The sequence below is a fragment of the Ahrensia sp. R2A130 genome (assembly GCF_000179775.1).
Lineage (GTDB): Bacteria > Pseudomonadota > Alphaproteobacteria > Rhizobiales > Rhizobiaceae > Pseudahrensia.
The window spans coordinates 1-175,101 of the sequence record NZ_AEEB01000004.1 but is presented as its reverse complement, the minus strand read 5'-3'; the positions used below and the strand labels follow the sequence as shown (position 1 = coordinate 175,101).

Annotated in this window: 161 protein-coding genes, 1 tRNA gene, 1 other RNA gene and 3 pseudogenes; 93 read left to right on the top strand and 73 right to left on the bottom strand. The window is 57.9% G+C overall.

Going from position 1 to position 175,101, the window contains the following annotated elements; translation table 11 throughout:
• Nucleotides 1-195: 195 nt before the first annotated feature.
• The 6 genes from R2A130_RS06260 to R2A130_RS06235 all read right to left on the bottom strand — a co-directional run bounded on the left by R2A130_RS06260 (nucleotide 196) and on the right by R2A130_RS06235 (nucleotide 6,686).
• Nucleotides 196-1,740 (bottom strand): MliC family protein, encoded by a 1,545-nt coding sequence (locus R2A130_RS06260; RefSeq protein WP_083804201.1) that lies wholly within the window; start codon nucleotides 1,738-1,740, stop codon nucleotides 196-198.
• A gap of 37 nt (nucleotides 1,741-1,777) precedes the next feature.
• The gene (locus R2A130_RS06255) at nucleotides 1,778-2,335 is read right to left on the bottom strand and encodes a hypothetical protein (protein WP_040305157.1); all 558 of its coding nucleotides are present in this window, start codon (nucleotides 2,333-2,335) and stop codon (nucleotides 1,778-1,780) included.
• 77 nt (nucleotides 2,336-2,412) lie between these two features.
• Nucleotides 2,413-3,369 (bottom strand): sphingomyelin phosphodiesterase D, encoded by a 957-nt coding sequence (locus R2A130_RS06250; RefSeq protein ID WP_009464136.1) that lies wholly within the window; start codon nucleotides 3,367-3,369, stop codon nucleotides 2,413-2,415.
• A gap of 74 nt (nucleotides 3,370-3,443) precedes the next feature.
• Nucleotides 3,444-3,776, bottom strand: coding sequence for a hypothetical protein (locus R2A130_RS06245; RefSeq protein ID WP_009464135.1), 333 nt, complete (start codon nucleotides 3,774-3,776; stop codon nucleotides 3,444-3,446).
• Nucleotides 3,777-3,970: 194 nt separating this feature from the next.
• Nucleotides 3,971-5,740 (bottom strand): LuxR C-terminal-related transcriptional regulator, encoded by a 1,770-nt coding sequence (locus tag R2A130_RS06240; RefSeq protein ID WP_009464134.1) that lies wholly within the window; start codon nucleotides 5,738-5,740, stop codon nucleotides 3,971-3,973.
• A gap of 187 nt (nucleotides 5,741-5,927) precedes the next feature.
• Entirely contained in the window at nucleotides 5,928-6,686 is a 759-nt protein-coding gene (locus R2A130_RS06235; protein WP_009464133.1) for a hypothetical protein, read from the bottom strand.
• A gap of 210 nt (nucleotides 6,687-6,896) precedes the next feature.
• On the opposite strand from R2A130_RS06235, the gene R2A130_RS06230 reads away from it, so the two are divergent.
• Nucleotides 6,897-8,045 (top strand): amidoligase family protein, encoded by a 1,149-nt coding sequence (locus tag R2A130_RS06230; protein WP_247869254.1) that lies wholly within the window; start codon nucleotides 6,897-6,899, stop codon nucleotides 8,043-8,045.
• Between the two features lie 370 nt (nucleotides 8,046-8,415).
• Here R2A130_RS06230 and R2A130_RS06225 read toward each other — a convergent pair whose 3' ends face one another.
• From R2A130_RS06225 to R2A130_RS18015, 3 genes are read right to left on the bottom strand one after another with little or no spacing between them, the layout of a single operon-like run.
• Nucleotides 8,416-8,829 carry a DUF6326 family protein gene (locus R2A130_RS06225; RefSeq protein ID WP_009464127.1) on the bottom strand — a complete coding sequence of 138 codons (414 nt, stop codon included), beginning with the start codon at nucleotides 8,827-8,829 and terminating at the stop codon, nucleotides 8,416-8,418.
• Complete coding sequence (locus tag R2A130_RS06220; RefSeq protein WP_009464126.1) at nucleotides 8,816-9,541, bottom strand: DUF2306 domain-containing protein; 726 nt, start codon at nucleotides 9,539-9,541, stop codon at nucleotides 8,816-8,818. Before R2A130_RS06220 ends, R2A130_RS06225 begins: the two co-directional genes overlap by 14 nt.
• On the bottom strand, nucleotides 9,519-10,343 hold the full coding sequence (locus tag R2A130_RS18015) for a class I SAM-dependent methyltransferase (RefSeq protein WP_156798417.1): 825 nt from the start codon (nucleotides 10,341-10,343) through the stop codon (nucleotides 9,519-9,521). The genes R2A130_RS06220 and R2A130_RS18015 overlap by 23 nt, the downstream gene beginning before the upstream one ends.
• Nucleotides 10,344-10,443: 100 nt before the next feature.
• Here R2A130_RS18015 and R2A130_RS06210 point away from each other — a divergent pair, with 100 nt between their 5' ends.
• The 4 genes from R2A130_RS06210 to R2A130_RS17480 all read left to right on the top strand — a co-directional run bounded on the left by R2A130_RS06210 (nucleotide 10,444) and on the right by R2A130_RS17480 (nucleotide 12,942).
• Nucleotides 10,444-11,325, top strand: a complete 882-nt coding sequence (locus tag R2A130_RS06210; RefSeq protein ID WP_009464122.1) for a LysR family transcriptional regulator — start codon at nucleotides 10,444-10,446, stop codon at nucleotides 11,323-11,325.
• Between the two features lie 378 nt (nucleotides 11,326-11,703).
• The gene (locus tag R2A130_RS18405) at nucleotides 11,704-11,844 is read left to right on the top strand and encodes a hypothetical protein (protein WP_009464120.1); all 141 of its coding nucleotides are present in this window, start codon (nucleotides 11,704-11,706) and stop codon (nucleotides 11,842-11,844) included.
• An 11-nt stretch (nucleotides 11,845-11,855) separates the two neighbouring features.
• Nucleotides 11,856-12,188, top strand: a complete 333-nt coding sequence (locus tag R2A130_RS18400) for a hypothetical protein (protein ID WP_156798416.1) — start codon at nucleotides 11,856-11,858, stop codon at nucleotides 12,186-12,188.
• Between the two features lie 322 nt (nucleotides 12,189-12,510).
• Nucleotides 12,511-12,942 (top strand): EAL domain-containing protein, encoded by a 432-nt coding sequence (locus R2A130_RS17480; protein WP_009464114.1) that lies wholly within the window; start codon nucleotides 12,511-12,513, stop codon nucleotides 12,940-12,942.
• 2 nt (nucleotides 12,943-12,944) lie between these two features.
• Here R2A130_RS17480 and R2A130_RS18010 read toward each other — a convergent pair.
• The 4 genes and pseudogenes from R2A130_RS18010 to R2A130_RS18945 all read right to left on the bottom strand — a co-directional run bounded on the left by R2A130_RS18010 (nucleotide 12,945) and on the right by R2A130_RS18945 (nucleotide 15,720).
• Nucleotides 12,945-13,710: pseudogene (locus tag R2A130_RS18010) on the bottom strand (IS5 family transposase).
• Between the two features lie 37 nt (nucleotides 13,711-13,747).
• Entirely contained in the window at nucleotides 13,748-14,197 is a 450-nt protein-coding gene (locus tag R2A130_RS18395) for a hypothetical protein (RefSeq protein WP_156798415.1), read from the bottom strand.
• A 571-nt stretch (nucleotides 14,198-14,768) separates the two neighbouring features.
• Nucleotides 14,769-14,845: transfer RNA gene (locus R2A130_RS06185), tRNA-Arg, on the bottom strand.
• 185 nt (nucleotides 14,846-15,030) lie between these two features.
• Nucleotides 15,031-15,720 carry a L,D-transpeptidase gene (locus R2A130_RS18945; protein ID WP_371179386.1) on the bottom strand — a complete coding sequence of 230 codons (690 nt, stop codon included), beginning with the start codon at nucleotides 15,718-15,720 and terminating at the stop codon, nucleotides 15,031-15,033.
• An 854-nt stretch (nucleotides 15,721-16,574) separates the two neighbouring features.
• On the opposite strand from R2A130_RS18945, the gene R2A130_RS06175 reads away from it, so the two are divergent.
• The gene (locus R2A130_RS06175; RefSeq protein WP_009464106.1) at nucleotides 16,575-17,066 is read left to right on the top strand and encodes an MmcB family DNA repair protein; all 492 of its coding nucleotides are present in this window, start codon (nucleotides 16,575-16,577) and stop codon (nucleotides 17,064-17,066) included.
• Nucleotides 17,067-17,212: 146 nt separating this feature from the next.
• On the opposite strand, the gene R2A130_RS06170 is transcribed toward R2A130_RS06175, so the two are convergent.
• From R2A130_RS06170 to glpK, 7 genes are all read right to left on the bottom strand, one after another.
• Complete coding sequence (locus R2A130_RS06170) at nucleotides 17,213-17,746, bottom strand: ActR/PrrA/RegA family redox response regulator transcription factor (RefSeq protein WP_040305243.1); 534 nt, start codon at nucleotides 17,744-17,746, stop codon at nucleotides 17,213-17,215.
• 239 nt (nucleotides 17,747-17,985) lie between these two features.
• Nucleotides 17,986-19,380, bottom strand: a complete 1,395-nt coding sequence (locus R2A130_RS06165; RefSeq protein ID WP_009464103.1) for an ActS/PrrB/RegB family redox-sensitive histidine kinase — start codon at nucleotides 19,378-19,380, stop codon at nucleotides 17,986-17,988.
• A gap of 65 nt (nucleotides 19,381-19,445) precedes the next feature.
• Entirely contained in the window at nucleotides 19,446-21,890 is a 2,445-nt protein-coding gene (hrpB, locus tag R2A130_RS06160; protein ID WP_009464101.1) for an ATP-dependent helicase HrpB, read from the bottom strand.
• Nucleotides 21,891-21,893: 3 nt separating this feature from the next.
• Nucleotides 21,894-22,538: an ATP-binding cassette domain-containing protein gene (locus R2A130_RS06155; RefSeq protein WP_009464099.1), complete on the bottom strand. Its 645-nt coding sequence runs from the start codon at nucleotides 22,536-22,538 to the stop codon at nucleotides 21,894-21,896.
• Nucleotides 22,535-24,217: an ABC transporter permease gene (locus tag R2A130_RS06150; protein ID WP_009464097.1), complete on the bottom strand. Its 1,683-nt coding sequence runs from the start codon at nucleotides 24,215-24,217 to the stop codon at nucleotides 22,535-22,537. Before R2A130_RS06150 ends, R2A130_RS06155 begins: the two co-directional genes overlap by 4 nt.
• 9 nt (nucleotides 24,218-24,226) lie before the next feature.
• Nucleotides 24,227-25,468: an ABC transporter substrate-binding protein gene (locus R2A130_RS06145; RefSeq protein ID WP_009464096.1), complete on the bottom strand. Its 1,242-nt coding sequence runs from the start codon at nucleotides 25,466-25,468 to the stop codon at nucleotides 24,227-24,229.
• 97 nt (nucleotides 25,469-25,565) lie between these two features.
• Entirely contained in the window at nucleotides 25,566-27,110 is a 1,545-nt protein-coding gene (glpK, locus tag R2A130_RS06140) for a glycerol kinase GlpK (RefSeq protein ID WP_050786072.1), read from the bottom strand.
• Between the two features lie 108 nt (nucleotides 27,111-27,218).
• Here glpK and R2A130_RS06135 point away from each other — a divergent pair, with 108 nt between their 5' ends.
• The 11 genes from R2A130_RS06135 (at nucleotide 27,219) to R2A130_RS06085 (ending at nucleotide 38,022) form a co-directional block, all read left to right on the top strand.
• Nucleotides 27,219-27,965, top strand: coding sequence for an SDR family NAD(P)-dependent oxidoreductase (locus R2A130_RS06135; RefSeq protein ID WP_009464094.1), 747 nt, complete (start codon nucleotides 27,219-27,221; stop codon nucleotides 27,963-27,965).
• A 3-nt stretch (nucleotides 27,966-27,968) separates the two neighbouring features.
• Nucleotides 27,969-28,595, top strand: coding sequence for a LysE family translocator (locus R2A130_RS06130; RefSeq protein WP_009464093.1), 627 nt, complete (start codon nucleotides 27,969-27,971; stop codon nucleotides 28,593-28,595).
• Nucleotides 28,596-29,489, top strand: coding sequence for a bifunctional DNA-formamidopyrimidine glycosylase/DNA-(apurinic or apyrimidinic site) lyase (gene mutM / locus R2A130_RS06125; RefSeq protein ID WP_009464092.1), 894 nt, complete (start codon nucleotides 28,596-28,598; stop codon nucleotides 29,487-29,489).
• 82 nt (nucleotides 29,490-29,571) lie between these two features.
• Nucleotides 29,572-30,345, top strand: a complete 774-nt coding sequence (locus tag R2A130_RS06120; protein WP_009464090.1) for an enoyl-CoA hydratase — start codon at nucleotides 29,572-29,574, stop codon at nucleotides 30,343-30,345.
• Nucleotides 30,346-30,567: 222 nt separating this feature from the next.
• Entirely contained in the window at nucleotides 30,568-30,834 is a 267-nt protein-coding gene (gene rpsT / locus R2A130_RS06115) for a 30S ribosomal protein S20 (protein ID WP_009464089.1), read from the top strand.
• Between the two features lie 809 nt (nucleotides 30,835-31,643).
• Entirely contained in the window at nucleotides 31,644-32,084 is a 441-nt protein-coding gene (locus R2A130_RS06110) for a rhodanese-like domain-containing protein (RefSeq protein WP_009464087.1), read from the top strand.
• A gap of 535 nt (nucleotides 32,085-32,619) precedes the next feature.
• Nucleotides 32,620-34,173, top strand: coding sequence for a chromosomal replication initiator protein DnaA (gene dnaA / locus R2A130_RS06105; protein ID WP_050786077.1), 1,554 nt, complete (start codon nucleotides 32,620-32,622; stop codon nucleotides 34,171-34,173).
• A 124-nt stretch (nucleotides 34,174-34,297) separates the two neighbouring features.
• Complete coding sequence (dnaN, locus tag R2A130_RS06100; protein ID WP_009464085.1) at nucleotides 34,298-35,413, top strand: DNA polymerase III subunit beta; 1,116 nt, start codon at nucleotides 34,298-34,300, stop codon at nucleotides 35,411-35,413.
• Entirely contained in the window at nucleotides 35,406-36,581 is a 1,176-nt protein-coding gene (gene recF, locus R2A130_RS06095) for a DNA replication/repair protein RecF (protein ID WP_009464084.1), read from the top strand. Before dnaN ends, recF begins: the two co-directional genes overlap by 8 nt.
• On the top strand, nucleotides 36,578-37,339 hold the full coding sequence (gene moeB, locus R2A130_RS06090; protein WP_009464083.1) for a molybdopterin-synthase adenylyltransferase MoeB: 762 nt from the start codon (nucleotides 36,578-36,580) through the stop codon (nucleotides 37,337-37,339). The genes recF and moeB overlap by 4 nt, the downstream gene beginning before the upstream one ends.
• Nucleotides 37,336-38,022, top strand: coding sequence for a haloacid dehalogenase type II (locus R2A130_RS06085; protein ID WP_009464082.1), 687 nt, complete (start codon nucleotides 37,336-37,338; stop codon nucleotides 38,020-38,022). Before moeB ends, R2A130_RS06085 begins: the two co-directional genes overlap by 4 nt.
• A 19-nt stretch (nucleotides 38,023-38,041) precedes the next feature.
• Here the strand turns inward: R2A130_RS06085 and R2A130_RS06080 are convergent, their stop codons facing one another.
• Nucleotides 38,042-38,878, bottom strand: coding sequence for a hypothetical protein (locus tag R2A130_RS06080; protein WP_009464081.1), 837 nt, complete (start codon nucleotides 38,876-38,878; stop codon nucleotides 38,042-38,044).
• Between the two features lie 92 nt (nucleotides 38,879-38,970).
• Between R2A130_RS06080 and R2A130_RS06075 the strand changes: the two genes are divergently transcribed.
• The 5 genes from R2A130_RS06075 (at nucleotide 38,971) to R2A130_RS06055 (ending at nucleotide 42,277) form a co-directional block, all read left to right on the top strand.
• Complete coding sequence (locus R2A130_RS06075) at nucleotides 38,971-39,204, top strand: hypothetical protein (RefSeq protein ID WP_009464080.1); 234 nt, start codon at nucleotides 38,971-38,973, stop codon at nucleotides 39,202-39,204.
• Nucleotides 39,195-39,764: a YdcF family protein gene (locus R2A130_RS06070; protein ID WP_009464079.1), complete on the top strand. Its 570-nt coding sequence runs from the start codon at nucleotides 39,195-39,197 to the stop codon at nucleotides 39,762-39,764. The genes R2A130_RS06075 and R2A130_RS06070 overlap by 10 nt, the downstream gene beginning before the upstream one ends.
• A 2-nt stretch (nucleotides 39,765-39,766) precedes the next feature.
• Nucleotides 39,767-40,468 (top strand): VIT family protein, encoded by a 702-nt coding sequence (locus tag R2A130_RS06065; protein WP_009464078.1) that lies wholly within the window; start codon nucleotides 39,767-39,769, stop codon nucleotides 40,466-40,468.
• 145 nt (nucleotides 40,469-40,613) lie between these two features.
• Nucleotides 40,614-41,351 carry a formyl transferase gene (locus tag R2A130_RS06060; RefSeq protein WP_009464077.1) on the top strand — a complete coding sequence of 246 codons (738 nt, stop codon included), beginning with the start codon at nucleotides 40,614-40,616 and terminating at the stop codon, nucleotides 41,349-41,351.
• Nucleotides 41,352-41,359: 8 nt separating this feature from the next.
• Entirely contained in the window at nucleotides 41,360-42,277 is a 918-nt protein-coding gene (locus R2A130_RS06055; protein ID WP_198008642.1) for a GNAT family N-acetyltransferase, read from the top strand.
• Here the strand turns inward: R2A130_RS06055 and R2A130_RS06050 are convergent.
• The 3 genes from R2A130_RS06050 to R2A130_RS06040 all read right to left on the bottom strand — a co-directional run bounded on the left by R2A130_RS06050 (nucleotide 42,274) and on the right by R2A130_RS06040 (nucleotide 45,219).
• A complete protein-coding gene (locus tag R2A130_RS06050) occupies nucleotides 42,274-42,711 on the bottom strand; it encodes a YqaA family protein (RefSeq protein WP_009464075.1) in 438 nt (145 codons plus the stop codon). The genes R2A130_RS06055 and R2A130_RS06050 overlap by 4 nt on opposite strands.
• 7 nt (nucleotides 42,712-42,718) lie before the next feature.
• On the bottom strand, nucleotides 42,719-44,509 hold the full coding sequence (locus tag R2A130_RS06045) for a hypothetical protein (RefSeq protein WP_009464074.1): 1,791 nt from the start codon (nucleotides 44,507-44,509) through the stop codon (nucleotides 42,719-42,721).
• 89 nt (nucleotides 44,510-44,598) lie between these two features.
• A complete protein-coding gene (locus tag R2A130_RS06040; protein WP_009464073.1) occupies nucleotides 44,599-45,219 on the bottom strand; it encodes an alpha-ketoglutarate-dependent dioxygenase AlkB in 621 nt (206 codons plus the stop codon).
• 309 nt (nucleotides 45,220-45,528) lie between these two features.
• Here R2A130_RS06040 and dnaK point away from each other — a divergent pair, with 309 nt between their 5' ends.
• Both dnaK and dnaJ read left to right on the top strand, forming a co-directional pair.
• The gene (gene dnaK / locus R2A130_RS06035) at nucleotides 45,529-47,451 is read left to right on the top strand and encodes a molecular chaperone DnaK (protein WP_009464072.1); all 1,923 of its coding nucleotides are present in this window, start codon (nucleotides 45,529-45,531) and stop codon (nucleotides 47,449-47,451) included.
• Between the two features lie 117 nt (nucleotides 47,452-47,568).
• Nucleotides 47,569-48,699, top strand: coding sequence for a molecular chaperone DnaJ (gene dnaJ / locus R2A130_RS06030; RefSeq protein ID WP_009464071.1), 1,131 nt, complete (start codon nucleotides 47,569-47,571; stop codon nucleotides 48,697-48,699).
• Nucleotides 48,700-49,127: 428 nt separating this feature from the next.
• Here dnaJ and iolB read toward each other — a convergent pair whose 3' ends face one another.
• The 3 genes and pseudogenes from iolB to iolC form a co-directional block, all read right to left on the bottom strand.
• Nucleotides 49,128-49,973 (bottom strand): 5-deoxy-glucuronate isomerase, encoded by an 846-nt coding sequence (gene iolB / locus R2A130_RS06025; RefSeq protein ID WP_009464070.1) that lies wholly within the window; start codon nucleotides 49,971-49,973, stop codon nucleotides 49,128-49,130.
• Nucleotides 49,970-51,820, bottom strand: coding sequence for a 3D-(3,5/4)-trihydroxycyclohexane-1,2-dione acylhydrolase (decyclizing) (iolD, locus tag R2A130_RS06020; RefSeq protein WP_009464069.1), 1,851 nt, complete (start codon nucleotides 51,818-51,820; stop codon nucleotides 49,970-49,972). Before iolD ends, iolB begins: the two co-directional genes overlap by 4 nt.
• 693 nt (nucleotides 51,821-52,513) lie before the next feature.
• Nucleotides 52,514-53,573 (bottom strand): annotated as a pseudogene (gene iolC / locus R2A130_RS06015) (5-dehydro-2-deoxygluconokinase); the annotation flags it as partial.
• Nucleotides 53,574-53,707: 134 nt separating this feature from the next.
• Here iolC and deoA point away from each other — a divergent pair.
• Both deoA and R2A130_RS06005 read left to right on the top strand, forming a co-directional pair.
• Complete coding sequence (gene deoA / locus R2A130_RS06010; RefSeq protein WP_009464066.1) at nucleotides 53,708-55,039, top strand: thymidine phosphorylase; 1,332 nt, start codon at nucleotides 53,708-53,710, stop codon at nucleotides 55,037-55,039.
• The gene (locus R2A130_RS06005; protein WP_009464065.1) at nucleotides 55,029-55,685 is read left to right on the top strand and encodes a hypothetical protein; all 657 of its coding nucleotides are present in this window, start codon (nucleotides 55,029-55,031) and stop codon (nucleotides 55,683-55,685) included. The genes deoA and R2A130_RS06005 overlap by 11 nt, the downstream gene beginning before the upstream one ends.
• Here the strand turns inward: R2A130_RS06005 and pdeM are convergent.
• Together pdeM and R2A130_RS05995 are read right to left on the bottom strand one after the other, a co-directional pair.
• Complete coding sequence (gene pdeM, locus R2A130_RS06000; RefSeq protein ID WP_009464064.1) at nucleotides 55,682-56,539, bottom strand: ligase-associated DNA damage response endonuclease PdeM; 858 nt, start codon at nucleotides 56,537-56,539, stop codon at nucleotides 55,682-55,684. The two genes, R2A130_RS06005 and pdeM, sit on opposite strands and share 4 nt — an antisense overlap.
• Nucleotides 56,540-56,593: 54 nt before the next feature.
• Nucleotides 56,594-59,164 carry a ligase-associated DNA damage response DEXH box helicase gene (locus R2A130_RS05995; RefSeq protein ID WP_009464063.1) on the bottom strand — a complete coding sequence of 857 codons (2,571 nt, stop codon included), beginning with the start codon at nucleotides 59,162-59,164 and terminating at the stop codon, nucleotides 56,594-56,596.
• A 38-nt stretch (nucleotides 59,165-59,202) separates the two neighbouring features.
• Between R2A130_RS05995 and R2A130_RS05990 the strand changes: the two genes are divergently transcribed.
• Nucleotides 59,203-59,940 carry a hypothetical protein gene (locus tag R2A130_RS05990; RefSeq protein WP_198008641.1) on the top strand — a complete coding sequence of 246 codons (738 nt, stop codon included), beginning with the start codon at nucleotides 59,203-59,205 and terminating at the stop codon, nucleotides 59,938-59,940.
• Nucleotides 59,941-59,944: 4 nt separating this feature from the next.
• On the opposite strand, the gene R2A130_RS05985 is transcribed toward R2A130_RS05990, so the two are convergent.
• Together R2A130_RS05985 and R2A130_RS05980 are read right to left on the bottom strand one after the other, a co-directional pair.
• Nucleotides 59,945-61,423 carry a HAMP domain-containing sensor histidine kinase gene (locus R2A130_RS05985; RefSeq protein WP_009464061.1) on the bottom strand — a complete coding sequence of 493 codons (1,479 nt, stop codon included), beginning with the start codon at nucleotides 61,421-61,423 and terminating at the stop codon, nucleotides 59,945-59,947.
• 18 nt (nucleotides 61,424-61,441) lie between these two features.
• On the bottom strand, nucleotides 61,442-62,896 hold the full coding sequence (locus tag R2A130_RS05980) for an NAD(P)/FAD-dependent oxidoreductase (protein WP_009464060.1): 1,455 nt from the start codon (nucleotides 62,894-62,896) through the stop codon (nucleotides 61,442-61,444).
• 276 nt (nucleotides 62,897-63,172) lie between these two features.
• Between R2A130_RS05980 and rpmH the strand changes: the two genes are divergently transcribed.
• The 13 genes from rpmH (at nucleotide 63,173) to R2A130_RS05915 (ending at nucleotide 83,043) form a co-directional block, all read left to right on the top strand.
• Nucleotides 63,173-63,307, top strand: a complete 135-nt coding sequence (gene rpmH / locus R2A130_RS05975; protein ID WP_009464059.1) for a 50S ribosomal protein L34 — start codon at nucleotides 63,173-63,175, stop codon at nucleotides 63,305-63,307.
• 42 nt (nucleotides 63,308-63,349) lie between these two features.
• Nucleotides 63,350-63,868: a ribonuclease P protein component gene (gene rnpA, locus R2A130_RS05970; protein ID WP_009464058.1), complete on the top strand. Its 519-nt coding sequence runs from the start codon at nucleotides 63,350-63,352 to the stop codon at nucleotides 63,866-63,868.
• Nucleotides 63,869-63,962: 94 nt separating this feature from the next.
• Entirely contained in the window at nucleotides 63,963-65,801 is a 1,839-nt protein-coding gene (gene yidC / locus R2A130_RS05965; protein WP_009464057.1) for a membrane protein insertase YidC, read from the top strand.
• A 100-nt stretch (nucleotides 65,802-65,901) separates the two neighbouring features.
• Nucleotides 65,902-67,077 (top strand): DUF3095 domain-containing protein, encoded by a 1,176-nt coding sequence (locus R2A130_RS05960; protein WP_009464056.1) that lies wholly within the window; start codon nucleotides 65,902-65,904, stop codon nucleotides 67,075-67,077.
• Between the two features lie 196 nt (nucleotides 67,078-67,273).
• Nucleotides 67,274-68,665, top strand: coding sequence for an adenosylhomocysteinase (gene ahcY / locus R2A130_RS05955; protein WP_009464055.1), 1,392 nt, complete (start codon nucleotides 67,274-67,276; stop codon nucleotides 68,663-68,665).
• Between the two features lie 351 nt (nucleotides 68,666-69,016).
• Entirely contained in the window at nucleotides 69,017-71,617 is a 2,601-nt protein-coding gene (locus R2A130_RS05950; RefSeq protein WP_009464054.1) for a PAS domain-containing sensor histidine kinase, read from the top strand.
• A gap of 11 nt (nucleotides 71,618-71,628) precedes the next feature.
• A complete protein-coding gene (gene tsaE / locus R2A130_RS05945; RefSeq protein ID WP_009464053.1) occupies nucleotides 71,629-73,137 on the top strand; it encodes a tRNA (adenosine(37)-N6)-threonylcarbamoyltransferase complex ATPase subunit type 1 TsaE in 1,509 nt (502 codons plus the stop codon).
• Between the two features lie 90 nt (nucleotides 73,138-73,227).
• Nucleotides 73,228-73,989, top strand: coding sequence for a nucleotidyltransferase family protein (locus R2A130_RS05940; protein ID WP_040305212.1), 762 nt, complete (start codon nucleotides 73,228-73,230; stop codon nucleotides 73,987-73,989).
• Nucleotides 73,990-74,002: 13 nt separating this feature from the next.
• Nucleotides 74,003-77,215: a double-strand break repair protein AddB gene (addB, locus tag R2A130_RS05935; protein ID WP_009464051.1), complete on the top strand. Its 3,213-nt coding sequence runs from the start codon at nucleotides 74,003-74,005 to the stop codon at nucleotides 77,213-77,215.
• Nucleotides 77,212-80,799, top strand: a complete 3,588-nt coding sequence (gene addA / locus R2A130_RS05930) for a double-strand break repair helicase AddA (RefSeq protein WP_009464050.1) — start codon at nucleotides 77,212-77,214, stop codon at nucleotides 80,797-80,799. The genes addB and addA overlap by 4 nt, the downstream gene beginning before the upstream one ends.
• 142 nt (nucleotides 80,800-80,941) lie before the next feature.
• Nucleotides 80,942-81,262: a thioredoxin gene (gene trxA / locus R2A130_RS05925; RefSeq protein WP_009464049.1), complete on the top strand. Its 321-nt coding sequence runs from the start codon at nucleotides 80,942-80,944 to the stop codon at nucleotides 81,260-81,262.
• 111 nt (nucleotides 81,263-81,373) lie between these two features.
• On the top strand, nucleotides 81,374-82,321 hold the full coding sequence (gene argB / locus R2A130_RS05920) for an acetylglutamate kinase (protein WP_009464048.1): 948 nt from the start codon (nucleotides 81,374-81,376) through the stop codon (nucleotides 82,319-82,321).
• 2 nt (nucleotides 82,322-82,323) lie between these two features.
• Nucleotides 82,324-83,043, top strand: a complete 720-nt coding sequence (locus R2A130_RS05915) for a pyrimidine 5'-nucleotidase (RefSeq protein WP_009464047.1) — start codon at nucleotides 82,324-82,326, stop codon at nucleotides 83,041-83,043.
• Here the strand turns inward: R2A130_RS05915 and yihA are convergent.
• Nucleotides 83,040-83,741 (bottom strand): ribosome biogenesis GTP-binding protein YihA/YsxC, encoded by a 702-nt coding sequence (gene yihA, locus R2A130_RS05910; protein ID WP_009464046.1) that lies wholly within the window; start codon nucleotides 83,739-83,741, stop codon nucleotides 83,040-83,042. The genes R2A130_RS05915 and yihA overlap by 4 nt on opposite strands.
• Complete coding sequence (locus R2A130_RS05905; RefSeq protein WP_040305206.1) at nucleotides 83,738-84,586, bottom strand: LOG family protein; 849 nt, start codon at nucleotides 84,584-84,586, stop codon at nucleotides 83,738-83,740. Before R2A130_RS05905 ends, yihA begins: the two co-directional genes overlap by 4 nt.
• Nucleotides 84,587-84,737: 151 nt before the next feature.
• On the opposite strand from R2A130_RS05905, the gene dapD reads away from it, so the two are divergent.
• From dapD to R2A130_RS05875, 6 genes are all read left to right on the top strand, one after another.
• Complete coding sequence (dapD, locus tag R2A130_RS05900; RefSeq protein ID WP_009464043.1) at nucleotides 84,738-85,580, top strand: 2,3,4,5-tetrahydropyridine-2,6-dicarboxylate N-succinyltransferase; 843 nt, start codon at nucleotides 84,738-84,740, stop codon at nucleotides 85,578-85,580.
• Nucleotides 85,581-85,675: 95 nt separating this feature from the next.
• Nucleotides 85,676-86,125, top strand: coding sequence for a hypothetical protein (locus R2A130_RS05895; RefSeq protein WP_009464041.1), 450 nt, complete (start codon nucleotides 85,676-85,678; stop codon nucleotides 86,123-86,125).
• A gap of 27 nt (nucleotides 86,126-86,152) precedes the next feature.
• Nucleotides 86,153-86,713 carry a DUF805 domain-containing protein gene (locus R2A130_RS05890; RefSeq protein WP_040305136.1) on the top strand — a complete coding sequence of 187 codons (561 nt, stop codon included), beginning with the start codon at nucleotides 86,153-86,155 and terminating at the stop codon, nucleotides 86,711-86,713.
• Nucleotides 86,714-86,788: 75 nt separating this feature from the next.
• Nucleotides 86,789-87,625, top strand: a complete 837-nt coding sequence (locus R2A130_RS05885) for an MBL fold metallo-hydrolase (protein WP_009464037.1) — start codon at nucleotides 86,789-86,791, stop codon at nucleotides 87,623-87,625.
• Between the two features lie 73 nt (nucleotides 87,626-87,698).
• A complete protein-coding gene (dapE, locus tag R2A130_RS05880) occupies nucleotides 87,699-88,913 on the top strand; it encodes a succinyl-diaminopimelate desuccinylase (RefSeq protein ID WP_009464035.1) in 1,215 nt (404 codons plus the stop codon).
• Nucleotides 88,910-89,536, top strand: coding sequence for a hypothetical protein (locus tag R2A130_RS05875; protein ID WP_009464033.1), 627 nt, complete (start codon nucleotides 88,910-88,912; stop codon nucleotides 89,534-89,536). The genes dapE and R2A130_RS05875 overlap by 4 nt, the downstream gene beginning before the upstream one ends.
• Nucleotides 89,537-89,605: 69 nt before the next feature.
• Here R2A130_RS05875 and R2A130_RS17470 read toward each other — a convergent pair whose 3' ends face one another.
• From R2A130_RS17470 to R2A130_RS05860, 3 genes are all read right to left on the bottom strand, one after another.
• Nucleotides 89,606-90,220: a TadE/TadG family type IV pilus assembly protein gene (locus R2A130_RS17470; protein WP_009464031.1), complete on the bottom strand. Its 615-nt coding sequence runs from the start codon at nucleotides 90,218-90,220 to the stop codon at nucleotides 89,606-89,608.
• A 55-nt stretch (nucleotides 90,221-90,275) separates the two neighbouring features.
• The gene (locus tag R2A130_RS05865; protein ID WP_009464029.1) at nucleotides 90,276-90,887 is read right to left on the bottom strand and encodes a TadE/TadG family type IV pilus assembly protein; all 612 of its coding nucleotides are present in this window, start codon (nucleotides 90,885-90,887) and stop codon (nucleotides 90,276-90,278) included.
• Between the two features lie 196 nt (nucleotides 90,888-91,083).
• Complete coding sequence (locus R2A130_RS05860) at nucleotides 91,084-91,590, bottom strand: pilus assembly protein N-terminal domain-containing protein (protein WP_040305202.1); 507 nt, start codon at nucleotides 91,588-91,590, stop codon at nucleotides 91,084-91,086.
• A 331-nt stretch (nucleotides 91,591-91,921) separates the two neighbouring features.
• Here R2A130_RS05860 and R2A130_RS05855 point away from each other — a divergent pair, with 331 nt between their 5' ends.
• The 12 genes from R2A130_RS05855 to R2A130_RS05800 all read left to right on the top strand — a co-directional run bounded on the left by R2A130_RS05855 (nucleotide 91,922) and on the right by R2A130_RS05800 (nucleotide 103,666).
• A complete protein-coding gene (locus R2A130_RS05855) occupies nucleotides 91,922-92,083 on the top strand; it encodes a Flp family type IVb pilin (protein WP_009464025.1) in 162 nt (53 codons plus the stop codon).
• Between the two features lie 296 nt (nucleotides 92,084-92,379).
• The gene (locus R2A130_RS05850; RefSeq protein ID WP_009464023.1) at nucleotides 92,380-92,535 is read left to right on the top strand and encodes a Flp family type IVb pilin; all 156 of its coding nucleotides are present in this window, start codon (nucleotides 92,380-92,382) and stop codon (nucleotides 92,533-92,535) included.
• 244 nt (nucleotides 92,536-92,779) lie between these two features.
• On the top strand, nucleotides 92,780-92,941 hold the full coding sequence (locus R2A130_RS05845) for a Flp family type IVb pilin (protein ID WP_009464019.1): 162 nt from the start codon (nucleotides 92,780-92,782) through the stop codon (nucleotides 92,939-92,941).
• Nucleotides 92,942-93,101: 160 nt separating this feature from the next.
• Complete coding sequence (locus tag R2A130_RS05840; RefSeq protein WP_009464017.1) at nucleotides 93,102-93,647, top strand: prepilin peptidase; 546 nt, start codon at nucleotides 93,102-93,104, stop codon at nucleotides 93,645-93,647.
• A 232-nt stretch (nucleotides 93,648-93,879) separates the two neighbouring features.
• Nucleotides 93,880-94,701, top strand: coding sequence for a Flp pilus assembly protein CpaB (gene cpaB, locus R2A130_RS05835; protein WP_040305132.1), 822 nt, complete (start codon nucleotides 93,880-93,882; stop codon nucleotides 94,699-94,701).
• The gene (locus R2A130_RS05830) at nucleotides 94,698-96,332 is read left to right on the top strand and encodes a type II and III secretion system protein family protein (RefSeq protein WP_009464012.1); all 1,635 of its coding nucleotides are present in this window, start codon (nucleotides 94,698-94,700) and stop codon (nucleotides 96,330-96,332) included. Before cpaB ends, R2A130_RS05830 begins: the two co-directional genes overlap by 4 nt.
• A gap of 30 nt (nucleotides 96,333-96,362) precedes the next feature.
• Nucleotides 96,363-97,046: a CpaD family pilus assembly protein gene (locus R2A130_RS05825; protein WP_009464010.1), complete on the top strand. Its 684-nt coding sequence runs from the start codon at nucleotides 96,363-96,365 to the stop codon at nucleotides 97,044-97,046.
• 414 nt (nucleotides 97,047-97,460) lie between these two features.
• The gene (locus tag R2A130_RS05820) at nucleotides 97,461-98,741 is read left to right on the top strand and encodes a CpaE family protein (protein ID WP_156798421.1); all 1,281 of its coding nucleotides are present in this window, start codon (nucleotides 97,461-97,463) and stop codon (nucleotides 98,739-98,741) included.
• 69 nt (nucleotides 98,742-98,810) lie between these two features.
• Entirely contained in the window at nucleotides 98,811-100,502 is a 1,692-nt protein-coding gene (locus R2A130_RS05815; RefSeq protein WP_009464006.1) for a CpaF family protein, read from the top strand.
• Between the two features lie 64 nt (nucleotides 100,503-100,566).
• The gene (locus R2A130_RS05810) at nucleotides 100,567-101,565 is read left to right on the top strand and encodes a type II secretion system F family protein (protein ID WP_009464004.1); all 999 of its coding nucleotides are present in this window, start codon (nucleotides 100,567-100,569) and stop codon (nucleotides 101,563-101,565) included.
• Nucleotides 101,566-101,581: 16 nt separating this feature from the next.
• Nucleotides 101,582-102,568, top strand: coding sequence for a type II secretion system F family protein (locus R2A130_RS05805; RefSeq protein ID WP_009464002.1), 987 nt, complete (start codon nucleotides 101,582-101,584; stop codon nucleotides 102,566-102,568).
• 120 nt (nucleotides 102,569-102,688) lie between these two features.
• The gene (locus tag R2A130_RS05800) at nucleotides 102,689-103,666 is read left to right on the top strand and encodes a nitronate monooxygenase family protein (protein ID WP_009464000.1); all 978 of its coding nucleotides are present in this window, start codon (nucleotides 102,689-102,691) and stop codon (nucleotides 103,664-103,666) included.
• Between the two features lie 121 nt (nucleotides 103,667-103,787).
• Here the strand turns inward: R2A130_RS05800 and R2A130_RS05795 are convergent, their stop codons facing one another.
• A complete protein-coding gene (locus R2A130_RS05795; RefSeq protein ID WP_009463998.1) occupies nucleotides 103,788-104,570 on the bottom strand; it encodes a tetratricopeptide repeat protein in 783 nt (260 codons plus the stop codon).
• 156 nt (nucleotides 104,571-104,726) lie between these two features.
• Between R2A130_RS05795 and R2A130_RS05790 the strand changes: the two genes are divergently transcribed.
• The 3 genes from R2A130_RS05790 to R2A130_RS05780 all read left to right on the top strand — a co-directional run bounded on the left by R2A130_RS05790 (nucleotide 104,727) and on the right by R2A130_RS05780 (nucleotide 107,350).
• Complete coding sequence (locus tag R2A130_RS05790; RefSeq protein WP_009463996.1) at nucleotides 104,727-106,106, top strand: M17 family metallopeptidase; 1,380 nt, start codon at nucleotides 104,727-104,729, stop codon at nucleotides 106,104-106,106.
• A 72-nt stretch (nucleotides 106,107-106,178) separates the two neighbouring features.
• The gene (locus R2A130_RS05785; protein WP_009463994.1) at nucleotides 106,179-106,526 is read left to right on the top strand and encodes a MarR family winged helix-turn-helix transcriptional regulator; all 348 of its coding nucleotides are present in this window, start codon (nucleotides 106,179-106,181) and stop codon (nucleotides 106,524-106,526) included.
• Nucleotides 106,526-107,350, top strand: coding sequence for an NlpC/P60 family protein (locus tag R2A130_RS05780; RefSeq protein WP_009463992.1), 825 nt, complete (start codon nucleotides 106,526-106,528; stop codon nucleotides 107,348-107,350). The genes R2A130_RS05785 and R2A130_RS05780 overlap by 1 nt, the downstream gene beginning before the upstream one ends.
• An 11-nt stretch (nucleotides 107,351-107,361) precedes the next feature.
• On the opposite strand, the gene R2A130_RS05775 is transcribed toward R2A130_RS05780, so the two are convergent.
• The 8 genes from R2A130_RS05775 to R2A130_RS05740 form a co-directional block, all read right to left on the bottom strand.
• Nucleotides 107,362-108,288, bottom strand: coding sequence for a glyoxylate/hydroxypyruvate reductase A (locus R2A130_RS05775; protein WP_009463990.1), 927 nt, complete (start codon nucleotides 108,286-108,288; stop codon nucleotides 107,362-107,364).
• On the bottom strand, nucleotides 108,285-108,884 hold the full coding sequence (locus R2A130_RS05770) for an NUDIX hydrolase (RefSeq protein ID WP_009463988.1): 600 nt from the start codon (nucleotides 108,882-108,884) through the stop codon (nucleotides 108,285-108,287). The genes R2A130_RS05775 and R2A130_RS05770 overlap by 4 nt, the downstream gene beginning before the upstream one ends.
• An 8-nt stretch (nucleotides 108,885-108,892) precedes the next feature.
• Nucleotides 108,893-110,521: an ABC transporter ATP-binding protein gene (locus R2A130_RS05765; protein WP_009463987.1), complete on the bottom strand. Its 1,629-nt coding sequence runs from the start codon at nucleotides 110,519-110,521 to the stop codon at nucleotides 108,893-108,895.
• Nucleotides 110,522-110,530: 9 nt separating this feature from the next.
• Entirely contained in the window at nucleotides 110,531-111,691 is a 1,161-nt protein-coding gene (locus R2A130_RS05760; RefSeq protein ID WP_040305130.1) for an ABC transporter permease, read from the bottom strand.
• Nucleotides 111,692-111,726: 35 nt separating this feature from the next.
• A complete protein-coding gene (locus R2A130_RS05755; RefSeq protein WP_009463985.1) occupies nucleotides 111,727-112,836 on the bottom strand; it encodes a microcin C ABC transporter permease YejB in 1,110 nt (369 codons plus the stop codon).
• Nucleotides 112,837-112,888: 52 nt separating this feature from the next.
• Nucleotides 112,889-114,775, bottom strand: coding sequence for an extracellular solute-binding protein (locus R2A130_RS05750; protein WP_009463984.1), 1,887 nt, complete (start codon nucleotides 114,773-114,775; stop codon nucleotides 112,889-112,891).
• Nucleotides 114,776-114,818: 43 nt separating this feature from the next.
• Nucleotides 114,819-116,690: an extracellular solute-binding protein gene (locus R2A130_RS05745; RefSeq protein WP_009463983.1), complete on the bottom strand. Its 1,872-nt coding sequence runs from the start codon at nucleotides 116,688-116,690 to the stop codon at nucleotides 114,819-114,821.
• Nucleotides 116,691-116,895: 205 nt separating this feature from the next.
• A complete protein-coding gene (locus R2A130_RS05740) occupies nucleotides 116,896-117,822 on the bottom strand; it encodes a cytochrome c family protein (protein ID WP_009463982.1) in 927 nt (308 codons plus the stop codon).
• A gap of 251 nt (nucleotides 117,823-118,073) precedes the next feature.
• Here R2A130_RS05740 and R2A130_RS05735 point away from each other — a divergent pair, with 251 nt between their 5' ends.
• Together R2A130_RS05735 and R2A130_RS05730 are read left to right on the top strand one after the other, a co-directional pair.
• Nucleotides 118,074-118,820, top strand: a complete 747-nt coding sequence (locus R2A130_RS05735) for a 3-deoxy-manno-octulosonate cytidylyltransferase (protein ID WP_040305186.1) — start codon at nucleotides 118,074-118,076, stop codon at nucleotides 118,818-118,820.
• A complete protein-coding gene (locus R2A130_RS05730; protein WP_009463980.1) occupies nucleotides 118,817-119,674 on the top strand; it encodes a prephenate dehydratase in 858 nt (285 codons plus the stop codon). Before R2A130_RS05735 ends, R2A130_RS05730 begins: the two co-directional genes overlap by 4 nt.
• A gap of 182 nt (nucleotides 119,675-119,856) precedes the next feature.
• On the opposite strand, the gene coaBC is transcribed toward R2A130_RS05730, so the two are convergent.
• Genes coaBC through R2A130_RS05715 form a run of 3 tightly spaced genes read right to left on the bottom strand, consistent with a single transcriptional unit; the run spans nucleotide 119,857 to nucleotide 123,217 of the window.
• Nucleotides 119,857-121,083 carry a bifunctional phosphopantothenoylcysteine decarboxylase/phosphopantothenate--cysteine ligase CoaBC gene (gene coaBC / locus R2A130_RS05725; RefSeq protein WP_009463978.1) on the bottom strand — a complete coding sequence of 409 codons (1,227 nt, stop codon included), beginning with the start codon at nucleotides 121,081-121,083 and terminating at the stop codon, nucleotides 119,857-119,859.
• A gap of 2 nt (nucleotides 121,084-121,085) precedes the next feature.
• Nucleotides 121,086-122,003, bottom strand: a complete 918-nt coding sequence (gene argF / locus R2A130_RS05720) for an ornithine carbamoyltransferase (protein ID WP_009463977.1) — start codon at nucleotides 122,001-122,003, stop codon at nucleotides 121,086-121,088.
• A 2-nt stretch (nucleotides 122,004-122,005) separates the two neighbouring features.
• Nucleotides 122,006-123,217, bottom strand: a complete 1,212-nt coding sequence (locus tag R2A130_RS05715) for an aspartate aminotransferase family protein (protein ID WP_009463976.1) — start codon at nucleotides 123,215-123,217, stop codon at nucleotides 122,006-122,008.
• 483 nt (nucleotides 123,218-123,700) lie between these two features.
• Between R2A130_RS05715 and R2A130_RS05710 the strand changes: the two genes are divergently transcribed.
• Nucleotides 123,701-124,267 carry a GcrA family cell cycle regulator gene (locus R2A130_RS05710; protein ID WP_009463974.1) on the top strand — a complete coding sequence of 189 codons (567 nt, stop codon included), beginning with the start codon at nucleotides 123,701-123,703 and terminating at the stop codon, nucleotides 124,265-124,267.
• 13 nt (nucleotides 124,268-124,280) lie between these two features.
• On the top strand, nucleotides 124,281-125,174 hold the full coding sequence (gene ppk2, locus R2A130_RS05705; RefSeq protein ID WP_040305128.1) for a polyphosphate kinase 2: 894 nt from the start codon (nucleotides 124,281-124,283) through the stop codon (nucleotides 125,172-125,174).
• A gap of 324 nt (nucleotides 125,175-125,498) precedes the next feature.
• Here the strand turns inward: ppk2 and R2A130_RS05700 are convergent, their stop codons facing one another.
• Nucleotides 125,499-126,707, bottom strand: coding sequence for a hypothetical protein (locus R2A130_RS05700; protein ID WP_009463972.1), 1,209 nt, complete (start codon nucleotides 126,705-126,707; stop codon nucleotides 125,499-125,501).
• A 217-nt stretch (nucleotides 126,708-126,924) separates the two neighbouring features.
• Between R2A130_RS05700 and R2A130_RS05695 the strand changes: the two genes are divergently transcribed.
• Nucleotides 126,925-127,878: a nitronate monooxygenase family protein gene (locus R2A130_RS05695; protein WP_009463971.1), complete on the top strand. Its 954-nt coding sequence runs from the start codon at nucleotides 126,925-126,927 to the stop codon at nucleotides 127,876-127,878.
• A gap of 181 nt (nucleotides 127,879-128,059) precedes the next feature.
• Here the strand turns inward: R2A130_RS05695 and nudC are convergent, their stop codons facing one another.
• Together nudC and R2A130_RS05685 are read right to left on the bottom strand one after the other, a co-directional pair.
• Nucleotides 128,060-129,073, bottom strand: coding sequence for an NAD(+) diphosphatase (gene nudC / locus R2A130_RS05690; protein ID WP_247869252.1), 1,014 nt, complete (start codon nucleotides 129,071-129,073; stop codon nucleotides 128,060-128,062).
• Nucleotides 129,074-129,081: 8 nt separating this feature from the next.
• Entirely contained in the window at nucleotides 129,082-129,513 is a 432-nt protein-coding gene (locus tag R2A130_RS05685; protein ID WP_009463969.1) for an HIT family protein, read from the bottom strand.
• A 432-nt stretch (nucleotides 129,514-129,945) separates the two neighbouring features.
• Between R2A130_RS05685 and R2A130_RS05680 the strand changes: the two genes are divergently transcribed.
• Complete coding sequence (locus tag R2A130_RS05680; protein WP_009463967.1) at nucleotides 129,946-130,416, top strand: hypothetical protein; 471 nt, start codon at nucleotides 129,946-129,948, stop codon at nucleotides 130,414-130,416.
• A gap of 20 nt (nucleotides 130,417-130,436) precedes the next feature.
• Here the strand turns inward: R2A130_RS05680 and R2A130_RS05675 are convergent, their stop codons facing one another.
• The gene (locus R2A130_RS05675; protein ID WP_040305179.1) at nucleotides 130,437-130,628 is read right to left on the bottom strand and encodes a hypothetical protein; all 192 of its coding nucleotides are present in this window, start codon (nucleotides 130,626-130,628) and stop codon (nucleotides 130,437-130,439) included.
• Nucleotides 130,629-131,084: 456 nt separating this feature from the next.
• Between R2A130_RS05675 and R2A130_RS05665 the strand changes: the two genes are divergently transcribed.
• Entirely contained in the window at nucleotides 131,085-131,912 is an 828-nt protein-coding gene (locus tag R2A130_RS05665; RefSeq protein WP_040305125.1) for a hypothetical protein, read from the top strand.
• Here the strand turns inward: R2A130_RS05665 and R2A130_RS05660 are convergent.
• Nucleotides 131,909-132,873, bottom strand: a pseudogene (locus R2A130_RS05660) (IS1595 family transposase). The gene R2A130_RS05665 and the pseudogene R2A130_RS05660 overlap by 4 nt on opposite strands.
• A gap of 97 nt (nucleotides 132,874-132,970) precedes the next feature.
• Between R2A130_RS05660 and R2A130_RS05655 the strand changes: the two are divergent.
• Nucleotides 132,971-133,252, top strand: a complete 282-nt coding sequence (locus tag R2A130_RS05655) for a DUF6471 domain-containing protein (RefSeq protein WP_009463962.1) — start codon at nucleotides 132,971-132,973, stop codon at nucleotides 133,250-133,252.
• Here R2A130_RS05655 and R2A130_RS05650 read toward each other — a convergent pair whose 3' ends face one another.
• Nucleotides 133,253-133,837, bottom strand: a complete 585-nt coding sequence (locus R2A130_RS05650) for a hypothetical protein (RefSeq protein WP_156798411.1) — start codon at nucleotides 133,835-133,837, stop codon at nucleotides 133,253-133,255. It abuts the gene before it with no gap.
• A gap of 169 nt (nucleotides 133,838-134,006) precedes the next feature.
• On the opposite strand from R2A130_RS05650, the gene R2A130_RS05645 reads away from it, so the two are divergent.
• From R2A130_RS05645 to R2A130_RS05635, 4 genes are all read left to right on the top strand, one after another.
• Entirely contained in the window at nucleotides 134,007-134,285 is a 279-nt protein-coding gene (locus R2A130_RS05645; RefSeq protein ID WP_009463960.1) for a hypothetical protein, read from the top strand.
• 388 nt (nucleotides 134,286-134,673) lie between these two features.
• Nucleotides 134,674-134,771: signal recognition particle sRNA small type (gene ffs / locus R2A130_RS17495), an RNA gene on the top strand.
• A gap of 199 nt (nucleotides 134,772-134,970) precedes the next feature.
• The gene (locus R2A130_RS05640) at nucleotides 134,971-136,989 is read left to right on the top strand and encodes a DNA polymerase III subunit gamma/tau (protein ID WP_009463958.1); all 2,019 of its coding nucleotides are present in this window, start codon (nucleotides 134,971-134,973) and stop codon (nucleotides 136,987-136,989) included.
• A 14-nt stretch (nucleotides 136,990-137,003) separates the two neighbouring features.
• Complete coding sequence (locus tag R2A130_RS05635) at nucleotides 137,004-137,327, top strand: YbaB/EbfC family nucleoid-associated protein (RefSeq protein WP_009463957.1); 324 nt, start codon at nucleotides 137,004-137,006, stop codon at nucleotides 137,325-137,327.
• A gap of 193 nt (nucleotides 137,328-137,520) precedes the next feature.
• Here the strand turns inward: R2A130_RS05635 and R2A130_RS05630 are convergent, their stop codons facing one another.
• The 3 genes from R2A130_RS05630 to R2A130_RS05620 form a co-directional block, all read right to left on the bottom strand.
• Nucleotides 137,521-138,120 (bottom strand): imm11 family protein, encoded by a 600-nt coding sequence (locus tag R2A130_RS05630; RefSeq protein ID WP_009463956.1) that lies wholly within the window; start codon nucleotides 138,118-138,120, stop codon nucleotides 137,521-137,523.
• A gap of 103 nt (nucleotides 138,121-138,223) precedes the next feature.
• Nucleotides 138,224-138,823, bottom strand: coding sequence for an imm11 family protein (locus R2A130_RS05625; protein WP_009463955.1), 600 nt, complete (start codon nucleotides 138,821-138,823; stop codon nucleotides 138,224-138,226).
• A gap of 69 nt (nucleotides 138,824-138,892) precedes the next feature.
• Nucleotides 138,893-139,546: a hypothetical protein gene (locus R2A130_RS05620; protein WP_009463954.1), complete on the bottom strand. Its 654-nt coding sequence runs from the start codon at nucleotides 139,544-139,546 to the stop codon at nucleotides 138,893-138,895.
• 202 nt (nucleotides 139,547-139,748) lie between these two features.
• On the opposite strand from R2A130_RS05620, the gene gshB reads away from it, so the two are divergent.
• Nucleotides 139,749-140,711 carry a glutathione synthase gene (gene gshB / locus R2A130_RS05615; RefSeq protein ID WP_009463953.1) on the top strand — a complete coding sequence of 321 codons (963 nt, stop codon included), beginning with the start codon at nucleotides 139,749-139,751 and terminating at the stop codon, nucleotides 140,709-140,711.
• On the top strand, nucleotides 140,708-141,169 hold the full coding sequence (locus tag R2A130_RS17465) for a GNAT family N-acetyltransferase (protein WP_009463952.1): 462 nt from the start codon (nucleotides 140,708-140,710) through the stop codon (nucleotides 141,167-141,169). The genes gshB and R2A130_RS17465 overlap by 4 nt, the downstream gene beginning before the upstream one ends.
• 3 nt (nucleotides 141,170-141,172) lie before the next feature.
• Here R2A130_RS17465 and R2A130_RS05605 read toward each other — a convergent pair whose 3' ends face one another.
• On the bottom strand, nucleotides 141,173-141,421 hold the full coding sequence (locus R2A130_RS05605) for a hypothetical protein (RefSeq protein ID WP_009463951.1): 249 nt from the start codon (nucleotides 141,419-141,421) through the stop codon (nucleotides 141,173-141,175).
• 219 nt (nucleotides 141,422-141,640) lie between these two features.
• Between R2A130_RS05605 and R2A130_RS05600 the strand changes: the two genes are divergently transcribed.
• From R2A130_RS05600 to mutS, 5 genes are all read left to right on the top strand, one after another.
• Complete coding sequence (locus tag R2A130_RS05600; RefSeq protein ID WP_156798410.1) at nucleotides 141,641-141,979, top strand: hypothetical protein; 339 nt, start codon at nucleotides 141,641-141,643, stop codon at nucleotides 141,977-141,979.
• A gap of 153 nt (nucleotides 141,980-142,132) precedes the next feature.
• Nucleotides 142,133-143,662: a YifB family Mg chelatase-like AAA ATPase gene (locus R2A130_RS05595; RefSeq protein ID WP_009463948.1), complete on the top strand. Its 1,530-nt coding sequence runs from the start codon at nucleotides 142,133-142,135 to the stop codon at nucleotides 143,660-143,662.
• A gap of 124 nt (nucleotides 143,663-143,786) precedes the next feature.
• On the top strand, nucleotides 143,787-145,913 hold the full coding sequence (locus R2A130_RS05590) for an ATP-binding protein (RefSeq protein ID WP_009463947.1): 2,127 nt from the start codon (nucleotides 143,787-143,789) through the stop codon (nucleotides 145,911-145,913).
• 54 nt (nucleotides 145,914-145,967) lie between these two features.
• Complete coding sequence (locus R2A130_RS05585) at nucleotides 145,968-146,870, top strand: GNAT family N-acetyltransferase (protein WP_009463946.1); 903 nt, start codon at nucleotides 145,968-145,970, stop codon at nucleotides 146,868-146,870.
• Nucleotides 146,871-146,978: 108 nt separating this feature from the next.
• Nucleotides 146,979-149,681, top strand: a complete 2,703-nt coding sequence (mutS, locus tag R2A130_RS05580) for a DNA mismatch repair protein MutS (RefSeq protein ID WP_040305117.1) — start codon at nucleotides 146,979-146,981, stop codon at nucleotides 149,679-149,681.
• Between the two features lie 2 nt (nucleotides 149,682-149,683).
• On the opposite strand, the gene R2A130_RS05575 is transcribed toward mutS, so the two are convergent.
• Nucleotides 149,684-150,781, bottom strand: coding sequence for an FAD-binding oxidoreductase (locus R2A130_RS05575; protein WP_009463944.1), 1,098 nt, complete (start codon nucleotides 150,779-150,781; stop codon nucleotides 149,684-149,686).
• Entirely contained in the window at nucleotides 150,778-151,593 is an 816-nt protein-coding gene (mnmD, locus tag R2A130_RS05570) for a tRNA (5-methylaminomethyl-2-thiouridine)(34)-methyltransferase MnmD (protein ID WP_247869251.1), read from the bottom strand. Before mnmD ends, R2A130_RS05575 begins: the two co-directional genes overlap by 4 nt.
• Between mnmD and sppA the strand changes: the two genes are divergently transcribed.
• The 3 genes from sppA to R2A130_RS05555 all read left to right on the top strand — a co-directional run bounded on the left by sppA (nucleotide 151,592) and on the right by R2A130_RS05555 (nucleotide 153,463).
• Nucleotides 151,592-152,563 carry a signal peptide peptidase SppA gene (gene sppA / locus R2A130_RS05565; RefSeq protein ID WP_009463942.1) on the top strand — a complete coding sequence of 324 codons (972 nt, stop codon included), beginning with the start codon at nucleotides 151,592-151,594 and terminating at the stop codon, nucleotides 152,561-152,563. The two genes, mnmD and sppA, sit on opposite strands and share 2 nt — an antisense overlap.
• Before the next feature lie 68 nt (nucleotides 152,564-152,631).
• Entirely contained in the window at nucleotides 152,632-152,931 is a 300-nt protein-coding gene (gene ihfB, locus R2A130_RS05560; protein WP_256364871.1) for an integration host factor subunit beta, read from the top strand.
• Nucleotides 152,932-153,088: 157 nt separating this feature from the next.
• Nucleotides 153,089-153,463 carry a lipopolysaccharide assembly protein LapA domain-containing protein gene (locus R2A130_RS05555; protein WP_009463939.1) on the top strand — a complete coding sequence of 125 codons (375 nt, stop codon included), beginning with the start codon at nucleotides 153,089-153,091 and terminating at the stop codon, nucleotides 153,461-153,463.
• A 137-nt stretch (nucleotides 153,464-153,600) separates the two neighbouring features.
• Here R2A130_RS05555 and R2A130_RS05550 read toward each other — a convergent pair whose 3' ends face one another.
• Entirely contained in the window at nucleotides 153,601-154,089 is a 489-nt protein-coding gene (locus R2A130_RS05550; protein WP_009463938.1) for a carbon monoxide dehydrogenase subunit G, read from the bottom strand.
• 42 nt (nucleotides 154,090-154,131) lie between these two features.
• Between R2A130_RS05550 and R2A130_RS05545 the strand changes: the two genes are divergently transcribed.
• Genes R2A130_RS05545 through R2A130_RS05530 form a run of 4 tightly spaced genes read left to right on the top strand, consistent with a single transcriptional unit; the run spans nucleotide 154,132 to nucleotide 157,649 of the window.
• Nucleotides 154,132-155,313 carry a class I SAM-dependent methyltransferase gene (locus R2A130_RS05545; protein WP_009463937.1) on the top strand — a complete coding sequence of 394 codons (1,182 nt, stop codon included), beginning with the start codon at nucleotides 154,132-154,134 and terminating at the stop codon, nucleotides 155,311-155,313.
• Nucleotides 155,310-156,167 (top strand): RNA methyltransferase, encoded by an 858-nt coding sequence (locus tag R2A130_RS05540; protein ID WP_009463936.1) that lies wholly within the window; start codon nucleotides 155,310-155,312, stop codon nucleotides 156,165-156,167. The genes R2A130_RS05545 and R2A130_RS05540 overlap by 4 nt, the downstream gene beginning before the upstream one ends.
• Nucleotides 156,164-156,643: a signal peptidase II gene (gene lspA, locus R2A130_RS05535; RefSeq protein ID WP_009463935.1), complete on the top strand. Its 480-nt coding sequence runs from the start codon at nucleotides 156,164-156,166 to the stop codon at nucleotides 156,641-156,643. The genes R2A130_RS05540 and lspA overlap by 4 nt, the downstream gene beginning before the upstream one ends.
• A gap of 19 nt (nucleotides 156,644-156,662) precedes the next feature.
• Nucleotides 156,663-157,649, top strand: a complete 987-nt coding sequence (locus R2A130_RS05530; RefSeq protein WP_009463934.1) for an MDR family oxidoreductase — start codon at nucleotides 156,663-156,665, stop codon at nucleotides 157,647-157,649.
• A gap of 74 nt (nucleotides 157,650-157,723) precedes the next feature.
• Here R2A130_RS05530 and R2A130_RS17460 read toward each other — a convergent pair whose 3' ends face one another.
• The 4 genes from R2A130_RS17460 to R2A130_RS05505 form a co-directional block, all read right to left on the bottom strand.
• The gene (locus tag R2A130_RS17460; protein WP_009463933.1) at nucleotides 157,724-159,427 is read right to left on the bottom strand and encodes an OmpA family protein; all 1,704 of its coding nucleotides are present in this window, start codon (nucleotides 159,425-159,427) and stop codon (nucleotides 157,724-157,726) included.
• Nucleotides 159,428-159,719: 292 nt separating this feature from the next.
• Entirely contained in the window at nucleotides 159,720-160,649 is a 930-nt protein-coding gene (locus tag R2A130_RS05515) for a sulfurtransferase (RefSeq protein WP_009463932.1), read from the bottom strand.
• A gap of 130 nt (nucleotides 160,650-160,779) precedes the next feature.
• Nucleotides 160,780-161,544, bottom strand: a complete 765-nt coding sequence (locus R2A130_RS05510) for a class I SAM-dependent methyltransferase (protein ID WP_009463931.1) — start codon at nucleotides 161,542-161,544, stop codon at nucleotides 160,780-160,782.
• Nucleotides 161,545-161,548: 4 nt separating this feature from the next.
• Nucleotides 161,549-162,547, bottom strand: coding sequence for a D-glycerate dehydrogenase (locus tag R2A130_RS05505; RefSeq protein WP_009463930.1), 999 nt, complete (start codon nucleotides 162,545-162,547; stop codon nucleotides 161,549-161,551).
• 364 nt (nucleotides 162,548-162,911) lie between these two features.
• On the opposite strand from R2A130_RS05505, the gene R2A130_RS05500 reads away from it, so the two are divergent.
• The gene (locus R2A130_RS05500) at nucleotides 162,912-163,484 is read left to right on the top strand and encodes an SH3 domain-containing protein (protein WP_009463929.1); all 573 of its coding nucleotides are present in this window, start codon (nucleotides 162,912-162,914) and stop codon (nucleotides 163,482-163,484) included.
• A gap of 6 nt (nucleotides 163,485-163,490) precedes the next feature.
• Here R2A130_RS05500 and irrA read toward each other — a convergent pair whose 3' ends face one another.
• Nucleotides 163,491-163,931, bottom strand: coding sequence for an iron response transcriptional regulator IrrA (gene irrA, locus R2A130_RS05495; RefSeq protein ID WP_009463928.1), 441 nt, complete (start codon nucleotides 163,929-163,931; stop codon nucleotides 163,491-163,493).
• Between the two features lie 191 nt (nucleotides 163,932-164,122).
• Between irrA and fabA the strand changes: the two genes are divergently transcribed.
• From fabA to fabI, 3 genes are all read left to right on the top strand, one after another.
• Nucleotides 164,123-164,632, top strand: coding sequence for a 3-hydroxyacyl-[acyl-carrier-protein] dehydratase FabA (gene fabA / locus R2A130_RS05490; protein WP_009463927.1), 510 nt, complete (start codon nucleotides 164,123-164,125; stop codon nucleotides 164,630-164,632).
• A 76-nt stretch (nucleotides 164,633-164,708) separates the two neighbouring features.
• On the top strand, nucleotides 164,709-165,926 hold the full coding sequence (gene fabB / locus R2A130_RS05485) for a beta-ketoacyl-ACP synthase I (RefSeq protein WP_009463926.1): 1,218 nt from the start codon (nucleotides 164,709-164,711) through the stop codon (nucleotides 165,924-165,926).
• 39 nt (nucleotides 165,927-165,965) lie between these two features.
• Nucleotides 165,966-166,793, top strand: a complete 828-nt coding sequence (gene fabI / locus R2A130_RS05480; protein ID WP_009463925.1) for an enoyl-ACP reductase FabI — start codon at nucleotides 165,966-165,968, stop codon at nucleotides 166,791-166,793.
• A 101-nt stretch (nucleotides 166,794-166,894) separates the two neighbouring features.
• Here fabI and R2A130_RS05475 read toward each other — a convergent pair whose 3' ends face one another.
• The 7 genes from R2A130_RS05475 to def form a co-directional block, all read right to left on the bottom strand.
• Nucleotides 166,895-167,647 (bottom strand): SDR family NAD(P)-dependent oxidoreductase, encoded by a 753-nt coding sequence (locus R2A130_RS05475; protein ID WP_009463924.1) that lies wholly within the window; start codon nucleotides 167,645-167,647, stop codon nucleotides 166,895-166,897.
• Nucleotides 167,644-168,276: a uracil phosphoribosyltransferase gene (gene upp, locus R2A130_RS05470; RefSeq protein ID WP_009463923.1), complete on the bottom strand. Its 633-nt coding sequence runs from the start codon at nucleotides 168,274-168,276 to the stop codon at nucleotides 167,644-167,646. The genes R2A130_RS05475 and upp overlap by 4 nt, the downstream gene beginning before the upstream one ends.
• A 37-nt stretch (nucleotides 168,277-168,313) precedes the next feature.
• Nucleotides 168,314-169,288, bottom strand: a complete 975-nt coding sequence (locus tag R2A130_RS05465) for an adenosine deaminase (RefSeq protein ID WP_009463922.1) — start codon at nucleotides 169,286-169,288, stop codon at nucleotides 168,314-168,316.
• Nucleotides 169,285-170,532 (bottom strand): phosphopentomutase, encoded by a 1,248-nt coding sequence (locus R2A130_RS05460; RefSeq protein ID WP_040305159.1) that lies wholly within the window; start codon nucleotides 170,530-170,532, stop codon nucleotides 169,285-169,287. The genes R2A130_RS05465 and R2A130_RS05460 overlap by 4 nt, the downstream gene beginning before the upstream one ends.
• A gap of 182 nt (nucleotides 170,533-170,714) precedes the next feature.
• Nucleotides 170,715-171,470 (bottom strand): tRNA pseudouridine(38-40) synthase TruA, encoded by a 756-nt coding sequence (gene truA, locus R2A130_RS05455; protein WP_009463920.1) that lies wholly within the window; start codon nucleotides 171,468-171,470, stop codon nucleotides 170,715-170,717.
• A gap of 2 nt (nucleotides 171,471-171,472) precedes the next feature.
• Nucleotides 171,473-172,411 (bottom strand): methionyl-tRNA formyltransferase, encoded by a 939-nt coding sequence (fmt, locus tag R2A130_RS05450; protein ID WP_009463919.1) that lies wholly within the window; start codon nucleotides 172,409-172,411, stop codon nucleotides 171,473-171,475.
• A gap of 119 nt (nucleotides 172,412-172,530) precedes the next feature.
• Nucleotides 172,531-173,112: a peptide deformylase gene (def, locus tag R2A130_RS05445; protein ID WP_009463917.1), complete on the bottom strand. Its 582-nt coding sequence runs from the start codon at nucleotides 173,110-173,112 to the stop codon at nucleotides 172,531-172,533.
• Nucleotides 173,113-173,215: 103 nt separating this feature from the next.
• Here def and R2A130_RS05440 point away from each other — a divergent pair, with 103 nt between their 5' ends.
• Together R2A130_RS05440 and dps are read left to right on the top strand one after the other, a co-directional pair.
• Nucleotides 173,216-174,439, top strand: coding sequence for a DNA recombination protein RmuC (locus tag R2A130_RS05440; protein ID WP_040305111.1), 1,224 nt, complete (start codon nucleotides 173,216-173,218; stop codon nucleotides 174,437-174,439).
• Nucleotides 174,440-174,555: 116 nt separating this feature from the next.
• Nucleotides 174,556-175,032, top strand: a complete 477-nt coding sequence (dps, locus tag R2A130_RS05435) for a DNA starvation/stationary phase protection protein Dps (protein WP_009463915.1) — start codon at nucleotides 174,556-174,558, stop codon at nucleotides 175,030-175,032.
• The last annotated feature ends 69 nt before the right edge of the window (nucleotides 175,033-175,101 follow it).

Below are 175,101 nucleotides of genomic sequence, written 5' to 3'. Positions count from 1 at the left end.
CTAACATTCCAGATGTCGTCTTTCGGAGCTCTAGTTTTACGTTCGTAGGTACGCAGAGATATTGTTGTTATCTCTGACGACCTGAAACATTGGAGTAGAATGGAATCGCGGAATACAGGCATGTCGACGTGACTTGGCATGAGAGCAGCAACTATTCTGGAACTCCGCTCCTATCCGGCGGTCGCGATGAATTCTTCAGTTTCGGACACCACATGCTTCCATGAACTCAGCTATCGCGAAGCGGCCAGAAGCTGTGTCCAGAAGCGTTTGCTGTTGTGCGGCTAGGGTGATCGAGAGTTGATCTGAAGTGGTGAAGCGCCCCCACACTGGATCCGATGTGGGGATCGTGGTTCTGACGCCAGCATATTCCTCATTGTCGGAAAAATAGACCGCTTCGAACTTTGCAGCTTCCCCGTCAATTTCAATCGTCAATATTGTTGCTGAACCCGCAGGCTTCAGCTCGTTGATGGCATAGAACTCCATGTGGATGGTGTCAGGCTCGTGACCGAAGCAGGTTGCGTAAAACACTCGTGCATCGGTTTCAGGTATTGCAAACTGCAAATCACGCGGTGAACCTTTTCCAGAGCCATCACCTGTAAACCAAAACAACCCGTCTTCATTTGGCTGCGGATCAGACTGCTTTGCGACTGTTTGGCTTTGGCGAGGCGCCGTCGTCTGTGTTCGGTTAGAACTATCACCAGATCGAAGCGCGACGCGGTCGAGGTGCGCCTTCAAAGCGGCGGGATTAACGGCAGATAGATAGCTGATATAGGCGCAAATATCGAACAATGGGCCGGGGCTAAGCCTGACTTTTCTGCAAAAGCCTGGCGTGATGTTCGAGTTGAAAAACCCAACTGGCATCGGACGGAAAGGCGGCTTGTATTTGCCTTGCTGAAGTGGTTCGAACTCCCTGGGTGTTGGGATAAACGTCTCGTTGGCAAAACAATTGGCAATGAAATTGTCGATGGCCGACGCCGCGCCATGCAAGGCTACTTCCGTCGATTGCACCGATGTCTTCAAATTCAAACGACCGCGAGACCGAAGCACGTTCCATATTTCGTGAAAGCGATCCACTGACACGACCGGCGTCATGCCCACTAGACCGTAAAGAACCAGACTGCCGTCGATGCTGGTTTCTCCATCTGCGCTCGCCAGATCTATGCGAACGTTATCGCCCTTCTCTCCGTTCTCTGCGGCCAGCGCATAGAAGATCAGGTTCGCTTTGCCGGTGGCCGCGTTGCAAGTGGCCAGTATCTCAATATCTTCGTCGCAATCGGTGCAATTTGCAGAGGTGACCTTGGGTCCCAAACCCGACGATGACCATACAGGTTCTTCGGTGCATACGGTGATCTCGTCGCCTTTGGTCAGCACACCGGTTTTGGCTTTGACGTGCCACTCGTATTGCTGTCCCACGTATCGGGTGCCCGAACCGGATATGGCGATGTCCATCTTCTGTGGTTCATCGTTGCCGAAAACCAGTAGCGCGTACTCGTCGTTGCCCCTTGCCTCATAGGTTGCAGAAAAGGCTTTCCCATTCTCACAGACGTAAGATGCGCTATTGCCGTATTTGGATTGCGATGCATTATCCGCATAGGCGGGTACGAGTGCAGTGATGAAGAGCCCTGCCAGTAAGGTTATCGGCAGTAGTTCATACACCTTGGTCACAAAGCAATTCCTTCGGAGAACACCATTCTTGCTAAACGGAGCGAGGTCTTGTGAAAAAAACCCGCGCCATTGCATCGAAAGGCGCGGGCATATGATTAGATTTGTGTAATTTCTAATTTTTCAGTGCAGCGACTGCCGTCAAGATCTCGGCAGCGTTTTCCTGCCATTTCAAGCCTTTGTCGACTGACTTGCTAATACGGTCGCGGCCGCCATCTTCAAACCATTTCGACTTGCACTGCTTACGCTCGGTTCGATCCATATCGACGCGGTATGTTTTCAATTCTTCATTCCACATGACGACAGCAAATATACAACCGACCTGAGCAACGCGAAGTTTAATGCATGTGCTGCTTGCCAATATTTTTGGTGCGCTAGACGAACCTACAACTTCCATTTTGTACGTGCGTCGACCACTGCAATTGCTGCGCCCTGAGTCCTTGATGCGGATGATGTCAGGTGCCCCGCCCTCGTTTAGAACACTGATGACCGAGCCGAGCGTGTCCCAAGTGCTTTCTCCCGGAGCAAGCCTCGTCTTCTTGCCGTCAACAGTTATTTCCTTATTTGTCCCATTGACAATTATAGCTCTCGTTTTTGCAAATGCTGCTGTAACAGGCATTGCAAACATAGCTGTTGTCATGACCAAAATGGTAGCAATGTTCTTCGTCTTCATTTTGCTAATCCTTAATTTGTGCGCCCCATCCAGAGCCCTGAGGCTTAGTACGAAGTAAGTTCGGTGGGATTATAGAGTTAAAGGCCGTCACTGTTGCTAGCCAAACTTCTGTTTTTGGCCTTCGCAGCTTTGATGGCATTGCCGGGCAGATTCGTGATCACTCCCTGAGCGCCATTGTCGATCGCATTTCCGATGGAGCTTTCTTTGTCGAGGGTCCACGCGTAAACGAAGCGCAGGTTTGACTTCGAGGCGTTGCGAAGGATTCTGCGTTGGAAGGTAGGGGCTGGAAGACACGCTGTAATTCCAACGCCTAGTGCGGCTTTGCTACGATTAGTAGCTTTCAGGTCTTTGATGGCGCTCTTCGCCTTCAATGGGCCTGTATGGCCATCAATCGACAAAATATAATTCCTGCGATGGGCAGCTGCTTTTATCGCCGGAAAATCTTGAAATCCAATTTTAAAAGCGGCTCGCCCTTCTAAAGCAGAATTAGCACCTTTCAAATATTCAATTTGATCTTTAATTGCTGTTCCGATTATAACTTTTCCCGCATACCCTTTTCCAAAAAGTTCATCTTCGAGTAATTTTACAACCAGAGCCCCGGCTCTCTCTAGATTACCTTCGCTCACATTACCGTTCTTACTATCTACTATAACAAGATGTGGTCTTTTTGTTTTTTTGTAAGTTTCAGCGATGTGGTTCAATAACCTGGGTTTGCTCTCATCGGCATCACATGTCTTTGCTTCTTCGTCATTTTTAAGCGCAGAACAAACGGAGTTTGGGTCCGAGTCACCGATACAGCTACAGTCACAGACTCCGCCATGCTTGAAAGACGAGGGGTCACCTTTGTCGCCAAAGGTCAGATCAATTTCGATCGCATTTGAACCTTTTTCAACTGCCCAAGACACGGCTTCAACAGTGTTGGTCATGTGTGCAATTACATAGAATGGTTCTTTTGCGTTCGCTGCACTTACTAACGACGCAGCGGCAATTGCCAAACATCCGTAAGCTATTGATTTTATTTTTTTCGTAAACACGGCTGTATTCTCCCTGCTCTCTCGCCAACATCGCTGAGGAGAGTTGCGCATTTCAAAGTTCGATTTGAATTATCTCAGCGTTGCTTGTCGCAGGCACGACCCTTGGCAGTGCAAACGAGATTATTATATATTTTATCCGGAGCTTGGCATGTAATCGAAGTCTTTTTAGCGTAACCGAATTCAGCAAAGGACTTGCCATAGAGCCCTTTCACTTCACGCTCCCAGCGGCGAACGGCTCGTCTTTTGGCAAATCTTTCAGTCAAACCACCACTAGACCGCTCGATAACATCGCTCTTGCAAAGAGCATGAGCATGATCTGTCGGCAGCGCTGCGAAACCAGCTGCAAGTGCGGTGGTGAATAGCACCGCGCGGAACACTTTAGACTTTGATGCGTTCGACATTTCCATTGTTTGATCCTACAAAGGTGAGCTTGTTTCGTTATCGTATCTCAGCCTATCCGCGGCTTCGTCTCTTATGTTTCCCGAGCGAAATATCGGCATTCGCCTCAACGCCACATGCGGTTAGATTGAGAGTTAAGTATGCCGATTTATGCTGCGCATCCCCCATTTGGGATAGGCACCTCAAAATAGCTGATCTATTTCTACAGGCCGACGCATCGTGCGTCATGGGCGGCTTTCGCAAAGCGTGGAATGAGCTTCTCGTAGTGCTGATACATCAGCAACTGTCCGCCATCTGGGACGACTTCAAAATTCATCCAGGGATAGCTTTCCCGGTAAGCTGCCACGACCGAGACATCCTCGGCAGGGTCTTCAGCGCCATTGAATGAGCAAATTGGGGTCGCGTTGGCATCGATCATGAGCTGTGACCAGTCGGCTTCGGTTTGGAGCAGTTCCATAGCGTAGGCTTGCGCGATACTTGTTTTTTGTCCCGCAATCAGCCGTCCATTGGCCAACAGCACTATCAGCGTTTCCGGATCCTCCAACAAACGCATATCGGCAGGTGAACGCCTGTTGAGATTGGCAAACATCGCCTCTACCCCGATACGTTTCGCCATAGCCACCGCCGCCTTTGCGGTGAAGAATAGCAAGTGAGGCGAATATTTTGCCGTACTCAGAAAGAAGCGGTGCCATTTACTCATGGCAAGATAATGCAGGCCACCGGGCAGCGGTGGGCGGGCGCATACACCTACAATTTCGCTTATTCGTTGTGGATTTTTACCTGCCAGATCGACGGCAAATATGAGATCATTGCCGTGGGCGATGTAGGGTAAATTCTTCAATCCCAGATGATCCATCAAAAATAACGTATCCTCACGCGTCACCGTCATGACGTCGGCATCCATCGCTATATTGTCGCTGAAGCCGTAGCCGGCGCGCATGGGGGTAATCAGCCGCAAGCGATGGCGGTATGCGAGCTTGAGCATTGGTCGGGACCAACGAACCAGACAATATCCCATATGAGACATCATTACCGGTGCACCGTCAGGCGGACCTTGGTCGTGATAGTCCATTCGTCTGCCGTCAGGCATCGTTAGCGTCTGGAAAGGTTTGCTGACTTCTTCTGCCAGCCAGTCAGCTTCTTCCGGTACAGGCAATGAATCTGATGTCGGTAAAGCCTTTCGTGCCGTGCCCATGACGTCCTGCAATGACAGCACCAGACGAATTATTTCCGATTGCGAATGTGCCTGCGTTTTGGAAAGGATGGACTTGATCTGCCCACGCACCGTGCCAGCGCTGGTTCCGCGTTGGGCCGCAATAGTCTTCGCCGTTTGACCGGCCACTAGTGCGCGAACGATGCCCTGCTCGGCATCTGTCAGGCCAAACACCTCTTCCAATGCATCTCCCAATGCGGGTTGCCAGTGATGTTGTGTCGTGACCACGAGTAACATCGGTTGGCCGTCATCCGCCTGCTGTGGCAGACGTCTGAGATGGAAAAGAACGGGTTGCTCGTATCCTTCAATATCAAGCGCCAAAATACGGTCCGGCCCATCGGTGACAAGCAACATGTTGCGGAGAGTCTTTTCGATCTCGTCGCGCATAGTAGGATCAAGCGGCAGACTGTCCAATCCGTCGTCGTTGGTAATGCCTAGCGCCTTCTGCGCCCCGTCATTGTGAACCAGCACCCTCAGGTCTGACGTCAGAACAAGTGCTGCAACATTTGAAAACGGTTCCAGCAAATGGGTGAAATCTGTTTGAACACTGCCTTCACCGCGATCCAGAAATTTATCGGCACGCAATAAATGCGCTTTCAGCGCTGCTACATTTTCTTCGGTCGCCCTCTGCGAAGATTCCCCGCGGCCTGATGCATTCCAATCATCAACAAAGGTGTCTAGTGCACCCGGGTCGAGTGCAATGTCGTAAAGCTGACCGGCAAGCAGTTGGTCCTGAGCCTGATCATTGTTGCTATCCATTAGGCAGGCCTTCTCGATGAACGAGCTGTAAACTACGGCGAAGCAGACGTCGAAAATCTGAGGCGTTCTTGGATTTCATAGCGCGAATGCATATCGACCAAGCGGTTTAGTCAGACCTTCGGATATCGAATTTTCAACTAGTAGCCGACCGACCAGAAGAGGTTTCCTAGCCGGCCGGGCCTGTTCATTATCGTCTAATGTTGACGGAGTCGTTGCTATTCCGGGCTGCCGACATCTGAATGCAGTTTCCTGCATTGTCAGTCACTCGCCAGACATGGGAAACATAGGTTGACTGCTGGTAGGATTGTCCTGGTTGCAACGTCTGGTAGCGCACGGGCTTACCATTGAAATCCACCCAGTCGATAAGACGCGTTTGGTTGGATGAGTTGGTGAACGTCACCGTTGTCTTCTGTTGCGTTCCTGGAGAACGTGAGCCACGCAACTGCTGGCAGCTTGCATCTGAGACTGTGGTGTTAGAACCACCGCCTGAGTTGGACCGTGCGAGAGCGATGATGCTGTAAACCGCCTGAGTACCGTCGTCAGATGCGATATCTACGACCTTGCTTTTCGCAGCGCTGACACTGCGCCCCCAATAACCGGCCAACGCCTGAGCATCTGAATAGGTGACTTCTGTGTCTTGATAGGTGCAACGCGTGTTTGAAGCGCTGCGAATAGCAGAATCGATAATGGCCTTTGCCCCAACGACATTTGGCCCACCCAGCTTGTTACCGATAAGCGCTTTTGCACCGTCGATGTTCAGGTTCCATGCGGCTGCGATCTTTTTGGCATCGCAATATTTATATACGCTATTGTAATAACGCGCGGTGTCCTGCTGCGTGTTTGCCTGTGCTGGTTGGAGCGAAACGCTGGGAAGCGCTAGCGCCGTCATGGCAAAGATGCATGCGGTCATGCATTGCTTGTTCAGATTTCCGATGATGGTTTTCATAATGTTCTCTGCAAGTGAGGATCAGATGCCCCAGTCTTCATGAAAATTCCAAATTGGGGAAGTGCTGAAACTCACACGGCATGTTAGAATTGGAGGTGCAGCGGTGATTTGCGTGGTTTTTCACAGACCTTGGGTTTTTGGCGAAATCATTTTGCATCGGTTGGTCGAGTGCAAAGTCGTGGATGCTGGTTTTAGAACAAACAGTTGTTGGTGGTTTGGGCCTGCAATTCGAGCCAATTAAAACAACGGGAAAATGGTATGATTGAACTGAATGATCTCGGTTGGAAAATTGGTTTCGAAATTGAATTGCTAGCACCTCGTGGGAAGTCGCGCCGCGATCTGGCTGACCAACTGGCCCAAAACTGCGGTGGCCGTGTGGAGCGTTGCCTCTATCCGCAATCCGAACCCAGTGCGGTGGAAGGAATGGCATCCTTCGACAATCTCATACTCGGTTTCGACGTCATTGGGCAAAACGGGAAACGGTTTGCCCGGTGTGTCGATGACCTGACTTTGCAAGCGGATCTCGACCGAAATCGTCCCGGAGAGGCAGGCTGGTATCGGCTGTTGAGCGACGACCGCCGTTTGTTGAATTTGATGCAACGCCACTGCGATCCATCAGCCAATCTGGCTGAGGTATTGAAGCCAGTCGCTGCCGTTTTTGGCACTGAAGTAGAAGCTTTGCCGGACGGCGTTTTCAGGGTTTGTGACACCAGCGGCCTTTCCATTGCACTCGGGTCCAGCTTGCCCGGGGAACGCGATCGCCCATGCGAATTGATAACAGAACCAATCGATATCGATCACCGAGACAATCTCGACAAGTTGCTGGCCCCGGCACGCGAACTTGAGTTCGGTGTTGCTAAGGAGTCAGCAGTTCATTTGCACTTCGATGCAACGCCCCTGCGAAACGGTCGAGCCTTGTCGCGACTGGCTCAGATCGTACGCATGCACCGGGTGTCATTTCGCCGATTGGTCGAGACCAACGAAAATAATGTACGATTGGGCACATGGCACAAGAGCGTTACAACAGGTCTGACCCAGTCGAAGGTTCCACATTTAGACTGGTCGCAATTGCAGGTAGAAGCGAGCGGTTGGAAACTATCCAAATACGTGGATTTCAACATTATGAACCTGCTGCTCGACGTCTCTGGTAAGAACACTGTCGAAGTGCGTATCCTGCCGGGATCAATCGACACCGAAGCCATCATATCACGTGCCGCTCTTTTCTCAGGCCTCATGCACTGGTGCGCTTACGATCATGCTGAGTCACCCAAGAAACTGCGCGAACTTATTGCCCAGTTTGAGCTATCACCAGCTATTCAGGCGCATTGGCAGACTAGATCGGCAGCGATGGGTGTCTGAAAACCTTTGGCGTGGCATTCACTGTACCAGCCTGAGTTTGCGTCTTCTGACGCCAACTATCTCCCCGTTCCAACTATAACACACGGCATATCCAGCGTTTGTATTCCGCCCGTTTCGAAACGTGGTCGGTAAAAGCGGAGTTTGGCCGGTTTGTCCGCACTACCGCCGTTGGACCAATGTGACCAACGCGAGTTTTTGGCGTCCGTTCTCCACAATTTAATCGGCAAATTTCAACGGCTGCTTTCGGCCAACCGATCCATTAGGATGTGGACATCTCTTCTCGTGCCTTACTGTTGTCGGACGCCGCCCATCTGTCTTTCCTGTATATATTCGTGATCGCGCAGCGCTTCGTCGCAATAGTGAGGCGACATTAATGCCTTACTCCCATTGCTGTCTGATCGACTGTCCAGCGCCATGCGGTGCGAATAATGGCTACTAAGGCGATCAACTGGATCCCCATAAAGAACACATTGTCGAGGTCGGGATTTAGATTGCCTGCGACGATCATCGCCATCGTCAGGAAGCCGGCCACAACGTTGATCCATCGGTTGGCTTGTCTAGGGAGCAACGACGCCAGCAAAGTCATGAGGATGGGTATTTCGATCATCACACCGCCCAAAAGCATGAGCGCTTCGGTGATCTCAACGCCGTCAAACGTGCCCGACATCATCTGTTCTAAGATGCCCGGACGACCCAGTTCGTGAATGTCGCGCGCGAAGAAGTTCAACACGACGAAGGTCCACAAACCCGTCAAAAGCGTGCGGGGGTTTTCAGTATGGGTCATTGTTTACAGCCTCTATTTGCACGGTAGCGGTGGCGTATGTGGCAGGATGTATGGGGGACCGTTCGGCCTTCCACAGTCCTGTCTTTGTCAGTCGCCGGATCAAGATTTGAGCGATTAGCAGGTTGAGCGCCCACGCGAACGTCATGATGCCATCGCGCATCGGTCCCATCGCCTCGGACCCGGTGACTGCAATCCACGTGATCCCCAGCACAGTCTGTGTCGACGCGCCCTGTCCGATGGCATAGGCGCGCAGCATCGCAGCGGAATGACCAACGATGTCGCGAGCTCGGATCGCCAGTACCGACCAGACGATTAGTGCAATCATCGACGATCCAAGCACGATCCTGACCCAGTAGAGGAGGTTCCCCTGAAGGCCCGCCGGAAACGTGTAGGCGTGGGTCATCCACAAGCCGGTCGCCGCTGACACGCATCCCGCAAAGGCGACAACGCGCCCGTTGATGCGATGCAATGCCGGGTTGTTACGTCTGACGTTTGGCAGGAACTGAAGCGCTCCCGCGATGCAGAACACGATACTGGTCAGGATATGGAGCGTGATTGGGATCGGCGAGCCCAAGGCGCGCGGGTTCGGCGGTGCAATGGCCGGACCGCCAGCAAGTTCGAGCACGCGTATCAGCCCACCAAGCGCGGGCACGAGCGAGTAGATTACGATGAACGCCAGCAACGCCCATTCAGATTTGCGCAGGACAATCATCGACGGTTCTCCCGCGGGCCGCGACCCCATCGTTTGGAGGCGAGTCGAGCGCACCTAGCGGTTTTTTCGCCCAGAAGGCCGTGCTGGCCCGGCCGGTCCCGAACCCCAGTTCGATCGGCCGAGCCTGTAGATCCGTCAGCCCGCTTTCACGGAGCCATGCGATGCCCTGCTGATTGCTCACCGTCCAAGTGCGCCAGCGAAGTTGCACGAAGGTGCCGAACACAGATCGTCGCGTCATGCAGGCGAACAGGACGCCACCGGGTTTGAGTACACGGACCATTTCTCGGAGCGCGAGATGAGGTTCAGACAGGTGCTCCAGAACGTGCGCCGCCATCACGACATCGAAGGTGAGATCGGGATAGGGGATCGCACGGACGTCAGCTTGATGGAGTTGGGGTACGATAGCCGCACGACGCAGTTCGGCATCTGCCACGGCAAGCATCGCACTGGATGTGTCGATGCCGTGGTGGTCGAATGGTTTTTGGGCGACCCTAGCGAGGGCAAGCGAAAGACTTCCACTTCCTATGCCGCAGTCAAGTACGTGTGCTGATGGCTTCCCAAGCACTTCCACCGCACCGCTTGAGATCAGCGGATCACTGTACGCTGTTTCAAGCCCAAGTCGCCGGGATGTCTGTGCCCAACTCTTAGACGCACCGTCATACATATCGGCGAGGTCACTTGCTGTACGCGTACGGCGACGCAAGGCGATCTCAAACGATCCGAAACCGCCGCTCGCGATAGGAATGCTCCCCTGCGAGCCTAGCGTTGATGGAGTTGACAGTATTCGGTTGGCTATGGTCATCGCGTAGGTCCATTCGGTTAAAACCACTGTGAAAGCTGTTCTGGACCGACCGGAAGCAATACGAAATTACGCAATTCTCTAGGTCTGGTATACGTAAATTATGGAGTGGCAACGATCTGCGTTTGACTGGAACCAGGCTCGTGCGTTTCTCGTAACGGCTGAAGAAGGGTCTCTGTCAGCTGCTGCCCGTGCGCTTCGCCTGACGCAACCAACCCTCAGTCGCCAAGTCGCAGGTCTAGAGGAAGCGCTTGGCGTGACCCTATTCGAACGCACGTCGCGGGCACTGCTTCTAACGCAGGCTGGCACGGAGTTGCTGGAACATTTCCGCGGCATGGGGGACGCTGCGAACCGCATCGCCTTGACGGCCACTGGTCAGTCTCAAGCCGTCACGGGGAAGGTCGTGATCGCCGCCACCAACGGCATGGCGACCTACGTGCTGCCACGGGTGCTGAAGGAGCTACGGACCAAGGCACCCGATCTCCAGATCGAGATCATTGCCTCGAACGAGACCAGCGATCTACGGCGGCGCGAGGCCGACATCGCGATCCGGCACAGGCGCCCTCAGGACGAGGCACTGTTTGCAAGACGGCTCCGCGACATGACAGGCCAGCTTTACGCGTCGACGCCGTATCTAGACGAAGTCGGTCGTCCGTCGACCGCTGAGGATCTCGCGAGGATGAACTTCGTCGGCTTCGACGCGCCCGAGCAGCGGCTTGGGCTCATGGCCTCGCGCGGGATCGAACTCACCACGGCGAACTTCAACTTCCTCACATCAAGCGTCACGCTTTCCGTCGCGCTTATCCGACAGGGCTTCGGGATCGGGATCCTGCCGGTCGAAATTGGCGAAGCCTACCCGGAACTGGAAAATCCGTTCCCTGCTTTCGAACCGATCGAAATCGAAACCTGGCTGGTTGCCCACCGAGAACTGAGAACGAACCCCCGGATCAGGCTCGTGTTCGATCTCATAGCTGAAGGCGTATGATGCACAGTATTTGAACCTGTCTGCTCCATTCACGATCAAACCATCGCCCTTCCCATTTAGTCGCGCTGTAGTTGGACCACAATGTGAGCCGACGCTTGGAATGATCAACAGGATACGGCCGTAATTGATGTCCGCTTCTCGATTTTGTGGAGCGGAATACAAACGTCCGGTTTCGGCCAGTCCACACTTTGCAAGAACCGAGGTGTCTACAAATGCTGGGTCTATCCATTCCAGCGACGATCGTTTGATTTCAACTCAATCACTACTCTCCCAGTCGACTTGCATATACAAATGCCCCCGATTTCGGGGGTTTCAAAATTCGCTGTTCCGTAATCGAGGTCTCTGATCTTGGGCTGCGATGTAATTTGGATGTGAACGATGCTAGACGAACTGAAAACTGCCATCGCGTCGATTAGCCCTGATCCTGCTGACCATACCGCATCGAGAGACCCCGCGCCGGATAACCCGATGGCGACGATCAACCGCTCGCTTCCATCCGTCGCGACCATCTCGGCATAGATATCGGCTACTTGTCGGAGTTTGTGGACGGACGATCCGTCTTCCGCGCGGTCGATGCACCTGGGCTGGAATATCTGGTGGCACCGGGCGGCTCCAACGCTCTGGAAGATGTCTACTGCCAACCCATCGTGGAGGGGCGACTGCCTAACATCATTCAAGATACGAGCGAAATCGAGCTCTGCCGTTCCATGCCCATCACGAAGGTCGCGCCCATCGGCTCGCATATGAGCCTTCCCATCCACCGTGCCGATGGCAGCGTCTACGGCATGTTCTGCTGCCTGTCGGCCAAGCCCAAGCCGGGCCTGAACCAGCGCGATTTCGATATGATGGGTCTGTTTGCGTAACTGGCAGCCGAGCAGGTTTTGCAGAATGAAAAGACCGGCGAGGCGGCACGCGCCAGCCGTGCGCGTATCAAGACCATGTTGGCAGATCGTGATTTTGATGTCGTCTATCAACCGCTTTGAGTCACTGTGCCGGTTCCACGGCGAGCCCCGCCGAACGCCGGACCTGTGGTTCGCTGAGGCCGCTGAGGTGGGGCTGGGCGTAGATCTCGAAATCGTGTTCATAGAGCGTGCATTGGAGGCGCTATCCACTTTACGAGAGGATATCCGCCTCTCCCTCAATGCTTAGCCCGAAACCGTTCTGAACGGCCGCCTGCCGACCGTATTGTCCGGCTGGCCGCCCGCCCGCGTATCCATCGAGATCACCGAGCATGCCCCCGTCGACGACTACGATGCGCTGCTGGCCGCCTTTGCACCGCTTCGCAAGATGGGTGTGCGTCTGTCGATCGACGATGCGGGGGTCGGCTATTCCAGCCTGCGCCAAATCGTCAAGCCGACGCCCGATGTCATCAAGCTGGACATGTCACTGACCCGAAACGTCGACAAAGACCCTGCGTTACGCTCTCTCGCGCGTGCGTTGATCGGCTTCGGTCGTGAGGTCGGTGCCATCATCATCGCCGAAGGCATCGAGACGACCGAAGAAATGGCCACGCTGCAAGAACTGCGTGTCTACGGCGGGCAGGGATACCATCTGGGTCGGCCCGGTCGCATCCTATCCGATTGTCTTATCAAACATGACTGTCGGCAGAGCGCCTAGGCTCAGGACTCATTGATCCACCATATGACGGTTGCTGCGATGCAGATTGCTGAGAAGAAGGTGTGGGCGCACCGGTCGTAGCGTGTGGCGATGCGACGCCAGTCCTTGAGGCGTCCGAACATGCGTTCGACGAGGTTTCGACGGCGATATGTGCGCTTGCAGTAGGTCGCTGGATTGTTGCGTCCCTTGCGCGGTGGGATGCAGGGCTCGATGCCGCGCGCCGTGATGGCTACACGTAACGCATCTCCGTCGTATCCCTTGTCACCGATGAGCGTTCTGGCGGACGCGGGAAGTGCCGGGAGAATGGTCGCGGCACCTTTGTAGTCGCTGACCTGGCCTTCGGTGAGCAGCATGATGATCGGTCGCCCGATCTGATCGCAGACTGCATGCAGCTTCGAGTTCAGGCCGCCTTTGGTTCGCCCGATACGTCGGGGAAGCACCCCCCTTTTAGAAGGCTGGCAGCCGTGCGGTGTGCTTTGAGATGTGTCGCGTCGATCATCACTTCGCTGGGATCGCCGCCTTGGGCTGCCAGGCCCGCAAAGATGCGGTCGAACAGCCTATACGGCTCCAGCGTACAAAGCGGTTGTAGAGCGTTTTGTGTGGGCCATAGGCAGTCGGTGCATCGCGCCAACGCAATCCGTTCCTGATGACGAAGACGATGCCCGAGACAACCTTGCGATCATCAACCCTCGGCACACCGTGCGACAATGGGAAGAACGGCTCGATCCGACGCATCTGCGCCAACGACAGCCAATACAAATCACTCATGACAGCACCTCCATGCCGACAATGAGTCAGAGAGCGCTCAAACCCGCAACCGATTTATGGGTCTTGAACATAGCAGTTGTGTAATTGCACTTCTGTCTATCGAAGATAGCACAGGCGCGAGGGTGGCAATGGCACGTTGGGCGCCAAAAATGCTATGGAATGGTCCGGTATCAAGAGCGCCAACAAGGTCGCGATACGGCTTTGAAAGCGGCTCTAACCCAGTAATCCCGTTACCTTGGATGATATCGACAATACCCGTCGGAACTGATGGGGCGGTAAGTCCGGTCATGGCGCCGATAGCAGCGCGCTGCTGGCTGAAAATGCTCTCTAACGTGTAACTCTGTCGCAATGATTTATGAAGCGAGCTCCCAGGAATGCGCGCCACATTCAATCCAGCAGCTATGTCACGTAGCCGATTGTTCGCTGAATGACCGAGCAAATCTTTACCGGCACTCAACCGCTTTGGCTTCTTCGGCAGTTTGCTCACAGTTCGTCACCCTAAATTTCCAGCTGAGATGCAGCTGGCATCATCCTCAACAAGCGTCTTCCCGCAAGCTGAATCGGAGCAGGCTCTTCATACGCGCTCCTACTCTCCCTCGGGCGCTCTTCACATGTGGTCCATGCGATTTAAGGCCTGCGCCGGCGACAATTCGATCCATGTCCGTAGTCAGAGTTTTGGGCCTCCGGGCCGCTTATCGGACCATGTCCACGCTTCCCGGGAAGCCCATTGATGGAATGAAATAGGTTTCCGTCTTTCAGCTACGTGCATTCTCTGAGAAATCTCGCAACTGCGATCTCCGAAGTGTCAGTGTGCTGAAGCGTCAAATAGAATTTTTCGACCGCCGATACTAGGCTTGGTGACTACGCGCCAAACTACAGTTCGTAGAGAGTCGAAGGTGGAACAGCATGCTCGTACATGACCTACGGCCGTGCGGGACAAAGAGTTGACAAAGCTGACCGGACGATTCTCGGCGTCAATAATTTCACCAATAGTTGCAGACTAGCGATCGATCTTGCGACTAGTTGACCTTAGCCGTTGATTTCAAACGAAAAAGGAATGGTGCACCCGGAGCGATTCGAACGCCCGACCCCCAGATTCGTAGTCTGGTGCTCTATCCAGCTGAGCTACGGGTGCAGCGGTTCAGAGTAAGCATGTAGCCTGTGCTGAACCAAGGGGTGAGTAACGCGCGCGGTAATGGATTGCAAGAGTGGTTTTGCACCCAAATGCGTTCCGTAGAAAGAACTTAATCCCGCGACATAAACCCTGAGATTGGAGACTTCAGGCGGCAATCATGCCGTCCAAAGATCTTGATGTTTCGATCAGGAAAGAACGACCACCTTCGCGCCGGTTGGCACTCGGTTGTACAGGTCGATGACATCCTGGTTCATCAGGCGGATGCAGCCGGAAGATGCTGCGGTGCCGATGGAATTCCACTTTGGTGTGCCATGCAGGCGGTAAAGCGTGTCTTTGCCGTCGGCGACCAGATACAGCGCACGAGCACCCAATGGGTTGGCAGGGCCGCCTTCCATGCCACCGCAATCGGCGCAATATTTAGCAAGTTCAGGCTGACGCTCGATCATTTCTACTGGCGGTGTCCATTTGGGCCAGACGCGTTTGAAGCCGATATGGGCCTCTCCGCTCCACTCGAAGCCCTGACGACCGACGCCGATGCCGTAGCGCATGGCGGTGTTACCGCGCTGAACGACATAGAGAAATTTCGCGTGGGGGTCGACCACGACTGTCCCCGGCTTGTGCGAGGAGCGGTATTTTACTTCCTGGCGATAGTAGCGTTTATCTATTTGATCGACGGGGATCGCGGCGAGTGCGAAGGAATTATCAGTGCGCGCGCGGTAGTCATCAATATTCTTTAGTGCAGGATCGCGGCTGCCAAAAAGGCTACCTGTCAGCGAGGCGACGCGTTTGTTGTCATCTTCGTCACGTTCGTAATCGCGCTTACCGAAAAGGCCAAGGCCGCGACGGCGTGGCTTCTCTTCGTCTGCTGAATCCAGTCTGGCTTTGGCGATACGTGCATCGTCAGCTTTGCGTTTGGCAGCAATATCGGCGCGACGCTTGGCGTCGACTTCAGCGCGGCGTGCGCGCTCAAGGCTGCGGTTGGCGCTGCGTTCGCTGCGCTCGGCCCGGCTTTCCGCCCATGAAAGACGACGCATGTCGCGTGTCAAAGTTTTCAGTTCTTTTTCGTTGCGGGCGAGACGCTTCTCCCAGCTGTCGCGGCGTTTCTTGGAAAGGTTCTTGCGTTTCAGGCGTTTCTCATCGCGGGCAACCGCCCGTTTCAAAATGCCTTCGCGACGTTCAGCTGCTTTTACATCCTTGCGGATCTTGCTCAGGTCCTTGGTGGCTTCGCTTTTCTTCGTGGTCGCTGCGGAAACCGATTGTGCGCCGTAAAGCGAGACCGAACGGCCGCTGGAGGTGCAACCGGCGGCAACGACCGTGGTCGCCAGCGCTAATGTGATAAGGGTGCGTCGCAAAGTGGTCTTGGTCGTGCGGGCCGGCATCATGGTCGAAGAATTCCCCAAAGACAGCGTGATCAATTGTGGTTATCGAACGCTGAGGCCGTGAAACTGCCGATTGATGGTCAGGCTTCACAAGTGCAGATTATACGTCGATCTCGTACCAGTGCGACAAACAGGCGTCTATTCACTATAAGTAAGCGAGGCCAAAAGCGCGGCATTTGCCAAAGCGCTGCGATAATTTTGCATCATTTTGTGCTGCCGCCACAGGGCACTCGTGCCATGTTGGGACGACGCGGTCCCGAATCGCTGATCCTGTTCCCATGGTCGCGCTGGCGTTCCAAGCGGCCCTGACGTTGCCACTGTGACGTTTGCCAACACGGAGTGATGCAACCATGCCTATCGTGTCTCTCGCCACATCCAGCCCGTTTGTAGATGGCCGCCAGTCGCAGCGTGCGCTGGAAGTTAGGGTCGGTGTTGAACGGTACTTTGAAGAACAGGGGCATGTGACGTTGCCGGAATTGACGCTGCCTGGCGGTCGACGCGCCGATATCGTGGCGCTGTGCCCGAAGGGAAGCATCACAATCGTCGAGATTAAATCGTCACTGGCTGATCTGCGGGCAGACAGTAAATGGCCGGACTATACGCAATGGTGTGATGCGCTGCTTTTCGCCACCTTGCCTGATGTGCCGCGAGAAGAGTTTCCGCAGGAAACGGGCTTGATGTTGGCGGATAGCTACGGTGCAGAAATTATCCGTCCCGCCAGTGAACACAAATTACCACCAGCACGTCGAAAGGCCGCCCACTTGGCTTTCGCCCGCACCAGCGCCCAGCGGCTAGCCCGTTGCTGCGCCCATGCAGGCGCTGAAAGCGCCAGCTTCGATTGAAGGCAGAGGCGAGCTTTCACTGAGTTTTCCATTTTCGATGCACGCCAAGGCGGCAACGCCCGCCCGGCGCTAGCTGCGCCGCCCTCGTGGAGCGCCCGCATGGCGGACTGCGTGAGCGCAGAATAAACCTGGCTACGCTCTTGATCCTAGCGAGGCGCGCGTTTGGCGAGAATGCGCTGCAGCGTGCGGCGGTGCATGTTCAGGCGGCGCGCTGTCTCTGAAACGTTGCGGTCGCACAGTTCATAGACGCGTTGAATGTGCTCCCAACGCACGCGGTCGGCGGACATCGGGTTTTCCGGCGGGTCGGCCTTGTCGGTCGGGTCCTGCATCAATGCAGCGTAAACATCATCGGCATCGGCAGGCTTTGCCAGATAGTCGATGGCGCCCAGTTTAACAGCGGTCACGGCAGTGGCGATGTTGCCGTAGCCGGTCAGCACTACGACGCGCGTATCTGTTCCTGAATTCTGCAGGGCTTCGACCACGTCGAGCCCGTTGCCATCACCTAGCCGCATATCTACGACAGCAAAATCCGGCGCTTCTTTCTTAACGTTGGCAATACCCTCGGCAACCGTATCGGCCATCGTCACGATGAAGTTGCGGCTTTCCATGGCGCGGCCAAGGCGCTGCAGAAAAGGGCGGTCATCATCAACGAGTAGCAACGTTGGTTGCACATTTTCCATGTCATGGTCGGCATCAGAGCTGCTGGCCAAAGTTGTATCGATGGAAGTCATGATCGGTCATCCCTTGTTCTTCGTTCGAAAGGAAAACGGATAAGAGAGCCTTTTGCTCCCTCTCCAAACCTGCCGATGTTGTCGCATCTAAGTGCGCGTTTCTAAATGTATCTACGGTGTCCGACGCATAATGGGAAAGGCGGGCTGTGTGCTAAGTGGTCGCATGACGTCTATGTGCCTACGGCAGCCTATGCGATGTGTGCTGTTAGTTGAGGGCGAATGAAGCCCTGAGCGGCCTGTGCACCATCACTTTGATCACCTGCTGCTTGAGAAAACCTCGGCCACTGCACCGTAACGACAGCACCTGCCAGATGCTCGTCATCGTCTTTGGTACCGTTTGAAAATGTCACTTTGGCTCCGCTGCGTTCCAGGAGTGTTTTGGAAATGAACAGGCCCAGCCCCATGCCGCGCTGGGGTGCGTTCTTGCCTTTCTTTCTGCCACTGACGAAGGGCTCGCCGAGTTGCGACAGCAGTGCTGGCGGATAGCCTTCGCCATCATCGCTGATGGTCACCTGTGCGGTCGTCTCATCCCACAAAACGCAAACCCGAACTTCCCGTTTGGCAAAATCGACAGCGTTATCGAGCAGATTGCCAAGGCCATAGTGAACGCCGGGTGCGCGCGTGACATGAGGTTCGCTGGACGCATCGCCGTGATGATGGATCGTAATGGATTTTTCAAAGCTGCGAAGCGGCTGTACCTCTTCTTCCACCAAGGCTGATAGGCTTTGTTCTTCGATAATCGTCTCGCCTTCGCTGGAAAGCGACGTCAGTTTGCCGAGAATTTCACGACACCGTTCGGCCTGAGAACGCAGCAAAACGGCGTCCTCCCGCATATGGTCATCTTCCGGCAGCGCATGCAGCATTTCTTTTGATACAAGCGCGATGGTAGCCAGTGGCGTGCCAAGTTCATGGGCAGCAGCAGCTGCCAATCCGTCCAGCGCGGAGAGATGCTGCTCGCGTTGCAAAACAAGTTCGGTCGCGGTTAGCGCATTGCCCAATTTCCGCGCTTCTTCCGCCACCCGAAACACATAAATCGCGGTGAACAACAGCGTACAAACCAACGCGCCCCAAACGCCGCCGACATATAGGTCAGGCAGGATCAGCGGGTTCGACGGGTCCCAAGGCAAGGGCAGGTGGAAGAACGCCAGCAGACTGATGACCACAATTGCCAAAAGCCCAAGCCCCATCGTGTGGCTTTTGTAGAGGGACGTGGCCGATACGATGACGGGCGCCAGCAGCAGGATCGCAAACGGATTGCGCAACCCGCCCGTCAGCCACAGCAGAACACCCAGTTGCGCGATATCGAAAGCCAGTAGCGTGAAGGCGTCGTTAGGCTCCAGCCGGTGGCTGGTTTTGAAACGCCACGTCAGCAGTATGTTCAGCCCGGCGGACGCTGCGATCAGCAGCAGGCAGATCGACCACGGTATTTCGTAACCAAAGCCCATGGCGATCACGACAACCGCACCGGCCTGACCCGAGATGGCGTACCACCGCAGGCGGATAAGCGTGTCGACGCGTATCAAGCTGCGTTGAACGATGGACGGCTTCAGGCGGCCGTTCGGCTGGATAATCTGGTCGGGCATTTCGAGACATTAGGCGGTTTGGCAAGGAGAGGAAATGCGGCACTTGCTCAATCAGCGGTCAGGCTTCATTTGCGCGGTTTTACCCGCCGCGTCGGTGGTTCTGAAAGCGGGTCTTCAGGCCATGGATGTTTCGGGTAGCGCCCGCGCAAATCCGCCCGTACATCGCGCCACGACCCGCGCCAGAAGCCGGGCAGATCGCGGGTCAGTTGGATGGGTCGACCGGCGGGCGAGAGCAACTCGAGATCAATGGGTAGAGCGCCACCCAAAACTGCAGGATGCTGGTCTAGCCCGAAAAGCTCCTGCGGTCGTATGCCGAGCGATACGCCGGTTGGCCCGTAGACAAGCGCAACGCGCGAGCCGGACGGCGCATCGAAATGTGTCGGTACCAATCGGTCGAGTTCTTGCGTGGAGGGGTGACCCGCCCGCATCATCAGCGCATCGGTCAATCGACCGGTGGCCAATGCGGTGAGGCTGGTTTCGCCATCGAGAAAGGGCGCAAGCCAATTGTCCAATGCTTCGAGCAAAGCGTCATCACCCATCGCAGGCCAACGGTCGGGCTGGTGTTGCGCCAACAGGGCAAGGCGGTGGCGCAGGGTGCGGTCGCTATCGCGCCATGGTAGTTGTTCCAAGCCATTGTCACGCACTGCCTGCAACATAGCGGGCAAGGCGTCGGCGGATCGCACCGCCACCGGCTTTGGTTTGTCCAAAACCAGCGACCCCAATCGCGTGGCACGGGTAGCCTTCAGCGACCCGGTTGCCGCGTCGAAAGTGGTCTCTGTCGTTTCTTCTATAAGGGCTGAAAAGGTGTCGGTAATCTCAGCCTTTGATAATTCCGCAGCCGAGACGATACGTGCTGATCCCGCAGCGCCGACCATGTCCACCACGACCAGCCATTCTTCTCCGGCGAGCTGGTCTGTTCCCGCAAGTTGCGCCGCTCGTCCATTGGCAAGTTTGAAGCGCACCGCATCGGAGTTCGGCACCGGTCCGCTGCGTCTGGCAATGCGGTCGCGGTAGGCGTGGGCGAGCAGCAGTCCATCGGACTGCACCTCATCCGATGATCCGGCTTGCAGCCCCGTCACCATCCGCTGCGCCTGCTTCACCAGCTGCCCACCGGCTTTCTGCGTCCGAATGCTGATGTCCACAGCCCGTCCGCCCGCGCCGTGGTCCTGCACCAACAGTGCCAAGAGCGCGGCCCGTTGCGCGTTCGCTTTGCCCAGCTTTGCTGCCGTCACCACCATATGCGCCAGCCGTGGGTCCAGCGGCAGCGCGCCCACCTCGCGACCGTGGGGTGTCAGCGTGCCATCATCGCGCAGGGCTTCCAGCCCGACCAACAACGTCCTTGCTTCGGCAATCGCAGGCGCTGGCGGCACGTCCAGCCATTGCAATTGGGTTGGGTCGGTCACCCCCCATTCGGCCAGGTCGAGCAGCAGCGCGGAAAGGTCTGCATTGGTGATTTCCGGCGGCGTATGGGCGGGCAAAGCCTTGGTCTGCTGTTCGCGCCAAAGCCGCACCGCGCGCCCGGGCCGTAACCGACCCGCCCGACCGGCCCGTTGGGTGATGGAAGCGAGCGATGCCCGTACAGTCTGCAATCGGGTGAGGCCGGTGGATGGTTCGAACACAGGCAACCGCGCCAACCCGCTGTCGATCACAGTGTCGACGCCATCTATAGTGAGCGATGTTTCGGCAATGGCGGACGACAGAATTATCTTTCGACGGGCCTGCGTGTCAGGTGCAAGCGCGGCCTGTTGGGCAGCGTGGGGGATGGCTCCATAAAGCCGATGCAGTGCTACATTTTCGAGCCCTGCCAACCGCTCGTAACAACGCTCGATTTCCCGCTGGCCGGGAAGAAACACCAGCACATCACCACCATCATTTCGCGCAAGCTCAGCACGGCAGGCATCCAGCATCGCATCTTCCAACAGTTCGTTTGTTGGCCCTTCGCGATGGGAAATTTCGACAGGAAACGCGCGCCCTTCACTTTCCACCACCGGCGCGTTCAACAGCTCGGCAACAGCGGCCCCGTCCAGCGTTGCGGACATAGCCAACAGCCGCAAATCATCGCGAAGACCCGTTTGCAAATCGAGACAAAGCGCCATCGCCAGATCGCCATCGAGACTGCGCTCGTGGAATTCATCGAACAAAACGGCAGCAACATTTTCCAGCATCGGATCTGACCGCATCATGCGCGCAAACACGCCGCCGGTGACGACTTCGATCACTGTGTCTTTGGACGCCTTCGTGTCGAAACGCACCCGATACCCTACGCGACCGCCAACGCTTTCATCCAACAGCTGCGCCATGCGATTGGCCGCAGCGCGGGCCGCCAAACGGCGCGGTTCCAGCATGATGATTTTGCGACCCTGCCGCCAATCGGCATCCAGCAAAGCCAGCGGCACCAACGTCGTTTTACCCGCCCCCGGCGGCGCGACCAGCACGGCGTTGGGCCCGTTTTGAAGGCGAGCAAGCAGATCGGGAATGACGTCGGAAACGGGCAGGCGGGGCAGCGTCACGATCTATCCGTTCGCGGCGAGGTCGATGATTTCGCCACCCGTGGCGTTCATTGCTGCATGGGCGTCTTCTGCGTCGTGGGTTACCATAACGACGGGCAGGTTCAGCCGTTGCGCTTCGCCGAAAACGAAGCCCCTCACGTTGGCGCGGCGTTCCGTATCCAGTTTGGAAAACGGCTCGTCCAACAGCAGGCAACGTGGTTGCGCCAGCAACACGCGCATCAACGCCACTCGCGCTTTTTGTCCGCCTGATAGCGTTGCGGGGTCGCGGGAGCTGAAGCCGTCGAGGCCAGCCTGCGCCAATGCTTCTTCGGCTTTTGCGGCTCTTTCCTTGATCGCGCGGGGCATTGCGAACAGCAGATTTTCTGCAACAGACATATGGGGGAACAGCAGTGGGTCTTGAAACAAAATACCTGTCCGGCGCGCGTGCGATGGCAGTTGCGTCAGGTCTTCGCCGTCCATTCTCACCGCGCCGCTGGCGGTAAAGGCATTATCGAGAAAGCCACCAATATAAGCCAGCAGTGAAGATTTTCCGACGCCGGACGGCCCCATTATCGTTAGCGTCTCACCGGGTTGCACGACGGTATCGACAGCCAATAATTGCCGTTCACCCAAGGCGATGGTGACGTGATCAAGATGAAGCGTACTCATGCGGCAACGCCCATATCACGCCGGTTGCGGAATAACAGCGCGGGTATTGCTGCCGCCAGCGCGAAGCCTACGAACGGCAGCACCATCTGCATGAAAGCCATCACACCGATCACCCGCCGGTTGCCACCGGATGCCAGCGCCACAGCTTCCGTCGTGACCGTGGGCCAACGCCCCGCGCCGATGAGAAGTGTCGGTAGATATTGTCCGATGGAGACCGCCAATCCAACTGCGGCGGCCACCAGCACAGGCTTCAACAACATGGGAAACCGCACCCGCCAGAATGTGCGGACAGGCGATTGGCCGAGCCCTGCAGCCACCCAAACGAAGCGTTTGTCGAAAGCCCGCCACGGGTCTGAAAGCGCGAGAAACACATAGGGCAATACGAAGATGAGGTGGACGAAAACCAGCGCAGGAAAACTGGCATCCCACCCTAAACCGAGAAAGAAAAGTTGTAGCCCGAAGACGAACGCCACCTGCGGAATGAGCAGTGGAATATAGATGAACAGCAGCGCGCGGTTGCCGCCGGTGCGCCCCGTTCGTGCTTCCCTTTCTAGACAAGCCAAAGTCAGCACCACCGCGATAGCCGTGGCGATGAGACCGGTGGCTAATGTGGTTCCAAGCGGTCCTGCAAGCTGTGGCAGTGTGCGTTCCCACGTTCGCAGATTGAAGCTACCGGGCAATGCGTCTGGAAAGGACCAGAAGCCTGCGACTGACCACAGAGCGAGCAGCGCAAGGCCTGCAAAAACCGTAAGCGCTGCCATTCCTGTCAGTGCCGCGCCAGCGGTACGTAAAGCCGCATCACGCACGAAACGATGCCCAGAATTTCGAAGCATTTTCACTACTGCGGCAGCGATTTTTTCGCCCACGACCCATGTCAGAATTGCCGCCACCGTCACCCCAAGCTGCAACACCGCGCCCGCGCACGCCGCAAAGCGCATGGCGATGTCGGGGTCGGACATCCACTGGGTCAGTTTCACTGCCAACGTAGGTGGCGTGGCGGGGCCGAGCACGAGTGCTACATCCACCGTGGAAGTCGCAAATGCGATGACCGCAAAAACCGCCAGTCGGATTTGCCGGTAAACCAACGGCCATGTGGTGAAGGTGAACCCGGCGATGCGTCCGTAGCCCATGGAATTCGCCACCCGCGCCGCTTGTGCGGCTGGCGTCTGGGGCAGGGCGGCCAACGTCACCAGCAGCAGGAACGGAATTTCCTTCATCACCAGACCGGCGATGAGCGCGATGCCGTTCGGGTCCTGCAACAGCAACCAGTCCGGCGGGCGGTCGAAGCCGGTAGCCCATGGCGACAGCAACCGCAGCAACATGCCCGATGGCGCGATAAGAAAGACCAGCCCGAAGGCGGCGGCAGCGTGGGGCACAGAAAGCAGCGGTGAAATAAGATGCTGCATTCGCGCAAACATCGCCGTGCCGTTCCACCCCGCCACGAATAACCACACGATCACGAAGGCGATCAGCGTGGTTGCGAGACCGGTGAAGTAAGACAGCCAAAGCGACCGCTCCATGCCACCGACATGCAGCACCTCATGGAAATGCGAGGTGGTGAAATGGTCGCCACCCAACGCCGGCAGATAGCCGAAGGCTGGCAGCAGTGTTGCGATCAACCCGCAGGCGACCGGCCCCAGCAGCACGACGAGCGCAAGGGCAGGGGCTAGGCGCAGCAATGCAGCGCCCTAGTTATTGCCCGTCGCGTAGCGTTTGGCCCATTCTTTTTCGATGGCCGCCATCCAGCTTGGGTGCGGTTCTGGCAGCATAGGGCCGAGTTCTTCCGGCTTCAGCGTTGCGATGCCGAGATCGAGCGCGGCGAACTTCGCTTTGTCGTCTGCGGCCAGCTTGTCGACATTCAACACGGTTGGGTCGCCCCAGATGGTCGGATCCTGTTTGCGGGCCTGCGCTTCCGGCGACAGCAGGAAGTTTGCCAGCACGAGCGCACCAGCCTTGGCGTTAGCGTTGAAGGGTATCGCCACGAAATGCGTATTGCCCAGTGTGCCGCCGGAGAAGGTGAAGGAACGGATCGTGTCCGGCAGTCGGTCCTGCGCGATGGCAGATGAGGCTTCTGCCGGATTGAAGGCAAAGATGATGTCGAGTTCGCCATCGGCCAAACCCTGCACCATGGCGGGGTAGTTCTTCACGAAGGCACGGCCCGAGCGCCACAGGTTCGGGTGCAGGCCATCGAGATAGTTGAACAGTGGCGCGGTGACGTCTTCGAACTCGGCGTCGACCACCGGTTGCTGCAATACATCAGGATCACCCACCAGTTCGGACAGCGCCTGTTTCAGGAAAGAGGAGCCGATGAAATCCGGTGGGGCAGGATAGGAGAAACGGCCCGGATTCTTCATCGCCCAACCGGCGAGGCCGCGAATGCTGTCCGGCAGATCGCCGATCTTTTCACGCGCCGTGTCGTGGAAGAACACCATCTTCGCGCCGCCCCACGGAGATTCCAGCCCATCGGTAGGGATGGTGAAATCGACTGTGATCGTGGGTTTGTTCTCCACATCAACCAGCGCCCAATTCGGCAATTTGGTTGCCCAACCATCGCCATCGGGCGTGGTGTAGAGCAGGGCTTTGTCTTTCATGGACGCGAAGTTTTCGCCGTTGATCCAGATCAGATCGACGCGACCGCCTTCGGTTTTTCCGGCTGTCTTTTCCGCAATCACGGTGGCGACTGCGGAGGCCGTGTCGTCCAGCTTCACATGCTCGACATTCACGCCGTAACGGGCCTGCAATTCGCTGCCTGCCCAAGTGATGTAATCGTTGATGTTCTGCGATCCGCCCCAAGCGTTGAAATAGACCGTCTGGCCTTTGGCTTGCGCCAGCACCTCATCCCATTTCGCAGGGTTCGGGTCGGCAGCAAACGCGGTCGTTGCTGCGAGAGTCATGGCGCTTGCGAATAAAGCTGCGAGGGTCTGTTTCATAGATCGTCCTTTGATGAACGCAGATGATCTGCGCCGTTTCATTCGCGTGTAGGCCAAGCGGTGCGTGCCGCGCAATCGCGCTCCCTACAATTTCCCGTTAGCGTGTAGGTTTAGACAAGGTACGCTGCACGGCATCGCCCCAAGCGGCGAGGCGCGATTGGCGGGTGGTGTCTTCTATTTGCGGTGTGAACCGGCGCTCGCGGTTCCACGTTTTGGCGAATGCATCGTGGTCGCCCCACACACCTGCCCGCGAACCGGCAAGCCATGCGGCACCCAGCGCGGTGGTTTCCAGCACGGTGGGGCGGTCCACGGGGGCGTCCAGAATGTCGGCGAGATATTGCATCGTCCAATCGGAGGCCACCATGCCGCCATCGACCCGCAACACGGTGTCGTCTGAGGAATTGCCCCAGTCGTCGTGCATCGCGGAAAGCAAATCGCAGGTCTGGTAGCAGACGGCTTCCAGCGCCGCGCGGGCGATCTCGTTGGGGCCGGTGGCCCGTGTCATGCCGTAGATCGCGCCCCGCGCTTCCGCATCCCACCAAGGCGCGCCAAGGCCGGTGAAGGCGGGCACCATGATGACGTGGTGGTTCTCATCGGCGGCCTCCGCCATGGCTCCTGTTTTGGAAGCTTCGTCGATGACCTTCAGCCCGTCCCGCAGCCATTGCACGGTGGCGCCCGCCATGAAGATAGAACCCTCTAGCGCGTAAGTCGTCTCGCCATTCAAGCGGTAGGCGATGGTGGTGAGCATCCGGTTTTTCGACGCCACCTTATCAGCGCCGGTGTTCAGCAGCGCGAAGCAGCCGGTGCCATAGGTGGATTTGAACATGCCCGGCTCGAAACAGGCATTGCCGATGGTGGCCGCCTGCTGGTCGCCAGCCACACCTAGGATGGGCAGTTCGGCACCCAGCCACTCGGCGTCCGCTGTGCCGAAATCAGCGGCGCAATCGAGAACTTCCGGCAACATGCCGACGGGAACATCCAGCTTGTCGAGCAGCCAATCGTCCCAACGGTTCTCGCCGATATTGTACATCAATGTGCGGGCAGCGTTCGTGGCGTCGGTGACGTGGCGTTTGCCTTTGGTCAGCCGCCATATGAGGAAACTGTCCATCGTGCCGAACACCAGATCGCCAGCTTTGGCTTTTTCACGCGCACCATCGACGTTCTCCAGCAACCAGCGCAGCTTTGTGCCGGAAAAATATGGGTCGATCAGCAGGCCTGAACGCTCGGTGAATTCCGCTTCCAACCCTTGTTCCTTCAACTCACCGCAGAAGGCTGCCGTGCGCCGGTCTTGCCACACGATGGCGTTGTGGATGGGTTTGCCGGTTTTGCGATCCCACACCAGCGTCGTTTCGCGCTGGTTGGTGATGCCGATGGCTGCGATGTCGGTGGCCTGCATCGAAGCTTTTTCCAGCACTTCGCGGCAGACTGTTACGACACTGTCCCAGATTTCTTCCGCATCGTGTTCCACCCAACCATCGGCTGGAAAATGCTGCGTGAATTCGCGCTGGGCGACGGCAATGATCTTTTGGCCGCCTCCGAAGATAATGGCGCGGGACGATGTGGTGCCTTGGTCGATGGCAAGAATGTTCTGGCTGGCCAAATGTCTATCCCGTGTCGTGTTGGTCGAAGTGGCGCAAACCATAGGCAAAACGTTTCGCTTCGCCTAGACAGTGGTGGGCAATGCTGCTGGCTTGCTCTATATAAGACTTTATCACTCCACTTATGGCTTGTGCGCCGCAGGACAATCATCATGGCTGAAGACGGACGCAAGACACTGGTTCTCACCGGCGCAAGCCGTGGCATCGGCCACGCTGCTGTGCGGAAATTCTCCGCCGAAGGGTGGCGGGTGCTGACGCTCTCTCGCCAGCCTTTCGATGACAATTGCCCGTGGCCGGAAGGTGCAGCCAACCACGTTCAGGTCGATCTTGCTGACGCCGATTCGCTCGGCATGGCTGTTGCCGACATTCGTGACCGGTTGGAAGAAGAGGGCGGCAAGCTGCACGCGCTGGTCAACAATGCAGGCATTTCGCCCAAGCTGAACGGGGGCAAGCGGCCCAACTCCATCGACACGCCCATGCAGGTTTGGCGACAGGTCTTTCAGGTCAATTTCTTTGCGCCAATTCTGTTGGCCCGCGCCCTGCTCGACGAGTTGAAAGAAGCGCAGGGTTCCATCGTCAACATCACGTCGATTGCCGGAGGCCGCGTGCATCCGTTTGCCGGTTCCGCCTACGCCACATCGAAAGCAGCGCTCGCCTCGCTGACGCGGGAAATGGCAGCGGATTTCGGCCCCCACGGCATCCGCGTCAATGGCGTTGCCCCCGGTGAAATCGAAACGTCGATCCTGTCGCCCGGCACGGAAGACATGATTGAAGACATTCCGCTTGGCCGTCTCGGCAACACGATGGAGGTGGCCGACACCATCTTCTACCTGTGCTCCGATAAGGCCAGCTACGTAAACGGTGCGGAAATCCACGTGAACGGCGGGCAGCACGTTTAAGCCATGATCGACGGCATCAACCTTCCGCTCATCATGCTGGCAGCGCTTGTTGCGGTAATGAGCCCGGGTCCGGCGACGCTGGGTATTGCGGGAACGTCCATGGCGTCCGGTCGGAAGATGGGGCTGGCGCTGGCGTCGGGCATCACCACGGGTTCGCTCATGTGGTCCACAGCGGCAGCGCTTGGTCTGGGCGCGATCATGCAGGCCAATGTCTGGCTGTTTGAAATCGTGCGCTATGGCGGCGCGGCCTATCTTCTTTATCTGGCTTACAAGTCTGCGCGCTCTGCGATCTCGCCCAGTACGGCGAAGTTGGCGGGGTTGGATGTGAAGACCGTGCGCGGTGCCTATGCCCGTGGGCTGGCGCTGCACCTGACCAACCCCAAGGCGGTGCTGTTCTTCGGTTCGCTCTTTGCCATCGGTGTGCCGCCGGATGCGCCGCTTTCCGCACTGGCCATTGTCATCGCGGCAATCGCGATACAAAGCGCCGTCATGTTTCATCTATATGCGGTCATCTTTTCCAGCCGTCCGGTGGCGAATTTTTATCTGCGTGCGAAGCGTTGGATGGACGGGGTTTTCGCGCTGGCTTTCGGCGCGGTGGGCCTGCGTATTCTCACCGCCAAACTCGCCTAAATGCCTGAACTCCCCGAAGTCGAAACCGTTCGCGGTGGTCTTGCCCCCGTCATGGAAGGCGCGGTGATCGACCGGCTGGAACTGCGTCGCCCCGATCTACGCTTTCCTTTTCCCGATGATTTCGCCAACGCCAGTCAGAACCGGCGCATCGAAGCCCTGTCGCGGCGGGCGAAATATCTGCTGATGGATCTAGATGACGGCACGGTGGTCATCATGCATCTGGGCATGTCCGGCTCGTTCCGCACGCTGGAGGGCTCAGCGGAAGCCCAGCCCGGCAATTTCCATCACGAGAAAAGCCGTGACGAGAAGCACGACCACGTCACGTTCCACCTCACCACCGCAACGGGCGAAAAGGCCCGTGTCGTCTATAACGACCCGCGCCGCTTCGGCTTCATGCTGTCGACGCCCCGCAGCGAGTTGGACGTTCATCCATCTTTTGCCAGTCTCGGTGTGGAACCGGTGGGCAATGCGCTGGATGCTGACTATGTCGCCGGCAAGCTTGCAGACAAGAACGTGCCCATGAAAGCCGCATTGCTCGACCAGAAGATCATCGCCGGCCTTGGCAATATATATGTCTGTGAGGCGCTGTGGCGCGCGCGCCTGTCGCCGCGTCGTAAAGCGCGCACGTTGGTTCAGAAATCCGGTCGTCCCACCCCGAGGCTGGAAGAACTCGTGGTTCACATCCGCAACGTCATCGCCGACGCGATAAAAGCCGGTGGCTCGACGTTGCGCGACCACGCGGCCACCGACGGCACGCTGGGCTATTTCCAGCACACATTTGCTGCCTACGATCAGGAAGGGCAGGACTGCCAGCGGGTAGAATGTTCCGGCACAATCACTCGTATCGTCCAGTCAGGCCGCAGCACATTCTATTGCCCGCGCTGCCAGCGATAGGTTTCGCCGAAGTCGGTTTTCAAAAGCGGTAACTTGATGCAGTGTTCGGACCAAAGCGGCAAACGACATCAGGACGACCTCCATGGGCTACGAGACCATCAAGACCGAAACCAGCGGCAAGGTCGGCATCATCACGCTGAACCGTCCCAAGGCGCTGAACGCGCTGAACTCCAAGGTCATGGAAGAGGTGCTGGAGGCCGTGGCGACCTACGATGCTGACAAAAAGATCGGTTGCATGATTCTAACCGGCTCCGAAAAGGCGTTCGCCGCCGGGGCCGACATTAAAGAGATGGCCGAACTGGACTATATGGACACCTATCTTGGCGACCATTTTTCCCGCTGGGACGAGCTGTCCCGCGCCCGCAAACCGATTATCGCTGCCGTGTCCGGTTACGCGTTGGGCGGCGGCTGCGAACTCGCCATGATGTGCGACTTTATAATAGCGGCTGAAAACGCGAAATTCGGTCAGCCGGAAATCACCATCGGCGTCATGCCCGGCATGGGCGGCTCGCAGCGCCTCACGCGCTTCGTGGGCAAGTCGAAGAGCATGGATATGTGCCTGACGGGCCGCCAGATGGATGCGGCAGAAGCTGAAAGCTGCGGCTTGGTTTCCCGCGTCGTGCCCACCAACGATCTCATGGAAGAAGCTCAAAAAGCGGCTGAAAAAATCGCATCGTTCTCAAGGCCATCGGTGATGATGACCAAGGAAAGCGTTAACCGCGCCTACGAGACCACGCTCACGGAAGGTGTGCGCTTCGAACGGCGGCTTTTCCACTCGCTTTTCGCCACCAAAGACCAGAAAGAGGGCATGGCAGCCTTCGTTGAAAAGCGCAGCGCGCAATTTAGGGACAAGTAAGCCGACTGAACCCCAGTTCTTCGTTGACAGGTTGCCCTTCTCACCCTAAATCGTGCGGCAACAGCGTTGCGGCTTCCGCAGCGCCCTTTCCGTTTGGACGGCTGCAGCTTTTGCATCGCACCGACACGGCGGAAACTTCAGCTTAGCGTTTGTACCGCAGACACCAGTTTCCGCTGGGCACCATTCGGGTGCCAGGCAGACATTTTCGAAGGAAGGGCTTTCATGGCCAACACCTCTTCGGCCAAAAAGGCCACCCGCAAGATCGCGCGTAAAACCGCCGTCAACAAATCCCGCCGCACCTTCATGCGCGGTCAGCTGCGTCTCATGGAAGAGGCGATTGCTGCTGGCGATCAGACCGCGGCTGCAGAGCAGTTCAAAGCTGTTCAGCCCGTGATCATGAAGTCCGCATCCAAGGGCATCATTCACAAGAACACCGCATCGCGGAAAGTTTCCCGCCTGTCGGCTCGTGTTAAGGCGCTCGGCGCTTAAACCAGTCTGCCTTCAGTGATGGTTGCCTGCGCTCGACGGCGGAATTGCTGCGGTCGAGTTTGGTGAAAGCCAAGAGTGGCTGACCAATTTGGAATGTTTCAAAAACCCGCCCGGTTTCCGTGGCGGGTTTTTGCGTTCTGGTGCCGGATTTGGCCCAAAATGACCGATTACACGCCTCTTTGGAATATGCCTGTCAGGCAATCCTTACAGATTCGCACCAAGTCGGACGTGAGTCGCCAGAGTCCGTGACGCCACCGAAACTTTTCGTGGTAAACATAATAAATTCAATGTCTTATGGAAGGTCGATGCGGGGTATGTGTGAGTCAAACCGCCGCAGGGTGGTCGAAGGTGAGTCAAGTGCCTTCCGACCAGAAAAAAACTTCGTCACCAGATTCCGAACATCTTGTCACGTGTGCCACAGGACGACTCGTGCGGATTCTAAAGCGTTTTAGCCGGACGGGATCGCGCTGCAACGCTGGCAATAAAAATGCATCCGGCCTTGCTCAACCCATGTCGGCCGCCACAACGACTTGATGGCCGCAAAACGCTTGGCTAGTTTGATCTCCAGTAGCGGGGCGGTCCAATAAAACAGCTTCGCGACACTAAGATGACGGTTCGGTCAAAAGGCCGTCTCGTTGTCGAAAAAATGAATTTGGGTTTTAGGTGGGCGGTGATGCGTTCCGCCATTCGCATTCAATCTTGGTGGATGCGGTTTTGAACATTGCTGGCAAAGCAACGGGTGCTTGAAGCGTTTTCAGGCTCACCGGCGAAGCCTTGTCCTGTGGTGGTGTGTAAGGAGTATGCGGGCAATGAGTTCGTCAGACGGCAACATTCAGGTTGGTGAAGCCAGCCCAAGCGAAAGCTGGGATGCTTTGAAGGGCGGCGCGATTCTGATCGACGTTCGCACCACCGCCGAATGGGCCTATGTCGGCCAGCCCGCGCTAGAACGCTCCATGCAGCCGCTCATCAGCCACCAATGGCAGCAGTTCCCCACCATGCAGGTGGATACGGGCTTTGCAGACGCGCTGGACGCCCACCTGCAGAAAAACGACCATGGCAAAGACGCGCCGCTCCATTTTCTGTGTCGCTCCGGCGTTCGCAGTCTGGCAGCAGCACATGCAATGGCCGCGCGCGGTTACACCAACACATTCAATGTCACCGCAGGTTTCGAAGGTGATCCGGACGGACAGGGCCATCGCGGCCAGGTCAACGGCTGGAAGTTCGACGGCCTGCCTTGGAGGCAAGGATGAGTGACGAGGATAGCAACATAATTTCGGTCTGAAGGCTTGAGGGAGCCGCTCTTCAGATCACCACACTCCGCCAGTTGGCGGGACAAACGAAAACAAGATCAGTCATTCAGCGCCTACGGCAGGCGCAAATTCTGACAGCACAGCGGGAGACTTTCACCACTATGAACATCCACCTCCAATCACCGGACATTTTCCGCAAACCATTTTCCCGAACATCCCGATACGAAAGCTGACAACGGTCCGGACCTAGGCCTGACCAGACATAAAGTCTGATGGTCGTCAACGTCCGTCTTCACATTTGAACTATTGCGGCCAGTCCGATCCGCGCAGCGATTTCGCTGAATGCGCACCGGACGGCACTAACAAAACGAGCATCTATCTTATGACGACCGTTTCCAATTCACCCGCCTCTGCAACCACCGCCTCAAAGGTGCCAAGCCCTGCCATCGTTGCCAAAACGGCATCGAATGTACCTGTGAAGGCCCGCGCCACAGCAAAGCCGCTTTCACGCCGTGCGCCGAAAGCGTCCACCTCCATGACCATCGCTGTCGGCCCCACCGTGGGTGCCCGCGATGTGCAGAAATGGAGCCGCGTGCAGGCCCAACTCATGGCCAAACTCGGGCCGGAAAGTTTCGCGTCGTGGTTCGACCGCTGCCGCCTGGAGACGATTTCCAAAAGCCAGCTGACGATCTCGGTGCCGACGACGTTTTTGAAATCATGGATACGCACCCATTACGCAGGCATCTTGCTGACGCTGTGGCAGGAACAGAGCGAGGGTATCCTCAAGGTCGATATCGTCGTCCGTAGTGCGGTGCGCTCCGCCAACGCAGAAAGCGGCGAGGCCGTCGATCAACTGGTCAACGGTTCCGCGCCATCCGCGTCGGATGCTACGGGCGCACCCATGGTTTCCAATGGCGGCATGGGCACGATGCCCGGTGCCAGCACGCAGCGGAATTTTGCCACGCTGCCCGGTGAAGACGTGCCGGCCTTCGGCGCAGGCGCTGCCGGTCGTCAGGCGGCAGAAGCCGGTGTCGGTTTTGCAGGCTCGCCCCTCGACCCGTCCTTCACCTTCGCCACCTTCGTGGAAGGCGCGTCCAACCGCGTGGCATGTGCGGCTGCCCGTTCCGTGGCCGAAGCTGACGGCACGGCGGCTCGCTTCAACCCGCTCTTCCTTCACGCCAATGTGGGCCTTGGTAAAACGCACCTGTTGCAGGCCATCGCCTGGGGCGCATCGGCCCGCAATTCCGGCATCAAAATTCTCTATTTAACGGCTGAATATTTCATGTGGCGCTTTGCATCCGCCATCCGCGACCAGTCCGCGCTCTCCTTCAAGGAAAGCCTGCGCGACATCGACCTACTGCTCATCGACGACATGCAGTTTTTGCAGGGCAAAAGTATCCAGCAGGAATTCTGCCATCTGCTGAACGCGCTTATCGACAGCGCAAAACAGGTCGTTGTGGCTGCTGACCGCCCACCTGCACAACTGGAATCGCTCGACGCCCGCGTCCGTTCTCGCCTGCAGGGTGGTGTCGCGCTAGAGGTCGGTTCGCCCGACATCGAAATGCGCAAAGCCATGTTGGAGCTGCGTTACCGCGAAGCCCGCCGTGAGGACCCCAATCTGGCAATCCCGTCCGACATTCTCGACTACGTGGCCACACGTGTCGCGTCGTCCGGTCGTGATCTGGAAGGCGCGTTCAACCAGTTGCTCATCCAGCACAAATTTTCCGACAAGCCGGTCGAGATCGAGCAGATCGAAAAGATGCTCTCCCATCTCGTCCAGTCCGGCGAGCAGCGCAGGGTGCGGGTGGAGGACATTCAGAAAGTCGTATCGCGCCACTACAACGTGTCGAAGAACGATCTTCTGTCCAACCGCCGCACCCGCATCATCGTGCGCCCGCGCCAGATCGCCATGTATCTGTCCAAGATGCTGACCCCGCGCTCGCTGCCGGAAATCGGTCGCCGTTTCGGTGGCCGCGATCACACCACGGTGCTGCACGCGGTCCGCAAGATCGAAGGTTTGCTGAAAGAAGAAACGCAGCTGGCCCACGAAATCGAACTGCTCAAGCGCCTGATTGCTGAAAGCGCGTAAACTACGACTCATCTGGAAAAAGAGTGGCCGCACTTGAAGCTCAAGTGCGGCTCGTCCAGTTTATGCAATGCAGTTGCGTGATTCCGCGCAGCAACGCCAACCTTACTAAAGACGGACCAAGACGATGCGGCTGACCCTGGAACGCGCCAATCTGTTGAAGAGCCTCAACCACGTTCAACGCGTGGTGGAGCGCCGCAACACGATTCCGATTTTGTCGAACGTGCTGCTGAAGGCAGAAGACGGCGGGCTGATGCTGAAGGCCACCGATCTCGACCTCGAAGTGACAGAAAAAACCACTGCCGAAGTCGAACAATCCGGCGCGACCACCGTTTCCGCCCACACGCTTTATGACATCGTTCGCAAATTGCCGGACGGTTCGCAGGTCTTGTTGGCGGTGGATGAAAGCAACGGTCTTCTGGTCCGTGCCGGTCGCTCGCAGTTCCGTCTGCAGATGTTGCCGGAAAGCGATTTTCCTGATCTCACGGCTGCCGAATTTACCCACACGTTCCGCATGGGCTGCGCTGATTTCAAAGCGCTCATCGACCGCACGCAATTTGCCATCTCCACCGAAGAGACACGCTATTACCTGAACGGCATCTACCTTCATGCGGTAGAAGCCGACGGTAAGGAAATGCTCCGCGCTGTCGCCACCGACGGCCACCGTTTGGCGCAGGCCCAGACCGAAGCGCCGGACGGTGCATCGGGCATGCCGGGCATCATCGTGCCGCGCAAAACCGTGGGCGAAATTCAAAAGCTGCTGGAAGACCCCGACGCATTCGTCACAGTGGAACTGTCCGACAGCAAAATCCGCTTCACCGTAGGCGAGGTTGTCCTCACATCGAAACTGATCGACGGCACTTTTCCGGATTATAACCGCGTTATTCCATCGGGTAACACCAAGGAATTGCTGCTCGACCGCGCAACCTTTTCATCCGCCGTTGACCGTGTGTCCACCATCGCGTCTGACCGTGGTCGCGCGGTAAAACTGTCCATCTCGGACGGCCAGCTCACCCTCTCCGTCAACAACCCGGACAGCGGGTCGGCGGAAGAAGAACTGGCGGTCGGTTACTCCGATGACGACATGGATATCGGCTTCAACTCCCGCTACCTCCTCGACATCACCAACCAGCTGTCAGCGGAAGAAACCACCTTCATGCTGGCCGATGCGGGTTCGCCCACGCTCATCCGCGAAAAGGGCCAAGACGGCGCGCTCTATGTGCTGATGCCGATGCGTGTCTAGCTTTCTCGCTGCCGAAAAAGGCGTCGCGATCACGACGCTGAAGCTCGATCATTTCCGCAACTACGATACGCTGCGTCTGCTGTGTGACCATCGCCACGTGGTGCTCACCGGCGAAAACGGCTCGGGTAAAACCAATCTGCTGGAAGCGATTTCCTTCCTGTCGCCGGGTCGCGGTCTGCGCCGCACGTCCTACGATCAAGTGGCAAAGGCGGATGGGAGCGACAGCCCCCGCAGCGGCACTTGGGCGGTCCATGCCGAACTGGAAACACCGGCGGGCGAACTCACCATCGGCACCGGCCTCCAGCGCGGGCCAAACGGCGTGGACGGCCAACGCCGCATCTCCATCAACGGCGCGCCCAAACGCACATCGGAAGATCTGCTGGAGCGGCTGCGCGTCGTCTGGTTGGTGCCGGCGATGGACGGGTTGTTCACCGGCGCGGCCTCCGACCGTCGCCGTTTTCTCGACCGTATGGTGTTGGCCATCGATCCCGGCCATGGCCGTCGCGTCAACGATTACGAACGGGCGATGCGCTCGCGTAACAAACTGCTGGATGAAAACCGCATCGACGATTCATGGCTGGGCGGGATCGAAGCGCAACTGGCCGAACAAGGCACCGCCATCGCCTTCGCCCGAAGCGAGTTGGTGGGCCTGCTGAGCGACCATGCCGCCCCTGAAAATGCGTCGCCATTTCCCACCGCGCGGCTGTTGCTGGAAGGTGCGCTGGAAGAGGAAATCGCCCGTGGAGAAGGTTCCGCTGCCGATGTCGAGGACAGCTTTCGCGATCGCCTGTCGGCAAACCGCTACCGCGACCGCGCCGCAGGCCGCACGCTGGAAGGACCGCATCGCTCCAACCTTGCCGTCATCCATGCGCCCAAGAATATGGCTGCTGCCCTCTGCTCCACCGGCGAACAAAAGGCACTGCTCACCGGCCTTGTGTTAGCCCATGCGAAACTGGTCGCCAAACTCACCGGCATCCCCCCGGTGCTGTTGCTGGACGAATGCGCCGCACACTTGGACGCCCAACGCCGTGCTGCCTTGTTCGACCTCATCGACACCATCGGGTGTCAGGCGTGGATGACCGGCACCGACGCGCCGCTGTTCGAGGCGCTGGGAGATCGCGCCCAGTATTTCACCGTCCACGAAGGCACGGTAGAAGTCTCGTCATGACCGCGCTTTCACCACCCCTCTCTCCAGATGAAACCGAACGCTACGCCCGTCACCTCGTGCTGCCGGAAATCGGCGGCCCCGGCCAACAGGCGCTGAAACGCGCCCGCGTATTGGTGGTGGGGGCAGGCGGCCTCGGTGCACCGGCGATCCAATATCTCGCCGCCGCCGGGATCGGCCATCTCACAGTGGTGGACGATGATGCTGTGTCGCTTTCCAACCTTCAGCGGCAGGTGCTTTATGGCACGGAAGATGTCGGCGCACCGAAAGTCGAACGTGCCTTCGATGCCGCGATGCGGCTGAACCCCTATGTCGAGGTCGATCCCATCTGCCGCCGTTTGGACGCGACCAACATCGCGCAGGTCGTCGAGGGCCATACGATTGCTTTGGACGCCACCGACAATTTCGACACGCGTTACGCGCTGGCCGATGCCTGCGAGGCGGCGCAAATTCCGCTCATCACTGCCGCCGCGAACCGCTTCGACGGCACCATCACCACGCTGAAACCGTGGCAGGACGGCGCACCGTCCTACCGTGATCTTTTCCCCACCGCGCCGCCCGCAGGCACCGTGCCGTCCTGTGCGGAAGCCGGTATTTTGGGCGCGGTCACCGGCTTGCTCGGCACGTTGCAGGCGCTGGAAACGGTGAAGGAAATCTGCGGCTTCGGTGAGGGGCTAACAGGCCGCTTGCTTATGGTCGACGCCCTGTCCCTGCGCTTCACGACTATTGCAACTGGCATCAACACCGGAGCTCCAAAATGACCGCACCCAAGGCCTATATCTTCGACGTCTTCGGCACGCTGGTGGATTGGCGCAGCGGTATCGCGGACGCTGCCCGCGAGGCCGGTCTCGATGTCGATCATCACAAATTCGCCGATCATTGGCGGGGCCTCTACCAGCAGGTCATGGAGCCGGTCCGATCCGGCGCACGGCCCTACACACCCATCGACATTCTGCACCGCGAGAACCTCGAAGCGACGTTGGACCATTTCGGCATCACTGGCTTGGACGACGAAACCAAGACCCATCTCAACGCCGGTTGGGAACGGCTGCCTGCTTGGCAGGACGCTCCAACGGGGCTGGAGCATCTCCACGAGCATGGAATTCTCGGCACCTGCTCCAACGGTTCCATAGCGCTGATGAGCCGCTTGGCGCGCTATGCGGGCCTGCCCTTCGATTGCATTTTGGGAGCGGATATCGCCCGCAGCTTCAAGCCGAAACTCGAAGTCTATCACGCCAGTTGTGCGGCGCTGCGGTTGGACCCTGCCGACGTGATGATGGTCGCCGCTCACAACAGCGACCTAGTGGCTGCCCGCGAAGCAGGCCTGCAAACCGCGTTCATCGCCCGCCCAACAGAACACGGCGAAGACCAGACAATCGACCTCGAACCAAACTCCGACTGGCACCGTGTCGTCAGCACCATAGGCGAGCTGGCTTCTCGTTAGCCGACAATACGCGCGGTCGTCAGCGCCCGAACATCATTCGGATACGTTCGATAAATCCTCGCAGCGTTACTGTGTTTGCCGCGTCTATTCTGCGCTGTTTGGCTTCGTCTTCTTCAGTTGAGGTTGTCTCGGGATTGACCCGTTCTACCCAGTCGAGAAACGGGTCTTTGCTGGTCTCACCCCATTTGGGCACCGGTTGCGAAATGATGTCGCTGGCTCTTTCCGGCACCGTTACGCCGAACTCGCTTTCCAGAAACTTGCGGAATGCTAACGGTGGTTTGCTCAACGGATAATCGAAGTCCGGCTCGTCGCTTTCCGCGCGCAGCTCGTTCAACTCTTTTGCATCCGCGACGCCGAGATATTCATAGGTGGCTTCAGAAGCGCTCTTTTCGTGCAGCTCGTCGGAGCACGGCTCGTTATAGCCGATGGCCAGCAGTTGCAGCAGCACGAGCGGATCGTCGCTGATGATGCCTGCCCATACGGAACCTGACCCCGAGCCGATATGAACGATCCGCTGGTGGCCTTCATCATCCAACCAAAGTGCGGCGCGGGAACCGTCGCCGCCCGTGGTCACAAACTCGAAAACCCGCCGGTCAGCTTCCGCCACAGCTTCGCTCCAGCCGAATGAGAACGGCAATTCATTATAGCGGAAGAACGCGTGGCTCGCGCCGGGATCATCAATCTGGTCGAACGGGTACAGGGCCAGAATATGATCTTCCGCCTTGTCGCCGCTGGTGCCGGTTATGAGCCCCGCATGGCCCTGTTCTTCCATCCAATCAAAAGTGCGGATGAACTCCTCCGGCAGCGTCATCCCTGCAGGCAGCTTCGATTGAAGGCGTTTTGCAAATTCGGTCACGGGCCACCTCGCTGGAACCACGCGCAAGATGGTTGACCATCTGCGTGCGGATTGAAACATGAAGGCCACATTCAACCGGAGGCCTTACTGCCATGCAACGCTCCCGCCTGATCACATTTTTTGAAACCACGGGTTCCGTGCTTGCCATGGCTTACGCGTTGTTGATCGCATCCAATACCGGCAATGAAATTCTAGGCTTTTCGCTGCTCTTGGTCTCCGCATTGCTTTTTGCCGGTTGGGGCTGGCTGGACAAGCGTTGGGCGTTTCTTGCTCTGCAATTCTTCTATGCCGCCTCCGCGCTCATTGGGCTTTGGCGGTGGAGCTAAAATCTGCTTATGCCATCGTGGTTCTGGGTGCTGCCGTCTGGAAAGATGGACGGGCGAGCCCCGCATTGGAACGCCGCACTCGCCACGCCATCGCGCTTCACCAGCAGGGCTTGGCACCCATCCTCGTGCTGTCTGGCGGGCTTGGCCGACACCCGCCCACGGAAGCGAAGGCCATGGCGGAAATTTGTATGGGCGAGGGCGTTCCGCAAGCCGCGCTCCTGCTTGAGGGCCGTTCAACAAACACTTTTGAGAACGTAGCTTTCAGCGCTGCACTTTTGCGCGAGAAGAGAGTGAATTCGGTTCTTGTGGTCAGCGATGCCTACCATCTTCCCCGTGCGAAAATGTGTTTTCGCTACCTCGGTTTCATTGCAACCGGAAGTGCCGCCGTTGCGGGTCCAACGACCCCTTGGTATCGCACTGCACGATACTGGCTTCGTGAAATTGTTGCGATTCCTTACTATCGCCTCTCGCTTTCCCGTCGCATGAAAGCGCTTGGGTTCAACGCAGGTGATGCAATCGGGTCGCTATCCGAGACGCAAAAGCCACGACTGGAGAATTGATGATGGATGTCATTTCAGCGCATGCCGAAGAGCACAATGTTCACAAATCAAGCTGGCTTCGTGCTGCTGTCATGGGCGCAAATGACGGGATCATTTCAACCTCGAGCCTTATGCTTGGTGTTGCCGCCGCATCAGCCTCCAGCGCTGATATTTTGACCGCAGGCGTAGCGGGCCTCACCGCAGGTGCCATGTCGATGGCTGCGGGCGAATACGTTTCTGTGAGCTCGCAAGCTGATCTGGAAAAGGCTGATCTTGATCGCGAACGTCGCGAACTCGAAATCAATCCAGAGACGGAACTGCAAGAGCTGGCGATGATGTTTGAGGCCCGAGGTGCAGCCCCTGAAACTGCTATGCAGGTGGCGATCGAAATGACCGCAAAAGATGCGCTGGCCGCCCATGCCCGTGAAGAACTCGGCATCACGGAGATGACCGAAGCGCAACCCCTACAGGCGGCAGTCGTTTCGGCCTGCACATTTGCAGCAGGTGCATTTTTGCCTCTGCTAATGGCATGGCTCATGCCGCGCGAAGATGTTTACTGGTCCGTCGCGGGGATCACCATTCTGGTTCTCGCCGTGCTTGGCGCGTTGGGCGCAAAAGCTGGCGGCGCAAATCTTGTAAAAGGTGCCGGACGGGTAACGTTCTGGGGCATCGCCGCCATGGCCGTAACATCCGCAATCGGCCTCCTGTTTGGCGCAGTCGTCTAGCGAGCAAGTCGCTGAAGGTGCTGCTATCGGCTGGTGGCGGCATGTAAAAAGTTCGTTAATCGCCTGTTTTGGTTTCAATGTAAGGTTTTCTCTCACTGCTGGCTAATACGAATTTTAGGCCGCAAAGATGTTCGAAACTATAAAAATGACCATGCGTATCGGTATTTTAGCTGAGAAAGATTGCCTCGTTTTTCCATGGACTAATGCGCATGCAGTTTTGACTGAAGCCAATTGTAAGATGGTTTGGTTTCGCGAAATACCTACCAATCGTCCGCGCCGAGGCCGCAAAGCCATTGCAAACAGAGTATGCTTTCGCCTCGTCTGTATGGTCGAAGCTTGTGGCCAGCCATCGCCCTATCAGCGTTACGATTCGCCAGAGGCAGTCGATCTAACCTGCAGGTTCTCAGGGCACTTCAAGGATTTTGATGAAGATAGCCTGCAGCTTTTGGGTGATCAGGAACTCGACGTCATCGTGCGGCTTGGTGGGCGCGGAATATATCGTGGGCGTGTGCTTGACGTTGCACGCTTGGGAATTATTTCGGTTCATCATGGCGACGACCGCGCCTACCGCGGCGGTCCGCCGGGATTCTGGGAAGTTGTGAACAGGGAACGTGAATGCGGTTACGTCGTGCAGCAGCTTGGCCTTGTGTTGGACCATGGCGACATCCTGGCGCGCGGAGCCGTGCCGACAAAGGGCACTATGACCGCCAATCAGACGGCCTTATTCGACGCTGCTGATAGAGAACTGGCAAGTGTGATAGAGTACATAATCGCCACCGGAAACCTGCCGCCTGCCGAAGGTAAGACAAGCTCGTTCGGGCCAATTTACACCATTCCAACCGCCAGCGATTTAGTGCGCTATCTCAAATGCCGTCAGACATGAATGCGATTATGAGCGCGCGCCATCTCGTGGATACGATGGCCAATATCGCTACTGCAAACGGACAAGCGCTGGTCTTGATGGATGGCAACCCAGTGCTGCGGGTCCGCAAACATTTTGCGATTCGTGTTGCGATTGCACTGCTTGACCCTATTCATCCCTATCCTTTGCGGGTCTTTCCAGACTTGAACAATGCACAGCGATTCCAGCAGCTCATAGAAACCGCTAGGCAAGCAGGCGTCGATTTCATACGCATGCGATATATTGAGAAACCGCATCTACTGGCAACTCTGGATTTGCCATCCGGATCTCGTTGGATCCCCCACACTACGGCGATCTGCGATGGCGCGGCACAAGATATGCAGGTGTCATTCAGCAAGAATACAAAATGGCGACGGCTTCAAAAGGAGCATGGGACGTTGTCATTTCTGAACGGGAAGGATGCCGACGCAAGAACAGTTTTGTTGGAGAAAATGTTAATCTGGAAAAAATATTGGCTGCGCGAGAATGGCGCGGCTGGAACCGGTTTTCGTGATCCCGTCCACTTGCAGGCCCTGCGCCGTCTTGTCGATGCGGATACCGGTATTTTGAGACTGCATGCGCTTATGTCTGGCGAAACGCCCGTCGCTATTGAAGCCTGCCTTAGTTCGAAAGATGAATTGTTTAACCTGATCACGAGCTATGACCCTGTGTTTGAAAAATACGGGCCGGGCACCTTGTTGAGCAAATTTTCCATCGCCCACGCCGCTCACGAAGGTTACGCCAGAGTAGATTTTCTACCCCCGGTCTCGAACCACAAATTGCGATTTGCCAAGCGAAAGGTACCGCTGGCCGAATTACAGATACCCCTTACGATAAAAGGCAGATCGGCAATTGCTGCCGCACAGCTTCGTTCGTCGTTTTTACGTGAAGGCGACAGCGATAATTAAAGCACCCCCATCACGATCAGCGCCAGCACGATATAGCGGCAGGTTTTCGCAATCGCGACCAACACCACGAAGCTGCTGATGGGCTCCTTCAGAAAGCCTGCAACCACCGTAATCGGATCGCCGATGAAGGGCGCCCAACTTAGCAGCAGCGACCAGCGGCCATAGCGGTGATACCAGCCCTCCGCTTTCTTCAATGATAGTTCGCTAACAGGAAACCACCACGCATTGGAAAACGTGCCCGTGGCGCGACCGATATAGTAGTTCACGACCGACCCCAGCGTGTTGCCAACACTCGCCACCACCACCAACCAGAACACCGACCATGTGCCCGAACTTATCAGTGCGATCAGCACGATTTCCGACTGCGCCGGAAACAGCGTTGCAGCCACGAATGCGGAGAGGAAAAGCCCGCCATATGCGGTGAGTGCCGACATGAATGACTCAAGCCGCCTTCGGTGTCTTCTTTTGTGCAGCCTGAATTTTCTGCAACACGCGATCTTCGATATCCATCGTTGCAAGTTTGTCGAGTGCTTTACGTGCGGTAGGTGTCTGCAGACGCTCCAGCGTGTGCACACAACAACAGGCCAGCGCATAAGATCGACAGATCGGAGCCGGTCTGGGCAGCTTCGTGGAGAAAACGCGCTTCGACATTTCAATGGTGATGTCGCGTAAGAGTGCTTCAAAGCCTTTTGGCGGGTTCATTTCCAGCGTCCAGATCACGCCCCTTGCGATGGCGATATTGGTTTTCGAAACAACCAACGTCTCGCCACCAAACATACGGCACATCCTCTCGGACTCGTCACTTGGAACGGTGGAAAGAGATGGAGGACTAACTCGGATCTGGGAAGTGTAGGCAGTTTTCAAGAATGCGATTTTCGCGACTTCGTTGGCAGTGTATCCCAGTTTTCGGGAGTAATTCAGGCTTTGCGCGGCATTGTACATCCATGTCAGCACGAGCCTTTTCTGATTGGCACGCGGGTCGTGACGATGTTCGACAAGCAGGCGCAACCATTCATCGAACCGCTCTGTTGCAAGAGACGCTCCCAGTTGGTCGACCGTGTCTTGAACTTTGGTGCGCCATGTTTTGGTCGGTCGCGTGCCAGAGGCAATCGCGAGGTGCTGGGTAAGTTCTGCTGCGGCATCCAGTTTTTCTCGCTGGTCAGCGAATGTGAGCAGCTTCGGACAGGGCGGGGCATCGGCGGAGAAATCCCAGTGCTCGAATTCGAGCTTGTCTCGCTGTTTGTGCAAGGCGATAATCTGTGATGGCGTTAAAACTTCTTCGGTAGTCCTGTTAAAAGCTTCCGGCACTGCCTGCAGCAGCGTGGAGCTTTCCGGCTTCCAATGGTCCAATTTGAAATATTCACCGTAGGTTCGGATTGTTTCGTCGGGCATCTGCAGCACGTCGACCGTTAGCGCTTTGCGACCGCTCTCTCGCGCAGCGTCATGCAATTGTTTTCGGACCGATTTCACCTGCTGCATATAGGTCTGAAATTCGTCGATATCGAAACCATCGCCATTTTCAAACTTGATGAAGCGCTTCTGCGTGTTGGTGGTTGGAAATGCCGGTTCTTGTGATTGCTCGTAGCCCAAGGCATCGCGAAATTCCCGCAACGCCGTCCGCACTTTTTCGGGGTCGTGGATATGGGTTGCATTCGAGACATCGTCTTCCAGGGTTCTCACCATCCGCAGCGTCTCAGGGGCCAATAAAGCGTTTGCGTTGCGCTGTTGGATAAAGCGGAGATACTTCACCATCTTTTGCGTGGTAAAATCGGACACGCGGTAGGTCGTATCCCCCGGTTCCCGCATCGTGCGGGGCGTAAACCGGGACCAAGCGCTGGTATAGAGATCGCATCGTTCAAGCGTCCAGGGTCCGGGAACCTGCTCTATGGCTCGAATGAAGTCACCGGGATTGGAGTAGGTTGCGGCCGCACTATCGATCGGGAAATACCAATCACCAATCGGCCGTCTGCCAACGTCGTCTATAAAACTGTCTAGGTCATAGGACTCGAGTGAAATCAAAACGTCGGCCAAACGGCGCACCCGCTCTTTGTTCATCAGCCGAAAATATTTGTTCATGCCATCTTTTTTGAAATCATCAGCGTCCCTTTCGTAAAGCAGCTCAATCGCATCTCTCATTTGCTGCCTGATCGATGGTCGCTTGGGCGCTGTCGTCAGCTGCGTTTCCGGCGTTGGCGACAGAAGATCGCGTAGAACTTTCGGCAAAATGGACATGATGGCAGATCCGGGACGTTGGGAGCGCTCCCAAGACTAGGCGCCGGGACATTTCATAACCGCCAATGAAAATGGTGAACAATGTCTCACTACGTCACCCGCCGCAGCGTCACGTTTAATCGCCCACCATCTTTCAGCAGGTCGTTCGTGTCCGCATAAATTCGGTCCACACCGTGAAACGCATCGCGGGCGGGGCCGGTGAGGGCCATGACGTCGCCGCTCTCCAGCCGGAAGCTTTGGGTCGGGTCGTTCCGCAGGTTGCCACCGATGCGGAACAGGCAGGCGTTGCCGAGCGAGACAGACAGCACGGGCGCGGCGCGGTTGGTCTCGTCGCTATCCTGATGCAGGCCCATTTTGGCGTCGTCAGTGTAGAAATTGACAAGGCAGGCCTGTGGCGGTTGTTCATCGAGAAACAGATCGCGCCACAGCCGTAGCAATTCGTCGGGAATCGGTGGCCAGAACTCGCCGGTGACGGGATGGCGCGGTTGGTAGCGATAACCGCCATCTTTATCCGTTACCCAGCCGAGCGTGCCAAAATTCGTCATGCGCACTGAAAGCGGTTTTCCGGTGCGCGGCATGGTTGGCGTGAACAGCGGAGCATTGGCGACGCCCGCGCGGATGTCAGCCAACAAGGCTTCCTGCGCCTCACGCGGGTAAAAGCCTGGCCAGTGCAGCACGCCATCTGGCAATGGTTTGGGGATTCTGGCCAATGACGTTCCTTTCCGGTGTGCCTGCTCGGCGTATGTGGCCGGGAGGGACAAAATGTGGCGAAATTGGCGAAGATTCTTCTCTGCTCGTCCTTGCGAGGGGCACACCCTCTCCATATATACGCTTCGGCGCCGGAGTTGGGGCAGTTGCAAGGCTGTTCCCGGCAAGTAAAAACGGCAAAGAAAAACGCAATCCAAAAGGCCCCGTACAGGACGCCGACCGGGAAACCCCGGAAGGAATGTGAAAACCAAGTCGCAAGGCCGGTTTGAGCATTCCGGGTCCAGTCCACTGGGCGCTTACAGGAGAAGACTATGGCTAAAGTTATCGGTATCGACCTCGGCACCACCAACTCGTGCGTCGCCGTCATGGACGGTAAGACAGCAAAAGTGATCGAGAACGCGGAAGGGGCCCGCACAACGCCCTCCATGGTGGCTTTCACCGAAGACGGCGAACGCCTTGTCGGTCAGCCTGCAAAACGCCAGGCCGTAACCAATCCTGAGAACACACTCTTCGCGATCAAGCGCCTCATCGGTCGCCGGTTCGATGCGCCGGAAGTGAAAAAAGACCAAAAACTTGTGCCATTCGAAATCGTCAACGGCGACAATGGCGACGCATGGGTGAAGGTCCGCGACGACAAATATTCCCCATCACAGATTTCCGCGATGATCCTTCAGAAGATGAAGGAAACCGCAGAAGCCTATCTCGGCGAAAAGGTCGAGCAGGCCGTTGTTACGGTTCCGGCTTACTTCAACGATGCCCAGCGTCAGGCCACGAAAGATGCCGGTCGCATCGCCGGTCTCGAAGTGCTCCGCATCATCAACGAGCCAACGGCGGCTGCCCTGTCCTACGGCATGGAAAAGAACGACGGTAAAACCATCGCGGTCTATGACCTCGGCGGCGGTACCTTCGATGTTTCCATTCTGGAAATCGGCGACGGCGTTTTCGAAGTAAAATCCACCAACGGCGATACGTTCCTTGGCGGTGAAGACTTCGACATGACTCTGGTCGAATATCTGGCATCGGAATTCAAGAAAGACCAAGGCGTCGACCTCAAAGGCGACAAGCTGGCTCTCCAGCGCCTGAAAGAGGCCGCTGAAAAAGCCAAGATCGAACTGTCCTCCGGCACGCAGACCGAGGTGAACCTGCCGTTCATCACGGCAGATGCATCCGGTCCAAAACACCTCACCATGAAGCTGACCCGCGCGAAGTTCGAAAGCCTCGTCGGCGATCTGGTGAAGCGCACCGTCAAGCCGATGCAGGAAGCGCTGAAAGATGCCGGTATGAAAGCCGGTGAGATCGATGAGGTCATCCTCGTCGGCGGCATGACGCGTATGCCCAAGGTGCAGGAAACCGTGCAGGAATTCTTCGGCAAGGAGCCCCATAAAGGCGTGAACCCGGACGAAGTGGTTGCCATGGGCGCCGCCATTCAGGCCGGTGTTTTGCAGGGCGACGTCACCGACGTGCTACTGCTTGACGTCACGCCGCTGTCGCTCGGCATCGAAACGCTGGGTGGCGTGTTCACCCGCCTGATCGACCGCAACACCACGATCCCGACGAAGAAGTCGCAGACATTTTCCACCGCTGAAGACAATCAGAACGCGGTTACCATCCGCGTGTCCCAGGGCGAGCGCGAAATGGCCGCTGACAACAAGATGCTCGGCCAGTTCGATCTCGTTGGTATTCCGCCAGCACCACGCGGCGTGCCGCAAGTGGAAGTGACCTTCGACATCGACGCCAACGGCATCGTCAACGTGTCGGCCAAAGACAAAGGCACCGGCAAAGAGCACCAGATCCGCATTCAGGCATCGGGCGGTCTGTCCGACGCTGACATCGAAGCGATGGTCAAAGATGCGGAAGCCAACGCTGAATCCGACAAGGCCCGCCGCGAGAGCGTCGAAGCCAAGAACTCGGCTGAAACGTTGATCGACAGCACCGAGAAGTCGCTCGCCGAACACGCTGACAAAGTGTCTGCCGAAGACAAGGAAGCGATCGAAAATGCGGTCGTCGAGTTGAAAGCGGCCATGGAAAGCGATGATTCCGACGATATCGTCGCCAAGTCCCAGGCACTTTCCGAAGCTGCCATGAAAATGGGCCAGGCGATCTATGAATCGCAGCAGTCCGAAGAAGAAGCAAACGCCGCCGCAGACGCAGCAGCCCACGCTGCTGCCGACGATAATGTAGTCGATGCTGATTTCGAAGAAATCAACGATGATGACGAGAAGAAATCGGCGTAAGCGCCGTCCCTTCGAACTGATCGACAGAGGGGTGCGCGCAAGTGTGCCCCTCTTTTTATGACGGCCCCCGACATTTGTCGTCCGGCCTTCGGCAAAATCGCACGTCCGTGAGCAATTATGAGTAAAGCTGATTATTACGACACGCTCGGCGTCGCCCGTGGCGCCGATGAGAAGGAGCTGAAAAGCGCCTTCCGCAAAATGGCGATGAAATACCATCCCGACCGCAATCCGGATGACGCAAGCGCCGAAGCCAAATTCAAGGAAGTGGGCGAAGCCTACGAGGCACTCAAAGACCCTCAGAAACGCGCAGCCTACGACCGCTTCGGCCATGCTGCCTTTGAAAATGGCGGCGGTGGTGGTTCGCCATTTGGCGGCGGCGGTGCCGGTGGCATGGGCGACATCTTCGAAGATATTTTCGGAGAGATGATGGGCGGTCGCGGCGGCGGTGGCGGCGGACGTCAGCGCGGCGCGGATTTGCGCTACAATATGGAAATCTCGCTGGAAGAAGCCTTTGAAGGCAAAACCGCCGAGATCGAAATTCCCACCTCTATCACTTGTGACACCTGCGACGGTTCCGGCGCAAAACCCGGCACATCCCCCACCACCTGCGGCACCTGTGGTGGTGTCGGCCAGGTGCGCGCAAGCCAGGGCTTTTTCTCCATTCAGCGCACATGCCCCGCATGTCAGGGTCGTGGCGAAGTCATTAAAGATGCCTGCGATGATTGCGGTGGCTCAGGCCGCAAGACCCAGACCAAAACACTGTCTGTCAACGTGCCAGCCGGTATCGAAGACGGCACGCGTATCCGTTTGGCCAGCGAAGGCGAAGCCGGTGTACGCGGCGGACCGCAGGGCGATCTTTATATTTTCCTGTCCATCGAACCCCACGAATTCTTCCAGCGCGATGGGGCCGACATCTATTGCCGCGTGCCGATTTCCATGACGACAGCAGCTCTTGGCGGTCAGTTTGAAGTGGGCACGGTGGAAGGCAAAAAGGCCAACGTGAAGGTTCCCGAAGGCACGCAAAACGGCAAGCAATTCCGTCTGCGTGGTAAGGGCATGCCCGTCATGCGCTCCAGCCAGCAGGGCGACATGTATATCCAAGTCGCCATCGAAACCCCGTCGAACCTGACGAAACGCCAGCGCGAATTGCTGACAGAATTCGAGAGCGAAAGCAGCGCGGACAATTCACCGGAATCGACCAGCTTCTTCGGTCGCATGAAGGGCTTTTTCGACGGGTTGGGCGAGTAACGGAAAAAATCTCTCCCCGCCTTCCGATCGCACCTCATACTGCCCGTTCTTTCGCGCATGAGCCGACGGTCCGGACCGTCCTGATCGTTGCGTGGAAGCGATCCTTCCGTCGCAGGCCGTGTAACGTACGGTTCGGGCGGAGCTCTATGTCGCACCGGCAGAGCTGCCACAACAGCTTCGGGACCGGACGTCGAACGTCAGCAATGACGGGCCGAGGGCAAGGCCGGTGAGAACTTTCGGGTTCTCATATTCGGGGAGGTGACGGGAATGGTGTTGAGACACATCCGCAGCAGGATCGAGCGGGGCGAAGGCGTATGCCTTTTCGCCTGAAACTACAGGCTAACGGCAGACTTCTTCGTCCCGCTGGCTCGCTTCTCTTAATTCACTCCGCCGCGGCAACGCGAGCGGGGGTAGAGTCGTTTGTGCGCCTAACCCGCGTCACGCTCCACAATCCACTCATGCTCTGGATGGTTCTCGAACCGCCAGGCCCGTCGCGGCCCGGCCATGACGTTGAGATAATACATGTCGTACCCGTGCGGCGCTCCGCACGGATGATGGCCTTTTGGCACCAAGACAGTGTCGCCGTTATGCACCGTCATGGTTTCATCCAGCGAACCATCATCGGTGAACACCCGCTGGAACCCGAAACCCTGCGGCGGGTCGAAGCGGTGATAATAGGTCTCTTCAAGATACGTCATGCGGGGAAAATCGTCTTCATCGTGCCGGTGCGGCGGGTAGGACGACCAGTTGCCAGCGGGTGTGAAAACTTCCGTCACCAACAGGCTGTCGGCAAAGTCCTGCTCCTCCATCGCAATCGGATGGATGTAGCGCGTGTTGGCCCCAACGCCCCGCGTCACCGCACCAATATCGTCGCCAGACAGCAAGCGGACCGGATGCCCACCCTTACCGGGTGCCGTGCAGACGGCCAGCGTCACATCTGTCTCAGCGGTTGCCGACCACTCGGTGCCGTTCGGCACGTAGAGGCAGACGGGCCTGATGCGGCTGCCATCAGCATCCTTGTCGAACACCGACATGCGCCTGCCCTGTAAGCCGTAATCCTCGCCATCTGCAGATAGGCTACACTGCCCTTCGACGATAACGAGCAAGGCTTCCAGATCACCGGTCACTTCACTTACGCTTTCACCGGCAGCGAGCCTGTGCAGACCGAAACCAACATAATTCCAGTCTGGCGAGAGCGGCGTCTTGGTGTTGTCGATGGTAACATCCGTCACCTTTCCCGACGAACCATTCGGACGGATCAGCAAATCGCTCATACAGGTATCTTCCGTTCGTCGGCCTCGTTTGCTTCGTATTCTGCGCGGGCCTGTTGCACCTCTTTGCGATCGGAAACCTCCGGTACGCCCACGTCCCACCACGAGCCACCGGCTTCCGTGGATGGACCGGCGTCGGTATCTATGACGATGACCTTTGGAATGTCGCCAGCACGGTCTGCCAGCGCCGACTCCAGTTCGGCTATGGTGGAAACCTTCACCGCCGCCGCACCCATGGAAGCCGCGTGGGCCACGAAGTCGATGGCGCTGTCGTTCACATGGAAACTGTCATCCAACAGGTTGTTGAACGCCGCACCGCCTGTGCCTGCTTGCAACCGGTTGATGCAGCCGAAGCCGCGATTGTCCGTAATCACCAGGGTGAACGGCACGCCCATGGTGACGGCGGCAGCGAGTTCGGAATTGCCCATCATATAGGAACCGTCGCCCACCATCACGATCACGTCCGCATCGGGCCGCGCGAGTTTGACGCCAAGACCGGCGGCGACTTCATAGCCCATGCAGGAAAAGCCGTATTCCATGTGGTAGCTGCCCACCGCTGGTGCGCGGAACAGCTTGTGCATTTCGCCGGGCATGGTGCCCGCAGCGCCGACAATGATCGTGCTGTCGTTGGAAGCTCGTTGCACCGCACCGACAACTTGCATATCGGTGGGCAGCGAATTTCCATCCCCGCTGGGTGGAGCCGTGACATTATCGACAGCATCGTCCCAGGCGGAACGGACATCGTCGTATCCGTCACCCGTGGCACCGGCGACGCCCAACGCATCGTGCAGCGCTTGAAGCCCTTCACGGGCATCCGATACGATGGCCAGCGCACCCGCTTTTCCAGCGTCGTATGAGGCGGCGTTGATGGTGATGAATTTGACGTCGGGGTGTTTGAACAGCGACCAAGAGCCGGTGGTGAAATCTTGCATCCGCGTGCCAACCGCGATCACCACATCGGCTTTCGCTGCCATGTCGTTGGCCGCCGTGCCGCCGGTCACACCGATGGGGCCGAGATTGCAGGAATGGCTCCAAGCCAGAGCGGCCTTGCCCGCTTGCGTTTCGGCAACAGGAATGTGGTGGGTGGCGGCGACGGTATCGAGAATCTCGGTCGCGCCGGAATAATGAACGCCACCACCGGCGACGATCATCGGTGCTTTGGCATTGGCGAGCAGCGCGATGGCTGCCTCAATCTGCGCTTTCTCCGGCGGTGGGCGGCGGAAATGCAGCACGCGGGGTTCGAAGAAGGAGACTGGAAAATCGTAGGCCTCGGCCTGTGTGTCCTGACAGAAAGCCAACGTCACCGGCCCGCAATCGGCAGGGTCCGTCATAGTGCGGAAGGCGCGGGGCAGGGCGCGCAACAACTGTTGGGGCCGTGTGATGCGGTCGAAATAACGCGAGACTGGGCGGAAGCAATCATTGGCGGACACGGTGCCGTCGCTGAAATTTTCCACCTGCTGCAACACCGGGTCGGGCAGGCGGTCGGCGAACACATCGCCCGGCACGATGAGCAACGGCAGGCGGTTCACGTGGGCCAAGGCTGCAGCGGTGACGACATTGGTCGCGCCCGGGCCGATGGAGGTGGTGACCATCATCGCGCGGTTACGGTTCGATGCCTTGGCGTAGGCGATGGCCGCGTGGGCCATGGTTTGCTCATTGTGGCCGCGATAGGTGGGCAGCGCGTCGCGATGAGCGTAAAGCGCCTCGCCCATGCCGGCCACATTGCCATGGCCAAAAATGCCCCAGCAGGCGGCGAGGAAAGGCAGGCGTTCGCCGTCAATTTCGACAAGCTGGTTAGCGCAATAGCGCACCAGCGCCTGCGCCGCGGTAAGTCGGATTGTTTTGGTCATGGAGTTGGTCCGGTCTGGTCGTGCGTTGGAAAAAGTCTATCGAACGAGTGCTGTGTCGTCATCACATATACCACTGTCATCCCCGCGAAGGCGGGGAACCATTTGCGAACTGCCAAGGCCCTCGTCCTCGCGCCACGCAGATGCGGTAGAATTCACAACAGACAATCTCTTGACGCATTTGTTGAGAAGTGGGTCCCCGCCTTCGCGGGGATGACAATAGAGTGGATTAGAGAGGCGTAAAATCATGGGTGCCGATGCACCGCTCTTGGTTGGTATCTTGGGGCAGCAACACGCCCCGCGTCCACGGATTTTGTGCGATCAGTGCATCTATCTGTGCGGCACTATTCAGCGCCCAGATATCGGGCCAGCAGTGCTGTTCGATCAAGGCGGAAAGCTCTGCGTCGGCAGGAATGTGCAGCAATGTCTCCACGCCTTTGGCGCGGGCTGCTAGGATGCTGGTCGCTAAGGCGGCACCATCACCGTTCCAATGGATCACGGCGGTGTGGACAACCGGCCATTGCGCGAAATCTGAAAAGCCGGGTGTAACGCTGCGTCCAATCCATAGGCCGCTATCTACGGCGCGAAAAAATCGCTCGCGGTCGCTGTCGTGTGGCGCGACGAAACCGTTGCCGGTGATGGTGTCCAGCGTGTCGCCGTCGGTCAGCGTCGAAACATGCAGAGGCAAGTCGAGCGCGGGACGGTTCGTCGCCCAGTGGATGTGCTCCAACTTCGCGTCCTTGCGCAGCGCCTGCTCCGGTGAGCCGTGTTGGAGAAAATACTGCAGCTCTTCCCAACTGGGGTAGGCGGGGGCGCAACCGTGGCGGGAGACGGCGAAGGCACCGCAGGCGTTTGCCCAGGTCAGTGCCGTTTCCCAGTCTTCGCCGCATAGCCAACCGCGCAACAGGCCGGACATGAAGCCGTCGCCCGCGCCCAGCACGTTGAACACTTCGATGGGAAAGCCGGGACCGGATATCCCCGCATCAAGATCTTCTGCGATAGTGTCTGTGAAGGCCACCGCACCCATCGGGCCGCGTTTGCACACCAGCGTTGCACCGCTCACCGCACGCACGGCTTTCAGCGCCGTGATGGTGTCGGTGGTGCCGCCAGCGATGTGAAATTCTTCCTCGGTGCCGACGATGAGGTCGAACAAGCGGAGCGTCGATTGCAGTTTGGCGGTAACCTGTTCGCTTTCGATGAAGCGGCTCTCGCCATCGCCGTGACCGGCCAGCCCCCAAAGGTTCGGGCGGTAGTCGATATCGAGCGCGGTGCGAGCGCCATTCTTGCGGGCGAGACGCAGCGCTTTCAGCACGGCGGCTTCGGTTTTCGGGTTGGAAAGATGGGTGCCGGTGGCCGTCACGCATCGGGCACTGGCAATGAAAGCGGGGTCGATATCGTCTTCGCAGATCGCCATGTCGGCACAGTTTTCGCGATAGAAGATGAGGGGGAATTGATCTTCATCGCGGATGCCCAACAGCACAAGCGCTGTGAGGCGTTCGGGGTCGGTGATGACGCCGTTCGTGTCCACACCCTCGCGCGAAAGCTGTTCGCGGATGTAGCGACCCATATGCTCGTCACCCACGCGGGTGATCACGGCGGAGCGCAGCCCCAGCCGCGCGGTACCGGCGGCGATGTTGGTGGGAGAGCCACCGATATATTTGGCAAACGATCCCATATCCTCCAGCCGCCCGCCGATCTGTTCGCCGTAAAGATCGACGGATGAGCGGCCGATGGTGATGAGATCGAGGGTCGTCATGGCGAAGCCTGCAAAAGCGGTTGTCGTCGTATCTATCTAGCGAAAAATAGCCGCGAGGAAGCGGGGCGGGTGAACTTTTCAACGTCGAAGTGTATTGAAGGTGCAAATCATACGAAAAGAACCGAGAGCGAAAAATGGGCGACACGTTTTTGCCGCAGGAAGTCATCCGCACCAAACGCGACGGCGGGGCGATTGCGACTGATGATATCGCCCGTTTCGTGCAGGGCATCACCGACGACAGCGTCACCGAAGGTCAGGTGGCAGCGTTGGCGATGGCCGTGTTCTTCCACGGTATGAACCGCGACGAGGCCGTAGCGCTGACTATCGCCATGCGCGATTCCGGCGATGTGCTGGACTGGTCGGGTATGAACGGCCCAGTGCTGGACAAGCATTCCACCGGCGGTGTGGGGGACAATGTTTCGCTCATGCTCGCGCCGGTGGTGGCCGCGTGTGGTGGTTACGTGCCGATGATTTCCGGTCGCGGCCTCGGCCATACCGGCGGCACGCTCGACAAGCTGGAAAGCATTCCCGGCTACACCATGACGCCGGACAACGCGCTGTTCCGCAAAGTGGTGGAAGATGTGGGCTGCGCTGTCATCGGCCAGACCGCCGCGCTCGCCCCTGCCGACAAGCGCTTCTACGGCATCCGCGATGTGACCGCGACGGTGGAATCCGTGCCTCTCATCACGGCGTCCATCCTGTCGAAGAAGCTCGCCGCCGGTCTCGACGGGTTGGTGCTGGACGTGAAATGCGGCAACGGCGCTTTCATGTCGGATTTGGCGAAGGCGCAGGAATTGGCAGAATCGCTCGTCGCCGTCGCCAACGGCGCGGGCATGAAAACCAGTGCGGTGCTGACCGACATGAACCAGCCGCTGGCCAGTGCTGCGGGCAATGCCGTCGAGGTGACCAATGCGGTGGACTTCCTCACCGGTCGCTCCGTCGACAACCGCCTGTGGGATGTCACGGTGGCGCTGGCTGGCGAGATGCTGGTGTCGGGTGGCTTGGCAAAAGACAGCGCCGAAGGCCGCGACAAGGCGACCGACGCTTTCTCCAGCGGCAAGGCGGCAGAGATTTTCGCCCGCATGGTCACAGCACTGGGTGGCCCGTCGGACTTCATCGACAAGCCGGAGGTCTATCTCGAAACCGCGCCGATCATCCGCGCCGTCGAAGCGCCTGTCGCGGGCACGGTGAGCGCGGTGGAAACCCGCGATGTCGGGTTGGCCGTGGTCGCGCTTGGTGGCGGTCGGGTGCGTGCGGCGGATAAGGTGGACGCCGCCGTCGGTCTCACCGATCTCGCGCTGGTGGGCGATAGCCTGTCGATCAGTGATCCGTTGGCGATGGTTCATGCCCGCACGGAAACTGCCGCAGAAGAAGCGATACGGCGGGTGCAGGCGGCTTACACGCTGACAGCGGCGATGGATGTGGCGGACCATCCGATCATTATCGAGACGGTTCATGCCACCTAAAACTAGGCGAAGGGGAAACTTCGCGGAAATTCCGCTGCTGCCGAAATATGCTGTCGGCAAATACGCGAAATTTCCCGGCCTCGCCTACAGTCACCCGAAACCGTTTCGCAACTGGAGCGACACACAAATGACGGCGGCTATCGGAGGCTGGTTATCGCAAAACCCGCCCGGTCTGGAACTGGCCACGCTGGCGTTGAACGAGCTGCGAAGCCGCCGCACCGATATGGCCGCGTCGATGAAATTTGCCGAGCACGATCTGGAGCCGATTATCTGGCTGGAGGAAGCGGGCGCGAAAGTGCGCGAAACGTTTCCGCGCGATTTGCTGGATGCCCACATGGAAGGACAGGGCGCGAAGGGTGCCAATATCTATGTTATGCTGCGCGGCGGCTACTCGTCGGAAAACGGCATCTACGGCGCCTATGTCGGCTCAACCGGCAAGCCCGTTCCGCGACGACTGACCGAGCATCGCAAGGGCATAAAATCCGCCCGCGGCTTGCCGCGCCATGGCATCGAACCGTTGTGGAGCCTGTTCGATTTCATCAACCCTGTGCCGAAGAAACGCGCTGCGCGGGAGGAGTGGGAAACGCGGTTGCACGAAGCGCTCGCGCCCGTGGTGCCGAAGGTGACGGGGGACGTGGCCTTCTAACCCAAATCCTTGCCGGCGATACTGTAAACCTGCCTCTCGCCACGCATCAGCGCGTGGAAATTGCGGCCATCGAACAGGCCGTCGAAGGCGCGGTCGAAGACGTTCAATCCGCCGGTGTAAGCGCCGAAGCTGGGCATGATCATACGGCTGCGCGAGGCGGCGAAACAGGAGCGGCGGACAGCGCGGCCCTTGCGGATGATGCGGGCCTGCGGATGAAGGTGGCCGGAGATTTCTCCCGGCTTGTGATCGACCAATGGCTCGTGGCGCAGCACAAGACCGCCATCGGAAATTTCATCGGTCACGGTGCCACCGAGACCGCCGGGGGGCAACGGGTCGTGGTTGCCGGTTATCCACGTCCAGTCCCGGTCGTGCATCATACCGAGAAGCGTTTCCTTCGCTTCGGTGGAAAGGCGCAGTGCTGCATCTCTGTCGTGGAAGCTGTCGCCAAGTGCGACGACGCGGGTGGGCTGCCAGCGGTCGAGGCAAACGGCGAGGCGGCGCAGCGTAATCATCGTGTCGTAGGGCGGCAGAAGCTGGCCGCGTCGGGCGAAGGAGGAGCCTTTTTCCAAGTGCAAATCGGCCACCAGCAGCGTGTCGGTCGCGGGCCAATAGGCCACGCCATCGGCATCGGCCACCAGTTCCACGCCGTTGACGGCATGGATGCAGGTGCCGGAAAAATCGGCGAATTGGGAATCGTTGCGATGGTCGTCTGCCGGATGGGCAGCGTCTGAGGCCTGCATGAGCGCGTCTTCTTCGTTGTGTGTTGCGGACGGTTGGTCCGGCTCATGATCGGCCATAATGAAAGACGCTTGCACTGGGTGATGGCGGCGAATGAGGCGGATACCTCGAATCATGTCGCGCTGGTTTTGTACACGGTTGGTGCCGCTTGTGGCACTATGGAACGGAGATCAAATCTCCATCGCCTCGGCGATCAGGTTCTCTGCAGCTTCTACCAGCAGGCTTTCGGACGCTGCGCCGTCCACCCGTTCGCGGCCTGCTTCCAGCATGATCGGCACGGCCATGGGGGACAGCTTGTCGAGGTTCTTGTGGACGATATGATCCTGCGCGCGGGCCAGCAGCGTGCCGACGCGGCGGACATCCAGCAGGCCGGTGGCAGCGTCTTCGCGGGTGGCTTGAAGGAGAATGTGGTCCGGCTCGTGTTCGCGCAGCACGTCGTAGATCAGGTCGGACGATTGCGTCATCTGCCGTCCTGTCTTCGACTTTTGCGGCGCGTTTTTTTCGATCAGCAGGGCGATCATGGCGCATTGGCGGAAGGTGCGTTTCAGCATGAAGGAGTCGTTCATCCACGCCTCCAGATCATCGCCTAACATGTCCTCATCGTAGAGGTCGTCGAGATCGAGCGAACCATCGGCAATCATCGCGCCCATGTCTTCCAAGCCCCAGATGGCGACGACGTAATCGGTGGCGACGTAGCCGGTGGGTTTTGCACCGGCCCGTTCCAGCCGCTTGGTCAGCAGCATCGCGAGCGTCTGATGGGCGAGATAGCCTTCGAAGGAGTAGGTGATGAGATAGAATTTTTCGCCGCGTGGAAAGGTTTCCACCAGCACCTGGTCGGGTTCGGGAATGATGGATTTGCGTCGCTGGATATGCAGCCAGTCGGAAACTTGTGGCGGCAGACCGGGCCATTTTTTCGGGTCGGAAATCATCTCGCGTACGTAAGAGGCGAGCATGGTGGAATAGGGGAATTTCGACCCCGCGTAACTCGGCACCATGGGCTTGTCGTGCTGGGTCTTGGTGACGATGGCTTCGTTTTCGCGAAAGCCTTCGAAACGGCAAACCTGCCCGGAAAACATGAACGTGTTGCCCGGCACCAGTTTGGTGAGAAAGTATTCGTCCAGCTTGCCCAGCACCCGTCCGCCGCGACCGGCGGGCAGCTGGCCATTCTTGCGGCCCTGCCGAACCTGGCGAACATTCATGGCAGGCAGTTCGTAGATGGTCCCGGCATTCATGCGGTATTGCTGGGCGAGTCGCGGGTGGGTGAGCCGCCATGTGCCGTCGCTGGTTCGTATGATTTTCGCATACCGCTCATAAGCCTTCAGCGCGTAGCCGCCGGTGGCGACATATTGGATGCAGCGGTCGAACGTGTCCCAGTCGAGTTCCGCGTAGGGCGCGGCAGAGATGACCTCGGCGTAGAGGTCGTCTTCTTGAAACGGCCCCGCCACGGCCATGCCGAGAATGTGCTGGCACAGCACGTCGAGGCCACCGGGGCGCAGCGGTGGCGTGTCCTGATCGCCAAGATAATTGGCGTCCAGCGCGGCCTTGCATTCAAGAACCTCGAACCGGTTCGCGGGCACGAGAATGGCCTTGGACGGTTCGTCCATGCGGTGGTTGGAGCGCCCGATGCGCTGGGCCAACCGGCTGGCACCCTTTGGTGCGCCGAGGTGAACCACGAGATCGACATCGCCCCAATCAATGCCGAGGTCCAGCGTGGAGGTGGCGATGACGGCACGCAGCAGATTGTCCGACATGGCGGCCTCCACCTTGCGCCGCTGGCCGACTTCCAGCGACCCGTGGTGCAGCGCAATCGGCAGATTGTCGTCGTTGATGTGCCACAGATACTGAAACAGAAACTCCGCCTGGCTGCGGGTGTTGACGAAGATGAGAGTGGTGCGGTGCTCTTCGATCATCTTCAGAATTTCGCCCACCGCGTGTTTGGCGGAATGGCCGGACCACGGCAGGCGTTCGCTGGTGTCGAGGATGGTGATGTTCGGCTTCGCACCGCCGGAAACGGTGATGAGATCAGCGGCGTGGTCGGTGCGCGTGTCACCACGGTTCTGCGGCACCAACCAGCGTTGCAAAGCGAGCGGCTCCGATACGGTGGCCGACAGGCCGATGGTCTGCACGGCAGGTTGCAGCTTCCGCAGCCGCGCCAGCCCGAGCGAAAGCAGATGGCCACGCTTGTTGGTGACCAGCGAATGCAGCTCGTCGAAAATGACGTAGCGGAGGCCATCGAAGAACCGCTCCGCTCCGTCGGATGCGATGAGCAGCGCCAACTGCTCCGGCGTCGTCAACATGATGTCAGGCGGGTTCAGCTTCTGCCGCTGGCGGCGAGACGATGGCGTGTCGCCGGTGCGGGTTTCGATTTTGATGGGCAGATCCATCTCGTCTACGGGCATTTCCAGATTGCGCTTGATGTCGACCGCTAGAGCTTTCAGCGGCGAGATATAGAGCGTGTGAATTCCGCGATACGCCTCACCCGGCTTGCGTTTCGGGCGCTGGGCGAGGTCGGTGAGGGCGGGCAGAAAACCGGCCAGTGTCTTGCCCGCGCCGGTGGGGGCGATGAGCAGCGACGAGCGCCCGGCTTGTGAACCGGCCAAGAGTTCCAACTGGTGCGTGCGGGGTGCCCAGCCACGTTCGGCGAACCAGTCCGTGAAGACGTCCGGCAGGTGCGCGGTCAGCGGTTCGCCAACATCGGAGCGCACTGCTTCCACGGTTGTTGTGGCCGTGTGATCAGCCATGATGGACGGTGCCTTCCGGCTCACCTATGGCTTTGGTCATGCGTATCCTCGTTCTCATATTCGCCGTTATGATGCTTGCGTCCTGTCAGGATGAAGCGGTGACATCATCAGGGCAACGCCATACCGGCGCGATGGTTCTGGCGATGTCGTGGCAACCTGCCTTTTGCGAGGCGCGGGCGCGACTGCCGGAATGCCGCAGCCAGCGGGCCGGGCGGTTCGATGCCGACCATTTCACCTTGCACGGGCTGTGGCCGCAACCGCGCAGCAACGTCTATTGCGGCGTGTCGCGGGCGCAGCAAGATGCGGATAAGCGTCGCCGTTGGAAGCAGCTCCCGGGCCTTGGTCTGTCGGAGGAGATGCGGAAGCGTTTGTATGAAAAAATGCCCGGAACGCGCTCGTTCCTGCATCGGCACGAATGGGTGAAACACGGCACGTGTTACGGTGATGATGCCGAGGGCTACTACCGCGATTCGCTCGCGCTTATGGCGGCGATCAACGGTTCGTCCGTGCGCGATCTGTTCGCCCGATCCATCGGTCGAAGCGTGACGGTGCGGCAGGTGCGGGCGGCATTCGATGATGCGTTTGGCGTGGGAACAGGCGACCGGCTTCGCATGTCGTGTAAGCGCGACGGGCGTCGTGAATTGATTGTGGAATTGACGCTGGGCATCGAAGGCGTGATCGGCGATGCGCCGGATATCGGTGCGCTGGCCGCATCTGCGCCACGAACGAAGGCCGGTTGTCCACGTGGCATCGTAGATGCTGTAGGATTGCAGTAGTCGCTTAGTTCGGCAGGGTGATTTCGAAGGTTGCGCCGGGTGAACCATCGGTTTGGAGCAGCTTGATCGTGCCGCCATGAGCGCGGATCAACTCGGCGGCGATAGCCATGCCCAGCCCCGTGCCGCCGGAGGTGTTGGAATTGCTGAAAGCTGCGAAGAGCGTTTTGCGGACGTCTGCGGGAATGCCTGGCCCCGTGTCCGATAAGGTGATTCGGGTGGCACCGTCTTCGCGTTCGGCTGCGATGGTGAGGCGCTTCACGATGGCGGGGTCGGCCATGGCCTCCATGGCCTGCACCGCGTTGCGCGACAGGTTCATCAACACGCGAAAAAGCTGCTCGGCATCGGCCTGAACTTCGAAGCCCTGCGGTACGTGGTCGATGAAAATAACGGCACTATCTTCGTCGGTGTCGAGGTCCAATGTCTCGCGTACATCTGCGGTCAGGCGGTCGAGCCGCACCAGCGTTCGCATGGGTACAGCCTCGCCCGCTTTGCCGTAGGCGAGCACGGAATTGGTGTAGTCCACGGCGCGGTCGATGGTGCGAAGCAGGCGCGGGGCGAGGCGCTGGACGAGAGGGTCTTCCACGTCTTCCAGCCGCTCAGAGAAAAGCGACGCGGAAGCAAGAATGTTACGGAGGTCGTGATTGATCTTTGACACCGCAAGTCCGAGATCGGCGAGGTGGCGTTGTTGGGCCAGCGTACCGCGAACTTGTTTCTGCATGGCGGCAAGCTGCACTTCCGTGACGCCGATTTCGTCGTGCCGATCACTGGGCACGATCATCGCATCAGGCGCTTCGGGATTATCGGCAAACGTGACCATCGCACCGGCCATGCGTTGCAGTGGGCGGATGAGAATGGCCCGCAGTGTCAGGAAAACGACGAGACCCGTGACAATGGAAATGGCGAGCGAAATGAGGAGGACGTTGCCCGCATAGGACAGCATAGCGTCGCGCAGGGGCTTCTCCTTCATCACCAATTCCAGCGTGCCGGAACGTTGCGCCATTTCACCCACAACGCGGATCGACCGGTCACCACCGAAGATCAAAGTGTCGAACGCTTCGAAGATCGAGGCCACCGCCTGCGCTCGACCCGGCGCAACGACCTCTACCGTTACCGCCACGTCGCCGGGCATCTCGTCGGCGGCCAGAATGCGACTTGCACCATCGGAACGAACGACGATGAGTTCTGTCTGGGTGAGTTCAAGCAGGGCCTTGCGAACATCTTCGGGAATGACGTCGCCGGGTAATTTTTCCAGCGCCAGCGATGAAGCTTCGCCGGTGGTGAAATGATCCGCCAACCAGCTGAGACGGAAGTTGGCGACGGACGGCACGAAGACGAAAACTTCCGTCAGCATAATGACCACGACGGTCAGCCACAGCAGCCGCCCCGACAGGCCGCGCACCAGCCGCGCAAAACTACCGCGAGGAGGGCGGCTCTGTTTCGACGCAACCGCTGCTGTTTCTTTACTGTCCGACGTCAAAGCCATGCGCTCCGCGCTCACCAATCAGCCGAAGGACCGCAGGAAATCCACCACACTGCGGACGATCGGTTTCTTCGTGGTGGGGGCGTAGAAAGTCGTGGCCGCGCGTTTCCCGATTTCGGTCATGGTGGGGTAGGGCGGGATGTAGCCTGCGATGTCTTTCACGGTGAGGTTCTGAGAAATCGCCAGCGCCCACATATTCATCATTTCGCCCGCCATGGCACCAGCGATGGTAACACCCTCGATACGACCCTTCTTGTTGGTGATGATCTTGATGAGACCATCCGTCTTGTGCTCGGCCTGCGCGCGGTCGTTTTCCGCATAGGGCCAGCGCAGCACGGTGATGTCGCCGATCTTTTCCCGCGCTTGTGCCTCGGTCAGGCCGACTTGCGCCAGTTCGGGGTCTGTATAGGTGCACCACGGAATGATGCGGGTGTCTTGTTTAGCGGGTAGGCGGAACAGGATGGAGCGGATCACCAGACCGGCCTGATAGCCCGCAACATGTGTGAATTGCAGGCCGCCGGCCACGTCGCCGATGGCGTAAACGCGGCTGTTCGTGGTCCGCATCTTGTCATTCACCTTGATGCCCTTGCGAGAGTATTCGATGCCCGCTTTCTCGAGGTCCAGCCCGTCTACAGTGGCAGCACGGCCTGTGGCGACCAGAAGTGTGTCGCCCTCGATTGATGAGGAGCCCTCGTCACTTTCCACATTCACCTTCACGCGGTTGCCCGCGAGTTTCACCACACTGGTGACCTTGGTGCCTTCCAGAATGTTCACACCCTCCTTGCGGATTTTTTCCAGCACGATGGCCGCACATTCAGGATCATCATTGTTGAGCGCCTTTACGCCCTCGATCACCGTCACCTCAGCGCCGAGACGACGATGGGCCTGCGCCATTTCCATGCCGATGGGGCCGCCACCGATGACGATGAAATGCCCGGGCGCTTCGGTGCGCTCGAACAAGGTCTCGTTCGTCTCATACTTCACCGTGTCCAGGCCGGGGATGGGCGGCACGAAAGCAGCAGAGCCGGTGGCGACCACGATGCGGCGCGCCTTGATGGTGGTGTCGTCGGCAACCACGGTCTTCTTATCTTCAAAGCGGGCGTGGTCCTTGATGACGGTCACGCCAAGACTTTCGAAGCGCTCGACCGAATCCATCGGTGCAATCGTGTCGATGACACCGCGCACATGGTCATGGATTTTCTGGAAATCGAATTTTGGCTGCAGACCCGCCTTCGGCACCTTGCCGGATGGCGGTAGCACGCCGAAATCGGGAGCTTCGCGCATGGATTGCGCGTGTTTGCCTGCCGCGATCATCGCTTTGGACGGTACGCAACCGTAATTCAGGCAGTCGCCCCCCATCAGGCCTTTCTCGATCAACACCACCTCGACCCCGAAGGAAGCCGCAGCAGATGCGACGACAAGACCGCCGGAACCACCGCCGATGACGCAGATATCGGGAGTGAGGGTCTTGGCCATGATGATGTGTCCGGTCGGATGCTATTGTTTCAACGCGGTTTGACCATCATCGTAAGGCGTGAGCAAGTTGTTGCGGGCGTTGAGAAACTTCACCGGCTTTCAACTTCTCGTTAGCGGTCACGTGGATTTACCGGCCAGCTTCGTTGACTTGCTGCATTCCACTGCTATAGCAAACGCTGAGCGCAGCTTTCCGCACCGGTGGAGATGCCACGCGCGACTTCGCATTTTGAATAGACGATTTACAAAGAGGGTCGGCATCCAGCCGACGCAAGTGTCATGAAACGCACCTACCAACCCAGCAGACTCGTCCGCAAACGCCGCCACGGTTACCGTTCGCGCATGGCAACACCCGGTGGCCGTCGCGTTATCGCACGCCGTCGCGCCCATGGCCGCAAGAAGTTGTCCGCTTAACTTCGGACCGGCTGCCTGCGATTCTTCGCGGGAGCAATCATTATGATCGATGAATTCGATGGGGGAAGCGGTGATGGTACTGCGGCCCCCTTTGGCATGTCCAAAGTACAAACCGTGCGCATGAAACGCCGTGCCGATTTCGTGGCCTGCCGCAAAGGCTCTCGCGTCAGCCGTGATGCTTTTGGCATCCAGTTGCGAAAGCGCAAGCCGGACGAGCTTTTGGGGCCGGGCGAGAAACTGCACCATTTCCGGGTGGGTTTTACGGTCACGAAAAAGATCGGCAACGCGGTCGTTCGCAACCGCATCAAGCGCCGCCTGAGGGCCGCAAGCGCCGAAATTACCGTTCCGGAAAGCCTTGCCGGTTACGATGCCGTCTTCATGGCAAACGAGCCTGCATTGGGTGCGCCATTTCAAACTTTGACGGCGCAGATGACACAAGGTTTAGCAAAGGCACTCTTGAGAGAAGTGGCACGGTTGCAAAACCCTGCGCCACGGGGCAAAACCCGCCGCGACGAAGGCCGTGCGCGCAAGGGCGCGGCAACAGGGGCAGGGCGCACGTAAAGCGGGCCATCCCAAGCTAAAGTGGCACGGGTCCGAACTGGTCCCCATATGCTGCACCACATCTCCAGACCGTTTCGGGAGCAGGTCGTTCTTCATGGACAATCAACGTAATTTCATTTTGGCCGCAGTTTTGTCGCTCGGCGTCGTGTTTGCCTGGCAGGCGCTGGTCATCAATCCGCGTATGGAAGCTGAGCGCGCCGCAATAGAAGCGCAGCAGAAGGTCGAAGAGGCCCGCACTGCTGAAGCCGAAAGCGTGCCCGGCGCAACCACCGCACCGCAAACGGGTGCCGAAGCTGGTGCTGGCGTGCCCGCTGGTCAGGCAACCTCTGGCGATGGCGCTGTTCCCGGTGCCGCACCTGCTGCTTCAGCGCAATCATCTGCAGGCCGCGTGCCGCTGGCTTCACCGCGTCTGGAAGGTTCGGTCAACTTGCAGGGCGGTCGCATCGATGACCTTCGCCTGCTCGATTACCGCGAGACAGTTGATGACACGAGCCCGAACATCCAACTGCTAACGCCTGCTGGAAATCCCGATGCCTATTTCGCAGAATTTGGCTATTCGCCCAACGAAGCCGCCGGTCAGCTTCCTGGACCGAGCACGATCTGGCAACTTGCTGCTGGTGAGCGTCTGACGCCTGAAACTTCGATCTCGCTGCAATATGTCAACGACAAGGGCCTCACCTTCACGCGCACCATCGCGATGGATGACGACTATATGTTCACCATCGAACAGCGGGTGAAGAACGAGTCCGGTACAGACGTTTCCCTGCGCCCCTATGGCCGCATTGCACGTTACGGCAAGCCGGAAACCGCTGGTATCTACGTTCTGCACGAAGGCCTGATTGGGTCGGTCGGTGAACAGGGTCTCGATGAGGTCGATTATGGCGATATCGAAGACGACAAGCGCATCACCAAGGAACCGGCATCTTCCGGTTGGTTGGGCATTACCGATAAATATTGGGCCACCGCGCTAATCCCGCAGACCAAAGACGGTGGCACCTTCACCGCGCACTACAACTATTATTCTGCAGGCACGCCGTTCTACCAGAGCGACTATCTGGCCTCCGCCTTGTCCATTCCCAACGGACAGGAACAGGGCGTCACCACGCGTTTTTTCGCTGGTGCCAAGAAGGTCGACATCATCGACGCCTATGCGGAAAATCTCGAAATTCCGCTGTTCGACAAGATCATCGACTGGGGCTGGTTCTACTGGCTGACAAAGCCGCTGTTCCTGCTGATGAACTGGGTCTATCACCTTATCGGTAACTTCGGTGTCGCGATCCTTGTGGTCACGGTTCTGGTGAAGGCGGTTTTCTTCCCGCTGGCCAACAAATCCTATGCATCCATGGCCAACATGAAGAAGGTTCAGCCGCAAATGACGGCGATCCGCGAGCAGCACAAGGATGACGCCAAGGCCCAACAAGCGGCCATGATGAAGTTGTACAAGGAAGAGAAGATCAATCCGGCTGCCGGGTGTTGGCCGGTGTTGATCCAGATTCCGGTCTTCTTCGCCATCTACAAAGTCATCTATGTCACCATCGAAATGCGCCATGCGCCGTTCTTTGGCTGGATTCAGGATCTGTCCGCACCTGACCCCACGTCGATTTTCAACCTGTTCGGCCTGCTGCCCTTCGAGGTGCCGCTGTTCCTGATGATCGGTGTTTGGCCGCTTCTCATGGGCATCACCATGTTCGTGCAGATGCAGATGAACCCCGCTCCGCCGGACCCGACACAGGCTATGATCTTCAAATGGCTGCCCGTCGTCTTCACCTTCATGTTGGCAACATTCCCCGCCGGTCTGGTGATCTACTGGGCGTGGAACAACTTTCTGTCGATCATCCAGCAGGGCCTCATCATGAAGCGCCAAGGCGCCAAGATTGAGCTGTGGGACAATCTGAAGGGCATCTTCAGTAAGAAGACTGACGCTGAGAGTTAAGCGATAAAGCCAGTCATTCCCGCCATCGCGGGAATGACAAACCGTGGTTGGTTGAGAACCATTCCCCTTCGATGCACGTTGCTTCGGAGAAAGGATGCAAATGACCAATTTCTACGCTGGCCTGCCGCGCATATCGGATTTCGACGTTCTCACATCGGGAGACGGTTATGCGCCTCTCCCTGACGAATGGTTTGTGGGCGTTGCCGATATAGTCGATTCCACCGGCCATATTGCCCGTGGTTTTTACAAAACCGTCAACACAATCGGTGCAGCCGTTATCTCTGCCCAGATGAACGCTGTGGGCGAGGAAGCTGAACCTGGAACGGGAGAGTTTCCTTTTGTCTTCGGCGGTGATGGCGCGAGTTTTGCTATGCCCGATGCAAGCCGTGAACGGGCGCAGGAAGCGCTGGCGCAAGTCCGCCGTTGGGCCAAAGACGAGTTCGGTTTCGAACTGCGCGCCGCCATGGTTCCAGTCTCCGCAATTCGCGCCGCAGGGCACGATGTGCGTGTTGCCCGCTACAAAATTTCAGATGAACTCGATTACGCCATGTTCGCTGGTGGTGGAGTACGTTTTGCCGACGAGCAGATGAAGGTCGGACAGTTCGACGTGCCGATTGCGCCTGAAGGTGAGTTGCCCAATCTGACCGGTCTGTCCTGTCGTTGGACGCCTATGGTTGCGCGCAACGGTGTGGTTCTTTCTGTGGTCGTTCAGCCTGTAACAAACGCCGATCCGGTGGCTTTGCAGAAGCTTTTTCGGGAGGTGATTGCCATCACCGATCAGTTGGACCGCAACGGCCATCCCGTGCCGCAGGAAGGTCCGGGTTTCCAATGGGGGCCGGAAGGTTTGGAACTGGAAGCCCGCGCGACCCACGGCCTCGCGCCGCTGTGGAAGCGTAAGGCGCAGCTTTGGTTTGAAACGTTGATCGCGCTTGTCTTCTTCAAGACGGGCTGGAAGGTCGGCGGTTTCGATGCGAACCACTACACCCAGACCACCGGTCGAAATGCCGACTTCCGCAAGCTGGAAGACGGCTTGAAGATGACCATCGCTTGCAGCGCAGCTGTGCAACAACAATTGGAACTGGCGCTGGAACGCGGACGGTTTGCAGGCCTCATCCAGTTTGGCACAGCTACACAGGACAGCGCTGTGATGACCTGCATCGTGCCGTCCATCATGCGCGACGACCACGTGCATTTCGTTGACGGTGCCGCAGGTGGTTACGCGCTGGCGGCCAAACGCCTGAAGGACGCTATCGCGGCAACTGCGCCCGCCGCTTAGACGCCTCTCCTGTAAGCTTGGCCGTAAACCATGCTCTATGGTCGCAGGGCTGACCCGCGTTCACCGCATTGCAGGTGGTGCCAGCACCTGATAAAGGCGCTGCGAGACAGCCAAGGCTTAAACTTATCTTGCGCCGGCAATCCGCCCGCGTCCGCCTTTGCTTTGCATCATTGATACGCAAGAAGGACCCAGCCAGATGGCCGAACATGACTATATCGTCAAAGACATTGCACTCGCCGAATTCGGCCGCAAGGAACTCGACATCGCCGAAACCGAAATGCCGGGCCTGATGGCTCTGCGCGAAGAGTTTGGTGAATCCAAGCCGCTTAAAGGCGCACGCATCGTTGGTTCGCTGCACATGACGATCCAGACCGCAGTGCTGATCGAAACGCTAAACGAACTCGGTGCCGACGTGCGCTGGGCTTCGTGCAACATCTATTCCACGCAAGACCACGCAGCCGCAGCAATCGCTGCCGGTGGCACGCCGGTCTTCGCGATCAAGGGCCAGACCCTGACCGAGCATTGGGACTACCTCGACAAGTCCTTCCTGTTTGAAGACGGCCCGAACCTGATCCTCGACGATGGCGGCGACGCCACGCTCTACATCCTGTTGGGTGCCCGCGCTGAAGCCGGTGAAGACATTATTCCGGTGCCTGAGTCGGAAGAAGAAGAAGCTATCAAGGTGCAGATCGCCAAGCGCATGGAAGCCAGCCCGGGCTGGTTCACCAAAATGCGTGACCAGATCGTGGGCGTTTCGGAAGAAACCACCACCGGTGTTCACCGTCTCTATCAGCTGGTCGAAGAAGGGCAGCTGCCTTTCCCAGCGATCAACGTGAATGACTCGGTCACCAAGTCGAAATTCGACAACAAATATGGCTGTAAAGAATCGCTGGTCGATGGCATCCGCCGCGCCACCGACACCATGATGGCCGGTAAGACCGCAGTCGTTTGTGGCTATGGCGATGTGGGTAAAGGCTCTGCCGCTTCCCTGCAGGGCGCTGGCGCCCGCGTGAAGGTGACAGAAATCGACCCGATCTGCGCACTGCAGGCCGCAATGGACGGCTTCGAAGTCACCACGCTGGAAGATACGTTGAAAGACGCCGATATCTTCATCACCACCACCGGCAACAAAGACATCATCCGCATCGAACATATGCGTGAGATGAAGGACATGGCCATCGTTGGTAACATCGGTCACTTCGACAACGAAATTCAGGTCGCAAACCTGCGCAACCTGAAGATGACCAACATCAAAGATCAGGTCGACATGTACGAAATGCCATCCGGCAACCGCATGATCCTTCTGTCCCAAGGCCGCCTGCTGAACCTCGGCAACGGCACGGGCCACCCGTCATTCGTGATGTCTGCTTCCTTCACCAACCAGGTGTTGGCGCAGATGGAACTTTGGATGCGCGGCGACCAGTACGAAAACAAAGTCTACATCCTGCCCAAGCATCTGGACGAAAAGGTCGCCCGTTTGCACCTTGAGAAAATCGGCGTGAAGCTCACCGAGCTTGCCAAGGATCAGGCCGACTATATCGGCGTGAAGGTCGAAGGCCCGTTCAAGCCCGAGCATTACCGCTACTAAAGCAAATGCTCGTTGCTCCATCAGATGGTGCTAGCGAGCGAAGAGCGAGCCGGGCGAAAGCCCGCGCCTGCTCAGCACAATGGGCGTGAACATAAAGAAAGGCCCGGACAGAAATGTTCGGGCCTTTCTTTGTTTCAGCGCGTAATTAACCCCTCATTAACCACGTCCACCCACATTCACCCTCGCACCGGATTCCGGCTTCCGTTATCGTGAACCGAATCGCCGAAGCGGTAGCGTTGGGGTGGAAGAATAGATCGATAGAGGGTCACGTGTAGCGTGTTCGGCCCGTGTGAAGGTGTTTGCGTGGGGAAGCGTCGACCAATTCACCAACCGTGTGAGGCGGATGGGCTGATGAAAAGCGAAAACACAAGTGACTCCAATTCCGCCAAACGTCATAAATCTGTTCTGCGAAAACTGACCGAACGGCTCGCTTCCGGCGTCGCGTTGGCAGCGGCCTTTTTCGTTACAACGCCTGCATCTGCACAACTCGCCTCTATAGAAGCCCTGCTGCCCGATGCCGGAATCGCAGGAAACGGTTTGGTCTTCGTCTTTTTCGTTGGTGCATTTTCCTTCGCTATGTGGTCGGCCACCTGGCTGATCCGCGAACGTCGTGCGCTGGACGACAGCCACCGAATGCTCAGTCTTGAACTGGCCGATCTAAAAGCCCGCCACGAACGGGCCGAAGCTTTGCTGGATGCGCCGGACCAACGGGTCGTTGTTTGGGATGGCGAGGAAAATCCGCCGACATGTCGTGGTGCCCTCGTATCCACTAGCGGTACGCCGTCTGAGTCCGCAGATTTTGTTGCCTTCGGCACGTGGATGGCACCCAATTCGGCGCAAAGTTTCGACCATGCAATACAACGCCTACGCAGTTCTGCAGAAGCTTTCGAGATGCCAATCGAAACGCGCAACGGCAATATTCTTGAAGCGCAGGGCCGCGCCTTCGGTTCCCACGCCTTCGTCCGCTTTCTGTCGCTCACCGGTGACCGTGCGGCACTTGCCTTGCTGGAATCCCAATATACCAGCCTGATGGCCACTACCGACACCATGCGCACCTTGTTGGAAGCTGTGCCGATGCCGGTATGGCTGCGTGACCGCGAAGAGGGGCTGACCTGGGCCAATCCTGCATACGTAAAGTCCATCGACACCGCCGACCTTGCACAAGCTGTGGCAAGCAATCAGCACCTATTGGATGCCGGTGACCGCAACCGCGTTAGCGAGCAGTTGCATGGCGCACACGATGCAGACGGCAATGCGGCAGCCCGAACAACCTTCCAGAAACGATTGCACGCAACGATGGCCGGAGACCGCCGAACCGTCGACGTGACCGTTATCGAACACGATGGCGGACAGGCGGGGCTTGCCGTCGATATGAGCGAAGTGGAACAGGTGCAATCCGATCTGCGTCGTACGTTGCAAGGCCACGCGCAAACGCTCGATCAACTGGCCACCGCCGTTGCTATTTTTGATGCCGGTCAAAAGCTCGCTTTCCATAATCAGGCGCTTGCTGATCTTTGGGCGCTGGCCCCCGGTTTCCTCGACAGTGCGCCCTCCAATGCCGCTTTCTTCAACGAACTCCGCGACAGTGACCGTATCGCAAATCAGCCGGATTGGGCGAAATGGCGCGGCGAATTGCTGGCCGTCCACCACGCGACCGAGCCAGCCGAACATTTCTGGCATTTGCCCGATGGCCGCTCGCTGCGCGTGATCGCCAACCCGCATCGCCAAGGTGGCGTAACGTGGGTGTTTGAAAACATCACCGAGCAGTTGGAAATGGAAAGCCGCTACATCGCCATGACGCAGGTGCAGGGCGAAACGCTGGACCATCTGGGCGAAGCCATCGCCGTGTTCGCCTCTGATGGCCGCTTGAAACTGTCCAACCCTGCGCTGCAGGAGCTGTGGCATCTTGAAGATGAACAGGTGGCTGCTGACACACCCATCGCAGAAGTCGCCCGTTATTGCGGCGAAAAGCTTGCCGAAGATGGAACCGTTGACGAGCCGGGACAGGCGGAAAGCGCCATGGTCTGGGATGAACTCGTCACAGGCGTAACCGGCGTAACGGACTCTCGCGATACGATCGATGGTCGCTTGCATCTTATGGAAGACCGCGTGCTCGACTATGCACTGGTGCCACTACCCAACGGCCAGACACTGTTATCATTTGCCGATGTGTCCGACTCCGTCAGCCTCGAGCAGACCCTGCTCGAACGCAATGAAGCACTGGAGGCTGCGCAGCGTTTGAAGAACGAATTCCTTGAACACGTGTCCTACGAATTCCGGGCGCCGCTAACCAACATCAAAGGCTTTGCTGAAATCCTGCAAGGTGGCGCTTTCGGCCCGCTGAACGAAAAGCAGGCTGAATATATCGATCACATCGCCAGCTCATCCGGCGTCCTGCACACGCTGGTCGATAATCTGCTGGACCTTGCTACAATGGACGCAGGTGCGTTGGAACTCGATCTTGAACAACTCGATCTTGCCGACACACTGGAAGCTGCACGATCCGCCGTCATGCCAGCTCTGAAGGACCGCGGACTCGCACTGGAAATCAATGTCGAAGACGACACACGTTTCGTCGGTGACAGCGATCAGATTCAAAAAATCCTCGGCAATTTGTTGCAAAACGCCAGCCGTTTCTCGCCAAAAGGTGGCACCATTCGCCTCGATGGCGTGACGAGCGGCGATGATGTGGTAATCCGCATCGCTGATGAAGGGCCTGGTATTCCAGCTGAAATCCGCGACACGATCTTCGAACGCTTTTCCTCCAGTGCGGTGCGTTCCCATAAGCGCGGCGCCGGTCTCGGTCTTGCTGTTGCCAAGGCACTGTGCGGCTTACATGGCGGTGCGCTGGAACTGGACAGCGCGGTGGAAGAGGGAGCGACGTTTATCTGCCGTCTGCCTATCCGCCACGATGCAGAAGCATCGCAGCCCATGCTGTCCGCCGCCGAGTAAGGCAGGCACCTGTGGCATCACTTCAACTCCGGCTGAGCGACGAAGCCGCCACCATTCGCTTCGGTGAAACGCTTGCCATGGCGCTGCGGGCTGGCGACATGGTGTGGCTGCGTGGCGATCTTGGCGCAGGCAAAACGGCTCTCGCCCGCGCAACTATTCGCGCCGCCAGTGGTGACGATCATCTCGAAGTTCCCAGCCCAACCTTCACGCTGGTGCAGACCTATTCCGACTTGCCCTTTGGCACACTTGCCCACGCCGATCTCTATCGGATCGCTGATCCCTCCGAGGTCGAAGAATTGGGTTTGGAGGATACGCTTGCTTACGGAGCGGTTCTGGTGGAATGGCCGGATAGAGCCGAAGGCTTGATAGGCCAACCATCGTTGAAAATCGATATTGCAGTTGAGACGGACGATGCCCGTACGCTGACCATTAGCGGTGATACCGCAGCACTTGAACGTCTGGAACGCAGTCTCGGCATCCGCGCTTTTCTTGACGGCATAGGCCACGCCGAAAGCCGTCGCAGCGTGTTGGATGCAGATGCATCTGCACGATCCTACGAACGCATTCATCCCGAAGATGCAGACGCGCTCATCTTGATGAATGATCCCGGTCGTCCGGATGGGGCTCCGCTGAATTCCGGCACAGGCGCTGGCCGCCCCTACAGCGCGACCGCCCGACTGGCTGAAGGATGTGCTGAATTTTACGGTGTAGGCGAACTGTTGTCCGATGCCGGTTTGGCCGCGCCCGCAATTTTGTCAGCGGACCTGACCTCCGGCCTTATCCTGCTGGAAGACTTGGGTCGCGGCGTCATTATTGACGCGGACCGTCAGCCTATTTCAGAACGCTATCTCGCAGCTGCTGAAACGCTGGCTGCGATGCATGAGCGTGAATGGCTCCGCGATGTATCGCTGCCCGATGGCGCGACATATCATCTGCCGCCCTACGATCGTGATGCAATGATGATCGAGGTTGAACTTCTGTCCGATTGGTTCCTGCCCCGCCAGCGCGGAAACGGTATGAACGAGCAAGAGCGTGAAGATTTCACAGTCATATGGGACGCTCTCATTGCCGAGCTTTCCGAAGCTGAACACAGCCTCATATTGCGCGACTACCACTCCCCCAACATCATCTGGCGCGATGGTGAAAGTGGCACGGACCGCATCGGTATCATCGATTTTCAGGATGCGCTCTGGGGGCCGTCTGCCTACGACGTCGCATCACTGGCGCAGGATGCCAGAGTCGATCTCTCGCCCGAATTGGAGCAGGTGATCATCGAGCACTACTGTGCTGCAAGATCGACGTTGGACCGCACGGCATTCGATAAGGCTTATGCGATTATGGCCGCCCAGCGCGCCAGCAAAATTGTTGGCATTTTTGTCAGGCTTGACGAGCGGGACGGGAAGCCTGCCTATCTAGCCCATCTGCCCCGGATGGAGGACTATCTTGCCCGCAGCCTACAACATCCGGTGTTGGCGGACTATCGCGTCTTCCTGCGTGACGTCGCGAATTTCAAAGTCTAACTCTGGCTTCATCGAATCGTTGAAGCTGTCCGGCAAACGTGAAACCCTGCTGACCACAGCAGGCCGATGGCCGAACAGGGCGGAGCGGCAATGGTGGACAAATCTCAACAGGGCGATCTGAAGGTGAGCCACGCCATGGTTCTTGCGGCCGGCCTCGGTACGCGAATGCGCCCGCTCACTCTGTTGAAACCGAAGCCACTGGTCGAAGTCGGCGGAAGTACCCTGCTGGACCATGCGGTGGACGGGTTAGTGACGGCAGGCGTTTCCCACGTCGCCATCAACGTTCATTACCTCGCGCAACAGATCGAGGATCACGTAGCAAGCCGGGGCGACATTACCGTTTCCATATCCGATGAGCGAGCCGAACTTCTCGACTCTGGCGGTGGTGTAAAACAAGCGGTCGAAGACTTCCCCGATCATCCGTGTTTCATCCTCAACGCGGATTCGTTCTGGTGCGATGGTAAACAGCAGAGCCTCCCAGCTATGGCCGGCATGTGGGACGATCAAGCCATGGACATGGTCCTTCTTCTGGCCCGCCACGAAGACGCAGTCGGCTTTGATGGCAAGGGCGATTTCCATATGGCCGATGGTGGCCAGCTTACCCGACGTGGTGATGCTGACAGTGCGGAGTTTGTTTATGCCGGTGCGATCCTCGCTCGTCCTGCACTCTTTGCATCAGAGCCTGCTAAAGTGTTCTCGCTGAACAAGTTGTTTGACGCCGCGATTGCAGAAGGTCGTTTGTTCGGTTGCGTTCTGGATGGGCTGTGGCTGCATGTCGGTACGCCGGAAGCTATCGGTGAATCGGAAGCGGCTATGACCGAATTCGGCAGCTTACCCGCACCGATTGCCTGACAGAGCCGCTGTGATGAGAGCCACTGGCACGCGCCACAATATCGTATCCATTCCCCCCGGAGCGGCATTTCTGCAAACACTTGTGGAGAAGCTGGTTTGCGGTGAATTGGTGGAAGGTTTCGCGCCGTTTGCAGACGGCGCCGAATCCGATCCGCTGGCGCTGGCGGGTGTCACGATTTGGGTGCCGACACGCCGTGCCGCTCGCTCGCTGGCCACACAGTTCGTCACCCGTCTCGGTAACCGCGCCGCCGTCCTGCCCCGCATCGTTACCCTTGGCGACGGCGATGAAGAGGGGTTGGAATTCCAACGCTTCGTTGCGGGTAACGATCTGTTGGTTCCAAGCGAAGCGCAGGCCATCGACCCGTTCATCCACACGCTCACCCTGTCGCGCCTCGTTCACAGTTGGGCATCGGCACTGCGCGAAAATGAACGCGCGATGATGGGCGGTGGCGACATCATCATGCCGTCGTCGCTGGCAGACGCCATCGGTTTCGCAGGTGAGCTTGGCAGCCTCATGGAAAGCATCGCAACTGAAGATATCGAATGGTCGCAGCTTAATTTATTGGACGTCGCAGACCACGCGGACTGGTGGCAGCTGACCCTAAAATTCCTCACCATCGCGTCCGACGCCATGCCTGCATTTTTGCACGAGCGCGGGCTGGAAGAACCGGCCCGTCTGCGCGGTCGTCTCATCCGCGAACAGGCGCAGCAATATCGTGAACATGGCAGCACCGGCCCGGTTATTGCTGCCGGTTCCACCGGTTCGATTCCCGCCACGGCAGACCTTCTGCAGGCAATTGCGGCACTGCCAAATGGTGCACTCGTTTTGCCGGGATTGGACCGTGATCTTGATGATGAAAGTTGGTCAAAAGTCGATCTGCCGGACAATGCAAAAAACGAAGACGGCACCGCACCCGGCCATCCGCAATACGGCCTGAAGAAACTGCTCACCAGCATGAAACTGTCGCGCGGACATGATGAAATCGAACATATCACGCTATCAGCCGAACCCGACAGCGGCCCGCTGCGTGTGCGCGAACATATCGTCTCCGAAGCGTTGCGGCCTTCCGCCACCACCGACAAATGGCAGGACTTTGCAACGAAGTATGATGATGCGCAGAAGGCTGAAGCTCTGGCCGGTGTGTCAATCGTGGAAGCGCGTGGTGAGCGGCAGGAAGCTTTGGCAATTGCACTCGCGTTGCGCGAAACAATCGAAACCGAGGGTGCAACTGCCGCCCTCGTTACACCTGACAGAAACCTCGCCCGCCGTGTCGCTGTAGAGATGCGTCGTTTCGACATCGTGGTGGATGATTCTGCAGGCCAGCCTTTGCGCAACCGACCTGCTGGAACCTTCGCCCGTCTTGCACTGGCAACGGCGTTCGGGCCTATCGATCCCGTTGCGCTCACCGGTTTGCTGAAACATCCCGATCTACGTTTGGGCCTGCCGCGCGCGAAGGCTCGCCACGGTGCGCGTTTGTTGGAACTTGCGATCCTGCGCGGTGCGATTATGCCGCCGGAGCGTGGGTTTTTTGAAGACGCCGCGCAGACCCTGCGCCGTACTTTGCTGCAGGTGATCGCAGACGAGAAGACACCCCGCGCGCATAGCACGATCGTGCGGATGAGTGATGACGAGTGGTTGCTGCTGATCGACTTCTGCCAACGTCTCGATGAAGCGGTTTTGCTGATCGAAGACGATGTTCTGAACACGAAGCAACCGCTCGACCGTTGGGGGCAATGCACCACGGCCTTCATCGAAGCGTTGGCGATTGATGAGCATGGAGAACTCGCTCCTTTCTACAACACGACAGATGGTGCCGCGCTGCACGGCTTCCTCGCGCAATTGCTGGATAGCGGCGAAGAGCTCGACACCACCGCCGACCATTGGCCCGATGTGTTTGATGCGCTGATGGGTCAGCGCACTGTGCGCGCACAGGGTGGCACCGACCCCCGCATCGCCATTCTTGGTCCGTTGGAAGCGCGGCTGCAAACGTTCGACCGCGTGGTGCTGGGCGGCCTGAACGAAGGCACATGGCCCGCAGCGGCCCGCAACGACCCGTTCCTGTCGCGCCCCATGAAGGCGCAGCTCGGTTTGCCATCGCCAGAACGCCGCACGGGTTTGGCCGCCCACGATTTTCAGATGATGATGGGCATGGCAGACGTCGTGCTCACCCGGGCAGCCCGTGCCGATAACGCTCCCACAGTCGCCTCCCGCTGGGTGCAGCGTTTAATGCTTGTTGCGGGTTCGCACGCAACAACTGCGATGCAGGAGCGGGGTCGAAAATTCACCGATTGGGTTACGGCAATTGACGCTCCAAAAGAGACGGAAAAGCCCGCCCAACGCCCCGCGCCAAAACCACCTGTCGATGTTCGTCCCAACCGCTTGTCTGTAACGGCGGTAGCGACTTGGATCGAAGATCCATACGCAATCTATGCAAAACACATCTTGGGCCTGCAGCCATTACAGCCGCTCATTCGTGATGCGGATGCCCGTGAACGGGGTGAATTGTACCATCAGGTTTTCGAAGAATTCGTCAGAAGCGGTATCAATCCGGAAGCTGACCACGCCATGGATCAGTTGCTGTTGAGTGCAAAGGCAGTGTTTGGCGAGGCTGAGATTCCGCAAGAATTCATCGCGCAATGGTTGCCGCGTTTCACCGAGATCGCGGAAGAGTTCCTTTCATGGCACGCGCGCCAGATCGCTGGAGGCCATAAGGTTACGGTCGAACGCAGTGGCCGAACGGAGAAGGGCCTGAACGGCTTTACGCTCACCGCGCGTGCAGACCGCATGGACCGCGATGTCGATGGCCGCTTTATCATCTACGACTACAAGACCGGCGCATCGCCAACTGCTGCCCGCGCCCGCGATATGAAGGCACCGCAATTGCCGCTCGAAGCTGCCATGACAATTCGCGGAGCGTTCGGAGATGATTTGCAGGGAGAGGTCGCTGGTTTTGGCTATCTGCGCCTTATTCCCGGCACACCAAAATTCGCTGACATGGCTGTGCAACCCGATCACGGCGACCCAGATATGGCGACGCAAATCGCAGAAGAAGCGTGGAAGCGGCTTGGCGCGATGATCAAAAAATATCGCGACAAGAGCCAGCCGTACCGTTCTTATAATCGCCCGCCGAAAGAGCGGCGCAGCTACTCGTCAGACTACGATCACCTTGCCCGTTTGGGAGAATGGTCGAACGGTGCCGATGACAGCGCGGGGGATGCATCGTGAAGCGCGCCGGCCTTATAATTCCGCCACAGACCAGTCTCGAGCAGGCAAAAGCGTCCGCGCCTGACCATTCTGCTTGGGTGTCGGCCAATGCCGGTTCCGGCAAAACTTATGTGCTCACCCAGCGCGTTGTTCGCCTTTTGCTGGCCGGAACTGATCCTTCCCGCATCTTGTGTTTGACCTTCACCAAGGCCGCCGCTGGTGTCATGTCCAACCGTGTCTTCGAGACATTGGCGAGCTTTGCAAGCCTGGATGACGACGCGCTAAAGACGGCGCTGGTTGAACTCGAAGGACCCAACTGCAAAGCGCCGTCGCGCGAAAAAATCCAACGCGCCCGCACATTGTTTGCCCGCGCATTGGAAACGCCCGGTGGGTTGAAAATCCAGACCATCCATGCCTTTTGCGAGTCACTGCTACACCAGTTTCCGCTGGAGGCTAACGTGCCCGGCAACTTCTCCGCACTGGACGAAGCGCAGGGCAAGCAGATGCTGGAACAAGCGCGCCGCGATGTAATTGTGGACGCCGACGCAGCACCTGAAAGCGACCTTGGCAAAGCCTTTCACGCCATCCTCGATGCGGCCACCGACCATGCGATAGAGCAAGGCCTTTCGGAAGCGATCAGCAAACGCGAAGTGCTGACGAAATGGTTGGCCGAGAGCGGTGGACCGGAGGGTGTTACGGAGATCGCACTCTCTGCACATGGCTTTGCGGTGGACGAGACTGTGACCAGCCTTCGCAATGGTGCGGTTGCGGCCAGTCTGTTCGCGATGGAGGAATGGACGGCGCTGTCCGCTGAGGCACGCGATACCGGCGCGGCCAATGCGATAAAGCTGGCGGACCGCATCGACCTATTCCTGCACACGGTAGAGGATGAACGCTACGACGCCTATCTCGCGGTGCTTCAGACCGGCGGAAAGCCGCGCAAATTTTCCAGCTTCGTTCCCAAGGCCATGCAAGGCCTGTTGCCGGATTTCGCAAATCGCTTCGATGCGGAACAGGACAGATTGATCGCGGCGGCCGCGCAGGAAGCGACCCTGTCCGCCATCCATCGCACCGCGCCGTTCCTCACTTTTATCCAAGCTATCGCGGCCCGCTACGAACGTTCCAAACGACAGGTTGGTGCGCTGGATTTCGATGATCTTATCGCCCGCGCCGCTGATCTCCTGACCCGCGCTGATGCCCGTGCATGGGTGCTCTACAAACTCGATCTCGGCATCGATCATGTGTTGGTGGACGAGGCGCAGGACACCAGCCCGCGTCAGTGGCAGGTGATATCCGCATTGGTAGAGGAATTCTTCGCAGGCCAAGGCGCGCGCAACACCAATCGCACCGTCTTTGCCGTGGGCGACGAAAAACAGTCGATCTACTCGTTCCAGGGCGCGCGGCCGGAAAGTTTCGATACCCACCGCAGGCTGTTCGAACGAGCGAGCAAGAACGCTGGTGGCACATTCGAGAATGCCAATTTGAACCTGTCTTTCCGCTCTACCGCTGACGTGCTGGACGCGGTGGATGCGGTCTTCAAAGTGCCGCAAAACATGCCCGGCGTGACGCAAGGCGAAGGTACGATTCACGACGCTGCCCGCAGTAAGGGGGCAGGGCAGGTGGATGTCTGGCCGCTGATCTCCGCTGAAAAGGCAGAAGAGTCGGAGGACTGGACGAGCCAGCAAGAGGCCACCATCGCCGCATCCGAAAAGCTGGCTTTGCAAGTGGCTGGCACGATCAAAAGCTGGATCGGTAACGAGCCGCTCGGGCCCAATGGCCGCGCTATGCAGGCTGGTGATATATTGGTGCTTGTTCGTTCGCGCGATGCTTTCGTCACCGCGCTGAACCGCGAATTGAAAAGCCTCGAGGTCGAAGTTGCCGGTAGTGACCGGCTGACCATCACCGACCATATCGCCGTAGAAGACCTGATGGCGCTGGCTCAGGTCATGCTCACTCCGCAGGACGATCTGGCTTTGGCTGGATTGCTGAAATCACCTCTTATCGGCCTTGATGAGGACGACCTCTACAAGCTGGCCCGCTCCCGCATGGAAGGCGCGGTGATGCGCGATCGATCCGTACGGGAACACAATGTCTCTCTGTTCCAAGGATTGCGCGACCAGCTGGACGAACCGAAATTCGCTGCTGCTTGGAACACGATCAAGGGCTGGCGCAGGCGTGCTGACATATTGCCTGTTTATGAGTTCTTCGCGCTCATACTGGGGGCTGATGGCGGGCGCAGAAAGTTCATGGCGCGACTGGGGCCGGAAGTCGAAGACGTGCTCGACGCTTTTGCCAGCGCCACCATGGACCACGAAAGCCGCGGCCTGCCGGGGTTGCAGAATTTCCTCGAACGCCTGTCCACCGAACAACCTGAAATAAAGCGCGAGTTGGACCAACGTGGCGAGCAGGTTCGCATAATGACCGTCCATGCCGCCAAGGGCATGGAGGCTCCCGTAGTCTTCGTGGTGGACAAGTCATCCAAGGCGTTGCCTGGGCAATTTTATCCCGCGCTTTACCGTTGGGGCGATCAGGAGAGTGCCGACAATCGTAATGGCGGTTGGCTGTGGGTGCCGAAAACCAATCAGCACGGCACAGCTACGACCCCTGCCTTCGAGCGCGAACACACCGGCGCCGAGAACGAGTATCGTCGCCTGCTTTACGTTGCCATGACCCGCGCTGAAGATCGCCTCATCCTGTGTGGCACCTGCGGTGTTTCCGGCCCCGACAAAGTGCCTGAACCCAGCTGGTACAACATGCTGGAGCGTGGTCTGGAAGGCACCTGGCGTGACGTCGAAGCGCAGGGTGCTGTGCCCCAACATCACCGTTGGTACAGTCATGACCGGGCGGAGCGTGAAGGCGATAATCCCGCGCAAACCGATAAGCAGGTCGTCGACGTAACACCGCTGCCTGCCACTATGTTGCAGCCTATGGAGCGGGCAAAGGACTTGCCGAAACCATTGAGCCCATCTGGTGCAACCGCGTTGATAGATGAAGGGCGCACCGAGCCGCGTGCCGTGCCTTCACTGCTAGAGCCCGACGCACCTTCTGCTGCGGCCTACTCCAGTCCATCACCGCGCAAACTCGGCACGGCTGTCCACCGCATCTTCGAACTCTGGCCCGTTGTGGCGCAAAATGACCGTATGCCGATGGGTGAGAGGATTCTCGACCAACAGCTCGGAAATCTGGACCCTGCCATGAGCGCCAACATCATCTATGGCGTACAGCAGGTGGTGGAAGACCCTCGTGTTGCCGATCTTTTCGATCCCGCCACGTCCCGCGCTGAAGTTGCGGTTATGGGAGTTTTGGACATTGGTGGCACACAGCGTTCCGTAACCGGAACGATAGACCGTATGGCGGTGACAGAAGACGCGGTGTATCTTTTGGACTTCAAAACGGGGGAGCATGTTCCTGCCGATGCAGCTGCTGCACCGGCAAGTTATGTGACGCAGTTAGCCCTGTACCGCGCCATCGTGCAGCGGCTTTATCCAGACAAATCTGTCTATGCGACTTTGATCTGGACGGCTGCGCAGGACGTAGAGCGCCGCATCATGACGTTGCCATCTGCCATGCTAGACGAGGCTATGGCGGAACTTTCGCAACGCTGAAACGGCCTTTCACCAAACTGTGACGGCGCAATAGACGGCCTGCATTCTTGACCCTGTCCGGTGCGCTCCCTACCTGTTCACCACGAGGCGAACACACCGATTCCACATTTGTGTCGAACCGGGACCCAAAAGGAGAGCCACCATGGCCACCGTAAAAATCGATAATTCCAATTTTGAATCCGACGTTTTGAATTCCGACACACCTGTCGTCGTCGATTTCTGGGCGGAATGGTGCGGCCCGTGCAAAATGATTGCGCCGAGCCTGGAAGAAATTTCCAACGAGATGGGCGACAAGGTGAAAATCGCCAAGGTGAACATGGATGAAAATCCTGAACTAGCTTCTAAATATGGCGTTCGTTCTATCCCGACTTTGTTGATGTTCAAAGGCGGGGAGCCGGTGGCAATTCAGGTTGGTGCCGCGCCCAAGGAAAAATTGTCGAGCTGGATTTCTTCCGAAGTCTAAGGCTTCGAGATGTGAATTATGAATTTGGCACCGGACGGTTTCCGTCCGGTGCTTTTTTATGCGCCGGTGATGGGGTAGCACTGCTGCACATCGAAACTGCCGAGCCGCTCCATGTCCGATCCAAAGCCCCCCCTCGACGGAAGCCTGCAAGCCGAACTGCTGTCCAACGCGCTGCCGTACATGCAGGCCTATGGCGGCAAGTCCGTGGTCATCAAATATGGTGGCCATGCCATGGGCGACAAGAAACTGGGGCAGGCATTTGCCCGCGATGTAGCACTGCTTCACCAGTCCGGCGTCGAGCCTATCGTGGTGCATGGTGGTGGGCCGCAAATCGGCGCGATGCTGGAAAAGCTCGGTATCGTGTCCGAATTCCGCGACGGCATGCGGGTGACCGATAAAGCCACCGTCGATGTCGTCGAGATGGTGTTGGCGGGTTCCATCAACAAAGGCATCGTGGCCGATTTCAACGCGCAAGGCGCGCGTGCGATCGGGCTGTGCGGCAAGGACGGTAACATGGTGCGCGTGGCCAAAATGCGCCGCACCAAGCGCGACCCCAACAGCAATATCGAAGCCATCGTCGATCTCGGTTTCGTCGGCGAGCCGGAGCATGTGGATGTCTCCGTGCTGCACATGGTAGCCGACGCCGGTCTCATTCCTGTGGTCGCGCCTGTGGCGTTCGGCGAGGATGGCCAGACCTACAACGTCAACGCCGATACGTTTGCCGGTGCCGTTGCCGGTGCGTTGGACGCAGACCGCCTGTTGTTCCTCACCGATGTACCCGGCGTGCTGGATAAGCAGGGCGAACTCCTGCCTCAACTCACTGTGGCCGAAGCCCGTTCGCTCATTGCCGATGGCACGATTTCTGGCGGCATGATCCCAAAGGTCGAAACGTGTATTGAAGCGCTCGATAAAGGCGTTGGTGCTGTGGTCATCGTCAACGGTCGCGCGCCCCACGCCGTGTTGCTGGAACTGTTCACCGATGTGGGTGCGGGCACGATGATCGTGCCGAATGATTTCGCCCGTGATCTTGGCCCTGATTTCAAAGGACCAAAAGCATGAGCATGCAATCTGGCTATACGAGCGAAGCGCTACGCGAAGAATTTGGTGGTATCGATGAATGGGTTTTCGATCTCGACAACACTCTATACCCGCGCCACTCAGACCTGTTCGCGCAGATCGACTGGAAGATGACCGACTACGTGGCGGAGCTGCTTGGATCTGACAAAGACACCGCCCGCAAGCTGCAAAAGGAACTTTATCGCGAGTACGGCACCACTTTGCGCGGCCTGATGGAGCGCTACGAAATCGACCCGCACGACTTTCTCGATAAGGTCCACGACATCGACTATTCACCTGTCGATCCGAACCCGGCGCTGGGCGAATTGATTGCGGCGCTGCCCGGCCGCAAACACATTTTCACGAATGGCGACGTGCCCCATGCGGAGCGCACCATGGAGCGCCTTGGCATCACGCGACACTTCCACCGGATCTTCGACATCGTCGCTGCCGACCTTGAACCGAAGCCCGCCGAAGGGCCTTATCGCAAATTCCTGGCCGACCACGAGGTGCATCCTGAACGCGCCGCTATGTTCGAAGACATGCCGCGCAATCTCGATGTGCCATCAGCACTTGGCATGAAGACCGTGCTCATTTTGCCTGCCAAAGGCTCGCAGTTCTCCGCTGAAAGCTGGGAACATGCGGTGGAAAATGACGCTGCCGTGAACTTCGCCACGGACAACCTCGACACGTTTCTTGCAGACGTTGTGGAAGCTATCGCCTAGTTCTCGATAGCGTAGAGAATCTGCCCCTTGAGATCATCGACGCCGTGGCCCTTCTCGCTCGACGTCGAGACGATGAACGGGAAAGCAGCCGCGCGCTTGGCGATCTTCTCCAGCGTTTCGGCCTGTAGCTTTACTAATGCTGGCGGTTTGATCTTGTCTGCCTTCGTCAGCACCAGCTGGTAGGAAACGGCGGCCTTATCGAGAAGGTCGAAGACCTCCTCGTCGTTCTTCTTCACGCCGTGGCGAGCATCGATCAGTACGTAAACGCGCTTCAACGTCGTGCGGCCACGCAGGTATGAAAAGATCAATTTCGTCCATGCGTCAACCGCATCTTTCGGCGCTTTGGCAAAGCCGTAGCCGGGCATGTCCACCAGTGCGATGGGCGGCAGGCCGTCTTCGAATTCTGCATCCGGCGTGAAGAAATTCAATTCCTGCGTCCGTCCCGGTGTGTTTGATGTCCGCGCCAAACCTTTGGTCGCCGTCAGCGCGTTGATGAGCGATGATTTGCCGACATTGGACCGACCTGCAAAAGCGATTTCCGGCGGCCCTTCTTCGGGCAGGAATTTCATGGCGGGTACGCCGCGGACGAACTGCCAGTCGCCGCCAAACAGTTTTCGGCCACGGCCTTTCAGGTCTGCATAGCGTTCGCGTTCTGCGTCGCTGCCCGGTGCGGGGGAGACGTAATTTTCAACGTTCATTTGGTCAGCCCATAAAAATCCGAGACGACTTTCCAGCCCTCTTCTGCTGTGTCCACGACGGTGAACAGGTCGGTGTCGTCTGGTGAAATAGTGCCTTCTTCGGCCAGCGCTTCCATGTTGATGACGCGGCCCCAGAACGACTTGCCGAACAGCAGAACAGGCACCCGTTCCATGCGTCCTGTCTGGATGAGCGTCAGCGTTTCGAAGAACTCGTCCAGCGTGCCGAAACCGCCGGGGAACACCGCGACGGATGAGGCCCGCATTAGGAAATGCATCTTGCGGATCGCGAAATAGTGGAAGTTGAAAGAGAACTCAGGCGTCACATATTCGTTTGGCGCCTGCTCGTGGGGCAGCACGATGTTGAGGCCGATATTGGGCGCACCCACGTCCAGCGCGCCACGCGAACCTGCCTCCATCACACCGGGGCCGCCGCCGGTGACGACGACGTATTCGGTGAAACCGGTTGCCTTCGATGCTTCTGATGAAAGCTGCGCGAATTTGCGCGCTTCGGTGTAGTATTTTGAACTCTTCTTAAGGCTTTCGCGCTGCACATCGTTCCTGGCAGCCCATGGGTCGGTGCCTGGTTCTGCGATACGCGCGCCGCCGAACAGTACGGTGGTCGATAGAATACCCGCTTCTTCCAGCATCATCTCCGGCTTCAACAGTTCCAACTGAAGGCGCACGGGGCGCAATTCAGGACGGCACAGAAAGTCAGGATCGTCGAACGCCAGTTTGTAGGCTGGAGAGCGCGTCTGCGGCGTGTCGGGTATCGACTTCACCTGCTCGCGGTCCTTGCCGGAAGGTTTCAACGGGTTGTGCGGGCGACTGTGCGGATCGAAGGCCATGACGAAGCGGTTCTGCAAAAGCGGGTGACGAACCGGCAATAGCTGTCGCACTGCGCCCCGTCAAAAATATAGCTTCGTCCGTCGCGCTTGCCGCCTGCGAAAGGCGCAGTATAAAGCCATTAAATCCTTCGTCTCCCGAAAGTTCACAATCATGAGCGCAGACCTGCAAGCCACCATCGAAGCCGCCTTCGAAGACCGCGATAACATCTCCACATCCACCACCGGTGCGGTGCGCGATGCGGTGGAGCAGGCGCTTGCCATGCTCGACAACGGCACGGCCCGTGTCGCTGAACGCGGCGCTGATGGCACATGGACCGTCAACCAGTGGCTCAAGCAAGCCGTGCTGCTGTCTTTCCGCCTGAACGATATGGAAGTCATCGGTGGCGGGTCGGGCAATTCGACCTGGTGGGACAAAGTGCCGTCCAAGTTCGAAGGTTGGGGCGCAGAGCAGTTCCGCGCCGCCGGCTTCCGTGCTGTGCCCGGTTCCATCTGCCGCCAAGGCGCTTTCATCGGCAAGAACGTCGTCCTCATGCCGTCCTTCGTGAACCTTGGTGCCTACGTCGATGATGGCTCCATGGTTGATGGCTGGGCAACCGTTGGTTCCTGCGCGCAGATCGGCAAGAACGTTCACCTGTCAGGCGGCGTTGGCATCGGCGGCGTTTTGGAGCCGCTTCAGGCTGGCCCGACGATCATCGAAGACAACTGCTTTATCGGCGCACGGTCGGAAGTCGTCGAAGGCTGTATCGTCCGCGAAGGTTCGGTGCTGGGCATGGGCGTCTATATCGGCCAGTCCACAAAAATCGTGAACCGCGCCACCGGTGAAATTTCCTACGGTGAAGTGCCGCCTTATTCCGTGGTCGTGGCCGGTTCCATGCCGAGCAAACCCATGGGCAATGGCGATACAGGACCGAATCTCTACTGCGCCGTGATCGTGAAAACCGTGGACGAGCGCACCCGCTCCAAAACCGGCATCAACGAATTGCTGCGTGATTGACTCGTGTAAGCCACGGTAGCTAGATCATGACACAAGGGCTCGTCCGGTCGGACGGGCCTTTTTCTTTTCGCAAGTTTTCACAGGGCGGGCAGGCCATGATATTTTTGAAATTTGGCAGTGCTGCAATGGCTGCGCTTCTGTTGACCGGCTGCGCGTCCATCGCGCGTGGCACGACGGAAGCCATCGTCATAAACTACACACCCGCAAACGCGCAGGTGACGACGAGCCTTGGTAAGAACTGTACGTCCAGCCCCTGCACGATAATCGTGAAGCGCAAAGACAAGTTCACAGTTACAGCCACTGCGCCCGGCTACACGCCGCAGACAGTTCCCGTGTTGACGAAAGTGCAGGGCGGTGGCGCTGCGGGACTTGCTGGTAATGTGCTTGTCGGTGGCATCGTTGGTATTGGTGTGGATGCGGCCACTGGCGCAGCGTTGGATCATTATCCCAATCCGGTAAACATCAATTTGCAGAAGGTTGGCGCAAGCGTTGCGCCAGTCAAAAAGCCCAACGGTACACGCAAGACAGGTACGCCAACAAGCTAGGTAACTTGCTCCGAAAGGGGGCCAACGATGTCGAGATTGCTAGGTACAGGCGCTGAGCGCTCGCTGGGGTGGGCCTTGTTCTCTCCTCGTGGCAGGATTCGTGGCAAAACCTACGTTCTCGGCTTTTTCGCCGTGGCGTTGTTTTATTTTGGCATCGTGATCGTGCTGCAATCTGTGTTCGCTGTGGACGGCACCATTACCGATGGGCCTGCTGTTCTCGTCGCCCTGGGCCTGCCTGTAACCGTCTGGTGCATGTTGATGCTGGTGTGGAAACGCATTCAGGACATTGGTTTTCCGGGCTGGGTATCTCTCATTGCTATTGGCGGTTCTGTCGTTCTTGCGCCGCTAGGTGGCTTTGCCCCTATCGCATTGATATTTCTGGCCATGTGGCGCGGTGAGGCAAAAATGAACGCCTTCGGTCCCCCGCCTGTGCCGCGTAACGACAAGCCGGTCGACACCCGCTCACCCAAGTTGCGATTGCGTGAGCGCATGGCGGAGAAAACGCGGGAGCGTGACAAACGCGAAGCGAAAGAAAAGGTCGAGCGTGAGCGTAACCCGAGATTGGGCCGACAAGGGCGCGGCAAATAGTAATGTTTCGGCCACTTCCGCAGCGCTGAATTTCTGCTTAGGCTTTGGGTGCAAGTTGCAACCGGAGAGCCAGCCATGTTCCGCCTGTTTGCCGCCGCCGCTCTATCGATGAGCGCATACGCCGCCGCGCTGTTACCAGCCGCCGCGCAAAGTCGTCCGCCCAGCACATGCCTTGCCGTTGCAGACAATCTCCAGCGTGACGGTGTTCCCGTCCAATACGCAGCTTCTGGAAAGCTCGGCCAATACGAGGTTGCCATCTCGTTTGAAGGCCACTCGATGTACCTTATCGAAACGGCTGGGGGTGAGCGCATCGTCACCGACTACGCAGGCTACACCGCAGACCCGCGCCTGCCGACCATTGTTACGATGAACCGCGCACATTCCTCACACTACACCATGAACCCGGACCCGAAGATCAGCACCGTGCTACCTGGCTGGGGCGAGGGTGAGGGGCCTGCAGATCATCATCTGGAAGTTGGCGACGTGCTGGTGCGCAATGTCACCACCGACATGCTGCGCTTCGGTACGGTGAAGGATGGAAATTCGATTTTCATCTTCGAAGTGGCAGGCCTGTGCATCGGCCATCTCGGCCATTTGCACCACAAACTGACTGACGAGCACATCGCTAAAATCGGACGGCTGGACGTGGTCATGGTGCCGGTCGATGGCGGCCTAACGCTTTCGCATGATGCGGTGCGCATTATGCTCGACCAGTTGCGGTCTTCGGTGATCCTACCGATGCATGTGCGTTTTGCCGGTGCCTTGCCGCGCTTTCTGCAACACTTGGGTGATGGCTATCCGGTGGAAACGATCCGCGATAGGCGGCTTGTTTTATCGCTGCGCACCTTGCCGAAACAACCGACAGTCATGTTGCTGCCCGGCGTTTCGTATTCACCGCGCTACGAGGAATAGCTTGGCTGTAGTCAGCCAAGCTTGTTACGCCATGTTTGCTTGAAGCGTTCGGTGGCTCTGTCATAAGGGCGCTATGACCGATCTTTCACATTCCGCCGCGCTTCTGCGCGACCTTATCGCTTGCCCATCCGTGACGCCGGAGGAGGGCGGTGCGCTCACCGTGCTTCAAAAACGACTGGAGCCCTTGGGCTTCACCGTCGAGCGCCGTGTTTCGACCGCACCGGGAACGCCGGATGTCGAAAATCTCTACGCGCGACTGGGCAACGCTTCACCCAACCTTTGCTTTGCAGGTCACACCGATGTGGTGCCCACCGGCGATGAAGCCGCGTGGACCAGCGGACCTTTTCAGGGCGATGTGGTGGATGGAGAGATGATCGGCCGTGGCGCGGTTGATATGAAAGGCGGCATCGCGTGTTTTCTCGCCGCCGTAGAACAACACATCGCAGCGGGGAAACCTGTCCCCGGTTCCATCTCATTCCTCATCACAGGCGATGAAGAAGGCCCGGCGGTGAATGGCACCAGTGCCGTTCTCGATTGGCTCGTTGAACGTGGAGAAAAAATCGACGCTTGCGTGGTGGGCGAACCCACAAACCCGAACCAGCTTGGCGACGCGATCAAGATTGGCCGGCGCGGTTCGGTCTCCGGCACGGTCACGGTTCACGGCACACAGGGCCACGCGGCCTATCCGCATCTGGCCGACAATCCAGCGCGGGGGATTGTAGCGCTGTGCAATGCCCTGATGGCCGAACCATTTGACGAAGGTACGGAAGACTTCCAACCCACCAATCTGGAAGTCACCTCTATCGATATTGGCAACCCGGCGTTCAACGTTGTGGCGCAACAAGCCACCGCCCGGTTCAACATCCGCTTCAACGACACATGGACCGCGGATAGTGTGAAGGCCGAGATCGAACGGCGATTGGCAGTTGCATCTGAAAGCAACGCCGTGCGGCCCGATCTTCCAGATGGGGCACGCCCGCCGGTGCGCTTCGACGTCGTCTATACCGAGCGCCCAAGCCACGTGTTCCTCACCCGCGATGACACGTTGATTGATTCCCTTGCTGGTGCGGTGGAGGACGTGATCGGACGTCGGCCTGAAACCTCGACCGGTGGTGGCACGTCGGACGCGCGCTTCATCAAGGATGTATGCTCCGTGGTGGAATTCGGCCTAGTGGGTCAAACCATGCATCAGGTGGACGAACGCGTAGCGCTGGCCGATCTTGACCAGCTGACCGCCATTTATGCCCGTTTCATTGAGAGCTATTTCGCAAAGTCAGGCACCTCATGAGCGCGACCAACCAAGACGGTGCGGTAGAGAACATCCGCGGTGCTATCGAGATCATGCTCGCCAAACCATCCGGCCTATCGCGGATGGATCTGTCAGCTGCCGGATTCGCCATATCATTTGCCGCTCTGCTGATAGCGGGCCTGATCGACGCTTCTGCCTACTCCATCCGCTACGGTTCTATCGATGCACAGTTGGCGGCTGAAGGTTTGCCGGTCGAGTGGTCAGCGCTGGGCTATATTCTGTCCAGCCTCATCATAGGTTTGGCGAGCTATGGTGTGTCGGTCCTGATCATTATGCTGATTGCCAATGAAGACGAGCGCCGCAGGGTGCCAACCATGGTGACCGTCAACAATTGGGCAGCGCCGGTCGTTAGCCTTGTCGTGTTGCCGCTCATATTGGCCGAGGCGGTGCTGCCTTCTCTTCAGGTCGCGATCAATCTTACATTCATAGGATTGCTTATCTGCATTCTTGTTGCGGGCTGGCAAATCATGACCATTTCGATGGAGGCGGCACCGGGACGGGGCGCATGGCTCTTTGCCGTCAGTCTCGTGACGTCTGTTATCGTCAACGCGACTTTGGAGCGTTGGGTGGGGCTTGCGACTTTCGCTCCTCCACCCGCCTAGAAACGCCTCACAAAAGAGGCCGGCTTCGCTTGGCGAAACCGGCCTCTTGAAATTTTATGTTCTGCGCAATTAGCAGTTGGAGCATTCCGTTTCCAAGCTGCTGCGTGGGACGAAAATGTTCTCGTAATTATACGTCATCTTGCCGTCGCCACCCACGTTGAAATAGTCGCCGTAAAGTGGCGTCTGCTTGAGTCGGCCCTTAGCGACGACGTAGAAGCCGTTCCGCTTTGTGGCCCAGTCGGGAAGCGGGTAAGTCTGGCCACGGCTTGGTTTCGCCAGCGATACGCGCTGGTGGCTGGCCGTCCACGCAACACGACCGCGACGCTGCGGGTTGTTGCTGTTGTCGCCAGGCACAGGCTCAACGATTACACCGGTAAGAACGATCTCCAGGTCATCAGCATATTGTTGGGACATCATGGCTTCACCGGCGGCAAAAGCGCCATCAATAATGCTGCGGTCCACCACGGGGGATTGCGCGATGATGTCGGCAACCGTGCCGGTCACTTTACCCACAGCGGTGGAGGCGTGCTCCATATGGGTTGCAACGATTGCACCAAGATACATCGACAGCAGCGCTGGCGAGATCAAAGCGAACTCGACCATCGAAATGCCGCGCTCGTCTTTACGAAAACGGCGCAGAAAGCCGCTGGATAAAAGACTTGGACGTTTGAGAAGATTTTTCACGGGGTTTCTCCGTTCAGGCAAAATACTGGATTGAGGAAATGGGCGGAAGCCCGGCTCAATAGGGTTCGTTCATGAAGGCGGTGGAGGCGTTGAGAACGCGCTTGAAGTTGCCGCTCATGTTGCCGATGCCGTTGCCTTTGTCGTCGATGCGGAAATCGAGAAAATTCAACATCGTGGGCCACTCGTAATAGGCCTGCACAACGTTGATCGACAGGCGACCACCGGGGTTGAATGTAGGCTGATAAACGATGTCACCATTGGCATCGCGCTGCGGTTGGTTTTTCGGCTGGAAGCTGCCCACTTCTTCGACGGTGACCATCAGCTCGCCGCACTTGAACAACAGCATAACAGGCTCATCGCACAGCAACTGCTTGAATTCGGCATGGTTCATGGAACCGGGTTTGACCTCGCCAGTACGTATTTTGCGGGACACGTTATCGACGCCGGCATTCAGCGTACGGTCAGCAAAATAGCCGATACCAACTTCCATCGTGCCAATGATCATCGTCAGCAGTGGAATCGCCACAAATGCAAATTCGATTGTAGCCGTACCGCTGTCATCGCGACGGAAACGACGCATAAAACGGCGACGCTTGGGCGCAGGTTTTGCAGCTAACACTTCAGGCTCTGCGGCCAGTGGTGCAAATGTGTTAGGTGTGTAGCTCATAGTCTCCAACCCGTCTTTTTGTGCGTTCAGCGGATGCCGGTCGCACGTCTGTTGTGGTTCTTTCTTGAGGCCACCCTAGACACAGCGGGTTTCAGCGACGTTTCGAGATATAGCTAAAATTCGATAGTTGGATTAATGGCGGCGTAACCATGCTGGCACCCAGCAAAAAATCACGCCGCTATGTCAGTGCCTTGGTTCAGTCGTCGCCGACGCTTTCAGCCAAGCCGTTACGGGCGGTGATTTGGCCGTTGATCGTCTCGAAACGTTCTTTCTCGTCACCGAGCGTCAGGGTTGTCTGACACACAGGAGCGCAAGCGAGCGTTTCGCGATTGGCTTGACGATAGACATGCACGAGGTTCGTTTCCTCGCCTTTGACGACGACAGTCTCATCGACAATCGGGTCGCCGTCTGAGTCCAGCACTATGATGTTTGTCACGCCGAACAGGCGACCGGTAAGAACGAGTGTGCGTGCATCCTGGATCGTAGCATCGACGATTGAGGGATTGCCTACGATTACTGTGTCGGCAGGCTTTGCGATACGCACCACGCGGGCGCGGTCGACCACCACTTCAAGATGCTTCTTGGCGCTGTGCCCGTCTGCAAGGGCTGCGACTGGCAAAACGGTTGCAGCAATGATGGGAGCGAAAAATGCACCAGCCAGCGCAAAGCTGCGGATAGCTGAAGTCGGGGAGAATTTGGCCATGAAAAACACCGGGGGCTACGCAATACTGAAGTCATCCTTGCCGATAATGGTAAAGTTGCTCTTAAGTCTCAGAGCCCGGTCATTTTATCTCGTTTCACCACCTGCGAAATACACTTCTCTATAGGGGCGTATTTTCGGTGTCGGATCGGAATACATGTGTGCAGTCACAGCAAGGGTTTTTTCACCATCTGAAAGCGTTTTGCGAAGGAAGGTTTTGCTAACCGTATTTGTTAGGGAGGGATGCACACCCCCGCTCTAAGTTGGGCTTATCCGATCGGGGGAAACACTCCGGCGGAAAATGCTGTAACAACCGTGGATAAGGATTATTCCCATGACCAACATCAAACGCTTCTTCAAAGACGAGTCCGGCGCAACTGCAATCGAGTACGGCCTCCTGGCTGCTTTGATTTCGATCGTCGCTATCGGCGCCATGACTACAATCGGTACGAACCTGAACACCAAGCTTGGTGCAGCCGGTACCGCTCTTTCCTAGGAAGAGCTGACTTCGCGGCAGGCAGCGCTCTTTAACGTAGGAGCCGCAGCCGCCGCCGGTCGATCGAAGGGTCGTCTCCGAAAGGAGGCGGCCCTTTTTCGTGTTAGTTTTCTTGTTCAATATGAAAAATTGATTTTGCGGCGGCAGCGATTTTTTAGAAAAAAGTGCAATTTAACGATATGCCAACCACCTTTGTTCGCATGACGGAAATACCTGCTGTCTAAGTTGTGTTTAACCGATCGGGCGGAAAGTTCCGGCGGCTGCTGTAAAACCAAACGGAACCAAAGGATCTATCCATGTTCATGAAATTTCTCAAAGACGAGTCCGGCGCAACTGCAATCGAGTACGGCCTGTTGGCTGCTCTGATCTCCATCGTTGCTATCGGCGCGATGACAACAATCGGTACCAACCTGAACACCAAACTTGGTGCAGCTGGTACAGCTCTTACCTAAGAGCCGGTTTCGCAACCGGCAGGCTTTTCAGCCGCCGGATGCCAATCGACAAAAGGGTCGTCTCCGAAAGGAGGCGGCCTTTTTTGCTTCGCGGTACGTTCAATGCGGATCAATAAATTTAAGATTTGAGAACTGCGTTTCTTGGGAAGGCGTCAAGACCCCCTTGCTAGTTTCGAATTAATCGATCGGGCGGAAAGTTCCGACGATTGCTGTAAACAAACCATGGAACACAAGGATCGATCCCATGACCAACCTCAAGAAATTTTTCAAAGACGAATCCGGTGCAACTGCAATCGAGTACGGCCTGCTGGCCGCTCTGATTTCCATCGTTGCCATCGGCGCGATGACGACAATCGGTACCAACCTGAACACCAAACTTGGTGCAGCCGGTTCAGCCCTTACCTAAGAGCTGGCCTTACGGCTTAGAACCGCGTCTTTCGCGGTCAGCGGGGTTGTCCTTTGCGGGGCGGCCCCGCTTTGCGTTTGAAGTTGATTGCTTAACCTTAGGGCAAGTCTTGGTCGTTAGGGTGTCTGCAGTATTGCGTATCCCTTGGGGGAAGTTTCCCGTGCCTTTTGAATTGACCTTCGACCATATCGTCGCGTTTGCGGTTCTTACGGTTTTCCCGCTCTGCGTCATCTACGCGACGTTTTCTGATTTGCTATCGATGAAAATTTCCAACCTCACCTGTGGTGTTTTGGTGCTGGGCTTTTTCATTCTTGCTCCGCTTAGCGGAATGGGTTGGCAAGCGATTGCCATTCATTCCAGCGTTGCCGTTGCCGCGCTTGTCATGGGCATGTCGTTCTTTTCAATGGGTGTGATGGGGGGAGGCGATGCAAAGCTTATCGCTGCCGTTTCTCTCTGGCTCGGTCTCGGCCTCACGCTACCCTACATTCTGGCAGCTTCGCTGTTGGGTGCGGTGGTGACCTTGGTGATCGTTGGATTGCGCAAGGCAAAACCGAGGCTTCCCCAAGCATTTCGTGACTGGCGCGTTATGGCCAAGGTGCTCGACCGGAAGGAAGGTATTCCCTATGGCTTGGCACTTGGCCCGGCCGCTTTGGTGGTCTTCACCATTTCCCCATGGGTTACGTCTGCTGCACGCGCCAGCCTGTAAGCGCTCATGTTATTTCACGTCACATTGGTGATGGTGCAAGGGCTGCCGAAAGGTGGTCCTTTTTTGTTTTGGAATGCGGTTTGAACACCTGCTGAACCGGCTCTTCTGTCGGTAATCTTCTGTTCACTACACTTAGCAATTCCCCGTTAACCCTATCTGCACCAATGGCCGTCAAAACTTATGGCAAGCGTATTTGCGCCCACTGTCACGTTTTGCTTCGGGGTTAGCCTTCATGAAACCGGTCCAATTAGTTCTCATCGCCGTAGCGCTCGTCGCCTCACTGGGCGCAGGCTACCTGGTAATGAATATGAGCGAGCCGCCAGCTCAGGTCGTCGTCCAGACCGACAATGGTCCCGCAATCCCAACCATTCCCACAAGGCTTGTTCTTGTTGCGGTGGCTGATGTGCCCCAGGGCACGACGCTTTCGGAAAATAATATGCGTTTTGAAGAGTGGCCCGAAACCGGTGTTCGTCCTTCTTTCGTAACGCAAAAAGATGCGCCCGAAGCGATCAAAGATTTTTCTGGTGCCATTGCCCGCTCATCCTTCTTTGCAGGCGAACCCATTCGTGATGCCAAGATTGTGCGCTCCGACAGCGGTTATCTTTCCGCAATCCTGCCCGCTGGTAAGCGCGCGGTCGCTATCGAAATCACCGCAAGCTCCTCTGCCGGTGGCTTCATCCTTCCAAACGACCACGTCGACGTTATCATGGCCCGTCAGCAGGATGGCGAACAAAATGTCATCATCACGGATACGATCCTCCAGAACATACGCGTTCTCGCACTCGATCAGTTGATTGAGGAAGAGGAAGGCAAGAAGTCCACCGTTGGCGAAACCGTAACGCTGGAACTGACCGCCGAGCAGGTAGAAATCGTGGCAGCTGCGCAGCAGATCAACCGTCGTGGCCTAACTCTGGCACTGCGCAGTGTTGAAGATGCCGAGATCGAAGGCACGTCGGCTGGCCGCAAGCTGCTGTCTTCCGGCGACCGCAAATCGCGCGGCACCGTCCGCATCATTCGCTACGGCAAGGCCAAAGAAGTGGAGCCCAGCAAATGAGCGCTCCCATCGACAATTCCGGCCCGCTTTCGCCCTTCACCCCATTTGCAGCCACTGCAGCCAGCACATCCGGCCTAGGCAACAGAACCGCGAGTTCACTCATGACATCCAAACGTTCACGTAAAGGCCTTGTCGTTCGCGGCTTTATGGCTTGGAGCCTCGCCACGGCATTGAGCTTTGCGCCTGTTCTGCACCCGATCCACGAGATGGGCGTCGCTAAGGCTCAGACCGTCGCTGGTGAATTGCGGGCTGACAAAAATCACATCGTCATCACCGCGCGTAATGCACGGGTGCCGAAACTGGTGCGTCTTGGCCTCGACAAATCTCTTGTTGTCGATCTGCCATCTGTTGCCAACGATGTTCTGGTTGCAAACCCCGGCGTCGCCGATGCCGTGATGCGCACATCCCAGCGTCTTTACCTTTTCGGTAAGCAGGTTGGCCAGACCAACGTGTTTGTCTTCGACAACGGTGGCAACCAGATCGCCGCGCTGGAAATTTTGATTGAGCGCGACATCAGTGGCCTCGAAGAAACTCTGTCTCGCCTGATCCCGAATTCCGACATTCAGGCTGAGATGATCAACGATAACATCGTTCTCACCGGCCGTGTTTCGACACCATCTGATTCGACCAAAGCCCAGTCGCTGGCACAAATCTTTGTTCGCGGTGGCGAGCAGACCACCAATCCAGCGCAGCAATCGTCCATTTTTGGCGATGCGCCGACATCCGAAATCGTCAATCTGTTGAAGATCGACGGCGAAGATCAGGTGATGCTCAAGGTTTCGATTGTTGAGATCCAGCGCTCTGTGGTCAAGCAATTGGGCATTACGACATCTCTCACCAACGCGGCAGAGGGCGGCTTCGGCTTCAGCACAATTGCGGGCGGTAGCGTGCGCAATATTGCCGGCGCAGGGCTTCGTGGATCGGCCAATATCGTATCGGGCCAGAACACATTGGATGCACAGCTTCGTGTGCTCGACCACACAGGCATGATCCGAATGCTTGCCGAACCAACACTGACCGCTATTTCCGGTGAAGCTGCCGAGTTCCGCGCAGGCGGCACCTATCAGGCTCCGCAGCAGATTGAGCGCGATGAAAATGGCACGTCTATCGAATATGAAGAGCGCCAATACGGCGTCAGCCTGCAGTTCATTCCCACCGTTCTGACGGAAGGTCGTATCAGCCTGAAGCTGAAGACCGAAGTCAAAGAACCAAGCTTGCATGGCTCAACCGGTCGCAGCTCAGATGCTGGCCTTTTCGGCACCCGCGAGCGAGTTGCATCGACCACGGTGGAACTTCCATCGGGTGGTTCCATGGCGATTGCCGGTCTCATCCAGGACGATCTTCGCCAGAACATCTCCGGTTTTCCGGGTCTGTCGAAACTGCCCATCTTCGGTGCCTTGTTTCGCAGCCGTGAATTTCATCGTTCAGAGACCGAGCTCGTTATCATCGTCACACCATATCTGGTGCGGCCAGTGGCACGGGCCAAGCTTGCCAATCCGGATGAAGGCTTTCAGCCAGCGTCCGAACCGGCTGGCATTTTCATGGGTCGCGTGAACCGCGTCTATGGCACCAAACAGGGCAACCTGCCCAAGGGCCGATATACCGGCTCCATCGGCTTCATCCTCAAGTGATCCTTCAAGATTGATCGGCAGTATTTCGTCATGACCCGTATCAGCAATTCCCTCGCTCTTCTCCTCGCTGCCAGCGTGCTGTCGGCCTGCGGAGGTTACAGCAAGGACAACTTCACCGTCGGTTCCGTCGACAGCAACTACAAGACACGGCACCCGATCGTGATCGACGAGAAAGAGCAGACGCTCGATATTCCCGTGGGTTCCGATACCGTGAGGCTGCCGAGGGCGCAGGAGAGTGCGACGGAAGGTTTTGCCTCCAAATACCGCCGCTCCCCCAGCGGTACGATGACGATTATGATTCCGCGCCACTCGCCCAATGCAAGTGCTGCCAGAAGCATGTCTCATCAGGTTGCAGAAATTCTGCGCCGCGAAGGTGTGCCGCCATCATCAATCGTGACGACGAGCTACGATGCTTCGCGCCACGGTTCAGCAGCGCCAATTCGCGTCTCCTATCATGCGGTGCAAGCCAGCGTTGAACGATGTGGCAAGTGGCCTGAAGATCTCGCCGGACCCAATCTGGATAACCAGAACTGGCATAATTTCGGCTGCGCGAACCAAAACAATATGGCCGCCCAGATCGCTAATCCTTCGGACCTTGTCGCTCCTCGCGGCATGACACAGGCCGATGCCGAGCGTCGCAACAACGTTATCGAAGATTATCGCGAAGGTACGACAGATTTGCCGCCCGCCGCTAACTCCGTGTTTGCCAACTAGGGCGCAAACTACCGCACCCCTTCCTGTAGCCCATCATCAGAAAAGCCGAAGAGTATCATGTCCGATCCGGCCCATTCCAATCCCCACCTGCAAACCCCAAGCCCGCATTCCGACCAGATGGAACACGTGGGTGGCGAACACGATGTGCCGCTGGATGTTCAGGATCCTAATGCTCCCCTTGAGCCGCAGCCACTTGGTGGCGAAGTCCATATGGCCCCCCCCGCTTTTGACCCGTCGATGATGGGTGAGCCAATGATGGCACCGCCTGCCGCACCCACTGGTGGCCATGAATATGGCGGCGAAGATGTGCCGATGGAGCCGTCGCCATCCTCGTTCGATACGCCACAACAGGCCTATGCGGAAGCGCCGGTCCAAGCTCAGGCTATGGAAGCGCCAGCTGCGATGATGCCGCCAATGATGGATGCTCCCCAGCAGCAGCCGCATTATGCGCCCACCATGGAAGAGCCACAGGAGGATTTTGCACATATCCGTCCGGTCCCGCGTGTCTCCATTCAGGCATTTTGCGAAACCGATCCCGTGGCTTCGAAAATTCACCAGACATCGCAGGATCGTCGCATGGCGAAAGCCCATGTGAAGGTCGACATGGGCGGCATTCAAGCAGCCGTTGCCCACTATCAAACGGTTACGACGCCCAACCTCATTCTTGTGGAATCCTCGCTGGTCGGCCAACAGTTGATCTCCGAACTGGAACAGCTGTCGGAAGTTTGTGACGAGGGCACCAACGTGGTGGTGATCGGTCATCGCAACGACGTGCATCTCTATCGCGAATTGATTTCCCGGGGTGTTGCCGAATATCTGTTCGCGCCTGTCTCCATGACGGAAATCATGGAGATTGTCGGTTCTCTTTTCGTCAATCCGGAAGCGGAACCACTTGGACAATCTATAGCATTTATCGGGTCGAAGGGCGGCGTTGGTTCGTCCACGGTCTGTCACAATGTGGCCTGGGCGATTTCCGATAATTTTGAAAGCGACGTGGTTCTCACCGATCTCGATCTCGCATTCGGCACAGCCAATATGGACTTCGACCGCGACCCCCCACAGGGCGTTGCTGAGGCCGTGTTCTCCGCAGATCGCATCGACGATACGTTCCTCGACCGATTGTTGGAAAAATGTTCCGACCACCTGTCATTGCTGGCAGCGCCATCGACACTGGATCGTGATTACGATTTCGACGCCAACGATTTCGATCAGCTGCTTGAGGTTGCCCAACGCGGCACGCCCAACGTCATTATTGACCTGCCACATGTCTGGACCGGTTGGACGCGCGAAATTCTGGCCAATGCCGACCGCGTGGTCATCACCGCTACGCCTGATCTCGCCAGCCTGCGCAACACCAAAAATCTGGTCGATACGCTGAACGAGATGCGGCCCAACGACAGCAAACCTTGGATTGTTCTCAACCAGTGCAACGTTCCCAAGCGTCCGGAAATCGATGTGGAGTCCTTCATGGAGCCACTCGGCTTGCAACCGGCAGCGGTCATTCCATTCGATCCCGCTCTCTTCGGGCTGGCTGCAAACAATGGGCAGATGGTGTCTGAAACCGATGCCAAGCACGAGATCGCGCAGATGTTCGATACACTCGCTTCCGTGCTCACCGGTCGCCGGGACATCGAGCCACCAGCGGCTAAGGGGCTTAGCTCACTGTTGCAGAAATTGAAGACACGCAAAAAGTAATCGCTGGCTTATGGCGCGCTTGCAGCGCCGCAGCTTGGCAAACGGGTAATGAGTAAAGGGTAGATCGATATGTTTGGAAAACGCGGAGGCACAACCGGCCCTGGGCAGCAGGGTGGCGCACCAAGAAAGCCACTCGCGATGCCATCGCAGGCAGCACCTGCACCGCAGCAGGCCGCTCCGCGCCAACAACATGCCGCGCCGCCTATGGCGCCGACTGCACCGGCCGCTCCGATGGCACAAGCACCGGCTCCCCAGGCGGCACCTGCTCCACAAATGGCTGGAGCTGGCGGCCCCCCTGCCATGGCTCCGCCCGCACAGGTTCCGGCGATGGTACCTCCAGGTGCGCCAATGCCCAGCGGCGCACAGGCCGTAGCGACAATCGACCAGGTTGTTCCTAAAAAGGTAAAAGGCAAAGCTGCCGCACCCGATGGTGCGAGCGAGCCAGTATCCGAACCGAACGAGATCAAGATCAAGTCGGAAGAATATTACGATGTGAAGACGCAGGTCTTCTCAGCGCTCATCGACACGATCGACCTGTCGCAGCTTTCTAAGCTGGATAATGAAGGCGCACGCGAAGAAATCCGCGACATCGTCAATGACATCGTGGCCATCAAATCCATTGTAATGTCGATTTCCGAGCAGGAAGAATTGCTCGCCGACATTTGTAACGATGTTCTCGGTTACGGTCCGTTGGAGCCGCTGCTCGAGCGTGATGATATCGCCGACATAATGGTCAACGGCGCGAAGCAAACCTTCATCGAAGTCGATGGTAAAACGCAGAACACCAATGTGCGTTTCCGCGACAACGACCAGCTGATGAACATCTGCCAACGCATCGTGTCGCAGGTCGGTCGTCGTGTGGATGAATCATCCCCCATCTGTGATGCCCGTCTGGCAGATGGTTCTCGTGTGAACGTCATCGCGCCGCCGCTGGCGCTGGATGGCCCCACTCTCACCATTCGTAAGTTTAAGAAAGACAAGCTGACGCTGGATCAGCTGGTGAAGTTCGGCGCGATTTCCGAAGAGGGCGCAGAAGTCCTCAAGATCATCGGTCGCGTTCGCTGCAACATCGTCATCTCCGGCGGTACAGGTTCCGGTAAGACGACGCTTCTCAACTGCATGACGAACTACATTGATGAAGATGAACGCGTCATCACCTGCGAAGACTCCGCTGAACTTCAGCTCCAGCAGCCCCATGTCGTGCGTCTGGAAACCCGCCCGCCAAACCTGGAAGGCGAGGGCAAGATCACTATGACCGACCTCGTCAAAAACTGCCTGCGTATGCGTCCTGAACGTATCATCGTGGGTGAGGTTCGTGGCTCGGAAGTGTTCGACCTTTTGCAGGCGATGAACACCGGCCATGACGGTTCGATGGGCACAATTCACTCCAACTCACCGCGTGAGTGCCTGTCCCGTATGGAATCCATGATTGCCATGGGTGGCTTCCAGCTGCCGCAGAAAACCGTACGTGAAATCATCTGCGGTTCCATCGACATCATCATTCAGGCCAAGCGTCTGCGTGACGGTTCCCGCCGCATCACGCACATCACCGAAGTGCTTGGCATGGAGGGTGACGTCATCATCACGCAGGACATCTTCCTCTACGATATTGTTGGCGAAGATGCCGACGGCAAGCTGATCGGTAAGCACCGTTCATGCGGCGTCGGTAATCCGAAGATGGCTGAACGCGCCAAATATTATGGCGAAGGCCCGCGCCTTGCTGCAGCCCTCGATGCTTCCGAAGACCCAGATCAGTTCTAGAACCCAGCCACCAAACCACATGGCCTGAATGTAAAATTCGGACCTCAAGCCAAGGGAGACGATCATGAACAACATGCAGATGCTTATACTGGTCGGTCTTGCCGTTGTGGTCGTGGGGGCATTGGCCTACGCGCTGCTCTACAATTCCATAGCGAGTGACAAGAAGTCCAAGGAGCGCATGCAGCGGCTTCAGATGGACAAGAAGACCAAGATGAAGGTCGAGTCCCGCAAGATGGACGAAAAGCAGCGTCGCAAAAGCCGTGAGGCCGCGCTGAAGAACGTTGATGATCAGAAGTCGAAGGGAAAGACTGCCGGTAAGGAAACGTTCCGTGAAATTTTGGAGCAAGCCGGTTTCACAATCTCGCTTGGAAAGTTCTACGTCGTTTCTGCCGTTATCGGTATTCTGTTTTTCTTTATTGCTCTGGTTTTCATGGGCGCGACACTTCCAATTGCTGGTGGCGTCGGTTTCGTCATGGGTTTCGGTGCGCCGCGTTGGTGGGTGAAACGCAAGCGCAAAAAGCGTTTTGCAGCTTTCACCAAGACGTTCCCGAACGCTATCGATGTCATCGTCCGTGGTATCAAATCCGGACTGCCGTTGAACGACTGTCTGCGCATTATCGCAACGGACTCCGACGAACCGGTGCGTGGCGAATTCCGCAAGCTCATAGAAGCGGCGCAAATGGGTATTCCGGTGCCGGAAGCCTGCGAGCGCTTGTACAAAAGCATACCGACATCGGAGACGAACTTCTTCTCCATCGTGATCGCCATCCAGTCTTCCGCCGGTGGTAACTTGTCGGAAGCGCTCGGCAACCTGTCCAAAGTCCTGCGTGAACGGCGCAAGATGGCCGACAAAATTCAGGCGTTCTCCTCGGAAGCCAAGACCTCCACCATGATTATTGGGGCTCTGCCATTCGTGGTCGCCATCATGGTTTTCGCCACATCGCCATACTATCTCGTTCCGCTTTGGACGACGACGGGTGGCCACAAAGTTCTCTTCTTCTGCGCGGTGTCGATGGGTTTCGGCATTCTGGTCATGAAGAAAATGATCAATTTCAAGTTCTGATCGGGACGCATACGCTATGTTTGATATTATCACCCAGCCGCAGAACCTGATTGCCATGACGGTGACGCTGGCATGTTTTGCCACCGCCCTTTCAATCGCCATGCCACTGCTTGCAAAAGACCCGCTGGAAGGCCGCATGAAAAGCGTGGCGCTCGAGCGTGACAAATTGCGGGCGCGGGAACGTGCCAAGATTCAGGCCGACAAACAAAAGGCCGGCCAGCGTGTTGGTGCGAAGAAAGCAGAAGCCAACTCGGCCATTACCGGTCTTGTCGAAAAGCTGAACTTGCGCACTGCGCTGGCTGATGAAAACACCGAAGCTATGTTGGTCCACGCGGGTTATCGCGGGTCCAAGCCGCTGTTCATCTTCCTAGCGTTGCGTTTCGCACTGCCATTGGTCTTCCTTGCCCTGACGGCAATCTATCTCCTGTTCCTGTCCGAGCGGACGGAAGGGGACACAATGACCATCGGCATCAAGTGCCTCGTCGCCGGTGCCATCGGTTTCTATCTGCCGATCCTTGTGGTGAAGCAGAAGATGAAGGCGCGACAGCTTTCCATCAGTCAGTCGTGGCCTGATGCGCTTGATCTTTCACTTATCTGCGTCGAATCCGGCATGTCCATTGAAGTGGCTTTCCGCAAGGTGGCCTCCGAAATCGGTGCCCAGTCCCCGCCCTTGGCCGAAGAGTTGATGATCACCACAGCCGAGTTGTCCTTCCTGCAAGAGCGCAAGCACGCCTACGATAACCTCGTTTACCGCACCGGTTTGGAATCGGTGAAGAACGTTGTCCTGTCGCTGGTGCAGTCGGAAAAATACGGTACGCCGCTCTCCGTGGCGCTCCGCGTGTTGTCTCAGGAAAACCGCGATACACGCATGGCCATGGCTGAAAAGAAGGCGGCGGGTCTTGGTCCTAAGCTGACCGTGCCGATGATGATCTGCTTCCTGCCAGTGCTGTTCTGCGTCATTCTTGGCCCAGCCGTCATCCGCACCATGGCCGAGTTCGAGTAGGACTGAACAGCTTCGGTTCAGCCTTACCTAGATAGGTACTTCTCTTCGCTGGCTTACCTCCCATGACACTTGGTCTCGCCCTGTGCTACGCTATTAGCGTTGCATCCCGCGAGATCGATCATGGTCACGATACCCACTCGCCTAACTAAATTTTTCGACATCCAGCATCCTATAATTTCCGCGCCTATGGCTCTCGCAGCTGGTGGTGCGCTGGCGGGTGCCGTGTCGCGGGCTGGGGGACTGGGTCTTCTTGGTGGTGCGTATGCCGTTGATGACTGGATCGAGACGCAATGGCGTGAAGCTGGCAATGCGGACATCGGTTGCGGCTTCATAACGTGGAAACTGAAGCAGGCGCTCGTTGAACAACCCGACCTTCTTGATCAGGTGCTTGCACGCAAACCTAAGGCACTGTTCTTATCCTTCGACGACCCGCATCCGCTATCGAATACTATCCGCGACGCTGGCGTACCGCTCGTCGTTCAGGTGCAAACTTTGCGCGATGCCAAACGAGCAATGGATTGCGGAGCTGACGTTATAGTCGCCCAAGGCGCTGAAGGCGGCGGGCATGGCGAACGCCGTGCCACCATGACCATCGTGCCGGAAGTTGCCGACGAAGTCGCCCGCACCAATTCCAACGCCATCTTATGCGCTGCTGGCGGAATAGCTGACGGTCGAGGCCTCGCAGCCGCACTCATGTTGGGGGCGGAAGGTGTAGTGATGGGGTCGCGCCTATGGGCCAGTGAGGAGGCGATTGTTCATCCTGCTATGCTAGAGGCTGCGATTACTGCCACCGGTGATGATACCATCCGGTCCAGCGTCATGGACATCGCCCGCACACTGGAATGGCCGGACCGCTACACGGCGCGTGTGCTGAAGAACGCTTTCACCGAGCGCTGGCACGACGATCTAGACGGCCTCATCGCCAATGCAGAAGCTGAAAGCACGCGATGGAAACAGGCTTGGGTCGATGGCGAAGTTACGACCGCCAACACTTTTGTTGGCGAGGCGACGGGTATGATTTCGGGCGTACGACCGGCAGCAAACCTGATTGAGGAAACGGTCATGCAAGCCTCAGCGTTACTGAAACGCTACGCCTAAGCTCCGACCTTAGATACGCTGCCAAGGCGGCGAAGAGCCGTCCGGTGCTATCTGCGCAGCGCCCGCGTAGCGAAGCCCGAAGGGCGATAGCGTGAGCACAAAAACGCTTGAACAAACCTATTCAAGCGTTTTTGTCATCCTTAAGTTCTTTCCACGCATTCTGTTCCTGAAGCATCTGGCGCAGGAAGGCGACGTTGGCTTGGGCTTCCGCTGGTGGCAGTTCACCGGCAGCAACTTTTTCAGCCTCTGGGAAACGACCCTGCAGGCCGATCACCAGCGCCAGATTCTGCCGCACGCGGCTGTCGGCACCGGGGCGACCGATAGCTTGTTTCAGATAGGTTTCGGAAGCGCGCAAATCGCCTTCCAGCAGATACGACATGCCAAGGTTGGACAGCACGGATGGCTCGCCAGGCTTGAGCTGCAACGCTTTGCGGTATTGTAGGCGGGCCTGTTTCGGATCGCCGATCTGGTCGTAGATTGCGCCTTCAGCCGAATGCAATTTCCAGTCTGGATTGTCGGGTGTTTGCGCGCGCTGGATGGTGTCCAACGCTTTTTTCAACTGTCCAGCACCGGCCAATGCTTTGCCGTAAGCACCAAGCACCTGACGGTCTTCAGGGTGATAGATCGCAACCTTCTGCATCACTGCCAGCGCCTGCTCGTTGCGGTTCGTCATACGAAGCGCGGTGGCGAATTGCAGGCCGGTCACTTTGTCTTTGGGGCGCTGCTCGTAGCGCGCCTGCCAGTAGTCGGTCGATTGTTGAAGCTCGGTCTGGTTCATGGTCGCCACCGGCTTTCGCAGATGTTTCGGTACCGAACCTGTGGTCATGCTTTTGGAAGCACAACCTGTGACGCCCAACATGAGCGCAAGCGATGAAGCGACAAGAATGCGGGAAACTACGGACATGAAACTGGCCTCGACGACTGAAACTTGCAAATGGAACGCCGCGTGGCGAAGTGGCTGCGCGGAACCCCGTGACTTTCAGCAATGAACTGTTAACCCTAACACCGAGTAAACGCGCGGCCTGATCTCATAACCGCCGCACAAAGAGAGACATTCCACATGCACATCGAAACCGACCCATCCGCCTGCTTTGCTGGAACCGGTGAGGGTGCCGTTCCGGTGCATGCTGTGCCCAAAAACGGTTTGGAAAATATGAGCATGTTGCAGCAGTCGGACGTGGCGTGGGCCGTAGCCAACGGCTTTTCCGGTAAGTCGGGTGAGACGTGCATCGTGCCAAACGGCGAGGGTGGCATTGCTGCCGTATTGGTCGGAACAGGTAGCAACAACACGCCGGTACCAGCTGCATTCCGCATTGCGGCACTTGGCCGAAAGCTGCCGACAGGCAATTACCAATTGCCATCCGATCTTCCGCAAGCAACGCTGGCTTTCGCTTTGGGTGGTTACGAATTCACCCGCTACCGCAAGGGCGCAACGGCTATGCCGCGCGTTGCAGTGCAGCCGGATGATGCCACTCGCCGCCGTGTGGAAGGCGTCTATCTTGCCCGCGATCTCATCAACACACCGGCAAACGACATGGGGCCGGAAGCGCTGGAAGCGGCTTTTCGTAAATTAGGCGAGACCCACGGAGCGGCGGTATCAGTTATAACGGGTGACGACTTGCTGACGGAAAATTTCCCTATGGTGCACGCCGTAGGCCGCGCCAGTGCGCAGGCCCCACGCGTGCTGGACATGGTATGGGGCAAGGCGGACGATCCGTTGATCACACTGGTCGGCAAGGGCGTGACCTTCGATACAGGCGGCCTTAACATCAAGCCGGGCGGTTCCATGGCTTTGATGAAGAAAGACATGGGCGGCGCGGCCAACGTGATGGGTCTCGCCCATATGATCATGGACGCAAAACTACCCGTCCGCCTGCGTCTCATCGTCGGCGCGGTGGAAAACGCGATTGCAGGCAACGCCTTCCGTCCTGGTGATGTGCTGCAAACCCGTAAGGGCATAACAGTGGAAATCGGCAACACCGATGCAGAAGGTCGCCTCGTTCTTGGCGATTGTCTGACGCTGGGTGACGAAGACGCTCCCCAGTTGATGATCGACATGGCAACCCTCACCGGTGCCGCCCGCGTGGCGCTCGGCCCGGACCTGCCGCCATTCTACACCCATGACGATGCTTTTGCCGCTGATCTTGAAGCGCAGGGGCAGGCTTGCTTTGACCCTGTGTGGCGCATGCCGCTTTGGCAGCCTTATCAAGCCATGCTGTCGTCCAATGTTGCGGATGTGAACCACATCACATCCGGCGGTTTTGCAGGTTCGATTACGGCGGCGCTTTTCCTGGAAAGATTCGTTGAAAAAGCTGCGACCTGGGCGCATTTCGATATTTTCGGCTGGTGTCCTGCCGACAAACCCTGGGCCCTCAAGGGTGGCGAGGCGCAGGCCATCCGCGCGCTTATTGATGTGTTGGAAGCCCGCTATCCAGCCTGATATTGACGTGCAAGCCTTTCGGCGCGACACTATTTTCGGGCGCGAAACAAATGGCCCGATAAAGTTAGGTGGTTGATTGTGGATATGAAACCCGCGCAAGCGTTGACCCTGTGGCACAGCACAACACTGGCTCAGGTGCACGGCGCTGATCCTGATCTGACGACACGTCAGACGGCGATTTTGTTGACGATCTATCTCGAAGCGCCGCCTCATACAGTGCGAGGGTTGGCGGCGAAACTTGGTGTCACCAAGCCCGTCATCACCCGCGCGCTGGACACCATGGGCACGATGGGTCTCGTCTCCCGCCGCCGTGATGAACGTGACCGTCGTAATGTTCTGGTGCAGCGCACCGTGAAAGGTTCGCTTTATCTGGAGCGTCTCGCGGACCTGATGGTCACCAAAGCTGGCGATCTGCACTGATGGCTTTTGACCCCGAAACCGATCCTAGGCTTAATGTCGACACGGATAAATTTCCCGGCGAGACGGGCCGCGTTGTGAAGTCTGTTATCGATTTGCGCCGAATGCCGGATGCCACAAGTGGCATCGATACGCAGGGCATTTATGGTCAGCTTCTCGTCATTCTTGAACGCAAAAACGGTTGGGCATGGGTCCAACTTGCTCATGATGGCTATGTCGGCTGGACGGAAGATGAGGGCGTAGCAGTGGGAATGGGCGAGGTAACCACCCATCTCGTCTCAGCGCCGCGTACCTATCTCTATTCACAAGCAGACCTGCAATCACCTCGCGTTCGCCCACTGTCCATGGGCAGTGAATTGGCGATTGTGGGCGAAGCTGAAACGCGGGGCACACGCTATTTCACATTGGCGGATGGCAGCGCTGTCGTCGCCAACCATATGGTCGATACCGGCTATGTCTTCGACGATTATGTTTCTGTCGCTGCCAGCTTTATGCACACTCCTTATCTATGGGGCGGAAATTCCGGCTTTGGCATCGATTGCTCCGGTCTTGTTCAGCTTTCCCAGCGCATGTGCGGAACGCCTGTCGACCGCGATTCAGACATGCAGGAAGCGACGTTCGGTGATCCCATCGCTTGGGACGGCGAACGTAAGCGCGGCGATCTGATTTTCTGGAAAGGCCATGTCGGTATCATGAGCGATCCCGACACCCTGCTGCATTCCAACGGGAACACGATGAATGTAGCGGAAGAGAATTTCGGCGCTGCCGTTAAACGCATCGCGTGGCTTTACGGCGAGCCCACATCGGCGCGCCGCTTTCGAGACTAGGTAGTCGCGCTTCAGTAACCCCGCGCACGATCCACGACGTGCTCTAGTGACTCGCCCCGTTCCACCCGCTCGATCTGCCGCCGCACATGGGCAACCAACGCAGATGGATCGGTTGCCGCCGCCATGTGTGGGGTCAAGATAGCATTTTCGAAATCCCATAGCGGGCTATCAGCGGACAGTGGCTCAACTTCGAACACGTCCAGCGATACGCCAGCGAGTGTTTCGGTACGTAGCGCATCAGCAATATCGCTCTCCACCTGCGAACCACCGCGTCCCGCATTGATGATGAGAGGCCCGCCAAGCGGACCATCGCTGCGAAGGCGCTTGATCAGCGCGGCGTCAATCATGCCCCGCGTGTCGTCTGTAAGCGGCAACAGGTTCACCAGCATGTCGGTGCCGGCGAGAAATTCGTCTTCTCGATCAGTGGCGAATATCTCAACACCTGGCACGTCCTTCGCGGTCCGCACCAATCCGCGCACATTGAAATGCAGCGCCCGCAACGCCTGCGCGCAGGCGACGCCCAGAGTGCCGAGCCCCATTATGCCCACCGTCACCTCACGCGCGGTCGGCATATCCAACTGGTTCCATTCGTGGCTGTGTTGCAGGACATCAAACTCGCGTTGGCGGCGCAGATGCATAAGACATTGTAGCACCACCCATTCCATCATCCGGCCTGTCAGATCAGGATCGACGAAGCGCACCAACGGAACATCTGGCAGGTTAGGATCGCGCAGAACGTGATCGACACCCGCGCCAAGAGAGAAGATGGCTTCCAGCGCTGGAAGTTGCGCCAACAGCCCCAGAGCTGGTTTCCACACCACGGCAAAGCGCACGTCGCTGGATGGGATATCGGTAATGGCATTACCGAATTCAGCCGTGAAAAGATCGCGTTCTGCGTCCGAAAGCGCACCGGCCAAAAGGATGCTGCCAGCGTTCATAGCGCCGCCGCCTTGGCTATCAGCGCATCGTATTCACGGGCGAAGCGCAGCAGGCCAACCATAACGATACCATTGTAAATCGCGTTGTCGTCGCAGGCTTGCAGTGCATCTTCTAGCGACACCGTGAACGGAAATGTCTGCTCGGTCTCATGGGCGACACCGGCCACCTCCGGCAGATCGCTCGCATCCACCTGCGCGTAATAAAGGTCAATCGTCTCATCCGACAGGCCGGGCGTGGTGAGGAAGCGGCACATAGGCAAAACACATTTTGCAGAAACGCCGGTTTCTTCGATCAACTCACGCCGCACGCTTTGTTCCGGCGTTTCGCCCGGATCTATCATTCCAGCCACGAACTCTGCCGTCATTCCAAAGCCCGTACCGATGTGCGCGCCAAGGCGAAACTGGCGCACCATCAGCAGCACATCGAGGTCGGGGTCGTGGGCCACAACGGTGATAGCCCGTGTGCCCGTCATCAATTCGCGCCGCGCAGTGATGCCGCTTTCATCTTCGCGATAGTCGATGACCTCAACTTGCCGGAACCCCTGATAGGGCTTGGTGCGATCCGTGATCGTAATGGCGAGCTGTTCGTCTTTCATCGCCTGACCTATTGCGCCACGACACCGGAAGGCGCGGTTTCCAGATCGAAAGCCGCTGCCATCAGCGCCTTGGTGTAGTCGGTGGTGGGCGCGTCGAAAATTTGGTCGGCGGGGCCGTGCTCGACTACTCTGCCCAGACGCATGACGATCACATCGTTTGCCAGCGCACGCACGACTTTCAGGTCGTGGCTGATGAAAAGGTAAGCGAGGTTCCGCTCTTCCTGTAGGCGCAGCAGCAGTTCCACAACTTGTGCCTGAACAGACATATCGAGCGCCGAGGTTGGCTCGTCCAACATTACGAATTTGGGCTCCAGAACCATGGCGCGGGCGATGGCCATACGCTGGCGCTGCCCCCCGGAAAATTCGTGCGGGTAGCGATTGCGGGTGGCCGGGTCGAGACCAACTTCCGCAAGCACCGAAGCCACGCGGTCATCTTTTTCGGAAGCTGAAAGCTGGGGCATATGGATGCCCATTCCTTCAGCAATAATCTCTGCAACAGACATACGCGGCGACAGCGAGCCGTAGGGGTCTTGAAACACGATCTGCATATCGGAGCGCAGCGGCTTCATTTCCTTGAACGTATTTTCTGCAATATCGTTACCGGCAAACTTGATGCGGCCCTCGCTGGAAATCATCCGCGTCAGTGCCAAGCCCAATGTCGTTTTGCCCGAACCGGATTCGCCAACGACTCCCAGCGTTTGGCCCGATTTCAATTTAAGGTCGATACCGTCCACAGCCTTCACATGGTCGACCGTGCGCCGCATGAAACCCTTCTTGATCGGAAACCAGACTTTGACATTTTCACCCTCCATCACCACCGGTGCGTCCGGTTTGATGGCGGGCGGATTACCCTTTGGTTCGGCGGCCAGCAGGTGTTTGGTATAATCGTGTTGCGGGTTATCGAAAATTTCAGCCGTCGGGCCGTGCTCTACGATGGTGCCATTGGTCATTACGCAAACGCGATCGGCAAATTTGCGCACGATGGCAAGGTCGTGGGTGATGAACAGCATGGACAGGCCGCGCTCGCGTTTCTGCTCTGCCAGCAGTTCGAGAATCTGCGCCTGTACCGTCACGTCGAGCGCTGTGGTGGGCTCGTCTGCAATCAGCAGTTCCGGCTCGTTGGCCAGCGCCATAGCGATCATCACGCGTTGGCGCTGTCCGCCGGACATTTGGTGTGGGTACGCGCCGAGGCGTTTTTCCGGCTCGCGAATGCCCACCTGATTGAGCAATTCCAGCGTGCGTTTGCGGGCCTCGCCGTCCGACATGCCGTGATGAATTGTTAGAATTTCACCGATCTGCCGCTCGATCGTATGCAGCGGGTTGAGCGACGTCATCGGCTCCTGAAAGATCATGGTGATGTCGTCGCCACGCACCCGGCGCAGATCGCGCTCGTCTGCGTCCAACAGGTCTTCGCCCTTGAACAGAATGCGGCCAGATGGATGGCTGGCGGCGGGGTAGGGCAGAAGTTTCAACACCGATAGAGCGGAGACGGATTTGCCCGACCCGGATTCGCCGACGAGAGCAACCGTTTCGCCGCGATTGATATCGAAGGAAATGCCCTTCACCGCAGTCGTGGTCTTGCCGCTGCTTGTGAAGGCTACGGAGAGGTTCTCGACCTGAAGAAGTTTCTCGCTCATCGCCCCGCCCTACTTAAACGTCTTGCGCGGATCGAAAGCATCGCGCGTGGCTTCACCGATGAAAATCAACAGTGTCAGCATGAGGGAAATGACCGCAAAGCCGGTGAGGCCGAGCCATGGCGATTGCAAATTATTCTGCCCCTGCTTCAAAAGTTCGCCCAACGATGGTGATCCCGGTGGCAGACCAAAGCCTAGAAAGTCGAGCGAGGTTAGCGCGCCGATGGAACTGGAAATGATGAAGGGCAGGAAGGTTAACGTCGCGACCATGGCGTTGGGCAACAGGTGGCGGAACATGATGGTGCCATTGCCCACGCCCAGCGCGCGGGCTGCGTTCACATATTCAAAATTGCGCGCCCGCAGGAATTCTGCGCGCACCACACCGACGAAGCCGGTCCATGAGAACAGCAACATGATACCCAGCAGAATCCAGAATCCTGGCGGCAGAACGGAAGCAATAATGATGAGCAAGAACAGCAGTGGAATTGACGTCCAGATTTCGATGAACCGCTGAAACAGCAGATCGACCCAACCACCATAGTAACCTTGTACCGCACCAGCGGACACGCCGATGATCGCCGAAAGTAAGGTCAGCGTCAGGCCGAACAGCACGGAAATGCGGAAGCCGTAAATCACGCGCGCGGTCACATCACGGGCCTGATCGTCCGTGCCCAACCAGTTGTAATTGCCGTATGTGCACAGCGCGTCTTCCGCGCCTTGGTCGTATTTAACGCAGGCCTCTTCCGTCGTCAGTCGCCACGTGGGCGGCGACGGGGCAGGGATCGGAATATCCTTGTTCACGGTGCGGTAGGAGTACCGGATTGGTGGCCAGATCATCCAGCCATTGGCTTCTATCTCTTCGATATTCACCGGATCGCGATAGTCGGTGACGGGCAAGAAACCGCCGAATTTCTCTTCGGGATAATCGACGAAGATCGGGGAGAGATATTCGCCCTTATAGGAAATCAGGATCGGGCGATCATTGGCTATGAATTCGGCAAACAGCGACAACACGAACAGGATCATGAAGATCCACAGTGAGAAATAACCGCGCCGGTTCGCCTTGAAATTTGCCCAACGGCGTTGGTTGATCGGCGACAGGAACGGTCGCTTCACCGGTGCATCTTTGTCGAGCACCAGATCGTTTGGATGGGCCAGTTCAGGTTTTGTCATCTGCGTTATTGGGTCGGCCAAATCACACGCCTCCCTTAAACATCACGGCGCTCGAAATCGATGCGGGGATCGATCAGCGTGTAGGTGATGTCTGAGATCAGGCTGACCACCAGCCCCATCAAAGAGAAGATGTAGAGCGTGGCGAACACCACCGGATAGTCGCGGGTAAGGATGGATGTGTAGGCCAGCAGGCCCAACCCATCGAGCGAGAAAATTTGCTCGATCAACAGTGAGCCGGTGAAGAATGCGGAAATGAAGGCTGCAGGAAAACCGGCAATAATGATAAGCATCGCGTTGCGGAAAACATGCCCGTAAAGCACCTGCCGTTCGTTCAAGCCTTTGGCCCGCGCTGTGGTGACGTACTGCTTTTTGATCTCATCGAGGAACGAGTTCTTCGTCAGCAATGTGGTGGTGGCGAAGGCCGAGAGTGCTAGGGCCGTTAATGGCAGCGCAAGGTGCCAGAAATAGTCGATGATTTTTTCATACCAAGACAGCTGGTCCCAATTGTCTGACCACAAGCCGCGCAATGGGAAGAGGTCGAAAAACGAGCCGCCTGCGAAGAGCACGATAAGCAAAATGGCGAAGAGAAAGCCCGGCACCGCATAGGCAATGGTGACGATGGCGGAAGTCCACACATCGAACTTCGAACCGTCCTGCACGGCCTTGCGAATGCCCAACGGAATGGAAATACCGTAGGAAATCAGCGTCATCCACAAGCCCAGTGAAATTGATACTGGCAACTTCTCCCAGATCAGATCGATCACATCGACAGACCGGAAATAGCTCTCACCGAAATCAAAAGTCGCGTAGTCTTTTATCAGCTTTAGGAACCGTTCAGGTGCCGGTTTGTCGAAGCCGAACTGCTTCTCCAGCTTGTCGATGAACTCCTGATCCAACCCTTGCGCGCCGCGATATTTTGAGCTGCCACCACCACCGGACGCAATGTCGGTCTGGCTGCTGTCCTGAAAATCCGAGCCACCACCGCTGATGCGCTCCGTGCCGTCACCGCCTTGTCCGGTCAGTTGTGCGATCACTTGTTCCACCGGTCCGCCGGGGGCGAACTGGATGACAGTGAAAGAGAGCAGCATGATCCCCAAAATCGTCGGGACCATCAGCAGCAGACGTCGCAGAATATAGGCGCCCATGGCGTGTCGCGTCTCCTGCAGATTTTTGAAAGTGTGAGAGGGGAGGGGCGGGTTAGCGCTGCTGTTTAGCAGCCTTGTCGGCGTCCCACCACCAGGTGGTCTCGACGGGGAAATCGTAATCGGGTTTTACAGCGGGAATGCCGAAAAGATCCCAATGGGCGACACGGTGATTCGCACCGTTCCAGTTTGGAATCCAGCTGTGAAGGTTCCGTAAGACTCTGTCGAGTGCGGTGAGACGGAGGGTCAAGTCTTCGATGGAGTCGGCGCGCGCGATCAACCCGATCAATTCATCCACGGCAGGGTCGGCAACGCCGCTGTAATTGCGGCTTCCTTCGCGGTCGCGGGTGGCGGAACCGAAGAAATTTTCTAGCGAAGCGGCTGTGGGAAGTGCCCCCATGTTGAAGGCAGAGCCCACCATGTCGAAGTCGAATGTATCGAGACGACGGCGGAATTGCGCCGGGTCCACAAGCTGTATGCTGGCCTGCACGCCAAGGCGTTTCAGGTTGGCCACGAAGGGCGCCAAGATGCGCTCGAAGGTGGGGGAGCGAATGAGGACTTCCAGCGTAAACGGCGCGCCGCTGGCGTCGACCAACTGTGTCCCGTCGCGCTTCCAACCAGCGGCTGCAAAAAGCTGGCTCGCCTTTCGCAACAGGCCGCGATCGCTGCCGGAGCCATCTGATACAGGCATGATGGGCACCGGCCCAAGCGTCCCATCGGGTACTGGCGCGGCAAGCGATTGCAACAATACCAACTCGTCGCCTTGCGGTTCGCCTTCGGCCACGAATTGCGAATTGCTGAAGAAGGACTGGCCACGCTCATAGGCGCCGTAGAACAGATTTTCCTTCGTCCACTCGAAATCGAAACAGTGGTTGATGCCCTGCACGGTGCGCGGATCTTTAAGTTTGCCGCGTCGCGTGTTCACGGCCCATGCCTGAAAACGTGCGATGGTTTCGCCGGGAAATTCCCGCTGCACCGCCCGGCCGTCTTCGATGGCGGGGAAGTTGTATTCCAGCGCCCAGGTTTTGGAGGTGAACTCCTCGCGCCACGTCACATCGCCCTTCTTGAAAGCTTCGAATGCCGCTTGGCGGGCTCGGAAAAATTCGATGCGGATCGTATCGAAATTCGACTGGCCGACAGCAAAGAACATGTCCTTGCCCCAGTAGTCTTCGACACGGTCATATTCGACGAACACACCTTGGGAGAGGCGACCCACCTTGTAAGGGCCGGAACCGAGAACCGGCGTGAGGCCGGTATCGTTGAAGTCGTTAGCTTCAAAAAACGCCTTCGAGATGATCGGCATCAACGCCACGGTCAAGATTGTGCGGTCGGATTGGTTGCCGTTGAAGCGTAACGTTACGGTAAGCTCGTCCACCACCTCGGCGGCGTCCAGATGCGTCAGTTCTACCTGCAATTGCGGGTGGCCTTCAGCTTTGAAAGTCTCAAAGGAAAAGGCCACATCTGCTGCCGTCACCGGCGTGCCGTCATGGAAGCGTGGGGCTTCGCCGTTCTGGCCGCGCAGCACGAATGTGTAGGCGTTGCGGTCTTCTGAAATCTCTACCGTCTCTGCTAATTGGCCATAGACTGCAGACGGTTCATCCACCGCGCGCGCCATCAGCGCGTCATAAGTTAGCTCCACTCGAGGTGGCGCGTTGTTCTTCAACGTGAAGGTGTTGAGTGTGTCGAAAGTCTGTGGATTTTGATTATAGGCCCAATCCGGCACCGAAAAATTGAACACGCCGCCTTTCGGCGCATTTGCATTCACATAGTCGAACTGCTTTGCATTAGCCGGATACTTCAAGGCACCGAATGCTGACAGGCCGTGCAACTTCTCGCCCGTTGGCGTGGCCGCCAATGACAAGTCTGGCCAACTAGCGGATGCCCCCAGCAGGAATGTGCCAAGCGACAGTTTGCCGAATTCGCGGCGGGTTAGGTCGGTCATACGGGCCTCATTTTTTCAATGTGGTTCGGTCGCTGTTGATGGATCAGTTGCGCGCGTTCAACGCGGCTTCTTTTTCAGGAATAATCCACCAGCTGTAGGGGTCATGGCCTGTATAGGTCGGTTGTTTTTCCGGTATGCCGAATTTGTCCCAATGGGCCACGCGATCCAGCGCGAGATACCACTGCGGCACCACGTAGTAGCCATGCAGCAGCACTCGATCCAAGGCGCGTGTAATATAGACAAGTTCCTCGCGATCTTTCGCGAAAATCAGCTTCTCGATCAGCTCGTCGATTGCCGGATCGGAGATGCCCGAATAGTTACGCGAGCCCTCGCGCTTTGCGGCACCCGATCCCCAGTATTCGCGCTGCTCGTTGCCCGGCGATTGGGACTGACGAACGCCTGTAGAGATCACATCGTAGTCAAAGCTGCCTGCACGGGAGATCAGCTGGGCGGTGTCCACAACACGGAAACTTGCATCAATACCGAGCTTGCGCAGTGCGTTGAGCCAAGGCGCGTTCACCTTCTCCGAAGACGGATTGTTGCCGATGATTTGCAGGCTCAATTTCTCGCCCGCAGAATTTACAAGGCTACCATCTTTTTGGGTCCAGCCTGCTTCTTTAAGAAGCTGGAAGGCCTCCCTCAGATATTTCCGCTCGTCCGAACGTTCTTTATACTCGGGCAGCTTGAACTCTTCGGTAAATACTTCGGGCGGCAACCGGTCGCGAAACTCTTCCAGAATCTCCAACTCACGGCCCTGCGGCAGACCTGTGGATTGCAATTCTGTTCCGCCAAAATAGCTTATGGCGCGTTCGTACTGATCGAAAAACAAGTTGCGGTTCATAGCTTCGAAATTGAGAGCCATGCCCAGCGCCTTGCGCACACGGCGGTCGGAAAACTTAGGCAGACGACTGTTCAGGAACCACGCCTGCATTCCGTAGCCCGATGTCGTCGGGAATTCCTTCTTCACCACTTCGCCGCGGTCGAAGGCAGGAAAATCGTAGCGCCGGGCCCAAAATTCAGCGCGGTTTTCCAGTCGAATATCTTCCAGGCCACCTTTTTTGAAAGCTTCCCATTCCGCATTGGGGTCTTTGAAATAAGTAAAGGACAATCGGTCGAAATTGTTGCGACCCTTACGTGTGAATGTGTCGACGGCCCAATAGTCCGCCACCCGTTCCCACTCGATAGATGTGCCGGCGTCGAACTTTGAAATTTTGTAAGGGCCGGAGCCTAACGGAATATCCAACGTGCTTCTGTTAAAGTCGCGGGCATTGCCTTGTGAGTCCGGCGCTTCCCACCAATGCTTTGGCAGCACCGGCAAATCGCCGAGGATAAGAGGTAATTCGCGGTTGTTCTTTTCTGCGAAAATGAAGGTGATCTCACGCTCGCTATCAATGCGCGCCTCCTTCACATCAGCAAAATAACGGTCGTAGGTCGGCGAATGCTGCTTGAGAATTTCCAGCGACCACTTCACGTCTTCCGTGGTGATGGGCTTGCCATCATGCCAACGGGCTGCAGGGTTCAGCCTATAAGTCGCAGTCGAATAATCGTCGGGGTAACTGAAAGCTTCTGCGATCAACGGATGGGTGGTCGATGGTTCATCGATGCCCTTTTCCATCAACGTGTCCCACAAGATGCCGCCCTGAGAATTCAGGCCTGCCGCCGGCACGCCCTGCACGATGAACGGATTGAAGCTGTCGAACGTCCCGGTTGTCGTGGAATTCAGCGTACCGCCCTTGGGAGCGTCCGGATTGACGTAGTCGTAATGGGTCTGGTTGCTGTCTTCATATTTCGATTTGCCAATCAACGACGATGTGCTGATCCACTCTTTTTCCTCAGCCCAACTGGGCAGGGCGGAAAGGGATAAGGCCAGCGTAACCGCCACGGTTGCAGGCATCAGGGTCTTGAAGGAAATCATGTGCAGGCGGTCTCCGGCGCGAATGTCGGCTTTGTACGACAGTATGCACCGGCCAGCGCCGGTCAAGTTACGTGATTGTCACGCTTTTGTTGCTTGTGGGGCTATTTGTGCTGCTTAGCAGTACACTTACGCCAAACGAAAATCGGCGCCGCAGCTTTAAAGCCACGACGCCGATGTCGTTTTAAATAGCCTTTGTAGGCAAATATCAGTTGCTGGTGGCTGGGGCAGGAGCCGTTTCCGTTGCGCCACCTAAAGGCTGCTCTGGAACGACACCTTCCGGTGTACCTGTTGCGCCGGGAATAACAGGCTCGCCCGCTTCCGGTGTTGGCACGACATTGGGTTCAGCCGGATCGACATTATCCGCATCACCAGCTGGTGCAGTTTCAGTTGTCTCTCCTTCAGCAGCAGGCGTTTCCGCATCTGTTGCAGGAGTTTCGCCTTCAGCTGCTGGCGCTTCCGCATCTGTTGCAGGGGTCTCGCCTTCAGCTGCTGGCGCTTCTGCGTCTGTAGCAGGCGCTTCACCTTCGGTTGCTGGTGCTTCTGCATCTGTTGCGGGCGTCACACCTTCGGCTGCCGCCGGGGTTGCCGCTTCACCGGCGGCCGGCATTTCAGCAGGGCTGTCGGACAAAGTGCGCAGGTAGGCAATCAGTTCGGCGCGCTCTTCAACCTTCTTGATGCCTGCAAAGCCCATCGACGTGCCTTTGACGTGGGACTTTGGTTTCCACAAAAAGCCGTTCAGCTCTTCATAGGTCCACTGCTTGCCTTCGCCGTATTCTTTCAGCGCGCCGGAATAACCGAAGCCTTCAACGCCGGCGATATCGCGATTGACGATGTCCCAAAGTTGCGGACCAACCTTGTTGGCCGAACCTTTTTCAAAGTTGTGGCAAGCGACACATTTTTTCGCCACGCCTTCACCGTCTGCCGGTGACATTGAAGCCAGCATTGGCATCACAGGTTCTGCTGTCGGTGCAGCGGCTGCTACAGTTTCCTGCACACCACCTTCGATTTCAAAGCCTGCGACTTCAGGGGTATCTGCATGGTACAAACCGTCCGAAAGGAAGGTCAAACCAAGGGCGACGAATGCGACGGCGAGAAAGGCACCGAAAACCTTGTTCCATTCGAACGAGTCCATGCAACGGGCTCCGTATTTGCATGATTGCCGAAAATTGATGGCTCGGAACCGGAATCGGTTCGAATGGCGCACAAAAACGACTTCTGATTAGCAGCGAAATTAGGGGCTTTGCCTTGGCCTTGCAACACCTGTTAGGTGTGGTTTCATGAGACTTATTGCCCAATATCGGCTGCGGCCATCGCTGCGCTCATGCCGAAACCTCTTTTTCTATGTCCGGTTCCTATGACAACAGCTTCGATGGCCCTTATCTGATGCCCAAATCCGCAACCCTCGTTATGGTGCCTGCGCGCATGGCATCCACCCGTTTGCCGGGCAAACCATTGGCCGACATTGGCGGTTTGCCGATGATCGTGCAGGTAATGAAGCGTGGGCAAGAGGCTGATATCGGAAGGGTCGTCGTGGCCACCGATACCGCAGAAGTGGCCGATGCCGTTCGCGACCATGGCGGTGAAGCGATCATGACCCGCGCCGACCATCCCTCCGGCTCCGATCGTATCCACGAAGCGCTGCAGAGTTTCGATACGGACGGGAAAGTTCAGACCATCGTCAACGTGCAGGGCGATCTGCCGACCATTGATCCGGATTCCATCCGCGCCAGTCTGCGCCCGCTCATCGACCCCGAAGTGATGTTGTCCACATTGGCGACGGAAATCATCCGCGAAGAAGAGCGCGACAATCCCAATGTGGTCAAACTCGTCGGCACGCCCTCTGGCGAAGGCATGTTGCGCGCGCTCTATTTCACCCGCGCCACAGCGCCCACGGGTCCGGGGCCACTCTATCATCACATCGGCCTTTACGCATGGCGACGATCAGCGCTGGAGCGGTTCGTGTCGCTGCCGCCATCTGCGTTGGAACTGCGCGAACGGTTGGAACAGCTGCGTGCGCTGGAAGACGGTATGCGTGTCGATGCTGCGCTGGTGGACACCGTGCCGCTCGGGGTGGATACACCTGAAGATCTGGAGCGCGCCCGCTCTGTGCTAGGAAGTCGAAGACTGTGAAAAACGAGACGAGAACCGGCATCATCGCCTTTCAGGGCGAGCCGGGTGCCAATTCCGACACGGCCTGCCGCAACGTTTATCCGGCAATGGAACCGTTGCCCTGCGCGACCTTCGAAGACGCATTCGATGCGTTGGCGACCGGCAAGGCCGAGCTTGCCATGATCCCCATCGAGAACACGTTGGCCGGTCGCGTGGCGGATATTCATCATCTGCTGCCGGAGAGCGGTTTTCACATCATCGCGGAATATTTCCTGCCCATCGACTTTCACCTCATGGCGCTGCCCGGCGTTGCGTTCGAGGACATCGAAACCGTTTACACCCACATTCACGGCCTTGGTCAGTGCCGCAAGATCATCCGCGAAAACGGATGGACCGGCGAAGTCGCTGGCGACACGGCAGGCGCTGCCCGCATGATCCGCGACAACGGTGATAAAAAGGCTGCCGCCCTCGCTCCTCTCTTGGCTGCCGAATTATACGGCATAAATGTGCTGCGGGAATTCGTTCAGGACGCCGACCACAACACGACACGTTTCGTGGTTCTGTCTCGCGAGCCGGAAGTTCCTGAGTTCGAAGCGGGGCCGGCTGTGACGAGCTTCGTCTTTCAGGTGAAGAACGTGCCTGCTGCGCTTTATAAAGTGCTCGGCGGTTTTGCGACCAACAGCATCAACATGACCAAGCTGGAAAGCTACCAGATCGAAGGCACCTTCACGGCGACGTTGTTTTATGCCGATATCGAAGGCCATCCTGAGCAGGAAAACGTGGCCCGCGCGCTGGAAGAAATGGACTTCTTCTGCAAGCGCAAAACGCTGCTCGGCACATATCCTGCCGATGCGCGCAGAATGGATAATGACTGACCCCCTAAAAATTCAGGGGAACCTTTTTCGATTGCGGCAAGTTTAAGGCAGTAGAAACTGCATCACTTGCACCGAGAAAGTTACGTTATGAAAAACCCCGTTTTGTCCGCCACCGCTGCTTTCACATTCGGTGCTACCATTGCCACCGCCGTCTTCATGGCGGTCCCTGCACTGGCGTCTTTCTAGACGGCTACGGTTTCGAACCGCTCGGCAATGCGCTCCACAAGCCGCATCGCCACTTGATCTTTCGATGAAGCGGGCCATTTTTCCGCGCCGCCCTTCGTCACCAGCGTCACAGAGTTCCGGTCCGTTCCGAACACACCCTCAGACACATCATTGGCGACGATCCAGTCGGCACCCTTTTTGGCAAGTTTCACTTTGGCGTGTTCTTCCAACTTCTCGGTCTCGGCAGCAAAGCCGATGACGAGGGCAGGGCGGTTTTCCTTACGCTGGGCCACACCGCGCAAGATATCCGGGTTTTCCACCATATCCAGCGCGGGAAATTGACCGGAACCATCCTTCTTCATTTTCTCCGGCGCTTGAGATGACACGCGCCAATCGGCAACGGCGGCGACGAACACCGCAATGTCGGCGGGCAGGGCGCGGTCCACGGCGTCGGCCATGTCCTGTGCCGACACCACATCCACCACGGTCACATCTGCGGGCGGATCTATGGTGACGGGACCGGATACCAAAATGACATCGGCTCCTGCGTCCGCCAGCGCCGCCGCAATCGCGTGGCCCTGTTTGCCGGATGAGTGGTTGGAGATGTAACGCACCGGGTCGATGGCTTCCCGCGTCGGGCCGGATGTTATCACCGCGCGCTTTCCCGCCAGCGGCTTCGGGCGGTCATCGAGAACGCGCTCGGCCTCAGTGACAATATCCATCACCTCGGACATGCGGCCCGTTCCGGCCTCACCACTTTCCGCCATCTCGCCATCGGCAGGGCCGGTGAACAGGATGCCATCGGCCATCAACTGGTCGGCATTGCGCTGCGTCGCCGGGTGGTCCCACATCGCGGGGTTCATAGCGGGCGCAACAAGCACGGGCGATGACACTGCGAGCAACACGGTGGAGGCGAGATCGTTTGCCAATCCGTTTGCCATCTTCGCCATCAGATCGGCGGTGGCGGGTGCGACGATCACCAGATCGGCCTCGCGCGCCAAACGAATATGGCCGATATCCTGCTCCGCATCGCGGTCCCACAGTTGGGTGAACACCGTCTCGCCCGTTAGCGCACCCACAGCCATTGGCGTCACGAAGTTCTGTGCCGCCTCGCTCATCACACACCGCACCCGCGCCCCGCGTTCCCGCAACCGGCGGATGAGATCAAGCGATTTATACGCCGCGATCCCGCCGGAAATGATGAGCAGGATCGAGCGACCCTCAAGGCTTTGGCGAATGACCATCGTTAGCTGCCCAGTCCACCGAGGCACCAAGCCAGAATACCCTTCTGGGCGTGGAGCCGGTTTTCCGCTTCGTCGAACACCACCGATTGCGGGCCGTCCATAACTTCGTCCGTCACCTCTTCGCCGCGATGGGCGGGCAGGCAGTGCATGAACAGCGCGTCGGGTGCAGCTTTTGCCATAAGGTCGGCATTCACCTGGTAGGGCGCGAACGTGTTGTGGCCGCCGGACTCATCCTCCATGCCCATGCTTTCCCATGTGTCGGTAACGACGCAATCGGCATTCTTCACCGCATCTTCGGCATCGCGCAGCATGGTCACGTTACCACCTTCGACTTCGGCCCAGTTGACGTAGCGTTCCATCGGCCCGTGTTTGGCCGGAGTTGCCGCCCGTAGCCGGAAGCCGAAACGGGCGGACGCTTCCAGCATGGAATGCAGCACGTTGTTGCCGTCACCGGTCCACGCCCACGTCTTGCCCGCAATCGGGCCGCGATGCTCTTCATAGGTCATCACATCGGCCATAATCTGGCACGGATGGGTTTCGTCGGTCAGCCCGTTGATGACAGGCACCGTGGCGTGTTGCGCCAGCTCCAGCAGCCGGTCGTGGCTGGTTGTGCGGATCATGATCGCGTCCACATAGCGCGACAGAACGCGGGCCGTGTCCGCCACCGTTTCGCCACGCCCCAACTGTGAAGACGCGCCGTCGAGAATGATCGTCTCGCCGCCCAACTGCCGCATGCCCACATCGAAGGACACGCGGGTCCGGGTCGAAGGCTTGTCGAAAATCATCGCCAGCACCTTGCCTTCGAGCGGGCGGGGCGACGCGCCCTGTTTCGTGGCCGTTTTCATGGCGACTGCACCGTCCAAAATGGACCGCAGCTCGCCGCCGTCGACGGCAGCGAGATCGAGAAAATGTTTCGCCATGACTAGCCTGCCTTCGCGAGATTTGCAGACGACATGGCTGACAGCGCAGCATCCATCTTGTCGACGGCTTCGCTCAATTCATCTTCGCTCACGATCAACGGTGGCATCAACCGCACTACATTATCACCAGCCGGCACGGACAACAGGTTCTGCTCACGGAATGCCGCCACGACATCGAGATTGGTCGCGCGGCATTTGAAGCCTTGGATAAGGCCATCGCCGCGTACGCCTTCGATGAGATCGGGATAGCTGTCCGCCAGCGCCGCCAGCTTCTGTTTGAAGATGATGCCCTTGTCCTGAACGGACTGCATGAAGCCATCCTCCAGCACCACGTCCAGCACCGCATTGCCCACGGCCATAGCCAGCGGGTTGCCGCCATAGGTGGTGCCGTGGGTGCCGGGGCCCATGGCCGTGCCGACCTTTTCGCTGGCCAGACATGCCCCCATGGGAAAGCCACCGCCGATGCCTTTGGCGACTGCCATGATGTCCGGCTCCGCGCCTTCTATCCATTGGTGGGCAAAGAACTTGCCGGTGCGCGCCGCGCCGCACTGCACTTCGTCATATATAAGAAGAATGCCGTGCTCGTCGCACATCTCACGCAATCCGCGCAGGCATTGGTGTGGCACGGTGCGAATGCCGCCTTCGCCCTGAATAGGTTCGATCAGTATCGCTGCCGTGGTCTCGTCCACCGCAGCCTTCAGCGCCTCGTGGTCGCCGAAGGGCAGGTGCACGAAGCCCCCGGTCGCCGGGCCGAAGCCCGTCATATATTTCTCGTTGCCGCCAGCGGTGATCGCTGCCAGCGAACGGCCATGGAAGGCACCGCTGAACGTGATGATGTTCACCCGCTCCGGTGCGCCGTTTTCATAATGGTAGCGCCGCGCGGTCTTGAACGCGCATTCCATGCTTTCCGTGCCGGAATTGGTGAAGAACACGCGGTCGGCAAACGTGTTTTCGCACAGCCGCCGCGCCAGCTTTTCCTGCTGCGGGCTCTCGAACAGATTAGAGACATGCCACAGGGTTTGTGCCTGTTCCGTCAGTGCTTCGATCAGTTTCGGGTGGCAATGGCCCAGCGCGTTGACCGCGATACCGGCTGCGAAATCGAGATACTCGTCACCCTCATTCGTCCAAACGCGCACGCCTTCGCCTCGCTCGAAATGCAACGGCACCCGGGCGAAGGATGGATAGAGCGGCGAATTGATCGAAGAAGGAGCCATCGGCTTGGTTTCCGTTTTGATAAAGGCGGGTTCGGCGTATTGCCGAACGGTATGAAAAATGGAGCTATCGGCGGTAGAATTATCCCCAACCGCCAGCAAGTGCGCACACTAGCCTCTTTATGTATTTATTTGAAGACGGCACGTGGCGGTCTGAAAACACTGTTCTGACGCTGGTCGAGACGTTACCAAAAGGTAAATTTTCCCTCATTTGCTCTATTTTACACCTTGCATTGGAATGGACGCAGGGAAGGTTGGGGACAAAGTGGAAAATCGATTCGTGGTGGCAGCAGGACTCTTGCCCCGCCCATTAGCGATCACTAGCTTGCTTTCATCACCGCTGGGCAGTGCGACTGCAAGCGTAAGATCCGAACATGAACCCGAAGCTCTTGCTTCGCGGATTCCACGACCGGCTATTTCGCCGGCGATGTTTTCTTGCGCGCCTCTATCCGGCTCGAATGAATGTACGATGTGGAGTATTTGAATATGTCTTGGACCGATGAACGGGTTGCACGCCTCACCAAACTTTGGGCCGAAGGCCTGAGCGCCAGCCAGATCGCTGCTGATCTCGGCGGCGTGACCCGCAACGCCGTTATCGGCAAAATTCATCGCCTCGGCATGTCGGGGCGTGCAAAAACCGCCACCAAATCCACCACGGCAGCGCAGCCGCGTCGTGCCGCATCCCCCCGTTCGTCTTCGGGCGGCGGCGGTGGCGGTGGGCGAAAATCGACCGCCACGACCTCGACCAACGCCTATTCCACCAAGACCCAGACCACCCATCATACGGTCGGCAACGCGGCGCTTAAAATCGAGGAAGAGTTCGAAGAAGCACCAGAGGTCGAAGCAAAGCCGGTCGAAGACAATGTCGTGCCGATTTCCCGCAAGCTGGACCTCATGCAGCTGACGGAAAACACCTGCAAATGGCCAACGGGCGACCCGACGATGCCGGGCTTTTCGTTCTGCGGTCAGAATTCGGCAGATGAAAAACCCTATTGCGACTTCCACAACAAGATCGCTTTCCAGCCGCCGTCGGAACGTCGCCGTCGTCGTTAGGGGCCGCTGAAATCTGCCGGGAGATATTGAAATGAGCGCACTCGACCTGAACGTAAACGGCAAGAAACGCTCCTTCGATATCGACGACCCCGACCTGCCGGACTGGGTGTCCGACAATGAATTTTCGTCCGGCAATTACCCGTATGAAAAGAAGCTGAAAAAGTCGCTCTACAAAGAGCAGCTCGAAGCGCTTCAACTCGAACTGGTGAAGCTGCAGGCTCACCGTCTCGAAACCGGTAAACGCATCATGGTTCTGTTCGAAGGCCGTGATGCTGCTGGTAAGGGCGGCACGATCGGTGCCTTCCGCGAATATCTCAAACCCCGCAATGCCCGCGTCGTCGCCCTGTCGAAACCCACCGACGTAGAACAGGGCCAGTGGTACTACCAGCGCTACATCTACCATTTCCCCACCGCCGGTAACATGACGATGTTCGACCGCTCGTGGTACAATCGCGGTGGTGTCGAACCCGTTATGGGTTTCTGCTCACCACAGCAGCATCAGCAATTTCTCGCCCAAACCCCTGATTTTGAAAAACTCCTGGTCGATGAGGGCTACGCTTTTTTCAAGATCTGGCTCAATGTCGGGCAGGAAATGCAGATCAAGCGCTTCCACGACCGCCGCCATAACCCGATGAAATCGTGGAAACTGTCCCCCATCGATCTCGTCGCGCTGACCAAGTGGGACGACTACACCAAAGCCCGCGATGAAATGCTGGCCGCCACCCACACCGACCACGCCCCATGGACCATCATCCGCTCCAACGACAAACGCCGGGCCAGATTGGAGGCCATCCGCACCGTGCTGAATGCGGTGGAATACGAGGGCAAAGACAAGAGCGCTATTGGCGAAAGTGATGATAAAATTGCGGGTTGCGGGCCGGACTTTTTGAACGAGGTTGGTGCTTAGGGCTGGATTGATTAGCATTTAAGCCCATCCCGCAAACTCCCTTGTCATCCCCGCCCCCGGCCTTCGCCGAGGACAGGCTCCGGCGGGGACCCACTCACCAACAAAACGGGAGTTGGTCGCCACGTATTATTCCCGACCCGAACTCGTCATTTCAAACCATCCCCAAATGTGATTGAACTTGTTTATCGATCTGCATCCTATCACGCATATCCAGCCTGCGGATAAGTGGGTCCCCGCCGGAGCCTGTCCTCGGCGAAGGCCGGGGGCGGGGATGACAACCGAGTGAGAAGCGCAAGTAGCGTTCAACCGCCAACCGCCAAACCATCACGTCCCAGGACGTATCCGCACGGAATAGATATCAAGTGGTGAACCATTGCCGCCCAGGTCTGTATTGATCGCCAGCCATGCCGTTTCATCCGCCGGTTGGGTGGTGTCGTTGACCAGCATTTCGAACAGATAGGCTTCGACCTTGCCGGACGCTGAGAAGCGTTTGCGACCGCATTCGCCCATTGTGCCGAATTGGCAGAACATGGCGAATTGTTGTGTGCCGTCGTCGGGGTTGCGGGCCATCACTTCGATGGTGGCGGCTTTGCCGCGTAATGGTTCCAGCACACCGGCAGGCACGCGGAGGCGCAGATTGTTTCCGCTGCCACCGGCGTTTGAGGTCAGGCGCGCATACATGCCGTTGTTCGACTGAAACAGCTCGGCCCGGCCCTGATTGGCGGTATCGATAGCGTCGCCATCGGATGCGGGATCGAACACGATGACCCAGCCTTCTTGCGTGCCGGGGTTGAAGGCGCCTTGTTCCAGCGTGGCGCGTGGATTGGGAACGGAACCATCAAGTTGTTCACGCAGCAGGCCGGGGCCGAACGTGTAGGCCCACCAGCCCGCCACACCCAGGCCGACCAGAATGATCGTCCACAGCAGCATCTTGGCGTAAGGCTTGCGCTCCCGCAGCGCATCGCCGCGATAGTCGGGCGGAATGGCGACAGGCTCGTTGTCGGTATCTTCAGCCGGTTCGAGGCCGGTGATAAAGGTTGCAGGCACCTCCGGCTCCAGCCGGTCCATGCTCGGGCTGCGCGGCATTGGTGGCACATGCTCTGCGGCAAGATCGGCTTTAGCTGGCGCTGCAACTGATATTTCCGGCGCAGCCGGTGTCACCGGACGGGGCGCAACTTGCGGAGTGGGAGCAGGTTTTGGCGCAGGTTGCACAATCTGTGGCGTGGCACGTGAAAGCGGTGCTGGAACACCTTCCGATGGCATTGCCAGTCCCGTATTCGCTGGAGGTGGCGGAGGTGTTGGTTCAGGCGCAGGCTTCGGATCGCGGGCCGCGTAATCGGCCTCGATAGACTTGATCGCGTCTTCCAGACGGCTTTCCTGCAGGCTTTTGGCCGCTGTATCCAGCTTATCGTTCTGCGCCAGCATGCGGCCCAGTGCGGTGCGCGATGAAGCGTAGATTGCCTCGCGCCGTGCTGGATCAGGGGTCCCCTGCTTTTTCAATGCCCCACGGATCAGATCTTCAAAACCGGCCACGTCTTCACTCCTGTCGCAACAGACGGCATCGCCCGTCTTTACCTATCTGTGCTTTTGTTAAGCTTTACGGCACGGCGCCCCAATTGCAATCTTGCGGTGGTCCTAGCCCTGCCTTTTGCCCAGCAGTTACGTTAGACGCGCATCTTGACGGTTGACGTTAACGTAAGAGTGGTTACCACTGCGCGACAATCAAAACCGCGCCTTTCAGGACGTTACTATGGCTCTCCCTCCGGTCCTCGACGGCAAGCTTTCGCTGCCCGCCATCGCTTCCCCGCTCTTTATCATTTCGAACCCCGCGCTGGTCATCGCCCAGTGCAAGGCCGGTGTGGTCGGCTCCTTCCCCGCGTTGAACGCCCGCCCCGCCGCCCAGTTGGACGAATGGCTGCACGAAATCCGCGAAGCGCTGGCCGAGCATGACCGCGATAACCCCGACAATCCCTCTGCCCCATACGCGGTGAACCAGATCGTCCACCGTTCCAACGAGCGGTTGGAGCACGATGTGGAAATGTGCGTGAAGCACAAGGCTCCCATCGTCATTACGTCGCTCGGTGCGCGGGTGGATGTGAACGACGCCGTTCATTCCTATGGCGGCATCACGCTGCACGACGTTATCAACAACACCTACGCCAAGAAGGCGATTGAGAAGGGTGCCGACGGCCTCATCGCCATCGCCACGGGAGCAGGCGGCCATGCCGGTACGCTGTCCCCCATCGCGCTGATCCAAGAAATTCGTGAGTGGTTCGATGGTCCCCTTCTGCTTGGCGGCGCAATCGCCACCGGTGATGCTATTCTGGCAGCCCAAGCCATGGGCGCAGACCTCGGCTATGTCGGCTCCGCCTTTATCGCCACCGATGAAGCCCGCGCGCAGCCGGAATACAAACAGATGATCGCCGACTGCGGTGCTGACGATATCGTTTACACCAACCTCGTCACCGGCGTTCACGGCAACTACCTACGCGGCTCCTTCGAACTCGCCGGTATGGACCCCGATGCTCTTCCCGAAAGCGATCCGACCAAAATGGATTTTGGGCAAGATAAAACGAAAGCCTGGAAAGACATCTGGGGCTCCGGCCAAGGCATCGGTGCGGTGAAGAATGTGGTTCCTGCGGCAGACCTCGTTGCGCGGTTGAAGGAAGAATACGCAGCGGCGAAAAAGCGGTTGGCGGTTTAGGGCGAACCACTCGCCAACCACTCGGTTGTCATCCCCGCGCAGGCGGGGATCCGCTCCTCAAAGCACTCCACCGTTACAGTTCGCGCTTTGCAGACGCCCAGCATACCATTCCACATCCGTCATGCGGATAAATGGGTCCCCGCCTGCGCGGGGATGACAATGGTGTGTTGGGAAGCGGGTGCTAAACCTCACCCTCCGCCCAGGCCGTAACCAACCTGTTCGCAATTGCCATCGCGGGCGGGAAGAAGAACTCCGGTTCGCCCTCGCCATCCACCGGCCCATCGCCCTTCAAAATCGCCAGCACCTCATCGCGCGTGAACCAGCGGCAATCGTCCAACTCGCCTTCATCGCGGTGGATGTCGCTTTCCAGCGCCTCGCCCATGCAGCCGATCATCAGCGTGTGGGGGAAGGGCCATGGTTGGGTCGAATGATAACGCACCTCACCAACGCGAATACCGCTTTCCTCGAAGGTCTCGCGCCGCACCGCCATTTCCATGGTTTCACCCGGTTCGATGAAACCGGCTAAAGCGGAATACATACCCGGCGGAAAATGGTGGGACCGGCCCAAGAGGCAGCGGTCTTTATCTGCAATCAACATTATCACAACGGCATCTGTGCGGGGAAAATGGTCGCGCTCGCAGGCCACGCATTGGCGCTTGGCGCCTGCTTGTTTCATCACCGTTTGCCCACCGCAGCGGGCGCAGAAGCGGGCGGTGGCATGCCACGCCAGCAGGGCGGCCCCGTAGCACAGGTCACCGTAGGCTTCCGCCGTCAACACGCCCTTGCGCGCCACGGTGCGGAAATCCATCGCGCCCAGCGGTTTGGCGAGATCGAATTTCGTCTCGTCCAAGCTGTCGCGGGACAGGGCCACCGGCACCGCAAGACGCGGCCCGTCCGGCCCGGTGCCGAGCAGCACCGCGCGGTCGAAGCGTGGGTTCAGGGCGGTCAGGCCATCATATGAGAAGAGGCAATCCGCCGTGTCGTCGCCGGTGCGGGTGAGCAACACATGGCCCGCGTCAATGGCGATGAAACGCGCGGCCTCGTCATGGATCGCTTTGGTCAATGTCTGCTCGTCGCGCTCTTCCGAGAGCCGGTCAAGACGACCGCCGGAGAAAACCATTCCCGCGCTTGGCTCGCTCGCCATGAAATCGGGGTCGAGAAACGGGCGGGGCGGATTGTTGATGATATCGGGCAAAATGCGGCTCAGGCTGTCGGCTTCGGTGCCACCTTGTCCCACGCTGCGCGCAGCCGCGCAACGAGTGCAGCAGCATCGTTTGCCGCGTAAGGCACCCGCTCGCCATGCCCCCAAACCGGCCCGGGCCAACCGGGGTCGCCGACGCTGCGCCCGACCACATGCCAGTGCATCTGCGTGACCATGTTGGAAAGCGTCGCCACATTGGTGCTGTCGGCGAGGCCGAGATTTTTCACGATAGCGGACAGGCGCGACAGGGTGATGGCGAGGTCGATCGCGAGCGCATCATCCAGCCCATCCATATCCGTCAGTCCGGCAACTTCCGGCACCACAATAATCCACGGCCAGCGGTCATCGTCCATCAGCCGGATGGAGAACGAACCGTGGTTGGCGATGAGGTGCGTATCGGCGTCGAGACGTGGGTCGAGGGTGAAGCTGGTCATGTGTCTGATTAGTCACCCCACTCCTCGCTGTCATCCCCGCGCAGGCGGGGACCCACTCATCCACGAGACGTGGCGGTGGAGGGGTTTGGGATGGTGAATGCAGGGCAAGATCGTTTTTTGCCTTTCTCGCCACGTTTCGTTGCGAAGTGGTTCCCCGCCTGCGCGGGGATGACATTGGTGTGATGGATTTCGGACAAGCAAAAACATCGACCCGTCTTCCGACGTCCGAGCGATCAGCAGGCGGCGAAGAGCCGCCCGGCGCTAGTTGCGCCGCACTCGTGTAGCGAAGGCCCAGCGGGCCGACAGCGTGAGCGCAAAGATGAGCCAGCGGGACGAAGAAGTCTGCCGTTAGCCTGTAGTTTCACGGCATTATGGAGCAAACTCACCATTAATGGTTAGTGACTAACCTAATGTGGTTAGGTATGTTGGGGCATGACAGATGAACCAACATACGAACGCCCGAACACCGTTTCGGGCCTTGTCGAAAAACACGCGCAGCTTTCCCGCCTTCGTCGCCAATATGAAGCCGAGATCAAAAAGCTGACGGTCGATATAGACCACTTACACGCGGCCATCCGCCTGTTCGATCCAGATGCGAACACCTACGATATAAAGGCGTTTGTCAGTAAGCACCGCGCTCAAATGGGTAGCGTGAAGCGGTTCGTTCTCGATACCATGCGTGAGGCTGACGGCCCGCTCACATGCCGCCAGATCACGGTAAAATGGGCCGAAGATCGCGGATTGGTCGCAAGCGAGGCAACCTACGTGACGCTCCGAAAGCGCGTCAGCGGCTGCATTAGAGCGTCTGTCGCTCAAGGTCTGATTGAAGGCGTTGGTTGGACCACGACGCATGACAAGCATGGACCGTATAAGCTGTGGCAATTAAAAAGGGGCGACCAGTGAGGCCGCCCCTACGTATGCGTTTATGCCTTCGGGAAGTCGTCAGGCAGATAGGCGCGCGGTGCAACGTCAGGGAACAAGCGCCCCTTCATCACGTCAGCAATACGCCCTTGATTGATCACCAGATATGCGGCGATTACGGAGTAGTTGTATTTTAAAGCTCGCGCCAATTTGATTAGCGCGGCCATTTCGGCAGTTACCTTGCGGTCATGCATGTGCATTTACCTCTTGCACTGTACGACCGAAGAACGGCTTGACCTTCTATTCGGCATGAATCATGGTCCGCCTGTTGCGACGTGGTCCGTTCATCGGCCTTCGTTTTCATCGCAGGATTATTCCTGAGATGGGTTGAGGTCGGGTGCTAATCCGACCCCTGCCGCCTAACTGGCGACTGACGGAACAATCAGGTGTTCGAGACCTCATTGAACCGCGCCTTCGATATGGGCTCCAATATATTACTCCTAAAGACCCAGCAGATGATTCCCATCTGCTGGGTCTTTTTGCGTGCGGTTGAGTGGAGCCGCAACCCCTGCCGCTCATTTTTCGCCACTATCTTTCAGAATTTCTCTAAAATTATAAGGGTATCCACTCTGATCCTGTTGATTGTATGGGTTTTGAAGGTAAGATAAACACTCAAACTGTTAGAGAATTATTTGCCGGAGAAAGCAATTATGTCCAGAACGAACAGCCCGCGCTATCCAAGCTTATCCCTACCGGCAGCAATTGATAGGGTGCGTCAAGTCTTTGATGCGGATAGACAAAATCCAGTGGACCGCGAAACAATCGCATCGCATATTGGTTATCGCAGCGTAAGCGGCGCGTCGGACAAGGCAATTGCCTCTCTGGTCCACTACGATCTCTTAGAGCGACAGGGGAAAGGAACGATGCGCGTTTCCGATCTGGCGGTGGATATTCTTCATCCGGAGCCTGGAGCCGATACCGCAGCGGCGGTACAGCGGGCAGCATTCGCGCCATCTCTTTATATGGACTTATTCGAGCGGTTTGAGGTTACTCCCTCGGAGGGAGCGTTAAAGTCTTATCTCAAGCGTTCCGGTTTCTTGGAGAGCGCTATAAACGCCGTAACGTCCGCCTATCTTGAGACGTGCGAGTATCTGAAGCAATCCGGAGCAACCGATTTAAGTGTTCCTTCGGATGTTACCGGCGCAGAATCCGAGCCTCAGACAACGAACGAACAGGTTATGGCTACGATGCACGCCTCAAAAGTTATCAACACACCCCCACCATCGCACGCTCACAACGCACAGGCAGACATCTTAAATTTAACAGGTGGCGGTTACGCGTCGCTCGTACTCCCTGATGAACTTAGCGCAAATGAGTTTTCTGACCTTAAAGATTGGCTAAAGCTCATGGCTAAGCGCGCCAAGCGCAGGATCAAGCCCGTTGAAAGCTCCGCTGTAGAGCAAGCCGCAGATAAAAACAGAACAGACAACTCAGGCTATCTGGACGATCCTGGCTATCTTGGTGATGGAGAGGGTTAGCCAGCCCTGCGCTGCCAATATCCAGCCCACTGACGGGACTGAGGGGCAACCGCTACAGCAGCCATAGCCATGGCGAACTGAGTGCCGTTCGCCTGACGGTTGTTATCTTCGCGCCATGCCATTTCGGCTGCGTATGCGTGAAGGTAGCGACCGGCGACGTGGTGGTGAGTACCAACCTCAGCGCGACGAAGGCGGCTAAAGAAGCTCTCAGCCTGGTTCGTGCAAGCGCCGTCTTTTGAATATGCCTCTTGGTGATTGATGCGCTTTATTGGGAAGTGAGCCGCCAGGCGATCCCAATGGGAAGCTTCGTCTGCATGGACGGTTGAACCATGTTCGACGTTGGCAACAACAAGAGCAACGCCGTGTGCTTCTGTAGGAGTGACGAAGGTGCGAGTGCGGCCCTTGGTTTCGCGGATGGCAACAACGACCTGACGCTTACCGGACTGGTGGATTTTCTTGCGACGGTCCTTGCGGTCTTTCTTTTCGTTAGCGGGCTTCACGTAGCCGCCGAAGTAGGCACCATCAACCTCTACGTTGCCGGACAATGCGCCGCCTTCACGAGCAAGCTCTATGGCTTCCCGCACCTTGTGCAGCAACACAAAGGCGGTTTTGTAATCGACGCTCAGATCGCGGGAAAGCTGCAATGCGCTATAACCCTTGGCACCATTTATAAAGATCGCAATCGCTCCGAGAATGTCGCGCACGGCCAATTTACGGCTGGCAAAGATTGTGCCGCTGGTGATGCTGTATTGTTTGGAGCAACCTTTGCACTTGAACACCTGACGTGTTGCCAGATCGTATGCATCGCAGCAGCCGCACTTAGGGCAAACCGGCTCACCGTCCGTCTCAGGCCAACGGATTTTCTGGAAAGCAGCACGGGCCGCTTCGTCAGACATGCGAAGAACCTTCACGAGGGAAAGCGTCTTAGCTGCGGGAGAGAGAGAAGGAAGTGTTGAGTCATAATCATACCTAACCATATTTGGTGAGTATGTTATTGCAGTAGACGAATGGCACGTCAAGCGTTATCGTAACCAAAATAGGTTAGATGGAGAATTGCCTTGGAAGCCGCTATCGACAACCGCCCGCCGGTGCCGACGCCACGTAAAAATGCACCAGTAAATGCTGAGTATGAAGCAAAGGGCCGTGATCTTATTCGCACAGCTATGAAGCACCAAGGCGTCACCGTGGCCGAGCTTCATTCACGGCTGACAGATCGTGGCATAGAGATCAGTGAAGGCGGCATGGCCAACAAAATCAGCCGTGGCGGATTTTCGTCCGCATTCTTGCTACAATGCCTCGACGCCCTCGACATAGATGTATCAGCGGTGCCCAAGGACTAATCAAACTATCGGCGGTCCATCATAGTCGTCTGGCACTTTCACCGCGGGCCATCTTAAAGCGACCTCTTCGCAAGTCGCTTCCATGTTCGCAATCCGGCGCGCAATCTGTGACGGGCAGGTCGTGACTGTTCCCCGAAAAACATCGTATGCAAGGCATAACTTAGCAACGGCTTTTCCATGTCCCCCCAAATGTTCGGTAGCATAGATTAGTGATAGTGCAGCAGCCGTTCGAGCTCGCTCGTCTCTCGCTGAAGCGGAGGCCTCGCTTTTGTTGAACAAGACGGTCAAAGCTCCTACTGCCGGGTTCCCTTTAAATTGACCACGAACTTGGCAGCCAAGCGTCAAGCTGATTGTTACGCCTTGAATATCAAGTTTTGGACGAGAAGCAGGGAGTGGCACGAGATCGAGTTTCCCTAACCCTGTTTTTTGATAGGCAGCGTGAACGCGCTCCAGTGCTTCCGCGCTTCTTGATGCGTCTCCCTGCTTCTTCGGTGAAATTGACAGGTCTTGCGAGCGAGCCTCCAGCGCTTGAATTTTTGTGGAAAAATTAGGCGAAGTACGATTAGAATCCGTCAAGAAACTCAAGAGCGCTTCGCGTGCGTCCTTATACTGCGTCACGATCCCCCCAGTTGGGAACTTTCCAGCTGCTATAATTGATCGTCTGCGTTGAGGCGTCGCGTGAATCAACTCAGCTAATTGGTTCGCTGAAAGGCGAGGGTCTGGGTTGTAAGAATATTTAGGCTTGGAGGCTGACATGGACGACATTTATCTCGAAGCTATTATTGGAGATCGCACTATATGCGTATCACCGCTCGCGCGTAAGTCTTATGCGGCAGCGGGCGGCAAAGGCCTGGGGGGAGACTACGGCTATTTCGTCTATGAGTACCATAACGCTAGCCCCAATTTTGGTATTGAAATCATTGCTAAGGCGGCATCTCTAGGTGCCGCCGAAAGGCTATTTGATTTAATTGTTGGAAACCGCCGCACAAGCTGGAATGGCAACCTAACCATTAATGGTGAGTTTGCTCCATAATGCCGTAGTCTCAGGCGAAAAGGCATGACACCTTCGCCCCGCTCAATCCTGCTGCGGATGTGTCTCAACACCATTCCCGTCACCTCCCCGAACATGAGAACCCGAAAGTCCCCATCGGCCTTGCCCTCGGCCCGCCATTGCTGACGTTCGACGTCCGGTCCCGAAGCTGTTGTGGCAGCTCTGCCGGTGCGACATAGAGCTCCGCCCGCTTGCGACCGTTAAGCGCGCGCGACGGAAGGATCGCTTCCACGCAACGATCAGGACGGTCCGGACCGTCGGCTCATGCGCTAAAGAACAGGCAGTATGGGGGGAGATGCAGAGTGCGGGGAGAGATTTTTCTCAAAACGCTTGCGGAATCGGTCCCCGCCCATGATATGCTGTAGTCGGAAGGCTGGTTTGTGGACGATCCACTCGCCAACCGGGTCAGATCGGGAACGAAGCAGCCCCAACGAGATTCCGGATCGGGTCACGCTAAGCCAGTCTTCCACCTAACAGCGCGAATGCGCTGTTCGGATTCTTTGTTGGCGCGGGTCTATCCACCTCAATCGGCTGTGCCGATTTCGGCGACACGCGTCTGGTCCTGCTGAAAGGTTGGTGCGCGGATGATGGTTGGAAAGACTTCCGCGACTGAGAAAATAGCCGAGCTGTTTTGCGCGACACGGGTTCGGGAGTTCTCGAAGATCATATGAGCGAAGAATCCGACACCGCTGAAGAAAATGGACCGGGTTTTGACCTCGGCGTTCAAGAAGCTGACAAGACGTCCGAATATCGCGTGCTGGCGCGCAAATATCGTCCGTCTTCCTTTGCCGATCTCATCGGGCAGGAGCCGATGGTGCGGACGCTGCGTAATGCGTTTTCCACCGGTCGCATTGCACAAGCCTACATGCTCACCGGCGTTCGTGGTGTTGGCAAGACGACTACGGCCCGTATTCTGGCCCGCGCGCTGAACTATGAAAGCGACACGCAAAAGCAGCCGACGCTCGACCTTTCGACGCCCGGTATCCACTGCGCCGACATCATGGAAGGCAACCATGTCGATGTTATCGAGATGGATGCGGCCTCCCACACCGGCATCGGCGACATTCGCGAGATCATCGCCGCCGTGCGCTATAAGCCGGTCTCTGCGCGCTACAAAGTTTACATCATCGATGAAGTTCACATGCTGTCGACGGCGGCATTCAACGGGTTGTTGAAGACGCTGGAAGAGCCGCCGGAACATGTGAAGTTCATCTTTGCGACGACCGAAATCCGCAAGGTTCCGATCACCATCCTGTCGCGCTGCCAGCGCTTTGATCTGCGCCGTATCGAGGCGGGCGAGATGGTCGATCATCTCGGCAAGATCGCCAAGCTGGAAAGCATCGCTGTTGAAGACGAAGCGTTGGCCATGATCGCGCGCGCGTCGGAAGGCTCCGTTCGCGATGCGCTGTCGGTGCTCGACCAAGCTATCGCCCATGCGTCTGCTGAAAGCGATGCTACCGTTCGCGCCGAAGGCGTGCGCGACATGCTGGGGTTGGCGGACCGCGCCCGCGTGATCGACCTGTTCGAGTTCTGCATGAAGGGCGATATCGCCGCCGCTTTGGCCGAGATGAAAGCCCAGCACGATGTGGGCGCAGACCCCGCCACCGTGCTGACGGACCTTGCCGATTTCGTCCACTTCGTTACCCGCGTACGCTACGTCGACACCGCGCTGGACGACCCGTCCTTGAGCCAGCAGCAAAAGACACGCGGCAAAGATTTTGCAGAGCGTCTGACGCCCCGCATTCTGGGCCGCGCGTGGCAAATGCTGCTTAAGGGAATTGCCGAAGTGCAATCTGCCCCGCGCCCGCTGGCCGCTGCTGATATGGTGCTGGTGCGTCTCACCCACGCCGCCGATCTGCCGACGCCCGATGAAGCGCTGCGGCAGTTGGCCGATGGTGGTTCTGCGCCTTCCGGCGGGGCAGGCGGCGGTGCTGCACCGTCCGGTGGTGGCGGCGGAGCCATGGCGATTGCTGCCGGTAGCGGTCGTAACGCACCTACCGCCGGCCCGACTGTGAGTGCTGCTCCTCGCCCGCAACTGGTTGTTGAAAATGAAACTGTAGCAGAAGCCGAACCCGTTAAGCGTCCGGCCCCGCAGCTTGTTCCGCAGGCTGATCCGGAACCTGTAGCGCCACCCGTTGCTGCACCCGCTTACGACAATGTCGAAAGCCTGAAGGACATGCTCGATCTGGCTGAGGCGAAGCGCGACATCCGCTTCAAGATGCAGCTTCGCAACAACTTTTCCGAAGTCTCATTTGCGCCCGGCCACATCGTTTTTCGCCCCACCGGCAACGCGCCGAAAGACCTCGCTCGTACCATCACCGACCGGTTGCTGGACTGGACCGGCACCCGCTGGACTGTGGAAACCACCCACGAAGGCGGCAGCGAAACGATTTCCGATCAGGAGAGCGCCGAGCACGATCGCACCATGGCCGACGCCGAGGCGCACCCTGTGGTTGCCGCCGTGCTGAAAGCCTTCCCGCGTTCGAAAATCACGCAGGTTCGTTTTCCCAAACTGGAGGCGGAAAAGGCTGCAACCATATTGCCGGACGAGCCGTTCAAACCCGAAGCCATCACCGTCGATGAACGTCTCGACAACCCTGACGACGAGATGGACGACGACGCAGGCCCCGCGCTGGATCACGATGATCCGGGCGCTGGTGGCCTCGACGATTATTTCAATTCCTGAAGGAGAGTGTGGCGATGAAAGACATCATGGGAATGATGGGCAAAGTGAAGGAAATGCAGGAGAAGATGGAGACCATGCAGGCCGAGTTGGCCGACGCGGAAACCGTCGGACAGGCAGCTGCTGGCCTCGTTACCGTAACGCTGAACGGTAAGGGCGCCATGCGCGGTCTCCACATCGACCCGTCGCTGTTCAAAGAAGACGGTGTCGAAATTCTCGAAGACCTCATCCTCGCCGCCCACAATCAGGCCAAGGCGGCGTCCGAAGACATGGCGCGCGAGAAGACGGCGGAATTGACTGCTGGATTGCCAATCCCTCCCGGAATGAAACTGCCGTTCTAAAGACCGGCTGTTTGGCTTGCGCTCACGCTATCGCCTTGCGGGAGTTGCTGCGCGGGCACGGCGTATTTTTACCGACCGCTGCTTTGCTTGCGGTGCCAGTCGCGTTTCAATTCCGCAGGGGTCACGACCAAGCTTGTTGGTACGGCATGAAGAAACGACAAGGTACAAGCGTTTGGACCCGGATCACGCGCCATCAGACAACCTCACCTTCGGTGAGATCGATATACTTCATCTTCTGCCGACGCATTTCTGCGGCCAACTCGTCGGACACGCACATTTTTCGCTTAAGCCAGCTATCGGCCCAGATGTGTCGACCTTCGATCTTCTCGGACTTCCACGTCAGCTTTGGCGAGATTTTTGGGGTACTGTACATGCCCGGCTCGTAGGGTGGGACCGAGCTCTTCACGACACTTATGTCAGATTGTTCTACCACCAAACCATCTTCCACCAGGTCTGTTAGACGGAAGAGCCAGAACCGGTCCTTCGCCACCTCGCCACCATGCAGCGCAAGTTCCAGCGGCACATAAACATGTCTGTTAGGCTCCAAGCAACGGAAGAGATCACGCGCACGCTCATTCACGACCAGCGTACCAAAAGTCGGCAAGTTCATGAAGTCAGGCAGCGTTTTATGCTTAGTTCCCTGCCAATAGCGAAGAGGCCATTCGCTTTCGTCTGGCACGAAGTCAGGCTCCCAAAGATCTTTTGGCGTGATAGGATTCCTGTCCTCGTCGAAATAGACGCCGAATTCCGGTTGTCGGTTGTTGATGTCTTCCCACTGAAACAAAAACGGCATGGTCAGCGCTCCTCAGCTTTAGAAACAGCCGCAGGACACCGGCCGTGGCGCGGGGCGAAGAAATGCGGAAACGAAAGCCACTCCCAGTCCGGATCACGCGCCATCAGACAACCCCGCCTTGTGTCAGGTCGATATACTTCATCTTCAGGCGCCGCATCTCCGCGGCCAATTCGTCGGAGATGCACATGTCTCGCTTCAGCCAGCTATCAGCCCAGATGTGACGCCCCTCGATCTTCTCGGACTTCCATGTCAGCCGGGGCGAGATTTTATAGGTGCCATATATGCCCGGCTTGTAAGGTGGGACCGAGCTCTTCACGATATTTATATCGGACTGTTCGACCACTATCCCGTCCTCCACCAAGTCCGTCAGGCGGAAGAGCCAGAACTGATCCTTCGCGACCTCACCCGTGGGCAGCTCGAATTCCAGCGGCACGTAAACATGCCGGACCGGCTCGAAACTGCGGAAGAGATCGCGGGCACGCTCGTTCACAACCAGCGTGCTGGATGATGGTAGAGTCATGAAGTCGGGCAATGTCTTGTGTTTCGAGACCTGCCGGTAACGAATAGGCCATTCGCTCTCGTCCGGCACGAAATCGGGTTGCCAAAGCTCTCTAGGTTCGATCGGATTCCTGTCCTCATCGAAATAGACGCCGAATTCCGGCTGTCGATTGTTGATGTGCTCCCACTGAAACAAAAATGGCATTGTCAACGCTCCCTGGTCTTTGAAACAGCCGCCGAACACCGGTTGAGGCGCGGAGCGAAAATCAATTTGTTAATCGCTCGTCCCATCCACCTGCACAAGTCGTGTCAGCCCAAACGCCTTCTTCCACCGCCGCCCCGTCGGATTGTCAGGGTAAGACCGTGACGACCGCGTGAGGGGCAATGTCACACAGATATTGTCTTCCGACGCCCCCTCCTGTGTGCCGCCTAGATTTTGCAAAATGTGCAGCATCGCGCCATTATCCGGGCTCACCAGCGCGGTAAAGCGGTCTATCCCGACGAAAGCCGCCTGTTTGGCAAGGCTTCCTAACAGCAGCATTCCTATACCAAGCCCGTGAAACTCGTCCGCCGTGGTTATCGCAAATTCTGCTTCGTCCGGCTGTTCTAAATTCCGCACATAGCGTGCCACACCCACAGGTGACGGCGCGCTGTCGACATTCTTGATTTCTGCCCCCAGCGCCATGCGATGGTAGCCGTCATTTGTCACGATATCGTCCAATTCCGCGTCGGACAGAAACTGGTGAGCGGAAAGGTAGCGCAGCCTGCGGCTGCGGTCTGAAAGCTGGGCGTAGCCCGCTTCGATAACCGAGCGGTCACGTGGCAGAACTTCCCGCACATTCACGATCAACTCGCTCGGCGTAGCCGTCTGATAGGGAACCACGCGCCAAACGGGTGTGGTGTCTTTCGATGGCAGTGCATCGTCCATGTTGGCTCCGTTTTGCAAATGTTATGGTCCCCACTGACCGTATACCGCATCAACGTTGTGGCGGGCTGCCCGTTGCACACGCCTTTCGCCGCATCCCGTAAAGTTGAAAGCGCCTGCGCCTTTACCTGTCTTATTCGGGGTGGCGTTAGGCGCTGCAGTTACCATATGAACATGCACCAAGTTTACGAAAGATGCCCGCCTCATGTCGATTGAACCCCTCCGCGTTGCCGTCCAGATGGACCATATTTCCACCGTGCAGATTACAGGCGATTCGACCTTCGCCATCATGCTGGAAGCGCAGGCGAGGGGGCATGAACTGTTCCATTACGAAGTGGGCAACCTTGCCATGCGCGACGGCGTGGTTTCCGCCCCCTGCGAACCTGTTCAGGTGCGTGATGAAGAAGGCAACCACTTCACGCTGGGCGAGGCGAAGCGCGAAGATTTGGCGTCCATGGACGTCATCCACATGCGTCAAGACCCGCCCTTTCACATGGGCTACATCACCGCGACCCACCTGTTGGAGCGCATTCATGGCGAAGGGCCGGGCAAGACGCTGGTGGTCAACAACCCCGCCGAAGTGCGCAACGCGCCGGAGAAAATCTTCGTCACGGAATTTCCCGACCTGATGCCGGAGACCCTGATCTCTCGCGCTCCGGACGACATCCGCGCCTTCTACAAGGAATTCGGCGATATCATCGTCAAACCGCTCTACGGCAATGGCGGTGCAGGCGTTTTTCGCGTGCAGCCCGGCGACCAGAACTTGTCATCGCTCATCGAGATGTTCCACGAAATGACGCCCGAACCGATGATCGCCCAGCGCTACATGAGCGAGGTGCGCGCCGGCGACAAACGTATCATTTTGGTGGACGGCGAAGCGGTGGGGGCGATCAACCGCATTCCCGGTGAAGACGAAGCCCGCTCCAACATGCATGTGGGTGGACGCGCCGAAGCTATTGGCATGACCGAGCGCGAACACGAAATCTGCGCCCGTATCGGGCCGGAGTTGAAGCGCCGCGGCTTCATCTTCGTCGGCATAGACGTGATCGGCGACTACATGACAGAGATCAACGTGACATCCCCCACCGGCATCCGCGAGGTGAAGAAGTTCGGCGGTGCCGATATTGCAGCGCTCTTGTGGGATGCAATCGAGGCGAAGAAGGTGTGACACCCGAACGCCTCATCATCCGTGCCCATGAGCCTGCTGATATTGCTGTGGCTGAGGCGTTTCACTGGGCAGAATTTGCCGAAGGTCTGGTTCCGCCTGCCGATATCGGCCAGTCCGGCGGGCATGAAGATCATCGCGAATATCTGCTGATCGCGGAAATCGACAGTCGAATCGTTGGCCACGCGATGTTGCGCGACAGGCCGATGCGACCTTGGACCAGCGGTGACTCCATGGTCGTTGTTGAACCATACCGGCGGTCCGGCGTGGCTCGTGCCTTGCTTTTTCAAGCCATCGCGAGCTGCCACCGTCCGCTCATGCGCATTTTCGTGCGCCCGTCCAATAGATCGGCCAACCGCCTCTACGACGATATCGGTTTCCGCAAGGTCGGCACCCGGACCGGCCACTACCCCGACGGTGAAGATGCTACGATCATGATGACACGAACGTTCTGGCGGTGAGGCCTAACCCCATCCCGCCACGTGCTTTAGGATACCGTAGCTGTAGAGCACGGAAAATGTGATGTTGATCCACTTCAACTGCTTCTCGGTGTGCAGCCAGGCGCAGTAAATCCAGATGAGGCAGAAGGGCAGACCGAGATAGAGCGGCCACGGGTGCCAGTTTTGAACGATGGCAATGGTGCTGGCGAGGCCGAGGCCAAGCGCAATCCATTTGAGCGTCTGTTCGTGACGCGCGAAACGGTTGATATTCATTGTTGGTTCGAAGGTCAGCCTACGTTTTAGATGCGGGCGACGCGAAAACCCGCGTGGGCGCCCATCCGGCTGACTGTCAATGAGTATCTGAATTTCGGTTGCCGGACAATCGCAGACATCATCGATTGCACCTGAAAAATATGACAAAACCGCCGCAGAACGGCAGGGTTCGCCAACAAGGATTTTGTGCAAAGCCGGGGAAGGGGAGGGTAGATGAGCGTGCGTGCGATCCTGTTCTCACCCCTGCGGGGCACCCTCCGCGTTTGGATATTTCATCCCTTCGCAGGCTTTTTGTGCGGCCTTTCGGTGTTCTTGTTTTTCAACATGCTGTGCATCTGGGTGTGGCTCGCAGCGGTGCGGCTGATGGGTATGGGTTCGGTAGAAGCGATGTTCATCACATTGCCGGTGATGCTGTTTCTGGTGGCTAATATCTATCTGTTGGGGCTTGTCGTTTTCGAGGCGCTGATCGGTTTTTTCTTCGGTTCGATGGGACTTTTAGACTCCCGACCCGCGATGGCCCTCGCCAGCCGGATAGCGATGATTTCGTCCCCTCAATAGAAAATGATGAGGTCGCGTGACGGCTTGAAAATGTTCTATATTTGTTCTTGCGCTCTGTCCGGCGTCCCGTTAGCCTGAAAGGCGAGAGGGTAGAACGAGCGGGCTGGTTGGCGTGGGGAAGCGCGGACGGTCTGCCGAAGCGAGGCAAGTATCATGGTCGCCCACTGCGCAACTGTCGCCTTTCAAGGCATCACCGCCGTGCCTGTCGATGTGCAGGTGATGATCGGCCCCGGCAAACACGCCATGCATATTGTCGGCCTCGCCGATAAGGCGGTGGCGGAAAGTCGCGAGCGTATCGGCGCGGCGCTTCATGCGTCGGGCCTCGCCATGCCGCATAAGAAAATCACCGTGAACCTCGCGCCCGCCGACTTGCCCAAAGAAGGCAGTCATTACGATCTGCCCATCGCGCTGGCGCTGATGGCCGCTATGGGCGCGATGCCAGCTGACGCGCTGGACGGTTTTATTGCCATGGGTGAACTTGCGCTTGATGGCACCATTGCGCCCGTCGCTGGTGCTTTGCCCGCCGCAATGGGCGCAAACGCCCTGGGAAAGGGTCTCATCTGCCCCCATGTCAGTGGCTCGGAAGCCGCATGGGCGGACCCGGAGATGGATGTGCTTGCCCCGCGCTCTCTCATCGCAATGGCCAACCACTTCAAAGGCACGCAGCACCTGTCGCGACCGACGGCGGGTATGCGCGACGGGCAATTGGCCCACGGGGATATGGCCGATATTCGCGGACAGGAAACCGCCAAGCGCGCGCTGGAAGTGGCCGCTGCCGGTTCCCACAATCTCGTTTTCGTCGGCCCACCCGGGTCCGGCAAATCCATGCTGGCCTCGCGCCTGCCGTCTATTCTCCCACCACTCCAGCCGCGTGAACTGCTGGAAGTGTCGATGATTGCGTCCATTGCCGGTGAGTTGGCAGACGGCAAATTGTCGTCTGCCCGCCCCTTCCGCGAACCCCACCATTCTGCCTCCATGGCCGCGATGGTCGGCGGTGGTTTGAAGGCCAAGCCGGGCGAGGTGTCATTGGCTCATAATGGCGTGCTGTTCCTCGATGAATTTCCCGAGTTCACACCGCAAGTTTTGGACTCGCTGCGCCAACCGCTGGAAACTGGCGAGATCGTCATCGCCCGCGCCAACCATCGCGTGTCCTATCCGTCACGCTTTCAGTTGATCGCCGCGATGAACCCCTGTCGTTGCGGCATGGCAGGCGAACCGGGCCACACGTGCCGTCGTGGCGACCGCTGCGCTGCCGATTATCAAGCCCGCATTTCAGGCCCATTGATGGACCGCATCGACCTGCGCGTCGAAGTGCCCGCCGTCTCCGCAGCCGATCTGATGACGCCTGCTGCAGGCGGTGAAACCTCGGCCACCATCGCTGCTCGCGTCGCAACGGCCCGCGCCGTTCAGGCCGAGCGATATGCGGGCCTCGGCCTGCATATCACCACCAATGCGCTGGCCCCCAACACGGTAATCGAAGAAGTGGCGAGGCCCGATGCGGCTGGCCAGCAATTGTTGCGCGATGCCGCAGATGCCATGAAGTTCTCCGCCCGCGGCTACCACCGCATTCTCAAAACTGCGCGCACACTGGCCGACCTAGAAGGCAAAGACACGGTAGGTCGCATTCATTTGGCCGAGGCGATCTCTTATCGTATGGCCGGACGAAGACTAACTTCGGCATAGCGTTAAGGTTTGGCCGCCGTATCACGGCAACTGCGCATTGCATCACGAAAATTGAACAATCTGAATCCATTCCGGTAATGTGCTGGCAACACATCTGTGGTGTCATTTTGGAATGAACCAATCGATGCCATCCACACCTCAGGCGGCACCATACCCCGCAACAAATGATCGGCAGGATCTCGATCCCGGCCACCTTTTGCGCGAGCGCAGACGGCTGCTGGGCGAACAGCCCCCATCGTGGGTGAAACAGGGTGTGGCGCGTAGGTTGGCTACTGCATTGCGTCAGTCCTCTCGTGTCTGGATGGCCGCAGCGGCAATTCTGGCAGCGTTTCTCGGTTTCTTCGGCCTGCTGCAATTGGGCATGTCGCTTTGGCAGGCCGCAACGGCGGCCACGGTTGCCGTCATTTTGGTGCAGCAGGGCATCATCCACACCATGGGTGAAGCCAACGCCGCGCTGGCTGACCGTCTTGAAGGTCTTGAAGATCGCAGCTGGGAAATTCGCGAAAGCGAAGAGTTGCACCGCTCCGTAGCCGAAGCCTTTGGCGACGTTCTCATCCAGCGCAACCGCGATGGTGATGTGCGCCATGCCAACGAAACGTATTCGAGCCTCTTCGACCAGCAACGCTTTGCTCTGCCGGAGTCCGATATCGATGCGGGCACACGCGACATTATGGTGGAGACGACACAGGGTCAGCGCTGGTTCGCTTGGCGCGATCTGCCAGCCCGCGACCTTCAATCCGGCATGATGGGTATTCGCTCCATTGCCCGCGATATCACAGCCCGCAAAAACCATGAGCATGAACTCGCTGCAGCTGCCGCCGCTGCCCAAGCTGCCAGCGAGGCGAAATCGCGTTTTCTCGCCACCATCAGCCACGAAGTTCGCACCCCGCTTAACGGCGTCATGGGTGTAGCCCAGCTTCTGGCCCGCACCCCGCTGGATGCAACCCAGCGCGACCACCTGTCGATTTTGAAAACAAGCGGCGATACGCTTCTCGCTCTCATTGAAGACCTGCTCGACACCGCCCGGATGGAGCAGGGCGACCTGTCGATCCAGACGGAGCCGGTGAAGCTCGAACAGCTTTTGGAAGGCGTGGCCGCGATGATGGCCTCTCGTGCTGCCGCCAAAAGCCTGCCCATTTCCACTTATATCGACCCCACTTTACCCGCCAGCATTCTGGCAGATGGGGGGCGGTTGCGTCAGGTGCTGGTGAACTTGCTGGGCAATGCGCTCAAGTTCACCGATCAAGGCAGCGTTTCGCTGTGCGCCCACCGCCACAGCATCGATGAGCTGTGTCTGGTCGTTTCCGACACCGGCCCGGGCATTGCAGACAAAGACCGCGACCGCATCTTCCAGCCCTTCGTGCAAACCGATGACGGCTCCACCCGCGCCCACAACGGGGCCGGTCTCGGGCTTGCAATTTCCCGCCATATAGTCGTGCGCATGGGCGGAGACATTTCGGTTTCGACCGGTAAAGATAGTGGCTCTGTCTTCACCGTGACGCTGCCATTGGTCAATGCTGACAAGCGCAAAATCGAAATTGCCGCGCCGCCTCTCGCTCCATCACTTTCGCCAAAAACAATCGCGCTCGAAGTCGACGATGGTCCAGCGGGTTTGGCATTTGAAGCTATGCTCTGCGCGCTAGGCTACACGGTTGATGCATCTGCAGATCTGCTTATAACCGACCGCAATGATGGCAAGAAAGATGATGCCACGATCCATATCGGGCATTTCGGCCATGGCGACGAAATTCCCCATTATGGCCGTTGGCTCACATGGCCCGTGCGCCGTGAGACGCTGTCGCGCGTGCTGGAAGAAACAACGTCTCCGCAGGTCGATGAGGAACAGCAGTTGGCTTCGACACCGAAAATGAACCGGAAGCTGTCAATTCTTTTGGCGGAAGATGAAGCCGTAAACGCCATGATCGCCCGTTCGCTTCTGGAAGGCTGCGGCCATACCATTACGGTGGTGGAGAACGGCGAACAGGCTGTGGCAGAAGCGGTAACTGGGCAGTTCGATATCGTTTTTCTAGACCGACACATGCCGGTGATGGACGGTTTTGATGCCCTTGATACCATCCACGAATTCGACCCTGCCCAACCGGTGGTCATCCTGTCCGCCGATGGTCAGCAGGAAAGCCGCGATGATGCTGCGGCCCGCGGTGCCATGGGCTATCTCATCAAACCCTTCGATCTGGAAGCGACAGACCAGCTTTTGGCACGGGTGTTGAACCCGGCATGCCAAAGCGCCTGAACTGGTAGGTCGAACCTGCAACTGAGCCACACGTCATCGAATTGACATGACCCCGTGCTGCAAGGCACCCCAACGGCGCAGCGCAAGCTTGGTCAGAGCATCATGACGGTACAGCAACTCGAACTTTACAACGGCAGCAGTACGCCGTCGCGTGTCACCGCTGATGCGGGCAGGGTTCTTGGTGAGCTCGGCCCGCTCATCACGCGTTTGGCGAGCACGCAGGACGAGATCGAACTGGCCCAACGGCTGCGTTATGATGTTTTTGTCGGCGAAATGGGCGCGGTACCTTCATCGGAAAACCGCCACAGCCGGCTGGATCGCGATCCCTACGATGCCGTTTGCGACCATCTTCTTGTGATCGACCGTGACGCGGGCGACCGGATTGTCGGCACTTACCGCTTGTTGCCGGGCCGTAAACGTGGATCGCAGGGTTTTTATACGGCGACCGAATTCTCTCTTGATAAACTTCTATTGGCAAATACGAGCCAGAACTGGCTAGAACTCGGCCGCTCCTGCATCCACCGCGACTACCGTTCCAAGCGCACGATGGAATTGCTGTGGCAGGGAACATGGGCCTACGCGGTGGGCGAAGGCACCGACATTATGTTCGGTTGTGCGTCGTTTCCCGGAACCGATGTAAGCGACCACGCCGCGCCCTTCGCGTGGCTGGCGGCCAACGCGGCTCTGGCCGATAATGAGGCTTGTGCCGGTGTTTCAGCCGACACTGTTGCGATGGCCAATCCGGATATCACCGTGGACCCGCGCCGCGCACTAGCCGCTATGCCGCCTCTGCTGAAGGGCTATCTGCGCCTCGGTGCGAAGGTTGCCAGTCACGCCGTAATCGACCGCCAGTTCGGTACAACTGATGTGCTGGTGGTGCTGAAAGTTGCCGACATAAACCCGCGCTACATCGCCCATTACGGGGCAGACGCCACCCGTTTTGCAGCCGCCGAGTAGGCCAAACCCAACGCACTATCCCCGCTCATTTTGCGCGCTTGCGTTTCAACTGCGCGGGCCTTGATCTAGACCATTCGTGTCGTCATCCAAGGTTACGCCCACGCGCCCATGTCCGCCGCCTCCGCAACTCCCACCGCACCCGCGCCTCCCCCTACACCGATGATGGCGCAATATATCGAGATCAAGGCGGCCAACCCGGACTCGCTGTTGTTCTACCGCATGGGCGATTTCTACGAGCTGTTCTTTTCCGACGCTGAAATAGCAGCCCGCGCGCTGGGCATCGCGCTCACCAAACGTGGCAAACATCTGGGCGAAGACATTCCCATGTGTGGCGTGCCCGTGCATAGCGCCGACGACTATTTGCAAAAATTGATTGCGCTGGGCCATCGTGTTGCCGTGTGCGAGCAGTTGGAAAATCCTGCCGAGGCGAAGAAGCGCGGCGCAAAATCTGTCGTGAAGCGCGACGTTGTGCGCCTCGTCACCCCCGGCACGATCACCGAAGACGTGCTGCTGGAACCGGGCGCCTCCCACTGGCTTGCCGCGCTATCGCGTGTGCGCGGTGGCGAGACTGGCGATGAATGGGGGCTGGCTGCAGTCGATCTCTCCACCGGCGAATTTCTGGTGGGCGCCAGCGAAACGGGGCGTTTATCGGCAGATCTTGCCCGCCTTGCCCCCAAGGAACTCATCCTGCCTGAAGGTCTGCCCGCAGACGAGATGGTGGAGCATGCGCTGGAAGGCCAAAGTTTTGCCGTGCAGCCGCAACCGGCTGTGATGTTTGAAAGCCAGCGGGCGGCTGAAACACTTCAGGATTTCTTCCTCGTCGCCACGCTGGACGGGTTCGGCACCTTCACCCGCGCGGAACTTTCCGCAGCCTCTGCGGTCATCGCCTATCTCGACAAAACGCAGATCGGCGAACGCCCTGCCTTGCGCCGCCCCGCGCCCATGGGCGGCGGCACGACCCTGTTCATCGACGCCGCCACCCGCGCCAATCTCGAACTTACGCAGACCCTGTCCGGCAAACGTGATGGCTCACTGCTGCACTCGGTGGACCGCACTGTTACGGCCGGTGGCTCGCGCCTTTTGGGCGCACGACTTGCAGGCCCATCCACCGATGTAACGCTGCTCGACCGTCGCCTCGACGATGTTGCGGTGCTGGTGAAAGCAGATTTCCTCACCGCAGAATTACGCGATCTGATGAAGGGCACGCCGGACCTGCCCCGCGCCATCTCCCGCCTAGCACTCAACCGTGGCGGGCCGACTGATCTTGGTGCGGTGGCTGCATCGTTGGAACGCGCCACGCAGCTTTGTGAAAAATTGCAGGCGAACGACATGGCACTTTCCGCCAACCTGTCGGACCACCTTGCTGCACTGCGCGCTGCCCCCGGTGCGGTGTCTGCGGAACTTGCCGCTTCGCTTTCCGACGAATTGCCACGTCTGCCTCGTGATGGTGGCTACATCCGCACGGGCCGCGATGAGGAGTTGGACCGCCAACGGCAACTGTCGCGCGAAAGCCGTCAGGTGATCGCGCAGTTGCAGGGGCAATATGCTGAGGCCACCGGCGTGAAGGGCTTGAAAATCCGGCACAACAATGTGCTGGGCTATTTCATCGAGGTGACAGCGATCAACGCAGCACCACTGCAGGACGACAAGGAACGCTTCATCCACCGCCAGTCCATGGCCAACGCTATGCGCTTCACCACAACGGAATTGGCCGAATTGGAATCGGCCATCGCCAATGCGGCAGGGCAGGCGCTCACCATCGAACTTTCCCACTTCGACCGCCTGCGCGATCTGGTGCTGGCCCATACTGAAGAGTTGCGCGCCGTGGCCGACGCCATCGCCGCGATAGATGTCGCCGCCGCAAACGCGCATCTGGCCGCATCGCAAGGCTATGTCCGCCCCACATTGGACGATTCTGTCGCCTTCGACATCACCGCTGGTCGTCATCCTGTGGTGGAACAAGCGCTTCGCGCGCAAGCCGCCAATCCTTTCGTAGCGAACGATTGCCGCATCGGTGGGGAGGCGGACAGCGGCTCGATCTGGCTGCTCACCGGCCCGAACATGGGCGGTAAATCCACCTTCCTTCGTCAAAACGCGCTGATCGCAATTCTGGCTCAGATGGGCGCATTCGTACCTGCGGGCGCGGCGCATATCGGCGTTATAGATCGCCTGTTTTCCCGCGTCGGCGCAGCGGACGATCTGGCACGGGGGCGTTCTACGTTCATGGTGGAGATGGTGGAAACCGCAGCGATCCTCAATCAGGCAGGCCCGCGTTCACTGGTGATCTTGGACGAGATCGGGCGCGGCACGGCGACCTTCGACGGCTTGTCGATCGCATGGGCGGCCATCGAAAATCTGCACGAAACCAACCGCTGCCGCACGCTTTTCGCCACCCACTATCACGAACTCACCGCGCTTTCGGTGAAGCTCGACCGCCTCTCCAACGTCACCATGAAGGTGAAGGAATGGAACGGCGATGTCGTGTTCCTGCACGAGGTGGGGCAGGGCAGCGCGGACCGCTCTTACGGTATCCAGGTGGCTGGTCTGGCAGGTTTGCCGGACGCTGTGATTGCTCGCGCAAAACAGGTGTTGGAGCGTCTCGAAGCTGGACCGTCATCCGGGGAGGGCGGGTCTGGCGCTGCAACGTTGATCGACGAGCTTCCGCTCTTTTCGGCCCGTCCCGCACCTGCACCGATCAATCGGTCCAGCGATGTGGAAGCGAAATTGTCCGACATGCGGCTGGATGAAATGACACCGCGCGAGGCGCAGGAAGCGCTTTATGCGCTGAAAGATCTGCTGCCGTCTAAGTAGCGTCATGCTCCCCGCGTGCAGATGCCCGTCCATTCGCCCGGCTCGCCGGTCAACACGAATTGCGCCAGTTCCGATGCGACGACCGGCGCGCGCAAATAACCCGCACCCGCATGGCTGAGGCTCCAGAACAGCCCGCGCATTTGCTGCGACCGCCCCAGATTCAAATTGCCATCGCCGACCTTCGTGCGAAGACCAGCGCGCACGGCGATGCGCGGTAACTTTCGCACTTGCGGGAGGATCGGTTCGGCATTTGCGTAGAGCCTCTCGATGACATCATCATCGGGCTCCAGCGACGCTTCCCCCGGCTCATAGGTGGTGCCGACGATGAGGTGAGATCGTCCGTCCGCATCGGTGCGCGGGCAAATGTTGCCGCGATGGTGTTTCACCAAATGCTGTATCGGCTGCGCCAGCCCGTCCATTCCGAGGATGAGATTGACCCCGCGCACAGGCCGACTTTCAGGAATATCATCGGGCAGGCCGGTGATCGAAGCGGTGCCCATGCCGTTGGCGAGGATCACCCGCTCGGCAGAGATTGCCTGTCCTGATGTCGTGGTGATGATAATGCCGTCACCATCCTCCGACAGCGCTTTGACCGCACAATTTTCGCGCACCTCATGCCCGCCATCGCGAAGCTGCACGGCCAGCGCGCGGCACACGTCAACGCCCGTCACCCACCGCACTTGCGGCAGGAAGGCCGCATCCACGATGTCGGCGGCCAGCGCAGGTTCCATCGCGAGCGCTTGCGCCACGTTGAGCCGCTCCAGCGGCCAGTCCTGCGCGGCGCGTTTCTCCATGTCTTTTTCAAAGGCGGCATAGTTTGCAGCTGTGGTGACTTTCAATTCGCCTTCTTTGCGGAAGCCGACAGTCAGCCCCGTGCGCTCTTCCAACGCTCCAGCGTAATTTTCCCACCGCGAAAGCGCTTCCCATTCCAACCGCCGCATATGGGTTTGGCCAAGCCGTGGTTCGAGATAGGATGTTGCTACGCCGCTTGCGCCACCTGCGATGCGGCCTGCTTCCAGCACGGTCACATCGGCCCCTGCATCTGCCAACGCTGCCGCGACCGATAGACCTGCAATGCCGCCACCCACCACGACGATCATGGTTTTGATCCCACGATCATATGGCGCTTGCGCCCAAAACCGGGGCAGCGTTCGACGCTGAACCCGGCGTTTTCCAGATTGCGCCGCACCCAGCCCGCAGCAGTGTAACTGGCAAATGTTCCGCCCTGCACGGTACGTTCGAAGACGCTTTTCATCAGCTCAGGTGACCACATGGCCTCGTTCTTGGCGGGTGAAAAACCGTCGAGAAACCATGCGTCACAAGAAGCGAATTGCGGTACGGCATCTGCGGCCATCGCATGGTGAACGTGCAACGTGGTTTGGTTGTCAAGCGCCCTCGGCGTGTCGAAGCCTCCGTCCCAAAGCGCCTCTGCGTCTTTGGTAAGATCCGGCCAGCGAGCCAATGCCGTTAGGGCATCGGCAGCGTCGAGAGGAAAAGCCTCGACCGACTGAAACACCAACTGCTGTCCCGGCTGCCGCACGTCGCGCCACCATCGCCATGTCTGCAGCAGGTTCAGCCCCGTGCCGAAACCCAACTCGCCTATGGTGAATGTCTCCGCATCCGCCCAGCGTTCTGGCAGGCCATTGCCCGCCAGAAACACGAACTCACATTCCGCCCGCCCATCGGTTGCGGAGAAATACGGATCATCGAAGCGTCGGCTCACCGGCAATTTTCCGCCGGTGGCATCGTCCTGCCAGATCAGATCGGGAGAAGCATCGTTCATGGTGTTTGGTTGCACCGACAGTGACGCCAAATCAACGCCCCATTCTTCACCCAACCGTCGCATAGCATCGCGGGCGTAGCCTGCTATATTGAAGGCACTCTCGCACCTTCCGGATTCGCACAAAGCCATGAGCATGACCGAAACCGTCGATCAGATTTTCGACCGCCGAAACCTGCGCCGCAAAGTCACCTTCTGGCGCATCGCAGCCTTCGTCGCGCTGGTTGCTGCTCTCGTGGCCGCGCTTTGGGCCGGTGGCTTGTTCTCAGGGCAGGGCGCGAGCGGCGATCACATCGCCCGCGTTTCCATTTCCGGCGTCATTCAACAGGATCGGCCATTGCTCGAGATGCTGGAAAAGATCGAGAAGGACGACAGCGTCAAAGGCGTCGTGCTGACCATCAACTCTCCCGGCGGAACCACCGTTGGCGGCGAGGATATTTTCAACGCCGTTCGCAAAGTTGCTGAGAAAAAACCGGTTGCAGCCAGCGTTGGCACGTTGGCGGCGTCCGCTGGCTATATGATCGCCACCGGTTCCGACCACATTGTTGCACGGCGTTCGTCCATCGTCGGCTCCATCGGCGTCATCTTCCAATACCCGCAGGCCCACAAGCTGTTGGACAAAATCGGCGTCTCGCTGGAAGAGGTGAAATCCGCGCCCCTGAAGGCCGAACCATCACCATTTCATGTGCCGCCCCCCGGCGCGATTGCCGTGATCGAAGAGCTGATCGATGACAGCTACCAATGGTTCGTCGATCTCGTCACCGACCGCCGTCCGCTCAACCGGGCCGAAGTGCTCGCGCTGGCTGATGGCCGCATCATGTCGGGCGACCGTGGTGTGGAAACCAAATTGATCGACGCGATTGGCGATGAAGAGGCCGCTCGCAAGTGGATTACAGCCAAGGACGGCATCGCTGATGACTTGGAATTGGTGGACTGGAACCCCAAGCGCAAAGAAGATTCGCTGTTCTTTCGCTCCCAAGCCCGTGCTTGGGTCGCGCAGCAATTGGGGCTGCCTGCTGCTGCATTGCCGGATGAGGCATTGGATCGCATCATTCCGAAGCGACTGTTTCTTGACGGTCTGCTATCCCTTTGGCAGGGTTGAGAAAGACAGAGCCGATCACGGCGTAAGACGGGCAGGCCTGCCCGCAATTTTAATCTTCATTTCAGCGCATCTGCAGAAAGAACATCATGATCAAGTCTAGCCTCGTGCAGACCATTTCCGACAACAATCCGCATCTGTACCAGCGTGATGTGGAGAATATCGTCAACGCGATCCTCGATGAAATCACCGAGGCGCTCGCACGTGGTGACCGGGTCGAGCTGCGTGGCTTTGGCGCGTTCTCTGTAAAGAACCGCAACCCGCGCGTTGGTCGCAACCCGCGCACAGGTGAGCGCGTTGAGGTCGAAGAAAAATGGGTACCGTTCTTCAAGACCGGCAAGGATCTGCGGGACCGGCTGAACGCCGACTGAGTTCATCCATGCGCCAGCTTTTGTATGGCGAAATATGCGACGACAGGCGCGTGCACCGCTTGCATTGCTGGGCTTGCAATGGCCATATCGGCCACAACACGCCATTATGGCTGGATTCTGCTGCAAAATGTCGTTTGTGGTTTTGGGAACAGGTTAAATGAAGAAACTTCTACTGCTGCTGGTCGCCATTCCCGTTGGCATCGTCGTCGTTACGTTGGCCGTCGCCAATCGCGCTCCTGTTACGCTGGCCGTTCCACCGCAGCTTGATGACGGACCGCTTCTTTCCGGCACTGTTCCGCTATACGCCCTGATATTCGCGACGCTTTTTGCCGGTATGGTTCTGGGCTCTATCGCTACATGGTTCCAGCAGGGTCGCCACCGCAAAGCTGCGCGTACCAATAAGGTTGAAGCGACGAAAGCCAGCTTCGAGGTGGAACGTCAGAAGGAAAAAGTGGCTGAAGTTACCAAGCCGAATGACGATGAATCCCGCGCGCTTATGGCGCTGGGCTTGCCTGCGCCGTCCGCCCGCTAAGCGAAACTCGCACTAAGACGAAATGACGAAGTGGCCGAACGCGTAAAGCGCGGCGCAAAGCACCAAGCTCCAAATTGTTACGGTTACGATATTGCTTTCGTTGCTGTCTGAATTTGCCATTTTATTTCCTTCGAGAACTATATGCCGACACCATCAGCACCGCCAAGTGCTGCGGGGTCGCTGATCTCGCCGCTGACATGCTTTGAAAAATTATCGAAAAATTCCGCCGCCAGTTTTTTGGCTGCGCCGTCGATCAACCGCGAACCCAGTTGCGCAATCTTGCCGCCGACTTTCGCGTTCACCTGATAATCCAGCTGCGTGCCGCCTTCGACTTCTGTCAATTGCACGTCTGCCCCACCCTTGGCGAAGCCCGCGATGCCGCCCTTGCCTTCACCGGTGATGGTGTAGCTGTTGGGCGGGTCGAGATTTTCCAGCGTCACCTCGCCTTTGAACGTGGCCTTCACCGGGCCGACCTTTGCAACCACGGTGGCGGAAAGGTCTGTCGGCGAGCTCATTTCCAGCTCTTTGCAGCCGGGAATGCAGGCGCGCAAAACATCCGCATCGTTCAGGCCTGCCCATACTGTTTCTTTGGGGGCGGGGATGAATTGGCTGGCGTTCATTTCCATAGGGGCTGCCTTTCGGGCGCTGGCTCGTAAAAGAAAGCTATCGTGCATGGGCGCGAAGGAAAAGGCATTGTAACAAGGCTTTCCCACACCTTCCCCAACCGCTACACCGCGCCCATGGCAAAACCCGGTTTCAAACGCAGCGCCAAGCGCAAATCCTCCCGACCCTATGGTGGCGCGGCGCAGCGTGGTGGAAAACCTGTTGCGGAAGTGGAAAAGCCGAAAGCCGTATTTGAGGCAGCCGAACCTTTGCTGCCGCGCGAACGCCGCTCAGGCAACCGCCTGCCGCAGACCGTCTCGCAACTTTTGCTGTGCGAGCCATCGCCCGACTACGCATTGCTCGACACCGGCAATGGCGAAAAACTGGAGCGCTACGGCACCACCACCATTCGCCGTCCGGAAGGGCAGGCCATGTGGTTGCCCCATCGCCCCGCTTCTGAATGGGATGGGGCAGATGCGACATTCACCGGCGATACGGATGAAGAAGGCCCGGGCCGTTGGAAATTCTCCGATCCTGCGCGCGAAGAACGCTTTCCACTGGAAGTCGACGGTCTGCCGTATTGGGGACGCTTCACCTCATTTCGCCACACCGGTATTTTTCCTGAACAGGTCGTACACTGGCGCTCAATGGTGAAAGCCATTGAGCAAGCACCGAAAGATCGCCCCGTCAGTGTGCTGAACCTGTTCGGCTATACCGGCCTAGCTTCGCTCATGGCCGCTCGCGCCGGTGCCCATGTCACACATGTCGACGCGTCGAAGAAAGCCATCGGCTGGGCGCGCGAAAATGCGGAACTCGCGGGTTTGGCTGACGCGCCGATCCGCTGGATTTGCGACGACGCCATGAAGTTCTGTCAGCGCGATGTGCGCCGCGAGCAGACCTACGACATCATTCTGCTCGACCCACCCGCTTATGGCCGCGGCCCCAAGGGCGAAGTGTGGCAGTTGTTCGATCATCTGCCCCACATGCTGGACGCCGTGCGCGACCTGCAAAGTGAGCGCCCGTTGCTCACCATTCTCACCGCCTATGCCATCCGCGCATCTCATCTGGCGATGCACGAGATAATGCAGGAGGTGATGGCGGGCATGGACGGTCGGTTGGAATCCGGTGAGCTCGTGCTGCGCCATGCCTCCGCTGAACAAACAAGCGAGGACGAGATCGCCCGCCACCTGACCACATCCATGTATTGCCGCTTCATCGGCTCCGAACTGAATGGGGTGAACCTGTGAGCGAAACCACCAAACCGGGCCGCATCGAGGAGATCACGTCGACCGCCAACCCCCGCGTAAAATCCATCCGCGCGCTTGCTATGAAAAAGAACCGTGATCGCGAGGGCTTGTTCATTGCAGAAGGCGAAAAACTCGCCCGAGATGCGCTGGACGGTGGCTGGCATATCGACACGTTGCTCTACGCAAAGTCCGCAACTGACGATGAGCGACGCCGCGAAGGGCTGGAAACTCTGGCTGTAAAAGTGCGAGCGCGTGGTGGTGATGTGTTGCTCACCAACGCCAAGGTTCTCACTGCCATCACCAAACGTGACAATTCGCAGGCCGTGGTCTCCGTGTTGAAATCGCAGACGACAGATGCTGCGAAAATCACGCCGCAAGGTGACACCTGCTGGCTGGTGCTCGACCGCGTGCGAGACCCCGGCAATCTCGGCACCATCATCCGCACCGCAGATGCGCTAGGCGTCGCAGGCGTCGTGCTGGTGGGCGAAACCACCGATCCGTTCGGGCTGGAAGCGGTGCGCGCCACCATGGGGTCGCTCTTCGCCAAGCCGTTGGTGCGCCTGTCGCGCGCAGATTATCTGGTGCTTGCAGAAAGCTGGAAAGCCGGTGGCGGCCACATCGTCGGCACCCATCTGGCAGGCGCGGTGGACCACCGGACAATCGACTACGCCGCCAAGCCACTGCTCCTGCTCATGGGCAACGAACAGCAGGGATTGGATGATGAGATGGCAGCAAGCTGCGATCACCTCGCGCTCATCGCGATGGGCGGGGCGGCGGACTCGCTCAATCTTGCGGTGGCAACCGGCATCGTCACTTTTGCCGCCCGCTCCCATGCGCTAAAGGCACCCGCATGAAGCCGCGCCATTTCATCTTTATCGCCATCCTTGCCGCGATCGACCAGCTGTCCAAAACCTGGGTGGAGCGCACGCTGCCATTTCAGGAAGTGGTGGAAGTTTTTCCGTTCTTCTCGCTCTACCGCACCCACAATACTGGTATAGCGTTTTCAATGCTGGACAGTTTCGGCCCCATGTTTCTGGTGCTGCTATCCGTCGTCATCATCATTTTCATGGGCTGGCTGTGGCGGCAAACCGCCAAGCAGGACTACTTCGCCCATCTGGGTTTTGCGCTTGTAATGGCCGGTGCCATCGGCAACCTCATCGACCGTGCCAACCTCGGTTACGTGGTGGATTTTTTCCTCGTCCACACCGATAGTTGGGCCTTCGCCGTGTTCAATGTGGCGGACAGCTATATCACCTGCGGCGCGATTGCGATCATTCTGCAGGAATTCCTGAACTGGCGGCGCAACCGCGCTTCCGCACCCAAATCTTAACCCCTTTCGGGAGACATAAATGTCCAACTTCAAAGCCGTTCTGATCTCCCGCGACGAGGACAAAAAACAGTCCGTTGAGATGACAGAAATCTCTACCGACGACATGATGGAAGGTGACGTCACCGTCGCAGTTGAAGCCACCACGGTAAACTATAAGGACGGTCTCGCGATCACCGGTAAGTCCCCTGTCGTGCGTCATTGGCCGATGGTCCCGGGCATCGATTTTGCGGGCAAGGTGCTGGAAAGCAGCAACCCGAATTTTGCCGAAGGTGACGATGTCATTCTCAACGGCTGGGGCGTCGGCGAAACCCATTGGGGCGCTTATGCGGAACGTGCCCGCGTGAATGGCGACTGGCTCATCAAACGTCCCGACGGCATTTCCGCTAAGCAGGCCATGTCCATTGGTACGGCGGGTTACACCGCGATGCTCTGCGTCATGGCGCTGGAAAGCCACCAGATCACGCCGGATCGTGGTCCCGTTATCGTTACCGGTGCAAATGGCGGCGTTGGTTCCGTGGCCATCTCTATCCTGTCGAAACTCGGCTACCACGTCATCGCCTCCACCGGCCGCACCGATGAAGAAGCGTTCCTGAAAGAGTTGGGCGCAGCCGAAATCATCGACCGCAACGAGCTTTCCGAACCGGGTCGCCCCATGGGTAAAGAACGGTGGGCCGGCGGCGTCGATGCCGTTGGGTCGCACACGCTTGCCAACGTCTTGGGTCAAACGAAATATGGCGGCGCGATTGCCGCTTGTGGCCTGGCGCAGGGTTTCGATCTGCCCGCCACCGTGATGCCGTTCATCCTGCGCGGTGTATCACTGCTGGGCGTTGATTCCGTGCAGGCCCCGAAAGCCATTCGCGAAATGGCATGGTCACGTCTGGCCACCGATTTGGACATGGGCAAGCTGGAAAGCCTGACAACAGAAATCGGCTTCGATGATCTCATCGGCGCAGCGTCGGATATCGTTGAAGGCAAGATCCGTGGCCGCGTCGTCGCGATGATGTAGCGGTCGGTAAATCTAACAAAAAAAGGGGCGGTGGACCAGATGGTCCACCGCCCCTTTTTTGTATTCAGCGCCGTTTAGTTGGAGGCGGTTTGCAACAGGCTGGTGATGTTGCGAACTGTGACGCGTCGGTTGTCGGCGTTTGCCGCTTCTGTGCGAACCTTAAGATCGCTTTCGCCATAGCCTTGCGTGACGATGTTCTCAGCTGGCACCGCAAAGTTCTCGATGAGAATGCGAGCAACAGTTTCTGCACGACGGTCTGAGAGCGTAAGATTGGACACGTCCGAACCCACCGCATCGGTGTGGCCTTCCATAAGGAAGACGGCACGTGGATTGGCCTTAATGTGACGCTCAAGCGCGATGCCCAGCTCTTCCAGCTTGTCCACCTGCGATGGTGTTACCGACGCCGAACCGGTGTTGAAGTTGATGGCGTTCAGGTCGATGCGACGCACCTTTGCGCGTAGGCGCTGGTTGTCGCGCACTTCGCGCAAGGAATAGGCGCGTTCCGCCTCTTCCACCGGCTCCGCTTCGATGGCGGTGCGGTAGGCATCGCTATCTGCGCGGTCCTGTTCCACCACATATAGATCATCGGAAATCTGCGGCGTGAACGGGTCGAGCACGATGACGCGGCGCTGGGGTGCGGCTTCGATGTCTTGATTGTCGATCAGCACGACCTCGTCGCCATTGGGAAAGCGGCGGGTGCGTTTCAGGATGTAGCCATCGCTATCACGCAGGGTGACGACTTCGACGCCGTTGGGTTTGATCGCCGTAGTGCGTTGGCGACCTTGAGCGAGTTCCTCGGAAATGATCTCCGTGCCATCGCGGCGCAGCAGAGCGTTTTCATCCTTGCGGACGAAAAGCTGGCCGTCACGTTCCACAACAAAACGGTCGCCTTCATCTTCGATCACCTTGCCGCCCAGCGCGCCACCGATGATGGCGCCCACGGCAAGACCGGCAGCGCCGACACCGATGAGTTCACGACGGTTTTTCTTTTTCGCCTTGCGGCGCTGACGTTCGGCTTCGGCGGCAACCGCGCGTTGCGCTTCGGTTTGTTCAGCAGATTCCACAATGGGAGCCGCAGCCGTTGGTGATTCAGGATCAACGGCAGGGGCGGCAGGTTCTGCGGTGGCCGCATTGTCCTGTGTCGCCGGTGCTGCGGGCGCTTCAGTTGTTGCAGCCGGTGCTTCGGTTTCCGTTGATGCGGCGGGTGCTTCGGTGGTTTCAGCCTCCGGCTTGGCTTCCGGTTCTGCTGCTGTTTCAGCAGCAGGTGCAGCTTCTTCCGCCTTCGGTTCCGGTGCAGCTTCTGCGGCGGGGGCAGCTTCTTCGGCTTTTGGTTCTGCAGCTGTTTCAGCAGCTGGTGCGGCCTCTTCTGCCTTCGGTTCAGCGTCAGTTTCAGCCGCAGGCTGTTCCGTTGGCGCTGGTGCCGGTTCGGCTTCTGCTTTTGGCTCTTCTACCGGCGCGGCCTCAGGAGCTGGTGCCGGAGCTTCTTCTGCGGCAGGAGCTGGTGCAGGCTCTGGTGCTGCTTCCACTTCCGGTTGAGCTTCAGGAGCAGGCTCGGGCGCAGTTTCAGGTGCGGGTTCCGGGGCAGGAGCTGGTTCGGGCGCTGGTGCAGCTTCGGGTTCGGCTGCTGCGCAACCTTCTGCCGTGGGTTCTGCTGCGCAATCTACGGCTTGTTCCGTCGTGGCCTGCGCGAGCAGCAGTGGCTCGTTGGCATGAGCAGGCAGCACTGTGCCACCGGCTAAAATGAGGGATGTGGCGAGGAGGAGACCCTTGGTCTTCATAGCAAAATACCTTCGGTTGGTATGAGCCGACATATGTCGGTCAAAAACCCGATGTCATCACCCACCGGCTCGCATCAACGTGTGCGAGCGCTCCTTGTTCCGTTGGAACATGGTCGCAAGTCGTTCGATTTAAGGTGTTTTCAAGGCGGAAGATTGAGTTCCGCCCTCAAATTTACGCGCGGTAACACGCAGCATTACGGCTGGTGGCCGTTGAAAAAGATATTGCTGTTACCAGCGCTTTGTCGCTCAACCCGCAGTTTAAGGCGAGTTGCGTTATTCGGATGTTGCGCGACTACTGCGTTGCGGTTTTGGAGACACCAAGCGCTACTGGCAGTTCTGGACGTGCGCTCCATTCCACCATGGACCCGTCATAGACGCGCACGTTCTTCTTGCCAAGAACCTGGGTCAGCACGAACCAGTTCGTCGAAGCCCAGTGGCCGGTGTTGCAGTAGGAGATGACGGGCTTGTCATCGGACACATTGCCCGCGATTTTTGTTAGCTGCGCCTTGTCGAGCAACGAAGCCGAACCGTCCTTGAAGAATGTGTGGTTGTCGAGGTTAGTCGACTGCGGAATGCGGCCTGCGCGGGCAGCTTTAGGGTGTTTGGCATCACCCTCGAACTGCGGCAGAGGGCGTCCGTCAACGACCTGAAACTTGTCAGATGTGTAGGCCGCTTTCACCTCTTCCAGCGACACGACAAGTTTAGCGTCGGCACTTGCTGTGTAGGTAGCATCTTCCGGCGTTGGTGCTTCAGTCGACAGTGGCTTGCCAGCCGCTTCCCACGCCTTCTGCCCGCCTTCCAGAATCGATACTTTCTCGTGGCCGAGCTGTTTCAGTGTCCAGTAAACGCGAGCTGCGGAGCCAAAATCGGTCGCGTTGTTACCGGCGGAAACCAGCACAACGTGGTCGGAATTTTTCACACCCAACCCGCTGAGCAGCGTTTCCAGAGCTGCGGTTTCCGGTAGCAAGCCGACAATACCGTCGCGCGAAGTGCGCCATCCGGCTTTCAGGTAGTCTGCCTGAACGGCACCGGGGATGTGACCAATAGCGTAACCCTGACCATCCTGAAGGCCGATTTTGGAGCGCACGTCGATGATGTCGACATTGTCCTTGTTGGCGCTCAGCCAATCGACATCGACGAGAGGCTGACTGGCTGCAAAGGCCTGCGAGGGAAGGGTGATCGCCGAAGCGACGAGGAGAGCTGCGAATGTCTTGTTGAACATGATCGGTCCCAAATTTGCGTTATATTACTTGCATCATAGCCGATCAGCCGCCGCCGAGATGAGGCGCAGGAATCCAGCCTTACCGTTTCTATTGGAACGTTTTTCGCTAAAATCGCCGCTGGTGGGCAAATCACCCCAAAATGGCAACTCGCCCGACGATAGGCCAAGAGATGTTCTGCTGCGTTGCAGGGTCGCCCCACAGTGATTTCAGATGCGTCAGACCGACTTCCAAAACCGCTGTTTCACCGGCAGCTATCGCACGTTTGCTGGCGGACCATGTGCGGATGTAGCCCTCTAGCTCGGCAAATGACCACTGCCGTTCAATGGTCAGCGGTGGAAGCGCTTGTTCGTCGAAGGGAAAGGGCAGGCTACGATAACCTTGTTCCACATGCTCGCGGCCCGGTGGCCAATGGTGATGGACGTCCTGCCAGTAGAAGCGCTTGAACCGGTTGCACAACGTATCATTGATGTTGTCGAGCTGCGGCACACCGTAAGAGACTAGCACCAGGACACCGCCCGGCCGGGCAACGCGGCGCGCTTCTTTGTAGAAGCGGTCGATATCGAACCAATGGGCAGCTTGCGCGGCGACGACTAGATCGACCGAACCATCTGCCGACCGCATCTGCTCGGCGGGTTCTGTTCTGTAGGTGACGTTAGGATGCGCTGTTGCATTGGCGATCTGCGCTTCGCTCGGATCGGTCGCCGTTACCTGCGTGAATTGCGAAGCGAGGAGAACTGAAAGCTGGCCGGTACCACAGCCTACATCCAGAGCATTGTCCGTCCGCGCGCATAGTGCGGCCAGTGCCTGGGCTATTGCAATTGGGTAGGTCGGTCGGTGCTTGGCATAATTATCGCCACCGGCTTCGAAATGGCGGTTTTCGGCAGCCTTGGACAAGTTGTCAGCCGCGCGGCGGTAAAACGCGGTCCGGCGGGCGGTGGCCGTCGAAGAAGGTGCGGATGTTCACCAGCACCTTGTCGCCCATTTCGTTGCGGCCTTCCACGGTGGCGGAGCCCATGTGGGGCAACATCACCAGTTTCCCGCTTTGGGCGAGCTTTTGCATACGGGTAGAAACGGAAGGTTCGTTTTCGAACACGTCCAGCGCCGCACCGCCAAGGCGGTCTTCTTCTAGCGCTGTAACCAACGCTTCTTCGTCGATAATATCACCACGCGCAGCGTTTACGATGATAGCGTCTTGCGGCATCAGCTTGAGGCGTCGTTCTGACAGCAGATGGTAGGTCGCAGGCGTCGACGGGCAGTTGATGGAGATGAAATCCATCCGCGCCAACATCTGGTCGAGGCTTTCCCAATGGGTGGCCTCCAGCTCGTCTTCCAACTGCGTGAAAGCACGTTCGCGGTTGTGGTAATGGATCGACAGACCGAAAGCCTTGGCGCGGCGGGCGACAGCTGCACCGATGCGTCCCATGCCGACAATGCCCAATCGCTTACCGGTAACGCGTCGGCCCAACATCCATGTGGGGGACCAGCCGGGCCAAGCCTCATCGCGCGCCATAACCTGCGCGCCTTCAACAAGGCGGCGGGGTACGGCCAGCATCATGGCCATAATCATATCGGCGGTATCGTCTGTCAGCACGCGGGGCGTATTGGTGACAGTTATGCTTTTGGTTGCTGCTGCGGACACATCGATATTGTCCACGCCGTTGCCAAAATTCGCGATCATGCGAAGTCGATCGCCGGATCCTGCAATGAGATCGGCGTCAATGTCGTCGGAAACGGTCGGCACCAGAACATCGCAATCTGCCATGGCGGCCGCGAGTTGGTCGCGCGTCATTGGCGTGTCGTCGATGTTCAACTGTGTATCGAACAGTTCACGCATCCGCGTTTCCACCGCGTCTGGCAGTTTGCGAGTTACGATAACGCGGGGTTTTGTTGTGCTCATAGGTGCCCTTGTCGCCTGAATTTCAAGCTTCGGTCAAGCCGTTGTGGACGCATGACAACCATGTCCACAAGCCCGCATGGCAATGGGTAGGTGTGAAAATACAGTGCTGAAAATTGTACCGTGAAACACTTTGTTTACCATGCCTTTCAAGCACAAATTAACTCGAATTATCGAGGGTAGAGTAACCAAGTGGTAAGGCCACCGACAAGTCGGCCTGTTCCTGCAAATCAGTGGTGCAAGGCAATGGCGTCTTTGGCGTTTTACCCTGCACTGCCCCATCGAGGCCAGTCCGCGCTCCATGCCAAGTTTTACCCATTCCCATCGTTCAAATCCTTTTGTCCGTCTCGCCCGCTATGGACTTTTCATGGTCGCGATCATCCTTGGCCTCGCATTGGGTCATGCAAGTGATCCTGCCAATGCCGCATCGCCTGTCGATCGTGAAGTGTCTACAAAAACCGGCCGTGAGACTGGCCTGCCGCTGCCACGTTTCGTTAGCCTGAAAGCACGTTCGGCAAACCTGCGGGTGGGCCCGGGGCGTAAATACTCAATCTCATGGCGCTTTCAGCGCTCTGGCGTGCCGCTGGAAATCATTCAGGAATTCGACCGCTGGCGGCGTGTGCGCGATGCTGATGGCACCACCGGCTGGGTGCTGCATTCGCTGCTGTCGTCTCGCCGTACTGCTGTGGTTGCCCCTTGGGAACGTCGCCGTTCAATCGCTGATCTTGCAAAAGCTCCGGTCGTGAAAGCTGCATTCTTCGACGCCAAGCGAGAAGCATCTAGCAACTCAAGCACTGTGGCGCGTTTGCAGCCGGGCCTACAGGTAACAGTGCGTGAATGTGAGGAAAGTTGGTGCCGCGTTAAGGCGCGCACAGTTTCCATGTGGGTGCGTCGCGAAATGCTCTGGGGCACTTACAAAGACGAAGTTATCGAGGACTAAGGAAACTTAGTCTTTCGAGCGCAACCGCACGATAACATCCACGCGGGCAATTTCCATGCCTTCAGGCGGTTCCGGTAGATCGGTCACGCTGATGTGCGATGCGGGAACATCCACGACGCGGTTTTCATCTTCGATATAGAAATGATGATGGTCCGACGTGTTGGTATCGAAATAGGTTTTCGATGATTCCACAGCCACAGCGCGCAGCAAACCGGCTTCGGTAAACTGGTGCAGCGTGTTGTAAACGGTGGCCAGAGAAACAGGCACATCGGCCAGCACGGCTTCTTCATGCAGCGCTTCTGCAGAAACGTGGCGGTTGCCCTTTGAAAACAGTAATCCACCAAGCGACATGCGCTGGCGTGTCGGGCGCAAACCTGCATCCCGCAGCCGCTGCGTCAGATCGGTAGAACCGGTTTCAGCGTGAATGTGACCGATGGTCGAATCCATAAAAATACTCTTGCTCACGACAACGAAGGTTTGGCCATTTTGCCGACCATCTGCTGCGATAATATTCCTGTAATGAACTAGACTAGAGTTTTGAGGTCGTCCTTACAAGTTGGACCATTTGACCCTTATCTGCGTGCGCTATAAGCGTGACAGCCACGCGACACTGACCACAGCGAACAAGGCCGAACCCCATGGCGGAACAGAAATCCAGCTACACCTACGAGGAAATCCTCACCTGCAGCCACGGCGACATGTTCGGCCCCGGCAACGCGCAATTGCCGCTGCCGCCGATGTTGATGATCGACCGTATTCGCATGATTTCAGAATCCGGCGGCGAGCATGACAAAGGTCACATCCGCGCTGAATACGACATCACGCCGGACCGCTGGTTCTTCCCGTGTCATTTCGAAGGCGATCCGGTCATGCCCGGTTGCCTCGGCCTCGACGCACTGTGGCAGCTCACCGGCTTTTATCTCGGTTGGCTGGGCGAGCCCGGCAAAGGCCGCGCCATCTCTACCGGCGAAGTGAAATTCACCGGCCAGATCACACCGGAGACAAAATTGGTCGAGTACGAAATCGATTTCCGCAACGTCCGCCGTGGTCGTCTTGTTCTCGGCATCGCCGATGGTCTGGTGAAGGCTGACGGCGAGGTTGTGTTCACTGCCAAAGATTTGAAAGTCGCACTCTTCAAAGACAGCTGATCTTATACCAAGACTTGCACCCATATAATCGCGCCCCCACCTGCGGGGTCGAAAGAACCGAAGGAAAGACAGGCTCATGAAAAGAGTGGTCGTCACCGGGATGGGGATCGTCTCCTCCATCGGCAACAATTCCAATGAGGTTTTGGCCTCACTGCGCGAGGCCAAATCTGGCATCCGTACGGAAGAGAGTTTTGCCGAACACAATTTTAGAAGCCAGGTTTCCGGTCGTCCCGATCTCGACCCGTTCGAGGTTCTGGACCGCCGCACCGTGCGCTTCATGAGCCAAGGCACGGCGTGGAATTACATCGCCATGCAGCAGGCCATTCAGGATTCAGGTCTTGAGCAAAACGAAGTGGTGAACCCGCGCACCGGTATCATCATGGGCTCTGGCGGGCCTTCGACGAAAACGATTGTGGAAGCCGCTGCCAAAACTGTCGATTCCGGTTCACCCAAGCGCATCGGCCCGACGGCTGTGCCAAAAGCGATGTCCTCCACGGCGTCCGCCGTCCTGGCCACGCAATTTGAAATCAAGGGCGTGAACTACTCTATCTCATCCGCCTGCGCGACGTCGAACCACTGCATCGGCAACGCCTATGAAACCATTCAGGTGGGCAAGCAGGACGTGGTTTTCGCCGGTGGTTCGGAAGACCTCGACTGGACCATGTCGAACCTTTTCGACGCCATGGGCGCAATGTCCTCCGGCTACAACGATAACCCGTCCGTCGCTTCCCGCGCATTCGACAAGAACCGCGATGGTTTCGTCATCGCCGGTGGTGCCGGCGTTCTGGTGCTCGAAGAGCTGGAGCACGCCAAGGCACGCGGTGCGAAAATCTATGGCGAAATCGTCGGCTACGGCGCAACGTCGGACGGCTACGATATGGTCGCACCATCAGGCGAAGGCGCGGTGCGCTGCATCAAGATGGCGACCGAAGGTGTGGGCAAGATCGACTACATCAACCCACACGCCACCTCTACCGGTGTTGGCGATGCTAAGGAAATCGCCGCTTTGCGCGAAATCTACGGCGCGGACAACTGCCCGAAAATCTCCGCCACCAAATCGCTCACCGGGCATTCGCTGGGCGCGACCGGTGTGCAGGAGGCGATCTACTCGCTGCTGATGATGCAGAACGGTTTCATCTTGAAGTCCGCCCATATCAACGAGATCGACCCGGACTTTGCCGACATGCCCATCGTCACCGAGCGTGAGGATAATGTGGAATTGAACACCGTGCTGTCCAACTCCTTCGGCTTCGGCGGCACCAACGCCTCGCTCACTTTTTCACGCTACGCGTAAGCGCCGTTCTGTATCTGTATTTTTAGAAAGGCCGCTTTTATGGCCGAACTGCAATCCAACATCATGGCCGGTAAGCGCGGCCTCATCATGGGCGTGGCGAACAAAAATTCCATCGCTTACGGCATCGCAAAAATGCTGCATGCCCATGGCGCAGAACTCGCCTTTACCCATCAGGGTCCAGCTTTTGGCAAACGCGTGGCACCGTTAGCTGCCGACCTCGGTTCCGACATCCTGCTCGATTGCGATGTGGAAGATCTTGATTCTGTTGATGCTGTCTTTGCCGAATTGAAGGAAAAATGGGGCGGCATCGACTTCTTCGTTCACGCCATCGGCTTTTCCGACAAGAACGAATTGAAGGGGCTGTACGCAGACACCAGCCGCGAGAATTTTTCGCGCACCATGGTCATCTCCTGCTTCTCCTTCACCGAGACCGCCAAGCGCGCTGCAGCGCTGATGAACGAGGGCGGCTCGATGCTGACCCTCACCTATGGCGGCGCAACCCGCGTGATGCCGAACTACAATGTCATGGGCGTCGCCAAGGCAGCACTGGAAGCCTCCGTGCGTTACCTTGCAACCGACTACGGTCCGCAAGGCATCCGCGTGAACGCCATCTCTGCTGGTCCTGTCCGTACACTGGCCGGTGCCGGCGTGGCCGATGCCCGCCAGATGTACAACTACCAGTCCCGCAACGCGCCTTTGCGTAGAACCGTCACGCTGGAAGAAATTGGCGGCGCATCGCTCTACCTGTTGTCCGACTTGGGTTCAGGCACGACCGGCGAAATCCACTTCGTGGACTCGGGCTATTCGACGATGTCGATGCCGCGTCTGGAAGAGTTGAAAGCATTGGATCGGCGCGAAGAAGAGTAGTTCGCTTTTCACTCTATGCTCCCAACCGGAGCGAAGAGCGACCGGCGCTTATGCGTCGCCCCGGTGGAGTGATCGGCAAAGCCGATCTGCGTGAACCCGAATCAAGTCCAGCCACCATCCACGACATAGCTCTGGTTCGTACACGCACCGGATTCATCCGACGCGAAGAACAACACGGGACGCGCGATATCATCCGGCACCAGTTTCCGTTTCAGGCACTGGCGCTCCATCAATTCCTTCTCGCCCTCTTCGGTGAGCCAAAGTGATTCCTGACGCTCGGTCATGATCCAGCCCGGTGCGATGGAATTGGCGCGGATGTTGTAGGGGCCGAGATCGCGCGCCAAGGAGCGCGTTAACCCAAGTACGGCAGACTTCGATGCCGTATAGGCCGCCATCCCGCCTTGCCCGACCATCCATGATGTCGACCCCATATTGATGATGGAACCGTGGCCCGCTTCCTTCATGCCCTGAGCGACAGCTTGGGCGGCGAAGAACTGGTGTTTCAAATTCACCGCGATACGGCCATCCCAATATTCCGGTGTCACGTCTTCCAGCTTGTGGCGTTCGTCATGGGCAGCGTTGTTCACCAGCACGGTCACGGGGCCGAAGGCGTCAGCAATATTCGCCAGTGACGCACGCAGCGCGTCAATGTCAGTCACATCGCATTGCTGGAACATGACATTGTCGCCGAGTTCTGAAACCAGTGCTTCGGAAGCGTCTTTTGCAATATCGAGGAAGCCCACGCGGCTGCCCTGCTCTGCAAAGCGGCGCACGATTTGTTCGCCGATACCGGACCCGCCGCCGGAGACGACGACGGTGCGGTCTTTGAGGCTGGGATAACTCGCGATGTTCATTTGGTGCCGTACATGCGGTCACCCGCATCGCCTAGACCGGGGATGATGTAGCCTTTTTCATTCAGTTTTTCGTCCAGCGCAGCGGTGATGATGGGAACATCAGGATGCGCTTCGGTCAGTGCTTTCACGCCTTCGGGCGCAGCCAACAGGCACAGAAAACGAATGTCGGTCGCGCCGCTGCGCTTCAACTTGTCGATGGCGAGCGATGCGGAATTTGCCGTGGCCAACATGGGGTCCACGGCGATGACGACACGGTTCCCCAGCCCGCCGGGAGCTTTGTAATAATACTCCACCGCCTCAAGCGTATCATGGTCGCGGTACAGCCCCACATGAGCCACGCGGGCGGAAGGAACGAGGTCTAACATGCCTTCCAGCAAGCCATTACCGGCGCGCAGGATGGAGGCGAAACAAAGCTTCTTGCCCTTCAGTTTGGGTGCCTGCATTTTCTGCATCGGCGTTTCGATGGTCACGTCTTCCAGTTCTAACCCACGCGTGACTTCGTAGCAAAGCAGCAGCGAGATTTCGCGCAGCAGGCGGCGGAAACTGGCGGTGGACGTTTTCTTGTCGCGCATCAGCGTCAACTTGTGCTGCACCAGCGGGTGGTCGACGACGGTAAGGTTCTCGTGCATTTTCAAAGCGGCCTTGCAGATTTGTCTTGCGATGACACTAGGCGGAAGGCGTGCACCGCTTCAACAGTTTCGCGCGTGTATCCTCATCAACGAAGGCCGCTTCGATGGCCGTGCGGCTGCAAGCCAACAGGTCCGTTTCGCTGAAACCGGAATGCTCACGGGCGAAGGCGTAATCTTCGGCCAGCGACGTGTGGAAAAAAGGTGGGTCGTCGGAATTCAACGTCACCTTCACGCCCGCCGCTTTCAACGCGGCGAGTGGGTGGTCGGATGGTTCATCATAAACGTCCAACTCCATATTCGAGCGCGGGCAGACTTCCAGCACGATGCCGTCCCGCGCTAATCGCTCCACCAGCACTGGGTCCTCGATGGACCGCACGCCATGGCCGATGCGGGTGACGTGGAGATGGTCCAGCGTGTCTATCACGCTTTGCGGGCCGCCGAACTCTCCAGCGTGGGACGTCAGCCCTAATCCAGCGTCGCGGGCAATCGTGAAGGCTGGTGCGAAATCAGCTGCGGTGAACGCTCGCTCGTCTCCGCCCATACCGAAGCCTGTGACCATTGGATGCGGATTGTCCGCCACGATCTGCGCGACAGCAACGGCGGCCTTCGGTCCCAGATGGCGCACGCATGTCATCAATATGCGCCCTTCGATTCCGCTCTCCGTCTTGGCGTCATCCATGCCAGCAGCGATGCCGTCCACCAGATCGCCATAGCTGATGCCCATAGCCGCTGCGTGGTCTGGAGAAGCGAAAACCTCACCATAGATCGCGCCCTGCGCTGCGAGATCGCGGAAGTAAGTCAGGGTCAGTTCCCGATAGTCATCGCCGCTGCGAAACACGCTGGACGCGCGGTCGTAGCAGGACAAGAATTCGGTAAAATCGGACCAGACGTATCGGCCATTCTCGATTGTGCCATCGAGATCGGCGCCATATTTTGCAGCGAGACGTTCCACCAGTTCCGGAGGTGCTGCACCCTCTATGTGGCAGTGGATTTCGACCAGTGGCAAATTCACTTTGCATCAGCCAGCATGTCGGTGCCAGCTGCAGACCAAGGCAAATCCAGATGGGCGGCAACCGTTGCGCCGATATCAGCAAAAGTATCTCGCGTGCCGCAGGAACCGATGGGGATTTGCGGGCCGGTCAGCAGCGCGAACACCTGTTCGCGGGTGTGGTCCGTGCCTGCCCATGTGGGGTCGTTGCCGTGGTCGGCGGTGAAGACCATCAGGTCACCATCGCGCACTTTCGCCAGCAATTCCGGCACCCGCTTGTCGAAGTCCTCTAGACATTTCGCATAGCCTGCCACGTCGCGGCGATGGCCGTATTCCGTGTCGAAATCGACAAAATTGGTGAATACGAGATCGCCGTCTGCTGCATCGTCCATGGCTTGCAAGGTGGCGTCCATCATCGCGTCATTGCCGCTGGCTTTGCGAATATCGGTCACGCCGCGATGGGCGAAAATATCGGCGATTTTACCAACTGCAAAAACTGCTCGCTCATCGTCTTGCGCGATGTCCAACAAAGTGGAGGCGGGCGGCGGCACGGAATAGTCGCGACGGTTGCCGGTGCGCTCGAATGTGTCCGCCGTCTTGCCCACGAATGGCCGCGCGATCACGCGACCGACATTGAGCGGATCGACCAACTTCCTCACCGTGGCGCACAGCGCGTAAAGCCGGTCGAGACCGAAGAACTCCTCATGCGCCGCGATCTGAATGACGCTGTCGGTGGAGGTGTAGATGATCGGCATTCCGGTCATGATGTGTTCATGGCCGAACTCTTCGATCACCTGCGTACCGGATGCATGACGGTTGGCGAGAACGCCGGGAATATCGCCTTCGCGGATAATGGCGCTGGTAAAATCTGCGGGAAAAGTCGGTTGCGTGTCGGGAAAGAAATGCCAACCGAAATTCACAGGAACGCCGGTGATTTCCCAATGGCCGGACGGTGTGTCTTTGCCGTTGGACGTTTCGATCATCGACGCATAAGCGCCATCAGTATCGCCGTCTAGTTCGAGGCCGGGCGGCACGTCACCACCGGCAAGCGCCGCTGCGCGACCCAAGCCGAGCTTTACCAGATTGGGCAATTTCAACGGTCCGGATCGCAGCGCGTCACCATCCGCATTTCCTGCCGCGCAGGCTTCTGCGATATGACCCAACGTATTGGAGCCCGCGTCCGTCCCTTGGTTTGCGCCATATTGTGCAGCGTCCGGTGCGTGGCCGGTGCCGACGGAATCAAGAACGAAAATAAAGGCGCGGGGCATGGGCAGTTCCAATCCATCGAAGAGCAAGCCAAGTATTCTGCTTGGTTTGCGAGGCGGGCAAGCCTGCCCGGTGCACCGGTAAGCGGAGCGGCGAACAGTAAAGCGCCGCACCCGCGTAGTGAAGGCCGCAAGGCCGACAGCGTGAGCGCAAGAAACCAGTGTGGCGCACCACGAAACTGCGCTCAATAGGTCACTGACGTAAGGTACAATCCGTGTGCAGGAGCAACGGGTGCGCAGGCAGTTCGATCCATCGCGGCCAGTGACGCAGCCGCATCATCCGGCGACCATTTCCCGCAACCGACCAGTCGCAAGCAGCCTGCGAGGGAGCGCACCTGATTGTGCAGATAAGAACGGGCGGTGGTGGTGATTTCCACCTCACTTCTTCCATGCCGCTGTACTCGTGTCGCAACCAATGTGCCGAGCGTTTTCACGGGCGATCTTGCCTGACATTCCGTCGAGCGGAACGTCGTGAAATCGTGCTCGCCCACCAGTCGCGCGGCGGCCTTGTTCATGGCGTCCACATCAAGCGGCGTTTTCACGTTCCACGCGCGGCCCGCGTCGACGGCCAATGGGGCGCGGTGGTCGATGATGCGGTAAAGATAAGCGCGTTGGGTGGCGGAAAAGCGGGCGTGAAATTCATCATCGCACGGTTCGCAATCGATGATTGCCACGGGGTCGCCAGCCTTCCGCAGATGCGCGTTCAACGCTTCTGCCAAGCGAAAGCCGGTCCACGGGCGGGTGAGGTCGCTATGGGCCACCTGCGCCAGGGCGTGAACGCCTGCATCTGTGCGACCAGCGCCTTGGACGATGGGGTCGGGTTCGCCCAACCGGCCCAACGCGGCTTCGATGGCACCCTGTACCGACGGTTGGTCCGGCTGTCGCTGCCAGCCTGCATAGGGTTTGCCGTCATATTCGATGATGAAACGGTAGCGGCCCATAATTACGTGAGAGTGGTGCCGATGGGCAGATCGACACCGCGTAAAAATTCATCGGCGTTCACCGGCTTGCCACCAGCCTTTTGCACCCGTTCGATCTGGACGGCTGTGGAACCTCCGCATGAAATAATGAAATCGCTATCATTGTTCAGCACTTCGCCCGTTTGACCTGAGCCGGAAGTCTCGACGGCAAGTAGCGCCTTCACACGCATTGGTTTTCCACCTTGCTCGATCTCGAACCAAGCGCCCGGGAAAGGGGACAGTCCGTTGATGTGTTGCGCTACTTCAGCACCGTTCTTCGTCCAATCGATCCGCGCTTCCGCCTTGTCGATCTTCTTGGCGTAGATCACCCCGTCTTCCAGCTGCGGCGTGAAGGTCAGCGTTCCTGTTTTGAGATCGGCCAGCGCTTGAACCATGAGCGACGCACATTCCTGCGACAGCGCATCGTGCAAATCGCCTACCGTGGTGCGCGGACCTATGGGAACGCGGGCAGTGGCGGCAACGGGGCCGGTGTCCAACCCTTCTTCCATCGCCATGACCTGAATACCGCTTTCAGCATCGCCAGCCATGATAGCGCGTTGTATTGGGGCCGCGCCTCGCCAGCGCGGTAGCAACGACCCGTGCCCATTCAGGCAACCGTGTTTCGGCGCGTCGAGAACGGGCTTAGGCAGCAGCAAACCGTAAGCAACCACAACCGCCACATCGGCATTGTGCGCGGCAAAGATTGTCTGTTCGTCTTCACCCTTGAGGCTGACCGGCGTGTGAACCGGAATGCCCAAAGCCTCAGCCGCGAGATGCACAGGCTGCTTCGTCAACTCGCGCCCACGTCGCCCCGCCGGTTTTGGCGGTTGGCTGTAGCAGGCAACGATCTGGTGGCCCGCATCATGCAACGCTTGAAGGGTAGGAACAGAAAATTCCGGCGTGCCCATAAAGATGATTCTCATTGTGCACTCACGCTGTCGCCCTGCGGGCTGCGCTGCGTGGGCGCGGCAAGCGATTGCCGGTCGCTTTTCGCTCCGCCAGCCGCACGTCCCGACTTCGTAATTTTAAGCAATAGCGCCATCTAACCGATAAACCGTGTGCCGTTCTGCTTGGCGATTTTGGTGAATTTCTTGATGACCATATTCTTCTTCAACTTGGAGATGTGGTCGATGAACAGCGTACCATCGAGGTGGTCCATTTCGTGCTGAATGCAGGTGGACAGCAGGCCGTCGGCTTCGAGGCTTTGCTCTTTGCCGTCGCGGTCGAGAAATTCGATGCGGCAGGTCGCTGGACGTTCCACCTCGGCGTAATAATCCGGTATCGACAAGCAACCCTCTTCGTACATGCTTGGTTCGTCGCTGAAGGTGACGATTTTCGGATTGATGAGGAAAATCGGGTCGCGTTTTTCTTCCACAGCTTCAGCGCGAATAGGTGCGTCATCTTCCGCTTCTTCTTCCGCCTCTGCGCGTTCGGAACAGTCGACAACGAAGATGCGGCGCGGTTCGCCCACCTGAACGGCAGCAAGGCCGATGCCCGGCGCGTCATACATTGTGTCGGCCATGTCATCGAGAAATTTACGCAACTCATCGTCCACCCGTTCCACCTCTTGAGAGCGGACGCGCAGAATTGGATCGGGTAGATGAACGATAGGAAGAAGAGCCATGCCGGTGAGGTAATCGCGGCACGGGGAGTGGTCAAGACGGCGGTCGCAGGGAACGCAAATGTTCGCGTTTCATTCTACACGGCGAATCACATACGGTCGGGAAATGGAAAGTCTCGGCCTCGAAATGGAACTGCTGCGCGTCGGCGACACGCTGGTCACCCGCGGCATGGCACTGGCGTTTGCTGGTGCGTTGCTGGCGTTGATCGTCGTGCTGCTGCTGTTTTCGCTTTGGCGCTCCAACCGTGCTCGCGCTGGCAACGAAGCGATGAGCCTGCAAATGGCAGAGGGCCGCGCTCGAGAAGCGGAAACGCGCATGACGGAATTGTTGAAGACGCAGAGCGAGTTATCCGGCCATCTGGCGGCGCTGCAATCCAACGTAACCGAACAGCAATCAGCGTTCGCGCGACAATTGGACGAACGCTTGGCGAACGTCACGGGCCGTGTTGCGCAATCCCTCACCGATACGACCAAGACCACGCAGGAAAGCCTCGGCAAACTTGCCGAGCGGCTGGCGGTTATCGACACCGCGCAATCGAACATTCAGACGCTGGCGAAAGATGTGGTGGGGCTGCAGGCCATACTGTCCGACAAGCAAACGCGCGGTGCATTCGGCCAAAGCCGTATGGAGGTCATCGTTCGCGACGGTTTGCCCATGGGCACCTTCGATTTCCAAACGACATTGTCCAACGGAAAGCGACCGGACTGCACCATCCACATGCCCAACGGGCAGGCGGCTTTGGTGGTGGATGCGAAGTTCCCGCTGGAAGCGTGGAACCGCATGCGCGAGTTGGAAGAGCCGGGCGACAAGGTGACAGCCGGTCGGCAATTCACCCGCGACATGGACGTGCACATCAAAGCGATTGCGGAGAAGTACCTTATTCCGGGCGAAACGCAGGACACGGCTTTTCTCTTCGTTCCGTCGGAATCGATCTTTGCCGAAATTCATGAGAATTTTGAAAACGTCGTCCAATCGGCCCACAAGCATCGGGTGGTGATTGTGTCGCCGTCGCTGCTGCTGCTGTCCGTTCAGGTCATTCAATCGGTGCTGAAAGATGCGCGCATGCGTGAGCAAGCCCATCTCATTCAGGCTGAAGTTGCGAAATTCATGGGCGATCTTGGTCGGTTGGACGACCGTATCGGCAAGCTGAAATCTCATCACGATCAGGCCGGTAAGGATATCGACCAGATCATCACCTCAACGGGCAAACTCACGCGTCATGGCGCGCGTATAGAGAGTCTAGAGTTCGGCGCGCAACAGGTCCAAGCAGATGAAAAGGGCGAGGCTGGAAAGCCTTTCCTCCGCGCCATCGAAGGTGGCGACGCCTAGTCGCAGGCTGATTCTTTTGCCTCGTGTTTGGAACGGCAGGCCAGCTCATTCATTTCTCCTCTCGAAGACCGCCGGTGAATTGCTCTGGCGGTAATTTGTAAGAGAAAGGAATTTTTATGCCCGAAGCATTTGTAAGAGGCCTAGAAGACAACGCCCGCGAAACTTGCATCGACCTGCTGCAGAAAAGTCTGGCCGACACCACCGACCTGTTCCTCGCCATCAAACAGGCGCATTGGAACCTGAAGGGCGCGGCCTTCATCGGCGTGCACAAATTGCTCGATGATGAAGCTGCCAAAATTCAAGACTTCGTCGACACCATCGCCGAACGCCTCGTCATTCTGGGCGGTACTGCCCACGGTACATCGCAGAAGGTGGTGGAGAACTCGTCCATGGAAGCCTACCCGCTCGATATCCAGAAATGGGACGAGCACGTCGACGCTCTCAAAGAGCGCTACATGGAAATCGGCAAACACATCCGCGCGCGCATGGCAGAAGCCGGCGAAGCAGGCGACGAAGACACAGCAGACCTCTTCACCGAGGTTTCCCGCGGCATCGACAAAGGCGCATGGTTCATCGGCGCGCACACGGCGTAGGCAAGCCTTTGGCTTGCAACGCCGATCTGTTTGCACTCACGCTGTCGCGGCTTTGCCGCTGCGCTGCGT

What these genes read in the sequence shown, in the direction of transcription:
- R2A130_RS06260 (WP_083804201.1), bottom strand. Translation starts at nt 1,740, where the DNA reads ATGCAATGGCGCGGGTTTTTTTCACAAGACCTCGCTCCGTTTAGCAAG.
- R2A130_RS06255 (WP_040305157.1), bottom strand. Translation starts at nt 2,335, where the DNA reads ATGAAGACGAAGAACATTGCTACCATTTTGGTCATGACAACAGCTATG.
- R2A130_RS06245 (WP_009464135.1), bottom strand. Translation starts at nt 3,776, where the DNA reads ATGGAAATGTCGAACGCATCAAAGTCTAAAGTGTTCCGCGCGGTGCTA.
- R2A130_RS06240 (WP_009464134.1), bottom strand. Translation starts at nt 5,740, where the DNA reads ATGGATAGCAACAATGATCAGGCTCAGGACCAACTGCTTGCCGGTCAG.
- R2A130_RS06235 (WP_009464133.1), bottom strand. Translation starts at nt 6,686, where the DNA reads ATGAAAACCATCATCGGAAATCTGAACAAGCAATGCATGACCGCATGC.
- R2A130_RS06225 (WP_009464127.1), bottom strand. Translation starts at nt 8,829, where the DNA reads ATGACCCATACTGAAAACCCCCGCACGCTTTTGACGGGTTTGTGGACC.
- R2A130_RS06220 (WP_009464126.1), bottom strand. Translation starts at nt 9,541, where the DNA reads ATGATTGTCCTGCGCAAATCTGAATGGGCGTTGCTGGCGTTCATCGTA.
- R2A130_RS18015 (WP_156798417.1), bottom strand. Translation starts at nt 10,343, where the DNA reads ATGACCATAGCCAACCGAATACTGTCAACTCCATCAACGCTAGGCTCG.
- R2A130_RS06210 (WP_009464122.1), top strand. Translation starts at nt 10,444, where the DNA reads ATGGAGTGGCAACGATCTGCGTTTGACTGGAACCAGGCTCGTGCGTTT.
- R2A130_RS18405 (WP_009464120.1), top strand. Translation starts at nt 11,704, where the DNA reads ATGCTAGACGAACTGAAAACTGCCATCGCGTCGATTAGCCCTGATCCT.
- R2A130_RS06175 (WP_009464106.1), top strand. Translation starts at nt 16,575, where the DNA reads ATGCCTATCGTGTCTCTCGCCACATCCAGCCCGTTTGTAGATGGCCGC.
- R2A130_RS06170 (WP_040305243.1), bottom strand. Translation starts at nt 17,746, where the DNA reads ATGGAAAATGTGCAACCAACGTTGCTACTCGTTGATGATGACCGCCCT.
- R2A130_RS06165 (WP_009464103.1), bottom strand. Translation starts at nt 19,380, where the DNA reads ATGCCCGACCAGATTATCCAGCCGAACGGCCGCCTGAAGCCGTCCATC.
- R2A130_RS06155 (WP_009464099.1), bottom strand. Translation starts at nt 22,538, where the DNA reads ATGAGTACGCTTCATCTTGATCACGTCACCATCGCCTTGGGTGAACGG.
- R2A130_RS06145 (WP_009464096.1), bottom strand. Translation starts at nt 25,468, where the DNA reads ATGAAACAGACCCTCGCAGCTTTATTCGCAAGCGCCATGACTCTCGCA.
- glpK (WP_050786072.1), bottom strand. Translation starts at nt 27,110, where the DNA reads ATGGTTTGCGCCACTTCGACCAACACGACACGGGATAGACATTTGGCC.
- R2A130_RS06135 (WP_009464094.1), top strand. Translation starts at nt 27,219, where the DNA reads ATGGCTGAAGACGGACGCAAGACACTGGTTCTCACCGGCGCAAGCCGT.
- R2A130_RS06130 (WP_009464093.1), top strand. Translation starts at nt 27,969, where the DNA reads ATGATCGACGGCATCAACCTTCCGCTCATCATGCTGGCAGCGCTTGTT.
- mutM (WP_009464092.1), top strand. Translation starts at nt 28,596, where the DNA reads ATGCCTGAACTCCCCGAAGTCGAAACCGTTCGCGGTGGTCTTGCCCCC.
- R2A130_RS06120 (WP_009464090.1), top strand. Translation starts at nt 29,572, where the DNA reads ATGGGCTACGAGACCATCAAGACCGAAACCAGCGGCAAGGTCGGCATC.
- rpsT (WP_009464089.1), top strand. Translation starts at nt 30,568, where the DNA reads ATGGCCAACACCTCTTCGGCCAAAAAGGCCACCCGCAAGATCGCGCGT.
- R2A130_RS06110 (WP_009464087.1), top strand. Translation starts at nt 31,644, where the DNA reads ATGAGTTCGTCAGACGGCAACATTCAGGTTGGTGAAGCCAGCCCAAGC.
- dnaA (WP_050786077.1), top strand. Translation starts at nt 32,620, where the DNA reads ATGACCATCGCTGTCGGCCCCACCGTGGGTGCCCGCGATGTGCAGAAA.
- dnaN (WP_009464085.1), top strand. Translation starts at nt 34,298, where the DNA reads ATGCGGCTGACCCTGGAACGCGCCAATCTGTTGAAGAGCCTCAACCAC.
- moeB (WP_009464083.1), top strand. Translation starts at nt 36,578, where the DNA reads ATGACCGCGCTTTCACCACCCCTCTCTCCAGATGAAACCGAACGCTAC.
- R2A130_RS06085 (WP_009464082.1), top strand. Translation starts at nt 37,336, where the DNA reads ATGACCGCACCCAAGGCCTATATCTTCGACGTCTTCGGCACGCTGGTG.
- R2A130_RS06075 (WP_009464080.1), top strand. Translation starts at nt 38,971, where the DNA reads ATGCAACGCTCCCGCCTGATCACATTTTTTGAAACCACGGGTTCCGTG.
- R2A130_RS06065 (WP_009464078.1), top strand. Translation starts at nt 39,767, where the DNA reads ATGGATGTCATTTCAGCGCATGCCGAAGAGCACAATGTTCACAAATCA.
- R2A130_RS06060 (WP_009464077.1), top strand. Translation starts at nt 40,614, where the DNA reads ATGACCATGCGTATCGGTATTTTAGCTGAGAAAGATTGCCTCGTTTTT.
- R2A130_RS06055 (WP_198008642.1), top strand. Translation starts at nt 41,360, where the DNA reads ATGAGCGCGCGCCATCTCGTGGATACGATGGCCAATATCGCTACTGCA.
- R2A130_RS06050 (WP_009464075.1), bottom strand. Translation starts at nt 42,711, where the DNA reads ATGTCGGCACTCACCGCATATGGCGGGCTTTTCCTCTCCGCATTCGTG.
- R2A130_RS06045 (WP_009464074.1), bottom strand. Translation starts at nt 44,509, where the DNA reads ATGTCCATTTTGCCGAAAGTTCTACGCGATCTTCTGTCGCCAACGCCG.
- dnaK (WP_009464072.1), top strand. Translation starts at nt 45,529, where the DNA reads ATGGCTAAAGTTATCGGTATCGACCTCGGCACCACCAACTCGTGCGTC.
- dnaJ (WP_009464071.1), top strand. Translation starts at nt 47,569, where the DNA reads ATGAGTAAAGCTGATTATTACGACACGCTCGGCGTCGCCCGTGGCGCC.
- iolB (WP_009464070.1), bottom strand. Translation starts at nt 49,973, where the DNA reads ATGAGCGATTTGCTGATCCGTCCGAATGGTTCGTCGGGAAAGGTGACG.
- iolD (WP_009464069.1), bottom strand. Translation starts at nt 51,820, where the DNA reads ATGACCAAAACAATCCGACTTACCGCGGCGCAGGCGCTGGTGCGCTAT.
- deoA (WP_009464066.1), top strand. Translation starts at nt 53,708, where the DNA reads ATGGGCGACACGTTTTTGCCGCAGGAAGTCATCCGCACCAAACGCGAC.
- R2A130_RS06005 (WP_009464065.1), top strand. Translation starts at nt 55,029, where the DNA reads ATGCCACCTAAAACTAGGCGAAGGGGAAACTTCGCGGAAATTCCGCTG.
- pdeM (WP_009464064.1), bottom strand. Translation starts at nt 56,539, where the DNA reads ATGATTCGAGGTATCCGCCTCATTCGCCGCCATCACCCAGTGCAAGCG.
- R2A130_RS05995 (WP_009464063.1), bottom strand. Translation starts at nt 59,164, where the DNA reads ATGGCTGATCACACGGCCACAACAACCGTGGAAGCAGTGCGCTCCGAT.
- R2A130_RS05990 (WP_198008641.1), top strand. Translation starts at nt 59,203, where the DNA reads ATGCGTATCCTCGTTCTCATATTCGCCGTTATGATGCTTGCGTCCTGT.
- R2A130_RS05985 (WP_009464061.1), bottom strand. Translation starts at nt 61,423, where the DNA reads ATGGCTTTGACGTCGGACAGTAAAGAAACAGCAGCGGTTGCGTCGAAA.
- R2A130_RS05980 (WP_009464060.1), bottom strand. Translation starts at nt 62,896, where the DNA reads ATGGCCAAGACCCTCACTCCCGATATCTGCGTCATCGGCGGTGGTTCC.
- rpmH (WP_009464059.1), top strand. Translation starts at nt 63,173, where the DNA reads ATGAAACGCACCTACCAACCCAGCAGACTCGTCCGCAAACGCCGCCAC.
- rnpA (WP_009464058.1), top strand. Translation starts at nt 63,350, where the DNA reads ATGATCGATGAATTCGATGGGGGAAGCGGTGATGGTACTGCGGCCCCC.
- yidC (WP_009464057.1), top strand. Translation starts at nt 63,963, where the DNA reads ATGGACAATCAACGTAATTTCATTTTGGCCGCAGTTTTGTCGCTCGGC.
- R2A130_RS05960 (WP_009464056.1), top strand. Translation starts at nt 65,902, where the DNA reads ATGACCAATTTCTACGCTGGCCTGCCGCGCATATCGGATTTCGACGTT.
- ahcY (WP_009464055.1), top strand. Translation starts at nt 67,274, where the DNA reads ATGGCCGAACATGACTATATCGTCAAAGACATTGCACTCGCCGAATTC.
- R2A130_RS05950 (WP_009464054.1), top strand. Translation starts at nt 69,017, where the DNA reads ATGAAAAGCGAAAACACAAGTGACTCCAATTCCGCCAAACGTCATAAA.
- R2A130_RS05940 (WP_040305212.1), top strand. Translation starts at nt 73,228, where the DNA reads ATGGTGGACAAATCTCAACAGGGCGATCTGAAGGTGAGCCACGCCATG.
- addB (WP_009464051.1), top strand. Translation starts at nt 74,003, where the DNA reads ATGAGAGCCACTGGCACGCGCCACAATATCGTATCCATTCCCCCCGGA.
- trxA (WP_009464049.1), top strand. Translation starts at nt 80,942, where the DNA reads ATGGCCACCGTAAAAATCGATAATTCCAATTTTGAATCCGACGTTTTG.
- argB (WP_009464048.1), top strand. Translation starts at nt 81,374, where the DNA reads ATGTCCGATCCAAAGCCCCCCCTCGACGGAAGCCTGCAAGCCGAACTG.
- R2A130_RS05915 (WP_009464047.1), top strand. Translation starts at nt 82,324, where the DNA reads ATGCAATCTGGCTATACGAGCGAAGCGCTACGCGAAGAATTTGGTGGT.
- yihA (WP_009464046.1), bottom strand. Translation starts at nt 83,741, where the DNA reads ATGAACGTTGAAAATTACGTCTCCCCCGCACCGGGCAGCGACGCAGAA.
- R2A130_RS05905 (WP_040305206.1), bottom strand. Translation starts at nt 84,586, where the DNA reads ATGGCCTTCGATCCGCACAGTCGCCCGCACAACCCGTTGAAACCTTCC.
- dapD (WP_009464043.1), top strand. Translation starts at nt 84,738, where the DNA reads ATGAGCGCAGACCTGCAAGCCACCATCGAAGCCGCCTTCGAAGACCGC.
- R2A130_RS05895 (WP_009464041.1), top strand. Translation starts at nt 85,676, where the DNA reads ATGATATTTTTGAAATTTGGCAGTGCTGCAATGGCTGCGCTTCTGTTG.
- R2A130_RS05890 (WP_040305136.1), top strand. Translation starts at nt 86,153, where the DNA reads ATGTCGAGATTGCTAGGTACAGGCGCTGAGCGCTCGCTGGGGTGGGCC.
- R2A130_RS05885 (WP_009464037.1), top strand. Translation starts at nt 86,789, where the DNA reads ATGTTCCGCCTGTTTGCCGCCGCCGCTCTATCGATGAGCGCATACGCC.
- dapE (WP_009464035.1), top strand. Translation starts at nt 87,699, where the DNA reads ATGACCGATCTTTCACATTCCGCCGCGCTTCTGCGCGACCTTATCGCT.
- R2A130_RS05875 (WP_009464033.1), top strand. Translation starts at nt 88,910, where the DNA reads ATGAGCGCGACCAACCAAGACGGTGCGGTAGAGAACATCCGCGGTGCT.
- R2A130_RS05865 (WP_009464029.1), bottom strand. Translation starts at nt 90,887, where the DNA reads ATGAGCTACACACCTAACACATTTGCACCACTGGCCGCAGAGCCTGAA.
- R2A130_RS05860 (WP_040305202.1), bottom strand. Translation starts at nt 91,590, where the DNA reads ATGGCCAAATTCTCCCCGACTTCAGCTATCCGCAGCTTTGCGCTGGCT.
- R2A130_RS05855 (WP_009464025.1), top strand. Translation starts at nt 91,922, where the DNA reads ATGACCAACATCAAACGCTTCTTCAAAGACGAGTCCGGCGCAACTGCA.
- R2A130_RS05850 (WP_009464023.1), top strand. Translation starts at nt 92,380, where the DNA reads ATGTTCATGAAATTTCTCAAAGACGAGTCCGGCGCAACTGCAATCGAG.
- R2A130_RS05845 (WP_009464019.1), top strand. Translation starts at nt 92,780, where the DNA reads ATGACCAACCTCAAGAAATTTTTCAAAGACGAATCCGGTGCAACTGCA.
- cpaB (WP_040305132.1), top strand. Translation starts at nt 93,880, where the DNA reads ATGAAACCGGTCCAATTAGTTCTCATCGCCGTAGCGCTCGTCGCCTCA.
- R2A130_RS05830 (WP_009464012.1), top strand. Translation starts at nt 94,698, where the DNA reads ATGAGCGCTCCCATCGACAATTCCGGCCCGCTTTCGCCCTTCACCCCA.
- R2A130_RS05825 (WP_009464010.1), top strand. Translation starts at nt 96,363, where the DNA reads ATGACCCGTATCAGCAATTCCCTCGCTCTTCTCCTCGCTGCCAGCGTG.
- R2A130_RS05820 (WP_156798421.1), top strand. Translation starts at nt 97,461, where the DNA reads ATGATGGATGCTCCCCAGCAGCAGCCGCATTATGCGCCCACCATGGAA.
- R2A130_RS05815 (WP_009464006.1), top strand. Translation starts at nt 98,811, where the DNA reads ATGTTTGGAAAACGCGGAGGCACAACCGGCCCTGGGCAGCAGGGTGGC.
- R2A130_RS05810 (WP_009464004.1), top strand. Translation starts at nt 100,567, where the DNA reads ATGAACAACATGCAGATGCTTATACTGGTCGGTCTTGCCGTTGTGGTC.
- R2A130_RS05805 (WP_009464002.1), top strand. Translation starts at nt 101,582, where the DNA reads ATGTTTGATATTATCACCCAGCCGCAGAACCTGATTGCCATGACGGTG.
- R2A130_RS05800 (WP_009464000.1), top strand. Translation starts at nt 102,689, where the DNA reads ATGGTCACGATACCCACTCGCCTAACTAAATTTTTCGACATCCAGCAT.
- R2A130_RS05795 (WP_009463998.1), bottom strand. Translation starts at nt 104,570, where the DNA reads ATGTCCGTAGTTTCCCGCATTCTTGTCGCTTCATCGCTTGCGCTCATG.
- R2A130_RS05790 (WP_009463996.1), top strand. Translation starts at nt 104,727, where the DNA reads ATGCACATCGAAACCGACCCATCCGCCTGCTTTGCTGGAACCGGTGAG.
- R2A130_RS05780 (WP_009463992.1), top strand. Translation starts at nt 106,526, where the DNA reads ATGGCTTTTGACCCCGAAACCGATCCTAGGCTTAATGTCGACACGGAT.
- R2A130_RS05775 (WP_009463990.1), bottom strand. Translation starts at nt 108,288, where the DNA reads ATGAACGCTGGCAGCATCCTTTTGGCCGGTGCGCTTTCGGACGCAGAA.
- R2A130_RS05770 (WP_009463988.1), bottom strand. Translation starts at nt 108,884, where the DNA reads ATGAAAGACGAACAGCTCGCCATTACGATCACGGATCGCACCAAGCCC.
- R2A130_RS05765 (WP_009463987.1), bottom strand. Translation starts at nt 110,521, where the DNA reads ATGAGCGAGAAACTTCTTCAGGTCGAGAACCTCTCCGTAGCCTTCACA.
- R2A130_RS05760 (WP_040305130.1), bottom strand. Translation starts at nt 111,691, where the DNA reads ATGACAAAACCTGAACTGGCCCATCCAAACGATCTGGTGCTCGACAAA.
- R2A130_RS05755 (WP_009463985.1), bottom strand. Translation starts at nt 112,836, where the DNA reads ATGGGCGCCTATATTCTGCGACGTCTGCTGCTGATGGTCCCGACGATT.
- R2A130_RS05750 (WP_009463984.1), bottom strand. Translation starts at nt 114,775, where the DNA reads ATGACCGACCTAACCCGCCGCGAATTCGGCAAACTGTCGCTTGGCACA.
- R2A130_RS05745 (WP_009463983.1), bottom strand. Translation starts at nt 116,690, where the DNA reads ATGATTTCCTTCAAGACCCTGATGCCTGCAACCGTGGCGGTTACGCTG.
- R2A130_RS05740 (WP_009463982.1), bottom strand. Translation starts at nt 117,822, where the DNA reads ATGGACTCGTTCGAATGGAACAAGGTTTTCGGTGCCTTTCTCGCCGTC.
- R2A130_RS05735 (WP_040305186.1), top strand. Translation starts at nt 118,074, where the DNA reads ATGCCCAAATCCGCAACCCTCGTTATGGTGCCTGCGCGCATGGCATCC.
- coaBC (WP_009463978.1), bottom strand. Translation starts at nt 121,083, where the DNA reads ATGGTCATTCGCCAAAGCCTTGAGGGTCGCTCGATCCTGCTCATCATT.
- argF (WP_009463977.1), bottom strand. Translation starts at nt 122,003, where the DNA reads ATGGCGAAACATTTTCTCGATCTCGCTGCCGTCGACGGCGGCGAGCTG.
- R2A130_RS05715 (WP_009463976.1), bottom strand. Translation starts at nt 123,217, where the DNA reads ATGGCTCCTTCTTCGATCAATTCGCCGCTCTATCCATCCTTCGCCCGG.
- R2A130_RS05710 (WP_009463974.1), top strand. Translation starts at nt 123,701, where the DNA reads ATGTCTTGGACCGATGAACGGGTTGCACGCCTCACCAAACTTTGGGCC.
- R2A130_RS05695 (WP_009463971.1), top strand. Translation starts at nt 126,925, where the DNA reads ATGGCTCTCCCTCCGGTCCTCGACGGCAAGCTTTCGCTGCCCGCCATC.
- R2A130_RS05685 (WP_009463969.1), bottom strand. Translation starts at nt 129,513, where the DNA reads ATGACCAGCTTCACCCTCGACCCACGTCTCGACGCCGATACGCACCTC.
- R2A130_RS05680 (WP_009463967.1), top strand. Translation starts at nt 129,946, where the DNA reads ATGACAGATGAACCAACATACGAACGCCCGAACACCGTTTCGGGCCTT.
- R2A130_RS05675 (WP_040305179.1), bottom strand. Translation starts at nt 130,628, where the DNA reads ATGCATGACCGCAAGGTAACTGCCGAAATGGCCGCGCTAATCAAATTG.
- R2A130_RS05665 (WP_040305125.1), top strand. Translation starts at nt 131,085, where the DNA reads ATGTCCAGAACGAACAGCCCGCGCTATCCAAGCTTATCCCTACCGGCA.
- R2A130_RS05645 (WP_009463960.1), top strand. Translation starts at nt 134,007, where the DNA reads ATGGACGACATTTATCTCGAAGCTATTATTGGAGATCGCACTATATGC.
- R2A130_RS05640 (WP_009463958.1), top strand. Translation starts at nt 134,971, where the DNA reads ATGAGCGAAGAATCCGACACCGCTGAAGAAAATGGACCGGGTTTTGAC.
- R2A130_RS05635 (WP_009463957.1), top strand. Translation starts at nt 137,004, where the DNA reads ATGAAAGACATCATGGGAATGATGGGCAAAGTGAAGGAAATGCAGGAG.
- R2A130_RS05630 (WP_009463956.1), bottom strand. Translation starts at nt 138,120, where the DNA reads ATGCCGTTTTTGTTTCAGTGGGAAGACATCAACAACCGACAACCGGAA.
- R2A130_RS05625 (WP_009463955.1), bottom strand. Translation starts at nt 138,823, where the DNA reads ATGCCATTTTTGTTTCAGTGGGAGCACATCAACAATCGACAGCCGGAA.
- R2A130_RS05620 (WP_009463954.1), bottom strand. Translation starts at nt 139,546, where the DNA reads ATGGACGATGCACTGCCATCGAAAGACACCACACCCGTTTGGCGCGTG.
- gshB (WP_009463953.1), top strand. Translation starts at nt 139,749, where the DNA reads ATGTCGATTGAACCCCTCCGCGTTGCCGTCCAGATGGACCATATTTCC.
- R2A130_RS05605 (WP_009463951.1), bottom strand. Translation starts at nt 141,421, where the DNA reads ATGAATATCAACCGTTTCGCGCGTCACGAACAGACGCTCAAATGGATT.
- R2A130_RS05595 (WP_009463948.1), top strand. Translation starts at nt 142,133, where the DNA reads ATGGTCGCCCACTGCGCAACTGTCGCCTTTCAAGGCATCACCGCCGTG.
- R2A130_RS05590 (WP_009463947.1), top strand. Translation starts at nt 143,787, where the DNA reads ATGCCATCCACACCTCAGGCGGCACCATACCCCGCAACAAATGATCGG.
- mutS (WP_040305117.1), top strand. Translation starts at nt 146,979, where the DNA reads ATGTCCGCCGCCTCCGCAACTCCCACCGCACCCGCGCCTCCCCCTACA.
- R2A130_RS05575 (WP_009463944.1), bottom strand. Translation starts at nt 150,781, where the DNA reads ATGATCGTCGTGGTGGGTGGCGGCATTGCAGGTCTATCGGTCGCGGCA.
- sppA (WP_009463942.1), top strand. Translation starts at nt 151,592, where the DNA reads ATGAGCATGACCGAAACCGTCGATCAGATTTTCGACCGCCGAAACCTG.
- mnmD (WP_247869251.1), bottom strand. Translation starts at nt 151,593, where the DNA reads ATGGCTTTGTGCGAATCCGGAAGGTGCGAGAGTGCCTTCAATATAGCA.
- R2A130_RS05555 (WP_009463939.1), top strand. Translation starts at nt 153,089, where the DNA reads ATGAAGAAACTTCTACTGCTGCTGGTCGCCATTCCCGTTGGCATCGTC.
- R2A130_RS05550 (WP_009463938.1), bottom strand. Translation starts at nt 154,089, where the DNA reads ATGGAAATGAACGCCAGCCAATTCATCCCCGCCCCCAAAGAAACAGTA.
- lspA (WP_009463935.1), top strand. Translation starts at nt 156,164, where the DNA reads ATGAAGCCGCGCCATTTCATCTTTATCGCCATCCTTGCCGCGATCGAC.
- R2A130_RS05530 (WP_009463934.1), top strand. Translation starts at nt 156,663, where the DNA reads ATGTCCAACTTCAAAGCCGTTCTGATCTCCCGCGACGAGGACAAAAAA.
- R2A130_RS17460 (WP_009463933.1), bottom strand. Translation starts at nt 159,427, where the DNA reads ATGAAGACCAAGGGTCTCCTCCTCGCCACATCCCTCATTTTAGCCGGT.
- R2A130_RS05515 (WP_009463932.1), bottom strand. Translation starts at nt 160,649, where the DNA reads ATGTTCAACAAGACATTCGCAGCTCTCCTCGTCGCTTCGGCGATCACC.
- R2A130_RS05505 (WP_009463930.1), bottom strand. Translation starts at nt 162,547, where the DNA reads ATGAGCACAACAAAACCCCGCGTTATCGTAACTCGCAAACTGCCAGAC.
- R2A130_RS05500 (WP_009463929.1), top strand. Translation starts at nt 162,912, where the DNA reads ATGGTCGCGATCATCCTTGGCCTCGCATTGGGTCATGCAAGTGATCCT.
- irrA (WP_009463928.1), bottom strand. Translation starts at nt 163,931, where the DNA reads ATGGATTCGACCATCGGTCACATTCACGCTGAAACCGGTTCTACCGAT.
- fabA (WP_009463927.1), top strand. Translation starts at nt 164,123, where the DNA reads ATGGCGGAACAGAAATCCAGCTACACCTACGAGGAAATCCTCACCTGC.
- fabB (WP_009463926.1), top strand. Translation starts at nt 164,709, where the DNA reads ATGAAAAGAGTGGTCGTCACCGGGATGGGGATCGTCTCCTCCATCGGC.
- fabI (WP_009463925.1), top strand. Translation starts at nt 165,966, where the DNA reads ATGGCCGAACTGCAATCCAACATCATGGCCGGTAAGCGCGGCCTCATC.
- R2A130_RS05475 (WP_009463924.1), bottom strand. Translation starts at nt 167,647, where the DNA reads ATGAACATCGCGAGTTATCCCAGCCTCAAAGACCGCACCGTCGTCGTC.
- upp (WP_009463923.1), bottom strand. Translation starts at nt 168,276, where the DNA reads ATGCACGAGAACCTTACCGTCGTCGACCACCCGCTGGTGCAGCACAAG.
- R2A130_RS05460 (WP_040305159.1), bottom strand. Translation starts at nt 170,532, where the DNA reads ATGCCCCGCGCCTTTATTTTCGTTCTTGATTCCGTCGGCACCGGCCAC.
- truA (WP_009463920.1), bottom strand. Translation starts at nt 171,470, where the DNA reads ATGGGCCGCTACCGTTTCATCATCGAATATGACGGCAAACCCTATGCA.
- fmt (WP_009463919.1), bottom strand. Translation starts at nt 172,411, where the DNA reads ATGAGAATCATCTTTATGGGCACGCCGGAATTTTCTGTTCCTACCCTT.
- def (WP_009463917.1), bottom strand. Translation starts at nt 173,112, where the DNA reads ATGGCTCTTCTTCCTATCGTTCATCTACCCGATCCAATTCTGCGCGTC.
- R2A130_RS05440 (WP_040305111.1), top strand. Translation starts at nt 173,216, where the DNA reads ATGGAAAGTCTCGGCCTCGAAATGGAACTGCTGCGCGTCGGCGACACG.
- dps (WP_009463915.1), top strand. Translation starts at nt 174,556, where the DNA reads ATGCCCGAAGCATTTGTAAGAGGCCTAGAAGACAACGCCCGCGAAACT.